Raw genomic sequence first — 228,547 nt, forward strand, 5'->3', positions numbered from 1 at the left:
CGCGGGCTGGTGCGCGCCTTCTCGAACAGTTCGTTGAAGCGCGGCGACTGGTAGCCCCAGTAGTAGTCGGGCTTGGCGAAGTTGTCCAGGTCGAAGGGCTCGACGTGCAGGATCAGCGTCAGGTCGTAGTTCTTGTTGCCATAGGTGCCGCTGAGCCACTGCGCCCATTCCACGTTCTGGATCCTGGCGACGATGCCGATCTTGGCCAGCTGCGCCGCGATCAGCTCGCTGCCCTGGCGCGCATAGGGCGGTGGCGGCACCACGAAGTTCAGCTCCAGCGGCGTCTTCACGCCGGCCTCGGCCAGCAGGCGCCTGGCCTTCTCGAGGTCGAAGGGATTGACGCCCGTGGTGTCCACGTAGCCGGGCAGGCTGGGCACGTAGTGGCTGCCGATGGCCACGCCCCGGCCGTCCATGGCCGCGGCGATCACCGCCTGGCGGTCGATGGCGGCGGCGATGGCGCGGCGCACGCGCACGTCGTTCAAGGGGGCCTTCTTGTTGTTGATGGCCAGGATGGCTTTGCCCAGCGAGTTGTTGATCAGCACCTGGAAGCGCCTGTCGCGCTCGAACTGCGGCAGGCTGCGCGAGACCGAGGCATGGGGAATCAGGTCGATGTCGCCGGCCAGCAGCGCCGTGGTCTGCGCCGGGGCCTCGGAGACGAAGCGGAAAGTCACGCGGCGCAGCGCCACCTTGTTCGCGTCGCGCCAGGCGGGCCATTTGTCCAGCGTGAGCGAGGCGCCCTTGCTCCAGCTGCCGAAGATGTAGGGACCGGTGCCGACGGGCTTGCTGCCGTTGGTCTCGGCACTCGAGGGCTCGACGAGGATGGCCGAGGCCTGGCCCAGCTGGAACAGGAAGTTCGGATCGATTTCCTTGCGCAGCAGCACCACGGTATGCGGGTCCACCACCTGCACCGTGAAGCCCGCGAACAGGCGCCGGTCCTTGTTGGTGCTTTTCTCGCCCACGGCGCGCTCGAAGCTGTACTTGACCGACTGCGCGTCGAAGTCCACGCCGTTGTGGAACTTGACGCCGCGGCGCAGCCTGAAGGTGTAGGTCTTGAGGTCGGGCGAGACCTCCCAGCTTTCGGCCAGCAGCGGCGTGACGCTGCCGTCGGCGTTGATCTTGGTCAGCGTCTCGAAGACGTTGTAGAGCACCACCTCGGCGATCTCGGCGCCGGCCTTGGCCGTCGGGTCCAGGCCCGCGGGCTCCAGCGTGAGGCCGATGACGACGGCGTCCTTGCCGCGTGTCTGCGCCAGGGCGGGCAGGGCGAGGGGAAGCACGGACGCGGCAGCGGCACTGGCGGCGGTCGCGAGAAGGGAGCGGCGATGGAACACGGAGATCGGTCTTTCTGGGCGGGATGCAGGACGCCCGCACTGCCGAGCCGGGGCCGGCCGTGTGGGCGTCGGCATCATGCGCAAGGCCGGGGCCCTGCGCAACCAGATGCTTATGACCGAATCATCCGTGGCTCGCCGCTGCCCCGCGCCCGTGCGTCAGCGGTGCAGTACGCCGCCCGCGGGCGTGTGCTGCACGGCGTCGAGCAGCGAGCGCGTGTACGGGTGCTCGGCATGGGCGAAAAGCTGCCGCGGTTCGCCGCGCTCCACGATGCGGCCCTTGAGCACCACGCACACCTCGTCGCACAGGTGGTTGACCACCGCGAGGTCGTGGCTGATCAGCAGGTAGCTGATGCCGAACTGCTGCTGCAGGTCCTGCATCAGGTTGAGCACCTGGGCCTGCACCGACACGTCCAGCGCGCTCACCGGCTCGTCGGCCACGATGAGCTGGGGCCGCGTGATCAGGGCCCGCGCGATGGCGATGCGCTGGCGCTGGCCGCCCGAGAATTCGTGCGGGTACTTGTCGAGGTCGGTCGGCCGCAGGCCCACGGCGGCCAGCGACTCGGCCGCGCGCTCGCGCTGCTCGGCGCGCGTGCCCTCGAGCAGCGCTTCCAGCGGCTCGGCCACGATGCTGGCCACGGTCTGGCGCGGGTCCAGCGAGCCGTACGGATCCTGGAACACCATCTGGAAGTCGCGCCGCGCGCGGCGCAGCTCGGCCGCCGGCAGGCGGTGCAGGTCGCGGCCCAGCAGCTTCACGCTGCCCGAGGTGGGCGTGTCCAGCGCCATCACCAGGCGCGCGATGGTGGACTTGCCCGAGCCCGACTCGCCCACGATGCCCACGCTGCGGCCGGGCTGCACGTCGAAGCTCACGCCGTTGAGGGCCCGCACCAGGGGCGGCGGCGCGAAGACCTTCTCGCGCGGCAGCGGGTAATGGCGCACCAGGTCGCGCACCTCGAGCAGGGGCGCGGCGGGGTTCGTGTTCACGCTGCTCATGCCGGCGCTCCTTCACCCGTGGCGGCCGCGGCCGCCACGGCGTCCAGCCGCAGGCAGCGCACAGCGTGCGAGTGCGCCAGGGGCACCGGTGGGGGCCGCGTGCCGTGGCATTCGTCGGCCGTGAAGGCGCAGCGGCCCGCGAAGGGGCAGCCCGGCGGCAGGTCCACGAGTTCGGGCACGCTGCCGCGGATGGTGGCCAGCCGCGTGCCGCGCGGCGCGCCGAGCGCGGGGCGCGCGGCGAACAGGCCCTGCGTGTACGGGTGCGCGCGCTCGGCAAACACGGCGCCGGTGGGCCCGCTCTCGACCACGCTGCCGCCGTACATCACCAGCATGCGCTGCACGTTGTTGGCGATCACGCCCAGGTCGTGCGAGATCAGGATCATGGCCATGCCGCGCTCTTCGACCAGGCCGCGGATCAGATCGAGGATCTGCTTCTGGATCGTCACGTCCAGCGCGGTGGTGGGCTCGTCGGCGATCAGCAGGTCGGGCCCGCAGGCCAGCGCCATGGCGATGCCGATGCGCTGGCGCTGGCCGCCCGAGAACTGGTGCGGGTACGCGTCGAGCTTGGCCTGCGCGTCGGGGATGCCCACGCGCTCCAGCAGCGCCAGCACTTCCTTGCGCGCCTCGGCCTTCGTGAGGCCGCGGTGCAGCCGCAGCGGCTCGCCCACCTGCCGCACGATGGTGTGCAGCGGGTTGAGGGCCGTCATGGGCTCCTGGAAGATCATGCCGATGCGGTTGCCGCGGATCTGGCACAGCTCCTTGTCGGGCCGGCCGACCAGTTCCTGGCCGTCGAAACGGATGCTGCCCGTGACCTTCGCGTTGCCGGGCAGCAGCCCCATGAGGGACATCACGGTGATGGATTTGCCGCAGCCCGATTCGCCCACGATGCCCAGGGTCTGGCCCCGTTCGAGGGAAAAGGAAATGCCGCGCACGGCCTGCGCCGGCCCGCGCTGCGTCTGCAGGCCGATGTGGAGATCGTTGACTTCGAGGAGTGCCATCGGGGGAGTCTGTTTTTCTTGTCGTTCAGCGTGCACGGGCCAGGCGCGGATCGAGCAGATCGCGCAGGCCGTCGCCCATCAGGTTCAGCCCCAGCACGGCCAAGGCGATGGCCACGCCGGGCCAGACGGCCAGCAGCGGCTGCTGGAACATCAGCGTCTGCGCCTCGCTGAGCATGCGGCCCCACGAAGGCTGCGGCGGCTGGGTGCCCAGCCCCAGGTAGGACAGCGCGGCTTCGGCCAGGATGGCGATGGCGAAATAGGTCGTGGCCTGCACCAGCAGCACGGTGGACACGTTGGGCAGCACGTGCTTGAAGGTGATGGCCCAGGGCCCGCGGCCGCAAGCGCGTGCGGCGGCCACGTATTCGCGCGCCCACACGGCGTTGGCGGCGGCGCGCGTGACGCGCGCGAAGATCGGGATGTAGTTGATGCCGATCGCGATGATGGCGTTGACCATGCCCGGGCCGAAGACGGCCGTCATCATGATGGCCAGCAGGATGGCCGGGAAGGCCAGCGAGAAGTCGGTCAGCCGCATCACGATCTCTTCGGTCCAGCCGCGGCGCGCCGCGGCCAGCAGGCCCAGCGCCGTGCCGCCGACCAGGCCGATGCCCACGGCGATGAAGCCCACGATGATGGAGGCGCGCGCGCCCACCAGCAGCAGCGAGGCCACGTCGCGGCCGTAGGCATCGGTGCCGAGCCAGTGCTGGGCCGTGGGTCCCTGCAGCTTGTTGGCCATGTCCATGTCGTAGGGCGACCAGGGCGTCCAGACGAAGGAGAGCCCGGCGGCCGCCAGCAGCAGCAGCGTGAAGAGGCCGCCGATGACGAAGCTGCGGTGGCGCAGCGCGCGCTGCCAGAAGCTGACCGTGCTGCGCGGTGCCGCGGCCGAAGGAAGGGCGGAAGTGCTCGTGTTCAGGGTGCTCATGGATTCGCTCACGCTGCTCAGATGTCGGAAGCCTTGATGCGCGGGTCGATGACGGCGTAGAGCACGTCCACCACGAAGTTCACGATCACGACGAAGGCGGCCAGCAGCATCACGCAGTTGCGCACCACCGCGAGATCGCGGTTGCTGATGGCCTGGAAGATGAGGCGGCCCAGGCCCGGCAGGTAGAACACGTTCTCCACCACGATGGTGCCGGCCAGCAGTTCGGCGAACTGCATGCCCATCACCGTGATGACCGGGATCAGCGCGTTGCGCAGCACGTGCAGCCACAGCACGGCGCGCTGCGTGACGCCCTTGGCGCGCGCGGTGCGCACGAAGTCCTCGCGCATCACCTCGAGCACGGCCGAGCGCGTGATGCGCGCGAGGATGGCTGCCTGCACCACCGCCAGCGACAGTGCGGGCAGCAGCAGCGACTTGAGCGCGTTCATGCGATCCTCGGCGCTCTCGCCCCAGCCGTCGAAGCCGCCGGCCGAGAACCACTGCAGCTTCACCGAGAAGAGCAGGATCAGCATGATCGCGAACCAGAAGTTGGGAATGGCGATGCCGACCTGCGTGAGGCCCATCAGGCCCACGTCGCCCAGCTTGTTGTGGCGCGCCGCGGCCGTCACGCCCACCACCAGCGCCAGCACCGTGGTGAAGAACATGGCCATCACGGCCAGCGGCACGGTGAGCGTGAGGCGCTCGAGGATCAAATCGAGCACCGGCGTGCCGTAGGTGTAGCTGTCGCCCAGGTTGCCCGTCAGCAGGCCCTGGACCCAGGTCCAGTAGCGCGTCCAGGCCGGCTGGTCCAGGCCCAGCTGCGTGGCTAGGGCCGCCACGGCCTCGGGCGAGGCGTCGGGGCCCATGAGGATCTGCGCGGCATTGCCGGGCAGGATCTCGAGCACGAGAAAGACGATGATGGAGGCGCCGATCAATGTGCCAACGAGGGTGGCCAGGCGCTTGAGAAGAAACAGGCTCATGAGAAAAACGGGAAAGGCTGCGGCCCGGTGCGACAGCGCACCGGCCGGTGGCATGAACCCGGCGAGTCAGGTGGGGCGGCGCGCAGCATACCGTGAACTCAGCAGGGAGCGTGCCTGACGGCCGCAGGGCCATCCGGCTTGCAGGAATTCGCGAGGGATGGCAGGCGCGGATAATCGCCCCCATGGCCCTCATGATCACCGACGAATGCATCAACTGCGACGTCTGCGAGCCCGAGTGCCCCAATGACGCGATCTCGATGGGCGAAGCCTTCTACGAGATCGATCCGCACCGGTGTACGGAGTGCGTGGGGCATTTCGACGAACCGCAGTGCGTGCAGATCTGCCCGGTGGCCTGCATCCCGGTCAACCCGGCGCACGTGGAAACGCGCGAGACGCTGTTCCAGAAGTACACGCGCCTGCAGGCGCTGGGGACGGGCTCCGGGCATTGCGACTGAAGCGCTGCGGGCGGGCTGCAGGCACGGCGCGCCGATGCGCCGCCGCGATGCATCTTCAGCGGCCACGTTCGCGCTTCGCAGGCCGCGGGCCCCGGGCCGTGAAGCTCTCGTTGCTGGGCAGGCGCCCCTTCTCGGTCTTCGGCCGCTTGAGGCGCTTCATGCGGCCTCGCTTCTCGTCCTCCTCGTCTTCGCCATCCTGCGCACTCCACGGCGACCTGTGCTCGATCACCGCGGGCCCGCTCCGCGCGGCCACGGCTTCGCGGCGTTCGCGTTCGCGCGCCATCGCGTCGGCCTGCGCATGGGTGCGCCGCGTGGCGGCCTCGGCTTCGGCGCGCGCGTCGTCGGTGGGCCGATCGGCCGGTGCGATCTCCCGGCCCATGGCGCAAGGCTGGTCGGTGTACTGGCTGCCGCAGCGCCAGATGCGCGCGCCGGACTGCCCCGCCGAGGGCAGGGGACACAAGCCCAGGAGGGCGGTCAGCAGCAGCGTGCGGCGCTGCGAATCGGTGCGAGTCGCATGCATGGGCCCTCCCTGGGTCCTGGCGTCGAAGGCGCCGGTGATGGAGGACATGCTGAACGCAAACGGAGGCGGCCGCAAGGGCCCCCTTCACGGATTGCGCGGCAAATGCACGGGATCGCGGGCGCCGTCAGCCGCCCTCGGCCGGTGCGCGCGCGCCGGTGTCGGCCGCCGCGGGCCCGGGCAGGTCCTGGGCCGGGGCGGGCGGCTCCCTGCGCGGCGGCTTGGGCCGCGGGGGCTTGCTGGTGTGGATGTGGGCCGTGGCCTTGTCCATTTCACCGCGCACCAGCGGCGCCGCGGCGTGCAGCGTGCGCGCGATGGCGTCGTCGATGGCCTCGCGGTGCTCGCGCAGCGGCTTCCTGAGCACCCAGCTCACGACCTCGGACTTGGTGCCCGGATGGCCAATGCCCAGTCGCAGCCGCCAGTAGTCGCCGGTGCCCAGCTGGGCGTGGATGTCGCGCAGGCCGTTGTGGCCCGCATGGCCGCCGCCGAACTTGAGCTTGGCCTGGCCCGGCAGCACGTCGAGCTCGTCATGCACCACGAGAATTTCTTCGGGCGCGATCTTGTAAAAGCGCGCCAGGGCCGCGACGGACTTTCCCGACAGGTTCATGAAAGTCTGGGGTTCCAGCAGCCACACCGTCTGGCCCGCGATCTGCGTGCGCGCGACCAGGCCGTGGTAGCCGCGCTCGGGCACCAGCTGGGCCTGGGCGTCGCGCGCGAGCGCGTCGATCCACCAGAAGCCCGCGTTGTGGCGTGTGTCTTCATACTCCGGGCCGGGATTGCCCAGGCCGACGAACAGCTTGATCATGGAGCGGGATTATCCGGGCCGGCGAGGCGGGGCAAGGCGCATCGGACGGAGGACGGGGGGAGGCTGCGCCCTCGTGTGTGCAGCGCGTGCGCCGCGGGCCGCGGGATGCAGGGCGCGCCAACGAAAACGGCCCGCCGAAGCGGGCCGTGACGCGAGCACCCCAGGGGGCGCCGTCGCGCTGATTACTTCTTCTTCTTGCCCTTGGCAGGCTCGGCGGCTGGCGCAGGAGCGGCGGCAGGCGCTTCTTCTTCCACGACCGGCGCCACGGCGGAGGCCACCACGGGGTTCGGCTTGCCGTGCAGGATGACCTTGGCGCCCTTGGGCAGCTTGAGGTCGCTCACGTGCACGGTGGCTGCGTTCGTCAGGCCCGACAGGTCCACCTCGATGAATTCGGGCAGGTCGGCTGGCAGCACGCTGATTTCGATTTCCGTCATCACGTGGTTCACCAGGTTGTGGTGCAGCTTCACGGCTTCGGATTCTTCCTCACCCTTGAAGTGCAGCGGCACCTTCACCGTCAGGCGGGTGCGGGCGTCGACGCGCTGGAAGTCCACGTGCTGGACCAGTTGCTTGAAGGGGTGGTATTGCACGTCACGCAGCAGCACCTTGCTGACGTTGCCGCCCATTTCCATTTCCAGGATGGAGGAGTGGAAGGCTTCCTTCTTCAGGGCGTGCCACAGCGCGTTGTGGTCGAGTTCGATCAGTTGCGGCTGTTGGCCTTCACCACCGTAGACGATGCCCGGCGTCTTGCCGGCATTGCGCAGACGGCGGCTCGCACCCGTACCCTGCTTGGCGCGCTCGAAAGCGACGAATTTCATAACGTTCTCCAGAAGGAACCGGCCGCGACCAGCCGGGTTCCGTTTCGACAAAGGCCCCGCAGGGCCCACAAAAAAGGAGCGGCGAAGCCTGCTCCTTCAAGACCGCACGCAACAGCGTGCAGTGCGGTCTCTTTTGCGGCCCGGGCCGGCAAAGCCGGCCCGGGTCGCACGGACTGTCCACTCACTCGTGATCGAAGATCACGAAGTGCTCAAAAAAGGTTGTCCTGCTCCGAGAACAGGCTCATCACCGACTCGCCCTTGGCGATGCGCTGGATCGTCTCGGCGAACAGCGGGGCCACGGACAGCTGGCGGATCTTGCCGCAGCTGGCGGCCGCATCGGACAGCGGAATCGTGTTGGTCACGCAGACTTCGTCCAGCGCCGTGCCCTGGGCGATGCGCTCCATGGCCGGGCCCGAGAACACCGGGTGCGTGCAGTAGGCGTAGACCTTCTTGGCGCCGCGCTCCTTGAGCACCTCGGCCGCCTTCACCAGCGTGCCGGCGGTGTCGATCATGTCGTCCATGATCACGCAGTTGCGCCCATCGATCTCGCCGATGACGTTCATCACCTCGCTCACGTTGGCCTTGGGACGGCGCTTGTCGATGATGGCCAGATCGCAGTTCAGCTGCTTGGCCAGCGCACGGGCGCGCACCACGCCGCCCACGTCGGGGCTGACCACGATCAGGTCTTCGTAGTTCTTGGCGCGCAGGTCGCCCAGCAGCACCGGCGAGGCATAGATGTTGTCGACGGGGATGTCGAAGAAGCCCTGGATCTGGTCGGCGTGCAGGTCCATGGTCAGCACGCGGGCGACGCCCACGGTCTGCAGCAGGTTGGCGACGACCTTGGCCGAGATCGGCACGCGCGTGGAACGCACGCGGCGGTCCTGGCGGGCGTAGCCGAAGTAGGGGATCACGGCGCTGATGCGTTCGGCCGACGAGCGCTTGAGCGCGTCGACCATGATCAGCAGTTCCATCAGGTTCTCGTTCGTGGGCGCGCAGGTGGACTGCACGACGAACACATCGCGGGCCCGGACGTTCTCGTTGATCTCGACGGTGACCTCACCGTCGGAGAAACGGCCGACGCGCGCGGCGCCGAGCGGCGAACCCAGGTGCTGAGAGATTTCTGCGGCCAGGCCAGGATTGGCATTGCCGGTGAAAACCATGAAGTCAGGGTGATGCGCCTGCATGCTTGCTTCTCGGCAGTCTGAGAGAGTGGGCCTGTAGGCCCTGGCGCGGAGCCGTGGGCCGCTTTCGCGAAAGGAAAAATCTTTGGCAGGGGAAGAAGGATTCGAACCTTCGCATGCCGGAATCAAAATCCGGTGCCTTAACCAGCTTGGCGACTCCCCTACACAGGAGACAGGCCTGGCGGCCTGCCACCGATGAATGTCGCATTCAACCGCTTGCGGCTGAATCTCTAGCCCACCCAACCTGCCAGAGGATGGACTGCCAGATTGCTACAAATCCGCAATTGCCAATCCGGAGGCGGATTATGCAACAACGTGCTCTGCGGCAAGTTCAACTTCGCGAAGACCGCGCTGCCAGATCCGGTCATCCGTGCATCCAATCCTTGGGAGCCGAGCCACTCGAGGGCTTGGCTCACCTGCGGATTGAGCCGCTGGGCCACCGGCTGCAGATCGTTCCGACCAAAGCCAAAAATCTCGTTCTTGAGCTTTAGGCTTTGTGCTGTGTCGTTCTCAGCGAAGCCATAGAGTATAGCAGCAGGTGTGGCGCGCTGCAGATCGTCCGCAGAAAAAATTTTTGCAGTCGCCAGGCCGGTGGGCGGCTTGAGCACCGCGAACTGCGCGGCCGGCAAGGTGACGGGCGTGATCTGCTCGCCCACGCCTTCCACCCAGGCGTTGCGGCCGCGCAGGAAGAAAGGCACGTCGGCGCCGAGCGCGAGGCCGATGCGCTCGAGCCGCGCCAGCGGCAGGTGCAGGCCCCACAGCCGGTTGAGCGCCAGCAGGCAGGTGGCCGCATCGGAAGAGCCACCGCCCATGCCGGCTTCGGCCGGGATGCGCTTCATCACGCCGATGTGCGCGCCCTGGCCGGGTGCTGCGAAAGCCTGCAGTGCGCGCGCGGCGCGCAGCACCAGGTCGTCGGGCGGCAGGGAGGGGCCCAGGTCCTCGCGGCTGAGCTGCCCGTCCTGGCGCAGTTCCACATGCAGTGTGTCGCACCAGTCGATGAGCATGAACACCGACTGCAGCAGGTGGTAGCCGTCGTCGCGCCGGCCCGTGATGTGCAGGAAGAGATTGAGCTTGGCCGGCGCGCTGAGCTCGTACAGGGCCTTCATGGCGTGCCCGGCGGCGCGGCCGCCGCGGGGAGCCGGGACGGCGCGGGCTCGAAGACCAGGCGCAGCTCCGCCGTGGGCAGGGGCGACTCGCGCACCGCCTGCAGGCGCCCTTCGCCCACCTGGGCGAGCTGCGGGCGCCAGCCGGGCACGGGCGTGGCACGGCCGGCCAGCCAGTCGAACAGCGCATCCACGGGCAAGGCCGCACCGGTCACGCGGGCCAGCAGCAGGTCGATGGAGGCTTCGCGCTGGATGCGCTGGCCGTCCTGCAGAGAAGCGGTGCCGGGCGACCACTGCAGCACGCCCAGCGTGTTGCCGATCGGGGTGCTCAGCTTGAGTTCGCCCTGGCCCGGCGCGCCACGCAATTCGAAGATCGCCGAGAAGCTCTGCGGCGGGTCGCTGTCCACGCGCAGCGCCAGGCGGCCGCTCCATTCGCCGCCGCCGATGGGCGCGCGCGTCCCGGGCGGACGGGCGGTGCTGCACGCACCCAGCCACAGCGGCAGGCTGGCGCTGGCCAGCACGAGCTGACGCCGGCGCACCGTCATGGCGAAACGCGCAGGCGCTTGAGGGTCTCCTGCAGGGTCTCGTTGTCCGCATCCGCAATCTTCGCCTGCTTCCAGATGCTGACGGCGCGCTCGCGGTCGCCCTGCGCCCAGAGCACTTCGCCCAGATGGGCGCCGATCTCCGGATCGGGCCGCTTCTGGTAGGCCGCTTCCAGGATGCGCAGCGCCTCGGCCGTGTTGCCCAGCCGGAACTCGACCCAGCCCAGGCTGTCGGCGATGAAGGGATCGTCGGGCGCCAGCTCGACGGCCTTGCGGATCAGCGTGCGCGCCTCGTCCAGGCGCGTGTTGCGGTCCGCGAGGGAGTAGCCCAGTGCGTTGTAGGCATGCGCGTTTTCCGGCTGCAGCGCGATCACGCGGCGCAGGTGCCGCTCCATCTCCTCGTTGCGACCCAGCTTCTCGGCCGTGAGCGCCAGGTCGTACAGCAGGTCCGCGTCCTCGGGGTCGGCGCGCTGGCCCTCGGCCAGCAGATCGTAGGCGGCCTGGTGCTGGCGGGCATCCCGCAGCAACTGCACTTCGGTGGCGAAACGCTGCTTGCGCTCGGCGACGGTGCGCGCAGGCAGCTCGCGCAGCAGCGCGCGGGCCTGCTGCAGTTGGCCCTGCCGTCCGAGCAGCAGGGCTCGGCGCGTCTGGGCCTGGAAGAGTTCTTCGGCGCCTTCGATGCGGCCCAGCCACTGTTCGGCTGCGGCGTAATCCTTGCGGCGCTCGGCCAGTTGCGACAGCTGCAGGTAGGCCTGGGCCATGCCGCGGCGGCGCTCGTCCGCGTCGCGCTGCGCGGCCGCCAATTCCAGGTAGCGCTGCAACGAGGCCTGCGCCGCATCGTCCTCGCGCAGCTGGCCTTGCAGCGTGCCCAGCATCAGCCACGGGTCGGGCAAGGCGGGGTGCGCCTCGGTCACGGCCTTCAGCTGCGTGCTGGCCTCGGCATAGCGCTGCGCGCCCACCAGCCAGCGCGCGAAGGCGACGCGCGCTTCGGGCAGGGCCTCGGGGCTGGCCAGGTACTGCTTGACCAGCACCTCGGCCTGCGGGCGCTGCGGGTCCATCAGGTCCATGGCCAGCACGACCGGGCCATCGGCCTTGGGGTCGGCGGCGGCCCCGCGCTGCGCCGCGTCCAACGCGCCGTCCAGGTCGCCGGCCAGCTGGCGCACGCGGCCCACCGTGGTCCATGCCAGGGCCGCGGTGATGGGGTTGCGCAGGTCGTCGGCCAGCGCCTGTTCGAGCACCTGCGCGGCCAGCTTCTTGTCTTGGGCGCGGCCGAAGCTGCGCGCCAGCACCGTGAGCAGCACCGGCCGCTCGATGACGGGCGTGGCCGCCAGTTCGGCCCGCAGCGGCTCGACGGTCTCGCCCAGCCGCCCCAGCGCGATCAGCACCTGCAGCTCCAGGCGCCGCGCGTCGCGCGAATCGGGGATGGCGGTCTTCCACGCGCGCGCCGCGGTGAGCGCGGCCTCGGGTGAACGGCCCTGGATCGCAGCCTCGGCGGCCCGCTGGAACAACTGCGCATTGCCGGAGCGGCGCGCCGCATCCAGCAGCAGGGCGAAGCTTTCGGCCGGATCGCCGCTGCGTGCGCTGATCTCGCCCAGCAGCACCTCGTAGAAGAGCTGCGCCGTCATGGCCGACGGGCGCGCCGGTTCGGGCGCGGGGGCCGCGGCCGCCGCCGGCGGGACGGGCCCGGGGGGCGGCGCCGGCTGGGCCTGGGCCGCACCGGCCGCGAGCAGCCAGACGGCCAGGGCCAAACCGTGTCTGCGGGGCATGAAACTCATCGATCCATAATAATGCAAGGCCTGCGGGGCCCGCCCCCTGGCGGCCGGGTGGGCTTGCCCCGTCTGAGGCCTCTTTCACCCCACTCGAAGACGGACTCGCAACCGTTGCCGCGCGACCGGCGGGGCGCGCGTCGCATCCCTGTCCAGCCGCTCTCTTCCACCATGCCAGAGCTTCCCGAAGTCGAGGTCACGCGCCGTGGCTTTGCCGACCGCATCGCCGGTGCGCAGGTACTCGCCGTGCGCCTGGGCAAGCCGCTGCGCTGGGCGCTGTCGGTGGCGCCCGATGAACTGGTCGGCCGCCAGGTGCTGGGCGTGCGGCGGCGCGGCAAGTACCTGCTGATCGACCTGAACGAGGGCCTGCTGCTGCTGCACCTGGGCATGTCGGGCAGCCTGCGTTTCGATCCCGAACTGCCGCCTGCCGGCGCGCATGACCATTTCGACCTGCTGACGTCGGCCGGCACGCTGCGCCTGCATGACCCGCGGCGCTTCGGGGCGGTGGTCTACGTGCCGCACGAGGATTGCGCGCTCGCGCGCAAGCTGCTCGGGCACCTGGGCATGGAGCCGCTGGGCGCGCATTTCGACCTCGATGCCTTCCATGCCGGGCTGCGGCGCCGGCGTGCGCCCGTCAAGCAGGTGCTGCTGGCCGGCGACGTCGTGGTGGGCGTGGGCAACATCTACGCTTCCGAGGCGCTGTTCCTGGCTGGCATCCGCCCCACCACCGTGGCGTCGCGCATCTCGCGCCCGCGGGCGGCGCGGCTGCATGCCGCGGTGCGCGACGTGCTCGGCCGCGCCGTGGCGCGCGGCGGCAGCACGCTGCGGGACTTTTCGGGTGTGGACGGGCAAGGCGGCTACTTCCAGCTCGAAGCCATGGTCTACGGCCGGGCGGGCCAGCCTTGCCGCATCTGTAGTACTTCCGTGCGCATCTTGCGCCAAGGCCAGCGATCCACCTTCTTCTGCCCCGTTTGCCAGAAGCCCTGACGGGGCCGAACGGTGGCACAGTGGCGTCTGAATGGCAGACCGGGGCGGCCGGCTGCGGATATATTTTGAAACAACTTCTGACGCACACACCGTGAGCCGCTCCTTCGACCAGCAATTCGACCAGCACGGGGCCTGGCGCCGCAACTTCGCGCATCGCCTCAAGTGGCTCGGCAGCTGGCTGCGCGACAACGACCTGCTCGATGCCGCCGTCGGTGAGCGCCTGCGGGAGCTGGAGTCGCAGATGCGCACCAGCAAGGTCCGGGTGGCTTTCGTGGCCGAGTTCTCGCGCGGCAAGTCGGAGCTGATCAATGCCATCTTCTTCGCCGGCTACGGGCGCCGCGTGATGCCGGCCAGTGCGGGGCGCACCACCATGTGCCCCACCGAGCTGGGCTATGACCCGGCCATCCGGCCCTGCCTGCGGCTGCTGCCCATCGAGACGCGGCTGGAATCGGCCTCGCTCGACACCTGGCGTGGCCAGCCCGAGCGCTGGACCGAGATCCCGGTCGACGCGGACGACGCCGACCAGCTGGCGGCTGCCATGCACAAGGTGGCCGAGGTGGAGTGGGTGCCGCTCGCGCAGGCGCGCGCCCTGGGCTTCTGGCGCGACGACAAGCCCGAGGACAACCCGGTGGCCGACGCCGAAGGCCGCGTGGAGGTGCCGCGCTGGCGCCATGCCGTGCTCAATATGCCGCACCCGCTGCTGGAGCAGGGCCTGGTGATCCTCGACACGCCGGGCCTGAACGCGATCGGGGCCGAACCCGAACTGACCGTGAGCCTGATTCCGCAGGCACATGCCGTGGTCTTCATCCTGGGCGCGGACACGGGGGTCACGCGTTCGGACCTGGCCATCTGGCGCGAGCACCTGGTCACCGAGGGCGACCCGAGCGAGACGCGCCTGGTGGTGCTCAACAAGATCGACACGCTCTGGGATTCGCTGAGCCAGCCGGGCCAGATCGATGCGCAGATCGAGCGCCAGTGCGCCAATTCGGCCGAAGTGCTGGGCGTGCCGCGCAGCCGGGTGCTGCCCGTGTCGGCGCAGAAGGGCTTGCAGGCCAAGATCGAACACCATCCGGCGCTGCTCCAGTCCAGCCGCCTGCCCGCGCTGGAGCAGGCCCTGGGCGAGGGCCTGCTGGGGCGGCGCGAAGCCGTGCTGCGCCGGGCCGTGGACGCGGGCGTGGCCGCGCTGCGCGCCGAAGCCACGCGCGTGCTGCAGGTGCGCCAGCGCGACCTGGCCGAGCAGGTGCTGGAACTGCAGGGCCTGCGCGGCAAGAACGGCGCGGTGATCCGCCACATGCGTGGCCGCATCGAGCAGGAGCAGGCAGATTTCGAATCGAGCAGCGCGCGCATCCTCGCGCTGCGCTCGGTGCAGTCGAAGATGATGCGCGAAGTGCATGCCGTGCTCGGCGTGACGGCGCTCAAGGAAGACATGGCCCGGCTCGCGCAGGCGCTGCGCGCCTCGGGCCTGAAGCTCAACGTGCGCAAGGTCTACGGCAGCACCTTCGACGCGCTGCGCCGCAACCTGCATGACGTGCAGGCGACGATGGCCGAGATCCAGACCATGCTCAACGGCACCTTCCGCCAGCTCAATGCCGAACACGGCTTCTCGCTGCAGGCGCCGGCCGAGCCCGATCTGCGCGAGTTCGAAGCCGAACTGAGCCGCATCGAGCAGAGCCACCTGCACTACCTGGGCGTGGGCAACGTGCTGCGCCTGGCGCAGACCGAGTTCTGCCACAAGCTGGTGCGCGCGCTGGCCAGCCGCGTGCGCGCCATCAACGACGCCGCCGTGGCCGAGGTGGACCGCTGGAGCAAGGCCGCCAATGCGCAGCTGGACGTGCAACTGCGCGAGCGCCGCCGCAGCTTCGTGCGCCGCCTCGAATCCGTGGAACGCGTGCAGTCCGCGGCCGGCAACCTCGATGAGCGCCTGGAAGAGATCGCCGTGCAGGAACAGGGCCTGGGCGCGTTGCAACAGCGGCTGGGCGAGCTGACCGCATTGCTGACCAGCCAGGAGCCGTCGACGCCTGCCGCCGAAGCGGCCTTCGGCCAGTTGCGCGTCGCGTGACGGCCCGCTCTTGCGCCGCGGGCGTGCAGGCCCGCGCGGCCGCCATCGCCGCCGAATTCGCCCCGCTGCTGGTGGCCTGGCAGCGCAGCCATGGCCGCAGCGGCCTGCCCTGGCAGAACACCCGCGACCCCTACCGCGTGTGGCTGTCCGAGATCATGCTGCAGCAGACGCAGGTCGCGACCGTGCTGGGCTACTACGCGCGCTTCCTGGATCGCTTCCCGGACGTGGCCGCGCTGGCCGCCGCCAGCGAGGACGAAGTGCTGGGCCTGTGGAGCGGGCTGGGCTACTACAGCCGCGCCCGCAACCTGCACCGCTGCGCGCAGGACGTGGTCGCGCGCTTCGGCGGCCGCTTTCCCGCGCGCGCGCAGGAACTCGTCACGCTGCCCGGCATCGGCCGCTCCACGGCGGCGGCGATCGCGGCCTTCTGCTTCGGCGAGCGCGTGGCCATCCTCGATGGCAACGTGAAGCGCGTGCTGTCGCGCGTGCTGGCCTTCGATGAAGACCTGTCGCGCAGCGCGAACGAGAAAGCGCTGTGGGAGGCCGCGCAGCTGCTGTTGCCGCCCGAAGGCGATGCCGAGGCCATGGCGAGTTACACGCAGGGCCAGATGGACCTGGGGGCCACCGTCTGCCTGCCGCGCCAGCCGCAATGCTTGATCTGCCCCGTGCAGGGCCTGTGCCGGGCGCGTCTGGCAGGCCAGCCCGAGCGCTTCCCGGTGAGCGAGCGCCGCCTGCGCCGCAGTGCGCTGAGCCTGTGGCTGCTGCTCGCGCGCCGTGGCGATGGCGCCGTCTGGCTGCACAAGCGGCCGGCGCGGGGCATCTGGGCCGGGCTGCACAGCGTGCCCGTGTTCGAAAGCCCGGACGCGCTGGAGGCGGCTCTGCGCCCGGCGCTGCGGCCGTCGGCCCTCCACCGGCCCGCCTTCCTGCATGTGCTCACGCACAAGGACTTGCACCTGCATCCGGTGGCGGTCGCCGTGCCGACGGGCGAGGCGCGGCCGCCGGCGACGGAAGGGGAGGGCCGCTGGGTGCCGGTCCAGGAGTGGCCGGGGCTCGGCCTGCCGGCGCCGGTCCGGCGGCTGCTCGAAGAAGACGGGCCGGGCTGATCCGCTACGCGCACGTCGGGCCGCGCCGCGGCGGGGGGCTACTCGCCGTCCAGCTCCCGGTGCCGCTTGAGCGCGGCCCAGCGCTCGCCGAAGGCACGCGCCAGCTGTTCGACCAGGAACACCGAACGGTGCTGGCCGCCCGTGCAGCCGATGGCCACCGTCACGTAGCTGCGGTGGTCGTTGGCGAGCGCGTCCAGCCAGTGGCCCAGGAACTGCTCGATGTCGGCGTACATGCGCGCCACCTCGGCGTGCTCGCGCAGCCAGTCGATCACGGGCGTGTCGCGCCCGGTGAGCGGCCGCAGATGGGCGACGTAGTGCGGGTTGGGCAGCATGCGCACGTCGAACACATAGTCCGCGTCCAGCGGCAGGCCGCGCTTGAAGGCGAACGACTGGAACACCAGCGTCAGCTGGCGCTGCGGCGCATCCAGCAGCGCCTTGATGTAGGTGCGCAGCTGCGCGGGCCGGATCAGGCTGGTGTCGATCACATCGGCGCCGTCGCGCAGGTCGGCCAGCAGCTCGCGCTCGAGCTCGATCGCCTGGATCAGCGCGCGCTCCTGCTCGGGGGCGTCCACGCGGCCTTCCTGGCGCGACAGCGGATGGCGCCGGCGTGTTTCCGAGAAGCGGCGCACCAGCGCCTCACTGGTCGAATCCAGGAACAGCGAGCGCAGCGCGATGCCTTCGTGGCGCAGGCCGGCCAACTGCTGCGGCAGGCTGGGCAGCGACACGCCACTGCGCACGTCGATGGCCACCGCCACGCGGCGCGCGCGCTGCGCCTTCTGCAGCGCGATGAAGGCGTCGAGCAGCTCCGGCGGCAGGTTGTCCACGCAGTAGTAGCCTGCGTCTTCCAGCGCATTGAGCGCCACCGACTTGCCGGAGCCCGACATGCCGGTGATGAGGATCAGGTCCAGCGTCATGGCGTGGCCTTGGCCTTGCGCCGCGGGGGCGCCTGTGTGCCGGCCGGCTCGGCCGTCGCCGTCAGCATCTCGCGCGCATGCGCCAGCGAGGTGGCCGAGATCCGTTCGCCGCCCAGCATGCGCGCGATCTCCTGCGTGCGCGCCTCGCCGTCGAGCGGACGCACGGTGCTTTCGGTGCGCGGCCCTGCGCTGCCGTCCACGCCTTCGGCCGGCAGGGCGCGCTTGGCCACCTGCAGGTGGTGGTCGGCGCAGGCCGCCACCTGCGGCAGGTGGGTGACGGCCAGCACCTGCCGGTCGCGGCCCAACTGCTGCATGAGCCGGCCCACGGTCTCGGCCACGGCCCCGCCCACGCCCGAATCCACTTCGTCGAAGATCAGCGTCTGCGCATTGCCCAGCCGGCTGGTGGTCACGGCAATCGCCAGCGCGATGCGCGAGAGCTCGCCGCCCGAGGCCACCTTGCCGATCGGCCGCGGCGTGCTGCCGGCATGTCCGGCCACGAGGAAGGCGATGTCTTCCAGCCCGGCCCGGCCCGGCTGCGCCGCCGGCTGCAGGCTGACCTCGAAACGGCCGCCTTGCATGCCCAGGCCCTGCATGGCCCGGCTGACGGCGTCGGCCAGCTGCGGCGCGGCGCGCTTGCGCTGCGCGCTCACGGCCTGGGCCGCGCGCCGCCAGCGCTGCTGGCTCTGCTGCTCGGCTGCCTGCAGCGCGTCCAGGTCAGCCTGCGCGTCCAGCTGCGCCAATTCGGCCTGCCACTGGGCCAGCAGCGCGGCCAAGTCGGCCGGCGTGCGCTTGTAGCGGCGCGCGAGCGACATCCACAGGCCCATGCGCTCGTCGAGCACGGCCAGTTGCTGCGGGTCGGTGTCGGTGCGGCGCAGGTACGCGTGCAGCGAATGCGCGGCGTCGGAGGCCTGGGCGATGCTGGAGGCCAGTTCGTCGGCCAGCCCCTGGAATTCGGGTTCCAGGTGCTGCTGGTCCTGCAGCAGCGCCAGGGCGCGGTTCAGGGCGGCCAGCGCGCCGCCGTCCTCGTCTTCCAGCGCGGCGCTCGCGCCCTGCGCAGCGTCGATGAGGCCTTGCGCATGGGACAGCCGCGTGTGCTGGGTCGACAGCTCTTCCCACTCGCCTTCCTGCGGCGCCAGCTTGGCCAGCTCGCCGATCTGCCATTGCAGGCGCTCGCGCTCGCGCTGCAGCGTGTCCTGCGCGCGCTGGGCGCTTTCCAGCGCCTGCGCGGCCTGGCGCCATTGCTGCCAGGCGCCTTCCATGTCGGCTCCGTCCACGCCCGCGTAGGCGTCGAGCAGGCCGCGCACCGAGTCGGCGCGCGTGAGGCTCTGCCAGGCATGCTGGCCGTGGATGTCCAGCAGCTGCTCGCCCAGCTCCTTGAGCTGGGTGGCGGTGGCGGGGGCGCCGTTGATCCAGCCGCGGCTGCGGCCCTGCGTGTCGACGGTGCGGCGCAGCAGCAGCGCGTCGCCGGCCTCGAAGCCGCCTTGTTCGAGCCAGCCCTGCAGGCCGGGCACGGGGTCGAACTCGGCCGCCACGTCCAGCCGCTCGGCGCCTTCGCGCACGGCGCCGGCGTCGGCGCGGTTGCCCAGCGCCAGTTGCAGGGCGTCGATCAGGATGGACTTGCCGGCGCCGGTCTCGCCGGTCAGGACGGTGAAACCGTCCTGCAGGTCCAGCTCCAGCGAACGAACGATGACGAAATCGCGCAGGGCGATTCGACGCAAAGCCATGTCAGTCTTCCAAGGTTCAGGGCTCGGTGCGAACTGCGTGAAGCGGGCGACTCAAGCCGACCCGCGCAGCGGAGTCTTCAGGGCGCCCGAGGAACTGGCCCTGCCAGGCCTCGGGGTGCGCCCCCTCCCGCCGAAGGCGAGGGAAAGGGGAAGCCGCGAAGCGGCCGAGGGGTGTTTCATCTCAGTTGTCGCCCTTGTTCCAGTGCATCTTGCGGCGCAGCGTGTCGAAGTAGCTCCAGCCGCGCGGATGCAGGAAGCGCACGTGGAATTCGGAGCGCCGCACCACGATCCGGTCGCCCTGGCGCAGCGAGGCCAGTGACTGCATGTCGAAATTGGCACTCGCGTCGCGGTCGTTGACCACCTCGATGGTCACGTCCTCGGCATCGGGCAGCAGGATGGGGCGGTTGGACAGGGTGTGCGGCGCGATCGGCACCATCACCCAGCCCGGAATGGACGGATGCAGCAGCGGGCCGCCGGCCGAGAGCGCATAGGCCGTGGAGCCCGTGGAGGTGGCGATGATCAGGCCGTCCGCGCGCTGGTTGGCCACGAAGGCGCGGCCCACCGACACACGCAGTTCCACCATGCCCGAGGTCGCGCCGCGGTTGACCACCACGTCGTTCATGGCCAGCGCCTCGAACACCTCCTCGCCGTCGCGCACCACCCGCGCCTGGATCAGGCTGCGGTGGTCCTCGTCATATTCACCGGCCAGCATGGGCCGCAGCGTGTCCGAGTACTCGTCGAGCGCGATGTCGGTGATGAAGCCGAGCCGGCCGCGGTTGATGCCGATCAGCGGCACGCCGTAGGGCGCCAGCTGCCGGCCGATGCCCAGCATCGTGCCGTCGCCGCCGACGACCAGGCCGAGGTCGCATTGCTCGCCGATCTCCTCCACGCTCAGCACGGGATGGCGGCAGCTGCGTGGCGGCTCGGCGCTTTCGTCGCAGCCGCAGCTCGTGCGCTCCAGCACCACTTCGCAGCCCTGCGCGGCCAGGAAGTCGCCGATCTCGTCGATGACGGGATCGTGCGCACGCGCGCCCTGCGGCTGGTACTTGCCAATGAGGGCGACGCGGCGGAACACGGAAGTCATGCGCAAATTAAAACATCTTTGCGTGACCCGATGCCCGGGCTACACCGGGCGGTGCCGGCGCCGCCAGTCTCCTAGAATTTCGGCATGCTGGATGACCGCGCCAAGTTGCTGCTCAAGACGCTGGTGGAGCGCTACATCGCCGACGGCACGCCTGTCGGGTCGCGCACGCTGTCGCGCGCGCCGGGGCTGGAGCTCTCGCCGGCCACCATCCGCAACGTGATGGCGGACCTGGAGGATCTGGGCCTGATCGCCAGCCCCCACACCTCGGCCGGCCGCGTACCCACGGCGCGGGGCTACCGCCTGTTCGTGGACACCATGCTCACGGCCCAGCGCACCCAGCTCGCGGCGCCCAGCCTGCCGGCCGACCAGCCGCAGAAAGTGATCGCCAATGCGGCGCAGATGCTGTCGAACCTGTCCCAGTTCGTGGGCGTGGTGATGGCGCCGCGCCGCGCGGCCGCCTTCCGGCAGGTCGAATTCCTGCGGCTGTCGGAGCGCCGGCTGCTGGTGATCCTGGTGTCCACCGACGGCGACGTGCAGAACCGCGTGATCTTCACCGACCGCGACTATTCGCAGTCCGAGCTGGTCGAGGCCGCCAACTACCTGAACGCGCACTACAGCGGCCTGTCGATGGAGCAGGTGCGCGACCAGCTGCAGAGCGAGATGGAAACGCTGCGCAGCGAGATCGCCACGCTGATGCAGGCGGCCGTGCAGGTGAGCACCGAGGCCATGAGTGCCGCGCAGGACGACGTGGTCGTGGCCGGCGAGCGCAACCTGCTGGCGGTGAGCGACTTTTCGAGCGACATGAGCCAGCTGCGGCGCGCCTTCGAGCTGTTCGAGCAGAAGGCGCAGCTGCTGCGCTTGCTCGACGTGTCGAGCAAGGCCGAAGGGGTGCGCATCTTCATCGGCGGCGAAAGCCAGGTCGTGCCCTTCGAGGAGCTGTCGGTCGTCAGCGCGAGCTACGAAGTGGACGGCGAGGTGGTGGGCACGCTGGGCGTCATCGGCCCCACGCGCATGCACTACGACCGCATGATCCAGATCGTGGACATCACGGCGCGGCTGGTGGGCAATGCGCTGAGCCAGCCCAAGGGCTGAAGAGTTTTTCGGGGCGCAGGAATTCGGTATAGAATGGCGGGCTTCGCCGGGCCGTTAGCTCAGTTGGTCAGAGCAGGGGACTCATAATCCCTTGGTCGCTGGTTCAAGTCCAGCACGGCCTACCAAGTGACCTGGTGGTCCGGAGATCCAAAAAGAAAACAAGAAGATCTAGAGGAGTGCTGAAAAGCACGCTATACTAGATAGCTTAGCGGCTGTAGCTCAGCTGGATAGAGTACTTGGCTACGAACCAAGGGGTCGTGGGTTCGATTCCTGCCAGCCGCACCAAACGGATAGCCCCGGAACAGTGATGTTCCGGGGCTTTTTCCTTTTCCGCTTCCATTTTTGCTTTCTCTTTTTGGGGGACGATCGGGTATGAGCAAGGCCTTCACCAAGGAAAGCGACGCAGAGGACGACGAGCTCGATGCCGGGCTGCCGCCCCTGCCCGCCGGGGGCAAGAACTACATCACGCCCTCGGGGTACGCGCGGCTGCGCGCGGAACTGCTGGACCTGATGGACAACGAGCGGCCCAAGGTGGTCGAGGCCGTCCATTGGGCCGCCAAGAACGGCGACCGCTCCGAGAATGGCGATTACCTGTACGGCAAGAAGCGCCTGCGCGAGATCGACCGGCGAATCCGCTTTCTCACGCGCCGGCTCGAAATCGCCGAGGTGACCGACCCGTCGCTGCACCATGGCGGCGATCAGGTGTTCTTCGGCGCCACGGTGCGCTATGTCGACGAAGACGGGGCCGAGAGCGTCGTGACCATCCTCGGCATCGACGAAGCGCAAAGCGCGCAGGGGCAGGTGAGCTGGGTCTCGCCGGTGGCGCGCGCGCTGCTAAAGGCGCGCGTGGGCGACGTCGTGCGCCTGGTCACGCCCGCGGGCACGCGCGAGATCGAGGTGCTGTCGGTCGACTATCCGGCGCCGGGCTGAGCCCGCGCCGCGCCAGGCCTGCCGGGCGGCCTCAGGCCGAGGGCAGGATGCGCCCGGCCTTGAGCACCGAGGGCGTGCGGCGCACGGCGCGCAGCACGTTGTCCATGTGCGCGCGGTCCTGTACCGCCACGACGAAGCGCAGCTCGATGGCGTCCTGCGCCGCGTCCTCGGGCATCTCCACGTGCGTGATGTCGGCTTCGGCGCCGGCCAGTGTGGCCGCCACGCGCGCGAGCACGCCCTTGTCGTTGCGCACGGCCACCAAGAGCCCGGTCTCGAAGGCGCGCACGGGTTCGTCCGCCCATTCCACGCTGATGAAGCGCTCGCTGTCCTTGTGGTGCAGGCGTTGCGCGACGCCGCAGACGTCCACGTGCACGACCAGTCCTTCGCCATGGCCGAGGTACCCGACGATGGCGTCGCCCGGAATGGGGCGGCAGCAGGGCGCGAAACGCACCGAGGAGTTCTCGCTGCCGTCCAGCGTGACGCCGCCCTGCGACACGGTTTCGTGCGCCGTGAAGCGCTCGCGCGTGAGCATCAGCGCGTCGGGGCGCTCGCCACGCTCGGCCATCAGCGCCATGAGCCGCTTGGCCACGATGGTGGCGATGCGGCGGCCCAGGCCGATGTCGGTCAGCAGTTCGGCGCGGTTGCGGTTGCCGGTGAAGCGCAGCAGCTTGTCCCACAGCGGCTGCTGCTCGGGCGTGTCCTCGGGCAGCCGGCCCAGGCCTTCGGCGCGCAGCGCCTGCGTGAGCAGCTTCTCGCCCAGGCCTTCGGACTCGGCCTGTTCCAGCGTCTTGAGGTAGTGGCGGATCTTGGAGCGCGCACGGCCCGTGCGCACGAAGCCCAGCCAGGCCGGGTTCGGCGTGGACACCGGCGCGGTGATCACCTCCACCACGTCGCCGTTCTTCAGTTCGGTGCGCAGTGGCACCTGCTCGCCGTTGATGCGGGCGGCCGAGGTGTGGTCGCCGATGTTGGTGTGGATCGCGTAGGCGAAGTCGACCACCGTGGCGCCACGCGGCAGGGCCATGATTTCGCTCTTGGGCGTGAACACGTAGACCGCGTCGGGGAACAGGTCCACCTTCACGTGGTCCCAGAACTCGGCGGCGTCGCGCGTTTCGTCCTGGATGTCGAGCAGCGACTGCAGCCACTTGGCGCTCAGGCGCTCGGCCCCCGTGTCGGTGGTGTTCGACGCCTTGTAGAGCCAGTGCGCGGCGACGCCCGATTCGGCCACGAGGTGCATGGCCTCGGTGCGCAGCTGGAACTCCACGTTCACGCCCGAGGGGCCGACCAGGGTGGTGTGCAGCGACTGGTAGCCGTTGAGCTTGGTGATCGCGATGTGGTCCTTGAACTTGCCCGGCAGCGGCTTGTAGAGCTGGTGCAGGATGCCCAGGCCCGTGTAGCAGGCCGTGACGTTGGGCAGGATCAGCCGGAAGCCGTAGATGTCCGTCACCTCGGCGAAGCTCAGGTGCTTCTCGTCCATCTTGCGGTAGATGGAGTAGAGCGTCTTCTCGCGCCCGGCGATGCGCAACTGCATGTCGGCGGCCGCGAAAGCGGCTTCCACGTCGCGCTGCACTTTCTGGATCAGGTCGCGCCGGCGGTTGCGCGCCTTGGCCACGGCCTTGGACAGGATGGCGTAGCGCCAGGGCCGCAGGTGGCGAAAGCACAGGTCCTGCAGTTCGCGGTAGGTCTGGTTCAGGCCCAGCCGGTAGGCGATGGGCGCGTAGATGTCCAGCGTCTCGCGCGAGATGCGGGCCCATTTCTCGCGCGGCGCGTCCGACAGCGTGCGCATGTTGTGGGTGCGGTCGGCCAGCTTGACCAGGATCACGCGCACGTCCCGCGCCATGGCCAGCAGCATCTTGCGGAAGGACTCGGCCTGGTTTTCCTCGCGCGTGTTGAACTGCAGCTTGTCGAGCTTGGTCAGCCCGTCCACCAGTTCGGCCACCGGCGCGCCGAAGCGCTCGACCAGATCGGCCTTGGTGACGCCGCAGTCTTCCATCGCGTCGTGCAGCAAGGCGGCCATCAGGGCCTGGGCGTCCAGCTTCCATTCCGTGCACTGGGCCGCCACCGCGATCGGGTGGGTGATGTAGGGCTCACCGCTGTTGCGCAACTGGCCCAGATGGGCCTCGTCGGCGAAACGGTAGGCACGGCGGACCAGTTCGACGTCTTCCGCGCTCAGGTAATCCAGCCGGTCCAGCAGGGCCGCGAAGCTGGCAGCGGCCGCGTTGAGGGCCGCGGGCCGGCCCGACGGCAGGCTGCCGGCCGAAGGCCTGGACTCGGGTTGAACGACGGCACTCATGGTGCCGACTTTAGCAAGACCGCCGGGCCGGCCGGGCCGGGCACAAAAAAAGCACCGCAAGCGGTGCTTCTTTCGCAGGGGGCCGGCAGGGCCCGCCGGCGCGGCCCGGGCTCAGCCCGGCACCTTCTTGAGCATCTCCAGGCCGATCTTGCCGTCGGCGATCTCGCGCAGCGCCGTGACGGCCGGCTTGTTCTTGCTCTCGATCTTGGGCGCATGGCCCTGGCTCAGCATGCGGGCGCGGTAGGTGGCGGCCAGCACGAGCTGGAAACGGTTGGGGATCTGCTCCAGGCAGTCTTCGACGGTGATGCGGGCCATGGAATCTCTCTTGAGTGAGATGGATCAGGAAATGTTCAGTGCCGCGAAGGTGTCGGCACGGGCGCGGCGCTGGGCAACGTAGCGCAGGCGCTGCGCATGAACGATGGTCTTCAGATCGAAAAGCGCGCGCTCGAAAAGCTCGTTGATTATAACGAAGTCGAAGCGGCTGGCCTGGGCCATCTCCTCGGCGGCATTGGCCAGCCGCAGCTCGATGACCTCGGGCGAGTCCTCGCCGCGGCGCTCCAGCCGCGAACGCAGCTCTTCCCAGCTGGGCGGCAGGATGAAGATCAGCACGGCGTTGGCGAACACCTCGCGGATCTGCAGCGCGCCCTGGAAGTCGATCTCCAGCAGCACGTCGGCGCCCTGGGCCACGCGGTCCTCGATGGCCTTCTTGGAGGTGCCATAGCGGTGGCCATGCACATGGGCCCATTCCACGAAGCCGTTGGCAGCCACCATGGCATCGAACTCGGAAGCCGAGACGAAGAAGTATTCGCGCCCGTGCTTTTCCTGGCCCCGCGGCGAGCGCGTGGTGTGCGACACCGACGGCTGCACGGCCGAATCCAGCTCCATCAGCGCCTTCACCAGGCTGGATTTGCCGGCCCCGCTGGGCGCCGCGACGACGAAGATGTTGCCTGGATATTCCATGGAGGGGCTCATTCGATGTTCTGGACCTGCTCGCGCATCTGCTCGATCAGCACTTTCATGTCCACGCCGATGCGCGTCAACTCCAGCGCCGCGGACTTGGAGCCCAGCGTGTTGGCCTCGCGGTGCAGTTCCTGGATCAGGAAATCCAGGCGCTTGCCGATCTCGCCGCCCTGGGCGAGCAGACGCTCGATCTCGTCGAGATGGGCGTTCAGGCGCGTCAGCTCCTCGGCCACGTCGATGCGGATGGCGAAAGCCGTGGCCTCGGCCAGGGCGCGGTCCTGCGCGGCCTCGGGCGCGGCCTGGCCGGCCAGGCCCATGGCCTCGTTCCAACGCTCGAGGAAGCGGGCGCGCTGCTGCTCCACCAGGCGCGGCACGATGGGCTGGGCCTGCTGCGCCAGCGTGCGCAGGCTGTCCAGGCGGTCGCGCAGCATGGCGACCAGCTGCTCGCCTTCGCGGGCCCGGGCTTCGGTGAGCGCGTCCACCACCTGGGCGGCGGTGCCCAGCACGTCGAATTCGGCCGCCGGCGGCCGGGCGCCGTCATTGGCGGCCAGGCGCAGCACGTCGGCCACGCTCAGCTCGGCGGCGTGCGGAAGCCAGGCCTTGATCGCGTCCTGCGCGGCATTGAGGCGCTGCAGCAGCCGCGCGGAGGGCTCGGCGATGCCGCCGGTGCCGCCGTTGTCGATGCCCGCGCGCAGTTCCACCTTGCCGCGCTTCAAGCGGCGCGTGAGCAGTTCGCGCAGGGCGGGCTCGTGCTGCCGCAGCTCTTCCGAGAGCTTGAAGCTCAGGTCCAGGAAGCGGCTGTTGACGGCCCGGATCTCCAGGCCCAGCCGCCCGCCGGGCGCGCTGCGCGCATCGCCGTCCTGGGGACTGCCGACAGGGCCGCTCTGGCCGCTGGCGTAGCCGGTCATGCTGTAGACTGCCATGGAGCCTCGCCGTCCTTCCTCGGGTTGCGTGCCCGGCGCGATGGGCGCAGTTGCAAGGCCTGCACGGCCCGCGCCCCTGCGGGCGCCCAGGTGCAACCGGCAGAGGGCGGCCCCGCGTTCGCTTGCCGCTCCCCCGCCTTCGGGCGAAACTCCCGATTATGTCAAAGGTCAAACCGTCGCCTCTGCTGCCTGACACGGTCATCGGCGGCTACCGCATCGTGCGCCGCCTGTCGGCCGGCGGTTTCGGCGTGGTCTATCTGGCGGTCGACCAGAACGGCCAGCAGGTGGCGATCAAGGAATACCTGCCGTCCTCGCTGGCCACGCGTGCGCCGGGCGAGCTGGCGCCGCAGGTGCCGCCCGAGAAGCTGTCGCTCTACCGCCTGGGCCTCAAGAGCTTCTTCGAGGAAGGGCGCTCGCTCGCGCAGATCTCGCACGCCTCGGTGGTGAGCGTGCTCAATTTCTTCCGCGAGAACGAGACCGTCTACATGGTGATGAACTACCTGGACGGCGCCACGCTGCAGGACTTCATCGTCACCGCGCGCGACCTGAAGAAGGCCAAGGTCTTCCGCGAATCGACGATCCGCTCGCTGTTCGACGAGATCCTGCGCGGGCTGCGCGTGGTGCACCAGCACAAGATGCTGCACCTGGACATCAAGCCGGCGAACATCTTCGTCACCGACGACGACCGCGCGGTGATGATCGACTTCGGCGCCGCGCGCGAAGTGCTGAGCAAGGAAGGCAACTTCATCCGGCCCATGTACACGCCCGGCTTTGCCGCGCCCGAGATGTACCGGCGCGATTCGTCCATGGGCCCGTGGACCGACATCTACGCCATCGGCGCCTGCATGTACGCCTGCATGCATGGCTATCCGCCCAACGACGCGCCGCAGCGCATCGAGAAGGACCGCCTCTCGCTGTCGCTGTCGCGCCTGCGCGGCGTCTATTCGGACGACCTGATCGAAGTCGTCGAATGGTGCATGACGCTGGATCCGCTGTCGCGCCCGCAGTCCGTGTTCGCGCTGCAGAAGGAACTGAGCCGCGAAGGCGAGCGCCGCTACACGCGGTTGTCCGTGAGCGAAAAGATGCGCCTGTCCATCGACAACATGCGCGCTGCCGACAAGAAGCCGCTGCCCAAGGCCGTGGCGCCCACGACCCGTCCCTCCTGAGGTGATCGCGATGCTTTGCCGACCGATGCAGGTGTGCGCATGAAGTTCTCCGTGTTCCAGGTCACGCGCAAGGGCGGCCGGCCGAAGAACGAGGACCGCATGGGCTACTGCTATACGCGGGAATCGGGCCTGTTCGTGCTGGCCGACGGCATGGGCGGCCACCCTGAAGGCGAGGTCGCGGCGCAGCTGACGCTGCAGACGATCGCCGCGCTGCACCAGCGCGATGCGCGTCCTGCGCTCAAGGACGTCAAGTCCTTCCTGGCCTCGGCCGTGATGAGTGCGCACCAGCAGATCATGCGCTACGCCAGCGCCAAGGCCATGCTCGACACGCCGCGCACCACCGTGGTGGCGGCCGTGCTGCAGGACGGCCGCGCGACCTGGATCCATTGCGGCGATTCGCGCCTGTACGTGGTGCGCGCGGGCCAGCTGCTCACGCGCACGCGCGACCATTCGCATGCGGAGCGCCCCCGCCCGCCGGGCAGCACCGAGCCCGTCAACCGCAACCTGCTGCTGACCTGCCTGGGCTCGCCCAGCACGCCGCTGTTCGAGGTGTCCCAGCCGCTGGAGCTGCAGCAGGGCGACCGGCTCATGCTGTGCTCCGACGGCATCTGGGGCGTGCTGGACGACGCGCTGATCGCCCGCACGCTGGCCAGCCGGCCGGTGTCCGATGCGGCGCCCGAGCTGGTCGAAATGGCGCTGCGCCGCGGCGGCACCACGGGCGACAATGCCACGCTGATCGCCATCGAATGGGAAACGCCGGATGCGGCGGGCGGACGAGGCATCTCGACCGACACCATCAGCGACGACGTGTTTGCCTCCACCATCCAGGCTGGCATGCCCACCGACGGTGAGCTCGACGACCTGGACGACGACGCCATCGAGCGCTCCATCGCCGAGATCAACGAGGCGATCCGGCGCTCGGCCGCAAAGCGCGGCTGAGCGCGCGGGCGGCGTTCATCGCCGCGACCGACAATCCACGGCTCGCCCGGCGCATGGGCGCGGCCGGCCGGCGGATGCCACGGGGCTGGCCCCTGGCACCTGCGTCCTGTTTCCCCTGATTTCCAGACTGTTGCCATGACCCCTTTCCTCCGCTCCGGCGCGCGTGCCGCCGATCAGCTGCGTCCCGTGCGCATCACGCGCGGCTTCACCATCCATGCCGAGGGCTCGGTGCTCATCGAATTCGGCCAGACGCGCGTGCTGTGCACCGCCTCCGTCGAAGAGAAGGTGCCGCCGCACAAGAAGGGCAGCGGCGAAGGCTGGGTGACGGCCGAGTACGGCATGCTGCCGCGCGCCACGCACACGCGCGGCAGCCGTGAAGCGGCCAAGGGCAAGCAGAGCGGCCGCACGCAGGAGATCCAGCGCCTGATCGGCCGATCGATGCGCGCCGTGTTCGACCTGGCCGCCCTGGGCGAGCGCACCATCCACCTGGACTGCGACGTGCTGCAGGCCGACGGCGGCACGCGCACCGCGGCCATCACGGGCGCCTTCGTGGCCGCGCAGGACGCCGTGAACAAGCTGATCGCCCAGGGCCTTCTCACGGCCTCACCCATCAAGGACCACGTGGCGGCCGTGTCGGTGGGCATCGTCGAGGGGATGCCGCTGCTGGACCTGGAATACACCGAGGACTCGGCCTGCGACACCGACATGAACGTGGTGATGACCGGCGCCGGCCATTTCGTGGAAGTGCAGGGCACGGCCGAAGGCGCGGCTTTCACGCGCGAAGAAATGAACCAGCTGCTGGCCCTGGCCGAGAAGGGCATCGGCGAACTGGTCATCGCGCAGCGCCAGTCGCTGGCCGCGGCCTGAGGACGGCGGCATGAAGCTGGTCCTGGCCTCCAACAACGCGGGCAAGCTGGCCGAGCTGCAGCAGCTCTTCGCGCCGCTGGGCGTGACGCTGGTGCGCCAGGCCGAGCTGGGCGTGGGCGAAGCCGAGGAGCCCTTCCGCACCTTCGTCGAGAACGCGCTGGCCAAGGCCCGCCATGCGAGCGCCGCCACCGGCCTGCCCGCCATGGCCGACGACGCGGGCCTGTGTGTCGACGCCTTCGGCGGCCTGCCGGGCGTGGACACGGCCTACTACGCCACGCAGTTCGGCTACGCGAAGGGCGATGCGAACAACGTGCGCGCCCTGCTCGAGCAGATGCAGGGCGTGCAGCAGCGCCGCGCGGCCCTGGTCAGCACGCTCGTCGCGCTGCGCAGCGCCGACGACCCGGAACCGCTGATCGCCGTCGGCCGCGCCGTGGGCGAGATCACGCGCGCGCCCGTCGGCGATAACGGCTTCGGCTTCGACCCGGTGATGTTCCTGCCCGAGCTGGGCCGCACCTTCGCGCAGTTGAGCGCCGAAGACAAGAACGCGCGCAGCCATCGCGGCCAGGCGGCCCGCGCCATGCTGGCGCTGATGCGCGAGCGGTGGATGGCATGAGCGCCTCGCCCGCGGTGTCCGTGCCGCTGCGCGCGGCCACGCCCGAGGGTGCGCCGCATGCGCACGACGTGATGCACTGGATGCGGCCCGGCACGCTGCAGTTCCAGGCGCTGCCACCGCTGTCGCTGTACATCCACCTGCCCTGGTGCCTGCGCAAATGCCCGTACTGCGATTTCAACTCGCACGAGTCGCGCACCGGCGCCGACGGGCTGCCCGAGGCGCAATACATCGATGCGCTGATCGCGGACCTGGACGCCTCGCTGCCGCTGGTGTGGGGCCGGCCCGTGCACAGCATCTTCATCGGCGGCGGCACGCCCAGCCTGTTCTCGCCGGCCGCCGTCGACCGGCTGCTCGGCGATGTGCGCGCGCGGCTCAAGCTGGAGCCCGGCTGCGAGATCACGCTGGAAGCCAATCCCGGTACCTTCGAGCGCCACCGCTTCCGCGCCTACCGCGCGGCGGGCGTCACGCGCCTGTCCGTGGGTGTGCAGAGCTTCAACGACGCGCACCTGCAGGCGCTGGGCCGCGTGCACGACCGCGCGCAGGCCATCGCGGCGCTCGAAGAAGCGGCGCAGGCCTTCGACACCTTCAACCTCGACCTCATGTACGCGCTGCCGGGCCAGAACCTGGCGGGCCTCGACGCGGACCTCGACCAGGCGCTGGCGCTTGCGCCGCCGCACCTGTCGGTCTACCACCTCACCATCGAGCCCAACACCTTCTTCGCCAAGCACCCGCCCGCGCTGCCCGAGGACGACATCGCCTACGCGATGCTGGACCGCATTACCGAGCGCACCGCGGCGCACGGCCTGCAGCGCTACGAAGTGTCGGCCTATGCGCAGGACGGCCACCGCTGCGCGCACAACCTCAACTACTGGCAGTTCGGCGACTACCTGGGCTTGGGCGCGGGCGCGCACGGCAAGCTCACGTTCGCGCATCGGGTGCTGCGCCAAGTGCGCTTTCGCGAACCGCGCCTGTACATGGAACGCGCGATGGCGGGCAACGCCGTGGCGCAGGCCGAAGAAGTGGGCCGCGCCGACCTGCTTTTCGAATACATGCTCAACGCGCTGCGCCTGCGCGAAGGCTTTGCGCTGGCCCAGTTCAGCGAGCGCACGGGCCTGCCCGTCAGCACCATCCAGCGCCCCTTGCAGGAGGCCGAGCGCAAGGGCCTGATCGGGCGTGCCCTGCACCGCGTCTGGCCCACCGCGCGCGGGCTCGATTTCCTCAGCGACCTGCAGAGCCTTTTCCTGCCCGAGGAATGAGGCAGCCGAGCCATGAGAGCAGCGAGGACGCCTAGAATGCGCGGCCCGGAGACTTGGGTGAGTGGTTTAAACCAGCAGTCTTGAAAACTGCCGACGGGCAACCGTCCGTGAGTTCGAATCTCACAGTCTCCGCCAGTTACCTAATAAAAACAACAGCTTAGGAATTTTTTTTGGGTTTGTCCCACAAAAAGTACCACATAAAACAAGCCCACATCGGATCCCGATGTGGGCTTTTTCTTTGGCTTTTTGCCGTTCAAGAGCGGCCACGATGCGTGCCGGCGCATGCGGCAAGAGCCATGAGGCCAGATCTTTCATCATCGCCTCGGCGGCGCTGGCCAAGACGCCGACGGCAGTTGCCGGAGCGGGCTGGCTTCGATACGCACCTGGTCAAGCCTGTGGACATCGCTGTGTTGCGGACCTTGCCTCTGCCACGGCCGGGCGCAGTTGAGGCGAAGGGCACACAGCGTCAAGCAGTGGCAGGCTCCCCGGCCTGGAACGTGAACAGCTTCGGCGACGCCCTTTCATGCAAGAGTTGCATGATGCGCCACCGCCCACTGGACGGTCACGCAGCGCCCCGAGGCAGGCGGCCGGCTGAGCACTCCTGACCGCGCCGGCCGACGCAAGCCGGACATGTGCGGCATGCAAGCTCAGGCTCTGGCGCGCGGCTTCAAGCGGAAGCTGATGCCGAGCCGGTTGATTGCGTTCATCGCCGCAATGGTCAAGGTCAAGTCCACCAAGTCCTTCTCGCCGAAAGCGGCCAACGCGGCCGCATAGGCGGCATCAGAGGCATGCGTCTCGCTTACACGCGTGACCTCCTCAGACCAAGCCAGCGCGGCAAGCTCCTGCTCGGTAAAGAGGTACTGGGCCTCGTGCCAGACCGGGACCAGCATGACCTTGTCGATCGACACGCCTTCCTTGATCAGATCGCGGGAGTGAATGTCGATACAGTGAGCGCACCCATTGATCTGCGACACGCGCAAGAACACCAAGTGGACGAGCGTGCTCGGGAGATTCGTGTCGTTCACGACGTAGTGATGCAGGGTACCGACTGCCTTTGCACCTTCGGGGGAAACAGCAAACCAGTTCGCGCGATTCATCAGAACAGTCCTTTCAGCATGTGGCGTTGATAGCCAGGGTCGGCTATTGAACCGAAGACGGATGACGTCTCAGCTTTGCGACATCCCTGAGTCGACCGCCATCCGTCCTATGACCACCGCAACGTCCAGGATGGCTTTGAGTCAAATGAAGACTGTGAGCGGCCGGTCGCGCATCCAGCGTCGAAAGACTGTTTCCAGCGAGAGCAGACACTAGGGCCACCGACCAAGCCCGACGCGTTTCAGGAACGGCCGAGCAGCGGGAGTGTGCCCGAAGCGGACGTAGCACTTCTCCTATGCCGGTCGTTCGTTCGCGAATGCAGTTACATGACCGGATCAAGCCATACCGCAGCGCATCGAGAACGGCCTCACCCAGGCCGATGTGTACGGCGTTTCGGTGGGATCGGCCAGAACGTCAAGTCTTTCACCGCTGCGCGCCGCAACTCGATCGGCTCAGTGACGCAACTGAGCACTGACGCGGCTACGCCGGCAGTTCCGCGGGACATCGTGCAGCGCTTTCTCTATCGCCGGGCCCGCAAGGTTGAACCATTGCGGCGTCAAATGAATGTGCAGCATGGCCTCGGGCGGGAAGGGCGGGCGGCCACGCTTGCCTTCGGGCAGGTACGGAAAGACCAGCGCCACCAGATCGGACCACGGCACCCTGCAATTCATCTTTTCGAGGAACTCGCGTGTTGATTCATGCCGCCGATCCTCTCTGCACTTCAGCCACACACCAAGCACCGGGGGCACACTGTGCAGATCTTCTTTAGAGGAACACGCTGCTCCACACTACCTTGCCCAACAGGTGAATTTCCTTTGTAGGCACGGTGAACTCACGGTGGCTGGGGTTGTCCGCCAAGACGCGCACAAGGGAGCCTACCTCTAACTGCAGTCTTCGCAGGAGCGTGACGTCACTGTCGCGCAACAAGTAAATGCCGTCGTCTTCGACACTGGTCTGCGACAGGTCGATGAGGACCACCGCCCCAGCGCGCAACGTGGGCGCCATGCTGTCGCCGCGCACCTCCATGGCAACCAGATTGCTGATATCCAACCCGTTCTTGCTCAACCAGCGGAAGCAAAAGGCTTGGGCGGAGAAGTCTGTGCCCTGCACTGGCGATACGACATCAGGCACAGCCCCCATGGGTAGCAATGGGAGTTTGCGCAAGGTTCCCCAACCCTGGCCCTCCTGCGCCTGCATGCTGCCGACTCCGGATGCCAACCACTCCACGGATGTCTGCGTGGCCTGGGCCAAGGCCAGCAGAACTTTCCGGGATGGATCACCGCCGCTCAGATAGCGGCTCAGTCCGCTCTGGGAGATCCCCGCCCTGCGCGCCAGAGCACTGGCATTGCCTGCCAGATCGACGAGTTGCCGAAGCCGGCCGATGAACGCCGGGTCCACGGATTCATGTAAAGGCTCGGTCTCTGGCGTCAAAGTCGTCATGGCGATCCCCGGTGACAAGTGTGTGCCGATTTTAGAAAGAGTGCGCCGCTCCGCACATTCGATATCCGCTTTTCGCTTTTATTTATGCGTTTATGTTCCTTTATCGTGCGTTCATTAACTCTATAGTGATTGAATGTTTCGCAATAAAGATATTTTATCTGCGATTAGTCAACAGCAGATGCGCCCACTGAAGAGGCTGGCAATTCCGGCCCTTCTGATCTTGCTCTGGCAATCGCTGACATCGCTCGGAGTGATTCCAGCGGCCGTGCTTGCGTCCCCTTTGCGTTCGCTGGAAGCCGGCTGGGCGCTGGCCAGCAGTGGGGCACTGGGTGACGCTCTGTGGCTATCACTGCGCCGCTCTTTCAGCGGCCTGGCCCTGGGCGCCGCCGCCGGCCTGGCTGCAGGCGTGGTGGCGGGATACTGGAGCTGGGGCGAGAACCTGATCGACGCGAACATGCAAATGCTGCGCGCCGTGCCCTTCGTGGCACTGGCGCCCGTGTTCATTGCCTGGTTCGGCATCGGCGAGGGGGTCAAGGTGGCAATCATTGCGTTTGCCACCCTGTTTCCGGTCTATGTCGGCACTTATGAGGGCATCCGCGGGCTGGACCGTGGACTGCTGGAAGTCGCCCGCGTCACCGGCATGCGAACCTGGGACACGGTGCGCGAAATCATCGTGCCTGGCGCCTTGGCCTCCATCCTGCAAGGCTTTCGTTACGCGCTGACGCTGTCGGTCATTGCCCTCGTGATCGCCGAGCAAATCAATGTGACTGGCGGCCTGGGCGCTCTGGCCTTCGATGCCCGCAAGTTCATGCAGACCGACGTGCTGGCCTTGTGCCTGTTGCTGTATGCCCTGCTGGGCGTGGCTGCGAATGCGCTGGCCCGCACCCTGGAAAGGCGGCTGCTGGCGTGGCGCCGCGAGGTGCACGCTGTATGACGGCCGGAAGCTCTATCTCATCGCCGTCTCCCCGCGCCACGCGCCCGCCCCTGACGACGTGGCGGCAGGCCTTGTGGCGCCGCCGCAGGTTCAGCGGTCCGTTGCTGGTGCTGCTGGCCTGGTGGCTGGTGGGCGCCGCCCAATGGTTGCCGGCCTCCTTGCTGCCTCCCCTGGGGTCTGTGCTCCAGGCGGCGACGGAGTCCATCGGCAGCGGTGCGCTGCCCGCAGCGGCGGCGATCTCGGGCGGCCGGTTGCTGGCCGGCTTCGTGTTGGGCAGTGGGCTGGGCATCGTGCTCGGCCTCGTCAGCGGCCTGTCGCGGCATGGGGAGGACCTGCTGGACAGCACGCTGCAGGGCCTGCGTGCCATCCCTTTCCTGGCGCTGGCGCCCTTCTTCTCGCTGTGGTTCAGCGTGGATGAGGTGGCCAAGGTCGCCCTCGTGGCCTTTGGCGCCACCTTTCCGGCCTACCTGGGCACCGTGGCCGGCATCCGCGCCACGGACGTACGGCTGGTGGAGGCGGCCCGCGTGTGCGGCCTGAGCGCCCGCGAGCGGGTGCGCGAAGTCATCCTGCCGGGCGCATTCCCGGAGCTCCTGACGGGGCTGCGCATCGGCTTCAGTTGGGCGCTCGCCGCCCTGGTCTCGGCCGAGCTGACCAGTTCGTCGACAGGCATCGGTACGCTCATTGCCGAAGCCCGCGAATACGTGCAGACGGAACTGCTGTTCGTTTGTGTTCTCACCTATGCCCTGCTGGGCCTGGCGGCTGACACCGGATTGCGCCTCGTCGCACGGTGGCAGATGCCGTGGCGGCGTGTGTTCGGCGGCCAATGACCATGACTCCTGTTTCTGAACCCGCGGGCGCCAACACGTCCGGCCTCCCGTCGACCGTGGTCCTGCGCGGCCTGCATCGCCAGTTCGGTAGTCGCAAGGTGCTGCGTGGGGTGGATCTCTCGCTGCGCTGCGGCGAATTCGTCGCGCTGCTGGGCCCCAGCGGCTGCGGAAAGTCCACACTGCTGCGGCAACTGGCGGCGCTGGATCAGCCAGATGCCGGCTCCGTGCAGGTGCCGGCGCGCGTCGGCGTGGTCTTCCAGGATGCCCGCCTGCTGCCCTGGCGCCGCGTATGGCAGAACGTGGTGATGGGCGTGGGCCGGGACCAGCACCGCGCCCATGCAGCGCTCGCCGAAGTGGGTCTGCAGGCCCGCGCCGAGGACTGGCCCGGCACGCTGTCCGGGGGCGAGGCGCAGCGGGTTGCGCTGGCCCGGGCGCTGGTCCGTGAGCCCGAACTGCTGCTGCTCGACGAGCCCTTCGCAGCGCTCGATGCCCTGACCCGGCTGCGCATGCATGCGCTGGTGCTGGCCCTGTGGCGGCAGCACCAGCCCACTGTGCTGATGGTGACGCATGACGTTGACGAAGCGTTGCTGCTGGCCGATCGCGTGCTGGTCATGCGCGAGGGCCACATCGTGCGGGACCAGCCACTGGACGCAGCCCGGCCGCGCGATCGCACCACCGCGGAATTCGAACAACTGAGGCGCCAGCTGCTGGTTGAACTCGGTCTTGAGGCGTCTTCCGTGCACGCGCCGGCATGACGAACTGTCCCACCACCTTCCTTTTCCAATCCTGAGCTCACACACATGAACACCGTTGCCAACTCGGCCGACACCCAGGCGCCCCTACAGGTCTGGTACTCCCGCTGCCCCGTGCCCACCCCGTTTGCCGTCGCACTCAAGCTGGGGTGGCTGCAGCACGCCCTGGAAGCGCAAGACGCGCCCGGCCGCTACGAATGGTGCTCGCTGGGCGACTCCCGCGACGAGCGCATCCGGGCGGCCCACTACACGCACGCCCATGTCGATGTGTTCCGCCACGGCGGCAACATCCCGCCCATCTGGGCACGCGCCCACGGCGCGGACACGCGCCTGATCGGCATCTCCTGGGTCACCATGCGCCAGCAGGTGCAGGTGCTGGCGGACAGCGGCATTCGCAGTCCCGCGGACCTCAAGGGGAAGCGGCTGCTGATTCAGCGCAACGACAACGACGTCATCGACTACTGGCGCGCCTCGACCCTGCGGACCTATGAAGCGGCGTTGCACTCGGCCGGATTGAGCCTGGACGACGTGCAGTGGGTCGAACAGACGTCGCAGGTGGGCGCCCGGCACAAGCCCGGTGACGCGTTGTCGCCCGATGGGTCGCTGTGGACCAACCTGCGCAGCCAGGCGCGCCGCCGCGAACTGCTGTTGCCGCTGGTCCGCGGCGAGGTGGACGCCATTGCCACGCAGGCGCACTACGGCGTGGAGTTCGAGGGACTGATCGACGCGCGCACGATCTTCGACCGGTCGCTGGCCGAAGACCCGGCCGAGCGCGTGAACAACGACACGCCCGACGTACTCACCGTGAGCGGGCGGCTGCTGCGCGAGCGGCCGGAAATCGTCCAGACCGTGCTGCGCCAGCTGCTGCGCGCACGCGACTGGGCAGGCAGCCACCGGACCGAAGTGGTGCAGCTGATGGCGCAGGAGTTCAAAACCTCGGAAGCGCTGGTGGACGCCAGCTGGGGCGAAGACCTGACCAGCGGGCTGGATCTGGACCTCACACCACGCAAGGTGGCCGCCATCCAATCGCAACACGACTTCCTGCTGCGTCAGGGATTCATCGACCAGGCCTTCGATCTGGCCGAGTGGATCGACGAATCCCCCCTGCTGGAAGCCCAGCGTGCCCATGCGGCCGCACAGGCGGTCACGAACTGAGATCCGGCGATGCCACAGGCAGAACGCCCCAACCGATTGGAGAAGAGCTGAGCATGGAAGTCTATTGGTACGTTTTTTATGTCGATGGGGCCTACCCCTGGAATGCCGACAAGGTCCGGCAGGTGGACCGGCGCTACCTGAAGTCGCTGGCCACGGCGATCGACGGCGCCGGCTATCACGGGGCCCTGGTGGCGACCGGCGCTGCCGGGGGTTGGGATCCCTGGGCCATTTCGTCCTACCTGGCGGCGTACACGGAGCGCATGCGCTTTCTGATCGCCGTCCATCCTTCGTTGCTGTCCCCCACCTTGCTGGCCAAGCAGGCCGTGACGTTGGACCATCTGTCCGGCGGGCGCGTCGAGCTCAATATCGTCAATGGCCACGCCGGCCTGCAGGCTGGCGGCGTGCACCTGCAGCACGACGAACGCTACGCGCATGGCGATGAATACCTGGGCGTGCTGCGCCAACTGCTGACCGGGGACGACCGAAGCATCGATCACCAGGGCAAGCACCTGGACATCCGCGGTGCCCGCCCGGTGGGACCAGGGGTCCACGCGCCATATCCGCCGATCTGGGTGGGTGGTTCGTCGGTCCAAGCCATGGATCTGGCGGCCAAACACGCTGATGTGTACGCCAATTGGGCCGAGCCGCTGGACAGGCACAAGGCGCATCTGGCGCAGTTCCGCGAACGCGCCGCACTGGCCGGGCGCCAGGTGGAAACGGCGATGACGGTGCATGTGGTCATCCGCGACACCGAAGAGCAGGCCTGGGCAGAGGTGAACACCATGCTGCGCCATGCCGACCAGAGCGCGGTGGACAACCTTCAGCGTGTGCTGTCGGCCGGTCAGTCCGAAGGGCAGCGGCGCGCCTCCTCGCTGCACACCGGTCGATTGCCGCGCGATGCGCGGGAACTGGAGATCGCCCCCAACGTCTGGACCGGCTATGGCCTGCTGCGCATCGGATCGAGCCTGGCCTTCGTGGGCACCGCCCGACAGGTGGCCGACCGGCTGATCGAATACCACGAAGCGGGCGTCGACAAATTCATCCTGTCGCATCACCCCCTGCCCGAGGAGGCCTGGCGCGTGGCTGACGAATTGCTTCCGCTGCTGCCGCTGAAGCCCGTGGGCGGCCAGCGCGAAGCCGCCGACCGACGCGTGCGCACCTTCAACAACCAGGTCAACGGCCTGGGAGCCCAGCGATGAGTGCGTCCCAGACACTGCGCGTGGGCGTGCACCCGCAATCCCCAGCCGGCCCGCTGCTTCAGCGGGCTCCGGCCCTGCAAGACGTCCGCGATGCCCTGGGCAGCGATGTGGCGTTGGTGGCGTATGCGCATGGCACGCAGACGCCCGAACATTTCCTCGGTCAGCGCATCGATGTAGGCCTGACCGGCGCCACGCCACCACTCACCATTCAGGCTGCAGGCGCCGACATCGTGTATCTCGGCGTTGGCCAACCGCGGCCGGACTCAGGTGCACTGGTCGTGCCGACCGACTCTCCGATCCGCTCCGTGGCCGACCTGCGAGAGCGGCGCGTGGGCTTTGCGGTGGGCTCGTGGCATTCGGCCTTTGTCGCCCTGGCCCTGGATGCCCAGGGTCTAGGCTACGAACAGATCCAGGCCGTCAGCTATGTGCAGACCGGCGGCCGCTTGGACCCATCGCGCGTCGATGCCTGGGTGGCCCGTCCCGAGGACATCGACAGTCCCGAGGTGCGCGTGCTCGTGCGCTCCGGTTCGTTGTGGAGCAACCGCAGCGTGGTCTTCGCACGCCGTTCGGCGCTGACGGACGAGGCCGGCGTAGCCCGTGCGGCGCGCCTGCTGACGGCTCTGCAGGCCACCGGTCTGTGGCTGGGCCGGCACCCGGACGCCGCCGCCGCACTGCTCGAGGACATCAGTCCGGTGGGACGCGCCGCCTTGCAACGCGGCTTCGAGATTCAGCCAGGCGCTGAAGGCCTGAGCCGTCCGGGCGCCGATTTCCTGCAGGAGCAGCAGCGGGCCGCGGACGTGCTGTCGCGGGCGGGCGTGTTCGCCCCCATCGCGCTGGCGCCGACTCTGGATGCGCCGCTGCTCGACCAGGTCTGGGGCCGCGTCGCCGAAGCGAACGCGCCAGTGCACTGACTTCATTCATCCCTTCCCTCGGTTCACATCTGATATGAACAAGACCTTGCTTCAACTTTCGCGCCTGCTTGCTGCGGCGGCGCTCGGGGCTGCCACACAGGTGGGCTTTGCCGCCGACGTCAACTACGGCGTGATCCGGGGCCTGACCACTTCCAACCTGGCGTACGACAGCGGCCTGCTTCAAAAGAAATTGGCGGCTGTGGGGCATGAGCTCAAGTGGCGTGGCCCTTACGGTGGCACGCCCTACGATGCGCTGAATGCCGGCCAGGTGGACATCACCTTCACCACTTCCACCAATGCGGCGGCCGTGGTGCTGGGCGACTCCCGCTTCAAGATCTTCGGCTATCAGGCGCCCGACCTGGACGGCGAAGGCGTCTGGGTCAAGAAGTCGGCCGGCATCAAGACGCTGTCCGATCTCAAGGGCCGACGCATCGCGACGGACCGCGGCGGCAGCGGCCACCACGTGCTGCTCAAGACACTGGAAAAGGCCGGCCTGACACCCAAGGATGTGCAGATCAGCTACTTCGATCCGCCCGAAGCTTTGGCCGCCTTCAATGGCGGCCAGGTCGAAGCGTTGGCCACCTGGCGCACGTTCGGCGTCTCGGCAGAGGCACGGGGCGACGGCGTCAAGCTCAGCACCGGCCGCGAGGTGGGCTCCGAGAACCTGTTGATCTACATCGTTCGAACCGACTTTGCCGACAAGCACCCTGAAGCAGTGCGCGCTGTCTTCGACGCACTGCAGGAGGCGGCCCGGCAGTCGGCAGCCAAACCCGAAGCGACCGCTGAAGTCTGGGCCCGGCTGGGCAAGCTGCCGCTGGATGGAGCGCGACTGCTCGTCCCGCCAGCCTCGCGTACCTTTGAGTTCGTCACCCCTGCCTTGCTGCCCACGCTCAAGAATGCGGGCGACCTGTTCGTCAAGTACGGCGTGATCCCACGAAGCCCCAACTACGACAGCTTCATCTTCGATGTGAGCAAACTGCCGTCTAAGAGCGTGTTCAAAGTCTCTTGAGCAAGAGCACCAAGAATGCCAAGTGGACGAACTGCAGGCTGGTGTTGAGCCATCGCTCGCAGTTCTTCCACAGCCTCCTGTTCTTGTCCAGCCAGGCAAAGCTGCGTTCCACGACCCAGCGCTTGGGCATCACCTTGAAAGTGTGAAGCTCGCTTCTCTTGGCGATCTGCACCGTCACATGCCCTCCCAGAATCTGCTGCACGCCTTGCGCGAACGGCCGACCGATGTAGCCTGCATCGCACAGCAGGCTTTGTAGCCGGCTCAACCGGGGCTTGCAGCGCTGTAGCGCCTGCAGTGCGCCTTTGCGGTCCGTCACCTCGGCCGTGGTCACCGCTATCGCATGCGGCAATCCCTGGGTGTCCACCGCGATGTGGCGCTTGATGCCCGAGACCTTCTTGCCTGCGTCATAGCCCTTCAAGCCCGCCGTGTCCGTGTTCTTCACGCTCTGCGCGTCCACGATCAAGAGCGTGCTGCAGGCGTTGCGCCCCAGTTTCTCGCGGGCCGCGCCAACCTGATTTTTTTAATGCCTGCTCCAGCAGGCTGCCACCCTCGCGTGGCTCGCTCCAGATGGCAAAGTACGAGTGCACGGTGCGCCACTTGGGAAAGTCACTGGGCAGTGCCCGCCACTGACAGCCCGTGCGCAGCAGGTAAAGCACGGCGCAAAACACCTCGTACAGCTCCACTTTGCGTGGGGCAGTCTTTCTGCGCGCACTCTCCAGCAATGGCCGGATCACCTCGAACTGCTCGCGCTTGATGTCGCTGGGGTAGCCTTTTCTCACCCACCGAGCTTCTCACATCAAGAGGGTGAGACTTTGAACACGTTCTAAGGGCGACTAGCATGGCTGCGTTGCGGCCCGCATGCAGATCATGCTGCATGCCGAGGACGGCAGGGTGGTGATGGGTACTGTCGCTGCGTTGGATGGTGACGGCCACGACGTATGTGATCTGCTTAACAGCCCTGCTGCCCATCTATCGGCGACTGAGCGTAAAGCTGCGATACATGGCAACCGTGCTGCGGATGTCGATCGGCATCATGAACATCGTGCCTTGAGGCGGACCGCCCGCGCCGCAGTCGCCATGCACCTGGACGTGGCCGATGTTCTTGTCCCGTTGGCTCCCGTGCTGCTCATGGGCTTCCTGTGCAAGTCAGCCTAGGTTGCTCTTCGGCCTTTGCGAGTGCCGCCGCCTGGGCCCGCTCAAAGTTCCCTGAGCGTCGGCGGATCTGTTGTACGCGATGCGGGAACTGATCCTGGATCGACAGTCAGATGACCCACTCAAGTGCTGGACGTGGCACCACCTGGCGATGTTGTTCGGCAAGGACCTGAGGAAGGACGACTACCATGCCATTCACGAGAACGGACAGCCGTACGACGACGATGTAGGCGGACCGCTGTTCGCCGTTGGCGATGACGGCATCGAGCTGCCAGATGCAGACCCAGCCGTTCAAGAGGTGGTCGGGCAGTTGGCGGTTGCGATCTACAGCAGAGATTGCTGAGCCCTGCGGGAAAGACAGTCCGAGCACGGCAGACGCCAATAGCGCTTGCCGTGATCGCGACAACCCCGCTCGGGAGAGTTGCGACACCCGCAACAGGACGCGCCTTGCAGGCGACGCGTCCCGGACAAGCGGCTGAGCCCGTGCCTGCCGCCCGGACCACTTATCGTGAGCGGCGGTAGGTCCGCCGTCGCTGCAGGCCGTTGTTGACCGAAGTCGCTTCGAGACTGTTTGCTGCCACTCGGGCTGGGTCAACTGAATGGCGGCGGGTGCCAGGAGCGGTCGCTCAACGTCCCTCTGGTGGGCCCACTCTTGTCACCCGGCGACAGGCCCGCGGTTCTGCCGAGGACAAGGTTAAGGCCACATCGTCGTGAACAAGCTAAGGGGTCCACTTGGCCGGCACGATCGGGGGTGTGCACTGCTAAATGCAGTACATTTTTGACCTTCTATATCGACTCACTGCACCGCCAATTTCAATGGCCATCACGCGACGTCCAAAGGTCAAGACAGCCACGCTCACGGTTCGGCTGGACCCCAAGATCAAGGCTGCGGCCGAGGCTGCAGCAGAGTACGAGCACCGCAGTCTTACCAACTTGTTGGAGGTGCTCATCGTCAACCACTGCCAGACGCTTGGTCTGAGCCCCGAACACTTTGCCAAGGAACCCCGCTAATGACAAAGACGCCGCAAACGGCGCGCAAACGTCCAGCTACGCAGAGCGCCGCCATCCAGGAGATCCGTTTCTATCGGGCCAACGAGAAGCCGTATGGCGCCTTCAGCAACCTGTACAAGCGTTCGATGGAGTTTGAGGGGACGACGTATCCCACCTCGGAACACGCGTATCAGGCAGGCAAGGCGCTCAAGCCCGCCGTGCGCCAGTGGATCCTCAGCGCGCCGACGCCTGCCCTGGCTGCGATGGCTGCGCACGGTCTGTACGTGTGGGACGTAGTGCCCAATTGGGCACAGATCAAGTTCGATCGGATGCGCGCCGTGCTGCGCGCAAAGTTTGACCAGAACGCCGACTTGCGCGAGCTGCTGCTTTCCACCGGCGAGGTCAGGCTCGTGGAGGCCGGGACCGTCAACAACGCCGTCAATCGGCTCTGGGGCGAGGTAGATGGCAAGGGCGAGAATATGCTGGGGGTCATGCTGATGGAGCTGCGAACGGCGTACGCCAAGCAGCGCCCCGCACGCGTACGCGTCGCCAAGCAGACTGCCGCGTCCGACAAGACTCAGGCAAGCTCGAAGGTCACCTCCAAACGGGTGGCCGTGACTGCATGACTGCCCCGCGCATGCAGTCGGCGGCTAATCATTACGAGGACGAGCTCGCCCAGTTGGGGAACAGCTACTCGGCGGCGTGCGCCGCAGACATCGGGGCCTTGAAGCTCGCGATCGCCAGCACGGCCGAAGCCAGCATGATCGGCGTAGGCTCGGGAGGATCGTTCACGGTGGCGTCCTTGCTGTGCAGCCTCCACGAGGCTTACACCGGCCGGGTATCTCGCCCCTCCACACCGCTGGAGATCATCTGCACCCCGTCGCTGGCTTCGTCCAGCCCGGTCTTCCTGGTGTCGGCCGAGGGCAAGAACCCAGACATCGTGGAGGCGCTCGAGCGGGCGCGACGGTTCAGCTCGCGCACGGTTCACGTGTTGACCAACCGACAGGACAGTCCTCTGATGGCGCACGTCCAAGCACTACCGGGCGTGAAGCCTTACGTGTTCGAGCTGGCGAAGAAGGACGGCTACCTGGCCACCAACAGCCTGCTGCTCGACGCGGTGCTGGTGGCGCGGGCCTACGGCGAACTCAACGGTCGCCCTCAGCCGATGCCCCCGGACGTCACGGCATTGCGGGTGGGCGAGCAGACCGTGCAAGAGTGGCTCGCGGCAGCGCAGCCCTTCATCGGCGAGGCGGTGCGCCGTGGCGCGCTCACAGTTATCTACTCGCCCTTGCTGCGGGCCATCGCCACCGACCTGGAGTCCAAACTCTCTGAAGGGGCGCTTCTGCACATCCAACTGGCCGACCTGCGTTCGTATGCCCATGGTCGGCACCTATGGCTGGCGCAGCGCCCCCAGGACTGCGCAATCCTTGCGCTGGTCGAACCGTCACTGGGCAAGCTGTGGGACGACATGCGCAGCAAGTTCCCCAGCGGCATTCCGACGCTGGCGATGCCCTTGTCCGGTGCTGATCCGGTCCATCTGATTGCTGGCCTGGTTGCGCAGATGCATCTCGTCGCCGCGGTCGGCCGCGAGCTCGGCACCGACCCCGGCCGGCCCGAGGTGCCGACCTACGGGCGCGAGATCCACTACGCGAACCTGCGAGACATGATCCCGCTGCCGCTGCCGGCAGGGCCTGCCGAGGAGCAGTCCAAGTACGAGGTGCTCGGTGCCCATTGGCCTTCTCAGCGAGACCACGGCACGATGCGCCGGGCGGCTCGGGCCTTTGCGGACACGATTCGCGCGCAGCACTTCAAGGCCGTGGTGTTCGACTATGACGGCACGCTGTGCAGCTCGCAGAGCAAAGACGGTCCGCCGCCGCCCAACGTCGTAGAGCATCTCGTGCGGTTGGCCCGCGCAGGCGTTGTCGTCGGCATCGCCTCTGGTCGTGGTGGCTCAATCCAGACTTGCCTGAAAGAAGTCCTGCCGCACGACGTCCTGCCCAAGATCAGGCTGGGGCTGTACAACGGCGGCTGGATCGACGCGGCGGACGCGCTGCCGGCGCCGCCGGCGGAGACCAGCGAGTTCCTAAGCCACGTGACGCGCATCGTGGTGCGCCTGAAGTCCATCGGCGTGCCCATCCTGGCTCACCGCACCACGCATCCCTACCAAGTTAGTGTCCGGTTCCGCGAGGGTCTGGCGACCGATGCCATGTGGTTTGTGATCGCGGACGCGCTGCGCCAGGCGGGCCTCGATCTTTCCACCATGGTTCGCAGCAAGCACTCGGTCGACATCCTCGCCAAGGGGGTGAGCAAGTCGGCGCTCGTGGCGGACATCATCCAGAAGGACAAGGTAGACCCATACGAGATCCTGACGATGGGCGACCAGGGGGCGTGGCCTGGCAACGACGCCGCGCTGCTTGAGCACCGATACTCGTTGAGCGTGGACATGCCTTCGCGTCGACTCGACCGGGCTTGGAAGCTCGCACCCGCAGAGCTGCGCGATGTCGATGCCACGCTGTGGTACCTAGATCGGATGATGCTTGAGGATGGCAGCGTGTTTCGCCTGGCCCTCCCGGATGTGCGCGACAACGGAGAGGCCGGCGATGCATGACCAAAACGCGGCCGAGCTGCTGGCCAAGGTGATGGGATGGGAGGACTTGGAGACCGTGCCCCAGGTGCTGCCGACCCTGCAGTTGCTGGCCGACTTCAAGTACGACCACTACCAGCGCTTCGGTCCGGGGCGCCGCTTCATTGAGAGCCTGGCGCTGTGGCTCCATCAGTTCGAACCTCAGGATCGGCAGGCTGCCTTGGGCTTGGTCCTGGATCACTTGGTGTTCATCTCCGACGCCGAGTTCTCGCATCTAGTGCGCAGCGCGTACCGCGACTGGATCGTGCAGGAACGCATGCGATTGGTCTCCGAGGAACACGAGATCCCTTCGTTCAGGGTCCAGGAGATCGCTCGCCACCGGCGCTTCGAGCAGCTGCGCCTGACGTCTTTGTACCTCGGCTTGAGCGACGGCGCGCGCACCAATGAGCTGCGCCGGGCCAGCGATGGCGAGATCGGCAACGAGCAGATTTGGCAGGCCTATGAACTGGGCGACGAGAAGGCCGAGGACATGCTCCAGGACCTGGGAGCATCGTTACAACGCGCAGGCTTCGCGTCGGACGACCCTCACTTCAACCTGATCTGGCTGCTGGACGACTTCTCGGGCAGCGGCAACACCTACATCCGCTATGACGGCGCCTCGCGCCGGTTCAAGGGCAAGCTGCCCAAAATCTACCAGCGCCTTCACCAGCGCGGCATGGTCAGCCCGTCGCACTACGAAGTGTTCCTGATGCTCTACACCGCCACGCGTCAGGCGATCGACCACATCGAGTACTGGTCGGAGCGGTTCACGACGGATCAGGGCTTCAAGCCCCTGCAGGTGCGCGTGTTGTGCCCGATCGAGCCCGAAGTCTCGCTCGCTAACAACACCAGCCCAGCGCTGCAGGCCCTGCTGGCCAACCCGGCCTATAGCAACAACAGCGTGGTCGACAAGCATTTTCTCGTCGGCGGAACCGACGATGCCAGCCTGGGCTTTGCGGGATGCGCATTGCCGGTGGTATTGGGCCATAACACGCCGAACAACTCGGTGTTCCTGTTGTGGGGGCCGGAGCAGTTCAAGCCGCACGGACTGTTCCCCCGCGTCAGCCGCCATCGGGAGTTCTGATGGCCTACAACGCCAACCCCTTCCTGGAGCGCATGTCCGAGCGCACGACCTCGGACATGGAGTTCGTCCGCCTGTTCTCTCCGAAGATCTTGGAGAACTTGGCGGAGGATGCCTTCGACGGCGCCGTGCACGTGTTCCGCAGCACGCCGGGCGCCGGCAAGACGACGCTGCTGCGCGCATTCACGCCGCCGGCGCTGCGCGCCTTCTGGCATTCCCGCAATCGCCCCGAGCTGTCCGAGTCGTTCCAGAAGCTGCTCAACCGCGGACTACTGACTGAGGGCGAGAGCCCGCAGCTGCTGGGCGTTTACCTCAGCTGCGCATCTGGGTATGCCGATCTGCCGTCTAGCGAGGGCTTGCAGCAGGAGGGGCTCTTCCGGGCGCTGCTGGACTGCCGGATCGTGCTGCGCACGCTGCGCAGCCTGGGCGCACTGCTGGGCTTCAGCACCCCCGAGCAGTTGGCCGAGGTCTCGCTCGACCATTCGGCCCTACCTGGCCTGCAAGGCATCCCAGCGATCACGAACGCGTTGGAGCTGGCGACGTGGGCCGAGGAGCACGAGCAGCAGGTCTATGCGCAGCTCGACACGTTCATGGGGCCTGTCAACACGGCGCTGCCCGCCCAGTTCCGTTTCGAAGGCGTGCTGTGGTTGCAGTCGATTGCCTTCACCCACGAGGGGCGGATTGTCGGCGGCAAACGGCTACTGATGGTCGACGACATGCAGAAGCTGCGCCGTAAACAGCGGGCGCTCTTGGTTGATGAGCTGACGGTGATGCGCCCGTCCATCCCGATCTGGCTAGCCGAGCGAACCGTCGCGCTGGGAACCCAGCTGCTGTCGCAGGGCGCACGCGAAGGCCGCGACCTGCGCGAATACAACCTCGACAAGATGTGGAGCGATGCCAAGGGGATGAATCAGTTCGTCTCCTATGCGCAGAACATCCTGGATCGGCGCATGAAGAACCAGGACTCGGTGCCGGTGGGGTCGTTCACCCAATGCCTGCGCGACGAACTGGTCAGCAGCGAGGTACGAACCCAGGTCGTCAAGGGCATCGAACGCTTCCGCAGCCAGGTGGAGCGTCACCAATCCAAGCAGCGCTATGCCCAGTGGCTGGCGAGGGCCGACCAGTACACATCCGACCAAAACCTGGAGTCGCTGCTGGAGCTTTATGTCACGCGCATACTGCTGGTGCGGGACGAGTCCAAGCGCCAGTTGTCCCTGGACCTGACGTTGACCGAAGAAGAGCTCGAGAACCGAGACAGTTCCCAGGTCCGCAACGCCGCGGAGCTGTTCATGCACGAGGAACTGGGCATCCCGTATTACTTTGGCTTCGACCGCTTGTGCGTGATGGCCACAAGCAATGTCGAGGAACTGCTGGGGCTCGCGGCCGCGCTCTACGTCGGCCTGCAGGCGAAGCAGGTGCTGCGCAAGTCCGAACCCATCCTCTCGCCCCTGGAACAGGACAAGTTGCTGCGCGAGGCTGCCGCTCGCAAGCGCGACTTCATTCCCAAGTCTCACACCGAAGGTACCCGGGCCCAGCAACTGCTGGATTCCATCGGCGCGTTCTGCTACGAACAGACATTTGCGCCGAACGCGCCCTACGCGCCTGGTGTGACGGGGGTGCGGCTGTCGCGTGCCGAGTTGGCCAAACTAACCGCGCCCGGTTCGTTCGGTCCACCGGGGCTGGCCCTGCAACGCGTGTTGGCCGAATGTGCCGCGGAGAACCTGCTGGTGCAACGAGAGAGCCAGGCCACCGGGTCGCGTGATAGCGGGACCGTCTTTTACCTCAACCGATCGCTGTGCGCCCACTACGGCCTACCGTTGCAGATGGGGGGATGGCGGGACGTGACCGTCGGCGAGCTGATGAGATGGATGGAGCGTCGTCTTACGCCCAGCCGCAAGAACCTGGAGGCGAGCTAGCATGCTTTGGGATCACTATGTGTTTCGCCGCGGCGACGGCGTCCACGAACTGTGGGACGACCTGTTGAAGGACCGCCCGGTCCAGTTGCTGTACATAGCCGGCCGGGGCTTCGACGTGCGTGCACAGTCGGTGATGCGCGAGTTTGTGGCGGGACAGCAGGGCGCTGGAAGGCAGACCGTGAGCGCCAAGCTGCTGCTGCTAGGCTTTCACGGGTACGAGCTGGACGACGAGATCGAGGCGCTCACGCAGGAGAACGCCGGGGCGCTGGAGGCGGTGTTCGCACCTCTGGGTGAAACGGTCACGGTGACCGTCACGCGGACCGAGGGCGAGGAAGAAGCCAGCGCGAGCGATGCCCTGCGCCAACGGGTCAAGGCCGTGCTCGACGAGATCGACGGCAAGACGGACATCATCTTGGACGTCAGTTCGCTGCCGCGTGCGACCTATCTCGCGCTGCTCACGAACATCCTGCAAAGGCTCGTGCCCAACAAGGTGCCGATTGAGGGCGCCGAGCATCCGCTGTATGCCAATGGCGTCAACTTCCAGGTGCTGGTGGCCGAGGATGCCAAGCTGGACGGGCAGATCCGGGCAGAAGACCCCAGTAACGACCTCGTCAACATCCCGGGGTTTTTCGCGACCTGGCAGCTCGAAAGCGTGCAGGACTGGCCCCTCGTGTGGTTTCCGGTACTTGGCGAAGGGCGGGTCAACCAGTTGCAGAAGATCGCAGGCTCGATTCCGACGGAGGCCGAGGTCTGCCCGGTGGTGCCGCATCCGTCCAAGGACCCGCGCCGTGCCGATCGGCTACTGGTCGAGTACCGGGAGCCGCTATTCGACAGTCGCAAGACGCCGACGTCGAACATCTTGCATGCCCAGGAGTCCCAGCCGTTCGAAGCATACCGGCAACTGCTGGGGGCGATGAGGCGCTACCAGAACAGCATGACGATCCTGGGTGGGTGCCGGCTGGTGATGACGCCGCTGGGCAGCAAGCTCATCACCCTGGGCACCGGGCTGGCCTGTTTCGAGATGCGGCCAGTAGACTGGAACGCTAAGTACGGCGTGGCGATCCCCCACGCTGAGCCCAGGCGCTATGTCGCGTCGGTCGACGCGCTTCGCCAGTCCAAACCCGAAGTTTCGGTGCTGTTGCTGACGGGCGAAGCTTACGGAGCGGCGAACTGAGGTGTGGTCGGCAACAACTTCGATGGCGGTTATTGGGACCGACAGGCCGGTGTCACCATCGATGACTGCAATGTGGCCGACAGCGTGAGTACAGGGCGTGGCGGTCGCCGGCAGCAACCGCTGCACAGCAGCCATTGCGGTTTCCGCAGCAGAGCTGAGCGCCGGAGGCGAATCGCTCAAAACAGACCGAACTGCTGGGGAGGCTCGGGTGGTGGTCGTTTCGGTGTCTTGGCTGGTTTCGCCTGGCTCTGCTCGCCTTCCCGCCTTCTCGCCCGTTCGACCTTGGGTCTCGCAGCAGGGTTGCCCACCAGCGGCCCGGCCCACATCTCGAAGAAGCGGGACGCCTGAGCCAGCGGGCAAGACATCCACTCGTCATAGTCCCCTGGCGCCAGAAATATCGGCATGCGCTTCTCGTGGCCAGGCTCATGGAACTGACTGTAGAACGGATGCGCGTCGCAGTTCACCGTGAGCATCGCGTAGCTGAACTTCTCGACGCCACCCTCGACCCATTGGCTGTAGACCCCGGCGATGCCCATCGGTGAGCCATCCTCATTCTCAATGCGCCACCGCTCGTGCGTGTGGTCCTCGTGGTACTTCTCTTCAAACACCGCCTCTGCCGGGATCACGCAGCGCAGCCCGCGCTTCCAGCTCTCCTTGAAGCTGGCCACCGTGCTGACCGTCTCGCAGCGCGCGTTGTACGTATAGCGCCCATGCTTGAGCTCCCGGCGCCACGCCGGCAATAGCCCAAAGACCCCGGCCTCGAACTCTCGCTGGCCATTGACCAGCCGTATGAACGATCCCATCCCCTGCGGCAACAACTCGGTCGGCAGTTCGGTCTTCACGTCCCGCTGCACACCGAAGTGCGCGAGCAGCAGGTCGTTGCGGGTCACCGGGATGTAGTTGGCGCACATGCGAGTTCATCCAGAGCTTCGGACCACCGCCGCGCCGCAAGAGCCGCCGCCGTAGTGAGACACGAGGACACTGATTCTGCGCCTGGCCCCACCCAGGGGATCAGTGCACGGCCACGCCCGGCAACAGGTCCAGCCCCACCCACTGCTGGAACTCCTGGTAACTCAGCGGCTTGTTGACCTTGGCATCGGGCGTGTTCTGCTGCCAGTGCACCCAGGTCCTCGCGGTCGAGGGGTCGTAGACCAGCTTGAACAGATGCGTGGGCACGTGAACCCGATTGGCTCCGATCACGCGCTGGTCAGCAAAGACCGGCCCCGTCATCACATAGATGTCGCCCTTGGCCCGCAGCGCGTACTTGCGCGTGTCGTCTTCCACCTTGGCCCACGGGCCGGCGTTCTGCCGAGGGTCCTGCGGCACCATGTTGGCCAGGCTGAAGGACTGCGCCATGGCCGCAGGCGTGGGCATGTTGGCGGCAGCCGCCATGTGCCCACGCGAGTTGACCGACCCCTTGTAGTCAGACAGCTCCGCGCGCTCGGCCGCGGGCAGCCGGGCATCCGCATAGAAGCGATTCGTGCGCTCGATCTTCTGCGCCCGCAACACGATGTCCCTGTTCAGCCGCTCGGCCACGTAGACCGGCGTGCGGGACTCGCCCGAGTGCAGCACGGCAAAGCTGTCGAAGCACAGCTCGCGCAGCCGGCCCGCGATCGCCACCGCCGGCGCCCGCCCGCTCACGAAAAACTGCGGGCAGTTCGCAAAACCCACCGTTGTGAGTGTTGCCCCAGGCCGTGCCGGCGGCTTGACTCCGCTGGAGCAACCCACCAGCAGGGCCGCCGTCCACACCACCGCCTGCAACGCAAGCCTTCGGCCGCGCCCGTTCTCTGTCTTCTTCAGCATCCCTGGTCGCACCTTCATCCAGCCATGTTCGCAGGTCATCGGCAGCGGCTGCGCGGGCGAGGAGGGCAGGGCCCAGCCTCACGCTCCGGCGCTTGCGGCAACTCCGACGGTCTCTCTTGCGAGCTCTCTTGGGTTGGATGATACTGTATGTCCATATGGGGTATCCATTTAGCTCCAGCTACCAGAGATATATGGATGTATGTCCAGTAATTTACGCCGTGGCCGTCGCCCTGGGAAGTTTGTCGACAACATCGCGATAGGTCAGCGGATCGGTGACCACGGCCTGCTCAAGCAACCGGTAGAACAGCAGCCCTCGCGAGCGCGAAGTGCGGCGGTTGAAGCGAAAGACGAATTCGTCGAGATAGGCGTCCAGGTGACCCGGTTGCACGGCGCCCTGGTGCGTACCCAACACCCAGCGCTTGACCAGCGCGGCCACGCGGTGAACGCCGACCATGGAGACGTGTGCGGGAACGTCGGAGCCCAGATGGACCGTGCGGTGGCGCACATAGCCCAGATCCGCGAGATCGCGGTAGGCGGCTGAGCCGTCGGTGCGCACCTGCGAGCCAGGCTCGACGTTGGCCAGCACGAAGGGAATGAGTTGCTCGGCCGAGGCGTTGTTGATGCGCTGCAGCCGTAGCCGGCCGAAGCCCTTGGGCTCCAGCAACTCCACGGCGATCACCACATGCGTCTGGTGGGTCTGGCTTTTTCGCCCCTTGCCTCGACCACGCGCCACAGGTTGGATGCGGTCGCTGATCGCCAGATACGTCTCATCGACCTCGACGATGCCGTGCAGCCGCTCGCGCTCGGGTCGCACCATCGCCCTGCGCAGGCGGTGCAGCATCGTCCAGGCGGTCTGATAGCTGCCCAGTCCGAGCACCCGCTGCAGGCCCAGGGCGCTGACGCCATGCTTCTGGTTGGTCACGTACCAGGCTGCAGCCAGCCACACGCGCAGCGGTGTGCGGGTTTTCTCGAAGATCGTGCCGGCGGTCACCGTGCTCTGGACCGAGCAACTGGCGCACATCAGCCGGCCGCGACTGGAGCGATAGGGCTCAGCAGCCACGCCGCAGCGAGGGCACACGAATCCCCGTGGCCAGCGCAGCCACTCCAGGTAGTCCAGGCACGCCTGTTCGGAGACGAAGCGCTCCAGAAACTCGCTCCAGTTGCGGGGGTAGTCTTTGCCGGCCTCCGGCGCTAAAGTATGGATGGACATCCAGTACCTCCTGTTCAACTGGAGCTAGCAGGATACCCCTTATGTCCATACAGTTAATCGGAGCCGCACACGATGCCTGCCCCCCTGTCATGGGTCGGCGACGCATCGCCCGACCCCATCCCTTCACCCGCGCCGTCTCTGCGCCTGGTCGACCCCCACAGCCTGGGCCTGCCACCTCGTGTGGAGGCGGCCCTCTGGCGCGGCGACCAGATCGGCACCCCCATCGAGCAGACCGTGCCCTCGGGCTTCGGGGCCCTGGACACGGCCTTGCCCGGCGGCGGTTGGCCCTGCCAGTCGCTCACCGAACTGCTGCAGGTCCAGCCCGCCGTGGCGGAATGGCGCCTGCTGGCTCCGGCCATGCGCGGCCTGGTCGAGCAGGGCAAGCAGATCGTCATCGTCGGTCCGCCGCGCACCCCCCATCTGCCGGGCCTGCAGCTCCAGGGCATTGATGAGCGGCACCTGGTCTGGATTCGGGCCGAGGCGCCGCTGGAGCGCCTGTGGGTCACCGAGCAACTGATCCGGGCCAATGCTGCCGGCATGGTGCTGGCCTGGCTGCCCCAGGCCCGCCAGGAACAGATCCGGCGCCTGCAGGTGTGTGCCCAGAACTGCGATGCCCCGGTCGTCCTGTGCCGGCCCATCGCAGCCGCCACCGAACCGTCTGCGGCCCCGCTGCGGCTGGAGCTGCGCTTCGGCCTGGACTGGGAGCTGCGCGTCAACGTGCTCAAGCGCAAGGGCCCGCCGCTGGAGGAAGAACTGATCCTGCCTTCTGTTCCCGCCAGCCTGGACGCCGTGCTGACCCCGCGCCTGCGCCGACCGAGCGAGCTGATCGCCTCGCGCCTGTCCCGTGACCCTCAAGAGCTTTCCCATGCTGTGGGCCGCCCTGCACCCCGATCGCCAGCAACTGCCGACCGAAGCCGCACCGCGCACTGACGCCCTGCAGGGGCTGGCCACCTGGTGCCTGCAGTACACGCCGCGGGTCGCGATCCAGGAGGCATTGCTGGAGCACCCGGCCGTGGTGATGGAGGTCGAGCAGAGCGTGCGGCTCTTCGGCGGCAAGCGCCTCCTGGTCCAGCGCATCCGCGAGGCGGTGCCGGAACTCGGTGTGTCGCAGCTGAGCTGGGCGCCCAACAGCCTGGCGGCCATGGCGCTGGGCCGCGCGGGCCTGACCAACGGCTTCGCCAAGCCGCTGGCAGAAATCCTTGATGGCCTGCCGCTGCACACGCTCACGGCGGTGGCCAGGCACACCGGCGTCCTGGCGCGCATCGGTTGCCAGACCCTGGGCCAGGTGCGGGCGCTTCCGCGCGGCGGCATGTCTCGCCGCTTCGGCAAGGAGCTGCTGGCGGCCCTGGACCAAGCCTACGGCCTGCGACCCGAGGCCCATGCCTGGGTCGCCTTGCCCGAGCGCTTCCAGGCCCGGCTGGAACTGATGGCCCGCGTTGAACACGCCCCGGCCATGCTCTTCGGCTCCCGGCGCCTGGTGCTGCAGATGGCCGGATGGCTGCAGGCCCGCCGCTGCGGCGTCACCGCCTTCACACTGCGCTGGTGGCACGACGCCATGCGGTCCAAGGAGGCGGGGGAGGGCGGTGAGATCACCGTGCGCGCCGCCAAGCCCACCCGCGACACCGAGCACCTGATCCGCCTGCTGGCCGAGCACCTGGACAAGGTGACGCTGCTCGCGCCGGCGGGCGACCTGGAATTGCTCGCCACCGAAGTGGTGCCGTTGCACGAAGCCAGCGCCTCGTTCCTGCCCGAGGCCCGCCAGGATGGAGAAAGCCTGGCCCTGGTCCTCGAGCGCGTGGCCGCGCGCCTGGGCCCGGACCGGGTGCTGCGCCCTGTGCTCATCGAAGACCATCGTCTCGAATGGATGTGTCGCTGGCAGCCCGCCCCCGAAAAGCGCCCCAGCGGACGCGCCGGCATCGCGGAGGGCCCGCAGCCCACCTTCATCCTGCCCACGCCCCTGCGCCTGGCCGTCAAGGACAACCGGCCGCTGTACCAAGGTGTGCTGCAACTGCTGGTCGGGCCGCATCGCATCGAAGGCGGATGGTGGGACCGGGTCAGCGAGACGCCGCCCGAAGAGGCCAGCGACGGCACCCTGGCGCTGTTCCCCAACACGCCCCTCGAATCCACCCGCCAGGTCAGCCGCGACTACTGGGTCGCGCTGAGCGAGCATGCCGGCGTGCTGTGGGTCTTCCAGGTCCGGTTGCCGCACGGCGATCACGCCTGGTACCTGCACGGCACCTTCGCCTGACAGCAGCCGAGTCCTTCCATGATCCCTAAGGAGTTGCCGGCCTATGCCGAGCTGCGCTGCGTGAGCAACTTCAGCTTCCTGCGCGGAGCCAGCCAGCCCGAAGAGCTGGTCGAACGTGCCAAGCAGCTGGGCTATGCCGCCCTGGCCCTCACTGACGAATGCAGCCTGGCCGGGGTCGTGCGCGCCCATGTCGCCGCCAAGGAGCATCAACTGCGGCTGCTCATCGGCAGCCAGTTCCAGGTCCAGGACGGACCGGTTCCCTTCGTGCTCACCATCCTGGCCTGCCATTTCGAGGGCTACGGCAACCTCTCCAGCTTCATCACCAAGCTGCGGCGGGCTTCCGAGAAAGGGAGCTACCGCCTCACGATCTCCGACATCACCGGCGCCGAGCTGGAGGGCTGCGTGGCCATCGCCTCGCCGCAGCGCATGGCCGAGCCCGAGCAGCTGGCCGCGCTGGGCCCCTGGCTGCTCACGCACTTCACCGGGCGCTGCTGGATCGGTGTGGAGCAGCTGCGCCAGATCGATGACGAGATGTGGCTGCACCGGCTGCGCGCCCTGGGCGAGGCCACGGCCATCCCGCTGGTGGCCTGCGGCGACGTGCATTTCCACGTGCGCTCCAGAAAACCTCTGCAGGACGTCATGACGGCCACCCGCCTGGGCAAGCCGCTCACCGAATGCGGCCTGGCCCTGCAGCCCAATGCCGAACGGCACCTGCGCACGCGCGTGCGCCTGTCGGCCAGCTTCGCGCCGGACCTGCTGGCCCAGACCCTGCAGGTCATGGCCCGTTGCCAGTTCAGCCTGGACGAGCTGCGCTACCAGTACCCCGACGAAGTGGTGCCCGAGGGCGAGACCCCGGCCGGCTACCTGCGCCGCATCACCTACGAAGGAGCCGGCCGACGCTGGCCCGAAGGCGTGCCCGCCAGGGCCCAGCAGCAGATCGAGTACGAGCTGGACCTGATCAGCGAGCTGAAGTACGAGCAGTACTTCCTCACCGTCGCCGACATCGTGCGCTTCGCTCGGTCGCGGCACATCCTCTGCCAGGGCCGCGGCAGCGCGGCCAACAGCGTGGTCTGCTACTGCACCGGCGTCACCGAGGTGGACCCGGCCCGGATGAGCGTGCTCTTCGAGCGCTTCATCAGCAAGGAGCGCAACGAGCCGCCCGACATCGATATCGACTTCGAGCACGAGCGCCGCGAAGAGGTGCTGCAGTACCTCTACAGCAAGTACGGCCGGGACCGGGCCGCCATCACGGGCGTGGTGATCAGCTACCGGCCCAAGAGCGCGATCCGGGACGTGGGCAAGGCCCTGGGCATAAGCCTGGAGCTGGTGGACGCCATTGCCAAGGCCCATCAGTGGTGGGACGGCAAGGAGGTGCGCCCCGAGCGGCTGAGCGAGCTGGGGCTGTCCACGGACTCGCTGCAGATCCAGCAGCTGCTGCAGCTCACGGGGCAGCTCATCGGCTTTCCCCGGCACCTGAGCCAGCACACGGGCGGCTTCGTGCTCACGAAGGGGCCGCTGCACCGCATGGTGCCCATCGAGAACGCCAGCATGCCCGATCGCACGGTGATCGAGTGGGACAAGGACGACCTCGATGCGCTGGGCCTCCTGAAGGTGGACTGCCTGGCCCTGGGCATGCTCACGGCGATCCGCAAGAGCCTGGACTTCATCGGCGAGCGCAAGCGCTGCCTCTTCCAGCTTCAGGACATCCCGGCCGAGGACGAGGCCACCTACGACATGATCTGCAAGGCCGACACGGTGGGCGTGTTCCAGATCGAGAGCCGGGCCCAGATGACCATGCTGCCGCGGCTGCGGCCACGCTGCTTCTACGACCTGGTGATCGAGGTGGCCATCGTGCGGCCCGGGCCCATCGTGGGTGGCATGGTGCATCCGTACCTGCGGCGGCGGCAGGGGTTGGAGCCCGTGACCTACCCCAGCGAGGCGCTCAAGGAAGCGCTGGGGCGCACTCTGGGCGTGCCGGTGTTCCAGGAGCAGGTCATGCAGATCTCGATCCTGGCCGCGGGTTTCACGCCGGGCGAGGCCGATGGGCTGCGCCGGGCCATGGCCGCCTGGCGGCGCAAGGGCGGGCTGGAGCACTACTACGCGAAGATCGTGGACGGCATGACGGCGAACGGCTACGAAGAGTCCTTTGCGCAGGCGATCTTTGAACAGATCAAGGGGTTCAGCGAATACGGCTTCCCGGAGAGCCACGCCGCCAGCTTCGCGCTGCTGGTCTACGCGAGCTGCTGGATCAAGTGCCACCACCCGGCCGAGTTCCTGGCGGCGATGCTCAACAGCCAGCCGATGGGCTTCTACTCACCGTCGCAGCTGGTCCAGGACGCGAAGCGGCACGGCGTCGAGGTGCGACCGCCGGATGTGATGCACAGCGCGGTGGACTGCAGCCTGGAGGATCTGCCGCATCCGCCGGCGGTGCGGCTGGGCCTGCGCATGATCGCGGGGCTCAAGGCCGAGTCGGCGCAGCGCATCGTGCAGGGCAGGGCGCAGGCGCCCTTTGAGAGCGCGGACGACCTCGCGCGGCGCTGCGCGCTGGAGCCGCATGAGATGAAGCTCCTGGCGGCCGCCGATGGACTGATGAGCTTGTCGGGGCACAGGCGGCAGCAGGTGTGGGATGCCGCGGCCTGGCAGCGGGCGCCGGTGTTGCTCAAGGAGGCACCGGTGGACGAGGAGGTGCTGGAGCTGCCCGAGGCGCCGGAAGGCGAAGAGATCCTCTTCGACTACGCGGCGTTGGGCCTCACCTTGCGGCGGCATCCGCTGGCCTTGCTGCGCGGCCGGCTGCGGGCCCGGAAGTTCATGACGGCGACGCAGCTGGCCCGGGTGCCCAACGGCCGGCACGTGAGCCACTGCGGCATCGTGACCTTGAGGCAGCAGCCGGACACGGCCAACGGGACGATCTTCGTGTCGCTGGAGGACGAGACGGGGGCGGTGCAGGTGATTGTCTGGAAGAGCCTGCGCGAGATGCAGCGTCAAGAACTGCTGGGCGCACGGCTGATGGGGGTGCACGGCGTCTGGCAGCGGCAAGGCGAGGTCACCAGCCTCATTGCGAGACGGATCGAAGACCTGACGCCGCTGCTGGGGCGTTTGGCCGATGCAACGGCCAGCCGAGATTTTCGGTAGTGGAGCGCGCGGCCATGCTGTCGTTCATGCTGTTTCGAAAGCTGTGTCGCAGTAGGTTCCGAGGGAAAGGCCGAGAGGCTCGACCTACGAGCTCTCCATGACTGTCTATCCGCAGCGGTCCGTGGGTGCTGAGTGCCAGTTCGACCGACGTGCGTTGTCTCAGAACAGCAGTGCTGTGCGCATCCCACTATCTCCGGCCGAAGAACGCATCGGACCGCGCTCGGCGCTGTTCCTGTTCTCGCGCCTGTGCTGCTTCGTGCAGGGCGAAGTCCCTCATCTGTCGCATGAGCGCCCTCAGCTGCTGGACCAGCGGCGAGTCGGTGTCTTGCGAAGCCAGCAGTATCGCGAGCCGCTCGTCACGCGCATTGGCAATGATGATCTGCGGCAGATGCGTCAGCCCAATGATGAGCTTCAACTCCTGCTCCGCAAGGCCTTGCATCCCTGGATCGTGAGCAGCTCGCCGCAGAAGCTCAAAGTACTCGACCACATGGTCACGGTCGATGAGTTCGTGCCCTGGAGGTTCCACCTCGTCAAGCATCCGGCACAGCTTGACGATCTCCGTCTTGGCTGTTTCATGCAGTGCGACGGCGGCAGCGCTCTTGCTGGAGCGCTGCTCGCTGCGCTGACCTTGGTTTGACCCGACCTGCTGCCTGCTCGCCAGAAAGCCAGCTACACCTTCGCACAGTCGCTTGATCTCATGCGCGTCCACCAGAGTGCATTCCATGAAGGTGCGACCGTTGATCTGGACCTTCTCCTTGAGGGCTTCGATCTCTCGCACATGGGACCACGGCAGAGCTCCTGGTTGCTGCATCAGCTCCTTGTGAAGCAACTCTTCCTCCGTGAGCATCAGGCCTTCCCTGGCACCACCCATCATGGTCGTGTCGACCAGCGCCACGATGTCCCGCACCCCTTTGCCACGACCGTAGCTTTGCAGGGCGCCCGTGAGCTTGGCAAGCGGAATGTTCGGTGCCACGAACACCCGCCGGCAACCCAGCCCGACCGAGAAGGCCTGTGTCAGCGCTTGTTTGAGCGACAACGTCGTGGAGTCAGCGGAAGCGGCAGCAGCCTGGCTCTTCTGGCTGAATCCAGATCGCGTTGCGGTTGGCCGACCTGCGCCGCGGTCGTATTGGGCCTTCCGCCCTGAATCGCTGAGGATGGCGTAGGCCGCATTGACCTCCTGCATCTTCCCGGTGGCCCACCGAGCGCCCTCGGGATCGATGTACCGGTCCGGGTGATACTGAGTCCGGCGCCCCTTGTAGGCCAGTTCAATCTCCTGCGCCGAAGCCTGCGGTCGCAGCCCCAGAATTTCGTAGGGATCCATCTTCGAACGGCTACTTCTGTTCGACGACCTGGCCTTGGGCAAAGACATAGGTCGCCTTGGCCCACACCCGCTGTTGCCCCTCATTGGCCATGTTGCTCATGCTCCCGCTGATTAGCTTGGGCATCAGCACGCGGATCCTGTTGCCTTCCTGGTAGGAGGCGATGAGGTCCGAACAGCTCCCGAACTCGGGGGTGAGGGTGATGCCCCGCGCCGTCACGGTGGCAAACCTGTACCGGGCCGGGCAAGCGGTCCCCCCGGAGTTCTGAAGCAGTAGTACATCTGCAGCGCCGACCTCGTACTGCCGGGCGATGCTGAACTGGCCAGTGACGTTGGGAACCGGCTTGCCCCTGAACAGCAACTGCAGCTCTTCATTCCCGGCGACCTTGCCAAAGCGGGTGTCGACGGCCTCCAGCCTCATCGATTCCGAGGTCATCTCCACACCACGCACCCGCGTGAGCTCCATCCAGGCAGACGGCTGATCCTTGAATTGCTGCACTGGCGGGTTGCGCATCTCCCGCTCGCTGGACTGGTCGATGCGGCAGAGCATCTCCGTCATGCAGCCTTCGAGGATCGTCTTTCCCACGGGGGACCCATTGCGGAAGGCGTAGCCGACCAGGTCGCCGGATTCGGGGCTGACCACGAAGAGGGCGGAGCGGGTGCTGCCACGCTCCAAGACACCCTCAATGCCCTGGCCCATGGCCATTGCGGGCAGCAGCCCAATGAGCCCGGACAGAGCCAGCAGCCCTGCTGGACGGCGACGAAGTCGAGAGATCATCATGCTCATTTGTTGCGCGGGGTGCGCATTGCCGAAGGATCGATATAGAGGATCCGACATGTGTCCGACCCATAGATGGAGTTCAAAAGCTCACGCTTGCCCTCGTTGCTCAGCTTGTGCAGCGGCACGTCATCCTGGAAACGCTCCGTGGCCCGCATGGCATGGCGCGCCCGCTGGTCCGGGGGGACGGACTTTTCCAGTTCCAGCGCGTACTGGCGGACGTTCTCCATGGCGTTGTCCGCCTCCGTCGAGCGCCCCAACTGATAGGCGACCCGGGAACACTTGAACCCCTCGTAGAGCTTGTCCTCTGCCGCGTTGCCACAACCGACCAACGCGGCGATGGCAGCCAGCGTCAGCCCCTTGGTCCAGATGGCTCGATCCATCACCTCAGGCCGCTGCCGTTTCATCAACGATCCCTGTCCTTGGGCCGACCGCCCTTGCTGCCAAAGAACACCAGCGCGGCAATGACCAAGACCCAGATCAGCCCGCCGATGAACTTCCCAAGCGCTGGAAACATCACCGCCGGCCAGACGATGCCTTGCCCCAGGTTGTAGAAAAGGCCCCGGTGCGACGTGGCCCCGAAGAAGTAGGCATAGAGCGCGTACAGCAGACCCACCGCGCCGTAGATCAACAGCAGGATGTGCCGAAGCTTCATCGGTTGAGCTGCCGGGGCTAGCTCGGAGGAGGGGGTATGAAAAGATGAATCTTCGGCCATACGTGAAGCATACACCGTAGATGCAAATGTTTCGAATCGACACCCTCAAGGTGTGTCAGCCCAACTCAAAGCCCCGACGGAACTGCCCGACCCAAACGACTTGCGGGCGGTGCTGAGCTATTGGGTGCGGCTGCTGCGCGTCAGCCGGGGTTGGTCGCAGGAGCAGTTGGGCCTGGAGTGCGATCTGGACCGCACCTATGTGTCGTCGGTGGAGCGGGGGCGCTGGAACGTGTCTCTCTCGAACATCGAGCGCTTCGCCAAGGTCCTGGAAGTGCCTGCCTGGGCCTTGCTGGTTCCGCCAACCAAGCTGGGGCAGCTTCCGGTCCTTGAGGTTCGGTCGGTGTGACGGGTGAGAAGACCAGATGAGTTGCGCGCACTTGCGCGCGTGAGGGGGCAGGCAGGTGCTTGTGGGCCCTGGCGCGGTTCTGCATCGGGGGCGGTTGGCTGAATCAGACTTCAGGTCGAAAACCTGACGATGCCCTACCCGCATGGGCTGATGCCATATGCGGTCGGACTTCAGATTGCCGAAGAACTGCCTTGCTCTTTCGGGCTCAGACATTGGTCTCGGCTGGCGGGGCTGCAGCCAGCCCTTCAGCCGGAACGCGGATTGAAGAGCTGCTTACAGCGCATCCAAGTAGCCCGACCGCCCACCGTACCGCAACCCAGGTTGGCCATATGTGAGCTGGATGTACTTGGTGTTGTGGTTATGCGGGCGCACGCAGGCGCGTCCGAAGTCTTCCAGGGCACGCAGGGCGCGCGAGCAACGCTTGCGCTCCCAGTCCGCGGGGCAGAAGCGCTGCAGATCACGCACCATCAGCGATTCACCTTGCTGCAGTGCGCGCTGGAGGTAGTTCTCCAGCACTTGCGCGTCGTACGCCGCCAGCGTCTGAGGCGATGCCTCATGTCGCATGTGCTGGAACTGGCGCGTGTGCCATTGAACGATGGCCTCGGCGCGTGCGAGCGTCTCGGCGCTGATCAAGCCCGGCAAGTCGTTGTAGACGTGGATCACACAGGCATAACGCGCGACGCGCTCGGCCATCTTGGCTGCGTAGCCGCCGAGGCCTCGCAACTGGCCGGCGGGGGCGCCCATGACGACGGTGCGGCGGAAGAGATCGTGGAAATAGGCCGCGGCGTCCCGGGTGAAGCCAACCGAGCGCCGAGAGAACCTGCGGTGCCTGAGCGCGGCGACGCCGTCGTTCAGGAAGTACTGAGCGCGATTCTGGAAGGCTTTCATCGCGTGGTAGACCGGCGCTGCAGTCAAGGTCGGGCGGATCTGCGCATGCGGCAGGAACGTGCACTCGACGCGGGCAAAGAACCCGGTGTCATCCGCCTCTTCCGCGCGACGCTTCATGAAGCGCAGAAGCACACCCGGCTGCGTGTACAGCAGGGCGCTTGCGCGCGGATTGCGGGCGCGCACCGAATCTTCGAGCGTGTCCAGGCGCACATCGTCGCCATCCCACAGGGTGAGGAGCAGATCGAACTCGCCCATCAGCTTGCCACTGAGCACATGCCCGGCATCCAGCGACGCGATCAGCGTGGACGGGAAGCTGGCCAGACTGCGGGTCAGTGCGTTGGGTGTCACGCGGTCGTGCAGCAGATGCACGGGCCCCTGGGGCTCACGCTTGCGGTGCTCGGCGATGCTGTCTTCGAGCTTCGTGTCGGTCTCGCCGCTGGCAGCTTTCTGGGCACGCAACTCGAGCTGCGCCTCAAGGCTCTTCAGCCAGGCCTTGTACTCCGCTCGGCGCTTGACGGCGCTGGGCGCCTCGCGCTCCAAGGCCTCCTGCACTTCCTTGTGCGGCTGCAGGAAGGGTTTGGCCGCAGTGCTCTTGCCGGCGCCGGAGGCTGCGCAAACGATGTTCAGCGTGCCGACGGGCGAGGGCGGCGCGTCCGGGCGCTGGACGTCAACGCGGACCTGCACGGCCGCTGCGGCGCTGCTCATGGCTGCGACAGCGGCGAGGGCGGGCTCGACGCCCGTGTTGTTGCAGTGCTCGCGGACTGCCGCAGCGATGAGTCCGCCAATGGAGTCGATCGGATAGGGGTCTTGGTTGTCTTGGTGGTAGTGCATATGAAGCTGCAGGTTGACGTGAATGGAGACATCAGTCCCCGGGGCTTCGAAGCGTATTTTTCTGGACTGCACTGATCCAGTGCTCAGCTCAAAAGTGCATGTGCGTAAAGGCTGGAGTACGAATTCGTGAGCCCCTGCACTGTGTGAGGCCTCGTTGGGTCATCAGCAAGCCCGATGCACTAGCGCGAACGCTGGTCACGGCTGAAACGCAAAACAGGAAGGATCTCGACACGGCACTGTTCCGTTTTCCATCGCGACATGAGTCCTGGATACACCTGAAGCTGGTGCTCAACTCCGTTGTGGCTGTCATCGAGAGCTGACGGCTGGATTGCACCGTTCTGCGAGGCGAGGATGCCGGGGACGAGATTTCTTGCCCTCGTGCACGGACAAGAAATGCCCCGGGTTGCCGTTGGCCGCTCACATCAACCGCAGGAAAGGACCAGACGCACAGTGATCTCGGCGGGCACAGCCTTCAAGGTTGGGTCAGCGTCGAACCTCGTCGGAGGTCGCGCTGGGGCCGTAGCGTGCGGCCCTTTGACGCACCACTTCTTCCTGGCGCCATGCCGTTGAGGCGAGCGTCCAGGCCTTTCAACAGCTTATAGGCGCCGAAGACGGCTCCACGGGTCCATCAGTTGCCGCCAGCGTCAGGACTGGCGAGAGCCTGATGCGAAGGTTCCGACGTACGAATCCTTCGCACGGGACAGCTATTCGGCTGGATGCCCATCAGCGTCCAGTGCCTGCCCTCATTTCGACCAAGTTAAACATGAGCAAACGCCTGATCATCGAAAGCAGCCACCGCAACAAGTTTAAGAGTCCCAGTCCGCCGCGCTACGTCTCCCGGCTGGCGTTCGTGAACGGCCAGCAGGTCATTCAGATGTGGGGTGGGGAGGAGAACACGCACGCGCGAAACGTCGCGTTCGTGTCCCGCACCGCCTACCTGGTTGCTCACTCGACGCGTGGTCTGTTCGGTCTGGAGACGGACCGCGAAAGCGGTGAGAAGAAGCTGACGGTCACCTCTCTGGGCGGCGCGCTCGTCAGCGTGCTCCGGCTGCCGCTGGACACCATGGCCGCGACTTTCCCCGAGTGCGATTTCAATCCGCTGTTCAACATCTTCCGGCAGGCAAGCATGCAGCGCATGCGCGCGCGCGAGCTCCTACCGCTGTGCGACGACGTGATGGGTTTTGTCGGGCCGCAGGCGCCCTCGATGCATGACCAGTTCACGGCGTTGGTGAACGATCTGCGGGCGCGGCGGACGACGGATGAGATCGCTCAAGCTCTGGAACCCGTGCGACGCCGCCAAGACATGCAGTGGCGCGACGCCAAGCAGGCCGTCACCGAAGCGTTCGACGGCTGTGCCAAGCTGCTGGCCGTACATCTGGATCTGCACTTCCTGGTGCGGAAGAGTGGGGACGAGATCTCGAAGGTCGATGCGATGGACTGCGTGCGAAAGTTCCAGCGCTATCTCAACAGCCACTTTCCGTTGATCCGCTTCATGCGGTGCATCGAGTATGGGCGCGAGTCGGGTTTTCGCTTTCGCTTCATCGTGCTGCTGAACGCGCACCTCGTCGCCAATGCCGCTGTCCAGGGCGCCAAGATGGGTGAGCACTGGAATATCGTGATCACCCATGGCGCGGGTGCGTACGGCTGTTTCAACCTCCCGCAACGTCGTGGACTGGGCACGATTGCCTACAACGACAAGGAGCGAATCAGCGCGTTGATCACGCAGGAGGTCGCGCTCGTGGTCAAGCCCAACTTCTGGATCCACTACGTTGGTCAGCTCAAGAGCTTTCAGATCAGTCCGAAGGCGCGTCGTCCGCTGTCGCCCCCGCAGGGACGGGCGCATGAAATCGTTCGTTGGGGGGGCGCAGGTCCTTCCACCTTCCCGCGCTGAACGTGCCCTCCGACTGACCAGTCGAGGGCGAGCGGCGCGCTATGCCTTGGAAGAAGCGCTGCTCTCAAACTTTTATGGGCGTTGCTCATTTTTTGATGCACGGTCTCTAACTTGACATCGCCGCCGCCATCGTGGTGCCTCGATGTTCTCGGCGCATCCGATCCCCAGAGAGCCTGATCGGTCCCGAATCTTCGTGGCTTCTTCGCAGCGGCTGTTGCCTTGGTTCGGTGGAACTAAAGATGTAGTGGTGTAGTGGTGTAGTTCTTGTAGTTGTTCTGATAGTTCTAGATGTACTTGACGCTGATGTAGCGATCAGCATGTCAACCGCAGGTGGATCAGAGATCAATCAGAAGCGTTCGGACAGCTAGATCAGCATCAGTTGAATCAGCCATACATCTGCGATGCGGTGTGCCTGACAAGGTCTATGCAGGATGCAGCACTTGGCCACCAGGCCAAGGTGCGACCAGCCCTCGTGATGCGCTTGATCCAGCTACTGAATGTCTTGCTTTCCTGCAAAGCAGTCCAGCCAAGCAGGATCGGCAGAGTCGACGTCAATCGTCGGATCAAGACATGCATGCACCGCGAATGCCAAGGCTGCCAGAGACCGTGCTTCAAGTTCCATGGGCCCTGTGCCCATGCCATCAACTGAACGCGAGCATTTTCATGAACGACTCTTTCGAACCGCAAAAACACTTTGACAACGAGGGCGAGTGCCTCGACGCATTCATGCATGAGGAGATTCTCAACCTCCCATCCACCGGTGCACCTGCTTGCCTGGTCGACGACATCACCCGAGCAAGGCTCGAGGTCAAGAAGGTGATTCGCTACGCCCTGATCATTCTGGATCAGGAGCCGAAGAAGGCCGAAGCGGTCAAGGTGATCCACGGTGCACGCAGTGCCCGGGACTCGACCGTGACCACCCGGCCGAATGAAGCTGATCGCCAGAAGAAGCAGGCGCGCCAGCTCACGTACGCGGGCAAGGCGCTGAAGCTCGACCTTGATCTGATCCGGTACGAGTACCCTGGGCACGGCTTCCACCCGTGTGCCATGGCGCTGATGCACGCGGCTCAGGCGGCCAAGGATGCTTTGAACGCATGGCGACGGTCACCAGAGGGGCTGAATGCCAGCAACGCGGCGCAGATGCGCAAGCGTGAGCAGCTCGCGCAAGAGATTCTGGCTGAGGTCCAAGAGACCTCGCGCACGGCATCCTACCGTGAGGAAGCAGAACGCATTCGGCATACGACCTGGCAGCGCATGGACAGCACAAAGAACCTGATCGAGCACATGTTCAATCAGCGGTCGCGGCTGCTTTGCGTGCGGGTCGATCTGCGGTACCGGCATTTCTTCCTTGGCGAGCGGTACGACGCATCGCTGCCTGGTCATCCCAGCTTCGAGATGGTGGGGGTGCACCGTGAGCACTTGCTCAACATCCTGCGCCGCCAGATCTTCAAAGACTGCCTCTTCGGCTACATCCTGCGCATCGAATGGGCACCGGGCACGGGATTCCACTTGCACCTGATGCTGCTGATCGATGGTCGTGAGCGTCGTGGGGGAGTGGAGATTGGCAACTTGATCGGGCGCAAGTGGCGCACGGAGGTGACGCAGGGTCATGGCTACGACTTCAACTGCAACCGCAAGGCCATGAATGGCGGCTACAAGATGCGGGGAACTGGCATGTTTGAGCGTGCCGATGCGCAAGGGTGCAGGGGCTTGATGAAGGCAGCCGAGTATCTGGCCAAGGCCGATCACTTCATCAGCTTCTACCGCAGCGACCGGCAGCGGACCTACTTTCGCAGCCAGATCCGCCCGCCGGCGCAGGCCTGATTGTTCCAGCGATTGCGTCCGATGCGCACGGCGGCCAGGCGCAGCGCGACGACGCTTTCAGATGTGAAGCCAACCTGATAGCCCGCCGTCACTTCGGCGTTGTCTCGCGCGGCCCGGTCAGGCAGTGACAATGAGAAGTCATTTGAGTGTCCTGAATATGATCGAAAACTATCAACAGCGGATCAACGACCTAAAGCCTGCGACAAAAAATCTTGGCGAACTCGCTAAGATAACCCGCGTATCAATCAATCAGGTACTTGAGGCCGCCAGAGATCTAGAAATTGATTTTTGGAAGCACCGCCCGAATGCGCAGCCAAGCCCTCCCGATGCAGCGCGAGTCTATTTTGCGTGGCCTCCGGAGAAATACGCCCTTTATGTCTGCCTCGTCGGCACTGCGAAAGTCGGAAGCTCGGAGTATGAGCGTGAGTATGAGTTGAGAAGTAGGCGCAGCAACTATTTAGATGCCGTCGCGTCACAAGACATCAAGTTTGCTGCGGACCGCCTTGTTTTGCTGAATCTCTTTTACGGCTTGACATATTCGATGCTTATCAATCGTCACGCTTCGGATCAGGCGATCACTGCTTCGGCTTTCCCTTGCGCGTTGGATGTCGGAAGATCTAACATGCCGATAGTGGACGCGAACACTCTAAGCAAGCGTTGCATTGACTATGAGGGAAATTGGGAATTAAGGTTGTACGTGCCACCCCTTGAGGTAGACCTGAACAGCCAGCCCACTGGTAGTGCCGAAAGTCTCGTCGTGCGCGTGCAAGATCTCGTTCTCTTGCCTGAATTGGTAGATCCGTTAATTCGAAAAATTACCGGAGGTATCGATGTCAAAACGCATTGCGCTGAACTACAACTCGTTTGCGAAATATTCAACGAACTCTGGGTAAACGCAGAAGAGGATGGGTGGAAAGACTGGCGCCGAAAAGTCCTGAAAAAATTGGATGGATCTATTTTCTTCAAGAAAAGTCAGAACATGCAAAATCTTGTTTTTTGGATCTTCGACTCTCTGAATGACCAGATTAGGATCTTATCCCAAGAAGAAGAGGAGAAGAGAAAAAATTCCGTATTCCATAAACGAAAGAAAGCCGTTCCTGATCGATTGAAGGTGCTACTGGAAGTGTCGGCAAAATTTTGGGGGAAATATGATGATAAGGAATCCTGTCCCTTTCAAAAGGACGTTTCCAGGGAGTTTGTCGCGCAAGGTTTTCCCGGGAAATGGGCAGATGCCGCAGCGAATTTGGTGGCCAAGGTGCGCAGGAAATCACCCGAAACACGAGTGTAGGGAGTCGGCCTGAACAAACCTGTTTTCATTCGCAGGCGGCTCAGTGCTCGCCCGGAGCGGCGACCAGTGCAGCGATGGCCTCCTGCATCGCCAGTGCAAAGCGGGCGCAATACAGCCGCAGCACGGGCGTGATCAGGCGCAGGTTGTGCCCGGCGTCGCACATCACCGCATGCAGCGCATCGCCCAGCGCACCCTTGAGCGCATCGCGGCCCAGTCGCCTTTCCATCTTCATGTGCCCGATGGCCGGCTCGATGGCGCTGCGCCGTTTGATCATGGCCTTCAGCGTCCTGAGGGCGCCGCGCCGGTGTCCCGAGCGCAGGATGCGCACGCCTTCGATCTCCACGCCCCGATAGCCGTTGTCCACGATGGCCGTGGCCGGCGGCCTGTCCGTGCCGGTGAGGATGCCCACCTGCTCCAGCGTCGGGGCCAGGGTGTGGCCGTCGTAGGGGTTGCCCGGCATGGAGCGCATGCCCACCACCAGGCCTTCCTTCAGCGTGGTCGTGATGCTGACCTTCACGCCGAACTGGTACGGTGTCCTGGCCTTGCCTTTGCTGATGCACTCCACCTCGGGCGCATGCGGGGCGTACAGCTTGTCTTTGTCTTTGGTGCGCTGGGCCAGGGTGCGGCCCGTGCGCTGCAGCAACTCCTGCAATTTGGCCTTGGCCGCTTCGGGTAACACGTTCAGTTGGCGGGCCGCCTCGCGTTGCACGCGGCCCACACGGGTGCGCAGCATGCACACCGCCTTCTTCATGCGCTTGAACTGCTTGGCGTGTGCGTAGCGCCCGACCTGCGCGGTCAGTCGTGGGGCGATGCGGTTGTAGTTCTGGCGCAGCCGCAGCCCGTTGTCTTGGGCCACCTTGACCAGATGCTGGCGGCTCTTGTCCAGCAAGCGGCTGTCGGTGGGATGGGCGACGGCCTTGGGCATGACAGTGGTGTCCACGACCACCTGCTGCGCGCTGGCCTTCTGGATCACGCTGCCACGCCGGGCGGCCTCAATGCTGGCCGCCAGCAGCGTCTCCACGCTTTTTCACCAACGCGCGTTTTTCAGCGCGTCAGGCTGGACGGGTTCACGTCCAGTTCAGTCTGCAGGTAGGTCTGGCGCATGAGAACTGCCAGTGCGGGTTCTCCACCCAGGTGTCGACCAGCGCCTCTTTAGACGCATCGAAGCTGTGCTGCAGGTGCGACGTGCCGCTTCCCGTAAACGAAGGTTGAGCATGAGAGAAGGCAATTTTTCCTTTCATATCAAATGGTTGCGTTGATCTCTTAGGTCATCCTTTCCCACTTGGAAGGTATGCGGAAGGTCCAGTGCCTGAAACTTCTCACAGGCAGCTGCGCAGCGCCCAAACCCCCAGAAAAGGAAATTCAACATGACCCAAATCCCCGTGCCCAACAAGGTGCGCGTCAAGGCCACCATCCCTGGCGGCAAGGCTCTCGCCGATGCCGCACCTGCTCAAAGCTGCGCACAACTGCGGGCGTTCACGCCCGGGCCGCTGGCTGCCGTATCGAATGACATCCTCCCCGCGAGCCTGATCCGCAAGAACGAGCTCCTCGACAAGCTCAAGATTTCCAAGTCCACGCTGCACGCCAAGCTGGATGTTCGCAGCCGCTACCACGACCCCTCCATCCCGCGTCCCCGCTACCTGGAGCGCAGCCGCATCCCGCTGTGGAGCGAGCAGGAGGTCAACGCCTGGCTGACCAAGCTGTTCGACGACGAGAACGGTGCCACCGAAGCGTAAGGGCGAGACCATGACGAAAAAGAAGTTCACCCGCACCACGATCGCGCAGGTGGTCGAGAAGGTCCAACACCGCACGAGTGCGTTCTGCGCCGTGGACCAGTTCGCCAAACTGAACCAGCGCGTCAAGAAGGCGGCTGGCGCCGCGGTCGACCTCGTGCTGAAGAACCCCTGCCTCTGCGGCGCCGTCCCTCCGCGCCGCAAGGGCAACTCCGAGCCCGAGAAGTGCGGTCCCTCGCTGAAGCTCAGCCACCAGGTCATCGCCGAGGCCCACGCTCTGTCGCCGACCTTCTTCGATTCGACGATGCGCACGACCCTGCCCCAGCGCTCGCGCTCGGAAAAGCAGTGGGCCCGGCAAGTGGGCGAGCGCATGGACCTCGCGGAGGTCATCCTGATCTGCTGTGCCGCAATGTGCTACCCGGCGAAGAAGCCGACTGCCCAGTTGTGGGCGCTGATGGAGATGTGCTGGCACCGCTGGGATGAACTCGACACGCTGGATGAATTGATACGGCGCAAGCGCAGCGACCACTGCCGTCTCGGCGGAATCAAGCGCCATGACAAGCATGCGGCGATCATGGAGCAAGCCATTCCCTTGTTGACATCGGCGGCGCCGACGCAGGGGTGGATGAGCAAGGCTCACGCGGGGGATGTTGTCGGCGAGTTGCTGATTCAGATCGCACAGGAGGCCGAGTACAAGGGCTCGCTCGAGCTGGACCAGTGGTCGCGCACGATCCAGCAGTTCATCCGCGAGGATCCCCGGGCCAAGGCCGCCTTCGAGAAGAAGCGCAGCGCGCGCCGCTGCCACCGGGTCAGTGGCACGCGTGCGCAGCGGCCCTGCCGCGTGCGCCGCAAGGCGTGAGGGCTGCGACGAGCCGGACGCCGAGGTCTGCACGTAATCGAGTGTGACGTGGCGCCGGCCGTCCCAAGCGTGCGGCTGGTGCCACGACCGCAGGCGCCGCAACGGCACTGCGGTATAGATTTTTTCGATCACATATCACCGCGGCGAGCCACCCCAGCGATGGCTCTATGTCCTCGTCGAGCACGCGCAGCGGTGATTGCCCTCATTCCAGGAGCCCGTCATCCTCCTGTTCACTGCATGTCGAGCTGCTTGCAACCTGCCGCAGCCCACTACGTGGGCTCCGGCCCATCACTTCACCGCCCATGCTCTTGCTTGAACAACTGGCCACCCAGGTGGTCGACCACTGGGATCGCGGCGACCTGGCCGCCAGCGTGCGCGCCCTGAGCGAGCACCTGCTGGAACTGCGCAACGACCGGCTGCGCCATCAGGCCAGCATCGCGTTCGCCCGAGACCACTACGCCATGCCGTCGGGCGACGACATCGAGATCGATGAAGCGCCGCTGACCAGTGCCAGCCATGAGGGCGTGTGGATCAGCGCCTGGCTCTGGGTCGATCACGACGAGGTGCCACAGGCCACCGCGCCACAAGAGGACGGCTGAACCGCCTGATCTCACGCCTGAATCCCCGGTACTTCCTTCCTCCTTCACTTCTTTCCATCGGCCCCGTGTGCTTCGTGCGCACGGGGCCTTTTCTTTTGTCATCCCAGGACATCGCCATGACCATCACTGCTGTTCCCCCACCCGCATCGCCGTACGACCGGCCTGCCATCGTTCGCCAGGCCCTCGACTGGCTTGAAGGTCAGGTGCGTCAGACGCGCCCCCTGGATTCGCCCACCATGGTGCGCGACTACCTGCGCCTGTGGCTGGCCGACCGACCTCACGAAGTCTTTGCTGCCGTCTTCCTTGACGCTCAGCACCACGTCATCGACGCGCGCGAGCTGTTCCGGGGCTCCCTCAGCCAGACCAGTGTGTACCCGCGCGAGGTCGCCGTCGAAGCCCTGCAGATGCACGCGGCCGCGCTCATCGTGGCGCACAACCACCCGTCCGGCAGCCCTGAACCCTCCAGGGCCGACATTGCTCTGACCCAGCAGCTCAAGGCCTGCCTGGGTCTGTTGGACATCCGCCTGCTCGACCACTTCGTCGTCACGCGCACCACCACGGTCAGCTTTGCAGAGCGGGGGTTGCTGTGAGATCGGCGAGTTCGAGTGACGGCCTGTCTGTCGTGGCCCAGAACCCATTGCCGGCTGTTCGACCTTGCCCGAACTGTCGCAGCCCTCGGGTCACCACCCGGGATATCGGCCGCAACGCAGGCGCTGTCATCGGAACGGCCGCAGGTGCTGCGGCCGGCGCCGCTGGCGCACTGCGCGGAGCGCAGGCGGGGGCCAAGGTGGGCGCCGCCCTCGGAAGCCTCGTCGGTCCCGTCGGCGCCACGCTGGGCACCGTAGGCGGCGCGGTGGTCGGAGCTCTCCTTGGCGGTGCCATGGGCTGCGAGGTCGGCGCCTCCGTCGGCAAGGTTGTCGACGAAGAGGTGTTGTCCAACTACCGATGCCTGAGCTGTGGCCGCGTCTTCGGCAACGAGTGATTTCCCTCTCGGCGAAGCCTGCGCTCTCTTTCCAACCAAACGCTTTTCATCATCTCAAGGAGTTTTCTATGGCACATCAAATCGAAAACATGGCCTACGTCGGCGCCACCCCCTGGCACGGCCTAGGCAAGCAACTGCCTGCGAAGCAGTCCATCGACGTCTGGGCCCGCGAAGCTGGCATGGACTGGTCCATCGAGCAGACGCCCGTCTGCTTCCAGGCCGGTACCGAGTCCACCCCGGACATCCGCGGCTTCGACGAGCACAAAGTCCTGTTCCGCAGCGATACCAAGGCCCCGCTGTCGGTGGTCGGCGGCCGCTACCAGGTCGTTCAGCCGCGCGAGGTCCTGGAGTTCTACCGGGACCTGACCGAGATCTCCGGTTTCGAGCTGGAGACGGCAGGTGTCCTCAAGGCCGGCCGCAAGTTCTGGGCGCTGGCCCGCACCGGCCAGTCCACGGCACTGGGCGGCAAGGACGTGGTCAACGGCTACCTGCTGTTGGCCACCTCCTGCGATGGCACGCTGGCGACCACCTGCACGCCCACCACCGTGCGCGTGGTCTGCAACAACACCCTGACCGTGGCCCTGGACAAGGTCGGCAGCCAGGGCATCCGCGTGCCCCACAGCACGCGCTTCGACGCCCAAGCCGTCAAGAAGCAGCTCGGCATCGCCGTCGCTCGCTGGGACGACTTCATGTACCGCATGAATCAACTCTCAGCGCGCAAGGTGCGCAAGACCCAGGTCGAGCGCTTCATCCGCCAGGTCTTGACCCCGGTGGACCTCGGTGCGGTGCCGGCCGGCAGTCCGCTGCCGACCAACGAGCGCGCCATGAAGAAGGTCCAAGCCCTGTTCGACGGGCAGGGCAGGGGAGCCGAGCTCAGCGCCGCCAAGGGCACCGCCTGGGGTCTGCTGTGCGCCGTTACCGAGTTCGTGGACCACGAGCGGCGCGCGCGCAGCCAGGAGTACCGCCTGGACAGCGCCTGGTTCGGCCAGGGTGCGGGTCTGAAGCAGCGCGCCCTGGATGCCGCCCTCGAGCTCATTGCCTGAGGACGCAGCCATGGGAACGCTTGTCTACCGCAGCACCAAGGCCGAGGCCGTCCGACGTGAACTGGCGGACCTGCAGGGCCATTCCACCCTGCTGGCGAGCCGGCTCATCGGACCGCGCCTGTGGTTCCTCGCCGAGCGCAACGGCATCCGCTGGATTGGCCTGACCCTGATCGAGAGCCGCGGCGACGAGGTGGCGGTGAAGCACATGGATGAAACCGTGGGCCCCTACCACTACGACTGCCCGCTCGCGTTCATCAAGAAGGCCAGCCCGCCCGCAGAGGGCTACGCGGGCCCCTGGCGCGAGAAAGTCCTGGCCTTCCACGCAAGACGAGCAGCCGAGCGGGCGCAGCGATCCCGGGCATGCACCGGCCAGCGCGTGAAGCTCGCCTCGGTCGTCTATGTGCTCCAGCAATCGCTGGGGCGACGTGGCTGGGCGGTCACACGCGAGACGGATGGGCTGCGCATGCGAATGCTGGCTCGCCAACTGCGCCAGGTCGAGTGGCTGCCGGCCGTTCCCTCGGATGAGCCTGCGGACCCACCGTGTCCGCCACCCCCTACCGCCGGTCCTTCCGGGCCGGATCACCCCCCTTCCTAGCGCTCTTCGGAGCGCTTTTTACTTTGTGGCGCGCCGCTGCCGTGGCGGCGCGCCCGGGAACACCCATGTCTTATCCCTTCACCGTCCTTTTGCTCCAACCCGACTACGAGGCCGGCGCCTTCGGTCTGGACACCTACACCGCCTTCGTGTGCATCGACGAAGACGACCTTCAGAGAGCCTGCCGGGTCGCCCAGCTTGAAGCGCTGGCTCACCACGCTCCCAAGGAGGGCGACCTGCTCGGGGATCTGGACGACTACGCCCCACTGTTCATGTGCCGCGGGCACGTCACCAACCTGGTCTCCCAGCTGGCTTAAGCCGGCGCCGCATCCATTGAGGATTCCCATGACCCCTTTGATTTCTTCCGTCACGGCCACCGAGGGCGCTGCCGCGTCGACGGTGGCTGGCGTTGCGGCATCGCCCCGCCGACCCGCCCTGCGCCTGGTCAGCACCCGCAACCTGAGCCGGGACGACTGGCTCGAAGTGCGCACCCGCGGCGTTGGCAGCTCCGACGCAGCCGCGGCCGTGGGCCTGAACCCCTACCAGTCCCGACTGGAGCTGTGGATGCAGAAGACTGGCCGGGGCCATCTGCTGCCCCAGATCGACCCCAAAGACGACAACACGCCCCTGTACTGGGGCACCTTGCTCGAACCCATCGTGGCGGCCCACTACACCCGGCGCACCGGCCGGCGCGTGCGCCGCGTCAATGCCGTGCTGCAGCACCCGGAGCACGAGTGGATGCTGGCAAACATCGACCGCGAGGTCCTGGGCGCACCAGCCGTCCAGATCCTGGAATGCAAGACCGCGGGCATCCAGGGCGCGCGGCTGTGGGAGGAGGGCGTGCCCGAGTACGTCCAACTCCAGGTCATGCACCAGCTGGCCGTGACCGGCAAGCAAGCTGCGGACGTGGCTGTGCTCGTTGGCGGGCAGGAACTGCGCATCCATCGGATCGAGCGTGACGAATCCATGATTCTGAATCTGATCAGCCTGGAGCGCGAGTTCTGGCACTTCGTCGAACGGGATGAAGCACCACCACCGGACGGCTCGGAATCCGCCGAGCATGCCCTTCGCTGCCTGTATCCCAAGGACCATGGCGGGGTCATCGACGCCCGGGAAGACACCGAGATGGCCAGCACCTTCTCGGAACTGGTGGCCGTGCGACAACGTCTGGTGGAGCACGAGTTGCTGCAGGCCCAGTTGCGCCAGCGCATCGAGCAACGCATGGGCGATGCCAGCCGCATCCTCTTCGAGGACGGCGAAGTCAGCTGGAAGCGAAGTCGGGACGGTCGGACGCTGGACACCACCCGGCTCCTGGAAGTGCAACCCGAGCTGCTCCAGACCTACGGTGTGGACAAACCCGGAAGCCGGCGGTTCCTGGTCCGAAGTGGCACGGGGAACTCTCCTGCTGCCACATGAAGACCCTCTTCGCATGCCACTGCGGCAGCACCCTCGTGCTGCGAGATGCATACGTGGCGCTCAATGACCCGGACAACGTGCACACGTTTGACAGCCTGTGCTGCGGAGACTGCGGCTACGACGGGCACTCGGACTGGCACCAGGTCGAACTGCCCGATGACCATGTCGACGAAGGCTGGGTCGACAAGACCCTCCTCACCCCGGCGACGCAGACGACCCTGTGAACGCAGAGGTCGACGCTTGGGCCACGGCCCCATCAAGATCCCCTCACCTTCGCGGTGAGGGGATCTTCTTCTTTTCTCCACCCCTCACTTATTCATTTGAAGGACCGACCATGATCAAGGGACTGGCCCTGACGCCCCCCGTGGTGGGGCGCATTTCCATTGGCAAGCTCATCACCCAGGGTGACAAGCGTCTGCCCGACAAGGACGACGAGTTCACGGTCACCACCCAGGTGCAGACCCGGGACGGCTGGATTCCCCACCCGGTGGACCAGCAGCTGCGCAAGAGCCCAGGTGCCAAGCTGCGCAGCATCCCCGTGCGGTTGCTCTTCGACGACCCGGACCTGAACCTGCGCGCCAGGTACACGCTGTTCGATCGGGGCACCGGGCGGCCGCTGTGCGTGGGGGACGGCCAGACCTGCCGGCGCGCCACGGCCGGCGGGATCAAGGATGCCGCGTGTCCGGCCCCGGCGAACTGCCCGCTGGGCGCGCAGGGCAACTGCAAGCCCTATGGGCGGCTGCATGTGCTCATCGGCCAGGACGACGAGGTCGGGACCTTCGTGTTCCGCACCACGGGCTTTAACAGCATCCGAACGCTGGCCACGCGGCTGCGCTACCTGCACGCGCTCTCGGGCGGACTGCTGTCGGCCTTGCCGCTGGAGCTTCGGCTGCGCGGCAAGAGCACGACGATGTCTCATCGGACGCCCATCTACTACGTGGATCTGACCATTGCGGCAGGAACCGCCACAGACCATGCCGTGGCGGCGGCCAAGCAGTTCTGGGAGGCGAGGGCCGTGAGCGGCTTTGATCAGAAGGCCCTGGACGAGGCCGCCCGCGCTGGCCTGGCGCTCGGCGAATTCGAGGACCTGGAGGACGAAGGCACGTCGGTGGTGGAGGAGTTCTACCCGGTGGACTTGGATGCCCCGGCATCCGACGACTCGATCCGGCAGGACGCTGCTGGTGTCAGCCAGGGCAGCGAATGCCCGGGGAAGTCCCGACCGACGCTGTCTCACAAGCTCCGCCGCCGGGCGGCGCAACTTCTGCCTCCCTCGGGGGACTCGCGTCGCGAGCCCGTGCAGGCCACGGGATGACCACGCCACCCCGGGCGCTGCAGCACCGCTTTGTGGCGGGGCTGGGCTTTCGCACGCGCTGGACCTACCAGGCATCGGGCGGCCGGGAGCGATGGCTGCCTGCAGGCGACGGGCGATCCTCCTGCGATGGTGGGTGGATCGTCGCTCAGCAGGCGGCTGCGTTGTGCACGGGGGCGTTGCCGCGAGCAGCCAGAGCGCGAAAGCCGAGCCTGGACGAGCAAGACGTCGCCAGTCTGCTGCAGAAGTGGATTCCGAATGCGGTGCTGCATACAAGCGCCGTGTCGCCCACTTCATCAGCCACGGAGCAGGCCCTCATCGTGAACGCGATGTCCGCAAGGATCACCGCGGGCCACCTGGTCCTGCTTCGCCATGTCATCGGCGAGAGCTCCCCACGCTGGTGCCTGGCCAGCGGCGCGGAAATCTCTGTGTCCGCTGCAGATGGCGTCTCCGCTTTGCTGCTGCTCGACTCCGCACTGCCCCCGGTCTGGAGCTGTGGCTACAACGCGCGCCTCGACGCCGTCGCCGACAGGCTGGTGCGGCGCACGCCGGATGGAGGCCTGGCTCAACTGCGGATCGTGTCCTGGCTGGCCGTGCTTCCCCTGCCGGCGCCTTGAGCGAGCCGGCCCCGTGCTGGCCGCGCGCGTGAATCCAACTTCACGTGTCGACGGCCGCTCTTCTTTGTTTCTTTCATTCTCACCCGTGAGCCCGGTCGATCGACGGGGTCCTGGGTGCTTTCATCTGGAGATTCCTATGCATGAAGTACCTGGGCAGGCCCCACCCAAGGGGGCGCCAAAGTTCGAGCTGGGCCGCGTGTTGATGACGCGCGGCATCCAGGCCTTGGTCATCGAAGAGCGATGTGATCCTTGGACGCTTGTGCAGCGCCATGTCATCGGCGACTGGGGGGACCTGGACGACGAGGACGGGCTTGCCAACGAAGCGTCGATTCACAACGGCGGTCGGCTGATGTCCGCCTACCGGATCGACGGCTCACTCACGGTCTGGGTCATCACCGAGGCCGGACGCGAAGTGACCACCGTCTTGCTCCCGTCGGAGTACTGAGAACACGACCAGGAGATCAATCCTATGAGTCCCCTACTGAGCAACATCGAGGTGGTGATGGAACTGATGCAGTTCAGCCGTCACGGTGCGCTGGCACAGGTGTTCATCCTCGAGGCCATCCGCAAGCAGGCGCGCCGAACGGCTGCGAGAGATCCGGCGCTGCTTGACTCGCCCATGCTCTCGGGCAAGGCCTGGGTCGGCGTGGCCGCGGAAATCCGGGACCGGCTTGAGAAGCACTATGGCGCGGCAGAGTCCGCACCGTGGGCGCCACGCAAGCTCATGCTCTTCGCGGCGCTTCTGGCCGCCGACGAGATCACCGTGGATGACCATGAGGCTGACAAGGTGCGTCTCGCACCCTCGGGGCAGGACCCGCAGCCCTATCTCAGCACCTGCGCAGGCGACGTCATCCTGATGAACGACCAGCCCATCGAGCTGGTCGACGACGACTGCGGCAGCCAAAGCACCTTCGTGGATGTGCAGGGTGTGACGCATCGGTTGCTGCTGCAGCACGTGGTGCGCTATCCCTTGCCGCCGTCTGCGGATGGTTGAGTGGGCGCCTTTGCCATTGAACAGACCCCACCCGCGACAGCGGGTCTCCAGGGCTCTGTTCATTTTTTTGTTCACATTGGGAGTTGAAGATGATGTTCGACACATCAAGCGGCCCGTCAGGTGGGCCCCTGTTCACAGGTTCGGGAACTCCGAGGCTCAACCGGTGGGCACGTGAGCCAGATCCAGCGCTTCGAAGCAGGACTGTGGCTCAGCCCCGCCTGCAGTCGCTGGCGCAGGAGTACGCTGCCAAACTTCGCCAGGCGGGGTACTCCGTGGCCCAGGGCGTCGCTGCGTTGCAGCAGTCTGGCAAGAGTGTGGCCGCCAGGCCTGCCGCCGCCGCTGGCGTGGCGGCGGAGATTCGGGAACTGGAAGCCATGGCGCGTGGGGTCTTTGGTGCCGATGTCGATCATTGGCTTCGGCAGCCCAATCACCTGTTGGGTGGGCATACGCCAGCGAGCATGATGTTCGCGCCGACTGGCCGGTCCAAGGTGCGGCAGCTTCTGAAGGCCTATGCGCTCGCAGCTTAGTGCCGGTGGCTTGGATGTGCGGGCCCCGGCCGCGTGATCGGCGGTTTCACAGCCAGCCGCAAAGTCGGCCCTAAACTGGAGTTCTTGCCCCAATCACTTTCCCATTGAAAGCAGCCCCGATGTCAGATATCCAGAAGGTGCTCCGCGAAGAGATCAGCCGCTTGGCCCGCAAGGAGGTCAAGAGCGAGATCGAGAGCTTGAAGAAGGCATCTTCTCAGCAGCGTTCCGCGATTGCCGGGTTGCGCCGTCAGATCGATGGGTTGGAGCGCCAACTCAAGCAACTGGCCAAGCAGGTCAACAGCGGCAAGCCGGCCTCCAACGCGCAGGATGCTGTCGAGGCACAGGGCGAGCCCACCCGCCGCTTCAGCGCCAAGCGCCTGGCCGCGCACCGGGCCAAGCTCGGCCTCTCCGCGGCTGCGTACGGAAAGCTGGTCAACGTCAGTGGCCAGACCATCTACAACTGGGAGCAGGGTGCGGCAAGGCCTCGGCCGGCGCAGTTGCAGGCCCTGGTGGCGGTACGCGGTGTCAGGCGCAGCGCCGCAGATGCGCTGCTGGCCGGGCACACCGAAGAAGCTACGGGCTGAGTCGCCGCCGAACTTCCGATTGCCCCAGGTGCACAAGCAACCGATGCCCCGAGCCGCGAAGGCGATTGCCGCGGGAACTTCCCTGGAAGCCTGGGAGGTGGAGCGCGACAGGCTGGAAGATCTGGCGCCGTTGCTGCTGGATGCCCAAGACCGGCTTCGGGTCGTTGCGGCCGCTGAACTTGAAAGCAGCACACCGCAAGCACGGCTGCGCTTCGGGGTGACGTACGGCATCTATGGCTTTGTTACCCAGGAACTGGTGGATTGGCTGAACACCTTCATTGCTGGGCGGTCGGCCATTGAGATCGGGGCAGGCCATGGACAACTGGCTGCCGCGCTGGGCATTCCTGCCACGGACAACCGGCAGCAGGAAGAGCCTGCGGTTCGGGCGCACTACGCGGCCTTGGGCCAGCCCACGGTTCGCTATGGAGACAACGTCGAGAAGCTCGATGCCATGGCAGCGATCGCCCAGCATCGGCCCGAGGTGGTGGTGGCGTCCTGGGTGACCCATGTCTTCCGGGCCGAACGGCCTGAAGCGGCAGGCAGTGTCTCAGGCGTGGACGAAGAGGCGGTGATCCGCAACTGCGAAGCCTATGTGTTGATCGGCAACACGCATGTGCATCGCCACAAGTCGATCTGGTCCCTGCCGCACGAACTGTTCACCCCGCCCTGGCTGTACTCGCGCGCTGTCAACGGCAGCCCGGACTTCATCGCGGTCTGGAAACGCTCGGGCCTGTCAAGTCCCTGATCAATGGTCGACCGTGGTCAGACGCCAGCGAGTTGTTCGGCGTTTCTGTGGATATCTTTGTGCACAGCGAGGGGAGGGCGCGCTCAAGGCCCAGACGGGGCGCGGATTGGCGCAGAACTGCTGTTTGCGAAGGCAGTCGGGCGAAGGTCGTGCCACGGCCCCGCGCACGGGCGGATGAAAAGACCGCTCAGGCCCGGCGCCAGAAGCGCCAGCGGGATCTGCGTTCCGGCTCCGGCAGAACAGCGAGGGTGTGGTCAGCCGGGGCCAGCGTCACCAGAAGAGGCGGCTGGGCCAGGCAGCGGCGCCTGACTTCCTTCTCCAATTCGTGGGCACGGCCATAGGCCGGGCGGTGCCCTTGAACTGCTTCGCGTCGCATTTCCCGCGCCATTGCCAGCAAAGCTTCATCGCTGAGGGTGCTCAGCTCCTTCTCCCACTCCATCGTGTCTCGGTACCTGCCTGTGAATCCTGTTGTGAATGAGCGACCCTGGGATGCGCAGCAGGGGCGGCATCGGCCCCAAACAACCCTGCCCCTTCTTGTCAGGCGCGGTGATGCCCGGCAATGACAGTGTCTGCCATCGGGCTGAGCCAGCATTCCACCGCCTCGGCAGGGGCAAGTTGCGACAGTTCCGGGTTGCGCATCAACTCGCGGGCCGTGTCTTCAAGTTGCTGCGGATCGACCGTGCGCCAATGCAGTTGCAGGTGATGGGCAACTGCGGCGATCCAGATGCTGGGCGGTAACGGGGCCATGGAGGCAATCGTAGCCTCAATGGCTGTATATTTCAATGGGGTATCCAATTAGCTCCAATTCGAGCCAACTGCTGGATGTTCATACAGCCATCCTACTCCGAGTTGGCAACCACGGGTTGCCGACTGACGACATCGTTGTAAGTGAGCGGATCGGTGATGACGGCTTGCTGCAGCAGCCGGTAGAACAGCAGACCACGAGAGCCGGAGGTCCGCCGGTTGAAGCGGAAGACGAACTCGTCCAGGTAGGCGTCGAGATGGCCCGGCTGGACAGCGCCATGGTGGGTTCCGAGGATCCATCGCTTGACCAGCGATGCCACGCGATGGACGCCGACCATGGAGACGTGAGCGGGAACGTCGGAGCCCAGCATGACGGTGCGCTGGTGGGTGTAGCCGCGCTGCGTCAACGAACGGTAAGCCGCCGAGCCGTCGGTCCTCACCACGGAGCCTGGTTCGATGTTCGCCTCGACGAATGGCACGACGCAGACGTCCGCGTCGCTGTCGACGCGCTGCAGCCGGATGCGGCCGAACCCCTTGGGCTCATGCACCTCCACCGCTATGGCGTTGAGCACCTTGCTGGTGTGGTTCCTGCCCTTGGCCTTGGAGATGGGCGCTTCACGGTCGGTGATCGCCAGGTAGGTTTCGTCGACCTCGACCAATCCGCCCAGCCGCTCCCGATCCAGGCGGACCATCGCCTTGCGGAACCGATGCAGCATCGTCCACGCTGTCTGATAGCCACCCAGCCCCAGCACCCGCTGTAGGCCAAGCGCGCTGACCCCCAGCTTCTGGTTGGTCACGTACCAGGCGCCAGCCAGCCACACCCGCAGTGGCGTGCGCGTCTTGTCGAAGATCGTGCCTGCGGTGACCGTACTCTGATGGCCACAGTCTTTGCACAGCAGCCGACCGCGACTGACGCGTGAAGGCGAGGATGCGACTGCGCAACGCGGGCAGACGAACCCCTGCGGCCAACGCAACGCCTCCAGGTAGGTGAGGCAGGCCTCCTCAGTCGGAAAGCGGGCGAGAAATTCGCTCCACGTGCGCGGATAGGGGTTGACTCCGCCGGAGTCGATTGCTGTATATTTATCCAGCACTTTTTGGGCATCCTGGAGCTAACAGGATACCCCATATATTTCAACAGTACTCTGTACCGATAGACTTTGCGCGCGACCGGTCTCGATTGCGCGTTGCGCTCGGCCGTCGTGACGCCTTCGACTTCGTCGTCGTGTGCGCGGGTCCAGGCTTGGCGGCAGCCGCCGCCGCTCACAGGGCTCCTGTTTTTCTTCTTCAAGAATGTGTATTCCCTGATGGAATCCCTGCCAACTGATGCCTTGGCTGGCAGCGTTGTGGCGCCGTCGGCGATCGACCAAGAAATCCTGCGCCTGCAACAGGAGCGCGACAAGCTGCTCGCGCGCAGGGAGGTTGTCCGGCACGAGATGCTTCAGAACCTGGCGGATGCCTTTGCGCGCAAGCTTCACGCGGCAGGCTTCACGGTGCGCGAAGGCATCCAGGCGCTACGGCCCTACGCGAACGTCAAGCTCAATGCGGGCGGGGTCGAATGTCCCGGGGGAGAAGGCGGCGGGCAAGCCCTTCAACGTGCACCCACCCGGGCGTCCGGAGGGGGAGCGGCCGCCCAGCCCCAGCCTTCGGCACAGCAGTCGATCGAGAGCTATGCCCAACAAGTGCTGGGCACGGAGTGGAAGGAGTGGCTAGACAAGCCGAATCTGTTGCTGGGCGGTGAGCGACCCAATGGCTTGCTTGGAAGCCGGGTCGGCTTGGCCCGCGTCCGAGCGCTGCTGGAGGCTTTCGAGCAGGGCGCTTGAGTGTGCGGACTTCGGCGAACGGCTGTTCTGCAGCAGCGAATGCAGTCGTTGAACCCGGTGCCGGGATGGTCACCAGCAAGACGCCCAGCTGTCATTGGGCTCTCCCAGCTGCCGCGCGCGGAAAGATGTGTGCTACAGGGTCCTTAGAGCTACTAACAAAACCATGTCATCATCGAGCGCTTGATTGGTGTTTGATGAGGCATGGGTCGAAACAGGAATAGAGAAATCAGCGCCGCGCTGTTCAAGAAGGTTGCCCCGCTGTTGCCGGTAGTCGTTGCCTCGGCCAAAGGCGGTCGCCCACGAGTGAGCGACGAGATGGCCCTGAACGGCATTCTGTTCGTGCTGCGCACCGGCATTCCCTGGGAGGAGTTGCCCCAGGAACTGGGCTTCGGCAGTGGCATGACCTGTTGGCGGCGTCTGCGTGATTGGCAGGCTGCGGGCGTGTGGCATCGCCTGCATCTGTTGTTGCTCGGTGAATTGCGCGGCGCCGGCAAACTGGACTTCAGCCGTGCGAGCATGGACGCGGCCAGTGTGGCCAGCCCCCGGGGGGCCACTACACCGGCCCCAACCCCACGGACAGGGGCAAACTCGGAAGCAAGCGCCACATCATCACGGACCGCCAAGGCATCCCACTGATCTTCTGCGTCACGGGCGCCAACCGGCATGACTCGGTGGTTTTCGAGCAACTGGTCGACGCGTTGCCAGCGGTACGTGGCTGTCGCGGTCGGCCCAGGCGCTGGCCGCACAAACTGCATGCCGACAAGGGCTATGACTATGCTCGCTGCCGCTTTCACCTGCGCAAGCTGGGGATCACCGCGCGTATTGCCCGGCGCGGCATCGAACGCAACGACCGGCTCGGGCGTCATCGCTGGGTGGTCGAGCGCACGCACGCCTGGCTGGCCGCCTTCGGCAAGCTGCGTACTCGTTTCGAGCGCCGCATCGACATTCATGTCGCGTTGCTCTCGCTGGCCTGCTGCGTTATCTGCATTCGCCATCTCCCACCGTTTTGTTAGCCGCTCTTAGTCGTTCCCACCCGGTCAATCGTTCCCAGCCGGGAACCGGGAAGCTGGGAACGATTTGTGATGGTGGTGACGATGGTGATGATCACCGCCTATTGTTATGGTCGTTCAAAGCAGTGATCCCCCCCAGGCGAAAGGGGTCCTTCCTGGCGATATTCCAATACGGGGGGCGCGAGTGCGGCATCTCGCCACCGTCGGGCCGCGAAACCGGGTTACCACTTGAAGTTACCGGTTACCACGCGCCGACGATGCAAATCTCGGCCACCGGTGCAACCGCAAACCCCTGCAAACCTTGTTTTGGGTTCGCACGGTGGCGAAGCGTCGCGCTCGCGCCTCCCGTATAGGCCACGGTGAAGAAGGACCCCTTTTGCCTCGGGGATGGCCGTTACGCGACCGGCAAAACGGTGATGGGCGCAAACGCGGCAACGGCGCAGGCTTGCGGTCATTTCAACGCCCGATGGCGTCCAAACGGTGAGCGTGGGGGAGCGCTGGAAATGGGGGGACTGCTTTGTCGTCGTCGCGCGGCGCAAAACGGCCGACGAGAGAAAGTCAGCACTGGCGCGGCCTTGACGCGGTTTCGCCACCGGAAACAGGCACATCGGCTGACGTGTCGGCGGCGAGATGCCGAGGGTGTGAGCCGCGTTCACACCCCTGAGCCAGCGCCAAAAGGGTATCCAGAAACTGGACACCCCAGTGGCGAAATCAGCAGGTGGTCAGACGGGTTCCTATTCTTCGACGAGGCCGCAGTGAATCACGAAGCCCGTGAGGTAGGGCAGTCCGCGCGGGATTCCGTACTGCTTGCTGGTCTGACGGCCAATCGTCCAGCCCATCCACTTTTGCGTGGCGGCGATGATGGCCTGGGGCAGCGCGTGGCCGTCGTGGATGGCGTTATGGACGTCTTCCGCGAGGTGGCGTCCGTGGCGGCTGTCGAGGAAGGCCCGGGTGTTGTCGAAGTCTTCGCCCGTGGCGTCGGCAATGGCGGTCATGGCCAGCGGCCAGGCAGTGGCGGCGTACTCGCTCATCGCGCCCCAGAAGCCCCACGTTTCGTTGCAGGTGGCCGGGATGGTGGTGTTGCTCATGGTGTTCTCCGTGATGGCGATGATTGAAGTAACGCGCTGACGGAGCCGGAAGCCAAGCTCTTTCTGGCCTCCGGCTCCATCCTTCTTCACGCCACGCGGTAGATGCGCTCGCCGCCGGGCTGCTTTTCGGACACCAGCGTCAGGCCCAGCTTCTTCTTGAAAGCCCCGGCGAACGCGCCGCGTACCGTGTGCGCCTGCCATCCGGTGGCATCACAAATCTGCCGCACGGTCGCGCCTTCGGGCCTTTGCAGCATTCGCACCACCTCGGCCTGCTTGCTGTGCGCCCGCGTGCGCGGTTTGGTCCACGTCGATTCAGCGGCGGCAACGGCGGCTTCCAGTTCCGCGTCGTTTGGCGTGCCTTCGGCATTGGAGATGATCTGGTCGAGCTTGGCCTCGAATGGACCGATGCGCTTCTTGCCGACGCCGGAGCGCGGGACGCCAAGCGCGTCGTAGCCTGCGGCAATGACCCTCCACCGCGTGCCAACCTGCCCGATGAACTCGCGTTTGGCGAGGCCCGCCAGCACCTTCTGGCGCGCGCCGCCGTGGATGTTGGACGGGAACCATTCGACGCGCCCATCGGCGTGGTCGAGGGCGTGGGAGAGGATGGCGTGCTGGGTCGGGGTCAATGAGGCTGCGGTCATGGAGTGCTCCTTCAAGGATGGTGATGTGGAGCTCGATGAACGCGCTGTTTGACCCGAAAGCCAAGCGTTTCATGGTCGGCGCAGAGATTCCCTGTTAGATTGGAGTCTTTACGATTGGATGCGATTTTGTGCCATCCAATTGCCTGCCACTGGAGCATGCCGTGACCGAGCCTTGGGTATCCGTCGAACAGATCGCCGAACACTTGGGCGTCAAACGCGATTCCATCTACCGCTGGATCGACCGCAAGCACCTGCCCGCGCACCGCGTGGGACGCTTGTGGAAGTTCAAGGTGACTGAGGTGGACGATTGGGTGCGCGCCGGTGGCGCGGATGAAGAACAACGCAGCGATGGCCAGGCGCCATCGCGCAAAGCTTGAGGGGATGGGCTGAATGCCAACATTGAACTGGATCGGCAAGGAAGCCGTCGTCAAACACCACAAGGATGTCCCGTTCCGCCTGCTGGAGCCGGTGCCTGATCTTTCCTGCGGTCCGGCCGATTCAGGCAACCTGATCGTGCAGGGCGATAACCTGCACGCGCTCAAGGCGCTGCTGCCCCGCTATGCCGGTCAGGTCAAGTGCATCTACATTGACCCGCCCTACAACACCGGCAACGAGGGCTGGGTCTACAACGACAACGTCAACAGCCCGGAGATTCGCCGCTGGCTGGGCGAGGTAGTGGGCAAGGAAGGCGAAACGCTAGATCGCCACGACCGCTGGCTGTCGATGATGTACCCGCGCCTGGTGTTGCTGAAACAGTTTCTGGACGAGGATGGAGTCATCTTCGTTTCTATTGATGATGACGAGGTGCATCATCTTCGTTCCTTAATGGATGAGTTATTCGGAACGCGACGGCGATTGGCAACATTTGTCTGGCGAACTGACGGCAACTTCGACAATCAGGCAAAGATCAAGAACTGCCACGAGTATGTGCTCGCCTACGCAAACAACCCAGACCTCTTTCCGCATCCTCCTGTCGTTGATCCATCAATCGGCAAGGAAAGCAAACTGAATCGGTCGCAAATTCAAAACACGATTGTCAAAAATGGACCGAAGAATCCCGTAAGTTCAATTGAGCTTCCTATGGGGTTCCCAGCCAACATAAACACAGGGGTTATCCGAGCGCGCTCGGATCAATGGCCGCACTACGCGACAGATGTGAACATCGTGGGTGGAAAACTGGCAAACCCGGTTACTGTGTCCAGCGGATGGTCCTCGAAATCGATTCTGCAAAGTTTCATCGACTCCAACTTTGAATCTGTGCTTGACTCGAAAGGGCAGCGCACACGCTTTGTTGTGACAGGAACAGGAGCGATTGAATCCGTTAAGGATCGTGAGCAGGCTAGCCACGTTATCACTGTCATTGGCGGTGTTGGTAGTACACAGTCGCAGTCGACTGCGCTTGCAGAAATGGGGTTTTCTTTCCCGTTTCCAAAACCAGTCGATCTGGTTCGCTATCTGGTCTCGATGATTCAAGGTAACGATTTCATAGTGCTGGATTCATTTGGTGGAAGCGGCACGACCGCACATGCCGTCCTGAAGTTGAATGCCGAGGACGGTGGCAACCGCCGCTTCATCCTGGTGGAAATGGATGAAAAAATCGCCCAAAACGTTACCCGCGAGCGGGTCAAGCGGGTGGCCGAGGGCTATTCCAACGCCAAAAACCAAGCCATCGAGGGCCTCGGCGGCGGCTTCCAGTTCTGCCGCCTGTCCGCCGAACCGTTGTTCGACGCCGATGGCCAAATCCGCGCCGATGTGAAATTCGCACAACTGGCCGAATTCGTCTGGTTTGCAGAAACCGGTACGGGCTTCACCGGCACCACCGATTCGCCGCTCCTTGGCATCCACGAGGGACGCGCCATTTATCTGCTCTACAACGGCATCCTCAAGGACAAGTCCGTGGGTGGCGGCAATGTGCTCACCGGCCCGGTGTTCGACGTGCTGCCGAAGTTCGCCGGCCCGAAAGTGATCTACGCCGCCGCCAATCGCATGGGAGGCCGCGCCGCACGCGAGGGCATCACCTTCAAGCAAACCCCTTACGCGCTGGAGGTGTAAGCCATGTCCGGATTCGCACCGAAAATCTATCAGCAGCAAGTGCTCGACAGCGTGGAAGCCTATTTCAAGGCCTGCCACGAACTGCCCTCGCCCTCGATTGCTTTCACCGCCACCACCGAACGCCTGTGGGGGCGCGGCAACCCGTACAACCCGTTGTCGGGTTTCCCATCCGATATGCCGTATTTCTGCCTGCGGGTGCCCACTGGCGGCGGCAAGACCTGGCTGGCGGCGAAAAGCCTCCAACTCGTCAACACGCTCTTGCTGCGTTGCGAGCACAGCGTGATTCTGTGGCTGGTGCCCAGCAAGCCGATCCGCGAGCAGACCATCAAGGCACTGAAGGATCGCAGTCACCCGTATCACGCTGCCCTGCGCGAGGCGGGGCCGATCACGGTGCTGGATCTGGAAGAGGCCAAGAGCGTGACCCGTGCCACGCTGGACACCTCGACCACGGTGATCGTCGCCACGCGCCAGGCGTTCCAGGTAGAAGAGGAAGAATGCCGCAAGGTGTATCAATCCAGCGGCGCACTGATGCACCACTTCGACAACCTGTCACCGACGCAGCGCGACGGGTTGCTGACCGAGGGCGAGGGCAGCGAGCGCACCACGCCGTATTCGCTGGCTAACGTGCTGCGCCTGCGCCGGCCCTTCGTCGTTGTTGACGAGGCGCACAACAGCCGCACAGAACTGGCCTTCGACATGCTGGCGCGCTTCCGCCCCAGCGGAGTGATGGAACTGACCGCCACGCCCGATCTGGAGCGCACGCCGACCAACGTGCTGCACAGCGTTTCCGCCGCCGAGTTGAAGGCGGAAGAAATGATCAAGCTGCCGGTGGTGCTGGAAACCGAACCCAATTGGCAGCAGTGCCTGGCCGATGCCATTGGCCGCCGCGATGCCTTGCACAAGCTGGCCGATGAAGATCGCCGCGCAGGTGCGGCCTATCTGCGCCCGCTGGTGCTGATTCAGTCTGAACCGCGCCGCGCCGGTATCGAGACGCTGGATTTCGAGAAGGTGAAGAACGAGCTGATCACCAATCACGGCATTCCCGCCAGCGAAATCGTGGTGGCCACTGGCGAGGAAAAGGGGCTGGAGCAGATCGATGCCGATTACAAACTGGGCATTGCCGATCCAGCTTGCCCGGTGAAGTTCGTCATCACCCAGAAGGCGCTGGCCGAGGGCTGGGACTGCCCGTTTGCCTACATTCTGGTGAGCATGGCCTCGCTGTCATCGGCCACGGCGGTGGAGCAGTTGCTCGGGCGCGTGCTGCGGCAGCCCGGTGCCAGCCATCGGCAGGCCAAGGCATTGAATCAATCCTATGCCTTCGTGGCGTCGCGCAACTTTGCCGAGACGGCAGGTGCGCTGCGCGACCGTCTGGTGGCCGGTGCCGGTTTCGAGCGGCGCGAAGTGACCGAGTTCGTTACTGCCGCCAAGGCCGAGCAAGCGCGGCTGGACTTGGAGGGCCACGCCGGGCGCGTGGTCGTTCGGCCAGTTGCGATTACGTTATCCGAAAAGCCTAACCTGAAGAGCGTGCCGAAGCCGGTGCGTGACAAGGTCAGTTGGGACGGTAAGCTCAATACGCTGACCATCAGCACGCCGCTCACGGAAGATGAAGCCGAAGTCCTTAAGGCATCGGTCACTTCCGAAACTGCGGCAGCGGCGATTGTGGAAGCCGCCGAAGTCAGCCGCACTACGGCGATTGAATTCTTCCAGACGCCTGCGGAGTTGGGCGAGCGGTTCCGCGTGCCGCAGTTGGCGTTACGTGTGCAGGGTGAGCTGGCGCTGTTTGATGACCCGGAGGTGCTGGAGTATCCGTGGGATCTCTCACCCTACGATGCTGCGCCGACAGCGGATGACCTGACGGCCTTGGGTGCCGCGTTGAAAGTGTCGGAAGGTGGCGAGATTGATATCGATGATGGCGGCCACGTGGTTTCGCGCTTTTTACCCGATCTGCAGCGTGATCTGGGCCTTGTCTATCAACCTGAAAACTGGGATGAAGTCCGCATTGCCACCTGGCTGTGCCGCAACCTGCCCGAGCCGTCACTGACCCACGCCAGTAAGCAGACGTTTGTCGCTGCGTGGCTCACCGATTTGCTGCGCCGGGAAGGCTTTACGCTGGCACGCGCCAACTTGCAGAAGTTCTTGATACGCAATCTGGTCGAGGCGCGCATTCGTGAACTGCGCAAGCAGGCCGTTAGCAAGGCTTTCCAACAGGCACTATTTGGTGACGATGCGGCCACGCGCGTGGCGGTGACCGACCAATACGCCTTCGAGTTTCACGCCCAAGCATACGCGCCCAGCCGTGACTACGACGGGCGCTTTGGACACTTCGATTTCCGCAAGCACTTCTACGGGCGGATAGGCGACTTTGACAGCAAGGAAGAGTTCGAGTGTGCCTGCCAATTGGATATGTGGGCGCAACAAGGCCGAATTCAGTTCTGGGTGCGCAACCTCGTTCGGCGCGAAGGCAGTTCTTTTTTCTTGCAGAAGGCCGATGGCCGTTTCTACCCGGACTTTCTATGCCAGTTGCCAGGGACGGCAGGCCAACCGGGACCGATTCTCGCGGTTGAATACAAAGGGGCGGATCGATGGAACGGGGCTGAAGATGACCGCCTGATCGGAGGCCTGTGGGCCAACCTGTCGGAAGGTCGTTGCCGGTTCGTGATGGTCAAGGACAAGCGCTGGGATTGGGTTGAGGAGGTGCTGAAGTGAGCGACTTCCAAAAGCAATACGCCCTGTGGGATGAATTCCTGTCGGTCTGGCCCGCCTCCCGTCTGGCCACGATGACTCTGGACGACTACAGCCAGGCGGGGTCGAAGGACAGCTTCACCTACTGGATCGAATCGCGCCTGGATGAGCTGGGCAGCATTTGGGGAGGCTCGTCGTTCAAGTTCGGCGTGTTCTCGCGCAAAAATCTTGAAACCCGCGAGAGTGCGGAAAACCGCAGCTACTCCGATACCCACGGCTGGTACTCCTCTCTGGGGGCAACGGCCGAAGAAGCCTTTGAAAAAGTACGGGGCTACATTGGGCAGGTCGCGGATTTGGCCGCAAACGGTGATCTGGACGGCATTGAGGCTTTCGATCACTTGGGCGAAGCCACCAAGTGGAAGATCGCCTTCCACTACCAAAATCGTCAAGCGCCGGTGATCGTGGACATCTTCAAGCGTGCGCCGCTGGCGGTGTTCACGGGCGGCACGGCCAGCCAGTCGATGGCCGCGTTGCAGAAGGCCGCGTTGGCCAAGCGGCCCGAGGCGCTGGGCATTCTGGAATTCGGGCGGCAGGTGTGGGAGGCCTGGAGCCAGAAGAATCTGGCGGTCTGGAAGCTCTCGCACGGCAACCCGCCCAACTTCACCGACGCCGAGCGCCAGCAGTATCTGGATGGGCAATGGGCGGTGATGCACCGCGACACCGGCAAGGAGCAAGGCAAGAAGTTTGCCGAGGCACCGCTGGGTGCCTTGTTCTTCCTGTGCCACGGCAACAGCCCGCAGCGCATTGGCCAATTCACGTCGGCGGCCATGCCCTGCGCCAAGGGCGACGGCTGGTTGCAGCGCAGCTACCGCGTGCTCAAGCCCGCGCAGCGCACCGACCGCTACACCGCCAACTCCAAAAACTGGTCGCCGCAGGGCAATTCGACCTTCTGGCAGGTGGGCGCGCACGATCTGCCGGAATTCGAATCCACCTTGCTCAAGCCATTTTTCGGCACCGATCTGGCCGAACTGGCCGCGCTGGCCGGTGAGCCGATCGAGGCGGCCAGCCTGGGCGATGGCGTGGCACCGCCGCCGGTCGCTACACCGGGCACGGGCAACAAGCGCAACGCGACCTGCTTCAACCGCATCTACTACGGCCCGCCCGGCACCGGCAAAACCTACACGCTTATGCAACTGCTCAAGCGCGATTACGAGCCGCAGGCCGCGTCCATCTCGACCGAAGAATGGCGCACGCAGGTCATTGCCGAGAAGGTGGCCGTGCTGAAGTGGTGGGAAGGGGCCGCTGCCGCACTGTATGACCTGGGCGGCAAGGCCAAGGTCGCGGACATTGCGGAGCACCGGTTCATTCAGGCCATGACCGCTGCCAACGGCTCGAACCGCAGTGTGCGGCAAACGCTGTGGCGCACCCTGCAGACTCACACGGTCGAGGAGTCCACCACGGTCAAGCTGAAAAAGCGCCTGAGCCCGGCCGTGTTCGACAAGACGGCGGATTCGGTGTGGCAGTTCGCTGGGGACTGGCAGGATGCGTGCGCCGATTTGGTCACCTTGGTCGATCAGCTCAAGGCGGGCCAACAGGACACCGCCACGGTGCAGCGCTACAGCTTCGTGACCTTCCACCAGTCCTATGGCTACGAGGAATTCGTCGAGGGCTTGCGCCCCGTGCTGAATGGCGATGCCGAAGCGGGCGAAGTGGAATACGAAATTCGCCCTGGCGCGTTCAAGGAACTCTGCCGCAAGGCGCGGCAGGCGCCCGATCAGCGCTTTGCGATGGTCATCGACGAAATCAACCGGGGCAACATCAGCAAGATTTTTGGGGAGCTGATCACCCTGATCGAACCTGACAAGCGCGACCCGCAGGATGGCGGCAAGCCGCCCATCGAACTGACGCTGGCCTATTCGGGCGAGAAGTTTTCAGTGCCTGCCAATGTGGACATCATCGGCACGATGAACACGGCGGATCGTTCACTGGCCTTGCTGGATACGGCGCTGCGCCGCCGCTTCGATTTCGTGCCGCTGCTGCCCGACACGCGCGCCGTGAAAGTGCCCGATGAGACGCACAGTGCGCCGCTGGCGGGCTTGGTTGTGACCACGGACGCGGGCGAGATCGACGTGCGCCGGTTGCTGGAACGCATCAACGAACGCATCGAGGCGCTGTACGACCGTGATCACTGCATCGGCCACGCCTACTTCACCCACCTGTGGCGCACGACGGATGGCGCGCAGCGGTTCGAGGCCTTGGCCGATACCTTCCGCAATCGCGTGCTGCCCCTGTTGGAGGAATACTTCTTTGAGGACTGGCGCAAGATTCGACTGGTGCTGGGCGACAACCAAAAGCCCGATGCCGCTCAGTTCATCACCGAGAGCGGCGCTCACGAGCAAGCATTGAGTGACCTGTTTGGCGACGACCACGGGCTCGACAGCTACGCCACCCAGCGCCGCCATCAACTCCAGGCCTCGGCGTTCGCCAACCCTGCTGCCTACCTCGGCATCTACCAGCCCTTGGCGTGAGGGGGGGCGAATGGCGCACACCCTGATCTACGAATTCGATGCACTGGTGGCTGCCGCCGCCGGTGTCACCGATGGCGTTGGGCTGCGCACGGTGCCGCCGCAGGTGTTTGTCTGGCTGGAAGCGCAGGCGCTGCGCCTGGCCGAGGTGGGTGAAACGCCCTGGCTGCGCCTGACCCAGCGACGCGGGCGACGCGCCGTACAGGTGACCAATTTCGTAGGCGTGATGCGGGCACCGGATGGCTATCAGATCGAGGTGCTGCCAAAAGTCGGCAAAGCCATTGGCGGGGGCGATGTCGAGGCGCGTCAGTTGCTGATCGAAATGCTGCGCTGCTTGGGCGGCTTTCGCCACATCCAGACCGACAGCGCCAAGCTGTTCGCCACCTGTATGCCCTTGCTAGAAGTGTTCATCGCTGAATTCCTGCGCGCCGTGCAGCACCTCGTCAAACGCGGACTGCGCAGCGATTTCAGGACGCAGCAAGACAACTTGTTTGCCCTGCGCGGCAAGCTGCGAATGGCAGCACACCTGCGGCACAACCTGTGTCGGCGCGACCGATTCTTTGCCGAGTTCGACGAGTTCTCGCCCAACCGACCGGAGAACCGTTTGCTGCACGCGGCGTTGCGAAGAGTGCTTTGCTGGACAGCCGCGCAGGCCAACCAGCAACTGGCACGCGAGCTGTGCTTCGTGTTTGCCGACGTGCCTGCATCGGAACATCCCGCCACGGACTTTCAGCGAGTGCGCCTGGATCGGGGCATGGCGCATTACGAAGGTGCGTTGGCTTGGGCGAGACTGATCCTGGAGGATGAATCGCCGCTCACCGGTGCGGGTGGTCATCATGCGCCGTCCCTGCTGTTTCCGATGGAGGCGGTGTTCGAGGCCTTTGTCGCCAAGCACCTTGCACGGCAACTTGAGGGAGGTTTCACGCTGCGCACGCAGGCCCGCAGCCTGTCCTTGGTCAGGCACATCGAACAGAACTGGTTCCGCCTGAGACCCGATCTGTTGGTGCAGTCATTGAAGGCGAATCGTTTGGTGCTGGACACCAAGTGGAAGCTGATCGATGGCTCGCAGGCCACGGGCTCAGACAAATATGGCCTGGATCAGGGCGACTTCTACCAACTCCACGCCTATGGCCAGAACTACCTCGACGGCCAAGGGGACGTGGTGCTGATCTATCCGAAGACGGATGCCTTGAACAAGGCGCTGCCAGTGTTCGAGTTTCCGAAATCGTCAGGCCTGCGGCTTTGGGTGCTGCCGTTCTGCCTGCGGCGGCGTCAGCTCATCCTGCCTGCTTGCGGCAGTCTCGATGGGTACTTCTCGCGTGGGCCGTCTGCGCAGGCATGCAGGGACGCTGCGAGCGATGCCGCTGCTCAAGAAGCGGTCTTGGCATGATCGACACCGATGCATTGGCATCGCTGCGCGCCGAAAACGCGCGCCTGACCGCACTGCTGGACGCGCACGGCATCGCGTGGCGCTTGCCGCCGCAGGCGCATACGCCTGCGGTTGCGGAGATCTCTCGGCTGACCACCGACGAGAAGGTGGCGCTGTTCCGAACGTTGTTTCGCGGTCGCACGGATGTGTATCCGATCCGCTGGGAAGGCAAGACCAGCGGCAAGTCTGGCTATGCCCCGGCCTGCGCCAACGAGTGGCGCGCGGGCGTCTGTGAGAAGCCGCGCATCAAATGTGGCGACTGCGCTCACCGTGTCTTGCAGCCGCTGACCGATTCGGTGATCTACGACCATCTGGCCGGCGAGCACACCGTCGGCGTCTATCCGCTGCTGGAAGGCGACACCTGCCATTTCCTGGCAGTCGATTTCGATGAGGCCGACTGGCGCGAGGATGCCAAGGCCTTCATCCAGTCTTGTACTGAACTGGGCGTGTCGGCGGCGCTGGAGATATCCCGCTCTGGCCAGGGCGCGCACGCCTGGGTGTTCTTCGCCAGTGCTGTATCGGCGCGCGATGCGCGTCGTCTGGGTACGGCCATCATCAGCCACGCCTGTACGCGCACCCGCCAACTTCAATTGACGTCCTACGACCGGCTGTTCCCGAATCAGGACACGATGCCCAAGGGCGGTTTCGGCAATCTGATTGCCTTGCCTTTGCAGAAGAAGCCACGCGAGCGGGGGTTCAGCGTATTCGTGGATGCTGACCTGCAGCCGTATCCCGACCAGTGGGCGTTTCTCGCATCCGTTGCGCGGATGCCCGCGCACGACATCGAACCGACCATCCTGCGCGCAACGGGCGGCGCGCATCCGCTGGACGTGACCTTCATCGACGACGAGGATCTGGCCACGCCGTGGAAGCGGGAAAGCAAGCCAGCCAAGCTGGCCGGTCTGATGCCCAAATCGCTGACCGTAGTCCTGGCCAATCAGATCTATTTCGAGAAGGCGCAACTGCCGCAGGCGCTGGCCAATCGCCTGATCCGGCTGGCAGCCTTTCAGAATCCGGAGTTCTATCGAGCGCAGGCGATGCGGATGTCGGTGTGGGACAAGCCGCGCATCATCGGCTGCGCCGAGAATTTTCCGCGGCACATCGCGCTACCCCGCGGGTGTTTTGACGCCGCGCGCGACCTGTTGGTGGACAACGGCATTCGCCTCGACCTACGCGATGAGCGCCACGCCGGAACAACCATCGCCGTCGGCTTCAGCGGCACGCTGCGCCCAGACCAGGAAGCCGCCGTGGCGGCGATGCTGGATCACGATGCTGGCGTGCTGTGCGCGCCAACGGCCTTCGGCAAAACGGTGACGGCCGCAGCGATCATCGCCCGGCGTGGCGTCAACACCTTGGTGCTGGTGCACCGCACGGAACTGCTCAAACAGTGGCAGGTGCGCCTTGCCGCATTCCTGGATGCAGGCAAGGATGTGATCGGCGTCATCGGCGGCGGCAAGAACAAGCCCACCGGTCAGATCGACATCGCGGTAATGCAATCGCTTTCGCGTCAAGGTGAGGTCGATTCACTGGTGGAAAGCTACGGGCAGGTGATCGTGGACGAATGCCACCATGTCGGTGCAGCGTCCTTCGACGCCATCCTGCGGCGTGCGAAGGCAAAACACGTGGTCGGCCTGACGGCAACGCCGATTCGCCGCGACGGGCAACAGCCCATCATCTTCATGCAGTGCGGGCCGATCCGGCACAAGGCGGCACCGCCGCTTGACGCGCCGCACGATCTGGCGGTGACGCCGCAGTTCATCGAGTCGCCTATCGCTCTGCCAGCGGAGGCGGGCATCCAGGATGTGTTCCGGCATCTGGCACAAGACGCGGCTCGCACGGCAGCCATCGCCAGCGCGATCACCGATGCCTTCCGGCAAGGCCGCAAGGTGCTGGCGCTGACCGAACGCACCGAGCACATCGACGCCATTCGCAGCGCGTTGGCCGATCAGGTGCCGGAACCGTTCGTGTTGCACGGCCGGATGTCAAAAAAGCAGCGCGCCGCGTTGATCGCCGCGCTCGATGCCTTGTCGCCGGACGCGCCTCGCGTGCTACTGGCCACCGGCAAGCTGGTTGGCGAAGGCTTCGACCATCCACCACTGGACACCTTGGTGCTGGCGATGCCCGTCTCGTGGAAAGGCACGCTGCAGCAATACGCCGGTCGCCTGCACCGGGAACACGCCAGCAAGACCGACGTGCGCATCATCGACTTCGTCGACACGGGGCATCCGGCCTTGCTGCGGATGTGGGACAAGCGCCAGCGTGGCTATCGGGCGATGGGGTATCGCATCGATTCGGGAGCGCCGTCTGTAGGCCGTTTCGAATGGTGATGTCGGCTGGGCAGGGTGCCGGAACAGGCGGGTAGACATACTGTGCCACTTAGAGCTACTAACAAAACCATGTCATCATCGAGCGCTTGATTGGTGTTTGATGAGGCATGGGTCGAAACAGGAATAGAGAAATCAGCGCCGCGCTGTTCAAGAAGGTTGCCCCGCTGTTGCCGGTAGTCGTTGCCTCGGCCAAAGGCGGTCGCCCACGAGTGAGCGACGAGATGGCCCTGAACGGCATTCTGTTCGTGCTGCGCACCGGCATTCCCTGGGAGGAGTTGCCCCAGGAACTGGGCTTCGGCAGTGGCATGACCTGTTGGCGGCGTCTGCGTGATTGGCAGGCTGCGGGCGTGTGGCATCGCCTGCATCTGTTGTTGCTCGGTGAATTGCGCGGCGCCGGCAAACTGGACTTCAGCCGTGCGAGCATGGACGCGGCCAGTGTGGCCAGCCCCCGGGGGGCCACTACACCGGCCCCAACCCCACGGACAGGGGCAAACTCGGAAGCAAGCGCCACATCATCACGGACCGCCAAGGCATCCCACTGATCTTCTGCGTCACGGGCGCCAACCGGCATGACTCGGTGGTTTTCGAGCAACTGGTCGACGCGTTGCCAGCGGTACGTGGCTGTCGCGGTCGGCCCAGGCGCTGGCCGCACAAACTGCATGCCGACAAGGGCTATGACTATGCTCGCTGCCGCTTTCACCTGCGCAAGCTGGGGATCACCGCGCGTATTGCCCGGCGCGGCATCGAACGCAACGACCGGCTCGGGCGTCATCGCTGGGTGGTCGAGCGCACGCACGCCTGGCTGGCCGCCTTCGGCAAGCTGCGTACTCGTTTCGAGCGCCGCATCGACATTCATGTCGCGTTGCTCTCGCTGGCCTGCTGCGTTATCTGCATTCGCCATCTCCCACCGTTTTGTTAGCCGCTCTAAGCCGGGCGCTGCCGGTGCCATCGGCGCGGCCGACGTGGCCCGGAGCAAACCCGATGGCTACACCTTCCTGGTCGTGTGGCCGGATCCGCTGATCTCCGTCGTCGCCACCACGAAGACGGCGTACCAGCCGGACCAAGACTTCAGGTTCATGACCAAGATCGCTGCCAACGGCTTTGTCCTGCTTGCAAGCCCCTCCATCAAGCCGAACAGCCTGCAGGAGCTGATCGCCGAAGCCAGAGCAGCGAGCGCGCCTCTAGCGTACGCATCGTTCGGACCTGGGTCGCTGCCCCAGTTGGTCATGCAGACAGTGTCGCGGCAAACTGGCGCGAAGTTCCTAGACGTCGCTTACAAGGGCAGCGGACCGGCCATCAACGATGTGATCAGCGGACAACTGCCGCCGTGCTTTGCCGCGCCGATGCAGGCGGGACCGCTGGTGGCGGATGGTCGCCTGAAGGCGCTAGCCGTGACGGGCCCGCAACGCTCGAAGCTGCTGCCGCAGGTTCCCACGTTCAAGGAGGCGGGCGTCGACTCATTCCTCACCGGCAATGGCACCTGGATTGCGCTTGTCGCGCCCGCCGGGATGCCGCCCGGGGTCGAGGCCAAGATGTCTCAAGTTGTCCGCAACGCCATCGCGGACAATGACATCATGCGCTACCTCGAGGGCTTAGGGTTTGATCCTCTGGGCAACTCCCCGGCGGAGGCGACGACCGAATTCGCCGAAGAGTATGCGCAAGTGACCAGGCAGATCCGAGAGATGGGCATCAGCTCACGCTGATACCTGCTGTCACGGGTTCGGGCAGCGCCGTGAGGCCGACCATTGACGATGCCTGACGCGATACGTGCCTGGCTCCATGCCCGTGACCCTGTACCCGAATCAGTACCGCTCGGAAGTAAACTTTCCCGGCTCCTCTGAAATCGCCGTTGCCGCCTGCAGGCAGCAACGGCGGGCGAAATCGGCAGGTGTCGCCCACCCCAGCGCAGAGTGGGGGCGACTCTCGTTGTAGTCCTGACGCCAAGCCCCGATCTTGGCCTGTGCGTCGGCCAATGACAAGAACCAGTGCGCGTTCAGGCACTCCTGGCGCAGCCGACCATTGAAGCTTTCGACGGCGGCGTTGTCGGTGGGTTTGCCTGGCCGACTGAAGTCGAGCTCCACACCGCGCTCATAGGCCCATTTGTCCATCACCTTAGAGATGAACTCGCTGCCGTTGTCGGTCTTGATCGTGCGCGGCAGGCCGCGCTGTGCAGTGATGCCATTGAGCGTGCGCACGACGTCTTCTCTCTTGCTGTACCCGAGTTCACGCTGCGGGTTGCGAGTTCGCCTGGGAGGGGACTTGGAAGCCAGCGAAGATCGCCCAGTCTTCCATCATTTGGCGCCGCCTCTCTACGGCAGCGCTGCGCCGATAGGCCTCTTCAGTCTTGTTTCCGATCGCATGGGCCAAGGCAAACTCGGCCAGGTCCCGGGGGTACTCCGTTCGGTCCCCTGCCCAGTCGCGGAACGTCGAGCGAAAGCCATGGGGCACTGCATCGACTTTCATGCGCCGCAGGACTGCGGACAGGCTCATGTCCGAGAGCGGTCGCCCTTTCGTGCCCGGGAAAACCAACCCGGTGTCGGGCTGGCGGGGGAGGGCTTGCAACAGGGCCACCGCCGCCTTGCTCAGTGGCACGCGATGTTCTCGTTCCGCTTTCATTCGCTGCGCAGGGATGATCCACAGCGCCGCGCCGAGATCAATCTCTTCCCAGACCGCCCCCCGAACCTCACCAGACCGTGCAGCTGTCAGGATCGCGAACTCGAGCGCTCGCGCGGACAGGCCATCTCGCTGCTGCAGCAGAGCCGTGAAGGCTGGCATGTCGTCGATCGCCAGCGCCGCGTGGTGGGCGACCTTTTGGATCTTCGAGGGGGCAGGGAGCACTTTGTCCAGATGCCCCTTCCAACGCGCCGGGTTGTCGCCCTTTCTGTGACCTCGCACGGTGGCCCAGTCCAGGACGGACTCGATCCGGCCGCGCAAGCGCGACGCCGTTTCGTTCTTCGTCTTCCAGATCGGCTCCAGGCACTTCAGCACATGTTGCAGTTCAACATCTTGGACTAGCAGGCTACCAATGTGCGGGGTTGCGTATGCCTTGAGGGTGTTCTCCCACTGCTGCCGATGTTTGGGGTTCTTCCACTCGTCCGACTTGGACGCGATGTACTCAGTCACGCAGTCGTCGAAGGTCTTTTCCAGGGCTTGTCGCGCTGCCAGAGCGCTGCGCTGAGCGCGCTTGCTGAGCAACGGGTCAACCCCTTGACGCACCGCCTTGTGCATCTCACGCGCCTTCTCTCGCGCCTCGGCCAGGCCAACCTCCGAAAATGGACCCAAGCCGATATCGCGTCGTTGTTCGCCGACCGTGATGCGCAACACCCAGCCTTTGTGGCCGTTGGCTATCCGTAGGTGCAGGCCGGGTACGCCTCCCACGGCATGCCGACCTTCGGTTTTCAGCGCGGCTACGGCGCGGGAAGAGAGTTCAGCAAGGACCTTGGGCATGGGCGGCAGTGGAGATTCCTGTCCCACATTGTGCCCACAAAAAACATCGGCTGTTGCCGGACATCGATGGATGCCGCTGGATGGATTTGTTTAAAAAATTCAATAATATCAATGACTTGTGGGCTATCTTGGAACTCGCCGGACGTCAGTTATGCGGACACAGTCTCCGCCAGCACAGGCGAGGGTCAACAGAAAGCGGGGCCTCTTGGCCCTTCGGTTTAGCCTTGAAAATGCGGCCCGTCATTCGGCCGCGGTGCGCGCCGAACCCGCGCCTGTCAGCGCCGACTGACCAGGAACAGCCCGCCCATCACCATCGACGCGCCGAGCGCATGAAAGCCATGCAACTGCTCGCCCAGCAGTGCCCATGCCAGCGCGGCGGAATAGAGCGGCGTCAGGTAGAGCACCAGCCCGGCGCGGGCGGCGCCTAGCTCGCGCTGCAGCAGCGCGTTCATGAAGAAGGCCGCATAGCCGGGCAGCAGCGCGGCGAGCACGGCCAGGCCCAGGCCGCGGCTCGTCATCGCCGGGCCCTCGGCCGCCCACAGCTCGTAGGCAGCGAAGGGCGCGATCACCAGGCAGCCGGCACCGCAGATCGCGGCCAGGCGGGCCGCGACCGACAACGGGCTCTGCCAGCGCCGCAGCAGCACCGAAAACAGGGCCCATGCGCACGCGCAAGCGACGATCCAGGCATCGCCTGTGACCCAGACCACCGAGGACAGCGCGCTCCAGTGGCCCTGGATGGCCACGTGCGTCACGCCCGCCAGCGCGATCACGATGCCCAGTCCTTGCCGCGCATTCAGGCGCTCGCGCAGCCACAGCACCGACATCAGCGCGATCAGCACCGGGGAGGCGGTGTAGATCAGCGTGATGTTCACGGCCGAGGTGGTGCGCCCCGCGATGTAGACCCAGGCGCCGCAGATCCACATGGACAGCGCACCCAGCAGCAGGTAGCGCCAGGCGTGCGCGCGCAAATGGGTTCGATGCGCCCACAGTTCGGCCCGCGTGGGCAGCGCGAACAGCAGGCCCGCGATGGCCCAGCGCAGCAGGGCCAGCAGGTTCGGCTCGATATGGCCCGGCGCGGCGCGCGCCACGAGGGCGTTCACGGCCCAGAAGGCGGGCGCCGTGAGCAGCAGCACCAGCGCCAGGCGGTGATGGCCGGAAGAGGGAGAGGTCATGAAGGAAGCAAGGGCCGCCGCGCCGCGCGGGATCTGCTTTCGGCGACGCCCGCGGAATGCGCGCAAAGCGCGCGAGCCTATCAGCGATCGCGACCCGCTGCCGGGCGTTGGACATGGGCCGGCCGTCGCAAAGGTCGCCGGTCCGCCATGCCCCGCTTGTTACCATCCGGCGAGTACTCCAGAGACCTGCCTCCGATGCCCGAACTTTCCACGCCCCCAGTCTCCGTTGCGCTGGTCGGGATGCCGGGCAGCGGCAAGTCGGCGCTGGGGCGACGGCTGGCGCAGCGCCTGGGCTGGCCTTTCGTCGACCTGGACCAGGTGATCGAGGAGCGCGCCGGCTGCACGATCCGCGAACTCTTCGAGCGCGAGGGCGAGGCCTATTTCCGCGACATGGAGCAGCGCGTGATCGCCGAGTACTCGTGCGGCGCGGTGGCGTCGGTGATCGCCACCGGCGGCGGTGCGGTGCTGCGGCCCGAGAACCGCGACATGCTGCGCGCCGGCCCGCAGGTGATCTACCTGTGGTCGTCGCCCGAAGCCCTGTACCGGCGCCTGCGCCACGACGTGAAGCGCCCGCTGCTGCAGGTGGCCGACCCGCTGGCGCGCCTGCGCAGCCTCTACGACGCGCGCGATCCGCTCTACCGCGAAGTGGCGGGCGCGGTGGTAGACACCGGCCATGCCTCGGTGACGGTGCTGACGCGCATCCTGCACGACCTGCTGGTGGAGCTGGGCGTGGTGCGCGCTCCGGCGCCGCCCGCTGCCGAAGCGCCTGTCCCGGCCCCGCGCGGCTGAATCGCCTCGCCCCGGCGCGGCCAGGGGCCGGCCACTACACTTCCCGCATGGCTTCGCCTTCTCTTGCCGTTTCTTCCCTGCACATCGACCTGGGCGAGCGCAGTTACCCCATCCTCATCGGCAGCGGCGTGCTGGCCGACCCCGCCAGTTATGCCGGTCTGCCGGCCGCCAGCACCGCGCTGGTGGTGAGCAACACCGTGGTCGCCCCGCTGTACGCACAGGCGCTGGTGCAGGCGCTGCAGGGGCGCTTCAAGGCCGTGCACGTTCTCGAACTGCCGGACGGCGAGGCGCACAAGGACTGGCCCACGCTCAACCGGATCTTCGACCAGCTGCTGTCGCGCGGCGCCGACCGCAAGACCGTGCTGTTCGCGCTCGGCGGCGGCGTGGTGGGCGACATGACCGGCTTTGCCGCCGCCAGCTACATGCGCGGCGTGCCTTTCGTGCAGGTGCCGACCACGCTGCTGGCGCAGGTGGATTCGTCGGTGGGCGGCAAGACCGCCATCAACCACCCGCTGGGCAAGAACATGATCGGCGCCTTCTACCAGCCGCAGCGCGTGCTGTGCGACCTGGACACGCTGCGCACGCTGCCGCAGCGCGAGGTGGCGGCCGGCCTGGCGGAGGTCATCAAGTACGGCCCGATCGCCGACATGGCCTTCTTCGACTGGATCGAGGCGAACATCGACGCGCTGGTGGCCCGCGAGCCGGCCGCGCTGGCCCATGCGGTGCGCCGCAGCTGCGAGATCAAGGCCGCCGTGGTGGGCCAGGACGAGCGCGAAGCGGGCCTGCGCGCGATCCTCAACTTCGGCCACACCTTCGGCCATGCCATCGAGGCGGGCCTGGGCTATGGCGAATGGCTGCACGGCGAGGCCGTGGGCTGCGGCATGGTGATGGCCATCCGCCTGTCGCAGCGCCTGGGCGGCGTGGACGCGGCCTTCGCCGAGCGGCTGGTGCGCCTGGTCGCGCGTGCCGGCCTGCCCACCCGCGGCCCGGCCCTGGGTGCCGAGCGCTACCTGGAACTGATGCGCGTGGACAAGAAGTCCGAGGGCGGCGAAATCCGCTTCGTGCTCATCGACCGGCCCGGTTCCGCCGTGATGCGCGCGGCGCCCGACGCGCTGGTGCGCGAGGTGCTGGCCGAGTGCTGCGAGCCGGCCTGAGCGCCGCCGCCTGGCGATGAGCCGTGCCCCGTACGCCAGCGACCCGGCCGCCTCGCGCGGGCGGCGTTACGCGGAAGCCGCGGCGCCCACGCGCGACGCCTTCCAGCGCGACCGCGACCGCATCGTGCATTCCACGGCCTTCCGGCGGCTGGTCTACAAGACGCAGGTCTTCCTGAACCACGAAGGCGACCTGTTCCGCACGCGGCTCACGCATTCGCTCGAAGTGGCGCAGCTGGCGCGCTCCATTGCGCGGCCGCTCGGGCTGAACGAAGACCTGGTGGAGGCCATCGCGCTCGCGCACGACCTGGGCCACACACCCTTCGGCCATGCCGGGCAGGACGCGCTCGACGACTGCATGAAGGCGCACGGCGGCTTCGAGCACAACCTGCAGAGCCTGCGCGTGGTCGACACGCTGGAGCGGCGCTACCCGGCCTTCGACGGCCTGAACCTGAGCTTCGAGACGCGCGAGGGCATCTTGAAGCACTGCTCGCGCGCCAACGCCGAGAAGCTGGAGGCGCAGGAGCCCGGGGGCGTGGGCCGCCGTTTTCTGGACCGCACGCAGGCCAGCCTGGAGGCGCAGCTGTGCAACCTGGCCGACGAGATCGCCTACAACGCGCACGACATCGACGACGGCGTGCGCTCGGGCCTGCTGAGCCTCGAGGCCCTGGCCGACGTGCCGCTGTTCGAAGGCTTTCGCCGGCAGACGCTGGCCGAGCATCCGCAGCTGGATGCGCGGCGCCTGCTGTACGAAACCATCCGCCGCATGCTCAGCGCGCAGGTCTACGACGTGATCGACAGCACGCGCGCCGCGCTGCAGGCGCACGGCATCGATGACGCGCAGGCCGTGCGCCAGGCGCCGCCGCTGGTGCAGTTCAGCGAGGGCATGCGCGCGCAGTCCACGGCGCTCAAGCGCTTCCTGTTCGCGCACCTGTACCGGCATCCGCAGGTGGTGCAGACCACGGGCCGCGCGCAGGAGGCGGTGCGCGACCTGTTCGCGGCCTACGCGGGCGGCGAGCTGGCGCTGCCGGCCCATTACGCGATGCGCGAGGACCGCCACCGCGCCGTGGCCGACTACATCGCCGGCATGACCGACCGATTCGCCATGCGTGAGCACGACCGCCTGACGGGGGGCCGATGGCTGGCCTGAAGGCGGCGCCGGTGGGGGCCGTGGTGGCCGGCGGGGTGGCTGCGGCGCTGCACGTGGGCAAGCTGCCGCCCGCGCTGCCGGCCCTGGAACACGACCTGGGGCTGGGCCTGGTGGCCGGGGGCTTCCTGCTGTCGCTGGTGCAGGCGGCCGGCATGGCCCTCGGGCTGATGGCAGGGCTGGCGGCCGACACGCTGGGCCTGCGCCGCTGCATGCTGATCGGCCTGGCGCTGCTCACGCTGGCTGGTGCGGCCGGTGGCCTGGCCGTGCCGGCGGTCGATCCGGTGGCCTGGCTGCTGGGCTGCCGCGTGCTCGAAGGCCTGGGCTTCCTGCTGGCGGTCATGCCCGCGCCGGGCCTGATCCGCCGGCTTGCGCCCGCCGGCATGGAAAAACGGGCCCTCGGGCTATGGGGGGCCTACATGCCCGGCGGTGTGGCGCTCGGCCTGCTGCTGGGCCCGTGGCTGATCGGCGCCGCGGGCTGGCGGCCCTGGTGGTGGGGCGTGGCCGGGCTGTCGGCGCTGGCCGCCGCACTGATCGCGGCCACCGTGGCGCCCGACCCCCGGGCGCAGGCGAGGGCGGCCGCACCCGGCGCGTGGCGCGCGCGGCTCGGCGCCACGCTGGGCGCCGCCGGCCCCTGGAGCGCGGCGCTGGCCTTCGGGCTCTATTCGGCGCAATGGATGTCGGTGATCGGCTTCCTGCCCACCATCTACGTGCAGGCGGGGCTGGCCGCCGGGGCCACCGCGGCGCTCACCGCGCTGGCCGCCGCCCTGAACATGGTCGGCAACGTGGTGGGCGGCCGCATGCTGCAGGCCGGCTGGCCGCCGCTGCGCCTGCTGTGCCTGGGTTTCGGCTGCATGGTGCTGGGCAGCGCGGCGGCCTTCGCGCAGGGGCAGGGCGGCGGCCTGCCGCCGGGGCTGCGCTACCTGGCCGTGTGCCTGTTCTCGATGGGCGGCGGTGCGGTGCCCGCCACCTTGTTCATGCTGTCGGTGCGCGTGGCGCCCGGGCCGCAGACGGTGTCGACCACCGTGGGGCTGATGCAGCAGATCTCGTCGCTGGGCCAGTTTGCCGCGCCGCCCGTGGTGGGCTGGATCGCGCACCGCACGGGCGGCTGGCAGTGGACCTGGCTGTTCACGCTCGCCTGCTCCGCGCTGGGCGTGCTGGCCGCGCTGCGGCTGTGCCGCGCCGACCGGGAGGCTGCATGACGCCGCTGGATGCGCAGGCCATCGCCGACACCGTGCGCTGGCTGGAACGGGCCGTGATCGGCCTGAACCTGTGCCCCTTCGCCAAGGCCGTGCATGTGAAGGGGCAGGTGCATTGCCGCGTCTGGCCCGGCGACGATGCCGACGGGCTGATGCAGGCCTTGCTCGACGAGGCGCAGGCGCTGCGCGAGCTGCCGGCGGATGTGCGCGACACCACCTTGCTGATCGCTCCGCAGGCGCTGGCCGACTTCCTGACTTTCCACGATTTCACGGCCCGCGCCGAACGCCGCCTGCGCAAGGCCGGGCATGAAGGCGAACTGCAGCTGGCCAGCTTTCACCCGCGCTTCCAGTTCGCGGGCACGGAGCCCGACGACATGGGCAATGCGACCAACCAGTCCCCCTATCCCACGCTGCACCTGCTGCGCGAGGCCAGCATCGAACGCGCCGTGGCCGCGGTGCCTGACGCAGCCGACATCTACGAACGCAACATCCGCATGCTCGAAGCCCTGGGCCCCGAAGGCTGGCGCGCGCTGGACGTCGGGCCGCATGCCGGCGGCATCGAACCCGGAGACCGCACATGAGCCGTCCGACCCCGAACGCTGACGCGCCGCGCACCCGCAAGGGCGGCGCAGCCGAATCCGCCACCGCCGCGCTGGCCGACGTGCTGCAACCGGGCCAGTCGGTGGAACTGCTCCAGGAACTGCACATCCTCACGCGCGACGGGCGCCTGAACCAGGACTCGCGCCGCAAGCTCAAGCAGGTGCAGCACCTCTACCAGTTCATCGAGAAGCTTCTGGCCGAGCTGCCGGAGGGCGGCGCCGCGGCCACGGTGGCCGACCACGGCGCCGGCAAGTCGTACCTGGGCTTCATCCTCTACGACCTGTTCCTGCGCCACCGCGCGAACGCCTTCGTCTACGGCATCGAGACGCGCGAGGAACTGGTGCAGCGCTCGCGCGCACTGGCGCAGCGCCTGGGCTTCGAGCGCATGCGCTTTTTGCCGCTGTCGGTGGCCGAGTCCACGCAGTCCGACGCGCTGCCCGCGCGCATCGACATGGTCACGGCCCTGCATGCCTGCGACACTGCGACCGACGACGCCATCGCCTTCGGCCTGGCCAAAGCGGCGCGCTTCATGGTGCTCGTGCCCTGCTGCCAGGCCGAGGTGGCGGCCAGCCTGCGCCAGCACAAGGCGCTGGCCCTGGCGCGCACGCCGCTGGCCGAGTTGTGGCGCCACCCGCTGCACACGCGCGAGGTGGGCAGCCAGCTGACCAACGTGCTGCGCTGCCTGTACCTGGAAGCGCAGGGCTACCAGGTGACGGTGACCGAGCTGGTGGGCTGGGAGCACAGCATGAAGAACGAGCTGATCATCGCCCGCCGCACCGGCCACCGGAAGGCGAGCGCGGCCCAGCGCCTGCAGGCGCTGCTGGCGGAGTTCGGGCTGGAGTCGCTGGCGCAGACGCGCTTTCCCCTGGGCAGCCCGCCCGAGCGTCCGGCGAGCGCCTGAGCCTGGCCGCGCCCAGGCGCCCCGGAGCCGGCCGCTGGGGCGGACGGCCGCGGCCGGCTGCCCGGCGCCGTCAACGAGGCGGCCCACGCGATTGGCAATGGCTGTGTGCTCAGTCCGGCGCCACCGCCCGCGGCCGCGCGCGGCGCAGCCTTACCGGCGGCGTCGGACCGATGGCGAGGGCGGCACTTCCAGCGTGACCAGTCGTGGCGTGACCCGTGCGCCCTCGATGCGCAGCTCGCCGACCGAGATCGGCAGCGTGAAGCGCCGCGGCCCCGCGCTGCCGGGGTTGACGAACAGCACGCCGCCTTGCTCGGCGATGGCGGGCTTGTGCGAGTGGCCCGACACCACCACGCGCACGTGCGTGTCGCGCGTGGCCAGATCGGCCTGGCGAAGGTCGGCGATGTCATGCACCATGTGCACGGCCACGCCGCCCAGCATGACCGTCCGGGCCAGCGGAAGATCCCGCGCCCAGGGCGCCTGGTCGTTGTTGCCGCGCACCGCGTCCAGCGGGGCAATGGCCGCCAGTTGCGCCAGGATCTCCGGCCCGCCGATGTCGCCGGCATGCAGGATGTGGTCGCTGCCGGCCAGGAAGGCAAGCGCCTGCGGCCGCAGGAGGCCATGGGTGTCGGCAATGAGGGCGATGCGCGTCATGGGGCGGCGAAGCGGCGGTGCGCAGCGGTGGCTGCGGCATCCCGGCCCGCAGCATACGGCGGCCGGCCGTGGCCGCGCCGAGGCAGGACAATGCGCCCATGGCCCGATTGCCCCGCCTCCGCCTTGCCGGCATGCCGCACCACGTCATCCTGCGTGGCAACAACCGGCAGCCCATCTTTGCCGGCGCGGCCGACCACGAGCGGCTGCTGGCCCTGCTGGCCGGGCACGCGGCGGCCGAGCAGGTGGCGGTGCATGCGTACGTGCTGATGCCGGACCACTTCCATCTGCTGCTCACGCCCGCCACCGTGGACGGGCTGCCGCGGCTGATGCAGGCGCTGGGCCGGCGCTACGTGCGCTATTTCAATGATGCGCAGGGCCGCACCGGCACGCTCTGGGAAGGGCGCTACCGCGCCACCGTGGTGCAGCCCGACCCCTGGCTGCTGCACTGCATGGCCTATCTCGACCTGAATCCGGTCCATGCGGGGCTGGTCGGCCGGCCCGAAGACTATCCCTGGTCCAGCCATGGCCACTACATCGGCCAGCAGGCCCAGCGCTTCATCACGCCCCCGCCTGCCGTCTGGACCCTGGGCAACACGCCCTTCGCGCGGGAGGCCGCCTACGCCGACAGGGTGCGTGCCGGCCTCACGCTGGCGCAGCAGATGGCCATCGTGGACGCCACGCTGGCCGGCTGGGCGCTGGGCGAGCCGGCGTTCGTGGCCGAATTGCAGGGCGCGACGCCCCGCCGGCTGACCAAGGCCCGGGCCGGGCGGCCGCCGCGCGCGCCCCGGCCGGCACTGCCGTCCGCTTCCTGAGGCGGGGCGCCACGAGGGCAGCGGGCGTGATCGTCCGTCTGCCATTGATCTGTCCCCAATTAATATTTGAGAATTTTTCTCATCATCTAAATTGGATTCTGACCCCTATTAAATCGATTGGCATCGTTGTTGCAATGCCCTATGCTCCGCTTCCCCGTGAAAACCCCATAGGAACTGGCCCCATGACGACGTCAGCCGAAATCGAACATCTCCAGCAGCACGGCCTGTATTCCAAGTCGCAGGAACACGACGCCTGCGGCGTGGGCTTCGTGGCCCACATCAAGGGCGAGAAGCGGCACGACATCGTCACGCAGGCGCTGAAGATCCTCGAGAACATCGACCATCGCGGGGCCGTGGGTGCCGACAAGCTCATGGGCGACGGGGCCGGCATCCTGATCCAGATTCCCGACGCGCTGTACCGCGAGGAAATGGCCAAGCAGGGCGTGACCTTGCCGCCGGCGGGCGAATACGGCGTGGGCATGATCTTCCTGCCCAAGGAACACGCCTCTCGCCTGGCCTGCGAGCAGGAGATGGAGCGCGCCATCAAGGCCGAAGGCCAGGTGCTGCTGGGCTGGCGCGACGTGCCGGTCAACAAGGACATGCCCATGTCCCCGGCCGTGCGCAAGACCGAGCCGGTCGCGCGCCAGGTCTTCATCGGCCGCGGCGCCGACGTGATCGTGCAGGACGCGCTGGAGCGCAAGCTGTACGTGATCCGCAAGACGGCCAGCGCCAACATCCAGGCGCTCAAGCTCAAGTACTCCAAGGAGTACTACGTGCCCAGCATGTCCAGCCGCACCGTGGTCTACAAGGGCCTGCTGCTGGCCGACCAGGTGGGCACCTACTACCTGGACCTGCAGGACAAGCGCTGCATCTCGGCCATTGGCCTGGTGCACCAGCGCTTTTCCACCAACACCTTCCCCGAGTGGCCGCTGGCCCACCCGTACCGCTACGTGGCGCACAACGGCGAGATCAACACCGTGCGCGGCAACTACAACTGGATGCGCGCCCGCGAAGGCGTGATGTCCTCGCCCGTGCTGGCGGCCGACCTGGCCAAGCTGTACCCGATCAGCTTCGCCGGCCAGTCCGACACGGCGACCTTCGACAACTGCCTCGAACTGCTCACCATGGCCGGCTACCCGATCAGCCAGGCCGTGATGATGATGATCCCGGAGCCCTGGGAGCAGCACGAGTCGATGGACCCGCGCCGCCGCGCCTTCTACGAATACCACGCCGCCATGCTGGAGCCGTGGGACGGCCCGGCCGCCGTGGTGTTCACCGACGGCAAGCAGATCGGCGCCACGCTGGACCGCAACGGCTTGCGCCCCGCGCGCTACTGCGTGACCGACGACGACATGGTGATCATGGGCTCGGAGTCGGGCGTGCTGCCCATTCCCGAAGCCAAGATCGTGCGCAAGTGGCGCCTGCAGCCCGGCAAGATGTTCCTCATCGACCTGGACCAGGGCCGCATGATCGACGACGAGGAAGTCAAGGCCACGCTGGCCAACAGCAAGCCCTACAAGCAGTGGATCGAGAACCTGCGCATCAAGCTCGATGACGTGGAAGGCGCGGGCGAGGCCCCGGCCAGCGCCGTTGCGCTGCTGGACCGCCAGCAGGCCTTCGGCTACACGCAGGAAGACCTCAAGTTCCTGCTCAGCCCCATGGCCCAGGCCGGCGAGGAAGGCATCGGCTCCATGGGCAACGACAGCCCGCTGGCCGTGCTGTCGAACAAGAACAAGCCGCTGTACAACTACTTCCGGCAGATGTTCGCGCAGGTGACCAACCCGCCGATCGACCCGATCCGCGAGGCGATCGTGATGTCGCTGGTGTCCTTCGTCGGCCCCAAGCCGAACCTGCTGGACATCAACCAGGTGAACCCGCCGATGCGGCTGGAAGTGAGCCAGCCCATCCTGGACTTCAACGACATGGCCAAGGTGCGCGACATCGAGGCCGTGACCCAGGGCAAGTTCAAGAGCTACACGCTGGACATCACCTATCCGCTGGCGTGGGGCGAGGAGGGCATCGAAGCCAAGCTCGCGTCGCTGTGCGCCGAAGCCGTGGACGCCATCAAGGGCGGCCACAACATCCTGATCATCAGCGACCGCGCCGTGAGCGCGCAGCAGGTGGCCATCCCCGCGCTGCTGGCCCTGTCGGCCGTGCACCAGCACCTGATCCGCGAAGGCCTGCGCACCACGGCCGGCCTGGTGGTGGAAACGGGTTCGGCGCGCGAAGTGCACCACTTCGGCGTGCTGGCCGGCTACGGCGCCGAAGCCGTGCACCCCTACCTGGCCATGGAAACCCTGGCCGCCATGCACGAGGACCTGCCGGGCGAGCTGTCCGCCGAGAAGGCCATCTACAACTACGTGAAGGCGATCGGCAAGGGCCTGTCGAAGATCATGTCCAAGATGGGCGTGAGCACCTACATGAGCTACTGCGGCGCGCAGCTGTTCGAGGTGATCGGCCTGAACACCAGCACGGTGGACAAGTACTTCACCGGCACCGCCAGCCGCGTGGAAGGCATCGGCGTGTTCGAGATCGCTGCCGAAGCCATCCGCATGCACAAGGCCGCCTTCGGCGAAGACCCGGTGCTGGCCCACATGCTGGACGCCGGCGGCGAGTACGCCTGGCGCACGCGCGGCGAAGACCACATGTGGACGCCCGACGCGATCGCCAAGCTGCAGCATTCCACGCGCGCCAACAACTTCAGCACGTACAAGGAATACGCGCAGATCATCAACGACCAGAGCAAGCGCCACCTGACGCTGCGCGGCCTGTTCGAGTTCAAGTTCGACCCCACCAAGGCCATCTCCGTGGACGAGGTCGAGCCCGCGGCCGAGATCGTCAAGCGCTTCGCCACTGGCGCCATGTCGCTGGGCTCGATCAGCACCGAGGCGCATGCCACGCTGGCCATCGCCATGAACCGCATCGGCGGCAAGAGCAACACCGGCGAAGGCGGCGAGGACCCGGCGCGCTACCGCAACGAGCTCAAGGGCATCCCGATCAAGGCCGGCGCCACGCTGAAGAGCGAGATCGGCGCCGAGAACGTGGAAGTCGACCTGCCGCTCAAGGAAGGCGACTCGCTGCGTTCGCGCATCAAGCAGGTGGCTTCGGGCCGCTTCGGCGTCACGGCCGAGTACCTGGCCTCTTCGGACCAGGTGCAGATCAAGATGGCGCAGGGCGCCAAGCCCGGCGAAGGCGGCCAGCTGCCCGGCGGCAAGGTCACCGACTACATCGGCAAGCAGCGCTACTCGGTGCCCGGCGTGGGCCTGATCAGCCCGCCGCCGCACCACGACATCTATTCGATCGAGGATCTGGCGCAGCTGATCCACGACCTGAAGAACGTCGCCACGCAGGCCTCCATCAGCGTGAAGCTGGTGTCGGAAGTGGGCGTGGGCACCATCGCGGCTGGCGTGGCCAAGTGCAAGGCCGACCACATCGTGATCGCCGGCCATGACGGCGGCACGGGCGCGTCGCCCTGGTCGTCGATCAAGCATGCGGGCAGCCCGTGGGAAATCGGCCTGGCCGAGACGCAGCAGACGCTGGTGCTCAACCGCCTGCGTGGCCGCGTGCGCGTGCAGGCCGACGGCCAGATGAAGACCGGCCGCGACGTGGTGATCGGCGCGCTGCTGGGCGCTGACGAGTTCGGCTTCGCCACCGCGCCGCTGGTGGTCGAGGGCTGCATCATGATGCGCAAGTGCCACCTGAACACCTGCCCGGTGGGCGTGGCCACGCAGGACCCGGTGCTGCGCAAGAAGTTCTCGGGCAAGCCCGAGCACGTGGTGAACTACTTCTTCTTCGTCGCCGAGGAAGTGCGCCAGATCATGGCCCAGCTGGGCGTGCGCAAGTTCGACGACCTGATCGGCCGTGCCGACCTGCTGGACACGCGCAAAAGCATCGCGCACTGGAAGGCCCGCGGCCTGGACTTCACGCGCCTGTTCGCGCAGCCCAACGTGCCGGCCGACGTGCCGCGCCTGCATGTGGAAGCGCAGGACCACGGCCTCGAGAAGAGCCTGGACATCAAGCTCATCGAGAAGTCGCGCCCGGCCATCGACAAGGGCGAGAAGGTGCAGTTCATCGAGACCGCGCGCAACGTCAACCGCTCCGTGGGCGCCATGCTCTCGGGCGCGCTGACCAAGGTGCATCCCGAGGGCCTGCCGGACGATTCGATCCGCATCCAGCTGGAAGGCACGGGCGGCCAGTCCTTCGGCGCCTTCCTGGCGCGCGGCATCACGCTGTACCTGATCGGCGAAGCCAACGACTACACGGGCAAGGGCCTGTCGGGCGGCCGCGTGGTGGTGCGCCCCAGCCTGGACTTCCGCGGCGAGGCGGCGCGCAACATCATCGTGGGCAACACCGCGCTGTACGGCGCCACCACGGGCGAGGCCTTCTTTGCCGGCGTGGCCGGCGAGCGCTTCGCGGTGCGCCTGTCGGGCGCCACGGCGGTGGTGGAAGGCACGGGCGACCACGGCTGTGAGTACATGACCGGCGGCACGGTGGCCGTGCTGGGCAAGACGGGGCGCAACTTCGCGGCCGGCATGAGCGGCGGCGTCGCCTTCGTCTATGACGAAGACGGCAAGTTCGCTTCGCGCTGCAACCTGTCGATGGTCACGCTCGAGAAGGTGTTGACCAGCGCCGAGCAGACCGCCAGCGTCCACCGCAAGCACTGGCATGGCGGCGAGACCGACGAGGCCCAGCTCAAGCGGCTGCTCGAAGCGCAGTACCGCTGGACGGGCAGCAAGCGCGCGCGCGAGCTGCTGGACGACTGGGCCGTGGCCCGCACGAAGTTCGTGAAGGTCTTCCCGAACGAGTACAAGCGCGCCCTGGCCGAGATCCACGACCGCAAGGTCGAGATCACCGGCAGCGGCAACAACGCCAAGGCCGGCCTGGAGCCGCATGCCGTCTCCAAGCCCGCCACGGTCTGAGACGCCCCACGCACGAGAAAGAGCAGGAACACACGATGGGAAAGATCACCGGCTTTCTGGAGCATGAGCGCATCGAGGAGGGCTACGCCCCGGCCGCCGAGCGCGTCAAGCACTACAAGGAATTCGTCATCGGCCTGGACAACGAACAGGCCAAGGTGCAGGGCGCGCGCTGCATGGACTGCGGCACGCCCTTCTGCAACAACGGCTGCCCGGTCAACAACATCATTCCGGACTTCAACGACCTGGTGTACCGGCAGGACTGGCAGAGCGCCTTCGCGGTGCTGGACTCGACCAACAACTTTCCCGAGTTCACCGGCCGCATCTGCCCCGCGCCCTGCGAGGCGGCCTGCGTGCTGAACGTGAACGACGACCCGGTGGGCATCAAGAGCCTGGAGCACGCCATCATCGACCGCGCCTGGGACGAGGGCTGGGTGCAGGCCCGGCCCGCCAAGCACAAGACGGGCAAGAAGGTGGCCGTGGTCGGCGCCGGCCCGGCCGGCCTGGCGGCGGCCCAGCAGCTGGCGCGCGCCGGCCACGACGTGACTGTGTTCGAGAAGAACGACCGCGTCGGCGGCCTGCTGCGCTACGGCATCCCCGACTTCAAGATGGAGAAGTCGCACATCGACCGCCGCGTCGAGCAGATGAAGGCCGAGGGCGTGGTCTTCCGCACCGGCGTGGTCGTCGGCGCCGCGAAGGACCCGCTGGGCAAGGGCTCCAAGGTCACCAACCTGGCCAAGGAAACGGTCACGCCCGAGCAGCTCGACAAGGCGTTCGATGCCGTGCTGCTGACGGGCGGCGCCGAGCAGTCGCGTGACCTGCCCGTGCCCGGCCGCGACCTGGACGGCGTCCACTTCGCGATGGAATTCCTGCCCCAGCAGAACCGCGTGAACGCCGGCGACAAGGTCAAGGGCCAGATCCGCGCCGACGGCAAGCATGTCATCGTGATCGGGGGTGGCGACACGGGCTCCGACTGCGTGGGCACCAGCAACCGCCATGGCGCCGCGAGCGTCGTCCAGTTCGAGCTGATGCCCCGGCCGCCCGAGGAAGAAAACCGGCCGCTGACCTGGCCCTACTGGCCGATCAAGCTGCGCACCAGCTCCAGCCACGAAGAGGGTTGTGAGCGCGAGTTCGCCATCTCCACCAAGGAGCTGATCGGTGAGAAGGGCAAGGTCACGGGCCTGAAGACCGTTCATGTGGAGTTCAAGGACGGCAAGTTCGTGGAAGTGGCTGGCACCGAGAAGACCTACAAGGCCGACCTGGTGCTGCTGGCCATGGGCTTCGTGAGCCCGGTGGCGGCCGTGCTGGACGCCTTCGGCGTCGAGAAGGACGCGCGCGGCAATGCCAAGGCCAGCGTGGACTTCACGGGCGGCTATGCCACCAACGTGCCCAAGGTTTTCGCGGCCGGCGACATGCGCCGGGGCCAATCGCTGGTCGTCTGGGCGATCCGCGAGGGCCGCCAGGCCGCGCGCGCGGTGGATGAGTTCCTGATGGGTTTCAGCGACCTGCCGCGTTGAAAAGGCCGGGGGCTCCCGGAGCGCGGCCGGTCTGGCCGGCGTCCGGGAGCCTGCGAAGCGGCTACTCCAAAGGGGGGAAGCGAGTCAGGGGGGCATCCCTTATCATCCGTTCAACCGCCGAGCCGGGATGCTGTCCATCAGCCGCCCGGCTTTTTTGTTGATCCGGAGTACAACGGCTTGTCTGCAGCCCTGATCGAATTCCGTGACGTGCGCTTCGCGTACGACCAGCGCGCCATCCTCGATGGCGTGTCCTTTGCCGCGCCGCGCGGCAAGGTGACGGCGCTCATGGGGGCTTCGGGCGGCGGCAAGACGACCGTGCTGCGGCTGATCGGCGGCCAGGTGCGCGCGCAGGCCGGGCAGGTGCTCTTCGACGGACAGGACGTGGGCCTGATGGACATGGCCGGGCTCTACGCTGCGCGGCGGCGCATGGGCATGCTGTTCCAGTTCGGCGCCCTGTTCACCGACATGAGCGTGTTCGACAACGTCGCCTTCCCGCTGCGCGAGCACACGGCGCTTCCCGAGGCGCTGGTGCGCGACATCGTGCTGATGAAGCTCGACGCCGTGGGCCTGCGCGGCGCGCGCGACCTGATGCCCAGCGAAGTCTCCGGCGGCATGGCCCGGCGGGTGGCGCTGGCCCGCGCCATCGCGCTCGATCCCGAGCTGGTCATGTACGACGAGCCCTTCGCGGGGCTGGATCCGATCTCGCTGGGCACCGCCGCGCGGCTGATCCGGCAGCTCAACGACATGCTGGGGCTGACCAGCCTGATCGTGTCGCACGACTTGGACGAAACCTTCCGCATCGCGGACCACGTGGTGATCCTGGCCAATGGCGGCGTGGCGGCGCAGGGCACGCCCGACGAAGTGCGCGCCAGCACCGATCCGCTGATCCACCAGTTCGTCCATGCACAGGCCGAAGGGCCGGTGCGCTTCCATCATCCCGGGCCGAGCATCGAGGACGATTTCGGTGTCGCGCCCGTCGCCCGCGGAGGCCAGCCATGAGCTGGTACAAGCCCGCCGACGTCGGCTTTGCCGTGCGCTGCAAGCTGGCCGACATCGGCCATGCGGCCCGCCTGTTCGCGCGCCTGCTGGCGCTGGGCGGCACGGCGCTGCGCCGCTTCTCGCTGGTGCGCGACCAGATCCATTTCCTGGGCAACTACTCGCTGGCCATCATCGCGGTGTCGGGCCTGTTCGTGGGCTTCGTGCTGGGGCTGCAGATCTACTACACGCTGGCGCAGTTCGGCTCCACCGACACGCTGGGCCAGGTGGTCACGCTGGTGCTGGTGCGCGAACTCGGGCCGGTGGTGGCGGCGCTGCTTTTCGCCGGGCGCGCCGGCACCTCGCTGACGGCCGAGGTGGGGCTGATGAAGGCCGGCGAGCAGCTGGCGGCCATGGAAATCATGGCCGTCGATCCGGTGCGCCGCGTGCTGGCGCCGCGCTTCTGGGGCGGCGTCATCACCATGCCGCTGCTGGCGGCGGTGTTCAGCGCCGTGGGCGTGATCGGCAGCTACATCGTGGGCGTGCTCATGCTGGGCGTGGACGCCGGCACTTTCTGGGGCCGCATGCAAAGCGGCGTGGATGTGTGGTCGGATGTCGGCAACGGCCTGATCAAGAGCGTGGTCTTCGGCGTGGCCGTGAGCTTCATCGCACTGCTGCAGGGCTATGAGGCCAAGCCCACGCCCGAGGGCGTCTCGCGCGCCACCACCCGCACCGTCGTCATGGCTTCGCTGTCGGTGCTGGGGCTGGACTTCCTGCTCACGGCCATGATGTTCAGCACCTAGGAAAGGGATAGACATGCAACGATCGAACAAGGACATCTGGGTCGGGCTGTTCGTGCTCATCGGCGCGGCGGCGCTGCTCTTTCTGGCGCTGCAGTCGGCCAACCTTCTGAGCCTGAGCTTCCAGAAGACCTATCCGGTCACGGCGCGCTTCCAGAACATCGGCGGGCTCAAGCCGCAGACGGCGGTGCGCAGCGCCGGCGTGGTGGTGGGCCGCGTGGAGTCGATCACGTTCAACGACAAGACCTTCCAGGCCGATGTCGTGCTCTCCATGCAGAGCCGCTATGCTTTCCCGAAGGACAGTTCCTTCAAGATCCTCACCAGCGGCCTGCTGGGTGACCAGTACATCGGCGTGGAGCCGGGCGCCGACGAGCACAACCTGCAGGCCGGCGACGTGGTGACCGATACGCAGTCCGCCGTGGTCCTGGAAAATCTGATCAGCCAGTTCCTGTTCAATTCGGCCGCGGACGGCGCGGGCGGGTCAGGGGGGGCCAAACCAAAATGACAAGCGATCGTTTCAAGTGGCGGGGCCGGGCCCTGCGGGAGTGGCGGCTGGCCGCAGCGGGCCTGCTGCTGGCCGCCGGCAGCGTGGGGGCCTGGGCGCAGGCCGGGCAGCAGCCCGGCGCCGTGGTGGCCGGGCCGGCCGCGGGGCAGCCGGCGCCCTCGGCCGGCGACAACGACCCGTTCGAGCCCTTCAACCGCACCATGTACCGGTTCAACGACGGGCTGGACCGCGCCGTGCTCAAGCCGGTCGCGACCACCTACCGCGACGTGCTGCCGAGCTTCGTGCGCACGGGCGTGGGCAATTTCTTCAGCAACGTCGGCGACGTCTGGAACCTGGCCAACAACGTCATGCAGCTCAAGTTGCAGGGCAGCGCCGAAACCGTGATGCGCCTGGGCGTGAACACCGTGTTCGGCCTCGGCGGGCTGCTGGACATCGCGAGCGAGGCCGGCATCAGCCGCCACAGCGAGGACTTCGGCCAGACCCTGGGCTACTGGGGCGTGCCTGCCGGTCCGTACGTGGTGCTGCCGCTCTTCGGGCCGTCCACCGTGCGCGACACCGCGGCCCTGCCCGTGGACCGCTGGGGCAATCCGCTGGGCGAGGTGAGCGACATTCCGGTGCGCAATTCGCTGACGGCGCTTGGCCTGGTCGATACGCGCGCGCGCCTGCTGGGCGTGAGCCAGCTGCTGGAGCAGGCTGCGCTGGATCCGTACACCTTCATGCGTGATTCGCACCTGCAGCGGCGTGCCATCGACGTGCGTGACGGCGCCGCCGGCGGCGAGGCCGAAGAGCGCTACGACCTGGAGTGAGCGCGCCGGCGCGGGCCGGGCGAGGCCCGGCCGTGTTGCAGATGGTGACCAAGACGCGGAACCGTCCGCACGGCGGGGTGCTCCAAAACGCCGGGACTGACTACGAAATCAAGGAAGGCTAGAACCATGACGACCCCTTCGATCCAACGCCGCACCCTGGCCCGCTGGGCCGTTTCTGCCACGCTGGCCGTCGCGGGCGCGGGCGCCATGCTGCCCGCCTGGGCCGCCGACGAGGCGCCGGACGCGCTGGTCAAGCGCCTGTCGACCGAGGTGCTCAACACCATCAAGGCCGACGCCTCCATCAAGGCCGGGGACGTCAACAAGATCATGGCGCTGGTCGACTCTCAGATCATGCCCAACGTGAACTTCCAGCGCATGACGGCCTCGGCCGTGGGCCCGGCCTGGCGCCAGGCCACGCCGGAGCAGCGCACGCGCCTGCAGCAGGAGTTCAAGAGCCTGCTGGTGCGCACCTATGCGGGCGCGCTCGACCAGGTGTCCGACCAGGAGGTGGCGATCCGCCCCTTCCGCGGCAGCGCCGACGACAAGGAAGTGCTGGTGCAAAGCGAGATCCGCGGCCGCGGCGACCCGATCCAGCTCGACTACCGCCTGGAAAAGACCCCCGGCCAGGGCTACGGCTGGAAGGTCTACAACCTGAACGTGATGGGCGTGTGGCTGGTCGAGACCTACCGCACGCAGTTCTCGCAGGAAATCAGCAGCAAGGGCATCGACGGCCTGATCGCCTCGCTGGCCGCGCGCAACAAGGCCAACGCCGACACGAAGGGCTGAGGCGGCCATGGCGGACCGGGCCCCTGACGCCACCGTGCTCGTGCTGCCCGTGCGCCTGACGCACGACGAGGCCCCGGCCTGCGCACGCATGCTGCAGCAGGGGCTGGAGGCGCAGCGCGGCTCCGTGGCCATCGTGGATGCGAGCGCGCTGGCGCAGTTCGACTCGTCGGCGCTGGCCGTGCTGCTCGAATGCCGGCGCGAAGCGGGCGTGCAGGGCCGCGGCTTCGCCGTCAAGGGGCTGCCGCAGCGGCTGCGCGAACTGGCAGCGCTCTATGGCGTTGCCGGGCTGCTGCCGGCCGCCCCCTGACCGTCTTCTTCCCTTCTTGATGCCCCGCGCACGCCTGCCGGGGCCGGCAGCGCCGCCCGCTGCGCGGCGCATGCCCCCATGCCGGCGGGCCTGGCGGCGGCGTCCTAGAATGCCCGCCCCATGCCCGCGATCTCCTTTCAATCGGTCTCGAAGACCTATGCCGCCACGCGCCAGCAGCGGTCCTCGGGCGCAAGCGGGCTGCGCGCCCTCGACAACGTCAGCTTCGAAATCGAGGAGGGCGAGTTCTTCGGCCTGCTCGGCCCCAACGGGGCCGGCAAGACGTCCCTGATCAGCATCCTGGCCGGGCTTTCGCGGCCCACGGCCGGCAGCATCAGCGTGCGCGGCTTCGATGTGCAGACGCATTACGCCCAGGCGCGCCGCCAGTTGGGCATCGTGCCGCAGGAACTGGTCTTCGACCCCTTCTTCAACGTGCGCGAAACGCTGCGCATCCAGTCCGGCTATTTCGGCATCGCCCACAACGACGCCTGGATCGACGAACTGCTCGAAAGCCTGGGCCTGGCCGACAAGGCCACGGCCAACATGCGGCAGCTCTCGGGCGGCATGAAGCGCCGCGTGCTGGTGGCGCAGGCGCTGGTGCACAAGCCGCCGGTCATCGTGCTGGACGAGCCCACGGCCGGCGTGGACGTGGAACTGCGCCAGGCGCTGTGGCAGTTCGTGGCCAGGCTCAACAAGCAGGGCAGCACCGTGCTGCTGACCACGCACTACCTCGAGGAAGCCGAGGCGCTGTGCAACCGCATCGCCATGCTCAAGAAGGGCCGGCTGATCGCGCTGGACCGCACCAGCGAACTGCTGAGTGCGTCCGCCAGCAACGTGCTGCGCTTCAAGACCGACGCGAGCCTGCCCTGGTCGCTGGCGCAGCATGCGCGCATCACCGGCCGGATCGTGCAGTTGCCGGCCAAGGATGCGCGCGAAGTGGAACAGGTGCTGGCCAGCCTGCGCGAAGCGGGCGTGGCCATCGAGGACGTGGAAATGCGCAAGGCCGACCTGGAAGACGTGTTCATCGACCTGATGGCCGGCGAGCAGACCCCGCTGGAGGTGGCGCGATGAGCGGCACGGCCTCTTCGGCGGCCCGCCTGGCGCCGCTGGGCTGGCGCGCGCTGCTCTACAAGGAGGTGCTGCGCTTCTGGAAGGTGGGCGCGCAGACCATCGGCGCGCCGGTGCTCACCGCCGTGCTGTACCTGATGGTCTTCGGCCACGTGCTGGAAGACCACGTGAAGGTCTACGGCAGCATCAGCTACACCGCCTTCCTGATTCCGGGCCTGGTGATGATGAGCGTGCTGCAGAACGCCTTCGCCAACAGCTCGTCGTCCATCATCCAGAGCAAGATCATGGGCAGCCTGGTGTTCGTGCTGCTCACGCCGCTGTCGCACTGGGGCTGGTTCTTCGCCTACGTGGGCTCGTCCGTGCTGCGCGGCCTGATCGTGGGCCTGGGCGTGCTGCTGGTCACGCTCTTCTTCGCCGTGCCGCCCTTTGCCGCGCCGCTGTGGATCCTGGTCTTCGCCGTGCTGGGCGCGGCGCTGCTGGGCACGCTGGGCCTCATCGCCGGGCTGTGGGCCGAGAAGTTCGACCAGATGGCCGTGTTCCAGAACTTCCTGATCATGCCCATGACCTTCCTGTCGGGCGTGTTCTATTCCATCCACTCGCTGCCGGCCTTCTGGCAGGGCGTTAGCCATGCGAATCCGTTCTTCTACATGATCGACGGTTTCCGCTACGGCTTCTTCGGCATCTCGGACGTCTCGCCCTGGCTCAGCCTGGGCATCGTCGGCGGCGCATGGCTGATCGTGAGTGCGCTGGCCGTGCACCTGCTGCGTATCGGCTACAAGATCAGAGGTTGAGCGTTTTGCGTTGGGCGTCTGCGAGGCAATCTGACTGCGAGGCAATCTGACGTCCTCTTTCGCGCTCATCGCCCAACGCTCGACGCAAAACCCTCCCCACCCATGACCGCTGAAGAACTGCAATCCATCATCGAAGCCGGCCTGGCCTGCGAGCACATCGCACTCGAAGGCGATGGCCGCCACTGGTACGCGACCATCGTCTCGGCCGAATTCGAGGGCAAGCGCGCCATCCAGCGCCACCAGCGGGTCTACGCGACCCTCGGTGCGAAAATGCACACCGACGAAGTGCATGCGCTGTCGATGAAGACCTTCACGCCGGCCGAGTGGGCCGCGCAGGGGCACTGACACCTTTCCTGCCGGCGCCTGCCGCCGGCTCCCTGATCTCGCTGGACTTCCAGATGGACAAACTCCTGATCCGCGGCGGACGTTCGCTCCGCGGCGAGGTGCCCGTGTCGGGCGCCAAGAATGCCGCGCTGCCCGAGCTGTGCGCGGCGCTGCTGACGGCCGAGCCGGTGGTGCTGCACAACGTGCCGCGCCTGGAAGACGTGAGCACCATGCTCAAGCTGGTGCGCCACATGGGCGTGGTCGCCGAGCGCGACGGCAACGGCACCGTGACGCTGAACGCGGCCGACCTGTCGAACCCCGAGGCGCCCTACGAGCTGGTCAAGACCATGCGCGCCTCGGTGCTGGCGCTGGGCCCGCTGCTGGCGCGCTTCGGCCATGCCAAGGTGTCGCTGCCCGGCGGCTGCGGCATCGGCTCGCGGCCGGTGGACCAGCACATCAAGGGCCTGCGCGCGATGGGCGCCGAGATCGAGGTCGAGCACGGCTACATGATGGCCAAGCTGCCCGCGGGCCGCACGCGCCTGCGCGGCGCGCGCATCACCACCGACATGGTCACCGTGACCGGCACCGAGAACCTGCTGATGGCCGCCGCGCTGGCCGAGGGCGAAACGGTGCTGGAGAACGCGGCCCAGGAACCCGAGATCCCGGACCTGGCCGAGATGCTGATCGCCATGGGCGCGAAGATCGAGGGCCACGGCACGAGCCGCATCCGCATCCAGGGCGTGGATGCGCTGCGCGGCTGCAGCCACACCGTGGTGGCCGACCGCATCGAGGCCGGCACCTTCCTGTGCGCCGTGGCGGCGGCGGGTGGCGACGTGCTGCTGAAGCATGCGCGCGCCGACCACCTGGATGCCGTGATCGACAAGCTGCAGGAAGCGGGCGCGCAGATCGAGGCGGTGGAGGGCGGTGTCCGCATCCAGTCCCGGGGCCGCCTCAAGGCGCAGAGCTTCCGCACCACCGAATACCCGGGCTTCCCCACCGACATGCAGGCGCAGTTCATGGCGCTCAATGCCGTGTCCGAGGGCGCATCGACGGTGACGGAGACCATCTTCGAGAACCGCATGATGCACGTCAACGAGCTGCTGCGCCTGGGCGCGCGCATCCAGACCGACGGCCGCACGGCCGTGCTCGAAGGCGTGCCGCGCCTGTCGGGCGCCAGCGTGATGGCCACCGACCTGCGCGCCTCGGCCTGCCTGGTCATCGCCGGGCTGGTGGCCGAGGGCGAGACGCTGGTCGACCGCATCTACCACCTGGACCGCGGCTACGACCGCATCGAGGCCAAGCTCGGCGCACTGGGCGCCGACATCGAGCGGGTGTCGGGGAGCCGCGCATGATCACCCTGGCGCTTTCCAAGGGCCGCATCTTCGAGGAGACGATGCCCCTGCTGGCCGCGGCCGGCATCGAGGTGACCGAAGACCCAGACAAGTCGCGCAAGCTGATCCTGCCGACCACGCGGCCCGACGTGCGCGTGGTGCTGGTGCGTGCCTCCGACGTGCCCACCTACGTGCAGTACGGCGGCGCCGACCTGGGCGTGACGGGGCTGGACGTGCTGCTGGAGCACGGCAACCAGGGCCTGTACCAGCCGCTGGACCTGAAGATCGCCGCCTGCCGCCTGAGCGTGGCGGTGCGTGCCGAGTACGACTACGCCAATGCCGTGAAGCAGGGCGCGCGCCTGAAGGTGGCCACCAAGTACGTGAACCTGGCGCGCGAGTTCTTCGCCCGCAAGGGCGTGCACGTGGACCTGATCAAGCTCTACGGCAGCATGGAGCTGGCGCCCCTCACGGGCCTGGCCGACGCCATCGTCGACCTGGTGTCCACGGGCAACACGCTCAAGGCCAACCAGCTCGTCGAGGTGGAGCGCATCATGGACATCAGCGCCCGCCTGGTCGTCAACCAGGCCGCGCTCAAGCTCAAGCGCGAGCCCATCCGCCGCATCGTCGACGCCTTCGCGTCGGCCGTTCCCCAGACCTGACCTCCTTTTTCCTCCACTCCTGCCAAGACCGCCCATGAGCCTGCAAGCCCAGCCCCTGCGCCTCGCCACCACCGCGCCCGATTTCGAGGCCGCGTTCAAGGCGCGGCTGCATTGGTCGGCCGACCAGGACGCGGCCATCGAGCAGCGCGTGGCCGACATCCTGGCCGACGTGCGCGCACGCGGCGACGCGGCGGTGCTGGCATACACGCGCCGCTTCGACGGGCTGGCCGCCGAATCGATGGCCCAGCTCGAGCTGACGCAGGCCGATTTCAAGCAGGCCTTCGACTCGCTGCCCGCCGCGCAGCGCGACGCCCTGCGCGATGCGGCCCAGCGCGTGCGCAGCTACCACGAGGCGCAGAAGAAGGCCTGCGGCGAAAGCTGGAGCTACCGCGACGCCGACGGCACGCTGCTGGGCCAGAAGGTCACGCCGCTGGACCGGGTGGGCATCTACGTGCCCGGCGGCAAGGCGGCGTACCCGTCCAGCCTGCTGATGAACGCCATCCCGGCCCATGTGGCGGGCGTGGGCGAGATCATCATGGTGGTGCCCACGCCGGCCAGGGGCAGCGTGGCCACGGGCGGCACCGGTGCCGAGCCTGCGACGACCGGAGAGCGCAACGTGCTGGTGCTGGCGGCGGCCCACGTGGCCGGCGTCACCCGCGCCTTCACCATCGGCGGCGCGCAGGCCGTGGCCGCCCTGGCCTACGGCACGGCCACCGTGCCGGCCGTGGACAAGATCACCGGCCCCGGCAACGCCTATGTCGCCAGCGCCAAGCGCCGCGTGTTCGGCACGGTGGGCATCGACATGATCGCGGGCCCGAGCGAGATCCTCGTGCTGGCCGACGGCACGACGCCGCCCGAATGGGTGGCCATGGACCTGTTCAGCCAGGCCGAGCATGACGAGCTGGCGCAGAGCATCCTGCTGTGCCCCGACGCCGCCTACATCGCCGCCGTGCAGCGCGAGATCGACCGCCTGCTGCCCACGATGCCGCGCGCCGGGATCATCGCCGCCAGCCTGAGCGGCCGCGGCGCGCTGATCCACACGCGCGACATGGCAGAGGCCTGCGCCATCAGCAACCGCATCGCGCCCGAGCACCTGGAAGTCTCCAGCCGCGAGCCGCACCGCTGGGAGCCGCTGCTGCGCCACGCCGGCGCGATCTTCCTCGGGGCCTACACCAGCGAAAGCCTGGGCGACTACTGCGCCGGCCCGAACCACGTGCTGCCCACCAGCGGCACCGCGCGTTTCTCGTCGCCGCTGGGCGTGTACGACTTCCAGAAGCGCAGCAGCCTGATCGAGGTGAGCGAGGCCGGCGCGCAGGTGCTGGGCCCGGTGGCGGCCGAGCTGGCCTATGGCGAAGGCCTGCAGGCCCACGCGCGCGCCGCCGAGCTGCGCCTGGCCCAGGTGCCGCCGATGCGAAACCCGGCGCAGCCATGAGTGCTGCCCTGCGCCTGCTGGGGGGCGGGCTGGCGCTGGCGCTGCTGGCCGCCCCGGCGCAGGCCATGAGCATCCGCGAGCTGCGCACGCTGGAGGCGCACGACGCCGAGGGCCGCAACCGCGCGACCTACTACCTCGTCGGCGTGCTCGAAGGCCTGCGCGAAGCGGCCGATGCCACGCAGCGCGCCGGCGGCAAGCCCGCCTTCTGCGTCGACGGCCGGCGCCTGGAGCCCGCCATGGCGCGCAGCCTCTACGAAGGCGAAATGCGGCGCAACGCCGATCTGTACGAAGCCGACATGCCGGTGCCGCTGGTGCTGGCCGCTGCCCTGCAGGGCAGCTTCCGTTGCAAGGATTGAAGAACCATGACTGCCGCCTCTGTTTCCGTTGCCGCCTCCTCTTCCGACCTGAGCCGCGCCGCGCTGGCGCGCGTGCGCCCCGACGTGCGGGCCATGCATGCCTACGCCGTGCAGGACGCGCGCGGCCTGCTCAAGCTCGACGCGATGGAGAACCCCTACGGTCTGCCGCCCGCGCTGCAGGCCGAACTGGGGGCCCGCCTGGGCGCGTTGGCGCTCAACCGCTACCCCGGCGAGCGCGGCGAAGACCTCAAGCGCGCGCTGGCCGCGTATGCGCAGCTGCCCGAAGGCCACGCGCTGATGCTGGGCAACGGCTCCGACGAACTGATCGGCCTGCTGGCCATGGCCTGCGACCTGCCGGGCGCGACCATCCTCGCGCCCGCGCCGGGCTTCGTGATGTACGCGATGAGTGCGCAGATGCAGGGCCTGCGCTACGTGGGCGTGCCTCTGACGGCCGACTTCGAACTCGACGAGGCCGCCATGCTGGCCGCCATCGCGAAGGAGAAGCCGGCGATCCTGTACCTGGCCTACCCCAACAACCCCACGGCCAATGCCTGGGACCCGGCAGTCATCCGCCGGCTGGTCGCGGCCCAGGGCGCGCAAGGCGGCCTGGTGGTCATCGACGAGGCCTACCAGCCCTTCGCCAACCACAGCTGGATCGAGGAGATCCGCAAGGACCTGGCGGCGCACGCCCATGTGCTGCTGATGCGCACCTTGAGCAAGTTCGGCCTGGCCGGCGTGCGCCTGGGCTACCTGATCGGCCCGGCCGCACTGGTGGCCGAGATCGACAAGGTGCGCCCGCCCTACAACGTCAGCGTGCTGAACTGCGAATGCGCGCTGTTCGCGCTGGAGCATGCCGAGGTCTTCGCGCAACAGGCGGCCGCCATCCGCGCCGAGCGCACGCAGCTGCTCGCGCAACTGGCCGGACTGTCCGGCGTGAAGGTCTGGCCCAGCGACGCCAACATGGTGCTGATCCGCGTGCTGGGGGGCGCCGAAGGCGCGCACGACCGCGCCGATGCCGTGTTCGCCGGCATGAAGCAGCGCGGCGTGCTGGTGAAGAACGTTTCTAGAATGCACCCCTTGCTGGCCCAGTGCCTGCGGCTGACCGTCGGCACCGCCGACGACAACGCGCGCATGGTCGAGGCCCTGCGCCAATCCCTATGACTGCCCCCACGACCCCTCCCAGCGATGCGGTGGACCGCACGGCCGAGGTCTCGCGCCACACGGCCGAGACGAAGATCCGCGTGCGCGTGAACCTCGACGGCACCGGCCAGGCCCGGCTGGCCAGCGGCATCGGCTTCTTCGACCACATGCTCGACCAGATCGCCCGGCATGGCCTGATCGACCTGGACGTGCAATGCGACGGTGACCTGCACATCGACGGCCACCACACGGTGGAGGACGTGGGCATCACGCTCGGCCAGGCCGTCGCCAGGGCCGTGGGCGACAAGAAGGGCATCCGCCGCTACGGCCATGCCTACGTGCCGCTGGACGAGGCGCTGTCGCGCGTGGTGGTCGACTTCTCGGGCCGTCCGGGCCTGCACATGGACGTGAAGTTCACCAGCGGCATGGTCGGCGGCTTCGACACGCAGCTGGCCTTCGAGTTCTTCCAGGGCTTCGTCAACCATGCCGGCGCCACGCTGCACATCGACAACCTGAAGGGCGTGAACGCGCACCACCAGTGCGAGACGATCTTCAAGGCCTTCGCGCGCGCCGTGCGCGCGGCGCTCGAGCGTGATCCGCGCTCGGCCGGCGTCATTCCTTCCACCAAAGGCTCTCTCTGAGCCAGGCCTGCCGCCATGAGCAATTCCGTCGCCGTCGTCGACTACGGCATGGGCAATCTGTGGTCCGTCTCCCAGGCGGTGCGCCATGCCGCGGATGCGGCTGGCGTGGAGGTGTTCGTCACCGCCGACCCGGACGTGGTGCGCCGCGCCACGCGCGTGGTGCTGCCGGGGCAGGGCGCCATGCCCGACTGCATGCGCGAGCTGCGTGACTCGGGTCTGCTGCAGTCCGTGCTGGAGGCCGCCGCGAGCAAGCCGCTGTTCGGCGTGTGCGTGGGCATGCAGATGATGCTGTCGCGCAGCGAGGAGGGGCCCACCGACGGCCTGGGCCTGATCCCGGGCCAGGTGCAGCGCTTCCAGCTGGAAGGCCAGCGCCAGGCCGATGGCAGCCGCTTCAAGGTGCCGCAGATGGGCTGGAACCAGGTCTGGCAGAGCCAGCCGCACGCGCTGTGGGCCGAGGTGCCCGACGGCAGCCACTTCTATTTCGTCCACAGCTTCTACGCGCGGCCCGACGAGGCCCTGCACAGCGTGGGCGAGGCCGATTACGGCGCGCGCTTTACCGCTGCCGTGGCCCGCGATAACATTTTTGCCACTCAGTTCCACCCTGAGAAAAGCGCCGACCGCGGCCTGCAGCTGTACCGCAATTTCCTGCACTGGAATCCCTGACGAGGCGTGGGGTGTTGAGCGTCGTACGTTCAGCGCCTCTCTTCTTCGCTCAGCGCCAACGCCAACGCCCAACGTTTCCCCTTCCATGCTTCTCATTCCCGCCATCGACCTCAAGGACGGCCACTGCGTTCGACTGAAGCAGGGCGACATGGACCAGTCCACCGTCTTCAGCGACGACCCGGCCGCCATGGCGCGCCAGTGGGTGGACCAGGGCGCGCGCCGCCTGCACCTGGTGGACCTGAACGGCGCCTTCGCCGGCAAGCCGCAGAACCACGCGGCGATCAAGGCCATCTTGCGCGAAGTGGGCGAGGACATCCCGGTGCAGCTGGGCGGCGGCATCCGCGACCTGGACACCATCGAGCGCTACATCGACGACGGCCTGCGCTACGTGATCATCGGCACGGCTGCCGTGAAGAACCCCGGCTTCCTCAAGGACGCCTGCGCGGCCTTCGGTGGCCACATCATCGTGGGCCTGGACGCCAAGGACGGCAAGGTCGCCACCGACGGCTGGAGCAAGCTCACGGGCCACGAGGTGGTGGACCTGGGCAAGAAGTTCGAGGACTACGGCGTCGAATCCATCATCTACACCGACATCGGCCGCGACGGCATGCTCTCGGGCATCAACATCGACGCCACGGTCAAGCTCGCGCAGTCGCTGAGCATCCCGGTCATCGCCTCGGGCGGCCTGTCCAACATCGCCGACATCGAGCAGCTGTGCGCGGTGGAAAAAGAAGGCGTGGAAGGCGTGATCTGCGGCCGCGCCATCTATTCGGGCGACCTGGATTTCGCCGCCGCGCAGACGCGCGCCGACGAACTGGCCGACGCGGCCTGATCCTTGCGCGGGCCCGCGCCCTTCAAGCGGGCGGGCGGCCCCCGGCGGCGATGCTCTCCACCCTCGCCATCGCCCACTACCGCTCGCTGCGCGAGCTGGTGCTGCCCCTGGGGCGGCTCACGGTCATCACCGGTGCCAACGGCAGCGGCAAGTCCAGCGTCTACCGCGCCATGCGCCTGCTGGCCGAGGTGGCGCAGGGCGGCGTGGTGCGTTCGCTGGCACGCGAAGGCGGGCTGCCGTCCACGCTGTGGGCAGGCCCCGAGCACATCTCGGCCGCCATGCGGCGCGGCGAGGCGCCCGTGCAGGGCACGGTGCGCAGCGCCCCGGTGAGCCTGCGCCTGGGCTTCGGGGGCGCAGACGCCGAAGACTTCGGCTATGCCATCGACATCGGCCTGCCGCCGCCCGTGCCGCCCTCGCCCTTCTCGCTGGACCCGGAGATCAAGATCGAGAGCCTCTGGAGCGGCCCGCTGCTGCGGCCGTCCACGCTGCTGGTCGAGCGCCGCGGAGCGGCCCTGCGCGGGCGCCAGGATGCGGGCGGCTGGCAATCGCTGGGCCGGCCCGTGCCCGCCTGGGCCAGCATGCTGACCGAGTTTGCCGACCCGCGCAGTGCGCCCGAGATGCTCACCTTGCGCGAGCAACTGCGCTCCTGGCGCTTCTACGACCATTTCCGCACCGATGCCGAGGCGCCCGCTCGCCAGCCGCAGCTGGGCACGCGCACGCCCGTGCTGGCCGCGGACGGTGCCGATCTGGCGGCCGCCATCGCCACGATCCGCGAAATCGGCGATGGCGAAGCGCTGGATGCGGCCGTGGAGGACGCCTTCCCCGGCGCGCGCGTCGAGGTGCAGGCGCTGGCCGACGGCCGCCTGCGCACCGGCATGCACCAGCATGGCCTGCTGCGCGCGCTGTCGGCCGCGGAGCTGTCCGATGGCACGCTGCGCTACCTGCTGTGGGTGGCGGCCTTGCTCTCGCCGCGCCCGCCGGCGCTGCTGGTGCTCAACGAGCCCGAGACCAGCCTGCACCCGGACCTGCTGCCCGCGCTGGGGCGGCTCATCGTGCGCGCGGCGCGCGACACGCAGCTGATCGTGGTCTCGCATGCGAACCGCCTGATTGCCGCGCTCGATGACGCGGCCGATGAAGGCGCGCTGCAGCGCATCGAGCTGAAAAAGGACTTCGGCGAGACCCGCATCGCCAACCTGGACATGGACTCGATCCCGCGCTGGCAGTGGCCGGCGCGCTGAGCGGTCTCCAATCGCATGGACAATCGCGGCATGGCGTTCACCGAATCCCTGGAATTCCGCGGCCAGCCCGCCGTCGCCGTGCGCTTGCCGCAGGGCGACCGCGTGATGGTGGCGCTGCATGGCGCCCATGTGCTGTCGTGGCAGACGGCCGACGGCACCGAGCGGCTGTACCTGAGCCCGCAGGCGCTGTTCGACGGCCGCAGCGCGATCCGCGGCGGCGTGCCGGTGTGCTGGCCGCAGTTCAACATGCGCGGCCCGCTGATCAAGCATGGCTTCGTGCGCAACCTGCCTTGGCAGGTGGTGGTGACTCCAGATGCGGCCGAAACCGACACTTTGCGTCTGCGCCTGTCCGACAGCGCCGCGACGCGCGCCTTCTGGCCCGAGCGCTTCGAGGCCGAGCTGGCCGTGCACCTGGCGCCGCAGCGCCTGCGCCTGACGCTGACCGTGCGCAACACGGGCCACACGCAGGACAGGCCCTGGCCCTTCACCGCCGCGCTGCACAGCTACCTGCGCGTGCAGGATGCGACCACCGCGCGCCTGGAGGGACTGGAAGGCGCCGCCCGCTGGGACGCCGTGCGCGATGTGCGCGGCACCGAGACGGCGTCTGCGCTGCGCTTCGGCGAGGAGTTCGACAGCGTGTACGCCGCACCCGGCACGCCGCTGCATCTGCTGGACGGCCATCGCCGCCTGCAGATCGCGCAAAGCGCCAGTTGCCCCGAAACCGTGGTCTGGAACCCGGGCCCGGCGCTGAGCGCCCGCCTCACCGACCTGCCCGACGACGGCTGGCGCCACATGCTCTGCGTGGAGGCCGCCTGCATCGACACTCCCGTGCTGCTCGCGCCCGGCGCGCAGTGGCAAGCCTGGCAAGAGCTTCTCGTGCAGGCCTGAACCGTTTTTCTTCTGACTTTCCCATGCTTGCCAAACGCATCATTCCCTGCCTCGACGTGACGGGCGGCCGTGTCGTCAAGGGCGTCAACTTCGTCGAACTGCGCGATGCGGGCGACCCGGTGGAGATCGCCGCGCGCTACAACGCGCAGGGCGCCGACGAGCTGACCTTCCTCGACATCACGGCCACCAGCGACGGCCGCGACCTGATCCTGCCCATCATCGAAGCCGTGGCTTCGCAGGTCTTCATTCCGCTCACGGTGGGCGGCGGCGTGCGCACGGTGGACGACGTGCGGCGCCTGCTCAATGCCGGTGCCGACAAGACCAGCTTCAATTCGGCCGCCATCGCCAATCCGCAGGTCATCGAGGACGCCTCGCGCAAGTACGGCGCGCAGTGCATCGTGGTCGCCATCGACGCCAAGCGCCGCAGCCCCGAAGAAGCTGCCACGCGCGGCGCGGGCTGGGACGTGTACAGCCACGGCGGGCGCAAGAACACTGGCCTGGACGCCGTGCAGTGGGCGGCCGAAATGGCGCGCCGCGGCGCGGGCGAGATCCTGCTGACCAGCATGGACCGCGACGGCACCAAGAGCGGCTTCGACCTGGAGCTCACGCGCGCCGTGAGCGAGGCCGTGAGCGTGCCGGTCATCGCCTCGGGCGGCGTGGGCAACCTGGACCATCTGGCCGACGGTGTGCAGCAGGGCGGCGCCGATGCCGTGCTGGCCGCCAGCATCTTCCATTACGGCGAGCACACGGTGGGCGAGGCCAAGGCGCGCATGGCGGCGCGCGGCATTCCGGTGCGCCAGTGAGGGGCACGCTGTTGCGCTCTTCCGTGCTGTGGCGCGTGCTGTTCGGACTGGCCATGGCCGCGGTGATGGCGCTGAGCCTGATGCCGCCCGGCCCGGAACTGCCCTCCACCGGCTGGGACAAGAGCAACCATGCCCTGGGCTTCGCGGTGCTGGGTGTCCTGGGATTGCGGGCCTTCCCGGGCCGCTGGCTGGCGGTTCTGCCCGGCCTGTGGGCCTACGGTGCGCTGATCGAGGGGCTGCAGTCCTTCACTGCCTACCGCATGGCGGAATGGGGCGACCTGTGGGCCGACGGCGTCGGCCTGCTGCTGGGCGCGGCGCTGCATGTCGCCTGGACCTGGACCCGGGCGAAGCGGCGCCCGCGCGCGGTTTGAGGCCGGCATGCGCCGGCCCCGGCCGCCAAAGCCCTGACGCCAGGGCGGATGCCGGCCGCTGACACGGCTGTGCGACACAATGGATGGCAATGAACTGGTTGGATGATGTGAAATGGGACGCCGCCGGCCTCGTGCCGGTGATTGCGCAGGAACGCGGCAGCAAGGACGTGCTGATGTTCGCGTGGATGAACCGCGAGGCGCTGGCCAAGACGGCTGAGCTGGGCCGCGCCGTGTACTTCAGCCGCTCGCGCAGCAAGCTGTGGTTCAAGGGCGAGGAATCGGGCCATGTGCAGACCGTGCACGGCATCCGGCTCGATTGCGACAACGACGTGGTGCTGCTCGAAGTGACACAGCAGGGGCACGAGCCCGGCATCGCCTGCCACACGGGGCGCCACAGCTGCTTCTTCCAGAAATACGAGAACGGCGCCTGGCAGGCCGTCGATCCGGTCTTGAAAGACCCGGAATCCATCTACAAATGACGCGAACGATGACTGCAGCTGCCCCTGATTCCGCCCTCGTTACGGGTGACGTGCTGGACCGGCTGGCCGCCGTGATCGACAGCCGCCTGCCGGGCCGCGGCGGCGACCCCGAGGCGAGCTACGTGGCGCGCCTGCTGCACAAGGGCCCCGACGCCTTCCTCAAGAAGATCGGCGAGGAGGCGACCGAGGTGGTGCTGGCCGCCAAGGACGCGGACCACGGCGGCGACCGCCAGAAGATCGTCAACGAAGTGGCCGATCTGTGGTTCCACAGCATGGTGGCGCTGGCCCATTACGGCCTGGCCCCGCGCGACGTGGCGGCCGAACTGGCGCGCCGCGAAGGCACCAGCGGCATCGAAGAAAAGGCGCTGCGCAAGGCGCAGGGGCGCGAGGCTTCGGGCGACTGAGCGCGCCCGCCTGCCGACGACCCCTGTTGACCCCTGTTCACCAAGGAGTTCATGCCCATGGCCAATGACATCGTCACCGTCACCGACAAGAACGAGGAATCGCTGCGCACCATCGGCTGGGTCAGCTACCTGCTGCACCTGGCGGTGGCCATTGGCGCCGTGGTGCCGGGCGCGCAGGTCTCCGTGCTGATCCTGCTGGCCGCGCTGCTGATCGACTTCGTCAAGCGCGACGATGCGCAGGGCACCTGGCAGGCCTCGCACTTCAGCTGGCGCATCCGCTCGGTGCTGTGGGCCGGCCTGCTGTACCTGCTGACCTCCTGGCTGTGGCTTCTGCTGCTGGTGCCGGGCTGGATCGCGTGGACACTGATCTCGCTGTGGTTCCTCTATCGCATCGTCAAGGGCATGGTGCGGCTGCATGCCGGGCGCCCCATGGACGCTTGACCTCGTGCCTCGACCGTTTCCGACCCGGAGTTCCGCCTTGACCGCTTCCGCCCCCGTGGCCCACGACCCGAACTGCATCTTCTGCAAGATCATCGCCGGCCAGATTCCCTCGAAGAAGGTCTACGAGGACGAAGAGCTTGTCGGCTTCCATGACATCGCGCCCTGGGCGCCCGTGCACTTCCTGCTGGTGCCCAGGAAGCACATCGCCTCCATGGCCCAGCTCACGCCGCAGGACGCAGGCCTGATGGGCAGGCTGATGACGCTTGCGCCCCGGCTGGCGCTCGAAAACGGCTGCAACCCGTACCCCGATGGGGGTTTTCGCGTGGTGGTCAACACGGGCGCCGAAGGGGGACAGGAGGTGCATCACCTGCACGTTCACGTCATGGGCGGCCCGCGCCCGTGGCTCAAGGGCTGAGCCGTCGCGGCCCGCCCACTAAAATCTCACGATTCTTCAGGAGAAATCCACCATGGGTACCCTTTCCATCTGGCACTGGCTCATCGTTTTGCTCGTGGTCGTCATGATCTTCGGCACCAAGAAGCTCAAGAACATGGGCTCCGACCTCGGCGGCGCCGTCAAGGGTTTCAAGGACGGCATGAAGGACGGGGCGTCCGACGCGCCCGCGGCCGCCCCGCAGCAGGTGCAGGCCAGCAACGCCAATGCCGACAAGTCGACCATCGACGTCGAAGCGCGCCAGAAGTCCTGATCCGCAGCGTGTCTTCCTGACCGACTGATCCGTGATCGACCTCGGCATTTCCAAGATCGCGCTGATCGGCGCGGTGGCGCTGATCGTCATCGGCCCCGAGAAGCTGCCGCGCGTGGCCCGCACCGTGGGCACGCTGCTGGGCAAGGCGCAGCGCTACGTCAACGACGTCAAGGCCGAGGTCAACCGCTCCATGGAGCTGGATGAGCTGCGCAAGATGAAGGAAACGGTGGAGGGTGCGGCGCGCGACGTGGAAGGCAGCATCCGCAGCGGTGCCCAGGACGTGCAGGACCAGCTGAGCTTTCCGCAGGAGGGCGAGGGCAGCGGACTCGACACCGCCAGCAGCTACGAGCCGGCCCCCCTCTATCCCACCTACAAGCACCCCGGCAAGAAATGGCGCCTGAAGCAGGGCGCCGTGCCGCACTGGTACAAGGCGCGTGCCGGCGTGCGCACCAAGGCGTTGTCGGGCGCTGCGCGGGTGGCCCGCTACCGCCCGCATCGCTTCAAGTAAGGCCGCCTGCGCGGCGGTCCTTGATTTCTTTCTCCTTCCCATCCGGCGCCGCCCCCACGGCCCGGCGCCCCCTGCGTGATGGCTGATTCCGACCCCAAGAACAAAGAAGACGAGCTGGCCGGCACCGAGCAGCCCTTTGTCGCCCACCTGGCCGAGCTGCGCGACCGGCTGCTCTACTGCGTCTATGGAGTGGTGGCGGCGGGCGTGCTGCTGGCGCTGTGGCCCGGCCCCGGCGGGCTGATCGACCTGATCGCCATGCCCATCCGTGCGCACATGCCGCCGGACGCCAAGCTGATCGCGGTCGGCGTGTTCTCGCCTTTCTTCGTGCCGCTCAAGGTGCTGATGATGGCCGCCGTGCTGCTGGCGCTGCCCTGGCTGATGTACCAGGCGTGGATGTTCGTGGCCCCTGGCCTCTACAGCCATGAAAAGCGTTTCGCACTGCCGCTGATCGTGTTCGGCAGCCTGCTGGCCTATGCGGGCATCGCCTTCGTGCAGCTCTTCGTGCTGGACAAGATGTTCGGCTTCATCCAGAAGTTCACGCCCGCCGCGGTGGCGGCCACGCCGGACATTGCCTCGTACGTGGAGGCGATCCTGTCGCTGTACCTGGCCTTCGGCCTGGCCTTCCAGGTGCCCATCGTGGTGATGCTGCTGGTGCGCTTCGACATGGTGACCATCGAGAAGCTGCGTTCCTTCCGCGGCTACTTCATCGTGGTGGCCTTCGTGGTGGCGGCCGTGGTCACGCCGCCCGACGTGATCTCCCAGCTGGCGCTGGCCGTCCCGATGTGCCTGCTCTACGAGGTGGGCATCGTCGCGGCGCAGTACTTCTCGCGCAGCAGCCGCTCACCCGAAGAGGCGGATTCCTCGTCGCAGTCCTGAGGCGGGGCCGGGCGCTGCGGGCGCCGGTTTGGCGCGTTCGGACGCGATGCACGGCGCTCGCGGCCGCCCTCGTTGCGTGCGCTCCCTCGGATGGCCCGGCGGGCGAGGCGAGGGCCTTCCTATCTTCCAGCCAGTCAGGACACGCGCTCGGGCCGCAGCCGCCCGGACATGGCCCCGGCATGGACGGGCGGCCCATGCGCAAGGCCGCCGCCTCCTTGCTGCGCCGGCGCGGCACCTGCGCTCGACGGCCCTTGCTACTGCCCCGGCATGCGCCGCACCGGCTGCGACGGCCGCGTGCCGGGCGTGACCTGCAGTGACAGGGTGTCGCTGCCGCGCTGGACCGTGAACGGCGAGGCCGTGCCCGGGCGCAGGTTGGCCACGGCGGTCAGCAGTTCCTTGAAGTTGGCGACCTTCCTGTCGCCGACTTCGGTGATCACGTCGCCGGGGCGGATGCCGGCCTGCGCCGCGGGGCCGTTCTGCAGCACGCCCGTGATGATCACGCCCGAGCTCGCCTTGACGCCGAAGGTCTCGGCCAGCTCGGGAGACAGGTCGCTCGGCTCCACGCCGATCCAGCCGCGCGTGACCTTGCCGTCGCGCACGATGCCTTCGAGCACCAGCTTGGCCATGGAGGCCGGGATGGCGAAACCGATGCCCATGCTGCCGCCCGAGCGCGAGTAGATGGCGGTGTTGATGCCCAGCAGGTTGCCGTTGATGTCCACCAGCGCGCCGCCGGAATTGCCCGGGTTGATGGCCGCGTCCGTCTGGATGAAGTTCTCGAAGGTGCTGATGTCCAGCTGGTTGCGCCCCAGTGCCGAGACGATGCCGCTGGTCACGGTCTGGCCGACGCCGAAGGGGTTGCCGATGGCCAGCACCTGGTCGCCGACCAGCAGCTGGTCCGAATCGCCGATCACGATGACGGGCAGGCGGTCCAGGTCGATCTTCAGCACCGCCAGATCGGTGTCGGGATCGGTCCCGATGACCTTGGCCAGCGCCTGGCGGCCATCGGCCAGATGCACCTCGATCTCGTCCGCGCTTTCGATCACGTGGTTGTTGGTGAGGATGTAGCCCTCGGGACTCACGATCACGCCGCTGCCCAGGCCCACCTGCGGCTGGCTCTGCGCCTGGTCGCCGAAGAAGAAGCGGAAGAAGGGGTCGTTGCTGTACGGATGTGGCCGCACCGCCTTGCTGGTGTTGATGCTGACTACCGCCGGCGAAGCCTTCTGCGCCGCCGCACTGTAGCTGCCGGGCGCGGGCACGGCCGGGCCGCCGCCGACGGGCGCCTCGATGATGGACACCACGCCGCCCAGGGAGCTCGCCGCGCCGCGCTGCACCCATTGCGGCTTGAGCGTGGCAACCACGAAGAAGGCGGCGAGCAGGACCGTGACGGCCTGGGAAAACAACAACCAGAGGCGCTTCATGAAAAAGGGCGGGTGGACGAGGGACGGAAGGAGCCGCGCGCAAGCGCGGGCAAGGAACGCAGCGCGCGGCGGGGCCGCGATTGTCCGTCAGCCCCCGCTTCCGGATGGCCGCGCGCGCGGGTCGGACAATGGCGTTTCGCCGCGGAATATAGGGTAAACACCTAGAATCGGATTGGCTTTATCCAGGCCCCGCCCTGCACGCCGCTTGCCCACCCGGTGCGCCGCTGCACGCTTTTTTGCCTTCCGCCGCCCCGCTGCAGCCCGACCGGCCGCCGGCCCGGTGCGGGTCGAGGCGCCCGACGCCTGCCCAGCCCGTCTTCGATGCGGCCGGGCCCGCGATCGATCTGTCATCGCCATGAATTCCACTTCCCTTCCGCTCCCGGCCGCCGAGGCGGCCCCTGCGCCACGACCGCTCGGCCGGCGCGACTACCAGACCCTGGGCCTGTCCGCGCTCGGCGGCACGCTGGAGTTCTACGACTTCGTCGTCTTCGTGTTCTTCGCCAACGTGCTGGGCGCGCTGTTCTTCCCGGCCGACATGCCGGACTGGCTGCGCCAGCTGCAGACGCTGGGCATCTTCGCGGCCGGCTACCTGGCGCGGCCGCTGGGCGGCATCGTCATCGCGCATTTCGGCGACATCCTGGGCCGCAAGCGCATGTTCACGCTGTCGATCTTCCTGATGTCGCTGCCCACGCTCGTGATCGGCCTGCTGCCCACCTACGCCTCCATCGGCATCGCGGCGCCGCTGCTGCTGCTGGCCATGCGCATCCTGCAGGGCGCGGCCATCGGCGGCGAGATGCCGGGCGCCTGGGTCTTCGTGGCCGAGCATGTGCCCAAGCGCCACTACGGCATGGCCGTGGGCACGCTCACGGCGGGCATCACGGGCGGCATCCTGCTGGGCTCGCTGATCGCCGTGGCGCTCAACACCGGCTACACGCCGGCGCAAATCCATGACTGGGCCTGGCGCATCCCCTTCCTTCTGGGTGGCGTGTTCGGCATGGTGTCCGTGTACCTGCGCCGCTTCCTGGAGGAAACGCCCGTGTTCCAGGAGCTGGCCGAGCGCAAGAAGGTGGCGCGCGAACTGCCGCTGAAGACCGTGCTGCGCGAGCACCGCACCGCCATCGTGCTGGTGGCGCTCATGACCTGGGTGCTGTCCACGGCCATCGTGGTGGTGATCCTGTTCACGCCGGCCTACCTGCAGAAGGTGTTCCAGATTCCGGCCAAGCTGTCGCTGCAGGCCAACCTGGCCGCCACCTTCACGCTGACAATCGGCTGCGCGGTGGTGGGCTGGGCTTCCGACCGGCTCGGCACGCGCACCGTGATGCTGGTGGGATGGGGCGGCCTGCTGGCGACCACCTATCTCTTCTACACCGGCCTGCCCGGCACGCCCGAGTCCCTGGTGTGGAGCTACGCGCTGATCGGCTTCTTCGTCGGCTCGATCGCCCTGCTGCCCATCGTGGGCGTGCGGGCCTTCCCGCCGGCGGTGCGCTTCAGCGGCCTGTCCTTCGCCTACAACATGGCCTATGCGGTCTTCGGCGGCCTCACGCCGGTGCTGATCAGCGTCTGGCAGAAGTACGACCTGATGGCGCCCGCGCACTACGTGGCCGCGATGGCGGCGCTGGGCTTCCTGATCGGCCTGTGGCCCTTCGCCTCGCGCGGCTGGCAGCCGCGCGCCTGAGCGCGTGCGGCGCGGCCTGAGACAATCCCCTGATGCCCATGACCACGCGCGATGAACTGCTGCAAGCCTGCGACGCCCTGCTGCAGCCGACCCGTTTCAAGGATTACGGGCCCAATGGCCTGCAGGTCGAAGGCCGCTGCGACGTGCGGCGGCTGGTCAGCGGCGTCACGGCCAGCCGCGCGCTGATCGAGGCCGCCATCGAGGCGCAGGCCGATGCCATCTTCGTGCACCACGGCCTGTTCTGGCGCGGCCAGGACGGTCGCGTGACGGGCTGGATGAAGCAGCGCCTGGCCCTGCTGCTGCAGCACGACATCAACCTCTACGCCTACCACTTGCCGCTGGACGCGCACCCGCAACTGGGCAATAACGCGCAGCTGGGCCGGCACCTGGGGTTCGTCGCGCGCGAGGGCGCGGGCAGCCGCTTCGGCGACCAGGACCTGGGCTGGCTGGGCGAGCCCGGCGAAGGCCAGGGCTTCGCCGACGCGCAGGCGCTGGCCGACCATGTCGCCGCGCGCCTGGGCCGTGCCGTGCAATGCGTGCCAGGCGCGCCGGGCCGGCCGATCCGCACGCTGGCCTGGTGCACGGGAGGCGCGCAGGGTTTCTTCGAGGCGGCCATCGCGGCCGGCGCCGACGCCTTCATCACAGGCGAGATGTCCGAGCCGCAGGCGCATTACGCGCGCGAACTGGGCGTGGGCTTCATTGCCGCCGGCCACCATGCCACCGAGCGCTATGGCGCGCCGGCCGTGGCGCAGCAGGTGGCGACCCAGCTGGGCCTGTCGCACCGGTTCATCGACATCGACAACCCCGCATGAACGCCGCTGCCCTGCCTGCGCGGTCTGCCGCCTTGCCCATCGCGCTGACGCAGGGCGATCCGGCCGGCATCGGGCCCGAGATCCTGGCCAAGGCCTTCCGCGAGGCGCCGGCCCTGATGCGGGGTTGCTTCGTGGCCGGCGACGTGGCGGTGATGCGCCAAGCCGTGCGGGCGCTGGCGGGCGAGGGCGACGTGCCCTGGCCGGTGGCGCAGATCGATCAGGCCGCGCAGGCGCTTCAGGCGCCTGCGCGCTGCGTGCCCGTGCTGCAGGCCGTCACGCCTGCCGCCGCCGAGTGTGTGCTCGGCCAGGTCAGCGCCGAGGCGGGCCGCATGGCCGGCGATGCCGTCGTGTGGGCCGCGCGCGCGGCGCTGCGCGGTGAAGTGGCGGCTTTGGTCACGGCACCGCTGCACAAGGCGTCGCTGGCCGCGGCCGGCTTCCCCTTTCCGGGCCATACCGAACTGCTGCAGGCCGAAGCGGCGGCCCATGCGGGCCTGGGCATCGAGCAGGTGCCGGTGCGCATGATGCTGGCCAACGACGAGCTGCGCACGGTGCTGGTCAGCATCCACGTGGCCCTGCGCCAGGCCATCGAGAGCCTGAGCACCGAAGGCGTGCTGCAGACCTTGCGCATCACGCACCAGGCGCTCAGCGCCGTGCTGGGCGCGGCACCGCGCATTGCCGTGGCAGGCCTGAATCCGCATGCGGGCGAGGGCGGCCTGTTCGGCCGTGAGGAGCTGGACCTGATCGCGCCGGCCATCGCGGCGGCGCAGGCCGAAGGCATCCAGGCCAGCGGGCCCTGGCCTCCCGACACGGTGTTCATGCGCGCGCGTGCGCAGGGCGGGGTATTCCGGGAATTCGACGTGGTGCTGGCGATGTACCACGACCAGGGGCTGATCCCCGTCAAGTACCTGGGGGTGGAGCAGGGCGTGAACGTGACGCTGGGCCTGCCCTTCGTGCGCACGAGCCCTGACCACGGCACGGCCTTCGACATCGCGGGCCGCGGCGTGGCCGACCCGGCCAGCCTGTTGGCCGCCGTGCGCATGGCGCGTCAGCTCACGGGACTCTAAAAACAGGCGAGCCCGCCGACGGCCGCGGCCATCGACGGGCTCGTGCCGGGCGCGCCATGCGCACCCGCGGGCTCAGGGGCGCTTGAGGCTGTCGCGGATCTCGCGCAGCAGCACGATGTCTTCGGCCGGTGCCTCCGGTGCGGTGGGGGCTTCTTCCTTGGTGCGGCGCAGCCGGTTGATCTGCTTGACCATCAGGAAGATCACGAAGGCCAGGATGCAGAAGTTCACCAGGATGGTGATGAAGCTGCCATAGGCGAGCACGGGCACCCCGGCTTTCTTCAGCTCCGTCAGGTTGTCGGCCACGCCGGGCGGCACGGTGCCGAGCACGAGATAGAGATTCGAGAAATCGAGCTTGCCGAAGATCAGGCCCACCACGGGCATGATCACGTCGCTCACGAGCGAGTCGACGATCTTTCCGAACGCGCCGCCGATGATCACGCCGACGGCCAGATCCACGACGTTGCCCTTGACCGCAAACTCGCGAAACTCGGTGAAGAAACCCATGGCAAACCTTCAGGAGGTGAGAAAAACGGGCCGAGTATAGAGAGCGGTGCCTCGATGCGCGCCGTGTCGCCTACGGGCTTCCCGCGTTGAATCGGCTCGAAGCGCTCCGCTACAATTCTTTGTTGACCCCACAGGCCATAAGTACTTTGAGGACCCCCATGAGTGATATCCCGGTCGATCCAAAGAAGGTCGATGCCAGCAAGAGGACATGGTTGATCGCTTCCGGTTGTGCCGGCGCTGTGGGTGGTGTGGCAACGGCCATTCCCTTCGTCAGCACCTTCCAGCCGTCGGAAAGGGCCAAGGCCGCGGGGGCGCCCGTCGAAGTGGACATCGGTGCCATGCAGGAGGGCGAAAAGATCACGGTGGAATGGCGCGGCCGGCCGGTCTGGATCCTCAAGCGTTCCAAGGCGCAGATCGATGAGCTGCCCAAGCTGGACGGCCAATTGGCCGATCCGAATTCCGAGCGCAACCCGGCCGAATTCACGCCCAAGTACGCGCAGAACACGGCGCGTTCCATCAAGCCCGAAATCCTCGTCGTGGTGGGCATCTGCACGCACCTGGGCTGCTCGCCCATCGACAAGCTGCAGCCCGGTGCGCAGCCTTCGCTGCCGGCCGACTGGCAAGGCGGCTTCCTGTGCCCCTGCCACGGCTCGACCTTCGATCTGGCCGGCCGCGTGTTCAAGAACAAGCCCGCGCCCGACAACCTGCCCGTGCCTCCGCACAAGTACCTGTCCGACACGCGCCTCCTGATCGGCGACGACGCAGCGGCCTGAGGAGCGCACACATGGCTGAATTCAAGGAAATCTCCCCGAACGCCCCGCTGGGCGCCAAAGTGGGCAACTGGCTGCACAACCGCTTCCCCACCGCGTTCGACGCCTACCGCGTCCACATGGCGGAGTACTACGCGCCCAAGAACTTCAACTTCTGGTACATCTTCGGTTCGCTGGCGCTGCTGGTGCTGGTGATCCAGATCGTCACCGGCATCTTCCTGGTGATGCACTACAAGCCCGACGCGAACACCGCCTTCGCCTCGGTCGAGTACATCATGCGCGACGTGCCCTGGGGCTGGCTGATCCGCTACATGCACTCCACGGGCGCCTCTGCCTTCTTCGTGGTGGTGTACCTGCACATGTTCCGCGGCCTGCTGTATGGCAGCTACCGCAAGCCGCGCGAGCTGGTCTGGATCTTCGGCTGCGCGATCTTCCTGTGCCTGATGGCCGAGGCCTTCATGGGCTACCTGCTGCCCTGGGGCCAGATGTCCTACTGGGGCGCGCAGGTGATCGTGAACCTGTTCGCGGCCGTGCCGCTGGTCGGTCCCGACCTGGCGCTGCTGATCCGCGGCGACTACGTGGTGAGCGACGCCACGCTGAACCGCTTCTTCAGCTTCCACGTGATCGCCGTGCCGCTGGTGCTGCTGGGCCTGGTGGTGGCGCACCTGCTGGCACTGCACGACGTGGGTTCCAACAACCCCGATGGCGTGGAGATCAAGGCCACCAAGGACGAGAACGGCAAGCCGCTGGACGGCATTCCCTTCCATCCCTACTACACGGTGCATGACGCGCTGGGCGTGGTGATCTTCCTGCTGGTCTTCTCGGCGGTGATCTTCTTCGCGCCCGAGATGGGCGGCTACTTCCTCGAGTACAACAACTTCATCCCGGCCGACCCGCTGAAGACGCCCAACCACATCGCGCCGGTGTGGTACTTCACGCCCTTCTATTCGATGCTGCGCGCCATCACCACCGAGATGATGTACGTGCTCATCGCCTGCGTGGTGCTGGCGGCGCTGTTCGGCGTGCTCAAGACGCGCCTGGCCTCCGTGGCCAAGGGCGCGGTCGTGGTGGCCGCCGTGATCGCCTGTGCGCTGATGCTGGCGATCGACGCGAAGTTCTGGGGCGTGGTCGTGATGGGCGGCGCCGTCATCATCCTGTTCTTCCTGCCCTGGCTGGACCACAGCCCGGTCAAGTCGATCCGCTACCGCCCCGACTGGCACAAGTACCTGTACGGCGTGTTCGTCATCAACTTCGTGATCCTGGCCTACCTGGGCGTGCAGCCGCCGTCGCCGATCGGCGAGCGGGTGTCGCAAGTCGGCACGCTGTTCTATTTCGGTTTCTTCCTGCTCATGCCGTGGTGGACGCGACTGGGTGAGTTCAAGACCGTGCCCGACCGCGTGACCTACTCGGCGCATTGAGCCCGGAGAACACAAGAATGAAGAAACTGATCCTCACCTTGGTCACGGCGCTGGGCATGGCCGTGGGTGCGCAGGCGGCCGAAGGCGGCATCGCCTGGGACAAGGCACCCAACCGCACGAACGACCTGGCCGCGCTGCAGCATGGCGCCAAGCTGTTCGTCAACTACTGCCTCAACTGCCACTCGGCCGCCTTCATGCGCTACAACCGCCTGCAGGACATCGGCCTGACCGAACAGCAAATCAAGGACAATCTGCTGTTCACGACGGAAAAGGTCGGCGACACGATGAAGGCCAACATCGAGCCGCGTGAAGCCAAGGAATGGTTCGGCGGCGTGCCGCCGGACCTGACACTGGTGGCGCGCTCGCGTGCAGGCCACGGCGGCACGGGGGCCGATTACCTCTACACCTACCTGCGCACCTACTACCGCGACGACACGAAGGCCACGGGCTGGAACAATCTGGCCTACCCGAGCGTCGGCATGCCGCACGTGCTGTGGGAACTGCAGGGCGAGCGCCGCCCGGTGTACGAGAAGGTCAGCCACGGCGGCCATGAATCCGAAGTCTTCAAGGGCTGGGAGCAGGTCAAGCCGGGCACCCTGACGCCCAAGCAGTACGACGAAGCCATCGGCGATCTGGTGGCGTACATGCAGTGGATGGCCGAGCCGGCCCAGAACACCCGGGTGCGCCTGGGCGTGTGGGTCATGCTGTTCCTGAGCGTGCTGCTGGTCCTGGTGTGGCGCCTGAATGCGGCGTACTGGAAAGACGTGAAGTGATCGCCGCGCCGGCGGGCGCCCGTGGGGCCCGGCCGGTCGCATGTGAACGTGGAGTGGGTTGCCGTTGGCACACCCACTCCTTTTGATTTTGAGGAGCCTTTCACCATGATGGTGCTGTATTCGGGAACGACCTGTCCTTTCTCCCACCGCTGCCGCTTTGTGCTTTTCGAGAAGGGCATGGATTTCGAGATCCGCGACGTCGACCTGTACAACAAGCCCGAAGACATCAGCGTGATGAACCCGTACGGCCAGGTGCCCATCCTGGTCGAGCGCGACCTGATCCTGTACGAGTCGAACATCATCAACGAGTACATCGACGAGCGCTTCCCCCATCCGCAGCTGATGCCCGGCGACCCGGTCGACCGCGCCCGCGTGCGCCTGTTCCTCCTGAACTTCGAGAAGGAACTGTTCGTGCATGTCTCGACGCTGGAAAACCGCAGCGTGAAGGGCAACGAGAAGGCCCTGGAGAAGGCCCGCTCGCACATCCGCGACCGTCTCACGCAACTGGCCCCCGTGTTCCTGAAGAACAAGTACATGCTGGGCGAGAACTTCTCCATGCTGGACGTGGCCATCGCGCCGCTGCTCTGGCGCCTGGACTACTACGGCATCGACCTGAGCAAGAATGCCGCACCGCTGCTCAAGTATGCCGAGCGCATCTTCTCGCGCCCGGCCTACATCGAGGCGCTGACCCCCTCCGAAAAGGTGATGCGCAAGTAATCGCATCGCCGAGTGCCCGCTGTGTTCTCATGATCAACGCGCTCGAATCGTCCTCGCTGCGGCCCTACCTGATCCGGGCCCTCTACGAATGGTGCACCGACAACGGCTTCACGCCCTACCTGGCGGTGCAGGTCGACGAAACGGTGCAGGTGCCGCGCGAATACGTCAAGAACGGCGAAATCGTGCTCAACGTCAGCTACGACGCGACCAGCTCACTCAAGCTGGGCAATGACTACATCGAGTTCAAGGCCCGATTTGCCGGCACGGCGCGCGACATCAGCGTGCCCGTGGGCCGCGTGGTCGCGATCTATGCGCGCGAGAACGGCCAGGGCATGGCCTTCCCCTCGGTGGTGGCGCCAGTCTCTTCGGACGAGCCCGCTGCCTCACCCGCGGAGGAGCCGCGCGTGATGCAGCTGGTGGCCGACGAGGCCGAAGACCGCGCCGTGGAGCCGGGCGCGGCGGACGTCGCGCAGGCCGAGGAAGGCCCGGCCGGCGATCCGCCCAAGCCGGGCGGCAATGGCGGCCGCCCCGCCCTCAAGCGCGTCAAGTGAGCGAGGGCAATCCGGAGCGGGCCTGCGCCTGCCACTAGAATCACCGTTTCGCCGTTTTAGCTCAGTTGGTAGAGCAACCGCCTTGTAAGCGGTAGGTCGTCAGTTCGATTCCGACAAGCGGCACCATCTCAAAGCCCGGTAACGTCCAACGACGTCCGGGTTTTTTCTTTTTTCCCTCTTTAATCCCGGTTTGAGCGTCCAAAATCGTCCGAGAAAGTATGCCTCAATCCGGGGGCATATGGGGGCACATGTGGGGGCACAGGTTCGGAAAATGGGGGCATATCCTTGGCTCTCGACCGATGCTGAGCAATGTCGGGTTTTGTCGGGTAGCGCCGTCCGCTGCCTGTCTCGGCTGCAGCCGCTTGACTTCGCGCTCCACAGCGCGCCGCTCGGTGCGCGTCATTCCGTCCAGCGCCTGACGGCACCGGTCGCTGGGCGGGCACTACGACATTCCCATCAGGGTCAGACTGAGTGCTGCTTAGCAGCGTCGCATGCTAGACTTGAATTTGTCACGAAATCATGCAACCGCATTCATCCACGCCTCGCCATGGCGGTTCCCGACAGGGTGCCGGGCGCAAGGCTGCCTATGGCGAGCCCACCAAGACCGTTAGAGTGCCGCACAGCCTTGTGCCCGTAGTCGCGGGGTACCTGGCCGCGATGAAGCGCCCGCCTGGAGGCGTCGTTGATGGCGCCGGCCTGCAACCCATCGCGACGTTTCGCACCGCCACCGCCGTGTCCGTCCTCGGTCGCCGAGTTCGTGCCGGCAAACCCACTTCTGGCGACGATTACCAAGAAGATGCTGTCGATCTCGGCAAGCACCTGGTACGCGACCCGAGCAGCACCTTCCTCATGAAGGTCGCCGGCTGGTCCATGCGCGATGCTGGCATCGCCGATGGTGACGAGCTGGTGGTCGATCGCGGCGTGGCAGCCGAGGACGGGCGCATCGTCATCGCCGACATCGACGGCGAGTTGACCGTCAAACGCTTGAGGCGAACGGCCACTGGCTGGTTGCTGGAAGCCAGCAACCCCGAATTCGCCGATGTCCCCGTCGGCGACAAGAACGACCTGCACATCTGGGGTGTCGTCACGCACGTGCTGCGCGCGGTCTAGACGCCGTGCACAGACTTTAAAGAACTAGGATGCCCTCATGTCGCAAGCAAGCCGAATCGAATGGACCGAGGCAACTTGGAATCCGACTGTGGGCTGCACCAAGATTTCGCCCGGCTGCAAGCACTGCTACGCCGAGTCGATGGCCAAGCGGCTGAAGGCCATGGGCACGCCGGGCTACGAGAACGGCTTCAAGCTCACGATCCTGCCGGATCGTCTGTCCGAGCCGCTGATGAGGAAGAAGCCGACGGTGTACTTCGTCAACTCGATGTCCGACCTTTTCCACAAAGGTGTGGACGACAACTACATCGCCCAGGTCTTCGACGTGATCAGGCAGTGTCCGCAGCACACCTTCCAGGTGCTGACCAAGCGAGCTGATCGCCTGGCTACCTTCTTCCGAACCCGCGACGTGCCCACGAACGCTTGGATCGGCGTCTCCGTCGAGGACCGTAAGTACGGCGTGCCGCGCATCGAAGGTTTGCGCAAAGTCGACGCGCGCATCCGTTTCCTGTCCGTCGAGCCACTGCTCGAAGATGTTGGTGACCTCGACCTAACCGATATTCAGTGGGTCATTGTTGGCGGCGAGTCCGGGCCCAAGGCACGCCCGATGAAACTGGAATGGGTTGAAAATATCCGCCAACAATGTGAGGAGCAGGGAGTGCAGTTCTTCTTCAAGCAGTGGGGCGGTTGGGGGGCCGACGGCAAACGTCGCTCCAAGAAGGCCAACGGCCGCCTGCTCGGGGGCAGAACCTGGGACGACATGCCGGTACTGTCCGCCCACGTCTGAAGGACCGCATGACGCTGAAACAGTACAGCTGGAAAGACGGCCCCGACCTCATCCAGCAGCACAGCGTCGCAAAGCACCGCATCCTTGAGGCCTACCTCGCCGCGTACTTCCGCACCCTCGTCAGCTCGCCGAACCAGGATGTTCTGCGCCTGACCCTTGTCGACGGGTTTGCCGGCGGCGGACTGTACGTCCACAACGACACGCGCGAGCCCGTCAAAGGTTCGCCATTCATTTTCCTCGAAGCCACGCGCGAGGCGGAGTTCCACATCAACAAGGATCGGCGCAAGCCCGTCCAACTCCAGGTCGACTACTTCTTCTGCGAGGCCGACCGCCACGCTCAGATGCATCTCGACAAGGTGCTGCGTGAGGCTGGATACGCCGACAGGATCGGCAACGGCATCTACATCGAGCACTCGCGGTTCCAGGACAAGGCGGACGCGATCATTGGGTTCATCAAGAAGAAGAGCCCGAAGAATGGCCGCTCGATCTTCGCGCTCGATCAGTACGGCTACAAGGAAGTACCTACGCACCTCCTGCGCAAGATCTTCGATGCGCTGCCGAGTGCGGAAGTGATCCTGACATTCGGGGTCGACTCGTTCATGAACTTCGCCAGCGACGGCGATCAGGTTAGGGGTCTACTCGACGGACTCGGCATACCCGATATCTTCCGCGGCCGTTCGGTCGAGGAGATCAAGGCCTCCGACCGTGACTGGCGGCTCTTCCTGCAGAGCACGCTCTACCGTCGACTCGTCGAGAACTGCGGCGCCCGCCACTTCACACCGTTCTTCATCCGCAATCGCGGAGGCCACGGCGACTATTGGCTGATCCACATGTCCCAGCATCATCGCGCTCGTGACGTGATGACGGAGGTGCACTGGGCCAACAGCAATTACTTCATCCACTATGGCGGCGCCGGACTCGACATGTTCCAGATGGTTGGCTACGACCCGAGTCATGATGCTGCTTACCTTGGTCAGTCGCTCCTCGGATTCGAGTTCGATGATGTCGCGCGGCGCACGAGCATCGCCGCATTGACCGAGCACATTCCACGGCGCGTGTACGCCGACGACAGTGGGATCAGCTTCGGGGAATTGTTCGCCACCACGTGCAACAGTTCACCGGCGTCGGCGCGAATCTACCGTGAGTCGATCGGGAAGTTACTGGATGAGAAGGCTGTCGAGATCATCGGCGTCGACGGTACCAAGCGCCGATCTTCCGCGCAGATCATGGACAGCGATCAGATCTTGTCGCCACCGCAGCGCACGCTCTTCATGACTGGCTGAGCCATGCGCGGATCAACGTCATTGGGGGAGCAGCCGAACTTGACTTCGATCATTCCGGACGCCTACGAAGGGCGCGAGCAGGCTCTGGTGAAGCATGCGCTCCTCAAGAGCTACCTTGAAAAGCTCGTGCTCATCATCGGCATGAGCGCCAAGAAGGCACGACGCGCAGAAATCTGCTATGTGGACTGCTTTGCAGGACCATGGGGCGCACCGGATGACGATCTTGATGGCACGTCGATTTCGTTGTCGCTGAAGACGCTAGCCGCCTGCAAGAAGACGTTGGCAACGCTCGGCGTCGATGCCACGATGCGCGCCCTGTATGTCGAGAAGGACAAAGGCGCGTTCGATCGGCTCTCGGGTTTTCTTGGCTCGAAGGCGCCGCCTTCGGTCGATCAGGCATGCCTGCATGGCGACTTCGTAGACTTGCGTGGTGACATTTTGAAGTGGTGCGGGCCAGGCGCGTTCACCTTCTTCTTCGTCGATCCCAAGGGCTGGAAGGACATCATGATCGAGACGATGAGGCCTTTGCTTCAACGTCCACGATCGGAGTTCCTGATCAACTTCGCCTACAACTTCATCAACCGCACGGCATCGATGGCCGTTTGGCAAGACGCGATGGCAAAGTTGTTGGGCGCGACGGTGAACCTCGACGGCCTTCAGCCATCCGAGCGCGAAGAGACGCTGGTCGACGCATACCGAACGAGTCTCAAGGCATGCGTTCTAAGCGGTCGTCCCGGGTACCGTGCTCGCTCGGCCTACGTCACGGTGCTCGACCCGCTGCATCGGCGAACCAAGTACCACCTCGTGTATGTGACGAGCCATCCAACGGGGATCGTCGAGTTCATGGACATCTCCGAGCGAGTGGATCTCGTCCAACGGCGGGTTCGAGCTGCAAAGCAGATCGAGGTTCGTCAGCAAAGGACCGGCGTCACCGACTTGTTCGGCACCGAGCCGGAGATCGAGGCATCGGACGGCCGCTGCAGCCCCGACGATGTTGATGCCTTCTGGCGCCGATACCTTGCAGCGGGCGAACGGCGTATTGGAACGGCTGAATTCGCAGACATCCTCGAGGGCACGAACTGGCTTCCAGGTGAACTGCAAAGCTCGCTCGTGCGCCTCGTCAAGGCCGGAGTCGTGCGCAATCTGGACGCCGATGCATCGAGGAGGCGATCGAAGCCGCTGCACTTCGACAAGGCGGAGCGCCTTCGACTCAGCCAGAGCTGATCGCGAACCCACGAGACAGCCCGCACCGCGGCCGCGACCAGGCAGCCGCGCGAGGTGGTGAAGGAAGCACTGGGTTGCAATGCCGCGACGGTGATTTTGGCGCAATCATCCCGTCGGGTGCCGTCGCGCCGAGCCGTGCCGACGAGTTCCTGACGCAGACGCTGAAGACGGCGCTGGCGCTCGTGGACGTGCGGGTGCTCGACCACCTGCTGGTGGCCGGCGCCGATGTCTGCTCCTTTGCCGAGCGGGGTCTGGTATACACCGGTCGGGCGGAGGCGTCTGGCGGCGCCCCTTGGGTCACACCGCGATGGTCAGGCGACCGGTGCCGGTTCCATTGCGTGGCTCTGGCAAGATGGGCGGCAACGAAAAACCCAGAGGGACGCCGGGATGAACCTCTCCGAGTTGCAGGCCGAGCTGCGCCACTTCGCTGCCGAGCGCGACTGGCAGCCGTTCCACACGCCCAAGAACCTGTCCACGGCCTTGATGGTCGAGGCGGCCGAACTCGTAGAGATTTTTCAGTGGATGACTCCTGAGGAGACACAGCGCGCCCACCAAGACCCGGCGACCAAGCAGCGCATCGGCGAGGAAGTCGCTGACGTGCTGCTCTACCTGCTCCAGGTGGCGGACCACAGCGAGATCAACGTCGAGGAGGCGGTCAGGGACAAGCTGGCGCGCAATGGCGTGAAGTACCCGGCCAAGCGCCAGATTACCCGCGTCTCGCCGGCCCGGGCTCCGGTGCCCGGCACCCATGTCCTGCTCGACTACGAGAACGTCCAGCCGAGCGACGAAGAGCTGCGGCTCATGGTGCCGAATGCTGGTCGGGTGTGGGTCTTTCACGGACCGCAGCAGCGCCAGGTCGAGCGGCGTTTCGCTTCCTTCGGTGCTGACGTGACGGCCGTGCCGATCAGCAAGACCGGCAAGAACGCGCTGGACTTTCATCTGTCGTTCTACATGGGCTACATCGCCTCGCGCAACCCGGCGTCGACGATGGTCGTGGTGGCCAACGACAAGGGCTACGAACCGATGCTCGAGCACGCGAGAGGCATGGGGTTCATGGTGCGGCGGCAGTCGCACGAACAGGCCAAGCCTGCCGCGAAGAAGGCAACCGCAAGGAAGGTGGTGGCCAAGAAGGCGCCGGCGAAGAAGGCAGCCGTCAAGAAGGCGACGGCCAAGAAGGTTTCGCCCGCACCGGCAACGAAGAAGGCGCCAGCGGCCAAAGTGGTGTCGACGAAAAAGGCCGCGCCGGTGAAGACGGTGGTTGCGAAGCCATCCGCCCGGCCGGCTGCCAAGGTGGCGGCTACACCGGTCTCCGGTGTTGCGAGCAGACCGGTTCCGGCGCCGGTGATGTCACCGCCGGCACGTGCGTCGACGGTGACGGCCGACGAGATCGGAAAGATCACCGAGAACCTTCGCAAGTTGGGGGGCAATCGACCGACGAAGCCGGTGTCCTTGCGGCGCCTGCTGAAATCACTTCTCGTGGCAGAGACCGGGGACGCCTCGATCGAGGTCGCGCTCGACAAGCTGGTCGCGTCCGGCGTCGCGACGATTGGCGCGGGGAGTGAGGTGACGTACCCCGGTTTTGATCGCCCTGCCGGTTCATCTGCAGGGGGAAGCTGATGCCTTCCGGCTGGGGCGCCTTGCACCTCGCTTTTCAGGGATGCTGTACCTTTGACGTGGCGGGCGGGATTCCAAGCGCTCGCTGCATCCATGCCGACATGGGCCGGTCGGAGGCCAGTACCTGCTCGATGGTGGCCTGGGCCTGGTCGATGTGGTGGGCGGTGCGAGCGGCTTCGGTGGCGAGGCGATGGGCTTCCACCACGTCGAGGCCCGTGAGTTCGTAGCCTTGCCCCATGGACATCCAGTGCAGTGCTGCCAGTGCGGCTTGCATGGCAAAGCCGGGTTGCTTGACCAGGTGGTCGCGCGCGGCACGCGTCAGGGTCTTGGGGTCGCAGGGCGAGGCCCAGGCCAGGGCGGTCGCCCGGTCGAACAGTTTCAGGGTCTTGGCGGTGGCGAACCACTTGCCGGGCTCACCGGGTGTCGACGCGACGAGGTGGTCCAGCAGTCTGTCGCGTGCCAGTTCGGGGTACTTCTTCGCCAGCACCCTGAAGGTCGACAGGTTGGAGTTGGCCTGGTTGGCCAGCAGCGCGTATCGATCGAAAGCTTCTGCGCGCCGGCCCGCCTTCAGCAGCGCATCCTCGGCGAAACGCGCCACGGTTTCCTCGCCGGTGGTGCTGCCCGCTCGATCGCGCACGTAGGCGATGGCCTCGTCGACCTGGCCGCGCGCGACGAGCACGCGGGCGCCCCAGACCAGGTATTGCCAGATCGGGCGGGGATCCATCGCCAGCAGTTCCAGCAGTTCGTCGTGGCGGCCGGCCTTGAACAGCGCGCTGTAGCACGGGGTGGTGCCGGCGAAGAAGGCGTAGCTGCCGCGATGGCGTTCGCGCAGCACGCTGCGCTGGGTGGGCAGCAACTGGTCGGCCCAGCTCGATGCGAGTTCGGGTGTCGCGCAGAGATCGCCCCAGTGGTCGCCCAGGGACTCGATGTAGGGTGGATCGTCCTCCTGGATGGCCTCGAAGAGGCGGTCGAGCCACTTCTGGCGCACGGCGGTGTCCACCGGCGCGTCGCCGATGAGGGGCACCAGTTCCTGGACGGCCGCGCAGGTGGCGTTGCCGAGGGCGCCGGTGGAACTGTCGACCTGGTTCAGGGCCGGGGAGAGTTTCTCCAGAAACAGGACGGCGCCCTCGGCCGCTGTGGCCGGATCTTGTCGGGCGACCGTACGGATTTCGGTGAGGGCTTCCTGGATGCGCTCGATCGCGAGCCGGGAACCACGCCAGCCGAACGCAGCCCGGCGAAAGCGAGCGCGGAATGCCCAGGGCCGCATCAGCGCCATCTCCTTGTCAAAGGCGCACGACTCAGCTTGTCGAGGAGGTCATCCAGGTGGATCAACAGGCCGCGGGTGGTCGCGCCGAACAGGGTGTCGGCGTCGGCGACGACAGGGATCACGAATCTCAGCTCGCGAAGATTTCGCTGTCGAGGTCGGCGCCGAGCTGGCCCAGGGCCTTGCGGCGTCGGGTCTGCTCCTGGCGGTGCCAGGCCAGGACGGCGGACTTGAGGACACGTCGCTGGTTGCCCACCTGCTGGTGCAGCGGTATGTCGCCGGCTTCGATGCGGGCCACGATGTAGGGGCGAGAGACACCGACCAGGTCGGCCGCTTCCTGGGTGGTCAGAACCGGGTCGGTCGCTGGTCCGGACCTGGCGGCGGAGGCCTTTCGGGTGCTGTCGCTGATCGCCGGGTGCTGGAAGAGCCGCGCGAAGTCGCCCTTGATCAGCCGCGTTGCCTGGGGAGTCAGCTTGACATGGCGCCGCACGACCTCGACCAAGGGATCGAGGTCGATGTTCACCGACAGCGCCGGGGCGGCGTTGCGCGGTGCGGCCTCGATGGACTTGTGGGCGGTCTTCATGGCTTCGAGTGTATCAGTTTACTCGAAATACTCGAACTTCGCGAAACAGCGATCCAGGTTGACGCTGGGTGAGGGATGCGTGGCGGTGCATGGTGTCATGGTGTGGTTGTGCTGATGCCAGGTCTCGGTGGGCCAGGGCGTGTCCCCGCCGTGCGGGGCCGGGCTGTTGCGCTGCGCGTCGAGCCACCGGCGATGCCGGCGTCTCGCCCCTGACGGGCTGCCATCCCTCACGCAACACGGTCGGGCCGGCGGAGCCGGCTGAAGCACGCGGCGGCCCTTTCCCGTGCCCGGGGATCGCGGGCCCTGATTCCTTCACGCTGCGCGTGAACGAGGCCCGCTTGGCGAACTGACCGGCTTGCAGGTCGCTGCGCTCGCTGCGGCGCCGGCCAGATCGCCACCCCGGTCACCCGCCACGCCCGGTGCCGGGCCGCTGAATGCCGGGTGCTTCAAAGTGCTCGCAGCGGCTCGACCGCCGCGCCAGTCGCTCGCCTTCGGCTCCCTTGGTGGCACGTCGGCCGCGGAGCCGCCGCTGCTCGTGATCGTTCGGTCGCCTTCGCTGCAACCGCTGCGCCAGGCAAGCTGGCACATCGGTCGCGACGCTGCGTCGACCACGAAGGGCAGCCCGTGCGCCGCTCGTCCCACCGCGATCCCCCCACAAGCCCCCGTCAACTGGGTGAGGGGGACTTGTGGGGGGATCTTCAAGCGGTGGGCCGGGAAACCGGCGCACTGCAACGGCTGCGAAGAAGCCCACCCATCCCCACCCCTTCCCGTGAGGGAAGGGGCCATGCCACCCCGCCCGCCCGTGGGCGGGAGCGAGGGAGTCCGAGCGAGAGGATCGGTTTTCAGGGAGCCTGGCTCGGGACCCGGCTGATTGCTCTCGATTGGAGAACACCATGGCAAACGTCCAAGTCATCCAGCGACACGCGCACCTGGCAGGCGCCGTCAAGCTCGAATTCGTCAACGGCCGCGAGGGCAAGATCGCCAAGGCGGTGCTGACCGCGATCAGCAACACGCGGCGCGCGAACCGTGGTGCAGGCGAGACGCGCGAGGAGGAGTCCACCGCGATCCAATGGACGCTGTGGGGCAAGCAAGCCGAGAACGCGGCCGAGTACCTGGGCAAGGGCTCGCACGTCAACATCGTGGGGCGGCTACGCAACAACAACTTCGAGAAGGACGGCGAAACCGTCTACGGCATGGCGTTCACGGCCGAGGAAATCGACTACCTCGACAGCCGTGCCGAGTCCGAGGCGCGCCGCAACGGTGGCCACGGCGCCGAAGCCGGCGCGAGCAGTGGCGAGCACGCCGCGCCGGCCGGCACCACCCGCAAGCCGCGCAACGCGCGCCAGCCGGCGCACGCCGACGCCTGAACCCGCACCGGGTGGGCGCCATGTTGGTCAATCGGCCACTGAGTAGGCCACTGAGCCGCGCCCGCCCTTCGAACCTCATTCAACGATCGAAGGAAATCATCATGTACTCGACCCCGACACTGGCCACCCGCTTTGCCCCCAACACCCGCGTGATGCGAGGCGACCTGCCCCTGAGCGAAGACCAGATGCGTGTCGCGGCGCCGTCCATCTTCGCCGAGGGCAAGCACGCGAGCCGCTCCGAGCGCTACACCTACATCCCCACCATCGATGTCCTGCGCGGCCTGCGCAAGGAGGGCTTCGAGCCCTTCATGGTCGCCCAGGGCGCCAGCCGCGTGGAGGGCAAGGCGGCGTTCACCAAGCACATGATCCGCATGCGCCATGCCGGCCAGGTGCAGGCCCGGCCGGAGGCGAACGAGATCATCCTGATCAACAGCCACGACGGCGCCAGCGCGTACCAGATGCTCGCCGGCATGTTCCGCTTCGTCTGTTGCAACGGCCTGGTGGTGGGCAAGGTGGTGGAGGACATCCGCATCCCGCACAAGGGCAACATCCAGGGCGAGGTGATCGAAGGCGCCTTCCGCGTTCTGGACGAATTCGAGGCCGTGAGCCAGCATACCGAGGCGATGAAAGCGCTGCCGCTGGAGCCGCGCGAGGAGATCGCCTTCGCGACCGCCGCGCTGGCGCTGCGCTTCGGCGAGCGCGCTGTAGAGGCAACCGGTGGGCACCGGCCCGCGCCGGTCACGGCCGAGCAACTGATCGAGGCGCGCCGGCCCGAGGACCTCGGCCACAGCCTGTGGACCACTTTCCAGCGCGTGCAGGAGAACGTGATCCGTGGCGGGCAGCCTGGTCGTAGTGCGCAGGGCCGCCGCCTGCACACGCGGCCGGTGGGCAGCATCGACCGCGGGGTGAGTCTGAACCGGGCGCTGTGGATGCTGGCCGAAGAGATGCGCAAGCTCAAGGCCTGACAGGTTGGCGATGACTTTCCGGTGGAAGTCATCGCCTCCGGTGCGACCGACCGGCCCGACCATCGGGCTGGCCTTCTCTCAAGAACCCGAGGAGCTTCAAATGAACCACGACGCCATCGATGCCGAGATCGCTGTCTACGACGCGCGATCCCGTCAGGCCACGCAGAACGGCGCCCAGGCTTTCGCGCGGTTGCTGAAGCTGGCCGAGGAGCGCGACTCTGGCCAGATCCCGCGCATCGCGCGCTTCCTGGCCGCGACGTACAACGGCCAGGCCTTCCAGTTCGACCTGTTCGAGCTGCGCGCCCTCGACATCGCCATCAGCGACGACATGCTCAGTTGCCTGGACGCGCTGCGCTGGGGCCGGGCCGACCTGCACAGGCTCATCCCCGACGGTGACGCGCGCGTGCGCGCTGTGATCGAGCGCTGGGGCCTGCGCTGGCCGAACGACACCTGAGTGCCGAGCCGAGGCGATGACCTCAGCCGAGAAGTCATCGCCGACCGCGCTGGCCGAGGCGCGCGACTCAGGCCGGTCGCCCGTCCAGGCGATCGGCGATCCATGATTGAACGGCGCTCTCCGGCCAGGTCGCAGTGCGTCGTCCGGCCTTCACGGAGCGGGGGAAGACGCCCCTTTGCATTTGCTCGTAGATCGCCGACCGGCGCAGCCCGGTGAGGCGCTCGACTTCAGGAAGTCGCAGCAGCCGGTCCGGCGCGCGCTTCGTGGTGTGTGCCACCCGCAGCGTTGAATCAGCGCGCAGCAGCGTGAGCGCTTCTTCCAGCAGATGAGCGGCTGCCTGCAGGTCGCGTTGGGCCGCATTGTCGGCGGCGAGGCGTTGGCTTGATGCGTCGACGGTAGAGGCTCGCATGTGACACCACCTTTTCGGTTTCCGCAGCTGCGTCCAATGCCGCTGCGTACATCCATAGCGTGCCTGGGCTGTCCGGTAGTGCCAACCTGTTGGCGCAAGGCGAGCGTGTCGAGACGTAGCACGTGCGGAAGCGTCTTGGGCTGTCGCTGACTGGCGCAGCGCTCGCGGCCGCGAGACCTTCGGCATGCCGAACACCGATCCGTTGATCGCGGTGAGCATGACGGCCGCCGGCCGGCGTGAACCTCCACGCCGATCAAGGCCTGGCATCGCTGATGGCGGGCCTCTTGGTTTTCTTCGCTCTTCACTCGGGGCACGAAAAAATCTGCGTGACCGCATCGCATTCGGCATGCCGAACACCTGGTGCTGAACCGACGAGGTGATGTCCGGCGGGAGAGGCGTGGTGCGCCGTCGAGCGGGTGAGCCTTGCATGTTCGGCGTGCCGAACGCGGATCCGTGTGCTGGATGGAGGGCCGGTAAGGTGGCCCCTTTGAAGCCGAGGTCGAGCCCGCGAAGCTCGTGCCGCGGGCTCGGCGCCCACGCGCAGACCCTGCCATCGACTGCTCTACAGTTCGCGCATGACCTCCCTGCGCACCCTGCCGGCCGACTACGGAGCCTTCATCGAGAAGCTCAAGCAGCGCGTGGGCGCAGCGCGCCTGGCTGCGGCCCGATCTGTGAACCGGGAGCTGATCGCGCTGTACTGGGACATCGGGGAAGCGATCCTGCGCCATCAGCAGACGCAGGGCTGGGGTGAGGCCGTGGTGGAACGCATCGCAGCGGATTTGCGGGCGGCCTTTCCGGGCATCCAGGGCTTCTCGGCCCGCAACGTCTGGGACATGCGCCGCTTGGTCGAGGCCTATACAAGGCCCGAATTTCTGCGACAAGCCGTCGCAGAAATGCCGCGCCCGAAGGCAAGCCGGCGCGCGCCCGCCACGCCCGCGTCGACGGAACGGGCGGCCGCGGCCTCTCTGCGACAACTTGTCGCAGAGGTTCCCTGGGGTCATCACCTGCTGATCCTGGGCCGGACCCAGGAGCCGGCGCAGAGCCTGTACTACCTGCAGGCGACGGCGGCAATGGGCTGGAGCCGCAACGTGCTGCTCAACCAGCTCAAGGCCGGCGCTTTCGAGCGCTCGCGCGCCGAAGGCAAAAGCCACAATTTCCCGCAGGTGCTCGACAGCCACCTGGCCGAACAAGCCGAGGAAGCCCTTAAGAGCAGCTACAGCCTGGAGTTCCTGGGCATTCGCCAGGCGGTCAAGGAGCGCGAGCTCGAGGACCGGTTGATCGACAGGCTTCGCGACTTCATCCTGGAGCTGGGCTATGGCTTCTGTTTCGTCGGGCGCCAGCATCGCCTCACGCTCGGACGAAAGGAATACTTCATCGACCTGCTGTTCTATCACCGCTTCCTCAAGGCGCTGGTCGCGGTCGAACTGAAGGTCGGCCCCTTCGAGCCCGAGTACGCAGGCAAGATGGACTTCTACCTGAATCTGCTCAACGAGAAGGAACGCGCCCCGGACGACGCGCCCTCGATCGGCATCATCCTGTGCGCAGAAAAGGACAGCCTGGAGGTCGAGTTCGCGCTGCGCAGCAAGACCAACCCGATCGGCGTGGCCGAGTACCACCTGCAGCCGCGACTGCCGCACGATCTTCGTGGCAAGCTGCCGTCGCCGCGCCAGCTTCAACAGGTCGTGCGTGCGGCGCTGCCTGCGTCGCCCGTAGTCGACAAGGGATTCAAGAAGTGACCATGACACGCGACCCGCGCGGCATGCCGGCCGACCATCCGTGGTGCGAGCTGCTGACGAAGCTGCGCTACAGCCACATCACCATGCACGATGTCCTCACGCGATTGGCGGGATGCTGAACGCGCCCACGCGATCGCTGCCACACTGATCCGAAAGCGACGTGTTCGGCATGTCGAACATCTGCATGGAAGGGGTAGGTGTCGGCATGCCGAACACTCTTGCGTGCGCGCCGGCGCGTGATGCCGGGGACTGTTCGGCATGACGAACAGGGGCGATGCCGAAACCTGGGTTGGCGCGTGGGCGGTTGCGATGCGAGGATGCGCGCGGGCGATCGAACGAAGTGTCGGCATGCCGAACGCGGAGTCCTTGTGCGGTGTTGAGGGCAGGATAGACTGGCGTCAGACATTGTTTACACCCCTGGTGTTCGTAATGGCCAACGCTCCTCGATCCGCCGTGATCTCGATGCGGTTGCCTCCCGATGTGAAGGCGAGATTCGCTGCGCTGGCCGCGCGTCACCACCTCACCGAGTCGGGCCTGCTCTCCAAACTCATCGACGAAGTGCTGCGCTCGAACGTACCAGGCGCAGTTGCTTCAGGGCTGGCTGCCGATGTGAGCGACGCCGCGACGGACGCTGCGTCGGAGGACCGCATCACGCTGCGCCTTCGTCATGGCGACCGTATGCGCGCTGCAGAGCGCGCCGGTGCGCGGGGCATGCGGACCGGTACGTACCTGGTGCTTCTCATCCACAACCACGTGCGCGCCGCAGACGTGCTGCCGCCTCAAGAGCTGGACTTGATCAAGGCGGTGGGTGCGCAGCTGGCCGCACTGGGAAGGCAGCTGCGAATGTTCGACATGCCGAACACTTTGACCGAACCCGCAGCATCGGAGCTGCGTGATCTGCTCGCGCATGTGCGCCACGACGTTGAATCGGCGCGCGAAGCAGCGGCGGCGGTGGTGCGCCGCAACCTCATGAGCTGGGAGGCGGGTCATGCCTAGGCGGATGGTGAGATCGCGCCCATTGGGTGGCGGCGATCGTGACATGGCACTGGACGTCGTGAGCCATGGCCGGCGCGGTCCTGGCGGTGTGCTGCGCTTTGGTCCGGAGCAGATCCAACAGATCAAGCGCACAGTCAGTCACACGCCCGAGGTGATGGTGAAGGTCTCGGGCGGGGGTCGCGACTTCGGCGGTGTCCGCGCCCACCTCAAGTACATCGGTCGGCACGGCAAGCTGCCGTTGGAGACGGACGAGGGCCTCATGGTTCAAGGCAAGAATGCGGCGCTGGAGATCGCGCAGGACTGGCATCTCGATCAGTGTCGCAGCCAGTACCGGTCGAAGCCCGCGGATGGTGAGAAGGACACGCGGCCAAAACTCGCGCACAACATCGTGCTGTCGATGCCCGCGGGTACACCGCCGGAGAAGGTGTTGGCGGCAGCGCGCATCTTCGCGCGCGAGAACTTCGGGCTGCAGCACCGGTACGCGATGGCGCTGCACACGGATCAGGCGCACCCGCATGTGCACCTGGTGGTCAAGTGCGAACACGAATTCGAGCCGGGCAAGCGCCTGTACATCCGCAAGGCGACGCTGCGCCAGTGGCGCGAGCAGTTCGCGGCCCTGATGCGCGAGCAGGGAGTGGCGGCCAACGCGACGCCGCGGCAGATCCGCGGCCAGGTGCACCGACCGCAGCGCGACCCCATCCACCATCGGCTGCGGGCGATGCGCGCGTTCGGGCAACTGGATGCCATGGCGCGCAGCCAGCGCGCCACGCCAAAGCCGTCGACCTTCATGCGCGACAAGGTGATGACGATGGTCAGCGCGCTCAAGAGCGGTGCGGGCGTGCTCGCGCAAGGAAAGGACACCTTGCAAGGCACGCGCGACGCGGTCCGTGACGACTGGCAGGCAACCGCACAGACGCTGCGGCGCCAGGGCTGGGGCGACCTGGCGGCGCAGATCGACCGATTCATGGCACAGATGCCGCCGGTGCAGACGGATGGAGAGCGGCTGGCCGAGCAGTGGCGGGTCTGGCAGCGCACCCCCACGCCGGAGCGCTCGCGTCCTCGTGTACCCGATGAGCGAAGTCGATAGGGAGCTCGCTTTCGTGGTCGCAGGAAAGCAGTTACGGGCCGCTTTCTCGATCGGGTACGAAATCTCGTGCGTGCACGTCGACTATCTGTGAGGGCAAGGCCGACAAGCGCGCGGTACTGAAGTTCAACCCGATCCGGGCCCAGTACGTGTCGCTGGCTGGAGCGGTGGCACACCAAGCAGACCTTCAAGTGGCTGGACGACGGTAGCTACGTTCTTGAAGTGCCCTATTTATTGATCCGGCCTCAATGAACTTGACTCAAGCCGCATAGCGTACCGTGGCGTGCTCGAAGTACTTGCGGATGCGCTCGGGCTGGCGTTGCACGCTGCGAAGGTGCTTGGCTGTGGCTTTGGCCAGTTGCAGCTTCGTTCGCGCCGGTGCCAGCTTCGTGACCGCCTGCTTGATATCCGCATTGGCCATCTCATCCGGGTTCAACTCCGGGCTATAGCTCGGTAGGTAGAACACCTCGATGGCATCGGCATGCTCGGCCAGCCAGGCCTTGACCGGTTTGGCATGATGCACCCGCAGGTTGTCCAGGATCAGGAACACCTTCTTGGTCTGTCCCTTGATCAGCCGGCGCAGGAAGTCGATCAGGATTGTGGTGTTGAGCGCCCCGTCAAAGATGCGCCAGCGCATCTGCCCTTTGTTGGTCACGGTGGAGATGACCGACAGGTTGTGGCGCTTGTTGTTGACCCGCACCACCGGCGTCTGGCCCTTGGGCGCAAAACCACGGCCGCGTACATCGTCGCTGCGCAGTCCACTCTCGTCGCCCCAGTGAATTTCGGCTCCCTCGGCCTTGGCCCGCGCGGCAATGGCGGGGTAGTCCTCGTCGAGCCACTTCTTGACCGCCGCCGGTGACTGCTCGTAGGCCTTCTTCATCGGCTTTTGCGGCGTGAAGCCCCAGCGCGCCAGGTACTTGCCCATGGTGCGCACTTGCAGTCGCAGCCCAAAGCGCTGTTCGATGAGTTGGGCCACAGCGGCGCGGGTCCACAGCGCGTAGGGCATCTTGAGCTGATCGGGCGTCTTGTCGGCGATGAGCTTGCGCACCAGGGCCTCCTGGGCGGGGTCGAGCAAGCGGTTTTCGCCGAGCTTGCGCCCGCCAATGGCGTCGTGCAGCGCCTTGGCACCGAGCGCCTCATGGCGTTTGCAGATGTTGAAGACGCCTGTGCGACTCAGGCCGGTGAGCGCGGCGATCTTGTCGTAGGTGTTGCCGGCCTTGCGTAGCCGGATGACCTGAACCCGGCGCTCATGCCGCGCTTCGTGGCTCAACGATCTCATGTCAGTTGCTTGCATGAATCCGAGTTGGGGGCGGTGCAGATAAATTCAAGTGCACAAGGGCCGAATCAATAACGGACCAGGAACTCGTCATGGACGTGCTGCGCTTTGGCGCAGATGTTGAGGTCCTGAGACCGCCCGAGCTGCGGGATGGGGTGGCCGAACGGTTGTGCGCCGCAGCAAAACTCTACGCGTAGCAGCTGGCCGATTGGTAGCTCATTCTGTGAACTACCGGCCTTTCAGAATATCCCTCACGCCTGCTGTGTAACGTGGGCATGGAGTTGGGAATGCAGATCAATTTTGCGCATCTTCGGCAACCCGCCGTCAGCGGCGGTTGGGTCAACTTCGCGGTCTTCGACGCCCGGTCGAGCAGCGGCACCACGAGCACCAACAGCGAGCTCCTGGAGCAACTGACGGCGCGGGCCCGGGCGAACCAGTTGCGGATTGACCAGTCCGCTTTGGCCTTCAGCGCCAACGGCCGTATTCAGTTCTTCGGCAGCAAGCACCTGGTGGAGTTCCTCTCCCGCAGCGGCTTGCCCCGCTGGACCCACACTCTCAACGTTTAAGGAGCCCATCATGGCCAAGAACGCACCTGTCGGCGACAACGCCCGCCGCGGCGCCGTCCGCGACCGCTCACAAACCTACAACCCGGTCACCGAGACCTGGACGAAGCGCGATACCGGCAACGGCCGCTTCATGGACCAGAAGCAGGACGGCACGCCCTTCAGGGGCGTGCGCAAGGAGCGCGGCAAGTAGACCTGCTGCACAGTGGGGCGGGCTGCTGACGCTCGGCCCGGCCGCGATTCCGCCAGCCTGACCTCGCCGGCTTGTCCGTCGGCTGGGTGCGGTCCGGCTTAGCGGCGACGTATTCCAGATTCGTCCGGTGCCTTCCCGGTCTAGAAGGGTTCGTTTCCCCTGGACGGCATGGAGTTTGTGTAACAGAATAGTTACAAAAATGGAGGGATATGCAGAACCGAGGCTCGAGGCGCCTGTACGCCGCAACTGATCTGGTCAATTTCCTCGAGTGCGAGCACCTCACGTCGCTCGACTTGCAGAACCTTCAGACGCCGCTGCTGCGGGCTGAAGTTGACGAATCCACCCAGCTCATCCAGCAGAAGGGCTATGAGCACGAGGGCGCGTACGTCCAGCACCTGCGTGACCAGGGGCTGAACGTCGTCGACATCGCCGAAGGCAACGACAGCCTAGAGGCTAAAGTGGCCGCCACGCTGGACGCGATGCGCTCCGGCGTCGACGTCATCTTCCAGGCCACGCTGCTGCAAGGCGAGCTGGCCGGCTACGCAGACTTCCTCATCAAGGTCCCCCGGCCGTCGGCCCTGGGCGACTACAGCTACGAGGTGTCGGATACCAAGCTCTCGCGCAAAGCCAAGGCCAAGTTCCTGGTGCAGCTGTCGTTCTATTCGAAGCTGCTGACCGTGGCGCAGGGTGTCGCGCCCTTGTACATGCACGTCATCCTGGGAGACCGCTCCCAGAAGACCTATCGCTGCGCAGACTACGCCCACTACTTCGAGGCGCTGCTGCAGCGCTTCCTTGATCGCATGGACGCGCAAGGTAAGACGACCTATCCGGAGCCATGCAACCACTGTGACCTGTGCGGCTGGATCGACATCTGCAAGCAGCGCTGGCTTGCCGACGACCACCTCAACCAGGTCGCCAACATTGCGCGCGGCCAGATCATCAAGCTCCGGGCCGCGGGCGTGGACACCATGGCCAAGCTTGGGGAGTTGGCCAAAGGCACGCTGATACCCAAGATCCAAGCCGGCACGCTGGAGAAACTGCGGCACCAGGCCTTCCTGCAGGACAAAGCCCGACGGACCGGCGAGCCCATCGTGGAACTGCTCCCCGTTGAGGCAAACCGCGGCCTGCTGCGCATGCCCGAGCCGAACGCCGGGGACATGTTCTTCGACATGGAAGGCGACCCGCTCGAAGAGGGCGGGCTGGAATATCTGTTCGGCCTGTACTTCTCAGAGGGCGGCAAGTGGGAGTTCAAGGGTTTCTGGGCCCACAGCCGCCAGGAGGAATGCGCCGCCTTCGAGGCCTTCGTCGACTTCGTCGTGGCCCGCCTGAAGGCCTACCCGGGCGCCCACGTCTACCACTATGCCAAGTACGAGGAAACCGCCCTCAAGAAGCTGATGACGCTGCATGCGACGCGCGAGGCCGAGGTGGACAACTGGCTGCGCCGCGGCGTGCTCGTCGACCTCTACCAGGTGGTGCGCGAAGGCATCATGGTCTCGGAGCCGCGCTACTCCATTAAGAACATCGAGCACTTCTACTTGGAGGCGCGCGAGGGCGACGTCACCAACGCCGGCGCCAGCATCGTCTGGTACGAGCGATGGAAGGAAACCGGTGATCCCGCGCTACTGCAATCCATCGAGAAGTACAACGAGGACGACGTCCGCTCTACGCAGGAGCTGCGCGACTGGCTGCTGAAGCTTCGGCCAGTTGGCCTACCGTGGGCCGAGCCTCGCATCCCCACCAGCGGCGCAAGCAGCAGCGCCACCACGTCGGAGCCCCTGACGGAGGCCGAAGCCCGACTCGTGCCTTATCGGCAGGCCCTGGTTGGGCCGCTGCCCGAGGACCGGCTGACCTGGACCGCAGAAGAGACGGCACGGGAACTCACCTATCAGCTTCTTGACTTTCATCGCCGGGCCGACAAGCCCGACTATTGGGCGATGTTCCAGCGCATGGAACTGTCCGAGAACGAGTTGCTGGAGGACCCTGAGTGCCTGGCCGGCTTGGTGGCGGATCCCGACTTCCCGCCGGAGGCGGTGAAGAAGTCCACCGTCTACACCTTCCTGTACCCCGTCCAGGAGACGAAGCTGCGCCACGGCAGCAGCATCACGCGGGCCGATACCGGTGAGGGTCTGGACAAACTGGAGATGGACAGCGAAACGCGGCGGGTGCGCATCAAGTTCGGCCCGTCCAAAGAGCGTCCGCCCACGCGCCTGAGCTTGGGGCCTGGCAGCCCCATCCAGACAAAGTCGATCCAGGACGCGCTCTTTCGCTTTGCTGACACGGTGATCGGCGGCAGCCACAAGTACCCGGCGCTCGAAAGCGTCCTGCGCCGCGGCGTGCCGTCGATCGCCGGCAAAGAGCCCAATGCGCCCATGATCGCCGGCAAGGCCACCGTCGAGGCCTGCACGGCCGTCGTGATGGGCATGCAGAGCAGCTACCTGTTCATCCAGGGGCCGCCAGGCGCCGGCAAGACCTACACGGGTTCTCACGTGATCGTGGCGCTGCTCGCGGCCGGCAAGAAGGTCGGCATCACGTCCAACTCCCACAGGCCCATCAACCACCTGCTGGAAAAGGTCGTGGAAGTGGCCAAGAAGCAGGGCGTGTCGTTCAACGGGGTCAAGAAGTCGTCCAAGGACGACGACTCGGCCTACCCCGGCGATGGCATCGAGAACATCTACGACAACGACGCGGTGTTTTCCTGCGGTGCCCGGCTGGTGGCGGGCACGGCCTGGCTTTTCTCACGGCCGGATGCTGACCAGTACCTCGACTATCTCTTCGTCGATGAAGCCGGCCAGGTGTCCCTGGCCAATCTAATCGCCGTGGGCACCAGCGCTCGCAACCTGGTGCTGCTGGGCGACCAGATGCAGCTCTCGCAGCCGACCAAGGGCGTCCACCCGGGCCGATCAGGCGACTCGTCCCTGGACTACCTGTTGGATGGCGTGGCCACGATCGCGCCCAACCGCGGCATCTTCCTGGAGACGACCTGGCGCATGCACCCGGCGGTCTGCAGCTTCATTTCGGACGCGGTCTACGACTCGCGCCTCGAACCCGAGGCCAAGAACGAAAAACGGGTGCTGGTGCTCCGTGATGACGCCCAGCCGCTGCTCAAGCCGGCCGGAATCGTGTTCGCCCCCGTGGACCATGAAGGCTGTTCCCAGCAGAGCGCAGAGGAGGCCGATCTCATCAAACGACTGTACGAGGACCTGCTGTCTCAGCGCTACACCGCTGACGATGGCAGCGTGCACCCGATCACGCCCAAGAACATCCTCGTCGTGGCACCGTACAACATGCAAGTCAACCTGCTGCGCGAAGCGCTGCCTGCGGATGCGCGGGTTGGAACGGTCGACAAATTCCAGGGGCAGGAAGCCGAGGTCGTGCTTATCTCGATGACGACCTCCAGCGAGGCCGAACTGCCCCGCTTCATGGAGTTCCTGTTCAGCAAAAATCGCTTGAACGTGGCCGTTTCGCGCGCCAAGTCCTTGGCCGTGCTCGTCGCCAACCCTGCGCTGATGACCATCAAGTGCTCCACGCCGGAGCAGATGGGCCTCGTGAACACCCTGTGCTGGATCGCGTCGGTGGGTGCCGACCGAGCCGCCCATTCTTGACCTTGATGACCCGTTTCGGGCGAACCCATGGCTGATTCTCAAGTGATGTTGTACGTACTCCTCGCCCTGACCGGGCTGTCGCTCGTCGCCTGCATCGCACTGATGCTGCGCAAGCCTAAGATAGAAATACCACCCGAGCTCAGCACCCGGATTACGCTGCTGGAGCAAAGCGTCGTTCGCGTGGTCGAAGGGCAGGGCCGGCTCGAAGGCGGGTCCCAGAGCGTCGAGCGTAGGCTGCAGGCTTTCACCGAGGAGATGGCCGCCGCCTTCGCGTCGTCACGCCAGGTGCTTGACGAGCAGCTCGGGCGCACCTTGGAAGAGTCTCGGAACGGGCGCGTGGAGCTCCAGGCAGCGTTCCAGAAGTTCGAGGAGCGCTTGGACGGACGGATTTCCGCCCTGGATCAAAAGCTAGGCAGCCGCTTCGCCGAGTTCCAGGAGACCATCGCTCAAGGTCTGGCGGCCAGCCGCTCCGCGGTCAACGAGCAACTCAACAACGCGCTTGAAGAATCGCGCAGTTCTCGTGCCGAGCTGAAGGAAGCATTCGGCCGATTCGAGACCAAGGTGGAGCAGCGGCTGACCAGCCTGGACGGGTCCATGACAGCGCGGTTCGAGGCCTTGCAGGGGGCGCTGTCGACGCGGCTGCAAGAGTCTGCTCAGGCGCTGCTGACCCAGCTTGGCCAAGCCAACACCGAGGCCACGGCGGGCCGGGCCGAGGCTACGCGGACGCTGACAGCCTTCCGCGAGGAGCTTGCAGGCGTGCTGCGCACGCTGGCCGAGGAGACTGCCAGATCCCGACAGGCGGCCGCGGAGAATGCGACCGCTTTCGAAACCCGCATGCAGGAGCGCTTCGACGCGCTCAGCGCGGTTGCCCGTCAGACGCTGGAGTCATTGAAGGCCGACGTGGTCGATCAGCTGAAGGCGATGTCTTCAGCCATGAAGGACCAGCTCGAGGGCAACGGCACACAGATTCGCAATCAGTTCTCAACCCTGCAGGAGTCGGTGAGCCAGAAGCTCCTCGCCGTCTCGACGGCGAACCAGCAAAGCTCCGACCAGATGCGCGTCACGCTCAACGAGCGGCTGGCGGCCATCCAGGAGGACAACGGCAAGAAGTTGGAGGAGATGCGTCGCACGGTCGACGAAAAGCTGCACGCAACGCTGGAGCAAAGGCTGGGGGATTCCTTCAAGTTGGTGAGCGAGCGGCTCGAGCAGGTCCACGCCGGCCTGGGCGAGATGAAGATGCTGGCCGGCAGCGTGGGCGACCTCAAAAAGGTCATGACCAACGTACGGACCCGCGGCACCTGGGGCGAAGTGCAGCTCGGCGGCATCATCGAAGGACTGTTCACCGCGGATCAGTTCCAGAGGAACTTGAAGACCGGGGCCGGCAACAGCAACGAGATGGTCGAGTTCGCAGTCCGCATTCCCGCCCCGGCTGACGAAGCGCCCGTTTGGCTCCCGATCGACTCGAAGTATCCCGTCGAGCACTACCAGAAGCTGCTCACGGCCCACGAAGACGGTGATCGCCTCGCCATCCAGGCTGCATCGGCGGCCTTCGAGTCGTCGCTAAAAGCCGAGGCGAAGAAGATCTCAACCAAGTACATCCGCCCACCGCTGACCACGGACTTCGCCATCATGTTCCTGCCGACTGAAGGCCTCTTCGCGGAAGCCATGCGGTTCCCAGGATTGCATGAGCAACTGCAGGTCGACCTGCGCGTCATCATCGCGGGACCAACCACACTCTCAGCGCTGCTGAACAGCGTCCGCCTGGGTTTTCGGACGCTGGCTATCGAGAAGAGATCCTCGGAGGTGTGGAAGGTGCTGGGGGCAGCCAAAGCCGAGTTCAAGAAGTTCGGCGACATCGTGGACGCGACCAAGAAGTCCATCGACCAGGCTGCGAACAAGTTCGACGAACTGGGCCGCCGCACGCGAGCCATCGAACGCAACCTGAGCGATGTTCACGAACTCCCCAGCGCCGTGTTGCCGGCGGCTCCCGCACTGGAGCTCGCCGGGGAGTTTTCGAGCGAAGGGCCAGAGGCCGTCGCGGCGTGAGCTCAGCGGCGCTGGAGCGCTTCAAAGTCTCCCAGCGCTTTGTCGATCCGGGGCCCTCTGGGCGGACTACCGAGTGGGAGGCTCCTCGGTCGGCCGTTCCTTCGCCGTTGGCTCTCTGTCCGGTTGGGTTCTTGCCTTTCCCTGCGCCTTCATTTCCATCGCCTTCTGGCGCGCGATAATGCGCGCCATGTCCCCGCGCTCGATGCGCTGCGCGATGTTCTCGCGCGCGTGGGTCAGCAGCCGGGCGGCCTCCCTGGGTGGGAAGCGTTCGGATTCGAGAACCGCCTCGCCCAGCGCGGCGACGGCACGCGCCAGGTGCGGGAACTCCTTCTCGAACTCGAAGCGGTTCATCACCCGGAAGGCCCCGGCCTCGCGCGCCCACTGCAGCATCTGTCTTGCGTCGGGATCCTGCTCGCAGCGAGCGGCGGCGTCGTTGCGCCAGATGACCGTGCGCCCGGCGATGTCGCGCGGAACCGCCGGGTCGCCGGTCAGGCGCTGCACCAGCGTTTCCCAACGCATCGCGTACTGGACCAGTTCCCTGGCATCGGGGGCGCGGTCCAGATGAATCCGCAATGTCTCGGCGGCCCGGGGGGCACGGTTGAGCACGCCGTCGATCACCCGGCTCTCGTACAGTTGGGTGCCGCTGCGCGTGATCACCCGAAGGCCGTCGACCATGCGCTCGTGCTCCAGGCGGCCCAGGAGGCTGCCCACATTGCTGAAGGCCAGTTCATGGGCCTGGATGGAAGGCGCTTCGGCGCCGAGCCCCGCGCGGCGGCGCATCTCGTAGCGAGCCAGCATGGCCAGGCGGCTTTCTTCGCGGGCGGTGGCCACGAAGACCGCCTGGACGGCGTAGCCGCTGCGCCGCAGGTCCGTCGCGAGCCTGGGGACGGCCTCGATGTCCGTGGTCTCGACCTCGGCGACCAGGTTGAGGCGCCTTATCTGGACGTCCGAGACGAAGCGGTCGAACCAGGCCTGGCAATGGGCGGTCACCAGGGCAGCGGCCGTCGGGGCCACGTCGCCGCCGGCCGCCCACAGCGGGTGGTATGCACGCAGGCGGTTCAGGGACACGTGGGCGGCGGTGTCCACGGTCTGCATCAGTTGCTGGCGCAGCATGACCGACGCGTAAGTAAGGCCCGCGCCGGGTTGTCCGGCGATGACCATGGCCACAGGGTGCTCAGCAGGCTGCGCACCGACCAGGAGGTCCGGTGCAACGCATCGCTCGTACAGGCGCCGCAGTTCGCGCTCGGAGGGCGTGGGCGCGTCAGGGGCGGATGCAGGCCCGAGTTCCGGGGTGTGCGTCACGGTGCGCCCCTTTCCTTGCGATCCGCGGTGTTCTGTCCCCCCCGATCCGGCTGGGGTCCGAACCGCTGCAGGATCGCTTGGACGGCGCCGGCATCGGCCGGGTCGAGCGTGGCGAGGACCCTGCGGGCCTCGTCGCGCTCCTGGGTCAGTTGCTGGATCCGACGTGCATCAGGCTCGACCCGTTCAGCCGCCGCCTCGATCTGGAGCGTGTGGGAGGCGATGTACTGGTTGACCAGCGCGAGCGCCAGTTCGGCGTCCAGCACGGTCTTCATCGAGTTCCACTGCCGCTCTTCGTATTCGTAGAAGGGCCGGGCGGCTTGGCCTGTGGGCCGCTGCCCGCCGCGCTCAATCGAGAAGTCGCCGATGCGCACCGCCTCGGTGAGCATCATGCGGACCACGTCGGGCAACTCCATGCCGAGCGACCTGGCCATCTTGTGCGCCTTGTCGGCAATGGCGCGGTCGATGCGGATGCGGAGTTGGGTGCTGTCCATGCGAGCGTGAGTTATAGCAGGGCGTCATGTTGGGCGGCTGGCATCGGGAGGGATCTGGCGCAACGAGGACGGCCGCCTGGAGTCGACCTGCGAGGCTGGCCTGCGTGCGGCGCCGCGGCAGGCGCACTAGCGCGTCGCCAGGAAGAGAGCCAACGCTGTGAGGTGGGCCGGGTAGAAGGCGTAGAAGACCCAGCGGCTGCGGCGCAGCGGGATGTCCACCTGCGTGGCCCCCCAGATCAGCGCCAGGGCGACCAGCGCGGCGAAGTTGCCGTTGATGATGGCCAGGGAGGCCGTGCCGAGCGCCCACAGCGTGAAGCGGCCGGCCGTGGGCTGGCGCACGAAGGCCCATGCGCCCAGGCAGCACAGCAGCGCCGGCCACCAGAACTCCACCAACGCCCCGCCGATGACGAACGCCACGACAGCCAAGAGCCGATGTCCCTTGCCGCCGCGCTCGAGCAGGTAGACGACCAGGGTGGCGACGAGGAGCGTGCAGAGGATGTTCAGCGGCCACCATCCCACCAGCGAGGCAAAGGCGGGCGTCGCCAGGGCGCCGAAGATTGCCAGCCGTTTCATGACCCGCCGGTGTAGACCGCTGGCCAGGGCGCTGGGGCGGGCCAGGTTGAACATCAGCACGAAGCCGAAGACCGGCATCACCATGCGCCCGAGGGCATAGAGCGTCGTGCTGGATTCGTGCAGCAGGTACTTGTTGACGTGGTCGCCGGCCATCAGAACCAGGGCCACCCATTTGAGCGCCTCCAGCGAGCCGTCCGAAATGGCCCACGCGAGGCGATCGGGCGTGCCGGGAAGCGCCCTCGTCGACGAAGTTTGCGGCATGGGATGAAGGGTGCCTGCGCGCGGGTGTACCCGGGCCGTGGCTTCAATAGGCGGGAGGCAATTCCGTGCCCTCGTCCCAGAGCCGCCGCTATTCGCGGCCGTACCGGGCGGCCAGGTTCGGCGCGTTGCCCACTACGAGCACGTTCTCGGCGTTGTGCCCGGCGGCCGAGGCGGTGTAGTTGAAACTGCCGGTCTGCACCACGGCGCCATCCACGACGATGAACTTGTTGTGCTGCAGTGCGTAGCGGGCGTTGACTCTGACCGGCACCCGTTCGTTGGCGAGAAATCGCGCGGCCGAATAGCCCTTAGCCGCCTCGCCGGCGTCCACCACCACGAATACCTGCACGCCGCGGCGCTGGGCATCGCGCAGCGCCGTGGCCACCGGCTTGCTCGTGAAGGAGTAGGCGGCCACCAGCAGCGTGGCCTTCGCGCCCCGGATCGTGTCCAGCACGAGGCGCAGGGCGTGGCCGGGCGTGAACGCTACAGAGTAAACGGGAGCGGAGGGCGCTGGCGCGGTCGCATCCGTCGCGCCGATGGAAGCGACGGGCCCCTGCGCCACCGCGCGCAACGGCTGCGTGATGACGCCTGTCATCTCGGCGTGAGCCGCGAGGCCGCGCAATGACAGCCCGGCCAGCAGAATGCACGCGAAGAAGGCAAAGCCATGGGGTCCGGCGGCGCGATGGAAACGAAGCACCCAGCGTTCCTGTGGTCTAGCTGCGTTCATGGATCGGCTCCTCGCGACGACGGCCGCCGCGCTGGCGAACCTGTCGTTGGCTCGGCCGCATCTTGCGCTCGGGAAGGTGGAGGGTGTGGCCCTGCTCGACGGCCGCGGCCATGCGCTCGCGGATGGCCTCCACCAGCCGTTCCTGGGAAGGCCCGTCCACCGTCACGCGCCGGGCGTACTGCTCGGCCAGCTTCAGGCCTGCGGCCGCGGTGGCCAGGGTCGGAGAATTGTCCAGAGATGCCGCGGCCAGGATCTCGCCTGTGCGCAGCAAGCGCGCCTGGCGCTGCAGCTCGCGCAGGTGCTCGGGCGTCTCGATGCGCCAGCGGGCGCGCTGAGCGACGATCTTCCGTTCGCCGATCAGCTCGCCCGCGTCGTTGCGTGCCGGCACGCGCAGATTGACAGGGTGGGTACCGTGCTGCGTGAGCACGATCGCGTCCCCGATGCGCGGCTGCGACGCCGACTCGGCCAGCGCCCGTTCCAGGTCAGCGCCCCAGATCATGCGCTCGCCGACCTCGGTGCGCACCGTCACGTAGAAGGACATGCGCTGCTCGGGGTGGAACTGGTACGGCGCCGCGGCGGCGGCGACCAGCACGCCGTTAATCGGTGGACGCGGGCCATCGCGCCGGGAGCGCGGTTCCCTAGCGCCGTCGCGGTCCACCGAAGCTTCAACGGGCTGATTCCGGTTCCGCGCGCGCTCGGCCTGACGGAACTCGGCTTCGATCGGCGCATAGCCTTGCGCCTCGATCCCCCGCAGCGCCGCCTCGCGCCACATACCCTGGCGGAAGGCTTCGGTGCCGCGCAGCTCGATCACCCGCCAGCCCCTGGCCTCGGCGATGGCGATGACGCTGTGCATGACCTCGCGGTTTTCCGTGCGCACGCGGATGCGGCTCCCGTCGTCGATGAAGGCGAGCGTGCGATCCGGGAAGAAGTAGCGGTCATCGACCTTGAGGTAGCGGCGTTCGATGGCATCGGGGACACGGGGATGCGCATGACCGATTTGCGGTGTGTCGCCCTGGATCGAACCGGCGAACTCGCTCAGCCCTGCGCCAGGACTTCCGCTGCCCGCCTGCTCGTGCATGGATGGATTCGCCATGTCGACTCCTTTCTCGGTTTCGCAAGGGGGTCAATCGAGCAGCCGCGAGACGAACTCGTCGGCGTGGCGCTTGATGTCCTCGTCGCTCAGTGGCTCGGTGGGAATCTCGACGTCGTCGAAGTCGAATGAGAAATCGTCCAGCTTCAGCGCGTCGCTCATCACATCGTTGGCCACGGGTGCATCCTCCTTCGACAGCACCTGTCCCCCACCCGCCGGGGTGAGGTGGGTGATGGCACTGGGCGCATCGGTGGGCGCGTCGTCCGCGCCGGTGGCCGGCGCCGCGGCGGCGGCTTGGCTGGCACCCTTTACATCCAGCCTCGGTACGGCCGGCGGGGCCAGTTCTCGGCGGGCGAAGGACTTGTCCTTGAAGTAGCGGATGCGGTGCGCGAGCACGGGGCGCAGGCCTTCGCAGAAGAGGATCATTCGCTCGGGGCCCAGCTCCTTGACCTCCTGCGGCAGCAGCAGGCGACGGGGCTGCTCGCTGATGCTCACGGTTGCGGCCTTTCCGGTGCCGCCCCACAGGGGCCGGCTGATGTTCTTCTGACGCACCGTGTAGGTACCCAGCTCGCGCGAGATGGCCTCGGCGTCCTCGTACTCCTTTGGCGGAAAGACAATGCGCGCGGCGAGCATCTTGCGGATGGATTTCGCCCCCTCGACGCCGTACTTCTCGACCAGCTGCGAATTGGACTGGACGATGATGACCGTGCGCACGTTGTAGCCGGGCAGGAAGGCCGTGGATTCGGCGATCACGGGGATGCGCCCGAGCGCGGGGAACTCATCCAGCATGAGCAGCAACTGGTGCTTGAGCGCCGGGTTGTTCTCCGGCAGCTCGCGCGTCTGCAGGCCGATCGCCTGCTGGAAGAACAGGTTCAGCAGCGGCTGCAGCCGGGCGATGTTGTCCGGATTGATCTGCACGTAGATGGAGACCGGGCGCTTGCGCAGATCGCGCAGATCGAAATCATTGGCCGAGGTCGCCGCGTCGATCATGGGGTTGAGCCACAGGTCCAGCCGGCTCGTGAAGGTCTTGCGGATGCTCGAGGCGGTCGTGGGTGCCAGGTCGATCACGTCGTAGAGGCTTTGCACCGCCTCCTGCGACAGCGGGTAGCCCGCGCGTTCGCAGGCGTCGATTACGCGCTTCCAGTGCTTCTGGAAGCCCTCGGCATCGCTGGCCATGCCCTGGCGCAGCACCTCCCCGAGCGTGCGCGTGGCACCGGGTGCTTCGAAGAGGTACAGGGCGATGCCCAGGAACAGGGACCGCGCCGACGATGTCCAGAAAGGATCGCCCGTCAGCGGGTCGGGAAAGAGCATCGTGGCGATGCGCTGCAGATCGTCGATGCAGCGGTAGGGCTCTTCCGCCACGTAGCCGAGCGGGTTCCAGCGGGCGGAGCATTCCTTCTCCGACAGCGGATCGAAGAGATGAACCTCCTGGCCATGTGCTGCCCGGTATCCGGCGGTCCGGATGAAGTTCTCGCCCTTGATGTCGCTCACGATCGTCGAGCCGGGCCAGTTCAGGAGGTTCGGCACGACGACCCCGACGCCCTTGCCGCTGCGCGGTGGGGCTTCCAGCTCCACGCCTTGCTGGCCGGGCAGCACCAGGTAGCGTCGGCCGAGGCGCCCTAGGATGATGCCGTGCTCCTCGAGCAGTCCGGCCTGCTCGATCTCGCGGCGGCTGGCGAAGCGCGCCTCGCCATGCAGCGGGCGCCTGCGCGGGAGCATCGCGAAGCCCACCAGGCCGAGGCATAGGCCCTGTGCCCCGACGAGGGTCGTCAGCAGGGTGCGGCGTACGTCCGGACGCTCGCCGTACGCCTGCCAATACTGGTGGATGGTCAGCAGCGAAGCGTTCTGCGGCGGCAGCTTCATCGCCATCAGGAAGGCGTAGCCGGCCGTGTACAGGCCGACCAGCGCTGCCACCAGCAGCGCGACCACGATCTTGAAGGGGCTAGGCAAGCCCTCTGAGCTTGGTGCCAGGGTCATACCAGATCTCCCGCACGACGCGCGGGCTGCCGGTGGCGCTGCGGTCGCGCGCGCATTGAACGACGATGTCCACGCTCATCTGGGCCAGTTCCACCCCCTCGCGCGTCGTCATGCCCTGGCCGGCCTGGCTGCGCTTCATCAGCTGGGCCAGCGCCACGAAGGCCATCTCGGCGCTGTCGGCATGCACGCTGGTGATGGAGCCGGGGTGGCCGGTGTTGACCGACACCAGATAGTCGTAGACCTCCTCTCCGGTGCGCAATTCGGAGACGAAGACGCGATCCGGGCGCTGCCGCTTGGCGCTCGCGAGCAGCTGCCCGGGCGTGACCTCGGCCTGGCCCTGCGCGCCCTGCGAGTAGAAGAGACGCACGTGGTTCGGCTGGTTGCGCAGCGACAGCTCCTTGACGTCTTCGATGGTGATGAGGCGGTCTTCCGGCGGCACCTCCAGGATCAGCGCCTTGCTGACCGTGGTCTTGCCCGAGCCGGTGGCACCGGAGAGGAGGATGTTCTTGCGCAGGTGCACGGCCCGGCGCAGGAACTGAACGAATTGCCGTCGTGCCAGCAGGGTCGTCAGCTCCCGGCCCTCGGGCGAGAGCTCCTCCCTCTGCGCTTGTCGCGACGCGATGTCGGGAATGCTGCGCGTGGAGCCGAAGATGCCCATGGCCTCCAGTTGCTCCAGCGTCCAGAGGGCATTCGAGGGGCGTCGGATCGTGATCGAGACGGTGCGATCGAGCGTGGCCGGTGGCAGGACGATCTGGATGCGCTCGCCGCCGGGAAGGGTGGCCGACAGGAGGGGCTCGTTGGCCGACACCCGCTGGCGGGTGAAGTTGGCCACCAGCTTGGCGATGGCGACGCACCAGTCGTAGGAGGCGAAGGGGAGTTCCTCACGGAGCCAGCCGGACTGCCGCTCCACGAAGGCCGCCCCGGGCTCGTTGATGCAGATCTCGGTGACCTCGGGATCCTGCAGCAGCCGGGCCAGTGGACCCAGGAAGAGCGCGAGGGAGGACGGTGCCTCGTCCGCGGGCCGAGACGCTGGCGCGAGCGCCCGTCCCGCAGCAGCCGTCGCGCCGTCTTCGCGGTCAAGGGGTTGCCGGTTCGGTTCGAAGCGCATAGACGCTCCTGAAGTCCACTTCGCGGGCGACCAGGATCTGGATGCGCTCGCCCTGGTTCTTGATGACGGTGGGCGGAATGGCAACCGTGCTGCGCAGCACTTCCGCGATGACATCCCGGCTGCCCTGCGGAGCGATCACGGCGCCGCCGCCGCTGCCGATTTGGGTGCCGCTTTGCTGGTGGGCGGCGAGGGCCGCCATCGTGCCGTCGATGACGGAGATGAGGATCGCGGCACCGAAGCGCTCCCAGAAGTGGGTGTCGACGAAACCAGGCAGGCCGTTGCGGCCGAGCTCGTCGGTGCCGGGGGAGGCGAGTTGCACCACGACGCCGGTGGGGGTGCGCGCCTCGTTCCAGACCACGAAAACGCGGCCCTGACCCTGCCGGGGCGATCCGCGCTGTTCACCCACGTACTTGGTGCCGCGCTCCAGAAGGACGACCTTGCCGTCGGCGCCGTAGATGTCGCTCGCGCCGATGCAGGTGGTCATGCCCTCGTAGGTCGAGTCGATGGCCGTCTCCAGCGTGCAGTCGATGAAGGCACCCTTGGGCAGCAGGAGGCGCCGGGTGGGCAGTGTCTGGGCCATGACGGCGGGTGTCGGGGTGGGCCTGAGGTTCGCGGCCAAGCTGCTGCCGATCGGACCCGCGGTGGGACCCGCGGCGCCGTTGGGGCTCTGCATGGCACTGACCAGCTGGGCGACGTTGGGCATGACGGGAAGGCCCGCGGGGCCGGATGGCCCGGGCACTGCGCCGGCGGCTGCATACGGGCCGCCACCGGTCGGCGACTGGGCCTTGCGAAGCACCGGGGCGCCGAGCTGCCGTTCCAGTGTCAGTTGCTCGGGCGTCTTCTGGGGTGGGCCGCCGGGATTGGCCGAGGCCAGCGGTGGGGCAGGGGCTGGACTGCCGGTGGAAACGGGCGCTGCGTCGATCGGCGCCCTGGGCGGGTCGATGCGGCCGAGGGGTGGGACCTTCATCTCGCCGCCGGCGCGCGCGGCGGCGGCCCTGCGCGCCGACTCCTCGGCATCGCGCGTCTTGCTGTACTGGGTGTTGTAGTACCAGAATAGAAAGCCCCCGCCCAGCAGGATGATGGTGGCCAGCGCCAGGCCGCCGCTGATGCGCGACTGGATGGAGCGCTCGCGATTGACCGAGGGAATGGCCCGCTCACCCTGCACCGTGGCGGCGCCAGCATCGCCGCGCTCGCTACCTCTGCCAACGCTGCCGGGACCCGGCCGCGTGGTGCCGCGCACCGGAAGGATTTCCCCGGTGTCGGCGTCCACATGGCGACCGGCAGCTTCGTTTTCACCGTGCGGGCGCTGCTCGGCGGTGTCATCCGCATCGCGTGGCCCATGCTCACGACCCAGCCAGCTCATGGTTCGCCCCCCACAGTGGATCGTTGCACGCCAGGCGCGCTGGTGTTCGTGGCCGTGCGCGCGCCGCCGCCGGCGAAGGACCGATTGACGACGCAGCCGACCAATTGGCCGCGGCGCAGCACGAAGCGGCGCGCGACCCGATGGATCACGATTTCGTCGTCCTCGACATTGAAGTTCAGCAGCGACTCCGATCCGTCGTCGTTCTGCACGAACATCGCCGGAAATTCGGAGCGGGCCTGGAAGCGCAGGCGCGTCTGCACGCCGTCGTCGTAGGCGCTCATGGGCCTGAGCGACTCACTACCGCAGAACCAGTAGTTCATGTTGCGCGGCCTGTCGGAGGCCTGCTTCATGCGTGCGTCCGTGCGGCGGCGCTCGGCCTCGGCCGCCAGGGCCCGGGCTTCGTCCTCGGGATAGGTGAAGCGGATCGAGTAGACCATGCGCCGCGCGGCGGGGCCGACAGGGGCGCTGGCCGACACCACGTAGTCGAAGTGGTAGGCCCGGCGGTTGGTCAGGACCGTGAGGTTGGTCGACGCACGGGCTTCCTTGGGCTTGATGAAGAAGTGGTTGCGCTCGGCGCCTACGTCGAAGGCGGCGTTGTCGCCGGAGCCCAGGTTGACGAATTCCTCGCCCTCGGCGAACTGCAGGTGGATCTGGTAGCCCACGTACCCGTGCAGCGTGACAACGTCGTCGGGGTTGTAGGCGACCGTGCGCACGCGGGCGTCCACCTTGCCGGCCGGCGGCAGCGTGGCGGCGACACCGGACGGGACGCTCAGGCCGAGGCTGCACGCCAGCACCGCAGCGGGCATCCATCGGGAAAGTGCGGCGCAGGCCCTCATCGCGGCTCCGGCTTGATGGGCGGCGTCGCCGCCACGCCTGCGGCGGCGACCTCGGGTTCACGCCGGTACTCGACGACGCGAAAGCCCAGCGGGTTGAGCGAGCGCCACTTGTCGTCCCTGGAGGGCTGGACGTAGGCGAACTCGATGGTCGAGACCCAGTGGCTCGCCTGCTCGTCGCCGGTGCCGCCCGTGCGGGTGTAGCGGGTGAAACGCACCTGGGCCAGCTTGTCCTTGCCGCTGTCGAGCTTGAGGAAGGTGACGGAGCGCACCTGCGTTCGGATGGCGGTGCCGTCCTTGTAGACGTTCAGGGGCGACAGCGGATTGTTGGTGGTCCACAGGGCGGCCCACTCCTGGTTCAGGCGAGGCGAGTTCTGGGACGCGACCAGTTCATAGTCCGCTTCGGCGGTGCCGTAGAAGTAGCGCTCCCTGGCGATGACGTAGTTCTGCAGCAGGTTGCGGGTGACCACCTGCTCGATGTCGGCAGTGCCCTGATAGGTCGGGACGACGTCCACGATGCCGCTGCTGCTGTCCACGCGGATGACCACGGGAACAGGTTGCTTCAGGGGCGTGAGCCCGGTGACTGCGGCAACAGCCAGGAGCGCGGTTGCGCCTGCGATGCCCGCGACTGTCCAGGCGATCCTGGCCGAGCGCTCCGCGTGGCGAGCGCGGTCGAGCTCCCAGCTCCGGGCCTCCTTGAGGTACTTCTCAAGCGCGGGGTCCCGGTTCATGAGGCGCTCCAGAGGTCGCCGAGGACGGGTTGATGGGTGTGAGCGGGCCCTGGCACTCCGGCGGCAGGGGCGGGCGGGTGCCGCATGCCGCCAGAAGCAGGGCCAGCGCGAAAGACAGGCAGGACTTCACGAAAGGACTCCTGGCTTATCGGCGATGCACGAGGTTCGGCATGACCTGCTCCCTGGGGATCACGGTGCCACCGCGACGCGGCGAAGCTCCGATGCCGGCGATCGAGGCCACCCCTGCGCCGACACGGTTGCCAGTGAGGCGACGGAAGGAGTCCCAGCGGCTGCCCGGCTCGCGGCGCATGCCGTCGATGACGCCACGGCTGAACTCGTAGCTTGAGCGCTTGGCGCCGCCGAGACCCCAGCGCAGCATGCCGCTAACCACGCTGTAGGTGCTGAGCGCGACGCCACTGGCCAATCCCGCGGCGATCGGCATCACCTGCCGCATCACCAGGAAGACGAGCGCTGAGGCTATGCAGACGCGTACGCTCTCGGCGATGGTGATGCTGGCGCCCGCAGCCGCAGCACTGGCCGCATAGGCCTTGACGATATTGAGGAGGAGCGATGCGGTCAGCATCGTGAGCACGCTGATCAACGCGTAGTTCGCAAGCTGCGCCGTCCATGCCTCGAAAAAGCGCCTGGTTGCCTCGAAGAAGAGCAGGACGATGAAGATCGGACCGAGCGCCAGCAGGATGGCGATGGCGACCTTGGAAAGGCCGAGCAGGAAGGCGGTCACCACTACCGACAAGCCCACGAGGATGTAGACAAGGAATCCGGCAGCATAGAACGCGAAATCGCTGTCCAGGATGCTGCCCTTCTTGAGCAGCTGTTCGGCGACGGAGGTGCCGTCCTGCCAGACCTGATCGATCACGCCTACGACGGTGGAGGCTCCCACGATGGACCTGGCGAGCTGCTCAGGTGCCTTGTAGAAGGTGTCGGTGATGATCTCGTTGTATGTCCACAGCCGCAGACCTACCCCGAGAATGACTGCGACCGTGAGGATGCGCTTTACGCCTTCCCAGATCGGCTCCTGGATTCGGCCTGTCATGCTGAGGTAGCCCCAGATCATGACGTAGACGGTTGCGAGCGTTACTGCGGCCGGCTCGATCGCAGAGGCGACCTGAGCGGTGTGGGAGCTGACGTAGTTGGCCAGTTGCCCATCGAGCCATGAGAAGAACTGAGCGAAGAAGCCCATGATTGCCCCTACTTCGCAGGACCTTGAGGAATCTGCACGGGTTTCAGGTTGCGAGTGCTTCCAATGCCATCGAGCTTCTTCTTCGTCAGATCATCAGGTGGAGCCTTCTGTGGTTCAACGGGCGCGGCTGGCGCTGCCGGTGCCACTTGCGCTGGCTCTTCCAACGTCCGCTGCTGGACAACGTAGTAGGCCCCGCCGCCGGTTGCGGCTGCGATGACGATAACGAGAACAATCCACGAGGTTTTCGACATGGGCGTTCCGCTACGTGTTTAATAGTTGATCGCCGGAAGAGACTTCATCGTGCCGATGTCCGACGCTGATTGTTCTCGGATGCGCTGCCTGCGCATGAGTTCTTCCGACCGGGCTACCTGATAGAGGCTCTGCAGCTTGGTCTGTTCGTTCGTGAGCATGTTCTGCTCGGCCTGAATCCGGGCCTGGAGTTCCTGAATGGCCTTGGGATCGTTCGTGCGGCCGATGGCGTTGATCAGCTGCTGCAGCGCCGAGAAGCGCTGGCTGGTGTTCTGATAGGCGCTCCGGGTCATGCCGTTGAGCAGGGCCGCGGCCTGCCTCCCCTGTTCCACGGTCTGGCGCATCTCGGGGCTGAGCGCATCCATCTGCGAACTGGTGAGGATCTTGTTCGCGTTCATGATGGACTGCACCTGGCTTGAGAGACCCGAATACCCGGACGAGGAGCCGCTCACCAGGCTCATCAGATCGTTGTAGTTCTGCGGCAGATAGTTGCGCTGCGCATCCGAGGTCGACAAAAGCTGATCCATACCCCGGCTGCCGGTCATCGCGCCATAGGTTTGCTGCAACTGCTCCTTCGAGGCCTGCAATTGGTCGAACTGCTTTTGCATCGCGGAGATCTGCTGCTGCCAGTACATGATCTGCTGGATCAGGTTGGCGACCGCGGCGAAGTCGATGACCGGAATTCCGGCGCGGGCGTGCAGCGGCGTCAGCAGCGCCGACGCGGCGAGGAAGAACGCAAGAAGGTGCCTACGCATGGGAGATCTCCTGGTTTGAAGGGGAGCGAGCAAACTGGACCGACAGGGCGGCACGGAAGGGCCCGAGCCACTGATCCGGGTGCGGCCCGTGCCGGGCCATGCATTCGCGCATGAGCCGCACGTTGCTGGTTCGCCCCGATATCACGTGCAGCAAGTCGTCGAAGCCTTTGAGGTCGAGTTGCGCCACCACGCTCACGTGGTTCTGCTTGATCAGGCACTGCCGGGAGCCGGGTTCCAGCTCCTGCTTGATGAGCGCGAACTCGCGGTCCGTGAGGTTGAAACCCTCGGTGTACTCGCGGTAGTCCGCTTCCGGGTTCGGGAAAAGAATCTTGGTCGGCGTCTGCTCGATGATGGCCCGCGCAATGCTGGAATCCAGCACGTGGCTCGTGCTCTGGGTGAAGGTGGCCAGATTGGCGTTCTTCTTGCGCCAGGTCTCCAGCCCGTTCTTGGCGAAGCGCGCGAAGGCCGGATCGCTCAGCAGCCTGGCGAACTCGTCCATCCAGCACACCAGCGGCCGACCGTCGACCATGCGGTTGACCAGGTGGAAGAGGTACATGGTCAGCGGCGCCCGGACCACGTCGTTGTCCAGGAAGTCGGTCACATCGAAGCCGACGAGGCTGTGCTGGGCCAGCAGGGGCGCCACCGCATCGGCGTCGTTGTCGAAGACCCAGGCGTAGTCGCCCTGTTCGCTGGCGCACCACTTGCGCAGGCGTGCGTGCATGCCTTCCGGGTCCGTCACATCCAGGAAGGCGATGAGCCGGGAAAGGCGCCGGAAAGGCGCCTCGAGCTTGAGCGTGCCGCGCAGGGCCTGGTCGAGGTCATCCTCCTGCTGCACCGTCAGGTCGTCCGTGGGCGAGCGCATCACCAGCCGGCGCAGCCAGTGCCGCATGAATTCGACGTTGTCGGCGACGCCGGCATCCAACTGCAGGGGATTGCAGCCGGTCGGCGCACCGTTCTTCAGGGGCAGATACTGGCCGCCGAGCGCCCGCACGAGGATATGCAGACCCTCGTCCTTGTCGAAGATGACCTGGGTGGCATCCAGCCGGTTGCAGATCGCTATCATGCAAAAGCCCAGGAAGGTCGTCTTGCCGGTGCCCACCGGCCCGACGCCTGTGATGTGGCCCACGTCCCGGCGGCTACCCCCATCCGGGCTGCGCGGGTCGCTCGCGTGCAGCGAGAAGAAGTAGGGCGAGCCGGACCGCGTCATGAGCATGGTGAGCGCGTCGCCCCAGTAGTTGCCGGTGGCCCGGCCGGTCGGGAAGTTGTGCAAGGGCGACATGGCCGCGAAATTGCGGCTGGTGATCGGTGCCTTGCGGGTTCGGTACCCGAAGTTTCCCGGCAACTGCGCCCAGAAGGCCGCCTCCAGCGCCAGGTCCTCGCGCGCCACCACCATCCCCGTGTCGCCCAGCAGGTAGCGGGCGTGGGCGACGTTGTCGTTGAGCTGCTTCAAGCGCGGCAGACCCTCGGCTTCGCTCACCCCGTCGTAGGTGTCGGCCAGGACGTGCAGCGTGAAGTGGTGATCGCCCACGACGAAACGATTGCTCATCAGGTCGTCCAGCGCGTCCTTGAGCTCCTCGGCCTGCGACACTGCCAGGTCGCCGGCGGCGGCCATCCGGTTGTGCTGGCGGCTCATCATGTCGGTGGCGGTGCCCTTGGCCAGGAAGGTGAAGCTCTGGGTCAGGACGAAGGGGAAGGGCGCCGTCAGCAGGGCGCCGAACATCCCGGGCGCCGTGGGCGTGGGGTATTCCTTGATGCCGAGGAAGGCGCCGATGCGCGTCTGCGTGCCGGTGCGGTACTCCATGGCCTCGTTGCCGAAGAAGGGCCGGGTCGTGGCCAGCACCTCGTTCAAGGGCGAGCGCGGCAGGGGCATGCGCTGCCACTCGCCGTTGATCAGGAGGCCATGGAACTCCACCAGCGCGGAGAAGAGCACATCGACGCCCTCGATCCGGTAGATGCCCAACGCCTCGGGGTCGTAGCGCTCCAGCGAGGCCAGCAACTCCTGGCGCAGCTTGGTGCAGGCGTCCAGCGAGTCGCGCAACTCGGTGCGGGTGCCTTCGGGGTCGGTGCGCTTGAGCAGGCGCAAAGCGGCATGGCCTATGCGGGTGGGCTGTGGCCGGTAGACCGCGGACAGGTACAGCTCGTTGACCATCAGCCGCTCACCGGCCATTTTCTGGCGGTAGCGCTCCTCGACTTCGCGGGCGAAGCCCGGGACGGTGCGCCCGACCGGGTAGCCGGTCTCGCGCCGGCGCACGACATGGGCCCAGATGGCCAGGTTGGGCGAGGCGATGTTGCGCAGCAGGACGTTCAGGCGCTCGTGCCAGCTGTTGATGTCCTCGTCATCCGCGCTCTCGAAGCTGGCGCCCGCCAGGCGCAGCGTCTGGACATAGTCGCCCGCACGGGTGCGGGCCACGTGCTCGTCTATGTGGGCGACCAGCGGGATCATGGCCGCGGCGCTCGCTTCCCGGCGCAGGGTGGCCTCGGCGCGCGAGAGCAGCTGCATGGCCTTGCCTCACAGCACAGTGGGCACGGCGCGCGCGCGCCGCCGGCCCGAGACATTCGGCATGTCGATGGCCAGCGGGCTGTACGAGTTGGCCCGCCAGAAGCGCAGGTTGCCGCCGAGCAGGGCCGGCAGGCGCGTGCGGCCCCACAACTGCACCAGGTCGAAGAACCTCGGCTCGTACAGGCACACCAGGTAGAGCACGCCATGGATCGGCACGAAGGCCAGCAGCCAGGCGAGGTTCTTCGTCACGATGAAGGACTCGGTCGTGACCACGATGTTGAACATCATGGCCGAGTAGGTGACGCCCCAGACCATGGAGGGGCGCGTCATCCCGACGAAAAGCGTGTCCGCCACGATGCCCGGGTTGCGGTGCACGGCGCGCTCCTTCAGACGCCGAAGAGGCCCCGGATCCAGGAGACGATCTGCGGACCGCCGAAGACCAGCACGGTGCCGATCACCACCGCCACCATCCACCACCAGCTCAGGCGTCCGAACCAGGCCATGGCGCCGGAGACCATGACGGCCACGGCGGCGATCGGCGTCAGGATGGAGGTGAGCTGCTGCTGGGTGGCGTTGGCGCCCGTGGCAAAGGGGCTGCCGGCCAGGGCCAGCTCCGGCGCCAGCATGCCCAGCGCGACCAGGCAGACGAGCAACAGCCGGAACGGGCGGCCCGCCCGGCCCTGGAGGCCGCCCGCGCCGCGGGGATCTACGCCAGCAGTTCGAGGCGCACCAGCGTGCTGCCGATGCCCAGGGTCTTGAGATGAAGCCGCAGCGTGTCCAGGCTGCGGAAGGTGCGCGGCTGGCCGGAGGAGCCAGCCAGGACGCTGCGCCCGAAGTGCCAGACCACCACCAGGTGCATCTGGTAGCGGGCGGGCTCCACTTCCGCAATGACGATCTCGATGAGGGACCCCTTGTGCAGCAGCTCGACCATTTCGAGCTGGGTCACGGTACCCGCGGGCAAGGCGCGGCCGGGCGGCGCTGGTGCAGCCGCGGTCCGGGATGTGGGGGCGGCCTTGGTCGGCCTCTTCGCCGTCGTCTTGGGCTTGGGCCGTACGGCAGAGGTCATGGGCAAGCGCGTAGAGGTGGGGGGAGGCAGTATTGTGAACGAAAGTACCAGCAGTCGCGGCGTTGTGCATGGCGCTACTCCAGTCAGCGGGCTGAAACAGTTCGCGGGATCGCCGCGGAGGGCGGGGCCAGCGAAATCGGTGTGGCGGGGTCGGCGCGGCGGCCCTTGCCGTAGACGTCCCACCAGGGCGGCGCGGCCGATGCCTTTGGCGCACGTGATCGCTCGGTGGCCAGCTTGCCTGCAGCCAGGGCTGGGGTCTGCGCAGTTGTTGGAACGACCGTGCGCATGGCACTTGCCAACTCGCGCTTGAGGCCGGCGATGTCGGCGAGGGTGTGGGCGTGCTGCTCCTCGGCCTCGGTGACCCCGGAGGGATCCGATGCCGCCAGACGCTCGGCCTTGCGGCGGCCCAGGGTCTCGAGCAACGCCTCGGACTTCCGGAGTTCCTGGCGCAGGATCTCCACGCGATCGCTGTCGCGCGCCGCCTGTTCGGCGGCAGGGATGGTGTGCGCAGCGGTGGAGGGCTGCGCCAGCGCTGCACACGTGCAGGCGAGCCATCCCAGCAGCGTGACCAGCATCGCGTGTCGCAACGATGCACGGCGCCATGCCGGCTCCCCAGATGCTCGCAGATGACCACTCTCGACTGGCATGGGCGCACTGTCCGCCAGGCCGCCCGAGCCTGTCAACAAATCGTCGCAATCGAATTCCTATAGTTAGCTATAGAGTCTCTAGACAATTGAAATTTGCCGGACTACGCTAACTGCGTGATTTCTCTGGGGAGTTGGCGCGAGGCAGCGGAACGTCATTGCCGTGAGGCTCGCAACCCACATTGAGAATTCAGTAGTGAGCTTTACGTCTCGTAGCGCTACTGTTCCGGCGCGTGCGACGCAGCGAGGTGCGGTGATGCGGCATGTGGTGGTCTTTGGTAATCAAAAGGGCGGCGTCGGCAAATCCACGCTGTCGGTGCTTTATGCGCTCTGGCTTTCCGATGTGCATCGCCAGTCGGTGTGCGTGATCGACCTGGACACGCAGGGCAATACATCCAAGACGCTGCGTGGCTTCGATGCCGGCGTGCTGGCGGTGGATCTGTTCGCGGGCGCGGCGACGGCCATGGCGCCGATGCGCGCGACGGCTGCGCAACGCCCCATTGTGCTGATCGCCGCTTCGAAGAAGCTCGCGGACGTCGAGCTGGCGAAGCCCGAGACGGTCGTGCCGGCATTGCGCGGGAGCGTCGCACAACTGGCGCAGCATTTCGACACGGTGGTGATCGACACCCCGCCGGCGCTGGGCCTGCGCATGAGCGCAGCGTTGATTGCGGCCACGCGCGTCGTATGCCCCATCGAGCTGGAGGAGTACAGCATCGACGGTGTTACCGACATGCTCAAGACGATCTTCGGCATTCGCCAGCGCTACAACCCGAAGCTGGAACTGGCGGGCATCCTCTTGAACCGCTTCAACGCGCACTCCGTGCGCCAGAAGGCGGCGATACAGCAGTTGGCTTCGCGCTACCCGGATTTCGTGGTGCCGGCGCGCATCTCGACCCGATCCGCGATTCCCGAGGCGTTGGCCGAAGGCAAGGCGGTGTGGGAGTTGGCCAGGAGTTCGGCGCGCGAGGCCAGCGCGGAGCTCAAGCAGGCCTTCATGCTGCTGCAGTCGCGTATCGAGGCGCCGCAGCAGGTCGTTTCGCGGGAGGTTGCCGCATGAGTGATCGAAGTGCCCTGGACTTGAGTGCGCTGGCGCAGTTCCGGCCCTCGGACCTGCTCGCGGCGGGTGAGGGCGTGTCGGCGCCGGCATCGGCGGTGCACGTCGAGCTGGATCTGATCGACTTCGATCCGGCGCAGCCACGGCGCAGCTTCCGCGAGGAGAGCATCGACGAGCTGAGCGCGTCGATCCGGTTGCACGGCGTGCTGGAGCCCGTGTCGGTGCGGTCGAACGCTGACGCGCCGGGCCGCTACATCGTCAATCGCGGGGAGCGGCGGATCCGCGCGGCGCGGCGCGCAGGCTTGAAGACGGTGCCGGTCTTCATCGACGAGCGGATCGATCCGTTCGCGCAGGCGGCCGAGAACCTGCATCGCGAAGACATGTCGGCGCTTGACCTGGCGCAGTTCATCGCGGCGCGCGAGCGCGAAGGGATCACGCGCGCGGAGATCGCGCGCCGGCTGGCCAAGCCGCGTTCGTTCATCACCGAGGCGGCGGCCTTGACGGGTGCCTCGGAGGATTTGCGCCAGGCCGTCCGGGAGGGCCGGGTCGGCGAGGACGTGCGCACGCTCTATCGGCTGGTCTCGGCGGGCCGCGAGTCGCCGGAAGTCGTTCGGGTCGTCGTGCAGGGTCCGGATGTGGTGAGTCGGGCGAATGTGGATGCCCTGCTCGCGCGGGCACAGGGCGCCGAGGCGTGGCAAGGGCATTCGATGCGCAGCGCGCAGACGGTGAGTGGCGGGCGCACCGTGCTGGTCGTGGAACATGAAGGGCGCCGGGGATCGCTTCGGATCAAGGCGCGCGATGGCGATGTCGGCGAGGTCCGGTTCGGGGATGGCTCGCGCCGCGCCGTGCCGCTGGCCGCGCTGAGACTCGTATGCTGGGCCACGGAGGAAACAATATGACGGATCTGCAGACTGGGCGAGCGGCAAAGCCGCAGGGCCCTGGGTTCGTGGGCAGTGCTGTCTGCTGGGCGGGCACGGCCCTGGGGTGGGCCGTCTTTACGGCCTGGCTGGTGCTCCGATGCGCGATCTGCGCGATCCTGGTGCTGGGCGAACCCGTGATCCGGGCGGTGCTGGTGCCGTTGGCGTTCCTGGGCTTCCTGGTGACGATGATCTTCGGGTTCCTGATCGGGGATCCACGTTTCCCGCGCTGGGGCATGCTAGCGTTTTCGGTAGGTGCGCTGGTGCTCTACTGGTGCTACCTGGGGTTCATGAGTCTTTTCATGTCGCTGCCTTCCCATGACCGCGAGCGTTGACGAGGCCGAGCTGCAGCGGATCGCCAAGCAACGGCGATTTGATCCGCGCACGCTGGAGATCGCGCGGCGGCTGTTCATCGAAGGCGATCGGCCCAAGCTGCTGGCAGCCGAGTACGGCCTCATCCTTCAGCGCATCTATGCAATCCGCAAGGCGGTGCTGGACCTGGCGCTGCCGGCGGGCGAGGCCGAAGTGACGCTGCGAGGGCCGGTCGAGGCCGTCGAGGCGGCGCAGCGGGCCTTCGAGCGGTACATGGAGCGGATGCAGGGCTGAGCGTTCCGTTCATCGCGGCTAAAGCGGCCGACCTACTCCAAACTGCGCTGGACAACAAGTTGCCGCGCCAGTGATTTCTCGCCCAACCGCTCCCATGAGGTTCTGCGGCGCGGCCTCAGTGACCTCGCTCAGACTGGCCGAGTTCAGATACGAAGCCGACGAATGGTACGCGCGCGGCCTGGGGCGAGCGGGTGCGCCGGCACGCAAAAAGCGCCGAGGCCGGCCGCTAGCCTGGTGGGGTCGCCGACGATCGGGTTCGTTGACACGCGGAAGCGACATGGGGGTTCGAGCCGTTTGCAACGGTGCTGGATATAACTAAAGCAGTCGCCTCGCGTTCGCTTTCGCCTCCGTCTCATGAAGGCGCCCCTGCTCCCCGGGGTCTTGATTGGGCCGCAGCCTGTCTTCGTTTGTCATCCGGTCGATGACTTGGACTCGCTCACAGTTTGAGCGAGTTCGACGCTAGCCTCGCGTGCTGGGCTATCTCGCTAGACCGTGCAATTCCCTCCCGACTCATCGTTACAAACAGTTATAGTTGAAGTGGCTCAAATCCTGAGCGATCCCTTCATCGCGCCGAATGTCCAAGACCGCCCGCGTCTACAAGATTGAAATGCTGATCCGCAACCGCGGGCACGTCAGCTTCCAGACGCTGCTGGACGAACTCGAAGTCTCCCCGGCGACCCTGAAGCGCGACCTGGAATACCTGCGCGACCAGCTTGGCGCTCCGATCGAATACGACCGCTATGTCAACGGCTACCGAATTGCGTCAGAAACCCGCGGCCCCAAGCACGAGCTTCCGGGCCTGTGGTTCGACGAGCGTGAGCTGTACAGCCTGCTTATGGCGCACCAGTTGCTGAATGAGATCGACGACCAAGGCACACTCAGCCGTCACCTCCAGCCGCTGCTGGACCGCATCCACGATATGCTCGGCACCACCGATAGTGAAGCCCAGGCCATCGTCAAGCGCGTCAAGATCATCAATGCAGCGCGCCGCCCCGTTCCCAGCAAACTCTTCGAGCTGGTCGGTGAAGCCCTGGTCAAGCGCCGACGCGTCCAAATGCGCTACCTCACCCGCGGCCGAGGTGAGGTCACCGAACGCAAAGTCTCGCCTCAGAGACTCGTCCACCACCGAAACACTTGGTACCTGGACGCCTGGTGCCACAAGAGTGACGGTCTGCGCCGCTTCGCCCTTGACGCCATCGAACATGTGCAGCTGTTGGACGCCAGAGCCAAGGACGTGTCGGCCAAGACGCTGGAAGCCGAAATGGACGCCGGCTACGGCATCTACGCCGGAGGCAAGCGCTACTGGGCCACACTCAGTTTCGACGCCAGGGCCGCGGAGTGGGTCAGCCGCGAGGAGTGGCATCCGGAGCAGCGCAGCCGATGGACAGATGACGGTTGCTACGAGCTTCAAGTCCCCTTCGCGGACGAGACCGAGCTCGCGATGGACATCCTGCGCCACGGCGGCCATGTCGCGGTGATCGAGCCCGCGTCCCTCAGGAACCTCGTGAGGAGGCGCCACGAGGATGCGCTCGTGCTCAACCGATTGCCAGCTTGACCGGCCGACACAACAAGACCCAAGACAAACGAGGCAACGGACGGTGGTGGTAGTTCGGCACAGAGACGACTTACAACTCGAGCCAGCGAGCGCGCTGCGTGGGGGCGCACACGCTGAGCAGTCTTCCATGCGTTTGCGTTTCGGTGCATCGGGCGATACCTCGCTCTACCTTAGTGCGCTCACGAGCCTGCTCTTCAGCGCAAGCACGAGGGTCGCCGCTACGCTGGCCACGGGCGCGGTGCGCGACGACCTCACCGCTGACGAGATCGCCGACCGCCTCGCACGCAACGCCATCAACGTGCTCCACTTTTATCTCCGCTTCGGCGAGCGAGCACTGCGTCTCGAGGCGGCTCGCTTGGCATCGGAGCCGAGCTATGTCGAATTGCGCGCTCCTTTCACTAGCCAGCCTGCCACCTCACACTTGTGGCTCCAGTCCGACGCCGACGCCGTGGCTCCCATCTCCGTGCTCGCGCTCCCGGTAACGAGCAAGGGACTTGCCACCGAGGCTTTGCACGCTCTTGTCGGCCTCGCGCTGCGGTGCGGCGGCTTCGAGGAGGCCGAGTTAGCCGGAAAGCATCCGGTTTCCTGGAGCAGGGCGAAGCTGAACGACGACGCCCAGCCGGTGTACGGCACGCTCCGCGACTCCCTTTGGAGCCCTTTCACGCAAGCCGAGGGCGTGGTCGCCTTGTGGGTCACTGGCCTTCCGCCGTCGCCGAAGCCGCGTACGCCCGAGCCTGGCTGGTGGGAGCAGTACGACGTCCTCACGCGCAGCCCGCGCGAGGCGTTGAATGAGCTGCACGCTCACCTCGCGGCGCACTTCGACATCCCCTTCACGTGGACCATCTTTGACAAGACCGCCGCGCCCGCGGGCACGTTCGTCGTGCAGCCCGAAGTGAGCGCCATCGCGCGGCTCGTGCCTGAAGCCGACCGCGTCGTCGTCGCCGTCGATCTCGAACGGCCCGCGTCGCTGGTCGCCGAGATGTTGCTCCACCTCTGCGCCCACCTCACCCTCGGCCATGTTCGTCCGGGCGATGGGTGGGGCCATTGGGACACGCAGGCCTCGTTCTCGCCGATGCCTCATCGCCAGTGGGACCGCGAAGCGCGTGCCTTCGTTGACGCCCACTTCGCCCGTCCTGTGCGCCGCGTCTCGTCGCTCGACGAGTGCAACCCGCGTGAGAAGGCGTGGCTCGTGTTGCTCGATCACATCGGGCGCATGGTTGGCCAGCAGCGCACGCTGCACGCCGCGACGGAGCGCTACCAGGACGCCGCCTATCAGCGGCAGGCCGCGCAGCGCCTCGTCGCGCAACTCGAAGAGTACGGCGGCGCGATGCTCTGCGACGGCGTCGGTCTCGGGAAGACCTACGTCGCCACCACCGTCGCCGTTCACTACGCGAACCAGTGGCGGGACCAGCTCGCCGACACGAAACGTTCAGCGACCGACGACCCGTTTCGCATCACCGTGCTCTCGCCCAACTCGGTGGTGAGCACCTGGCAGCGCGAGGCCATCGCGCCTCTCGCCGCGCACGGCGTCCCGCTCGCCACCATCCGCGTCATCTCTCACTCGAAGCTCTCGCGCATCGTGCCGTCGAGCGAAATCCTCACGCGCGCGCGCGCGCGCGCGGGCACGAGCGACATGGAGCACCTGCTCATGTCGGATCTTGTGGTCGTCGACGAGGCGCACAACTTCCGCTCCGTCGGCGCACGCCGCACTACGGTGCTGCGTGACCTCTTGCGCTTGCAGCCGCGCAAAGACCTGCGCCGCAAGGTGCTGCTGCTCACCGCGACCCCCGTGAACAACAGCCTCGAAGACCTCCGCCAGCAGGCAGCGCTGATGTTCGGCAAGCCGCTCTACTTCAACGACAATCTCACGCCCGACAAGTACCGCACGCGCGTGTTCAAGGACGTCGAGGAGCGCGTGACGAAGGCCACCAAAGGCAAGGGTGCGACCGATGTCGCGGCGCTGCTCATTCACGGCGACGCGTCGGCGAAGTTCGCCTACGCCCCCGACTTCCGCGACGATGTGCAGTTCGGCGTGCAGGTGCCGCGCGTGGGCGACTACCTCAAGGAGCAGGAGAGGCGGCTCACCGCGCAGCAGGCTTCCGTGCGCGCCGCCATTCAGAGCGGCCAACCGCTCGCCGAGGCGCCCGCCCGCATAGCGGGCGAGCTGCTCGACCGCATCGTGGTTCAGCGCTCGCGCGCGCTCTGCAAACAGATCGAGCGAGAGCAGGGCTCGAACGCGCGGCTCCTGTTCCGGCCTGACGCGGCCACGCCCGAGAAGCTCGTCTATGAGGATGTCTACGACGACACCCGCGACGTGCTCGCGCGCTTCCTCCCACTCTTCGAGACCGAGGGCGAGCCTATCGACAAGGACACGCCGCCGCTCTCGCTCAAAGTTTACATGTGGGCCGACGTCCGCGACGGCATCCGCGACGCGGGCGAAGTCTCGTCAGTCGTCGGACTGCAGCGGGTGCTGGTGCTCAAGCGCCTCGAGTCGTCGCCGGTCGCGTTCCTCATCACCTTGCTCCGGCTGCTCGCGTTGCACGCGCATCGGGTCAAGCAGCTCGGCGAGCTGTGCCGCGAGGTCGGCGACAAAAAGCGCGAGCAGGCGCTTGCCGTCGAGCTGGCGGACCTCGTCGACGCGGTGAGGCCCGCCGACCGTGACCGCATCGATGCTCTCCTCACGGCCGGCACCAAGTCGAAGACGCGCGCGAGCGACCTCCTCGAGCGGTGGAGCAAGGCGCACATGAGCGCGAAGGCGGCCGCCGACACCGACGACCCACTGCCGCCGCAGCTCGACCTCTTCAGCGCCGATGACGACGAGCATACGAGGGAGCGCAAGGAGCAGCTCGAGCGACTTTGGGGACTGCGCGAGTACCTCACGCGCGATCTTGGCACGCTGCTGCGCGTGGCTCCTGGCCTCGCCGACATTATCTTTGGGCGCTTCGCGCAGAGCGACTGGCCGCAGCGCTTCATCAACGGCGGCCAGGAAGTCGACTGGCCGAAATCGGCGGCGTGGGCGATGCGCATCGTTACCGACGCCAAGCTGCAGCGCCTCGTGGCTCGCCTGCTGCGCGCACGCAGGGATGGCCAGAAGGCCATCGTCTTCTCCCAGTTCACCGACACGCTTGCCTATCTCGACTCGGTACTGCGCGCGGCGCCTGTGCTTGAGCGCAACGAGTGGAAGACTGTGCTTCGAGACCTGTCCACGGGCGCGGGGCACATCGTATCGAAGGAGGAGGTGCTGGACCTCATCGGGCGCAGTGCCGTCGTCAGCGGCGAGACCGAAGACCGCGACGCGGTCATCCACGCCTTCGCGCCGTTCTACCGGCTCGGCCCGTCACGCCCGCGCTTGCCCGGCGCATCTCCCTTCGAGCAGCAACAGCTCGACGCGCTGTGGACCAACGGTTGGACGCAGGCGCTCAAGCAGCCCACCGACATCCTCTTCGCCACCGACGTGCTCGCCGAGGGCGTGAACCTCCAGGATGCCGCGCTGCTTATCAACTTCGACGTCCACTGGAACCCGGTGCGGATGATCCAGCGCGCGGGCCGCATCGACCGCCGCCTGAACCACGCCATCGAAGAGGCCACGAGCTTCCCCGACCTCGAAGCGCTCGCGCGTGACCTCGGCGTTCAGCCGCCGCGCTACTGGTGGCACGAGCACACTGGTGCCGCCCCCATCACCGTGAACCTGCTCCTGCCCGACGAGCTCGAGACCGAGTTGCAGCTCCGCGAGCGCATCGCCAACAAGACGCTCGCTATCGACTTCACCCTCGGCCTCGAACAGGGCACCGGCGCCGAAGCCGACTGGATGGCCGAGTACCGCTACCAGGGTATCTCGGCGCTCAACGCCTGGCAGGGCGACCGCGCCATCGAGCAGATCGCGGGTTACCACCAGCGCCTGCGTCGAATGATGAGCGACTGCGGTATCGATCCCGCGTGGGTCAATGCATGGAACGGCTGGCTGCGTGAGGCTGGAGGGCACGAAGACGACCGCATCCTTGCGTGGGCGCAGCTAGGTCGTAAGGGTGGCGACGCGACCGAGTACACGCGGCAGCTTCAACCGCGCCTCGTCGATGGCGTTCCCCACTGGCTGTGGACCACGGCGAAGCCCGCCGACTCGCTGCTCAACTTCTGGCTCGCGCTCGACAGAAAGACCTTCCCGGCGGCGACGCGCGCCGGCCTCGCTTTCTCCGAAGACGCCTCGCGACCCATCGCAGCCGAAGACCTGCTCGCGGTCTCGCGCCGCCTCGTCGACGAGGACACCGCACTCGAAGAGCTGGGCGACATGCGCCGCCCCCTCCTCCAAGGAGCCTCGGCCATCTCGGCGGGCTTCTTCGAGGCAGAGCCCGACCGACGCGCCATCGCCGTCAGTGGATTTCGACTCCTTCAGCTTCGTCGCATCGACGAGGCTGCGCCCGTGACATCGAGTGAGGCCGCATGCTGAGTAAAGAAGACTTCATCCGCCGCATCCTTGATGGCGCTGCCCCGACACCCAAGAAGGCGTCGAAGGCCGCGTCGTCGTCCGCCACCTTCAGCGCAGACGACGTGTTCGGCAGCGACGACACCACCCCGGCCTCGATTCCCCCGCCCGCTGACACGCGCTTCGCGCAGCTCCTGCTCGAGGAGGTCTTCGGCCACGGCGAGGCGCAGGACCGCGACGAGATCGTGCTTGGCGACCAGCGCACCAGCCGCCTCGTCCCGAACAAAGGCCGCTACTGGCCAAAGACCAACGAGCGCCCGTTCCACATCGTGCTCTTCGAGCTCGACAAGAAGGGCCGCGAGCTGCTCGGAGACTCGTTCTTCAACAAGAACGACCTGCTCGAAGACGCGCTCCACCGCATCATCCAAGATGTCCTCGACGGCTTCGAGAAGAAGCGCACCGCCTCCGCGCGTCAGGGCGCGCAGACCGAGACCCTGTGCGTGATCTCGATCGTCGACGACCGCAACTCCAGCGCGGGTCGCCAGTTCGTTTGCTTCGGCACCAAGAGCACCACCACAGGGGCTCTTGAAGTTTTCACGCTTCGCGAGGAGGTGCGCGACTGGGATCGCCCGCTCGCCGAGGAGCACCTCGATCAGCTTTTCAGCCGCCACTTCGAGAAGCTCACGAGTGGCGCCAAGTGGCAGGACGCCTTCATCACTGGCGCTGAGCGCAAAAAGATCTCCGACCTGCTGGCGGTCTGCACCCAGCAGAGCCTGCTGGGCATCGCCGAAGAGGAGTTGCGCAAGAAGCTCCGGGATGTGCTCGACGAGATCGCGGGATCGTTTGGTATCAACAAGAAGGCGGCGATCGGGAATCGGCGTCTGGACATGGTCGAACTGCCGGTCAACCACGGCATCGGTGCAGGTCCCGTCGAGTCGCAGCGGGCAGGGTTCAAGAACCCGCTCCAGGGCGTACGCATTTACGACCGGAATGAACGCCTTCTCGGCTTCATCGTCTACGTTGCGTCGACGAAGGCGAAGGTCGAGCCGCTGCGCGAGGCACTGGCGACCAACAACCACTTCCACAACGTCCTCGTGATCTACCCCGACAGCGCCGAGCCAGAGCTGGAGCTGTGGCAGGGCGGCACGCCGCTGCGTGGGCGGCTCACGCGCGGCGCTCGTCGCACGGTGTTCGACGGCGAGGGCGGCGTCGTCCAGCTCCTCTCGCGCTTCTTCGTCGTCAGCAAGAGCGCCATCGAGAAGCCGAAGCAGCTCGCCACCGAGCTGGCGTGGCGCGCCCAGCATCTGAAGGCGCTGGCCGTCGAGGAGCTGGAGAAGGAGATCGCGGCGGGCAACGACAAGGGCCCGCTCAAAAAGCTGTTCGACACCTTCAACACGGCGCTCGCCACGCTCACCGTCGAGAAGTTCGCCGACGCCTACGCGCAGACGATCACCTACGGCATGTTGGCCGCGCGCTGGATCTCGAGCGACGACGAGAACAAGCCGCTCTTCACGCGCAAGAACTTGAAGGACCTGCTCCCCGAGACGAGCGCGTTCTTGAAGGACCTGTTCGACAAGCTGGTCAACAACTCCAACTTCGACAAGAACCTGACCTGGCTTCTCGACGACATCACCAGCTTGCTCGCGCGCACCTCGGTCAAAGAGGTGTTCCAGGACGAGAAGCGCGACCCGTCGATCCACTTCTACGAGGACTTCCTCGACGCCTACGACCCGCAGGTGCGCAAGGACCAGGGCGTCTACTACACGCCCGACGAGGTGGTCTCGTACATCGTGCGGACCGCGCACGCCTCGCTCCAGAATGACTTCGGTCTCCCGCTCGGTCTCGCCGACACGACGACGTGGGCCGCCTTCGCCAAGGCGAAGAAGCTGGCGGTGCCCGAGGGCGTCGACCCGAAGGCGCCCTTCGTCCAGGTGCTCGACCCGGCGCTCGGAACGGGCACCTTCCTCCTGCGCGTCATCGAGGTCATCCACGAGACGATGCAGGCCGAGTTCAAGAAGCAGGGGCTCGACGACGAGGCCGCGCGCAAGGCGTGGGTCAGCTACGTCCGCAAGGACCTCTTGCCGCGAATCAACGGCTTCGAGCTGATGATGGCGCCCTACATCGTGAGCCACCTGCGCCTCGGACTCGCGCTGCAGGAGACCGGCTTCACGTTCACGAAGAACGATCGCCTACGTGTGTTCCTCACCAACTCCCTCGAGCCGCACACGGCAGCTCAGCTCTCATTCATCGGAGAACACGTCGCGGAGGAGGCGAAGGAGGCAGAGCGTGCCAAGAAATCCATCCGCGTCACCGTCGTGGTGGGCAACCCGCCTTACGCCGGTCACTCGCAGAACAACGGCGAATGGGCACGAGGCCTTGTCGAGCCGTACCGGAGTATCGACGGCAAGGCGCTACGCCTCGCTCAAGGGAAGTGGCTCCAGAACGACTACGTGAAGTTCATCGCGTACGCAGAACGCAGACTTGCTGCGACTGGGTTCGGAGTCCTCGGGTTCATCACCGACCACAGCTACTTGGATGGCGACACGTTCCCGGGCCTGAGGCATCACCTCCTGACCACCTTTTCGAACGTGGACGTGCTGAACCTCCACGGGAATCTCGCCCGCCGCGAAGCTCCCCCCGATGGCGGGGCTGACGACAACGTTTTCAACATCATGCAAGGCGTTGCGATCTTGTGCGCGCGGCGCACGCCGGACGCTGCTGCCGACGGGTTGGCCACCTTCCGAACCGCTGACTTGTGGGGTGCGCGTGGACCGAAGCTGCAGCGGCTTCGCGCAGCCTCCGAGGACGTTGCGCCCATCGTCTGGCTCACCGACGTCCAGCATGATGACCGTTTCCTCTTTCTCGCTACTCGTTCGGGCACGGATGCGAGTGTCGAGTTCGCGCAGTTTGATGCCATCGACGCGGTGTTCTCCCCCAATGGCAGACCTGCGCCCGGCTTCCTGACCACGCACGACGACTTCGCGATCGCATTCACCCGAGAAGAAATCTCTGACCATGTAACCACGCTGCTCGCCACGAAATCCGAGGCGGACGCGCGCGACCAGTTCAAGCTCTGCACGCAGTCGCAGTGGCAGTACGCCAACGCCAAGAAGGTCCTGGCTACCGGCGGATGGCGAAAGCAGTTGGTGTCGTGCCTGTACCGTCCCTTCGATGAGCGATGGACGGTCTATGACCCGAGCGTCCTTGTTCATCGCCGAGAGCGCGTGAACGCCCATCTCCTGGAGCCGGGAAACGTCGCCCTCCTCACGACGCGAATGACCAAGGGAGACGATTTCAACCACGTCTTCTTGTCCGACAAGATCACGGAGGTCATCAGCCTTTCGTCGAAGACCTCGGCCAACGCGTTCGTGTTTCCGCTGTTCCTCCGCGATCCCGACGGACTCGTGAAGCGCAACCAGCCCAACATCGACCGCCACGTGGTGGCTGCGTACACCGACATCGCGGGCAAGGCAGCCACGCCCATGGCGATGTTCGAGTACTGGTACGCCGTACTCTCCAGTCCATCCTACAGACGGCGGTACAACGAACTCCTCATCCGAGAGTTCCCTCGCGTGCCTCGCCCCTCGTCGACTGAGGTGTTCAAGGCGCTTGGCGAGCACGGGAAGCGCCTCGTCGAGCTGCACCTGCTGAAGACGTCGCCGAAATCGCTCGGGCCCAACGACGGACTCCAGGGAAAAGGGGATGGAGTCGTCGCGCCTGGGATGCCGAAGTTCGACGCCAAGGAAGGAAAACTATGGATCAACACGAAGCAGTGGTTCGAAGGAGTCTCCGCTGCTGTCTGGGGATTCAAGATCGGCAGCTACGAGGTCTGCAAGAAGTGGCTCTCCGCCCGGCGTGGACGCCCTCTCTCGAGTGACGAGTCCGGTCGGTTCGCGCTGGTGCTGAACGCTATCCGAGAAACGATCGAGGAGCAGAGCAAGATCGATCGCACGATCGAGACGTGCGGCGGGTGGCCGGATGCCTTCCGACTGGTCGCGGGTGCGACCGCAGCCGCGAGCGTGTCCCTCGAGGAAGACGATGAGTAACGCTCGCTTCTGGTACGTCCCCCTGAAGGACATCGCGCCCGCCGAGCAGCAGGCCCAGCTCGCCGCCAAGGAGGACGTGCGCGCAAGCGACCTGCCCGCGTCGTTCAACGTTCCCTCGAAGCTCCATCAAGAGGGCATCCGCGCGGGCCACGTGCTCGCGCTGCATGACGGCGACACCGTCACGGCGCTCGCTCGCGTGCTGGCGCTCGATAGCGCGGGCTCGCTGCACTGGCGCCGCCTGCCGATGCTGGAGGCGCCGGAGCTGTCGGCGACGCCGGAGCTGCGCGAGGTGAACGGCGACGAGGCCGCGAAGTTCAAGCTCGGCATCGACGCCGTCCTGCGCGACGTGCCCGCGACCAGCGCAGCGACGATGACGCCGGCGACCACCACGCCCGCCTCTGGGGTGCGCTACTGGAAGGTCGCCCCAGGTCGAAACGGCATCGCGTGGCCCGAGTGGCGGCAGCGAGGCATCGCGGCCATCGGCTGGCCCGACCTCGGCGACATCTCCACGCTCTCCGAGGCCGACTTCCAAGCGCTCTCGAAGGCCAAGTACAACAAGAGCAAGCGCAGCGAGGGGCCGTACCAGGTGTGGCTCTTCCGCGCGATTCAGCCCGGCGACCGCGTCATCGCCAACAACGGGCGGACGTCGATCCTCGGCGTCGGCACCGTCACCGAGGGCTACCGGTATCGGCCCGGCGAGCACACTGTCGAGGGCGAGGATTTCCCGCACCAGATCAAGGTGAAGTGGGACGACACCACGGCGCGCGACATCGAGGACCAGGCCGACTGGACGCGCACGCTGCGCGAGCTGCCGCAGGAGAAGTTCGATACGCTCGTCGGCGGGAGCGGAGCCGTCTCGTTCTCGGTCACCGACCCGAGCAACATCATCCTCTACGGCCCGCCCGGTACCGGCAAGACGTACAACGTGCGGCGACGCGCACTCGAGCTGCTGGGCGACGCCACCGCCGCCGACGCGCCAAACGACCACGTGCAGGCCGAGTGGGAGCGGCTGCGGCAGGCTGGGCAGATCGTGTTCTGCACCTTCCACCAGGCCTTCGCCTACGAGGAGTTCGTCGAAGGCCTGCGCGCCATCACCGACGAGGAAGGCGACGTCCACTACCGGGTCGAGCCCGGCATCTTCAAGCGCGTCGCCGCCACGGCGGCGCAGCAGCGCAAGGACGCCTTCGTCCTCGTCATCGACGAGATCAACCGCGCCAACATCGCGCGCGTCTTCGGCGAGCTGATCACGCTGCTCGAACCCGACAAGCGGCTCGGCAATCCGAACGAGCTGCGCGTGCAGCTCCCGTCGTCGAAGGAGTGGTTCGGCGTGCCTCCGAACCTGCACGTCGTCGGCACCATGAACACCGCCGACCGTTCTATCGCGCTGATGGACGTGGCGCTGCGCCGCCGGTTCACCTTCGAGGAGATGATGCCCGACGTGGAGGCGCTGAACGACGCGCTCGCGGAGGGGAACGTCGAGGAGGCGCTGCGCACGCTCGTCGTCGCGGTGTTCACGAAGCTCAACGAGCGCCTGCGCTACCTCTATGACCGCGAGCACCAGATCGGCCACGCCTACTTCTTCGGCGTTCGCTCGCTCGATGGTCTGCGCGCCGTCTTCGCCGACCGCATCCTCCCGCTGCTTCAGGAGTACTTCTACGGCCAGTGGGACAAGGTCGCCCTCGCACTCGGCTACCCGATCAAGGCCGACGGCACGCCGAAGGAGGTGCGCGGCACCGAGCACGCGAATGGCACCTTTCTCACCACGCAGAGGCTCGAAGAGAAGACCGTGCTTGGGTTCGACCACGACGAGTACGTCGACCAGGTCGCGTGGGACGTGCATCCGGCCTTCCGCCCACGAGGCAAGGCTGCCGATGCGTGGCTGAAGCAGGCCTTCGACGAGCTGGTGGGAGCCAAGGGGACCTGATGCTGCGCGTGACCGTCCTCGAGCGGGGCCGCATCGTGCGGTCTGACTCCGACGCCGACAGCGTCGAGCTCGGGACGCCTTCGCGCCGCGTGCTGCCCCAGCGCCTCTACGACCGGCTCTATCGCAGCGAGGGCGCGCGCGAAGACCGAGGGGAGGCGGCGGTGTTTCGCTGGCGGCGCAACCACTGCCTCGTCGGACCGTGGGTCGGTGTGATGCAGATCCCCGGCTTGCAGCTCGAGATCTTGCCGAAGACCGACGAGAGCGCGGCACAAGACAGCGACCAGGAGGTTCGGGACATCCGCAGCAATCTGATGGAGATGCTGCTGCGCGGTGGCCTCGGAGCGGTGCGGGCGCGGGGCGTCGCCGACCTCGCGCTCAAGCGCGGCAACCTCCACGACCAGCTCGTCGACGCCTTCCTCGCGCGCACGCTGTTCGAGCTGCGACGTGGGCTCGATCGTGGCTACGCCACCGAAGAGGACAACCTGGCGACGCTGCGAGGCAAGCTCGTGCTCTCGCGGCACGTGGCGCTGAACGCCGCGCAGAAGGCCCGCTTCTACTGCCGCCACGACGTGCTCACCGAGGCGACGCAGATCTCGGTTCGCCTCAAGCAGGCGTGCCGCGTGCTCGCTGCCCGTGCGCTGCCCGTGACGGTGCTGGTGAAGTGCCAGCAGGTGCTCGCGCTGCTCGACGACGTGCCCGACCTGCCGTTCCGCCATCGCGAGCCCGACCCGGTGTTCACGCGCCAGAACGAGCGCTTCGCCGACATCTTTGGCTTCGCCTGCATGCTGCTCGAAGGCCTGGCGCCCGACGCGCGCAGCGGCGAGGTCGAAACCTTCTCGCTGCTCTTCGACATGGAGCAGGTGTTCGAACGCTACATCGCCGCGTTCCTCGCCTCCGAGGTCATGCACCGCTTTGCCGACGCGAGCCTGTTCCCGCAGGCGAAGGGGCGGCGTCACAACCTCTACGTCGACGGGCAGGAGAAGGTACTGCGCATGGCGCCCGACCTCGTGTTCGTTCACGAGACGGCGGGCGCGAAAAAGACGCTGATCATCGACACCAAGTGGAAGCGCCTCTCCGAAGAGGACGGTGGTCGCCCGAGCCGGCCGGATCTCTACCAGCTCTACGCCTACCTCCATCGCTATGACTGCCAGCGCGCGCACCTGCTCTATCCGAAGGCGGCGGGCATCCAGACGCGCGACCTCAATGCACGAGGGCGCAACGACTCGGACGCGGGCACGGTGGGCGTGCGCTTCGTCGACCTGAACCGGACGCTCTGGACGCGCGAAGGCAAGACGGCGCTGGCCGACGAGCTCGCGGTCATCGTCCGTGAAGGTCTCGACCTCGCAGCGGCGGCGCCTGTGGAGTCCACGGCATGACCCGCGCTTCCTTCGACGCCCTCGTCACGCGCCTCGCCAAGTCGCCCACGACGTTCAGCGAGCGTGAGCTGCTCGCGCCCTCTCACTGGAGCCTCGGCGAGGACGCGCGGCTGCGCGAAGACATGCGCTTCCGCGAGACGCCCTGGGGCCGTTGGATGCTCGCCGAGGACCTCGTCGTCAACGACGCGGTCTACCGCTGGCTCCACGCCGAGCGGCGCAGCTCGGTCGCGCTCGACGCCGCGCTGAAGCGCGCGGGCGAGGTGTTCGGGCGCCGCTGCGTGTTCTGCGCCGACGACCCGCGCTTCGTGCTGCGCCACGACGAGGTCCACCTCGCGGCGAGCGAGCTGTCGCGCCAGCCGGTGGTCGAGGACAACGTCGGCGACCTCGAGAAGTACCGAACGCACCTGCCGCTCCACAGCTTGAAGGCAGCGGCCGCCTCGGAGCCCGCCGGCGAGTGGGGGAAGCGCGCGCAGGACCAGGTGATCGAGACGCTCGGCTGGGTGCGCGTCTCGCTGCCCGGGCGTCGGCTCAACGACCGCATGTTCATCGCGGCCATCGAGGGCCACAGCATGGACGACGGCAAGAGCGGCCTCGTCGACGGCGGCTACGCGGTCTTCGAGCTGTGGCCGTCGGGCACCAAGCAGAACCTGAGCGTGCTGGTGCGCGGCGCCTTCTCCGACCCCGAGACTGGCAACTACGCGGTCAAGAAGTACGTGGCCGACCAGCGCGACGAAGAGGGCCGCCACAACAAGGTCTCGCTCGTCTCGCTGAACCCGAACAAAGAGCGCTACCCGAACATCGAGCTGCAGCCCGAGGACGACGACGACATCACCGTCGTGGCCAAGGTGGTGCAGGCGCTCGCGACCGACGACTACGAGCGGCGCCCCAAGGCGAAGCGCCGCGTGGGTCGGCGCAACCTCACCGGTGACGAGCAGGCCACGAGGCTTGGCCGTCGCGTGGCGTCGTTCTTCGATGGCACCGCGCCCGAGGCCGACGACGAGGGCGCGAACACGGCGACGAGCACCGGCTGGCAGACGCGGCTCGTGTGCCTCGACATCGCCGCTGGCGGTCTGCAGCTCGAGGTCGGCCCGCTCGATGGCCTGCCGACCTTCGTGAAGAAGCTGCGCGTCGTCGGCACCGAGTGGGATGCGTTCTTGCTGGCCGCGAACGCGAAGACGCGCCCGACGCGCGCCTCGGTGCGCCCGGGCACGGGCCCCTGGCGCTGGGAAGCAGTGGGCTTCGAGGAGGAGCAGGACCTCGGCGTCCAGAGGCTCGTCCTCGACGCGCTCGACGTCACGACGCCGACCGTCTTCCGCGTCGATGCCGACGGCGTGGGCCAGCGCATCAAGAGCACCACGCTCGCCCTCGGGCAGGCGTACCGGCTGCTGCTCCCGCCGAAGGTCGGTGACGACCTCGGCGCCGAGCTGGACGACGGCTGGCGCATCTGGTCACTCGACCTTGCGGCGCAGCTCTCGCCCACGACGCGGCAAACGCTGACCGCCCTCGGACTCGACGTCGGCGAGGCCTGGCCGCGTATCGAATGGGCGCTGGCTCCGGCAGCCGTGTGGCGTACCAACGCGCGTGGCGAGAGCTACCCGATCTTCGAAGCGGGCACCGAGCTGCTCGTGAACGTAGGCGGCGTCTCGGTCGAAGAAGGCGACGAGGCCGTGCTCTTCCTCCACGGTCCTGCCGGCACGGAACGGTTGTCGCTGTCGTCGAGCGGCCTCGTCTCGCTCGGCGCACCTGCACCGGGGCGCTGGGCGTGCGCGCTGATGCACTCGCAGACCAGCGTGCAGCCGGCGTCGCTGCTCTTCGAGGTCGCCGAGGATGCGCTCGAAGACGTCGCTGCGTCGTCCTCGGCGGTCGCCCACAGCGGGTTGGCCTCGCTCGAAGCGGCGGCGCCGCCCGGCTGGCCCGTCACGCTGCGCTGGCGCGTCTTCGCTGCCTACGAAGAGATGTTGGCGACCCTGTACGGCAACGAAGATGGCACGGTGCCGGTGGACGGCGTCGCGTCGGTCATCGAAGCCCGCGCCGCCCGAACCCGCATCGCCGATCTCGTGGTCGACTTCGGCGAGCTGGGACGCCGCGTGCTTCCCCACGACGGCCGCGCGTCGTTGAAGCAGGTGCGTGGGCAACTCACGGCCCTCTGGCGGCAGCGCTCCGGCCTCGTGCAGAGCCGAAAGGGCGCGTGGCTTCAGCTCAGGAAGCCGTGGTTCGAGCCCGTCACGGAGCTCTTCGGCTACGGCCTCGAAGAGGCAACGCTGCTCGCCGACGTCGAGGCACCTCACGACCTCACGGCGTGGGGCCTGACGGTCGACGAGCGCATGATGGGCAGCATCACGCGCTCGCCGTCGCGCGTCCTCGTGCTCACCACGGACCTCGACGCCGTGCTGCGCGACCACCGCACGTGGATCGACAGCGCGTGCTCGGCAGCGAAGGTGCGTGACGCGATCATCACCGATGGCGCTCGCTGGACCACGCACCGTAAGGGCAGCCAGCAGCTCAAGCAGCAGGTGTGGAGCCTCGATCACGCCATCGGTCTCGGCAGCATCGACGAGATGCTCGGCGACCTCGCGGAGGGTCTGTGATGGCGCCCTCGAACTACGCTACCATCGGCGACGAGAACCGCACGCGGTACGGCACCGACATCGGCCGCATCGGGCCGATGCTGCTCGCCGACCGCTACGACGACCGCACGCACTTCATCTTCGAGCTGCTCCAGAACGCCGAGGACGCGCTCGGTCGACGCAGCGACGCGAGCGGACCTCGGAGCGTCACCTTCACGCTGTCGCCCGGGCGGCTGAAGCTCTCGCACTTCGGGAGGCCGTTCGACGAGGCTGACGTGCGCGGCGTCTGCGGCATCGCGCAGAGCACGAAGGACCAGCACTCCATCGGCCGCTTCGGCATCGGCTTCAAGTCGGTCTACACGTTCACGGACCGCCCCGAGATTCACTCGGGCGACGAGGACTTCGCCGTCGAGAACTACGTCCAGCCGAAGGTGGTGGCGTCGTCGGCCCGCGCCGCAGGCGAGACCCAGATCATCCTGCCCCTCAAGTCGGGCGACAGCAGCGCGGAGCAGGAGATCGCCAGCGGCTTCCAGCACCTCGGTCCCGGCGCGCTGCTGTTCCTCCGACACATCGACGAGATCAACTGGAGCATCGAGGGCGGCGCCTCCGGCGTCTACCTGCGGAGCGCGCCGGAAGCTCTCGCTGCGAACGTCCACCGCATCAAGGTCATCGGCCAGGAGACCGGCAAGCCCGAGGTCGACCAGAACTGGCTCGTGTTCCACCGCGACGTGTCCTCGAACGCCGGAGAGAAAGTCGGGCGCGTGGAGATCGCCTTCTCGCTCACGCCCACCAAGGATGAACCTGGGCGATGGGCGGTGCAGCCTCTCGCGGCGTCGCATCTCGTGGTCTTCTTCCCCACGGTCGTCGCGACGAACCTTGGCTTCCTTGTGCAGGGGCCGTATCGCACGACGCCCAGCCGCGACAACGTTCCGCGTAACGACCCGTGGAACCAACAGCTCGTGCGGGAGACGGCCGACTTGCTGCTGGAGGCCATTCACTGGCTTCGCGACAGCGGGATGCTCGACGTACCGGCGCTGTATTCCCTTCCGACGGACCGAGCCAAGTTCCCAGAGGGTGCGATGTTCACGCCGCTCTTCGAGGCGGTGCGCGAAGCCTTCTTGGAAGAAGCGCTGCTCCCTGATTTTGAGGGCAGTCACGTCACCGCAGAGCAGGCAATGCTAGCGCGCCCGCAGGCGCTGCGAGACCTGTTCAATGCCGGGCAGCTTGAGGAGTTGTTCGACGCCAAGGGCTGCGCATGGCTCACCGGCGAGATCACGCAGGACCGCGCGCCTGAGCTCAGAAGGTACCTACTCCAGGAGCTTCAGGTTCCAGAGATCACGCCAGAGAAGGTCGTCGTGAAGCTGGACAAGGCATTCCTCGAAGCTCAGTCGGATGAGTGGTTGGTGCGCCTCTATGTCTTCTTGAGCGGGCAGAAGGCGATCGCAGGTCTCTTCAGTTCGCTGCCCTTGGTTCGCCTCGACGACGGGACGCACGTAGTCGCCCGGGAGAAGGGGAAGTCGAACGCGTTCCTTCCCAGCGACATAGAGACCAGTTTCCCGACCGTCCGACGCGTCGTGTGTGGGTCTCCCGAGGCGCGCGGTTTCCTCGTCTCGCTCGGGCTTACGGCACCGGACCCGGTCGACGACGTCGTGTGGAACGTGCTGCCCAAGTACCGGGCGAGCGAAGTCGACGGCGACGACAAGGCCTACGCCGACGACATTGAGCGCATCCGCATCGCGTTCAACACCGACTCGAAGGCGCAGCGAGACAAGCTGCTCACAGCACTGCGCGAGACCCCGTTCGTGATGGTGGTCGATACCGGTGACGGGAAGGACTACGTGTCGAAGCCCGGCGAGGTCTACATCGCGACGGACCGGCTGAAGGCGCTTTTCGCGGGCGTCTCTGGCGTGTTCGTCGTTGACGACAACTACGAGTGCCTTCGCGGCGAAGCTGTCCGTGACCTGCTCGAGGCTTGCGGAGCGCTGAGGTACCCGCGCCCGGTGCCGACCTCGTATGCGCTCACGTGGGAGGAGCGCCGGGAACTCCGACGTCGAACTGGCCATGAGGAAACCTCGGGGCAGAACGACGTCGTGGTCGATTGGGAGCTGCTGGGCTTCGAAGCGCTACTCGGTCTGCTGCCGACGTTTTCGCAGGAGCAGCGCGCCGAACGCGCTCGCTTGCTGTGGGAGGCCCTGGGAGACCTCGAAGAGCGGCGCGGACGCGGCGTGTTCGACGGTTCCTACACGTGGACTCACTACGGCCAGCGCAAGGCTCCTCCGTTCCCGGCCGCCTTCCTCCGTCGTCTCGCCAAGGCAGCCTGGGTGCCCGATGCCAGCGGCGACCTTGTGCATCCCGCGCTCGTAACCTTCGAGAGCCTCGGCTGGAAGGCCAACCCGTTCCTGCTCAGCAAGATCGCGTTCAAGCCGCCGATCATTGACCAACTCGCGAAGGAAGCGGGGATCGAGCCAGCTGCGCTCGACCTGCTGCGGAAGCTCGGCATCACCAGCGTCGCAGACTTGGCCCGTATGGGCATTGCCAACAGGCCGGTGGCCGCAGCGCCTGACGAAGCGGCCACCGATGACGATGAAACGGCAGGTGACGGCGCGGAGCCGCAGACTGCGGATGCCGACGAGGACGCCCGCGATGATGCCGCCGCCGCTCCTGGCGCCGCGGATGCGACTCCCTCTGAGGACAGCGACACCCCCGACGCTGATGAGTCGACGGGGAGCGACGCCAACGAGGAAGGCTCCGGCGCAGAACCGACCGAGCCGCGCACCAACGGCCCTTGCGGACCTCGCCCAACCAGCGGAGAACACCGCCCTCACGGAGCAGCACGCCCGGGTCAACGCAACATCACCGGCCAGGCGAGGCTCGACGAGCAGGCGAAGCGCATGGGGCGTCGCGTGGCGTCGTACTTTGACGGCACGGCCCCCGACGCAGACGACGAAGATGCGACCACAGGTACCAGCGTCGCGTGGCAAACGAAGCTCGTGTGCCTCGACGTCGCTGCCGGCGGCCTCCAGCTCGAGATCGGGCCGCTCGATGGTCTGCCGCCCTTCGTGAAGAAAATCCGCATCCTCGGCGGCGAGGACTGGGATGCCTTTGTACTGGCGACAAACGCGAGGTTGCGGCCGACGCGCGTGTCGGTGCGGCCTGGAACCGGTCCGTGGCGGTGGGAGGCCGTGGGCTTCGAAGACGAGCAAGACCTTGGCCTCGATCAGCTCGCCCTGGATGCGCTCGACGTCACGGCGCCGCTCGTGTTCCGTGTCGATGCGGACGGGGTGGGCCAGCTCGTCACGAGCACGACCCTCTCTCTCGGGCAGTCTTATCGGCTGTTGCTTCCGCCAAACGTCGGTGGAGACGCTGGTACGGCGCTGGCTGACGGTTGGAGGATCTGGACGCTCGACCTGGCGGCGCAGCTATCGCCGTCGACGAGTGACGCCCTGAAGGCCCTCGGCGTTGATATGGGCGAAGCATCGCCGCGCCTCGAGTGGGCCCTGGCGCCCGCCTCAGCATGGCGCACCAACGCCCGCGGCGATAGCTATCCGGTGTTCGACGAGGGGACGGAGCTGCTCGTGAACGTGAACGGCGTCGCCCTCCAAGATGGAGATGAGGCCATGCTGTTCGTCCACGGCCCCGCAGGTACGGAACGCCTGGCTCTTTCGACGAGCGGGCTGGTTTCCCTCGGAAAACCAGCGGCGGGACGCTGGGCCTGCGCGCTGCTTCATTCGCGGACCAACGTGCAATCCGCAACGCTGCTCTTCGAGGTCGTTCAGAGCGTGACTGAGTACGTCAGCGCAGGGTGGACGACGAGCGTGCCGCACGGGTTGGCATCGCTCGAAGCGACGGCCCCGCCTGGGTGGCCCATCTCCGTGCGCTGGGGTGGGCTCGCCGCGCACGAGGAGACGATCGCGACGGCCTACGGCAACGACGACCGGACTGTGTCCTTCGAGGATGTCCATCCGCTTCTCGAGGCCCGTGCCGCACGCGCATCCGTCGCTGACCTCGTAGTCGACTTCCGTGAGCTGGGTCGACGCATGATCCCTCTCGACGGCCGTGCCTCGCTGGAAGAGGTCCGCGCACAGCTCATGGCGCTCTGGCAACAGCGCTCTGAGCTTGTGCAAAGCCGCAAGGGAATGTGGTTGCAGCTCATGCCGATGTGGTTCGAGCCGACGACGACGCGGCTCGGGTATGGCGTCGATTCGCTCGTAATACCCGACGGCGCAGATGCGCCGCACGACCTCGCCGCGTGGCTGCTCACCATCGACGAGCGGACGAACGGATGCATCACGCGGTCACCGTCGCGCCTCCTCGTGCTCACGACCGACGTCGACAGCGTGCTGCGCGACATGCGCGCGTGGATTGACGATGCCTGCACCCTGGCCAAGGTGCGCGACGCGATCGTCACCGACGGCACCCGCTGGACGATGCACCGCAAGGGTGACCGCCAACTCAGGCGACGCGAGTGGTCCCTCGACCATGCAATCAATCTCGGCAGCGTGGACGACATGCTGAACGACCTCACGGAGGGTTTGTGATGACGCTCTCGCATGTCACCCGCGAAGAAGCAGTGAAGCGGCTCGCCCAAAGCCAGGCAGGCGCCCCGGACTCGATCGAGGCGCTCTGCGAACTTGTGCGCGCCGAGGTTCACGCCCGGAAGCACGCGCCGCGCGCGGCGACGCTCTCGCGCATCGCGCGACTGCTCGCGCCCGCGATCACCCTCGATGAGCAGCGCCTCGACGAGGTGTGCGATGCGCTCGAGCGCGAGGGTGACGTGATGCTCAATCCGGGCGGCGTCCTCTACGCAACGCCCACCCGCGTGGTTGCCATCGGGAAGAGCGCTCGTGTGTTCAGTAGCCTGCCGACGCGCGCGCTTGCGAAGGCGCTCGATCGCGACATCTCCGCGAAAGGCGCCTCGCGCACGACCACCTCGGTCGATGGGCTCACCGAAGCCGTCGCCAACGTGAGCGGCGTGATGGTCCCGCCCGAAACGTGGTCCGGGCTCGACCGCTCGCCGACCGCGGACGCGGCCTTCCTCGCGAAGCTCGACCAGAGGCTCGAATGGCAGGCGCTCGGCGCCGGCTCGCTCGAGAAGGACGGGGCGCTCGAATGGCGCGCGTGGCAGGTCTCGCCGGAAGGGGCGCGGTGGCGGCGCAGCAGCGAAGGCCAACTCTGGTGGGCACGCACGCGCTTTGGTGGCCACTGTCGTGCATGGACGGCGAGCGCATCTCCTGCGACGAGCCCGTTCGTCACGCTGAGCCCCGACGACGCGGACCGCGCACGCTTCGCGCTCTCGCGCAAGGTCGAGGCTGCCTCGGTCCTGCGCGTCGCGCGCTCCGGCAAGCGCGTGACCCTCGAGGTTCCCGGTTGGCTGCCGCGCCCCGAGTACCGCTGGCTCTCGCTTCACGCTGCTTCCGTCACCGACAGCAAGGGCATGCGTTGGGAGATCTCCACGGACAGCGAAGACCAGATCACGAAGCTCCTGGCCGAACGTCTCGGTCTCGTAGTGGAGGCCACGTGACGCGAAGACAACTCACCATCAAGCCAAGCTGCATGCGGGAGATCGCGACATTCCCCTCGGACCGCGCCGCGCTGCTCTGGGAAAAGATCGATGCGCTCGTCTCCGATCCGCTACCCGATGGGAAGGTGAAGAAGAAGCTCAAGGGTGCCGAGGGTGTCTACCGCATGCGCGTGACGGACCACCGCGTGTTTTATCGCTTCGGCCAGGACTGGATCAGCCTGCTCGGCATCCGGCGGCGCGCCGAAGACACCTATGACGGCGTCCCCGACGAGACCGCTGACGCCCCTGCGCCCGATGATGGCGACGACAACCTGGACGCGCTCATCACCGCCGCACAGCCGAAGGTCTTCCAGTTCAAGACGACCGTGCCCGAGGCGACGCTGCCCGAGCCCATCACGCAGGCGCTGCTGCGCCAGCTCGGCGTGCCCGTCTCGGCGGTACCGACGCTCTTGCGCTGCAAGACGGAGGAAGCGTTGCTCGAAGCGCCCGTGCCACCCGAAGTTCTCGGTCGTGTCGTCGACCGCCTCTTCCCGCCGACCATCGAACGGCTCGACCAGCAGCCAGATCTCGTTGTGGCGTGCACGAAGGACCTCGTTCGTTTCAAGGAGGGCGACCTCCTCGGTTTCCTGCTGCGGCTCGACGAGGACCAGCTCAAGCTGACCCAGTGGGCGCTGAAGGGCCCCACGATGGTTCGTGGCGGCGCGGGCACGGGTAAAAGCACCGTCGCCCTCTACCGCGTGAAGGCGCTCCTCGAACGACCCGGCGCAACGGGTGCGGAGCGCGTTCTGTTCACGACGTACACCCGCTCGCTGCTCACCGTCACGCAGCAGCTCCTCGAACAGCTCCTTACGCCCGACCAGCTTCGCCGGGTCGAGGTCGCGACGTGCGACCAGATCGCATGGCGCGTCATCGGCAAGGCTCGCAAGGTCGGGCAGCTCGAATCGGACAACGACGCGCTTCGCCGACTTGCCAAGCTACGTGAGAATCACGCCCCCGGTGGCTCGGCCTTCGAGGCGAAGCTGCGTGAGCGCGCCCTAGAGCGGCTGACCGACGCGTGGCTCCTCGAAGAGTTTGAGTGGATCATCGAGGGACGTGGGTTGACGAGCCTCGCCGACTACCAGGCGGCGGCGCGCCCGGGACGTGGGCTGCCCCTCAACGAACGCGCCCGCGCGGCGGTGTGGGAGCTGTACGAGGCCTTTAGAGCTACTAACAAAACCATGTCATCATCGAGCGCTTGATTGGTGTTTGATGAGGCATGGGTCGAAACAGGAATAGAGAAATCAGCGCCGCGCTGTTCAAGAAGGTTGCCCCGCTGTTGCCGGTAGTCGTTGCCTCGGCCAAAGGCGGTCGCCCACGAGTGAGCGACGAGATGGCCCTGAACGGCATTCTGTTCGTGCTGCGCACCGGCATTCCCTGGGAGGAGTTGCCCCAGGAACTGGGCTTTGGCAGTGGCATGACCTGTTGGCGGCGTCTGCGTGATTGGCAGGCTGCGGGCGTGTGGCATCGCCTGCATCTGTTGTTGCTCGGTGAATTGCGCGGCGCCGGCAAACTGGACTTCAGCCGTGCGAGCATGGACGCGGCCAGTGTGGCCAGCCCCCGGGGGGCCACTACACCGGCCCCAACCCCACGGACAGGGGCAAACTCGCAAGCAAGCGCCACATCATCACGGACCGCCAAGGCATCCCACTGATCTTCTGCGTCACGGGCGCCAACCGGCATGACTCGGTGGTTTTCGAGCAACTGGTCGACGCGTTGCCAGCGGTACGTGGCTGTCGCGGTCGGCCCAGGCGCTGGCCGCACAAACTGCATGCCGACAAGGGCTATGACTATGCTCGCTGCCGCTTTCACCTGCGCAAGCTGGGGATCACCGCGCGTATTGCCCGGCGCGGCATCGAACGCAACGACCGGCTCGGGCGTCATCGCTGGGTGGTCGAGCGCACGCACGCCTGGCTGGCCGCCTTCGGCAAGCTGCGTACTCGTTTCGAGCGCCGCATCGACATTCATGTCGCGTTGCTCTCGCTGGCCTGCTGCGTTATCTGCATTCGCCATCTCCCACCGTTTTGTTAGCCGCTCTTAGCAAGGGCGCGGGCGAACGCTACCCGGCGTTGCGTCGCGAGGCGCTGAAGCTCCTCGCCGAAGACGACCAGGCGGTCCGCTACGACTACGTTGTCGTCGATGAAGCGCAGGACCTGAGCCCCGTCTCGCTCGCGCTCATGGCAGAGGTCTGCAAGACAGCCGAGGGCCTGTTCTTCGCCGCCGACAACAAGCAGTCGCTCTACTCGCGCAACTACACGTGGAGTTCGGCGCACCCGCGCCTCCAGTTTCGAGGGCGCACGGCGCTGCTCTCGCGCAACTACCGCTCGACTCGCGAGATCGATCGCGCGGCCTTCTCTGTGCTCGTCGCCGATGAGGGCGAGGAGCTGGTCGCCTCGAATAGTGTCCACGAGGGACCGCTCCCCGTGCTGGTGCGCGGCATCGTCGCGGACAAGCAAGCCGAGTGGATCGCGCGCTTCGTTCGGCAGATGGCTCGGCACCTCCACCTGAAGGTCAGTGCCGCCGCCGTGCTGGTACCAAGCGCTGCTGCCGGCGAGACGATCGCGACCGAGCTTAAAGCGCAGGGCGTCGAGGCGCGCTTCTTCCCCGGACGCGACCTCGATCTCAAGGCAGACGTCGTGCGCGTGCTGACGCTGCACGCCGCCAAGGGTCTCGAGTTCCCCATCGTCATCGTCGCCGGTCTCGACAGTGGAAGCTGGCCGGTTCCGGAGGACTTCGAGGACGCTGGCCTCTTCGCTGAGCGCGCGCGCAACGAGCGGCGTGTGCTCTACGTCGGACTGACCCGTGCGATGCGAGGCCTGATGCTGCTTGTTCCCCAAGGATGCCGGCATCCCGCCGTCGTCGATCTCGACCTCAACCACTGGCACGTGGAGACCGCACCGTGAGCAATGTGAACCTCCACAACTTCGCCGACGAAGGTCGGCTCGTCGACGCGGACATCGTCGGCTTCCTCCGCAAGAAGCTCGATAAGGGCGACAAGCTCGACTTCACGAACATCGTCGAGGTGGCCGATGCGGTGCTCGACGCGCTCCTCGACGGTTGGTCACCCGAGCAAGCGGCGGACGCGATCGCGGAACTGAGCCCCGCAGCCGACGCGGCGCTCGCCGCATGGGCCGACCGTGCGGGTGGCAAGGTCACGAAGGTCGAGAAGACCACGCGCAAGGCCACGGTGCGCAAGCCCGCGCCGTCGACGCGCTCGCCGTCGATCCTCGAACGCGACCCGTCGGGCGATGAGCGTTTCACGCCGACGCGCCTCGTGCGCCGACTTCAGGAGGCCCTGCGCGGCTACATCGAGAGCGCGTACCCGCTGAACGATCCGACACTGGTGCGTGCGCGGCGTCGCCTGCTCGAAGAAGAGGCGGGAGGCCACCTGCTCGCGCAGGAGCCCTACATTGAGACCACCACGCGCTACGCGACATCAAAGGCAACCTACGGCGACCTCGGCCTCACGCCGGAGATCGCCGCCTTCTTCTCGAAGCTCGCCAAGACGGCCTCGGCCCAGAGCACGCCGGAGGACGCACGCACCGTGCTCTTCCCCTCGATGTATGTGCACCAGGAGCGCGCGTTCCACGAGTTCCTCGTCGGGCGGAAGGACATCGTCGTCGCGACGGGCACGGGCTCCGGTAAGACCGAGTGCTTCCTCGTGCCGATGCTCGGCTCGCTCTACGACGAAGCGGTGCGTTCGCCCAAGACGTTCGAGCAGCCCGGCGTGCGCGCGCTGATCCTCTATCCGATGAACGCGCTGGTGAACGACCAGCTCTCGCGCCTGCGCCTCTTGCTCGGCGACCCTGCTGTCGCCGACGCCTTTAAGGGGCTCGGGAACGACCGCCGCTTCCCGCGCTTCGGCATGTATACCGGGCGCACGCCGTACCCCGGCCCGCGAACGACTTCGCGCGACGGGGAACGCGTGAAGCCACTGCTCGACTACTACCTGGGCCTCTCGCCCGATGTCGAAGAGCGCCTCCGTCGTCTGGGCCGCTATCCCGCCAAGGATCTACAGGCCTTCTACGCGCAGAACGAAGCCCGCCGCCGAACGTACCAAAGCGGCAAGCGCGCCGGGCAGGAGTACACGGACCACAACTGGGAGCGACGCCTTCACACTGGGCAGGGAGATCGCGAGCTGCTGACGCGGCAGGAGATGGTCCACGGCGCAGGCAGCCGCCCGGGCCACGCGCCCGACGTTCTCGTCACGAACTACTCGATGCTCGAGTACATGCTGATGCGCCCGTTCGAGCGCCCCATCTTCGCCGAGACGAAGCGGTGGCTCGACCAGGATGGCACGCAGCTCCTGCTCGTCCTCGACGAGGCGCACATGTACCGAGGCGCGAAGGGCGCCGAGGTCGCGTTCCTCATCCGCCGCCTGCGCGCTCGTCTCGGCATCCACGACCGCCCCGACAAGCTGCGCGTCATCGCCACCTCTGCCTCGCTCGGTGAAGGCGCGGCGGCGGTCGATGCCGTCAAGCGCTTCGCCGCCGACATCACCGGCAAGCGCCCCGAGAACTTCGAGGCCATCACCGGCACGCGCGAGGTCCCGACGCCCGCGAGCCCTGCGCCCAAGGCGGTCTCGGACACGCTGGCCTCTCTTGATCTCGATGGCATCAACGAAGCGCTCGACGCTCCGGCGTTGCGCGAGAAGCTCGCGCCGCTCCTGCCGAAGGGGGTGAACCCGAATGCCAGCGAGAACGAAGTGCTCGCCGAGCTGCACGCCGCGCTGAAGAATCAGCCCTGGGTGAACCAGCTCGTGAAGGAGGCGGCAGGGCAGGCTGTGGCGCTCGGCGACCTCGCTCCGCGCGTGTTCCCCGGTCACCCTGATGCACGCCGCGCGCTCGAAGCGCTACTCACGGTGTCGACGCTCGCCCGAAACAAGGCCGACGAGCCGGGCCTCGTGCCGACCCGCGTCCACGGCCTCTTCCGCGGGCTCCACGGCCTCTATGCTTGCGTGAACCCGCGCTGCGAGGGAAGACAAAGCGAGCCGGGGGAGAACGCTATTCTCGGTAGGCTCTTCACGACGCCGCGCGCGGTGTGTGACGCGTGCGGTTGCCGCGTCTTCGAGATCGCGTCGTGCCGAAGCTGCGGCAGCCCCTACCTACTCGCGTACTCGCAGGACGAATCCCTCGACCGGCTCTCGTTCCTCTGGGGCGAGACCGAAGGCGCGCTCTTCCGCCTCGAGCTGCTGCCGAGCGCCCCACGCTACTCCGATCGTTCCGAGCTCGTGCGGCTTCACCTGCGCACCGGCTATCTCGACACCGGCAACCGCTTCCCCGACGACGAGGTGCGTGAGCTGGCGATCTGGCTCGACGCCGATGGAAAGCGCGAGGCTTCGTTCGATCGCTGCGCGATGTGCCAGCCCGCTGCGCCCGCGAAGAGCCGCATCTACGACTTCAGGACGCGCGGTGAGCAGCCGTTCACGGCGCTCATCGAGGCGCAGTTCGCCGAGCAGCCGCCGCAGAAGAAGGACCCGCGCCTACCGAACCACGGACGCAAGGTGCTCGTCTTCAGCGACGGTCGCCAGAAGGCCGCGCGCCTCGCGCCCGCGCTCGAGCACAGCCACGCTCGCGACCTGTTCCGTCAGGTCGTCGCGCTCGCCGCTCACGAGCTGCGCGACAAGGGCGGCCTGTCGGCGATGCAGTACCTGTACCCGGCGGTCGTGCATCTCTGCGCGCATCGCGGCTACGACCTGTTCCCGGCCGCCGACGAGGTCGAGTTCCACAACCACCTCGGGCAGGTGAAGGGCAAGACGCTCCAGCAGACGATCGCGATGGCGAACAAAGGCTGGCTCCGTGCCACGCGCTCGTTCGCGCAGGCGATCTTCAGCGAGCTGACCGACCGCTACTACTCGCTACCCGCGCTCGCCCTCGCCACCGTCGAAGAGGACCCGGACACGGCGTTCATGATTTTCGACGACTTCCCGAACGTCGGGCTCGACGCCGACGCGCAGAAGGTCCTGTTCCGCGCCTGGCTCCGGCAGCACTTGGAACGCCGCTCGTTCCGCCCCGACGGCGCGGAGACGCGCGAGCTTGGCGAAGGCTGGGCACACCCGCAGGGCATCAACGCGGCGCGCATCGAGCACGTGCTGCCGAACCGCTTCGACCAGTACCTGGCCCACGTCCTGGGTGGCGACACGGCCAAGGTCGAACAGGTGAGCAAGTGGTTCCAGCACGTCGTGCGCGACAAGGGGCTGCTGCACTTCGAGAGCGACCTCTACTACCTGCAGCTCCAGGGCCTGAGCATGAACCTCCGGCTCGACGCCAACTGGCTGCGCTGCCGCGACTGCGCGCGCATCCACCCCGAGGCGCTGGCCGATGCCTGCCCCGCGTGCCTCGGCGCTGTCGTGGAGGTCGACGCGGACTACCTCGACGCGCGCACGGGCTTTTACCGGCACCAGGTGCAGCGCGCCTTCGATGAACGCGCGCTCGAACCGTTCGGCCTCTCGGCAGCCGAGCACTCCGCGCAGCTCACGGGTCAGCCCGACGAGAGCGCCTTCAACAAGGTCGAGGAGTACGAACTGCGCTTCCAGGACGTGCCCCTAGACAACCTCCCGCCCATCGACGTGCTGAGCTGTACCACGACGATGGAGGTTGGCATCGACATCGGCGCGCTCTCCGGCGTCGCGTTGCGAAACGTGCCGCCGCACGTCGCCAACTACCAGCAGCGCGCCGGTCGGGCGGGTCGTCGCGGCCGTTCGATCGCATCGGTCATCACCTACGCGCACGGAACCTCGCACGACGCCCACTTCTTCGACCACCCCGAGCAGATCATCTCAGGTGACGTGCGCGCGCCCGTCGTGTACGTCGAGAACCAGCAGGTGCTCGAGCGGCACATCCACGCCTATCTCGTGCAGCGCTTCTTCCACGAGCGCGTGCCGCCGGACCCGACCAGCTATGACCTCTTCGGCTCGCTTGGCTCGGTCGAGCAGTTCCTCTCCGAGGCGCACCCGTGCTCGCTGCTCAAGCTCGAGGCGTGGCTAGCAGGCCGTTGAAAAAATGCTCATCGAACGCGCCAGGGTCGTGGATTTCGAAGAAACGGATCGCCCAAACTGGCCTGCGCAGCGATTGGAGCGGCCATTTCGGCCTGTTTGCAGGCCGTTTTGCCCGTTCCGGGCGCACGTATCCCATGGTTCACGCATGATGCGCGTCCCACCAGCCGCCCAGACTGCCCATGCGCACCAGGTTGTAGGTGGCAAAGCACAGCAGCGCCTGGCCCGCGAGCTTGGCCTGACCGATCAATTTGGTCTTGGCCAGACCACCCACTGTCTTGATCCAGCCAAAGGCCTCCTCGATGCGCTTGCGCACTTTGAGGCTGGTCTTGTAGCCCTCGTGGCGCCGGATGCGGCCATCGACCGCCGAGTGCTTGTCCTTGGCCGCCACGTGTGGCGTGACTTTGAGCTTTCGGCAGCCCTTGATGAAGGCCTGGCTGTCGTAACCTTTGTCGGCCCCGACCGTGGCCCGCTTGTTCTTGTTTCCCCGGCGTTTGAGCATCGCCAGCGCCGCCTCGCGCTCGGCGGTGCCACTGGCATGTGTGATCTCCACATCCACGATCAGCCCGTTGCGGTTCTCCATGAGGATGTGCCCCATGTGGCACAGGCGAGATTTGTCGCCCGCGCTCTTCTTGAACAGCCGGGCATCGGCATCGGTGGTGCTGGCGTGGGTGTCGTTGCAGCGCTCCTGCCCTTTGAAGTTCACCTCGGGGTTGCGTCCGGGTGGCGTGCCGCTGTCGTCGTCTTTGCGTTTGAAACTCTTGTGCGAGGCCCAGGCCTCAATCAGCGTGCCGTCCACGCTGAAGTGTTCGTCGCTGGCAAGCCGGCCCCACTGGGCGCTGAGCTTGACGCGCTCGAAGAAGGCGCGCGCCAGGTCTTCGTTGAAGAGGCGTTCGCGGTTGGCGCTGAAGGTGGAGTGGTCCCAGACCTTGTCTTCAATGTTCAGGCCCACGAACCAGCGGTACAGCAGGTTGTAGTTGACCGCCTCGACCAGCTGGCGTTCGCTGCGGATGGAGAACAGGATTTGCAGCAGCAAGGCCTTGAGCAGCATCTCCGGCGGCACCGAGGGGCGGCCACGGCGGGCGTACACCGCTTCGAACTCGCTGTTCATGCTCGACAGCAGCGCATCCACCACGGCGCGCAACTTGCGCAGCGGGTGTGCCGCTGGCACTCTTTCTTCAAGGCTGATGTAGCTAAACATCGCCCCCTGGAAGTCTTGGTTGCCTCTCATCTTTCTTGTCGCAGTTGTTCCGGGATGGCTTCAGATCGTAGCGGCCGACGCGGACGCTCGCAGGGGATTTTTCAACGGCCTGCTAGAGGAGAATGCCGACCTCCTTCGCAGCGAGCTTCAGGGCTGGGTGCCCGCGTTCAGCTTCGGCCTCAACGAGCCCGTCGCCGAGGTCAACGAGACGATCCAGGGCGCCATCGACCGGAGCAAGGCCCGCATCCGCGAAGTCTTGCCCATCGACGAGTACGCGGCGCGCCACACGCTGGTCGACCTCGAGCGAGAGTCGCTCGAACGGCGTCTGGAGGAGCCGCTCCTCGAGACGTTGATCGGCCACGCGGTGTTTCCACGCTACGCCTTCCCAACCGACGTCGTAACCTTCTGGGTCTCGAAGCCTCGGCAGCCGGGCGATGCTCCTGGAAAGCGGACCTTCGACTACGAGCCGCAGCGTGACCTGCAGCTCGCGCTCACCGAGTACGCGCCCGGACGAAGCCTGACTATCGACAAATGGCGCTTCGAGTCGGCGGCGCTGTACTCGCCCTACGAGCCGACGCCCGCGCACACCATCCAGAGGCAGCGCCCGTACACCTCATGCAGCGATTGCTCGTGGGCCACGATGGACTCAGCGATGGCGCAAGCCACGCTGTGCCCCGTGTGCGGTAGCGACCAACTCACGCGTACCGCGTTCATCACGCCGGCGGGCTTCGCGCCCGACCTCAACGCCAAGCGCGAGGTCGATCGTGGCCAGGCCATCAGCTACGCGGGCATGACCGACCGCGCACGTCTCGAACCGCAGGACCCGCCGTCGGCGTGGACCGAGAGCTGCGACGGCCGACTGCTTCGTTGGACCGGCCCGCGTCGTCTGGTGATGGTCAACAAGGGCGTCGGCCAGCGTGGGTTCCGCGTGTGCCCCGACTGCGGTCGCTCGGAGCCGGAGTACGGCCCGGGCTTCACCGCGACGAAGCTCATGAAGAACGGGGCCGCTACCACGCACCAGCACCCGCTTGAAAAGGGCGCCGTGTGCGCGGGCGTCGCCGCGGGTCCGTTCTACCTCGGGCATGAGTTCCCGACCGATGCACTGCTCTTGCGCCTTCGCGTGGCGGCGCCGGTGCAGCTTGGAGGGGCGAGCACGGCGGGCTTGCTTACGCGGGCCTCGCGCATGGCGCTCTCTTCACTGGTCGAAGCGCTGGGGCTCGCGGCGTCGCGCGTTCTGCAGATCGACGAGGGTGAGCTGTCGGGATGGTGGACGCCCGTGATGGGCGGTCGCCCCGATGAAGCGCAGCTCTACCTCTACGACCTCCTGCCGGGTGGTGCGGGCTACGCGCGCGCCGTCGGGAATGATCTGCCCGAGGTTCTCGATGCGGCTGAGGCGCTCCTCGGAGGCTGCGACTGCCCATCGTCCTGCTATCGGTGTATCCGCCACTACAGCAACAACTGGATTCATGCCTCGCTGGACCGCCACCTCGCGCTCGCGCTCTTGCGCCACCTGCGCACGGGCGAGCTGCCGAGTTTGACCGACCAGGACAAAGACCACGCGCTCGTCGCGCTTCGCCAGCTCCTCACGCTGCGTGGCATCGCGTGTGAGGAGAACGCGAACCTCGGCGGCACGCGCGTCCCGCTCATCATCCAACTGTCCAACTCGCGGGTGTGCGTCGACGTTCATCATCCGCTGATCGATCCGCTTGCGCACGAGTCTCCGGTCATCGCGGCGGCGCGCTCGCAGTTCCTCGAGGCCGTGTCGCTCGATGCGTTCGACCTCCTTCACGATCTGCCTGCCGCCGTGGCGCGCCTGAAGCTGCCGAACGGAGCGGTGGGATGAGCTTCTACGAGCTGCAGGGTCCCACCGGGTGGGCCGCTCCGCCGTCTATGTGGAGCAGCACGAGCCTCGACGATGTCGAGGCGTGCCCGCGTCGCTGGCAGCTCATGCGTTCGCGCTGGGGCGAGTTCGAGGGCTTCCCGGTGCGCCCGCACCCGGCGGCCATCGAAGGGCAGATCGTTCACGAGGCGCTCGACCGGCTCACGCGCGCCTGCGGTCAGCGAGGCAACCCGGCGTTCGGCAGCGCAGAGTTCTCGGCGGCGTTGAACGATGCCGACTTCTTTCCCTGTTTCGCGCGGGCCGTCATCGAGTGGCAGCAGCGGCTCACGGCGCATCCCAGGCCTGGCCCCGCGTTCCGGCTACGCGCGAGCGGCGAGGAGCTGGCGAACCGCGCCGTGCGCATGTTCCGCGAGCAGTACAAGCCCGATGATCAGGTCGCCTCGCAAGCCGCCGAGCGCGCGACGGACACGCCCGCCGACGTGAAGGCGCTCCTCAAGCATAAGCGAGCGCTCTCCGAGGTGAAGCTGACGCATCCCAAGCTTCCGTTCCTCGGCATCCTCGACCGCGTGCAGCACACAGGGGAGGGCATCGAGGTCGTCGACTTCAAGACGGGCAAGCCGAGCGACAAGCACCGCAAGCAGCTCCTGCACTACGCGCTCCTCTGGTGGCGCAAGACGGGCGACGCCCCGGTGCGTGTCAGTGCGCAGTACCTCGATGGCGTTGAGTCGTGGCCCGTCACGCGGGGCGCGCTCGAAGACGTCGAAGCCGACCTCGTGAAGAAACTCCCGATGCTGACCGACGCGCTGGGCGTTCACCCCGCAGCGGCGAAGCCCGGCACCGGCTGCCACACGTGCGCGGTGCGGGCGCGCTGCGCGGCGGGCTGGGCCGTCGGCGAGGAGGCGGCGCTCGTCGACGGTCGCGGCGACGCCGAGCTGGTCGTGAAGGCGAAGGCTGGCGACCACGGCTTCCTCGCGCGTTCACGCACCGGCGCCGAGATCGCCGTCGTCTACGAGGCGCCCGTCGCGAAGCTCCTCCCCGAGCACGTCGAAGGTCAGGTGCTCCGGGTCCTCGACGGCGTTTGGAAGGAGAAGCGAACGCAGCTCGAGCTCAAGGCGTGGACCGAGGTCTTCGTCGTGAGGGATGTCCAATGCGTCGGCTGACTGGCCGGGGCGGATAGCCCATCCCTGACAAGCATCCGTCTGATCTTGGCCAACATGACCACGTCACTTCCATGGCTGTCGGCGTGTACATCACACGGCCCTTACCAACGGCACCACGTTGTCGCCGGCCTCCAGCGAAGCCACCAGCGCACCCCAGTCATCCATGATCTTGCGGCGCTCGTCCAAGTGTTCGCTGCGAGCGTAGGCGGCCACCACCTTCGAGCGCTCAGCATGGTCGAGCTGGCGCTCCAGTGCGGCTACGCTCCAACCCCGTTCGGAAAGCAGGCTGCGCGCAGAGGCACGGAAGCCGTGCAGGGTCTGTCGGCCTTGGTAGCCCATGCGCACCAGCATGCGGCCGATGGTGTTCTCGCTCATGAACCCATCCGCGCCGTTGGTGTTGGGAAAGATGCTCGGGGTGTCGCCCGTGAGCGCCTGGATGTCGCGCAGCGTGTCGATAGCGGCCTGAGACAGCGGTACGACGTGGGCCTGATTCAACCCCTTGCCCATCTTCATGCGCGCAGCGGGGATGCGCCATTCGCAAGCCTCGAAGTCGATTTCCTCCCACCGTGCATGCCGTAGCTCCTGCGAGCGCACGAAGGTAAGCAGGGCCATGCGCGTGGCCAGAAGGGTCAGCTTGTCCGCCGCTTGGTAGTCCTTCAGGTCGCGCAGAAATTGGCCGAACTGGCGGCGGTCGGTGAGGGCGGGCCGATGCCTCACGTCTGGGGCGACGATGGCGCGCACCAGGTCGCCCGCCGGGTTGTAGGTGGCCCGGCCCGTGGCGATGGCGTAGCGGAAGATTTGCCCGCAAAACTCGCGTAGGCGCGTCGCCGTGTAGCCGGCGCCCCGCGACTCGACTTTGCGCAGCATCGCCAGCAACTCGGGGGCGGTCACCGCCGACACCGGCCGATTGCCGATGGCGGGGAACACGTCGGCCTCCAGGTGTTTCAAGGTCTTGGTTGCCGTGATCTCGGCCCAGCGCTTCGCATTGGCCTTGTGCCATTCCAGAGCCACCGCCTTGAAGCTGTTGGCCGCCTCCACGGCGACGCGGGCTTTCTCCGCCTTGCGCGCTTCGCCGGGGTCTTCGCCACGCCCCAGGACTTGCTTGGCCGCCTCGCGCTTCTCCCGTGCCTCCTTCAGACTCACCATGGGATAGACCCCGAACGCCAGGCGCTTTTCCTTGCCGCCGTGGCGGTACTTCAGGCGCCAGTAGCGGCCACCGGCCGCCGTGACTTCAAGGTACAGGCCGCCGCCGTCGGCGTGCTTGCCGGGCGTGCTAAGGTTTCGCAGCTTCGCGTCAGTCAGTTTCATGGCATCCCGTTGAGTGTGGGGGCACATTTGGGGGCATATTCTGCCTCCGGACCTGACGACTTCAAGCATTCATGCGGGTTTGTGGGCGATGTTCCAGTCCGACAAGCGCACCATTTCAAAGCCCGGCAGCGTCCAGCCAGCGACGTCCGGGCTTTTTCGTGGGCGCGCCAGTGCCGGCCGGGCTTCAGTCGACCTTGGCGCCCGTGGCCTTCACGACCTGCTCGTACTTGGCCAGTTCGCTCTTCATGAAGGCGCCGAACTGTGCGCTGCTGTTGCCCACCGGTTCGGCCATCAGCAAAGCGAAGCGCGACTTGGTTTCGGGCGCCTGCAGGGCCGCGACGAAGGCCTGGTTCAGTCGATCCAGCACCGCCTGCGGCGTGCCGGCGGGGGCGACCAGGCCCCACCAGGTGTCGATGGCAAAGCCCTTGAGCAGATCGGCCACTGGCGGCACTTCGGGCAGCATGGGGCTGCGCGTGAGCGTGGTGACGGCGATGGCCTTGAGCTTGCCGGACTTGATGTTGGGCGCGGCGGTGGCGAGGTTGTCGAAGTTGAAGTCGACCTGGCCCGAAAGCAGCGCCAGCTGCGCCGGGTTGCCGCCGTTGTACGGAATGTGCACGGCGAAGATGCCGGCTTCCTTCTTGAACATCTCGCCGGCCAGGTGCCCCGCACTGCCGTTGCCGCCGCTGCCGTAGTTGAGCTTGCCCGGGTTGGCCTTGGCGTAGGCGACCAAGTCTTTCAGGCTGTCGATCTTCAGGCGCTGCGCGGTCTCCGCGTTCATCACCAGCACGTTGGGCACGCGCACCATCTGCGTGATGGGCGCAAAGTCCGTGGCGGCATTGAAAGGCATCTTGCCGTACAGCCACGGGTTGACCGCATGCGTGGCCGTGGCGGCGATGCCGATGGTCAGGCCGTCGGGCGGGGCCTTGGCGACCATGTCGGCCCCGATGTTGCCGCCCGCGCCGGGCTTGTTGTCGATGATGACCGGGCCGCCCAGCGTGTCCTTCACGCGCTCGGCCAGTGCGCGCGCGGTCACGTCGATGGGGCCGCCGGCGGCGTAGGGCACGATCAGCCGCACGGTATGCGCCGTCTGGGCCTGGACGGTGGACGTGCCGATCGCCAAGCTCAGGGCCGCGACGGAAAGCAGGAAGGTGTTGCGTTTCATGGTGCCGGCGATTGTCCGCGCCGCCGCGCCCGCGCGCAGCGCGGGGATTCCTGGGTTTCGTGCCCGAGCGCGGATGAAGAAAGAGTCACTTTGATCGATGACTGCGCAGGGCCGGTAAGAGGGCGCCGATCCCGTGCATGCACGTCCTTTCCCGTGCGTGGCCCATTCACGCGTCTACGCGTTTACGCGTTTACGCGCAGCTTCGTTTGCCGGTGCATGTGGGCGGCAGGGCTGCCTGCCCTGCGCCGCCACCTCCTCGTCCCGCGGAACGGCCGTAATTGGGGGCATTTGCGCCGCGTGCCCATCGATCCCGCAAGGCCGGGCGCGTCGCTGCCGCCAGGCGCCGCGTCCTCGGCGCCAGCGGCGCGCGGGCCATCTGTACGCGCATGGGCGCCGCTGGGGTGCCAGGCCGGCAGGGTGCAGCCATGGCCCGCGCGTGGGCGCCGCGCGCAACGTCGGACAAGATCAGTGGCCGACCGCAGCAGCGGGCCGGGGGCACGCGCCTTCGCCCGCAGCGCGGCACGCGCGTTCCGTGCTCAGGGCAACGCCTTGTCGGCCTCGCTGGTGAAGGCGTCGGCGTAGAACTCCTCGTCGGGCAGGCCGGCCTCGGCCACGTAGTCGCGCCGCGCGGACTCGACCACGATGGGTGCGCCGCAGGCATAGACCTGGTGGCCCGACAGGTCGGGCAGGTCTTCGAGCACCGCCCGGTGCACGAAGCCCGTGCGGCCCGTCCAGTTGTCCTCGGGCGTCGCATTCGACACCACGGGCACGTAGCGCAGGTGAGGCATCGCGGCGGTGCGCTCGCGCAGCCAGGCGTCCATGTAGAGGTCTTGCGGCCGGCGGCCGCCCCAGTAGAGCACCGCGGGCCGCACGATGTTCTTGAACTGCATGTGCTCGATCAGCGCCTTGATCGGCGCGAAACCCGTGCCCGAGGCCAGCAGCACGATGGGCTTGTCGGAGTCCTCGCGCAGAAAGAAGCTGCCGTACGGTCCTTCGACGCGCAGGATCTCCTTTTCCTTCATCGCGCCGAACACATGGTCGGTGAACTTGCCGCCGGGCATGTGGCGCACGTGCAGCTCCACGCCCGCCCCGGGCTCGTGCAGCGTGTGTGGGGCGTTGGCCATCGAATAGCTGCGGCGGGCGCCGTCGCGCAGGATGAACTCGATGTACTGGCCGGCGTGGAACTGCATCGGCTCGCCGGCCGGCAGCTGCAGCTGGATCTGCATCACGTCATGCGACAGTTGCGTGAGCGCGCGCACGCGCACCGGCATCTTGCGGATCGGGAACGCCCCGGCTTCGGTGACCTGGCGCGACTCGAGCACCACGTCGCTGGTCGGGCGGGCGCGGCAGGTCAGGATCAGCCCCGCCAGTTCCTCATCGGCCGACAGCGCCTTGCTCTGGTGGCTGTCGAGCGTCACCGTGCCCGACAGCTTCCTGCACTTGCACGAGCCGCAGGCGCCGTCCTTGCAGCCATAGGGCAGGCCGATGCCCTGGCGGATGGCGGCCGACAGGATGGTCTCGTCGCTGGCCACCGTGAAGGCGCGGCCGCTGGGTTCGACGGTGATGGAAAAGCCCGCATCCGCGGTGCCGGCAAGGCTCATGGCTATTCTTGGGCCGTCGTTGCGCAACGGCACCTCTCATCGGTCAGGGAATCCTCGATTTTGCCTTCAAACACCCAACCCCTCGGCGCGCTGCCGGCGCGCTTTCGCCGGCAGCGGCTGCTCATCGTCGGCTGCGGCGACATCGGCCTGCGCGTGCTGCGGCGGGTGGGGGCGCGCATGCGCGTGATGGCGCTCACGTCCTCGCCCGAGCGCGCACCGGCGCTGCGCGCCGCCGGCGCCGTGCCGCTGCTCGGCGACCTCGACGCCCCCGCCACGCTGCGCCGCCTGGCCGGCCTGGGCCTGTGCGTGCTGCACCTGGCGCCGCCAGCGCGCGAGGAGGGCGCCGACGCCGGCCGCGACCGGCGCACCGAAGCGCTGATGAACACGCTGCGCTTGCGCACGCCGCCGCGAGTGCTGGTCTACGGCTCGACCAGCGGGGTGTATGGCGATTGCGCAGGCGCCCGGGTGCCCGAAACGCGTGCACTGCGGGCCGCCACGGCGCGCGCCCAGCGCCGTGTGGATGCCGAGCAGCGCGTGCGCTGGCTGGGCCGCAGCGCCGGCGTGCGCGCCAGCATCCTGCGCATTCCGGGCATCTACGCGCCCGACCGCGAAGGCGGCACGCCCCATGCGCGGCTGCTGCGCGGCACGCCGGTGCTGCGGGCCGAGGACGACGTCTACACCAATCACATCCATGCCGACGACCTGGCCGGGGCCTGCGTGGCGGCGCTGTATCGCGGACGGCCCCAGCGGGTGTTCAACGTGAACGACGACAGCGACCTGAAGATGGGCGACTACTTCGACCTGGCGGCCGACCTTTATGGACTGCCGCGCCCGCGACGCGTCTCGCGGGCGCAAGCGCAGCAGCAGCTCGCCCCCCTGCTGCTGAGCTTCATGGGCGAATCCCGCCGGCTCGACAACACGCGCATGAAGCGGGAACTGCGCCTGGCGCTGCGTCATTCGACGGTGCGCCACGGGCTGCGCTGAGCAGGCAACCGCCAGGGCATTCGCCAAGTCCGGGGCGCTGCCCGCGCAGGTCCATCGGGCGCGCCGGGCGCGCCACGCCGCCGCGTCCTTGCAGCACGCCGGCCTGCTGTGGATCTTGGCGCTGCATTCGCGGCAGCAGACATGCCCACGAGCAGACATGCAGACCGCCGGGCGGTCCTGTCATGCCCCGACCCGCCCCGAGACTGCGTTCGCCCAGGAGGAGCGCTTCCATCGGCGACCGGCGTGCTCATCGGCGACCGGCGGATGGGCGATGCCTTGCGCCTCACCCACCATTCTCCGTTGCTATGTTGCAACGATTAAATCGTGTCTTGGGAAATTCAAATAATTAATGAATGTGAACAATTGTGGATGTCAATAGATTTTGAAGCCCATTGATGTGAACTAGTTCATTGGTATTGAGGGTCACCTTCTACAGCCAGAAGGCCGAAAGCCCTGGTGGAAGCTTCAGGCTCCTGTCGCCGTTCGGTTTTCGTCCAGGCTGCGAGACGGGAAATGCTTACGTTCAATGTCGCTTCAAGCTAGCCTTCTGAACCGCCCCGGTTTTCGCGGAGGCTGGTTGGCTTGAGTCAGGCCGAGCTGGCCTGCTGCTCAAGATTGGGATAGTAGTTGGCCTCGAACTCGGCCGGCGGCACGTAGCCCAGCGGGGCCATCAGCCGATGGTTGTTGAACCAGGACACCCACTCCAAGGTCGCCAGCTCGACAGCCTCCCGGGTCTTCCAGGGCGCCCGGCGATGGATCAACTCGGCCTTGTACAACCCGTTGATCGTCTCGGCCAGAGCGTTGTCGTAGGAGTCACCCTTGCTGCCCACCGAGGGCTCGATGCCGGCCTCGGTCAACCGCTCGGTGTAGCGAATACTGACGTATTGCGACCCGCGGTCGCTGTGACACACGAGCGAGCCTTCCTGGCCGGGCTGGCGGGCGTACAGGGCCTGCTCCAGGGCATCGAGCACGAAGTCCGTGCGCATGCTCGTGCTCACCCGCCAGCCCACGATGCGCCGCGAGAACACGTCGATCACGAAGGCCACGTACAGCCAGCCCTGCCAGGTGGACACGTACGTGAAGTCGCTCACCCACAGCTGATTGGGGCGCTGTGCACTGAACTGTCGGTTGACCAGGTCCTGCGGGCATGGCGCACGTGCATCGCCGATCGTGGTGCGCACCACCTTGCCGCGCACGACCCCACGCAGCCCCATGCGGCGCATCAGGCGCTCGACGGTGCAGCGCGCCACCGTGTGGCCTTCGCGTTGCAGTTGCCGCCAGACCTTGTCAGCGCCGTAGACCCGCAGGTTGGCCTGCCACACCCGTTCGATGTGGGCCATCAGTTCCTGGTCTCGCTGGGCTCGGCCGCTGAGCAAGGCCGCATCGCGCTGCCGGGCAGCGTGCCGCCGGTAGGCCGATGGGGCGATCTGCAGCAGCCTGCAGATCGGCTCGACCCCATGCCGCTGGCGGTGCCGGTCCACGAAGGCGTACATCACTTCAGCCGGCGGTCGAGCTCCGCCTGGGCGAAAAACGCGCTGGCCAGCTTGAGGATCTCGTTGGCGCGGCGAAGCTCGCGCACTTCGCGCTCCAGTTCCTTGACGCGCTTGGCCTCGGCCGTGGTCACGCCTTCGCGTTGACCCGTGTCACGCTCGTGCTGACGCACCCAGTTCAGCAGCGTCTGCGGCGTGCTACCGATCTTGCCGGCGATCGATACAACCGCCGCCCATTGCGATTCGTGCTCCTCTCGGTGCTCGAACACCATGCGCACCGCACGCTCGCGAACCTCCGGCGAAAACTTCACTGACTTCCTCATGATGGCTCCATCTTCTCAAACGAGGGAGCCTCCGCGAAAACCGGGGCGGTTCATTCCGCGTTCTGTCAATTTGTAACTTGTTGGACGCAACGTGAGATCCTCACGTGCCGGCAATGTGAAAACATGTACGATGGTTTTGATAAAAACCAAGAACAAGTAAAAAGTTTTCGTTGTTCTGCTGAATCGAGTAACAAAGCATTAATTCTGGAGGTGCATTTGATGACTGCGTACAGACCCGTTGAGCGTGAGATGGCCGAAGCGACTTCCTCCCACTACTTGGCGGATCTGCGCCACAAGCTGTTCAGGGGCGGACGCCTGACCAAGATCGACGGCATTACGGGCAGCGTGGCGCCCGAGGCGTCGCAGTTGGGTGCGGGTCTGCTGCTGGCGTTGGGGCTGTCGCTAGGAGGCTTGGGCTTTTCACCAAGCGCGGAAGCAGGCAATTGTGCGCTTGCGATGCCTGGATCCTTTGTCTGCATCGGCCCTGCCGATCCCGGCACGGACACAACGTTCAGCCAGAGCCTTCCGACTGCCATCTCAGTGAGTGCCGATCCCGGATTTGGCCTGGCGACCGCAGCGGGCAACGGATTCACTCTCTATGCGAACGGCGGGCTGGATATCCAATTGGGCAGTTCGACTGTGACCGGCAAGGCCACAGGCATCTATGCGGAGAACGTCGCCAATGGAGACTTGGCAATCACCGCAGGCCAAGTTACCGGGCAGGGCGGCCATGGCATCCATGCGCGCAGCTTCGGCTCAGCCGGTGCGCTGACGATCAATGTGGGTCAGGTCGAGGCCGAGGGCGGTCATGGCTTCTTCACGCATCACACCGGCACGGGCGCCATGAACATTGCGGCAGGGTCGATTGAGGCGTCGGCAACCGGTATCTGGGATGTCGCCACGAGCGCGGCGAGCAGTTACACCATCACGGTAGGTGATGGCACAGGCGGCGGTATCACGGCTGGACAGCATGGAATGTGGCTCGAAGGCTACACCGGCGATGGTGATATGACCATTACAGGCAAGTCAGGAAGCCTGATCAAGGCGGCGGCGGGTACCGCCGTCGGTTTGATTGCCGGCGCCAATACGAAGAACCTGACGATTTCCGTCGACGAACTCGAGGCACGCGACCACGGCATTTTCGTCAACGGAGGACACCACGGTACCGGGACTGTGGACATCCGCGCGCGCAAGATCACTACGACCTCGGGACATGGCATCTACGCCGGAGCTGACTCGAATGTGACGTCCTCCACGATCGAAGTCACGGACGAAATCAACTCCGGTGCTTCGGGCATCGTGTATAGCCACCTGGGTTCCGATTCGCTCTCGATCACAGTTGGCAAGGTGACTGCGGGGGGCATTGGCGTCTCCGCGAACAACTGGGACGGCGGCAAGGACCTCACCATCAACGCGGGTGCCGTGACATCTGGGTCGCACTCTATCTACGTGTCCGCCAGCCGTGGCAGCGACGGCCTCAGCATCACAACGGGCGATCTCGAGAGCACTGCCGGCAATGGCGTCTTCACCGACAACGCGATCACGGCGGACAAGGGCACCAGCGTCGTGACCGGTTCGGTGACCGCTGCCGGCCACGGCTTCGACGTGCAGGACTGGAGCAAGGGCAGCATCGACATCACCGCGAACGGCAAGATCGATGCGGGCGGCCACGGCATCTTTGCCGACAACACGGCCGCAGGCCAGGACATCCTCATCACGGCCAATGACTCCATCGAGGCCGGCAATGTGGGCATCTACGCGATCAGCGACGGCCAGGGTGGCTTGAATATCAAGGCGCAGGACATCACCAGCGGAGGCATCGGCGTCTGGACGGACAACACACTCGCCAGCAGCACGAAGGGCACGATCATTGAGGTGGGCGCGGTGACTTCCACGGGCAATGACGCCATCAACGTGGAGGAGTGGGGCACAGGCGGGGTGGCCATCACTGCCAACGGCGCCCTTGACGCTGCCGGCGAAGGTGTCCATACCAACAACTTCAACGCCGGTCCATTGACCATTCACACGAAGGGTTCTGTCACGGCAGGTGGCTCCGGGATCCTCGCCTATCAGGGCGGCGACGGTGCGGCAACGATCACGACGGATGAAGTGGTTTCAGCCAAGGCAAACGGTATTCAGTTTGAGAGCGCAGCCAATGCTTCGTCGGCCGTGATCACGGCGCACAAGGACGTCACCGCCGCTGGCCTCTGGGGCATTTACGGCGTGCATCGCGGCACGGATTCGCTGACGATCAACTCCGAGGGTGTGGCGACGGGCGGTGCGGACGGCATTCGCGTCGACAACTATGGCAAGGGCCTGGTCATCAACGCCGTTGACACCAAGGGCGGGAACTATGGCATTTATGTGACGAACGTCGGCAGTGCGGGCGCGGACATCACGTCGACGGGCTCTGCCGTCGGAGGCGCATTGGACGCCATCCACGTCAGCAGCAACACCAACAGCACGCACCTGAATGTCGCAGCCAAGGATGCGCAGGGCGGGCGCCACGGCATCGCCGCAATCCATTTCAGCACTGCAGGCACGTCCGACAACGACTCGAAGATCGACGTCAGCGGTGTGATCCAGGGCGGCAGCGGCTATGGCATCTGGACGGAGTCCGACCCGGGCGTGATGACGCGCATCAACATCGCCGACACGGCGACGGTGCAGTCCGCCTCGGGCAACGCGGTGTTCAACGATGACGGCAACTCGATCACGAACGTGGCCGCGGGCGCGACAGTGGCAGGCGCCTTCCGCTTGGGTG

At 66.7% G+C, this 228,547-nt stretch carries 210 protein-coding genes, 5 tRNA genes, 5 pseudogenes and 1 other annotated feature (2 of these 221 cut by a window edge); of the genes and pseudogenes, 146 read left to right on the plus strand and 74 right to left on the minus strand.

All coding sequences use genetic code 11. The features are described 5' to 3' along the window. From LG388_RS01535 to LG388_RS01555, 5 genes are all read right to left on the minus strand, one after another. Positions 1-1,328, minus strand: partial view of an ABC transporter substrate-binding protein gene (locus LG388_RS01535; protein WP_225781091.1) — the 5' portion only. The gene continues 175 nt to the left of window position 1, outside the view; the window shows 1,328 of its 1,503 coding nt (coding positions 1-1,328); it begins with the start codon at positions 1,326-1,328; its stop codon lies beyond the left edge, outside the window. A 156-nt stretch (positions 1,329-1,484) separates the two neighbouring features. Further along, positions 1,485-2,318, minus strand: a complete 834-nt coding sequence (locus LG388_RS01540; RefSeq protein WP_225781092.1) for an ATP-binding cassette domain-containing protein — start codon at positions 2,316-2,318, stop codon at positions 1,485-1,487. After that, the gene (locus tag LG388_RS01545; protein WP_225781093.1) at positions 2,315-3,316 is read right to left on the minus strand and encodes an ABC transporter ATP-binding protein; all 1,002 of its coding nucleotides are present in this window, start codon (positions 3,314-3,316) and stop codon (positions 2,315-2,317) included. The genes LG388_RS01540 and LG388_RS01545 overlap by 4 nt, the downstream gene beginning before the upstream one ends. A 25-nt stretch (positions 3,317-3,341) precedes the next feature. Continuing rightward, positions 3,342-4,235, minus strand: a complete 894-nt coding sequence (locus LG388_RS01550; RefSeq protein WP_225781094.1) for an ABC transporter permease — start codon at positions 4,233-4,235, stop codon at positions 3,342-3,344. Between the two features lie 17 nt (positions 4,236-4,252). Then, positions 4,253-5,212 (minus strand): ABC transporter permease, encoded by a 960-nt coding sequence (locus LG388_RS01555; RefSeq protein WP_225781095.1) that lies wholly within the window; start codon positions 5,210-5,212, stop codon positions 4,253-4,255. 182 nt (positions 5,213-5,394) lie between these two features. Between LG388_RS01555 and LG388_RS01560 the strand changes: the two genes are divergently transcribed. Further along, complete coding sequence (locus LG388_RS01560) at positions 5,395-5,667, plus strand: YfhL family 4Fe-4S dicluster ferredoxin (protein WP_225781096.1); 273 nt, start codon at positions 5,395-5,397, stop codon at positions 5,665-5,667. 55 nt (positions 5,668-5,722) lie between these two features. On the opposite strand, the gene LG388_RS01565 is transcribed toward LG388_RS01560, so the two are convergent. The 8 genes from LG388_RS01565 to LG388_RS01600 form a co-directional block, all read right to left on the minus strand. After that, entirely contained in the window at positions 5,723-6,235 is a 513-nt protein-coding gene (locus LG388_RS01565) for a hypothetical protein (RefSeq protein ID WP_225781097.1), read from the minus strand. Between the two features lie 76 nt (positions 6,236-6,311). Continuing rightward, positions 6,312-6,989, minus strand: a complete 678-nt coding sequence (gene pth / locus LG388_RS01570; protein ID WP_225781098.1) for an aminoacyl-tRNA hydrolase — start codon at positions 6,987-6,989, stop codon at positions 6,312-6,314. Between the two features lie 182 nt (positions 6,990-7,171). Then, the gene (locus LG388_RS01575; RefSeq protein ID WP_225781099.1) at positions 7,172-7,804 is read right to left on the minus strand and encodes a 50S ribosomal protein L25/general stress protein Ctc; all 633 of its coding nucleotides are present in this window, start codon (positions 7,802-7,804) and stop codon (positions 7,172-7,174) included. A 209-nt stretch (positions 7,805-8,013) separates the two neighbouring features. Then, a complete protein-coding gene (locus LG388_RS01580) occupies positions 8,014-8,988 on the minus strand; it encodes a ribose-phosphate pyrophosphokinase (RefSeq protein ID WP_225781100.1) in 975 nt (324 codons plus the stop codon). 83 nt (positions 8,989-9,071) lie between these two features. After that, positions 9,072-9,148, minus strand: a tRNA-Gln gene (locus LG388_RS01585). A gap of 67 nt (positions 9,149-9,215) precedes the next feature. Beyond that, positions 9,216-10,091, minus strand: coding sequence for a 4-(cytidine 5'-diphospho)-2-C-methyl-D-erythritol kinase (gene ispE / locus LG388_RS01590; RefSeq protein ID WP_225781101.1), 876 nt, complete (start codon positions 10,089-10,091; stop codon positions 9,216-9,218). After that, entirely contained in the window at positions 10,088-10,633 is a 546-nt protein-coding gene (locus LG388_RS01595; protein ID WP_225781102.1) for a lipoprotein insertase outer membrane protein LolB, read from the minus strand. The genes ispE and LG388_RS01595 overlap by 4 nt, the downstream gene beginning before the upstream one ends. Then, entirely contained in the window at positions 10,630-12,396 is a 1,767-nt protein-coding gene (locus LG388_RS01600) for a tetratricopeptide repeat protein (protein ID WP_370630072.1), read from the minus strand. The genes LG388_RS01595 and LG388_RS01600 overlap by 4 nt, the downstream gene beginning before the upstream one ends. Before the next feature lie 171 nt (positions 12,397-12,567). Between LG388_RS01600 and mutM the strand changes: the two genes are divergently transcribed. From mutM to mutY, 3 genes are all read left to right on the plus strand, one after another. Beyond that, a complete protein-coding gene (mutM, locus tag LG388_RS01605) occupies positions 12,568-13,383 on the plus strand; it encodes a bifunctional DNA-formamidopyrimidine glycosylase/DNA-(apurinic or apyrimidinic site) lyase (protein ID WP_225781104.1) in 816 nt (271 codons plus the stop codon). 91 nt (positions 13,384-13,474) lie between these two features. Then, entirely contained in the window at positions 13,475-15,442 is a 1,968-nt protein-coding gene (locus LG388_RS01610; protein ID WP_225781105.1) for a dynamin family protein, read from the plus strand. A 44-nt stretch (positions 15,443-15,486) separates the two neighbouring features. Beyond that, positions 15,487-16,542 (plus strand): A/G-specific adenine glycosylase, encoded by a 1,056-nt coding sequence (gene mutY, locus LG388_RS01615; RefSeq protein ID WP_225781792.1) that lies wholly within the window; start codon positions 15,487-15,489, stop codon positions 16,540-16,542. Positions 16,543-16,580: 38 nt separating this feature from the next. On the opposite strand, the gene rapZ is transcribed toward mutY, so the two are convergent. The 3 genes from rapZ to LG388_RS01630 form a co-directional block, all read right to left on the minus strand. Further along, a complete protein-coding gene (gene rapZ, locus LG388_RS01620) occupies positions 16,581-17,456 on the minus strand; it encodes an RNase adapter RapZ (protein ID WP_225781106.1) in 876 nt (291 codons plus the stop codon). Then, the gene (gene recN, locus LG388_RS01625; protein ID WP_225781107.1) at positions 17,453-19,180 is read right to left on the minus strand and encodes a DNA repair protein RecN; all 1,728 of its coding nucleotides are present in this window, start codon (positions 19,178-19,180) and stop codon (positions 17,453-17,455) included. The genes rapZ and recN overlap by 4 nt, the downstream gene beginning before the upstream one ends. A 181-nt stretch (positions 19,181-19,361) precedes the next feature. After that, positions 19,362-20,264: an NAD kinase gene (locus tag LG388_RS01630; protein WP_225781108.1), complete on the minus strand. Its 903-nt coding sequence runs from the start codon at positions 20,262-20,264 to the stop codon at positions 19,362-19,364. 84 nt (positions 20,265-20,348) lie between these two features. Between LG388_RS01630 and hrcA the strand changes: the two genes are divergently transcribed. The 4 genes from hrcA (at position 20,349) to greB (ending at position 22,286) form a co-directional block, all read left to right on the plus strand. Next, on the plus strand, positions 20,349-21,356 hold the full coding sequence (gene hrcA / locus LG388_RS01635; protein WP_225781109.1) for a heat-inducible transcriptional repressor HrcA: 1,008 nt from the start codon (positions 20,349-20,351) through the stop codon (positions 21,354-21,356). Positions 21,357-21,404: 48 nt separating this feature from the next. Further along, positions 21,405-21,481: transfer RNA gene (locus LG388_RS01640), tRNA-Ile, on the plus strand. An 83-nt stretch (positions 21,482-21,564) separates the two neighbouring features. After that, positions 21,565-21,641, plus strand: a tRNA-Arg gene (locus LG388_RS01645). Positions 21,642-21,728: 87 nt separating this feature from the next. After that, entirely contained in the window at positions 21,729-22,286 is a 558-nt protein-coding gene (gene greB / locus LG388_RS01650) for a transcription elongation factor GreB (protein ID WP_225781110.1), read from the plus strand. Between the two features lie 31 nt (positions 22,287-22,317). Here greB and LG388_RS01655 read toward each other — a convergent pair whose 3' ends face one another. From LG388_RS01655 to LG388_RS01670, 4 genes are all read right to left on the minus strand, one after another. After that, the gene (locus LG388_RS01655; protein ID WP_225781111.1) at positions 22,318-24,576 is read right to left on the minus strand and encodes a bifunctional (p)ppGpp synthetase/guanosine-3',5'-bis(diphosphate) 3'-pyrophosphohydrolase; all 2,259 of its coding nucleotides are present in this window, start codon (positions 24,574-24,576) and stop codon (positions 22,318-22,320) included. A 111-nt stretch (positions 24,577-24,687) separates the two neighbouring features. Further along, positions 24,688-24,891, minus strand: coding sequence for a DNA-directed RNA polymerase subunit omega (rpoZ, locus tag LG388_RS01660; protein ID WP_225781112.1), 204 nt, complete (start codon positions 24,889-24,891; stop codon positions 24,688-24,690). Positions 24,892-24,915: 24 nt separating this feature from the next. Further along, positions 24,916-25,536, minus strand: a complete 621-nt coding sequence (gene gmk / locus LG388_RS01665) for a guanylate kinase (protein WP_225781113.1) — start codon at positions 25,534-25,536, stop codon at positions 24,916-24,918. A gap of 8 nt (positions 25,537-25,544) precedes the next feature. Beyond that, complete coding sequence (locus tag LG388_RS01670; protein WP_225781114.1) at positions 25,545-26,459, minus strand: YicC/YloC family endoribonuclease; 915 nt, start codon at positions 26,457-26,459, stop codon at positions 25,545-25,547. A gap of 158 nt (positions 26,460-26,617) precedes the next feature. On the opposite strand from LG388_RS01670, the gene LG388_RS01675 reads away from it, so the two are divergent. From LG388_RS01675 to LG388_RS01700, 6 genes are all read left to right on the plus strand, one after another. Further along, on the plus strand, positions 26,618-27,625 hold the full coding sequence (locus tag LG388_RS01675; protein WP_225781115.1) for a serine/threonine-protein kinase: 1,008 nt from the start codon (positions 26,618-26,620) through the stop codon (positions 27,623-27,625). Positions 27,626-27,664: 39 nt separating this feature from the next. Then, positions 27,665-28,564 (plus strand): PP2C family serine/threonine-protein phosphatase, encoded by a 900-nt coding sequence (locus LG388_RS01680; protein ID WP_225781116.1) that lies wholly within the window; start codon positions 27,665-27,667, stop codon positions 28,562-28,564. 135 nt (positions 28,565-28,699) lie between these two features. After that, positions 28,700-29,431 carry a ribonuclease PH gene (gene rph / locus LG388_RS01685; RefSeq protein WP_225781117.1) on the plus strand — a complete coding sequence of 244 codons (732 nt, stop codon included), beginning with the start codon at positions 28,700-28,702 and terminating at the stop codon, positions 29,429-29,431. A gap of 10 nt (positions 29,432-29,441) precedes the next feature. Continuing rightward, a complete protein-coding gene (rdgB, locus tag LG388_RS01690) occupies positions 29,442-30,044 on the plus strand; it encodes an RdgB/HAM1 family non-canonical purine NTP pyrophosphatase (RefSeq protein WP_225781118.1) in 603 nt (200 codons plus the stop codon). Then, a complete protein-coding gene (gene hemW / locus LG388_RS01695) occupies positions 30,041-31,300 on the plus strand; it encodes a radical SAM family heme chaperone HemW (RefSeq protein WP_225781119.1) in 1,260 nt (419 codons plus the stop codon). Before rdgB ends, hemW begins: the two co-directional genes overlap by 4 nt. 47 nt (positions 31,301-31,347) lie before the next feature. Further along, positions 31,348-31,435: transfer RNA gene (locus LG388_RS01700), tRNA-Ser, on the plus strand. On the opposite strand, the gene LG388_RS01705 is transcribed toward LG388_RS01700, so the two are convergent. The 4 genes and pseudogenes from LG388_RS01705 to LG388_RS01720 all read right to left on the minus strand — a co-directional run bounded on the left by LG388_RS01705 (position 31,421) and on the right by LG388_RS01720 (position 33,835). Then, positions 31,421-31,639, minus strand: a complete 219-nt coding sequence (locus tag LG388_RS01705) for a hypothetical protein (protein ID WP_225781120.1) — start codon at positions 31,637-31,639, stop codon at positions 31,421-31,423. The two genes, LG388_RS01700 and LG388_RS01705, sit on opposite strands and share 15 nt — an antisense overlap. A gap of 308 nt (positions 31,640-31,947) precedes the next feature. Further along, positions 31,948-32,397 (minus strand): carboxymuconolactone decarboxylase family protein, encoded by a 450-nt coding sequence (locus tag LG388_RS01710; protein WP_225781121.1) that lies wholly within the window; start codon positions 32,395-32,397, stop codon positions 31,948-31,950. A gap of 495 nt (positions 32,398-32,892) precedes the next feature. Further along, positions 32,893-33,135 (minus strand): annotated as a pseudogene (locus LG388_RS01715) (transposase); the annotation flags it as partial. A gap of 25 nt (positions 33,136-33,160) precedes the next feature. Beyond that, a complete protein-coding gene (locus tag LG388_RS01720) occupies positions 33,161-33,835 on the minus strand; it encodes a S24 family peptidase (protein WP_225781122.1) in 675 nt (224 codons plus the stop codon). Positions 33,836-33,968: 133 nt separating this feature from the next. Between LG388_RS01720 and LG388_RS01725 the strand changes: the two genes are divergently transcribed. The 7 genes from LG388_RS01725 to LG388_RS01755 all read left to right on the plus strand — a co-directional run bounded on the left by LG388_RS01725 (position 33,969) and on the right by LG388_RS01755 (position 40,622). Continuing rightward, positions 33,969-34,769 carry an ABC transporter permease subunit gene (locus LG388_RS01725; protein ID WP_225781123.1) on the plus strand — a complete coding sequence of 267 codons (801 nt, stop codon included), beginning with the start codon at positions 33,969-33,971 and terminating at the stop codon, positions 34,767-34,769. Between the two features lie 107 nt (positions 34,770-34,876). Next, the gene (locus tag LG388_RS01730; protein ID WP_225781793.1) at positions 34,877-35,596 is read left to right on the plus strand and encodes an ABC transporter permease; all 720 of its coding nucleotides are present in this window, start codon (positions 34,877-34,879) and stop codon (positions 35,594-35,596) included. Between the two features lie 2 nt (positions 35,597-35,598). Next, entirely contained in the window at positions 35,599-36,351 is a 753-nt protein-coding gene (locus tag LG388_RS01735; protein WP_370630101.1) for an ABC transporter ATP-binding protein, read from the plus strand. Between the two features lie 45 nt (positions 36,352-36,396). Next, the gene (locus tag LG388_RS01740; RefSeq protein WP_225781125.1) at positions 36,397-37,503 is read left to right on the plus strand and encodes an ABC transporter substrate-binding protein; all 1,107 of its coding nucleotides are present in this window, start codon (positions 36,397-36,399) and stop codon (positions 37,501-37,503) included. Between the two features lie 53 nt (positions 37,504-37,556). Next, positions 37,557-38,702, plus strand: coding sequence for an LLM class flavin-dependent oxidoreductase (locus tag LG388_RS01745; RefSeq protein WP_225781126.1), 1,146 nt, complete (start codon positions 37,557-37,559; stop codon positions 38,700-38,702). Then, positions 38,699-39,613 (plus strand): ABC transporter substrate-binding protein, encoded by a 915-nt coding sequence (locus LG388_RS01750; RefSeq protein ID WP_225781127.1) that lies wholly within the window; start codon positions 38,699-38,701, stop codon positions 39,611-39,613. The genes LG388_RS01745 and LG388_RS01750 overlap by 4 nt, the downstream gene beginning before the upstream one ends. Before the next feature lie 34 nt (positions 39,614-39,647). Further along, positions 39,648-40,622 (plus strand): ABC transporter substrate-binding protein, encoded by a 975-nt coding sequence (locus LG388_RS01755; protein WP_225781128.1) that lies wholly within the window; start codon positions 39,648-39,650, stop codon positions 40,620-40,622. Here the strand turns inward: LG388_RS01755 and LG388_RS01760 are convergent. Continuing rightward, positions 40,609-41,401 (minus strand): IS5-like element ISStma16 family transposase gene (locus LG388_RS01760; protein WP_086009121.1). Its coding sequence is split into 2 segments (ribosomal slippage): positions 40,609-41,143 and positions 41,142-41,401, totalling 795 coding nucleotides; the frame shifts between segments, so codons are not numbered across the junction. The genes LG388_RS01755 and LG388_RS01760 overlap by 14 nt on opposite strands. Positions 41,402-41,480: 79 nt before the next feature. On the opposite strand from LG388_RS01760, the gene LG388_RS01765 reads away from it, so the two are divergent. Then, positions 41,481-41,777, plus strand: a complete 297-nt coding sequence (locus LG388_RS01765; RefSeq protein WP_225781129.1) for a hypothetical protein — start codon at positions 41,481-41,483, stop codon at positions 41,775-41,777. A gap of 106 nt (positions 41,778-41,883) precedes the next feature. Here the strand turns inward: LG388_RS01765 and LG388_RS01770 are convergent, their stop codons facing one another. Next, entirely contained in the window at positions 41,884-42,144 is a 261-nt protein-coding gene (locus LG388_RS01770; protein WP_225781130.1) for a hypothetical protein, read from the minus strand. Between the two features lie 446 nt (positions 42,145-42,590). On the opposite strand from LG388_RS01770, the gene LG388_RS01775 reads away from it, so the two are divergent. The 6 genes from LG388_RS01775 to LG388_RS01800 are packed head-to-tail and all read left to right on the plus strand — an operon-like array spanning position 42,591 to position 49,558. Next, positions 42,591-42,785: a hypothetical protein gene (locus LG388_RS01775; protein WP_225781131.1), complete on the plus strand. Its 195-nt coding sequence runs from the start codon at positions 42,591-42,593 to the stop codon at positions 42,783-42,785. Next, complete coding sequence (locus LG388_RS01780) at positions 42,785-43,390, plus strand: NADAR family protein (RefSeq protein WP_225781132.1); 606 nt, start codon at positions 42,785-42,787, stop codon at positions 43,388-43,390. The genes LG388_RS01775 and LG388_RS01780 overlap by 1 nt, the downstream gene beginning before the upstream one ends. Continuing rightward, positions 43,387-45,372 carry an HAD-IIB family hydrolase gene (locus LG388_RS01785; protein WP_225781133.1) on the plus strand — a complete coding sequence of 662 codons (1,986 nt, stop codon included), beginning with the start codon at positions 43,387-43,389 and terminating at the stop codon, positions 45,370-45,372. Before LG388_RS01780 ends, LG388_RS01785 begins: the two co-directional genes overlap by 4 nt. Then, positions 45,365-46,471, plus strand: coding sequence for a hypothetical protein (locus tag LG388_RS01790; RefSeq protein WP_225781134.1), 1,107 nt, complete (start codon positions 45,365-45,367; stop codon positions 46,469-46,471). The genes LG388_RS01785 and LG388_RS01790 overlap by 8 nt, the downstream gene beginning before the upstream one ends. Further along, on the plus strand, positions 46,471-48,384 hold the full coding sequence (locus tag LG388_RS01795; protein WP_225781135.1) for a hypothetical protein: 1,914 nt from the start codon (positions 46,471-46,473) through the stop codon (positions 48,382-48,384). Before LG388_RS01790 ends, LG388_RS01795 begins: the two co-directional genes overlap by 1 nt. A gap of 1 nt (position 48,385) precedes the next feature. Further along, positions 48,386-49,558 (plus strand): hypothetical protein, encoded by a 1,173-nt coding sequence (locus LG388_RS01800; RefSeq protein ID WP_225781136.1) that lies wholly within the window; start codon positions 48,386-48,388, stop codon positions 49,556-49,558. Positions 49,559-49,734: 176 nt separating this feature from the next. Here LG388_RS01800 and LG388_RS01805 read toward each other — a convergent pair whose 3' ends face one another. From LG388_RS01805 to LG388_RS01815, 3 genes are all read right to left on the minus strand, one after another. Then, complete coding sequence (locus LG388_RS01805; protein ID WP_225781137.1) at positions 49,735-50,469, minus strand: SOS response-associated peptidase; 735 nt, start codon at positions 50,467-50,469, stop codon at positions 49,735-49,737. Between the two features lie 100 nt (positions 50,470-50,569). After that, entirely contained in the window at positions 50,570-51,361 is a 792-nt protein-coding gene (locus LG388_RS01810; protein ID WP_370630074.1) for a DNA/RNA non-specific endonuclease, read from the minus strand. 211 nt (positions 51,362-51,572) lie between these two features. Next, complete coding sequence (locus LG388_RS01815; protein ID WP_225781138.1) at positions 51,573-52,571, minus strand: IS1595 family transposase; 999 nt, start codon at positions 52,569-52,571, stop codon at positions 51,573-51,575. A gap of 72 nt (positions 52,572-52,643) precedes the next feature. On the opposite strand from LG388_RS01815, the gene imuA reads away from it, so the two are divergent. Genes imuA through LG388_RS01830 form a run of 3 tightly spaced genes read left to right on the plus strand, consistent with a single transcriptional unit; the run spans position 52,644 to position 57,951 of the window. Beyond that, the gene (imuA, locus tag LG388_RS01820; protein ID WP_225781139.1) at positions 52,644-53,501 is read left to right on the plus strand and encodes a translesion DNA synthesis-associated protein ImuA; all 858 of its coding nucleotides are present in this window, start codon (positions 52,644-52,646) and stop codon (positions 53,499-53,501) included. Then, positions 53,437-54,819, plus strand: a complete 1,383-nt coding sequence (locus LG388_RS01825) for a DNA polymerase Y family protein (RefSeq protein ID WP_225781140.1) — start codon at positions 53,437-53,439, stop codon at positions 54,817-54,819. The genes imuA and LG388_RS01825 overlap by 65 nt, the downstream gene beginning before the upstream one ends. Positions 54,820-54,837: 18 nt before the next feature. Next, entirely contained in the window at positions 54,838-57,951 is a 3,114-nt protein-coding gene (locus LG388_RS01830) for an error-prone DNA polymerase (protein WP_225781141.1), read from the plus strand. Positions 57,952-58,138: 187 nt separating this feature from the next. Here LG388_RS01830 and LG388_RS01835 read toward each other — a convergent pair whose 3' ends face one another. The 4 genes from LG388_RS01835 to LG388_RS01850 are packed head-to-tail and all read right to left on the minus strand — an operon-like array spanning position 58,139 to position 60,702. After that, positions 58,139-59,272: a J domain-containing protein gene (locus LG388_RS01835; RefSeq protein WP_225781142.1), complete on the minus strand. Its 1,134-nt coding sequence runs from the start codon at positions 59,270-59,272 to the stop codon at positions 58,139-58,141. Between the two features lie 10 nt (positions 59,273-59,282). Next, positions 59,283-60,056, minus strand: a complete 774-nt coding sequence (locus LG388_RS01840) for a hypothetical protein (RefSeq protein WP_225781143.1) — start codon at positions 60,054-60,056, stop codon at positions 59,283-59,285. Continuing rightward, positions 60,053-60,430: a hypothetical protein gene (locus LG388_RS01845; protein WP_225781144.1), complete on the minus strand. Its 378-nt coding sequence runs from the start codon at positions 60,428-60,430 to the stop codon at positions 60,053-60,055. Before LG388_RS01845 ends, LG388_RS01840 begins: the two co-directional genes overlap by 4 nt. Positions 60,431-60,453: 23 nt before the next feature. Beyond that, positions 60,454-60,702: a hypothetical protein gene (locus LG388_RS01850; RefSeq protein WP_225781145.1), complete on the minus strand. Its 249-nt coding sequence runs from the start codon at positions 60,700-60,702 to the stop codon at positions 60,454-60,456. 112 nt (positions 60,703-60,814) lie between these two features. On the opposite strand from LG388_RS01850, the gene LG388_RS01855 reads away from it, so the two are divergent. After that, entirely contained in the window at positions 60,815-61,108 is a 294-nt protein-coding gene (locus LG388_RS01855; RefSeq protein WP_225781146.1) for a helix-turn-helix domain-containing protein, read from the plus strand. 273 nt (positions 61,109-61,381) lie between these two features. Here LG388_RS01855 and LG388_RS01860 read toward each other — a convergent pair whose 3' ends face one another. Next, the gene (locus tag LG388_RS01860) at positions 61,382-62,827 is read right to left on the minus strand and encodes a DUF3987 domain-containing protein (RefSeq protein ID WP_225781147.1); all 1,446 of its coding nucleotides are present in this window, start codon (positions 62,825-62,827) and stop codon (positions 61,382-61,384) included. Positions 62,828-63,590: 763 nt separating this feature from the next. On the opposite strand from LG388_RS01860, the gene LG388_RS01865 reads away from it, so the two are divergent. The 3 genes from LG388_RS01865 to LG388_RS01875 all read left to right on the plus strand — a co-directional run bounded on the left by LG388_RS01865 (position 63,591) and on the right by LG388_RS01875 (position 67,830). Further along, entirely contained in the window at positions 63,591-64,718 is a 1,128-nt protein-coding gene (locus LG388_RS01865) for a hypothetical protein (RefSeq protein ID WP_225781148.1), read from the plus strand. A gap of 663 nt (positions 64,719-65,381) precedes the next feature. Further along, complete coding sequence (locus tag LG388_RS01870) at positions 65,382-66,542, plus strand: inovirus-type Gp2 protein (protein WP_225781149.1); 1,161 nt, start codon at positions 65,382-65,384, stop codon at positions 66,540-66,542. A gap of 157 nt (positions 66,543-66,699) precedes the next feature. Beyond that, on the plus strand, positions 66,700-67,830 hold the full coding sequence (locus tag LG388_RS01875) for a hypothetical protein (protein WP_225781150.1): 1,131 nt from the start codon (positions 66,700-66,702) through the stop codon (positions 67,828-67,830). 40 nt (positions 67,831-67,870) lie between these two features. Here the strand turns inward: LG388_RS01875 and LG388_RS01880 are convergent. Beyond that, a pseudogene (locus LG388_RS01880) lies at positions 67,871-69,023 on the minus strand (IS5 family transposase); the annotation flags it as partial. 174 nt (positions 69,024-69,197) lie between these two features. Between LG388_RS01880 and LG388_RS01885 the strand changes: the two are divergent. From LG388_RS01885 to LG388_RS01965, 17 genes are all read left to right on the plus strand, one after another. After that, positions 69,198-69,566, plus strand: a complete 369-nt coding sequence (locus LG388_RS01885) for an AlpA family transcriptional regulator (RefSeq protein ID WP_225781151.1) — start codon at positions 69,198-69,200, stop codon at positions 69,564-69,566. A gap of 10 nt (positions 69,567-69,576) precedes the next feature. Continuing rightward, entirely contained in the window at positions 69,577-70,422 is an 846-nt protein-coding gene (locus LG388_RS01890; RefSeq protein WP_225781152.1) for a hypothetical protein, read from the plus strand. A gap of 302 nt (positions 70,423-70,724) precedes the next feature. Continuing rightward, complete coding sequence (locus tag LG388_RS01895) at positions 70,725-71,021, plus strand: hypothetical protein (RefSeq protein ID WP_225781153.1); 297 nt, start codon at positions 70,725-70,727, stop codon at positions 71,019-71,021. Between the two features lie 116 nt (positions 71,022-71,137). Beyond that, positions 71,138-71,611, plus strand: a complete 474-nt coding sequence (gene radC / locus LG388_RS01900; RefSeq protein WP_370630076.1) for a DNA repair protein RadC — start codon at positions 71,138-71,140, stop codon at positions 71,609-71,611. 197 nt (positions 71,612-71,808) lie between these two features. Continuing rightward, a complete protein-coding gene (locus tag LG388_RS01905) occupies positions 71,809-72,003 on the plus strand; it encodes a hypothetical protein (protein ID WP_225781154.1) in 195 nt (64 codons plus the stop codon). Between the two features lie 68 nt (positions 72,004-72,071). Next, positions 72,072-73,046 carry a DUF932 domain-containing protein gene (locus tag LG388_RS01910; RefSeq protein WP_225781155.1) on the plus strand — a complete coding sequence of 325 codons (975 nt, stop codon included), beginning with the start codon at positions 72,072-72,074 and terminating at the stop codon, positions 73,044-73,046. A gap of 10 nt (positions 73,047-73,056) precedes the next feature. Continuing rightward, positions 73,057-73,641: a hypothetical protein gene (locus tag LG388_RS01915; protein ID WP_225781156.1), complete on the plus strand. Its 585-nt coding sequence runs from the start codon at positions 73,057-73,059 to the stop codon at positions 73,639-73,641. 65 nt (positions 73,642-73,706) lie between these two features. Continuing rightward, a complete protein-coding gene (locus tag LG388_RS01920; protein ID WP_225781157.1) occupies positions 73,707-73,955 on the plus strand; it encodes a hypothetical protein in 249 nt (82 codons plus the stop codon). A gap of 28 nt (positions 73,956-73,983) precedes the next feature. After that, entirely contained in the window at positions 73,984-75,054 is a 1,071-nt protein-coding gene (locus LG388_RS01925) for a YqaJ viral recombinase family protein (protein ID WP_225781158.1), read from the plus strand. A 35-nt stretch (positions 75,055-75,089) separates the two neighbouring features. Continuing rightward, positions 75,090-75,278: a hypothetical protein gene (locus LG388_RS01930; protein ID WP_225781159.1), complete on the plus strand. Its 189-nt coding sequence runs from the start codon at positions 75,090-75,092 to the stop codon at positions 75,276-75,278. Positions 75,279-75,388: 110 nt separating this feature from the next. Next, a complete protein-coding gene (locus LG388_RS01935; protein WP_225781160.1) occupies positions 75,389-76,366 on the plus strand; it encodes a phage capsid protein in 978 nt (325 codons plus the stop codon). Beyond that, positions 76,363-76,980, plus strand: a complete 618-nt coding sequence (locus LG388_RS01940; protein WP_225781161.1) for a hypothetical protein — start codon at positions 76,363-76,365, stop codon at positions 76,978-76,980. Before LG388_RS01935 ends, LG388_RS01940 begins: the two co-directional genes overlap by 4 nt. Positions 76,981-77,116: 136 nt before the next feature. Further along, on the plus strand, positions 77,117-77,425 hold the full coding sequence (locus LG388_RS01945) for a hypothetical protein (protein WP_225781162.1): 309 nt from the start codon (positions 77,117-77,119) through the stop codon (positions 77,423-77,425). A 24-nt stretch (positions 77,426-77,449) separates the two neighbouring features. Beyond that, a complete protein-coding gene (locus LG388_RS01950) occupies positions 77,450-77,974 on the plus strand; it encodes a hypothetical protein (RefSeq protein WP_225781163.1) in 525 nt (174 codons plus the stop codon). A gap of 272 nt (positions 77,975-78,246) precedes the next feature. Continuing rightward, on the plus strand, positions 78,247-78,501 hold the full coding sequence (locus LG388_RS01955) for an MbcA/ParS/Xre antitoxin family protein (RefSeq protein ID WP_225781164.1): 255 nt from the start codon (positions 78,247-78,249) through the stop codon (positions 78,499-78,501). A 119-nt stretch (positions 78,502-78,620) separates the two neighbouring features. Beyond that, positions 78,621-79,085, plus strand: a complete 465-nt coding sequence (locus LG388_RS01960) for a DNA-binding transcriptional regulator (RefSeq protein WP_225781165.1) — start codon at positions 78,621-78,623, stop codon at positions 79,083-79,085. Positions 79,086-79,128: 43 nt separating this feature from the next. Continuing rightward, positions 79,129-79,830, plus strand: coding sequence for a hypothetical protein (locus LG388_RS01965; protein ID WP_225781166.1), 702 nt, complete (start codon positions 79,129-79,131; stop codon positions 79,828-79,830). Between the two features lie 187 nt (positions 79,831-80,017). Here LG388_RS01965 and LG388_RS01970 read toward each other — a convergent pair whose 3' ends face one another. The 3 genes and pseudogenes from LG388_RS01970 to LG388_RS01980 form a co-directional block, all read right to left on the minus strand. Beyond that, positions 80,018-80,269 (minus strand): hypothetical protein, encoded by a 252-nt coding sequence (locus LG388_RS01970; RefSeq protein ID WP_225781167.1) that lies wholly within the window; start codon positions 80,267-80,269, stop codon positions 80,018-80,020. Positions 80,270-80,367: 98 nt separating this feature from the next. Next, positions 80,368-80,577 (minus strand): hypothetical protein, encoded by a 210-nt coding sequence (locus tag LG388_RS01975; protein WP_225781168.1) that lies wholly within the window; start codon positions 80,575-80,577, stop codon positions 80,368-80,370. 92 nt (positions 80,578-80,669) lie between these two features. Then, positions 80,670-81,702, minus strand: a pseudogene (locus LG388_RS01980) (IS1595 family transposase). Between the two features lie 56 nt (positions 81,703-81,758). On the opposite strand from LG388_RS01980, the gene LG388_RS01985 reads away from it, so the two are divergent. After that, complete coding sequence (locus LG388_RS01985) at positions 81,759-82,394, plus strand: MbcA/ParS/Xre antitoxin family protein (RefSeq protein ID WP_225781169.1); 636 nt, start codon at positions 81,759-81,761, stop codon at positions 82,392-82,394. 201 nt (positions 82,395-82,595) lie between these two features. Then, a protein-coding gene (locus tag LG388_RS01990) for an IS5 family transposase (protein ID WP_225781170.1) occupies positions 82,596-83,407 on the plus strand; the annotation gives its coding sequence in 2 pieces (ribosomal slippage) (positions 82,596-82,932 and positions 82,932-83,407; 813 coding nt in all). A 731-nt stretch (positions 83,408-84,138) separates the two neighbouring features. Here LG388_RS01990 and LG388_RS01995 read toward each other — a convergent pair. Then, a complete protein-coding gene (locus LG388_RS01995) occupies positions 84,139-84,492 on the minus strand; it encodes a hypothetical protein (protein WP_225781171.1) in 354 nt (117 codons plus the stop codon). An 86-nt stretch (positions 84,493-84,578) separates the two neighbouring features. Then, positions 84,579-85,133, minus strand: a complete 555-nt coding sequence (locus LG388_RS02000) for a DUF3489 domain-containing protein (protein WP_225781172.1) — start codon at positions 85,131-85,133, stop codon at positions 84,579-84,581. Positions 85,134-85,294: 161 nt separating this feature from the next. Here LG388_RS02000 and LG388_RS02005 point away from each other — a divergent pair, with 161 nt between their 5' ends. The 8 genes from LG388_RS02005 to LG388_RS02040 all read left to right on the plus strand — a co-directional run bounded on the left by LG388_RS02005 (position 85,295) and on the right by LG388_RS02040 (position 97,851). After that, positions 85,295-85,510 carry a helix-turn-helix domain-containing protein gene (locus tag LG388_RS02005; RefSeq protein WP_225781173.1) on the plus strand — a complete coding sequence of 72 codons (216 nt, stop codon included), beginning with the start codon at positions 85,295-85,297 and terminating at the stop codon, positions 85,508-85,510. 13 nt (positions 85,511-85,523) lie between these two features. Then, on the plus strand, positions 85,524-87,185 hold the full coding sequence (locus tag LG388_RS02010; protein WP_225781174.1) for a site-specific DNA-methyltransferase: 1,662 nt from the start codon (positions 85,524-85,526) through the stop codon (positions 87,183-87,185). Between the two features lie 3 nt (positions 87,186-87,188). Further along, the gene (locus tag LG388_RS02015; protein WP_225781175.1) at positions 87,189-89,891 is read left to right on the plus strand and encodes a DEAD/DEAH box helicase; all 2,703 of its coding nucleotides are present in this window, start codon (positions 87,189-87,191) and stop codon (positions 89,889-89,891) included. After that, on the plus strand, positions 89,888-92,395 hold the full coding sequence (locus tag LG388_RS02020; RefSeq protein WP_225781176.1) for an McrB family protein: 2,508 nt from the start codon (positions 89,888-89,890) through the stop codon (positions 92,393-92,395). Before LG388_RS02015 ends, LG388_RS02020 begins: the two co-directional genes overlap by 4 nt. A gap of 10 nt (positions 92,396-92,405) precedes the next feature. Then, positions 92,406-93,782 carry an McrC family protein gene (locus LG388_RS02025; protein WP_225781177.1) on the plus strand — a complete coding sequence of 459 codons (1,377 nt, stop codon included), beginning with the start codon at positions 92,406-92,408 and terminating at the stop codon, positions 93,780-93,782. Beyond that, on the plus strand, positions 93,779-96,148 hold the full coding sequence (locus tag LG388_RS02030) for a DEAD/DEAH box helicase family protein (protein ID WP_225781178.1): 2,370 nt from the start codon (positions 93,779-93,781) through the stop codon (positions 96,146-96,148). The genes LG388_RS02025 and LG388_RS02030 overlap by 4 nt, the downstream gene beginning before the upstream one ends. 107 nt (positions 96,149-96,255) lie before the next feature. After that, a protein-coding gene (locus LG388_RS02035) for an IS5 family transposase (RefSeq protein ID WP_225781170.1) occupies positions 96,256-97,067 on the plus strand; the annotation gives its coding sequence in 2 pieces (ribosomal slippage) (positions 96,256-96,592 and positions 96,592-97,067; 813 coding nt in all). Beyond that, positions 97,003-97,851, plus strand: coding sequence for a tripartite tricarboxylate transporter substrate binding protein (locus LG388_RS02040; protein WP_225781179.1), 849 nt, complete (start codon positions 97,003-97,005; stop codon positions 97,849-97,851). Before LG388_RS02035 ends, LG388_RS02040 begins: the two co-directional genes overlap by 65 nt. A gap of 99 nt (positions 97,852-97,950) precedes the next feature. Here LG388_RS02040 and LG388_RS02045 read toward each other — a convergent pair. The 3 genes and pseudogenes from LG388_RS02045 to LG388_RS02055 all read right to left on the minus strand — a co-directional run. Then, positions 97,951-98,352, minus strand: a pseudogene (locus tag LG388_RS02045) (integrase core domain-containing protein); the annotation flags it as partial. Positions 98,353-98,371: 19 nt separating this feature from the next. Continuing rightward, positions 98,372-99,595: a site-specific integrase gene (locus LG388_RS02050; protein ID WP_225781180.1), complete on the minus strand. Its 1,224-nt coding sequence runs from the start codon at positions 99,593-99,595 to the stop codon at positions 98,372-98,374. Between the two features lie 275 nt (positions 99,596-99,870). Further along, positions 99,871-100,767 carry a DMT family transporter gene (locus LG388_RS02055; RefSeq protein WP_225781181.1) on the minus strand — a complete coding sequence of 299 codons (897 nt, stop codon included), beginning with the start codon at positions 100,765-100,767 and terminating at the stop codon, positions 99,871-99,873. Positions 100,768-100,962: 195 nt separating this feature from the next. On the opposite strand from LG388_RS02055, the gene LG388_RS02060 reads away from it, so the two are divergent. Genes LG388_RS02060 through LG388_RS02085 form a run of 6 tightly spaced genes read left to right on the plus strand, consistent with a single transcriptional unit; the run spans position 100,963 to position 106,554 of the window. After that, on the plus strand, positions 100,963-101,556 hold the full coding sequence (locus LG388_RS02060) for a shikimate kinase (RefSeq protein WP_225781182.1): 594 nt from the start codon (positions 100,963-100,965) through the stop codon (positions 101,554-101,556). A 47-nt stretch (positions 101,557-101,603) separates the two neighbouring features. Further along, positions 101,604-102,710, plus strand: a complete 1,107-nt coding sequence (gene aroB / locus LG388_RS02065) for a 3-dehydroquinate synthase (RefSeq protein WP_225781183.1) — start codon at positions 101,604-101,606, stop codon at positions 102,708-102,710. 16 nt (positions 102,711-102,726) lie between these two features. Next, the gene (locus LG388_RS02070) at positions 102,727-103,857 is read left to right on the plus strand and encodes a deoxyguanosinetriphosphate triphosphohydrolase (RefSeq protein WP_225781184.1); all 1,131 of its coding nucleotides are present in this window, start codon (positions 102,727-102,729) and stop codon (positions 103,855-103,857) included. Next, positions 103,845-105,056 carry a CynX/NimT family MFS transporter gene (locus LG388_RS02075; protein WP_225781185.1) on the plus strand — a complete coding sequence of 404 codons (1,212 nt, stop codon included), beginning with the start codon at positions 103,845-103,847 and terminating at the stop codon, positions 105,054-105,056. Before LG388_RS02070 ends, LG388_RS02075 begins: the two co-directional genes overlap by 13 nt. Further along, complete coding sequence (locus tag LG388_RS02080; RefSeq protein ID WP_225781186.1) at positions 105,053-105,634, plus strand: DUF1415 domain-containing protein; 582 nt, start codon at positions 105,053-105,055, stop codon at positions 105,632-105,634. Before LG388_RS02075 ends, LG388_RS02080 begins: the two co-directional genes overlap by 4 nt. Further along, a complete protein-coding gene (locus tag LG388_RS02085) occupies positions 105,631-106,554 on the plus strand; it encodes an SAM-dependent methyltransferase (protein ID WP_225781187.1) in 924 nt (307 codons plus the stop codon). The genes LG388_RS02080 and LG388_RS02085 overlap by 4 nt, the downstream gene beginning before the upstream one ends. A gap of 150 nt (positions 106,555-106,704) precedes the next feature. Here the strand turns inward: LG388_RS02085 and LG388_RS02090 are convergent, their stop codons facing one another. Next, complete coding sequence (locus tag LG388_RS02090; protein WP_225781188.1) at positions 106,705-107,205, minus strand: metallophosphoesterase family protein; 501 nt, start codon at positions 107,203-107,205, stop codon at positions 106,705-106,707. A 98-nt stretch (positions 107,206-107,303) separates the two neighbouring features. Between LG388_RS02090 and LG388_RS02095 the strand changes: the two genes are divergently transcribed. From LG388_RS02095 to tatC, 31 genes are all read left to right on the plus strand, one after another. Beyond that, entirely contained in the window at positions 107,304-108,017 is a 714-nt protein-coding gene (locus LG388_RS02095; RefSeq protein WP_225781189.1) for a transposase, read from the plus strand. 182 nt (positions 108,018-108,199) lie between these two features. After that, on the plus strand, positions 108,200-112,936 hold the full coding sequence (gltB, locus tag LG388_RS02100; RefSeq protein ID WP_225781190.1) for a glutamate synthase large subunit: 4,737 nt from the start codon (positions 108,200-108,202) through the stop codon (positions 112,934-112,936). 35 nt (positions 112,937-112,971) lie between these two features. Beyond that, positions 112,972-114,450, plus strand: a complete 1,479-nt coding sequence (locus tag LG388_RS02105; RefSeq protein WP_225781191.1) for a glutamate synthase subunit beta — start codon at positions 112,972-112,974, stop codon at positions 114,448-114,450. Between the two features lie 177 nt (positions 114,451-114,627). Beyond that, complete coding sequence (locus LG388_RS02110; RefSeq protein WP_225781192.1) at positions 114,628-115,449, plus strand: ABC transporter ATP-binding protein; 822 nt, start codon at positions 114,628-114,630, stop codon at positions 115,447-115,449. Further along, on the plus strand, positions 115,446-116,228 hold the full coding sequence (gene mlaE / locus LG388_RS02115) for a lipid asymmetry maintenance ABC transporter permease subunit MlaE (protein WP_225781193.1): 783 nt from the start codon (positions 115,446-115,448) through the stop codon (positions 116,226-116,228). The genes LG388_RS02110 and mlaE overlap by 4 nt, the downstream gene beginning before the upstream one ends. A gap of 13 nt (positions 116,229-116,241) precedes the next feature. Next, positions 116,242-116,730, plus strand: a complete 489-nt coding sequence (gene mlaD / locus LG388_RS02120) for an outer membrane lipid asymmetry maintenance protein MlaD (protein ID WP_225781194.1) — start codon at positions 116,242-116,244, stop codon at positions 116,728-116,730. Then, positions 116,727-117,536 (plus strand): VacJ family lipoprotein, encoded by an 810-nt coding sequence (locus LG388_RS02125; protein WP_225781195.1) that lies wholly within the window; start codon positions 116,727-116,729, stop codon positions 117,534-117,536. Before mlaD ends, LG388_RS02125 begins: the two co-directional genes overlap by 4 nt. A gap of 126 nt (positions 117,537-117,662) precedes the next feature. Further along, positions 117,663-118,322 carry a phospholipid-binding protein MlaC gene (locus tag LG388_RS02130; protein WP_370630077.1) on the plus strand — a complete coding sequence of 220 codons (660 nt, stop codon included), beginning with the start codon at positions 117,663-117,665 and terminating at the stop codon, positions 118,320-118,322. A gap of 7 nt (positions 118,323-118,329) precedes the next feature. Beyond that, positions 118,330-118,629, plus strand: a complete 300-nt coding sequence (locus tag LG388_RS02135) for a lipid asymmetry maintenance protein MlaB (protein ID WP_370630078.1) — start codon at positions 118,330-118,332, stop codon at positions 118,627-118,629. Positions 118,630-118,749: 120 nt separating this feature from the next. Further along, a complete protein-coding gene (locus LG388_RS02140) occupies positions 118,750-119,697 on the plus strand; it encodes an ABC transporter ATP-binding protein (protein WP_225781196.1) in 948 nt (315 codons plus the stop codon). Further along, positions 119,694-120,485, plus strand: a complete 792-nt coding sequence (locus tag LG388_RS02145; RefSeq protein ID WP_225781197.1) for an ABC transporter permease — start codon at positions 119,694-119,696, stop codon at positions 120,483-120,485. Before LG388_RS02140 ends, LG388_RS02145 begins: the two co-directional genes overlap by 4 nt. A 102-nt stretch (positions 120,486-120,587) precedes the next feature. Then, positions 120,588-120,830: a BolA family protein gene (locus LG388_RS02150; protein ID WP_225781198.1), complete on the plus strand. Its 243-nt coding sequence runs from the start codon at positions 120,588-120,590 to the stop codon at positions 120,828-120,830. 53 nt (positions 120,831-120,883) lie between these two features. Beyond that, positions 120,884-122,161 carry a UDP-N-acetylglucosamine 1-carboxyvinyltransferase gene (gene murA, locus LG388_RS02155; protein WP_225781199.1) on the plus strand — a complete coding sequence of 426 codons (1,278 nt, stop codon included), beginning with the start codon at positions 120,884-120,886 and terminating at the stop codon, positions 122,159-122,161. Beyond that, the gene (hisG, locus tag LG388_RS02160) at positions 122,158-122,799 is read left to right on the plus strand and encodes an ATP phosphoribosyltransferase (RefSeq protein ID WP_225781200.1); all 642 of its coding nucleotides are present in this window, start codon (positions 122,158-122,160) and stop codon (positions 122,797-122,799) included. Before murA ends, hisG begins: the two co-directional genes overlap by 4 nt. A 34-nt stretch (positions 122,800-122,833) precedes the next feature. After that, entirely contained in the window at positions 122,834-124,231 is a 1,398-nt protein-coding gene (hisD, locus tag LG388_RS02165; RefSeq protein ID WP_225781201.1) for a histidinol dehydrogenase, read from the plus strand. Beyond that, a complete protein-coding gene (locus tag LG388_RS02170; protein WP_225781202.1) occupies positions 124,228-124,587 on the plus strand; it encodes a hypothetical protein in 360 nt (119 codons plus the stop codon). Before hisD ends, LG388_RS02170 begins: the two co-directional genes overlap by 4 nt. A gap of 6 nt (positions 124,588-124,593) precedes the next feature. Then, a complete protein-coding gene (gene hisC / locus LG388_RS02175) occupies positions 124,594-125,748 on the plus strand; it encodes a histidinol-phosphate transaminase (RefSeq protein WP_225781203.1) in 1,155 nt (384 codons plus the stop codon). Beyond that, positions 125,745-126,368, plus strand: a complete 624-nt coding sequence (hisB, locus tag LG388_RS02180) for an imidazoleglycerol-phosphate dehydratase HisB (protein WP_225781204.1) — start codon at positions 125,745-125,747, stop codon at positions 126,366-126,368. Before hisC ends, hisB begins: the two co-directional genes overlap by 4 nt. A gap of 15 nt (positions 126,369-126,383) precedes the next feature. After that, entirely contained in the window at positions 126,384-127,031 is a 648-nt protein-coding gene (gene hisH / locus LG388_RS02185) for an imidazole glycerol phosphate synthase subunit HisH (protein WP_225781205.1), read from the plus strand. Positions 127,032-127,116: 85 nt separating this feature from the next. Beyond that, positions 127,117-127,863: a 1-(5-phosphoribosyl)-5-[(5-phosphoribosylamino)methylideneamino]imidazole-4-carboxamide isomerase gene (gene hisA / locus LG388_RS02190; RefSeq protein ID WP_225781206.1), complete on the plus strand. Its 747-nt coding sequence runs from the start codon at positions 127,117-127,119 to the stop codon at positions 127,861-127,863. A 50-nt stretch (positions 127,864-127,913) separates the two neighbouring features. Further along, on the plus strand, positions 127,914-129,101 hold the full coding sequence (locus tag LG388_RS02195; protein WP_225781207.1) for an AAA family ATPase: 1,188 nt from the start codon (positions 127,914-127,916) through the stop codon (positions 129,099-129,101). Positions 129,102-129,131: 30 nt separating this feature from the next. Then, entirely contained in the window at positions 129,132-129,989 is an 858-nt protein-coding gene (locus LG388_RS02200) for a D-hexose-6-phosphate mutarotase (RefSeq protein ID WP_225781208.1), read from the plus strand. Positions 129,990-130,012: 23 nt separating this feature from the next. Next, entirely contained in the window at positions 130,013-130,792 is a 780-nt protein-coding gene (hisF, locus tag LG388_RS02205) for an imidazole glycerol phosphate synthase subunit HisF (RefSeq protein WP_225781209.1), read from the plus strand. An 11-nt stretch (positions 130,793-130,803) separates the two neighbouring features. After that, a complete protein-coding gene (locus LG388_RS02210) occupies positions 130,804-131,163 on the plus strand; it encodes a VanZ family protein (protein ID WP_370630079.1) in 360 nt (119 codons plus the stop codon). Between the two features lie 89 nt (positions 131,164-131,252). After that, on the plus strand, positions 131,253-131,642 hold the full coding sequence (gene hisI / locus LG388_RS02215; RefSeq protein WP_225781210.1) for a phosphoribosyl-AMP cyclohydrolase: 390 nt from the start codon (positions 131,253-131,255) through the stop codon (positions 131,640-131,642). 8 nt (positions 131,643-131,650) lie between these two features. After that, positions 131,651-132,046, plus strand: a complete 396-nt coding sequence (locus LG388_RS02220; protein WP_225781211.1) for a phosphoribosyl-ATP diphosphatase — start codon at positions 131,651-131,653, stop codon at positions 132,044-132,046. 57 nt (positions 132,047-132,103) lie between these two features. Continuing rightward, on the plus strand, positions 132,104-132,487 hold the full coding sequence (locus tag LG388_RS02225; RefSeq protein ID WP_225781212.1) for a hypothetical protein: 384 nt from the start codon (positions 132,104-132,106) through the stop codon (positions 132,485-132,487). A 55-nt stretch (positions 132,488-132,542) separates the two neighbouring features. After that, positions 132,543-132,902, plus strand: coding sequence for a histidine triad nucleotide-binding protein (locus LG388_RS02230; protein WP_225781799.1), 360 nt, complete (start codon positions 132,543-132,545; stop codon positions 132,900-132,902). A gap of 52 nt (positions 132,903-132,954) precedes the next feature. Next, positions 132,955-133,191 carry a Sec-independent protein translocase subunit TatA gene (gene tatA / locus LG388_RS02235; protein ID WP_225781213.1) on the plus strand — a complete coding sequence of 79 codons (237 nt, stop codon included), beginning with the start codon at positions 132,955-132,957 and terminating at the stop codon, positions 133,189-133,191. Between the two features lie 31 nt (positions 133,192-133,222). Next, positions 133,223-133,699 (plus strand): Sec-independent protein translocase protein TatB, encoded by a 477-nt coding sequence (gene tatB / locus LG388_RS02240; RefSeq protein ID WP_225781214.1) that lies wholly within the window; start codon positions 133,223-133,225, stop codon positions 133,697-133,699. A gap of 78 nt (positions 133,700-133,777) precedes the next feature. After that, positions 133,778-134,575 (plus strand): twin-arginine translocase subunit TatC, encoded by a 798-nt coding sequence (tatC, locus tag LG388_RS02245; RefSeq protein ID WP_225781215.1) that lies wholly within the window; start codon positions 133,778-133,780, stop codon positions 134,573-134,575. Between the two features lie 254 nt (positions 134,576-134,829). Here the strand turns inward: tatC and LG388_RS02250 are convergent, their stop codons facing one another. Next, complete coding sequence (locus LG388_RS02250) at positions 134,830-135,993, minus strand: Do family serine endopeptidase (RefSeq protein WP_225781216.1); 1,164 nt, start codon at positions 135,991-135,993, stop codon at positions 134,830-134,832. A 355-nt stretch (positions 135,994-136,348) separates the two neighbouring features. On the opposite strand from LG388_RS02250, the gene LG388_RS02255 reads away from it, so the two are divergent. From LG388_RS02255 to pdxA, 3 genes are read left to right on the plus strand one after another with little or no spacing between them, the layout of a single operon-like run. Then, entirely contained in the window at positions 136,349-137,668 is a 1,320-nt protein-coding gene (locus LG388_RS02255) for an MFS transporter (protein ID WP_225781217.1), read from the plus strand. A gap of 32 nt (positions 137,669-137,700) precedes the next feature. Continuing rightward, entirely contained in the window at positions 137,701-138,480 is a 780-nt protein-coding gene (locus tag LG388_RS02260) for a Nif3-like dinuclear metal center hexameric protein (protein ID WP_225781218.1), read from the plus strand. Then, on the plus strand, positions 138,477-139,544 hold the full coding sequence (pdxA, locus tag LG388_RS02265; RefSeq protein WP_225781219.1) for a 4-hydroxythreonine-4-phosphate dehydrogenase PdxA: 1,068 nt from the start codon (positions 138,477-138,479) through the stop codon (positions 139,542-139,544). Before LG388_RS02260 ends, pdxA begins: the two co-directional genes overlap by 4 nt. Positions 139,545-139,616: 72 nt before the next feature. On the opposite strand, the gene mscL is transcribed toward pdxA, so the two are convergent. Continuing rightward, entirely contained in the window at positions 139,617-140,048 is a 432-nt protein-coding gene (gene mscL, locus LG388_RS02270) for a large conductance mechanosensitive channel protein MscL (RefSeq protein WP_225781220.1), read from the minus strand. 158 nt (positions 140,049-140,206) lie between these two features. On the opposite strand from mscL, the gene petA reads away from it, so the two are divergent. The 12 genes and pseudogenes from petA (at position 140,207) to LG388_RS02335 (ending at position 150,295) form a co-directional block, all read left to right on the plus strand. Continuing rightward, positions 140,207-140,821, plus strand: a complete 615-nt coding sequence (petA, locus tag LG388_RS02275) for a ubiquinol-cytochrome c reductase iron-sulfur subunit (RefSeq protein WP_225781221.1) — start codon at positions 140,207-140,209, stop codon at positions 140,819-140,821. Between the two features lie 11 nt (positions 140,822-140,832). Beyond that, entirely contained in the window at positions 140,833-142,236 is a 1,404-nt protein-coding gene (locus LG388_RS02280; protein ID WP_225781222.1) for a cytochrome bc complex cytochrome b subunit, read from the plus strand. A 17-nt stretch (positions 142,237-142,253) separates the two neighbouring features. After that, positions 142,254-143,009 (plus strand): cytochrome c1, encoded by a 756-nt coding sequence (locus LG388_RS02285; protein WP_225781223.1) that lies wholly within the window; start codon positions 142,254-142,256, stop codon positions 143,007-143,009. Positions 143,010-143,114: 105 nt separating this feature from the next. Then, positions 143,115-143,726 (plus strand): glutathione S-transferase N-terminal domain-containing protein, encoded by a 612-nt coding sequence (locus LG388_RS02290; protein WP_225781224.1) that lies wholly within the window; start codon positions 143,115-143,117, stop codon positions 143,724-143,726. Between the two features lie 29 nt (positions 143,727-143,755). Beyond that, on the plus strand, positions 143,756-144,277 hold the full coding sequence (locus LG388_RS02295) for a ClpXP protease specificity-enhancing factor (protein ID WP_225781225.1): 522 nt from the start codon (positions 143,756-143,758) through the stop codon (positions 144,275-144,277). Between the two features lie 50 nt (positions 144,278-144,327). After that, positions 144,328-144,403: transfer RNA gene (locus tag LG388_RS02300), tRNA-Thr, on the plus strand. Positions 144,404-144,796: 393 nt separating this feature from the next. Continuing rightward, the gene (locus LG388_RS02305) at positions 144,797-145,387 is read left to right on the plus strand and encodes a LexA family transcriptional regulator (RefSeq protein ID WP_225781226.1); all 591 of its coding nucleotides are present in this window, start codon (positions 144,797-144,799) and stop codon (positions 145,385-145,387) included. A gap of 37 nt (positions 145,388-145,424) precedes the next feature. Beyond that, complete coding sequence (locus LG388_RS02310) at positions 145,425-146,171, plus strand: DUF5131 family protein (protein ID WP_225781227.1); 747 nt, start codon at positions 145,425-145,427, stop codon at positions 146,169-146,171. An 8-nt stretch (positions 146,172-146,179) separates the two neighbouring features. Further along, entirely contained in the window at positions 146,180-147,454 is a 1,275-nt protein-coding gene (locus LG388_RS02315) for a three-Cys-motif partner protein TcmP (RefSeq protein WP_225781228.1), read from the plus strand. Positions 147,455-147,493: 39 nt separating this feature from the next. Next, a complete protein-coding gene (tcmP, locus tag LG388_RS02320) occupies positions 147,494-148,678 on the plus strand; it encodes a three-Cys-motif partner protein TcmP (protein ID WP_225781229.1) in 1,185 nt (394 codons plus the stop codon). A gap of 45 nt (positions 148,679-148,723) precedes the next feature. Beyond that, positions 148,724-148,935, plus strand: a pseudogene (locus LG388_RS02325) (JAB domain-containing protein); the annotation flags it as partial. 130 nt (positions 148,936-149,065) lie between these two features. Then, positions 149,066-150,295 carry a nucleotide pyrophosphohydrolase gene (locus LG388_RS02335; protein ID WP_370630080.1) on the plus strand — a complete coding sequence of 410 codons (1,230 nt, stop codon included), beginning with the start codon at positions 149,066-149,068 and terminating at the stop codon, positions 150,293-150,295. Between the two features lie 34 nt (positions 150,296-150,329). Here the strand turns inward: LG388_RS02335 and LG388_RS02340 are convergent, their stop codons facing one another. The 3 genes from LG388_RS02340 to LG388_RS02345 are packed head-to-tail and all read right to left on the minus strand — an operon-like array spanning position 150,330 to position 152,139. Beyond that, a complete protein-coding gene (locus tag LG388_RS02340) occupies positions 150,330-151,559 on the minus strand; it encodes a hypothetical protein (RefSeq protein WP_225781230.1) in 1,230 nt (409 codons plus the stop codon). Next, positions 151,559-151,681, minus strand: coding sequence for a hypothetical protein (locus LG388_RS26605; RefSeq protein WP_255632130.1), 123 nt, complete (start codon positions 151,679-151,681; stop codon positions 151,559-151,561). Before LG388_RS26605 ends, LG388_RS02340 begins: the two co-directional genes overlap by 1 nt. Positions 151,682-151,686: 5 nt before the next feature. After that, on the minus strand, positions 151,687-152,139 hold the full coding sequence (locus LG388_RS02345; RefSeq protein ID WP_225781231.1) for an excisionase family DNA-binding protein: 453 nt from the start codon (positions 152,137-152,139) through the stop codon (positions 151,687-151,689). Between the two features lie 893 nt (positions 152,140-153,032). Here LG388_RS02345 and LG388_RS02350 point away from each other — a divergent pair. The 3 genes from LG388_RS02350 (at position 153,033) to LG388_RS02360 (ending at position 154,925) form a co-directional block, all read left to right on the plus strand. Then, positions 153,033-153,506: a single-stranded DNA-binding protein gene (locus LG388_RS02350; RefSeq protein WP_225781232.1), complete on the plus strand. Its 474-nt coding sequence runs from the start codon at positions 153,033-153,035 to the stop codon at positions 153,504-153,506. A 101-nt stretch (positions 153,507-153,607) separates the two neighbouring features. Continuing rightward, positions 153,608-154,471 (plus strand): DUF932 domain-containing protein, encoded by an 864-nt coding sequence (locus LG388_RS02355; RefSeq protein WP_225781233.1) that lies wholly within the window; start codon positions 153,608-153,610, stop codon positions 154,469-154,471. Positions 154,472-154,571: 100 nt separating this feature from the next. Then, entirely contained in the window at positions 154,572-154,925 is a 354-nt protein-coding gene (locus tag LG388_RS02360; protein WP_225781234.1) for a hypothetical protein, read from the plus strand. Positions 154,926-154,992: 67 nt separating this feature from the next. On the opposite strand, the gene LG388_RS02365 is transcribed toward LG388_RS02360, so the two are convergent. After that, the gene (locus LG388_RS02365) at positions 154,993-155,334 is read right to left on the minus strand and encodes an AlpA family transcriptional regulator (RefSeq protein ID WP_225781235.1); all 342 of its coding nucleotides are present in this window, start codon (positions 155,332-155,334) and stop codon (positions 154,993-154,995) included. Positions 155,335-155,909: 575 nt separating this feature from the next. Between LG388_RS02365 and LG388_RS02370 the strand changes: the two genes are divergently transcribed. The 4 genes from LG388_RS02370 (at position 155,910) to LG388_RS02380 (ending at position 159,153) form a co-directional block, all read left to right on the plus strand. After that, entirely contained in the window at positions 155,910-157,070 is a 1,161-nt protein-coding gene (locus LG388_RS02370) for a YhcG family protein (RefSeq protein ID WP_225781236.1), read from the plus strand. Then, a complete protein-coding gene (locus tag LG388_RS26610) occupies positions 157,067-157,189 on the plus strand; it encodes a hypothetical protein (RefSeq protein ID WP_255632131.1) in 123 nt (40 codons plus the stop codon). Before LG388_RS02370 ends, LG388_RS26610 begins: the two co-directional genes overlap by 4 nt. A gap of 139 nt (positions 157,190-157,328) precedes the next feature. Beyond that, the gene (locus tag LG388_RS02375; RefSeq protein WP_225781237.1) at positions 157,329-158,066 is read left to right on the plus strand and encodes a hypothetical protein; all 738 of its coding nucleotides are present in this window, start codon (positions 157,329-157,331) and stop codon (positions 158,064-158,066) included. Positions 158,067-158,109: 43 nt separating this feature from the next. Beyond that, positions 158,110-159,153, plus strand: a complete 1,044-nt coding sequence (locus LG388_RS02380) for a relaxase/mobilization nuclease domain-containing protein (RefSeq protein WP_225781238.1) — start codon at positions 158,110-158,112, stop codon at positions 159,151-159,153. A 256-nt stretch (positions 159,154-159,409) separates the two neighbouring features. Here the strand turns inward: LG388_RS02380 and LG388_RS02385 are convergent, their stop codons facing one another. Next, positions 159,410-160,444 (minus strand): IS630 family transposase, encoded by a 1,035-nt coding sequence (locus tag LG388_RS02385; protein ID WP_225781239.1) that lies wholly within the window; start codon positions 160,442-160,444, stop codon positions 159,410-159,412. A gap of 53 nt (positions 160,445-160,497) precedes the next feature. On the opposite strand from LG388_RS02385, the gene LG388_RS02390 reads away from it, so the two are divergent. The 5 genes from LG388_RS02390 (at position 160,498) to rmuC (ending at position 166,830) form a co-directional block, all read left to right on the plus strand. Beyond that, entirely contained in the window at positions 160,498-160,623 is a 126-nt protein-coding gene (locus LG388_RS02390) for a WYL domain-containing protein (RefSeq protein ID WP_255632137.1), read from the plus strand. Positions 160,624-160,713: 90 nt separating this feature from the next. Further along, on the plus strand, positions 160,714-160,992 hold the full coding sequence (locus LG388_RS02395; RefSeq protein WP_225781241.1) for a hypothetical protein: 279 nt from the start codon (positions 160,714-160,716) through the stop codon (positions 160,990-160,992). Between the two features lie 10 nt (positions 160,993-161,002). After that, positions 161,003-161,182, plus strand: a complete 180-nt coding sequence (locus LG388_RS02400) for a hypothetical protein (protein ID WP_225781242.1) — start codon at positions 161,003-161,005, stop codon at positions 161,180-161,182. Positions 161,183-161,391: 209 nt separating this feature from the next. Further along, positions 161,392-164,784, plus strand: a complete 3,393-nt coding sequence (locus LG388_RS02405) for a TM0106 family RecB-like putative nuclease (protein WP_225781243.1) — start codon at positions 161,392-161,394, stop codon at positions 164,782-164,784. Positions 164,785-164,811: 27 nt separating this feature from the next. Further along, positions 164,812-166,830: a DNA recombination protein RmuC gene (gene rmuC, locus LG388_RS02410; protein ID WP_225781244.1), complete on the plus strand. Its 2,019-nt coding sequence runs from the start codon at positions 164,812-164,814 to the stop codon at positions 166,828-166,830. A gap of 66 nt (positions 166,831-166,896) precedes the next feature. Here the strand turns inward: rmuC and LG388_RS02415 are convergent, their stop codons facing one another. The 18 genes from LG388_RS02415 to LG388_RS02500 all read right to left on the minus strand — a co-directional run bounded on the left by LG388_RS02415 (position 166,897) and on the right by LG388_RS02500 (position 183,629). Next, positions 166,897-168,132, minus strand: a complete 1,236-nt coding sequence (locus LG388_RS02415) for a zeta toxin family protein (protein ID WP_225781245.1) — start codon at positions 168,130-168,132, stop codon at positions 166,897-166,899. Next, positions 168,129-168,623: a hypothetical protein gene (locus LG388_RS02420; protein WP_225781246.1), complete on the minus strand. Its 495-nt coding sequence runs from the start codon at positions 168,621-168,623 to the stop codon at positions 168,129-168,131. The genes LG388_RS02415 and LG388_RS02420 overlap by 4 nt, the downstream gene beginning before the upstream one ends. A 126-nt stretch (positions 168,624-168,749) precedes the next feature. Then, positions 168,750-169,457, minus strand: a complete 708-nt coding sequence (locus tag LG388_RS02425) for a TraX family protein (protein ID WP_225781247.1) — start codon at positions 169,455-169,457, stop codon at positions 168,750-168,752. An 88-nt stretch (positions 169,458-169,545) separates the two neighbouring features. Further along, positions 169,546-170,181 (minus strand): phospholipase D family protein, encoded by a 636-nt coding sequence (locus tag LG388_RS02430; protein ID WP_225781248.1) that lies wholly within the window; start codon positions 170,179-170,181, stop codon positions 169,546-169,548. After that, positions 170,168-171,274 (minus strand): LPD7 domain-containing protein, encoded by a 1,107-nt coding sequence (locus LG388_RS02435; RefSeq protein ID WP_225781249.1) that lies wholly within the window; start codon positions 171,272-171,274, stop codon positions 170,168-170,170. Before LG388_RS02435 ends, LG388_RS02430 begins: the two co-directional genes overlap by 14 nt. Positions 171,275-171,304: 30 nt before the next feature. Next, positions 171,305-173,221, minus strand: coding sequence for a type IV secretory system conjugative DNA transfer family protein (locus LG388_RS02440; protein WP_225781250.1), 1,917 nt, complete (start codon positions 173,219-173,221; stop codon positions 171,305-171,307). After that, complete coding sequence (gene virB11 / locus LG388_RS02445; RefSeq protein WP_225781251.1) at positions 173,214-174,356, minus strand: P-type DNA transfer ATPase VirB11; 1,143 nt, start codon at positions 174,354-174,356, stop codon at positions 173,214-173,216. The genes LG388_RS02440 and virB11 overlap by 8 nt, the downstream gene beginning before the upstream one ends. Beyond that, the gene (gene virB10 / locus LG388_RS02450; protein WP_225781252.1) at positions 174,325-175,719 is read right to left on the minus strand and encodes a type IV secretion system protein VirB10; all 1,395 of its coding nucleotides are present in this window, start codon (positions 175,717-175,719) and stop codon (positions 174,325-174,327) included. Before virB10 ends, virB11 begins: the two co-directional genes overlap by 32 nt. Continuing rightward, positions 175,716-176,555: a P-type conjugative transfer protein VirB9 gene (gene virB9, locus LG388_RS02455; RefSeq protein WP_225781253.1), complete on the minus strand. Its 840-nt coding sequence runs from the start codon at positions 176,553-176,555 to the stop codon at positions 175,716-175,718. The genes virB10 and virB9 overlap by 4 nt, the downstream gene beginning before the upstream one ends. Then, positions 176,552-177,283: a virB8 family protein gene (locus tag LG388_RS02460; RefSeq protein WP_225781254.1), complete on the minus strand. Its 732-nt coding sequence runs from the start codon at positions 177,281-177,283 to the stop codon at positions 176,552-176,554. Before LG388_RS02460 ends, virB9 begins: the two co-directional genes overlap by 4 nt. A gap of 145 nt (positions 177,284-177,428) precedes the next feature. After that, positions 177,429-178,484, minus strand: a complete 1,056-nt coding sequence (locus LG388_RS02465; RefSeq protein WP_225781255.1) for a type IV secretion system protein — start codon at positions 178,482-178,484, stop codon at positions 177,429-177,431. An 8-nt stretch (positions 178,485-178,492) separates the two neighbouring features. Then, positions 178,493-178,735 carry a hypothetical protein gene (locus LG388_RS02470; RefSeq protein WP_225781256.1) on the minus strand — a complete coding sequence of 81 codons (243 nt, stop codon included), beginning with the start codon at positions 178,733-178,735 and terminating at the stop codon, positions 178,493-178,495. Positions 178,736-178,753: 18 nt separating this feature from the next. Next, positions 178,754-179,488, minus strand: coding sequence for a P-type DNA transfer protein VirB5 (gene virB5 / locus LG388_RS02475; RefSeq protein WP_225781257.1), 735 nt, complete (start codon positions 179,486-179,488; stop codon positions 178,754-178,756). Then, entirely contained in the window at positions 179,481-181,988 is a 2,508-nt protein-coding gene (locus LG388_RS02480) for a VirB4 family type IV secretion/conjugal transfer ATPase (protein ID WP_225781258.1), read from the minus strand. Before LG388_RS02480 ends, virB5 begins: the two co-directional genes overlap by 8 nt. A gap of 9 nt (positions 181,989-181,997) precedes the next feature. Continuing rightward, the gene (locus LG388_RS02485) at positions 181,998-182,363 is read right to left on the minus strand and encodes a type IV secretion system protein VirB3 (RefSeq protein ID WP_225781259.1); all 366 of its coding nucleotides are present in this window, start codon (positions 182,361-182,363) and stop codon (positions 181,998-182,000) included. 11 nt (positions 182,364-182,374) lie between these two features. Next, entirely contained in the window at positions 182,375-182,644 is a 270-nt protein-coding gene (locus LG388_RS02490) for a TrbC/VirB2 family protein (protein ID WP_225781801.1), read from the minus strand. A 50-nt stretch (positions 182,645-182,694) separates the two neighbouring features. Then, positions 182,695-183,054, minus strand: a complete 360-nt coding sequence (locus tag LG388_RS02495; RefSeq protein WP_225781836.1) for a hypothetical protein — start codon at positions 183,052-183,054, stop codon at positions 182,695-182,697. A gap of 83 nt (positions 183,055-183,137) precedes the next feature. Continuing rightward, a complete protein-coding gene (locus tag LG388_RS02500) occupies positions 183,138-183,629 on the minus strand; it encodes a hypothetical protein (protein WP_225781260.1) in 492 nt (163 codons plus the stop codon). A gap of 325 nt (positions 183,630-183,954) precedes the next feature. Between LG388_RS02500 and LG388_RS02505 the strand changes: the two genes are divergently transcribed. The 16 genes from LG388_RS02505 to LG388_RS02585 all read left to right on the plus strand — a co-directional run bounded on the left by LG388_RS02505 (position 183,955) and on the right by LG388_RS02585 (position 214,717). Then, on the plus strand, positions 183,955-184,755 hold the full coding sequence (locus LG388_RS02505; RefSeq protein ID WP_225781261.1) for a ParA family protein: 801 nt from the start codon (positions 183,955-183,957) through the stop codon (positions 184,753-184,755). Next, the gene (locus tag LG388_RS02510; protein WP_225781262.1) at positions 184,752-185,651 is read left to right on the plus strand and encodes a ParB/RepB/Spo0J family partition protein; all 900 of its coding nucleotides are present in this window, start codon (positions 184,752-184,754) and stop codon (positions 185,649-185,651) included. Before LG388_RS02505 ends, LG388_RS02510 begins: the two co-directional genes overlap by 4 nt. Beyond that, the gene (locus LG388_RS02515) at positions 185,648-186,004 is read left to right on the plus strand and encodes a hypothetical protein (protein ID WP_225781263.1); all 357 of its coding nucleotides are present in this window, start codon (positions 185,648-185,650) and stop codon (positions 186,002-186,004) included. Before LG388_RS02510 ends, LG388_RS02515 begins: the two co-directional genes overlap by 4 nt. Then, the gene (locus LG388_RS02520; protein ID WP_225781264.1) at positions 185,988-186,275 is read left to right on the plus strand and encodes a transcriptional regulator KorA; all 288 of its coding nucleotides are present in this window, start codon (positions 185,988-185,990) and stop codon (positions 186,273-186,275) included. Before LG388_RS02515 ends, LG388_RS02520 begins: the two co-directional genes overlap by 17 nt. Before the next feature lie 574 nt (positions 186,276-186,849). Then, positions 186,850-187,830 (plus strand): YafY family protein, encoded by a 981-nt coding sequence (locus LG388_RS02525; protein WP_225781265.1) that lies wholly within the window; start codon positions 186,850-186,852, stop codon positions 187,828-187,830. A gap of 127 nt (positions 187,831-187,957) precedes the next feature. Then, complete coding sequence (locus LG388_RS02530) at positions 187,958-192,274, plus strand: DEAD/DEAH box helicase (RefSeq protein WP_225781266.1); 4,317 nt, start codon at positions 187,958-187,960, stop codon at positions 192,272-192,274. Beyond that, the gene (locus LG388_RS02535) at positions 192,268-196,296 is read left to right on the plus strand and encodes a type ISP restriction/modification enzyme (RefSeq protein WP_225781267.1); all 4,029 of its coding nucleotides are present in this window, start codon (positions 192,268-192,270) and stop codon (positions 196,294-196,296) included. Before LG388_RS02530 ends, LG388_RS02535 begins: the two co-directional genes overlap by 7 nt. Continuing rightward, positions 196,289-198,220 carry an McrB family protein gene (locus LG388_RS02540; protein WP_225781268.1) on the plus strand — a complete coding sequence of 644 codons (1,932 nt, stop codon included), beginning with the start codon at positions 196,289-196,291 and terminating at the stop codon, positions 198,218-198,220. The genes LG388_RS02535 and LG388_RS02540 overlap by 8 nt, the downstream gene beginning before the upstream one ends. After that, entirely contained in the window at positions 198,220-199,596 is a 1,377-nt protein-coding gene (locus tag LG388_RS02545) for an McrC family protein (protein WP_225781269.1), read from the plus strand. Before LG388_RS02540 ends, LG388_RS02545 begins: the two co-directional genes overlap by 1 nt. After that, the gene (locus LG388_RS02550) at positions 199,593-202,184 is read left to right on the plus strand and encodes a hypothetical protein (protein WP_225781270.1); all 2,592 of its coding nucleotides are present in this window, start codon (positions 199,593-199,595) and stop codon (positions 202,182-202,184) included. The genes LG388_RS02545 and LG388_RS02550 overlap by 4 nt, the downstream gene beginning before the upstream one ends. Further along, positions 202,184-206,701 carry a sacsin N-terminal ATP-binding-like domain-containing protein gene (locus tag LG388_RS02555; protein ID WP_225781271.1) on the plus strand — a complete coding sequence of 1,506 codons (4,518 nt, stop codon included), beginning with the start codon at positions 202,184-202,186 and terminating at the stop codon, positions 206,699-206,701. The genes LG388_RS02550 and LG388_RS02555 overlap by 1 nt, the downstream gene beginning before the upstream one ends. Next, entirely contained in the window at positions 206,701-207,684 is a 984-nt protein-coding gene (locus LG388_RS02560; RefSeq protein ID WP_225781272.1) for a hypothetical protein, read from the plus strand. Before LG388_RS02555 ends, LG388_RS02560 begins: the two co-directional genes overlap by 1 nt. Continuing rightward, positions 207,681-208,922, plus strand: a complete 1,242-nt coding sequence (locus LG388_RS02565) for a UvrD-helicase domain-containing protein (protein WP_225781273.1) — start codon at positions 207,681-207,683, stop codon at positions 208,920-208,922. The genes LG388_RS02560 and LG388_RS02565 overlap by 4 nt, the downstream gene beginning before the upstream one ends. A 17-nt stretch (positions 208,923-208,939) precedes the next feature. Further along, positions 208,940-209,751 (plus strand): IS5 family transposase gene (locus LG388_RS02570; RefSeq protein WP_225781274.1). Its coding sequence is split into 2 segments (ribosomal slippage): positions 208,940-209,276 and positions 209,276-209,751, totalling 813 coding nucleotides; the frame shifts between segments, so codons are not numbered across the junction. Beyond that, complete coding sequence (locus tag LG388_RS26770; RefSeq protein WP_370630082.1) at positions 209,745-210,623, plus strand: 3'-5' exonuclease; 879 nt, start codon at positions 209,745-209,747, stop codon at positions 210,621-210,623. Before LG388_RS02570 ends, LG388_RS26770 begins: the two co-directional genes overlap by 7 nt. Next, the gene (locus tag LG388_RS02585) at positions 210,620-214,717 is read left to right on the plus strand and encodes a DEAD/DEAH box helicase (RefSeq protein ID WP_225781275.1); all 4,098 of its coding nucleotides are present in this window, start codon (positions 210,620-210,622) and stop codon (positions 214,715-214,717) included. Before LG388_RS26770 ends, LG388_RS02585 begins: the two co-directional genes overlap by 4 nt. A 139-nt stretch (positions 214,718-214,856) precedes the next feature. Here the strand turns inward: LG388_RS02585 and LG388_RS02590 are convergent, their stop codons facing one another. Then, entirely contained in the window at positions 214,857-215,945 is a 1,089-nt protein-coding gene (locus LG388_RS02590; protein ID WP_225781276.1) for an IS5-like element ISCte5 family transposase, read from the minus strand. Here LG388_RS02590 and LG388_RS02595 point away from each other — a divergent pair. Continuing rightward, positions 215,935-217,758, plus strand: a complete 1,824-nt coding sequence (locus tag LG388_RS02595; RefSeq protein WP_225781277.1) for a DUF1998 domain-containing protein — start codon at positions 215,935-215,937, stop codon at positions 217,756-217,758. The two genes, LG388_RS02590 and LG388_RS02595, sit on opposite strands and share 11 nt — an antisense overlap. After that, on the plus strand, positions 217,755-218,915 hold the full coding sequence (locus tag LG388_RS02600) for a PD-(D/E)XK nuclease family protein (RefSeq protein WP_225781278.1): 1,161 nt from the start codon (positions 217,755-217,757) through the stop codon (positions 218,913-218,915). Before LG388_RS02595 ends, LG388_RS02600 begins: the two co-directional genes overlap by 4 nt. 90 nt (positions 218,916-219,005) lie before the next feature. Here LG388_RS02600 and LG388_RS02605 read toward each other — a convergent pair whose 3' ends face one another. The 3 genes from LG388_RS02605 to LG388_RS02615 all read right to left on the minus strand — a co-directional run bounded on the left by LG388_RS02605 (position 219,006) and on the right by LG388_RS02615 (position 222,986). Then, the gene (locus tag LG388_RS02605; protein WP_225781279.1) at positions 219,006-220,292 is read right to left on the minus strand and encodes an integrase arm-type DNA-binding domain-containing protein; all 1,287 of its coding nucleotides are present in this window, start codon (positions 220,290-220,292) and stop codon (positions 219,006-219,008) included. Positions 220,293-220,407: 115 nt separating this feature from the next. Further along, positions 220,408-221,385: a tripartite tricarboxylate transporter substrate binding protein gene (locus tag LG388_RS02610; protein WP_225781280.1), complete on the minus strand. Its 978-nt coding sequence runs from the start codon at positions 221,383-221,385 to the stop codon at positions 220,408-220,410. A gap of 536 nt (positions 221,386-221,921) precedes the next feature. Further along, the gene (locus LG388_RS02615; protein ID WP_225781281.1) at positions 221,922-222,986 is read right to left on the minus strand and encodes a CDP-6-deoxy-delta-3,4-glucoseen reductase; all 1,065 of its coding nucleotides are present in this window, start codon (positions 222,984-222,986) and stop codon (positions 221,922-221,924) included. Positions 222,987-223,046: 60 nt separating this feature from the next. On the opposite strand from LG388_RS02615, the gene LG388_RS02620 reads away from it, so the two are divergent. Beyond that, positions 223,047-223,970: an NAD-dependent epimerase/dehydratase family protein gene (locus LG388_RS02620; protein ID WP_225781282.1), complete on the plus strand. Its 924-nt coding sequence runs from the start codon at positions 223,047-223,049 to the stop codon at positions 223,968-223,970. Positions 223,971-224,557: 587 nt separating this feature from the next. On the opposite strand, the gene LG388_RS02625 is transcribed toward LG388_RS02620, so the two are convergent. Continuing rightward, positions 224,558-225,783 (minus strand): IS3 family transposase gene (locus LG388_RS02625; RefSeq protein ID WP_225781283.1). Its coding sequence is split into 2 segments (ribosomal slippage): positions 224,558-225,495 and positions 225,495-225,783, totalling 1,227 coding nucleotides; the frame shifts between segments, so codons are not numbered across the junction. Continuing rightward, positions 225,389-225,505 (minus strand) — a sequence feature (AL1L pseudoknot). It overlaps the preceding gene by 117 nt. A gap of 123 nt (positions 225,784-225,906) precedes the next feature. Here LG388_RS02625 and LG388_RS02630 point away from each other — a divergent pair. Then, positions 225,907-228,547 carry the beginning of an autotransporter outer membrane beta-barrel domain-containing protein gene (locus tag LG388_RS02630; protein WP_225781284.1) on the plus strand. The gene runs 2,981 nt beyond the window's last position, so the window shows 2,641 of its 5,622 coding nt (coding positions 1-2,641); it begins with the start codon at positions 225,907-225,909; the stop codon falls past the right edge of the window.

Origin of the sequence: Xenophilus sp. Marseille-Q4582, from assembly GCF_916700565.1 — a bacterium.
GTDB lineage: Bacteria > Pseudomonadota > Gammaproteobacteria > Burkholderiales > Burkholderiaceae_C > Xenophilus.

Bases quoted from the DNA above. Each gene is read 5' to 3' on its own strand.
- LG388_RS01540 (WP_225781092.1), bottom strand. From the start codon at position 2,318: ATGAGCAGCGTGAACACGAACCCCGCCGCGCCCCTGCTCGAGGTGCGC.
- LG388_RS01545 (WP_225781093.1), bottom strand. From the start codon at position 3,316: ATGGCACTCCTCGAAGTCAACGATCTCCACATCGGCCTGCAGACGCAG.
- LG388_RS01550 (WP_225781094.1), bottom strand. From the start codon at position 4,235: ATGAGCACCCTGAACACGAGCACTTCCGCCCTTCCTTCGGCCGCGGCA.
- LG388_RS01555 (WP_225781095.1), bottom strand. From the start codon at position 5,212: ATGAGCCTGTTTCTTCTCAAGCGCCTGGCCACCCTCGTTGGCACATTG.
- LG388_RS01560 (WP_225781096.1), top strand. From the start codon at position 5,395: ATGGCCCTCATGATCACCGACGAATGCATCAACTGCGACGTCTGCGAG.
- LG388_RS01565 (WP_225781097.1), bottom strand. From the start codon at position 6,235: ATGTCCTCCATCACCGGCGCCTTCGACGCCAGGACCCAGGGAGGGCCC.
- pth (WP_225781098.1), bottom strand. From the start codon at position 6,989: ATGATCAAGCTGTTCGTCGGCCTGGGCAATCCCGGCCCGGAGTATGAA.
- LG388_RS01575 (WP_225781099.1), bottom strand. From the start codon at position 7,804: ATGAAATTCGTCGCTTTCGAGCGCGCCAAGCAGGGTACGGGTGCGAGC.
- LG388_RS01580 (WP_225781100.1), bottom strand. From the start codon at position 8,988: ATGCAGGCGCATCACCCTGACTTCATGGTTTTCACCGGCAATGCCAAT.
- ispE (WP_225781101.1), bottom strand. From the start codon at position 10,091: ATGAAGGCCCTGTACGAGCTCAGCGCGCCGGCCAAGCTCAATCTCTTC.
- LG388_RS01595 (WP_225781102.1), bottom strand. From the start codon at position 10,633: ATGACGGTGCGCCGGCGTCAGCTCGTGCTGGCCAGCGCCAGCCTGCCG.
- LG388_RS01600 (WP_370630072.1), bottom strand. From the start codon at position 12,396: ATGCCCCGCAGACACGGTTTGGCCCTGGCCGTCTGGCTGCTCGCGGCC.
- mutM (WP_225781104.1), top strand. From the start codon at position 12,568: ATGCCAGAGCTTCCCGAAGTCGAGGTCACGCGCCGTGGCTTTGCCGAC.
- rapZ (WP_225781106.1), bottom strand. From the start codon at position 17,456: ATGACGCTGGACCTGATCCTCATCACCGGCATGTCGGGCTCCGGCAAG.
- recN (WP_225781107.1), bottom strand. From the start codon at position 19,180: ATGGCTTTGCGTCGAATCGCCCTGCGCGATTTCGTCATCGTTCGTTCG.
- LG388_RS01630 (WP_225781108.1), bottom strand. From the start codon at position 20,264: ATGACTTCCGTGTTCCGCCGCGTCGCCCTCATTGGCAAGTACCAGCCG.
- hrcA (WP_225781109.1), top strand. From the start codon at position 20,349: ATGCTGGATGACCGCGCCAAGTTGCTGCTCAAGACGCTGGTGGAGCGC.
- greB (WP_225781110.1), top strand. From the start codon at position 21,729: ATGAGCAAGGCCTTCACCAAGGAAAGCGACGCAGAGGACGACGAGCTC.
- LG388_RS01655 (WP_225781111.1), bottom strand. From the start codon at position 24,576: ATGAGTGCCGTCGTTCAACCCGAGTCCAGGCCTTCGGCCGGCAGCCTG.
- rpoZ (WP_225781112.1), bottom strand. From the start codon at position 24,891: ATGGCCCGCATCACCGTCGAAGACTGCCTGGAGCAGATCCCCAACCGT.
- gmk (WP_225781113.1), bottom strand. From the start codon at position 25,536: ATGGAATATCCAGGCAACATCTTCGTCGTCGCGGCGCCCAGCGGGGCC.
- LG388_RS01670 (WP_225781114.1), bottom strand. From the start codon at position 26,459: ATGGCAGTCTACAGCATGACCGGCTACGCCAGCGGCCAGAGCGGCCCT.
- LG388_RS01675 (WP_225781115.1), top strand. From the start codon at position 26,618: ATGTCAAAGGTCAAACCGTCGCCTCTGCTGCCTGACACGGTCATCGGC.
- LG388_RS01680 (WP_225781116.1), top strand. From the start codon at position 27,665: ATGAAGTTCTCCGTGTTCCAGGTCACGCGCAAGGGCGGCCGGCCGAAG.
- rph (WP_225781117.1), top strand. From the start codon at position 28,700: ATGACCCCTTTCCTCCGCTCCGGCGCGCGTGCCGCCGATCAGCTGCGT.
- rdgB (WP_225781118.1), top strand. From the start codon at position 29,442: ATGAAGCTGGTCCTGGCCTCCAACAACGCGGGCAAGCTGGCCGAGCTG.
- hemW (WP_225781119.1), top strand. From the start codon at position 30,041: ATGAGCGCCTCGCCCGCGGTGTCCGTGCCGCTGCGCGCGGCCACGCCC.
- LG388_RS01710 (WP_225781121.1), bottom strand. From the start codon at position 32,397: ATGAATCGCGCGAACTGGTTTGCTGTTTCCCCCGAAGGTGCAAAGGCA.
- LG388_RS01720 (WP_225781122.1), bottom strand. From the start codon at position 33,835: ATGACGACTTTGACGCCAGAGACCGAGCCTTTACATGAATCCGTGGAC.
- LG388_RS01725 (WP_225781123.1), top strand. From the start codon at position 33,969: ATGTTTCGCAATAAAGATATTTTATCTGCGATTAGTCAACAGCAGATG.
- LG388_RS01735 (WP_370630101.1), top strand. From the start codon at position 35,599: ATGACTCCTGTTTCTGAACCCGCGGGCGCCAACACGTCCGGCCTCCCG.
- LG388_RS01740 (WP_225781125.1), top strand. From the start codon at position 36,397: ATGAACACCGTTGCCAACTCGGCCGACACCCAGGCGCCCCTACAGGTC.
- LG388_RS01745 (WP_225781126.1), top strand. From the start codon at position 37,557: ATGGAAGTCTATTGGTACGTTTTTTATGTCGATGGGGCCTACCCCTGG.
- LG388_RS01750 (WP_225781127.1), top strand. From the start codon at position 38,699: ATGAGTGCGTCCCAGACACTGCGCGTGGGCGTGCACCCGCAATCCCCA.
- LG388_RS01755 (WP_225781128.1), top strand. From the start codon at position 39,648: ATGAACAAGACCTTGCTTCAACTTTCGCGCCTGCTTGCTGCGGCGGCG.
- LG388_RS01765 (WP_225781129.1), top strand. From the start codon at position 41,481: ATGCAGATCATGCTGCATGCCGAGGACGGCAGGGTGGTGATGGGTACT.
- LG388_RS01775 (WP_225781131.1), top strand. From the start codon at position 42,591: ATGGCCATCACGCGACGTCCAAAGGTCAAGACAGCCACGCTCACGGTT.
- LG388_RS01780 (WP_225781132.1), top strand. From the start codon at position 42,785: ATGACAAAGACGCCGCAAACGGCGCGCAAACGTCCAGCTACGCAGAGC.
- LG388_RS01785 (WP_225781133.1), top strand. From the start codon at position 43,387: ATGACTGCCCCGCGCATGCAGTCGGCGGCTAATCATTACGAGGACGAG.
- LG388_RS01790 (WP_225781134.1), top strand. From the start codon at position 45,365: ATGCATGACCAAAACGCGGCCGAGCTGCTGGCCAAGGTGATGGGATGG.
- LG388_RS01795 (WP_225781135.1), top strand. From the start codon at position 46,471: ATGGCCTACAACGCCAACCCCTTCCTGGAGCGCATGTCCGAGCGCACG.
- LG388_RS01800 (WP_225781136.1), top strand. From the start codon at position 48,386: ATGCTTTGGGATCACTATGTGTTTCGCCGCGGCGACGGCGTCCACGAA.
- LG388_RS01805 (WP_225781137.1), bottom strand. From the start codon at position 50,469: ATGTGCGCCAACTACATCCCGGTGACCCGCAACGACCTGCTGCTCGCG.
- LG388_RS01810 (WP_370630074.1), bottom strand. From the start codon at position 51,361: ATGCTGAAGAAGACAGAGAACGGGCGCGGCCGAAGGCTTGCGTTGCAG.
- LG388_RS01815 (WP_225781138.1), bottom strand. From the start codon at position 52,571: ATGTCCATCCATACTTTAGCGCCGGAGGCCGGCAAAGACTACCCCCGC.
- imuA (WP_225781139.1), top strand. From the start codon at position 52,644: ATGCCTGCCCCCCTGTCATGGGTCGGCGACGCATCGCCCGACCCCATC.
- LG388_RS01825 (WP_225781140.1), top strand. From the start codon at position 53,437: ATGCTGTGGGCCGCCCTGCACCCCGATCGCCAGCAACTGCCGACCGAA.
- LG388_RS01830 (WP_225781141.1), top strand. From the start codon at position 54,838: ATGATCCCTAAGGAGTTGCCGGCCTATGCCGAGCTGCGCTGCGTGAGC.
- LG388_RS01835 (WP_225781142.1), bottom strand. From the start codon at position 59,272: ATGGATCCCTACGAAATTCTGGGGCTGCGACCGCAGGCTTCGGCGCAG.
- LG388_RS01840 (WP_225781143.1), bottom strand. From the start codon at position 60,056: ATGAGCATGATGATCTCTCGACTTCGTCGCCGTCCAGCAGGGCTGCTG.
- LG388_RS01845 (WP_225781144.1), bottom strand. From the start codon at position 60,430: ATGGATCGAGCCATCTGGACCAAGGGGCTGACGCTGGCTGCCATCGCC.
- LG388_RS01850 (WP_225781145.1), bottom strand. From the start codon at position 60,702: ATGAAGCTTCGGCACATCCTGCTGTTGATCTACGGCGCGGTGGGTCTG.
- LG388_RS01860 (WP_225781147.1), bottom strand. From the start codon at position 62,827: ATGCACTACCACCAAGACAACCAAGACCCCTATCCGATCGACTCCATT.
- LG388_RS01865 (WP_225781148.1), top strand. From the start codon at position 63,591: ATGAGCAAACGCCTGATCATCGAAAGCAGCCACCGCAACAAGTTTAAG.
- LG388_RS01870 (WP_225781149.1), top strand. From the start codon at position 65,382: ATGAACGACTCTTTCGAACCGCAAAAACACTTTGACAACGAGGGCGAG.
- LG388_RS01875 (WP_225781150.1), top strand. From the start codon at position 66,700: ATGATCGAAAACTATCAACAGCGGATCAACGACCTAAAGCCTGCGACA.
- LG388_RS01885 (WP_225781151.1), top strand. From the start codon at position 69,198: ATGACCCAAATCCCCGTGCCCAACAAGGTGCGCGTCAAGGCCACCATC.
- LG388_RS01890 (WP_225781152.1), top strand. From the start codon at position 69,577: ATGACGAAAAAGAAGTTCACCCGCACCACGATCGCGCAGGTGGTCGAG.
- LG388_RS01895 (WP_225781153.1), top strand. From the start codon at position 70,725: ATGCTCTTGCTTGAACAACTGGCCACCCAGGTGGTCGACCACTGGGAT.
- radC (WP_370630076.1), top strand. From the start codon at position 71,138: ATGACCATCACTGCTGTTCCCCCACCCGCATCGCCGTACGACCGGCCT.
- LG388_RS01910 (WP_225781155.1), top strand. From the start codon at position 72,072: ATGGCACATCAAATCGAAAACATGGCCTACGTCGGCGCCACCCCCTGG.
- LG388_RS01915 (WP_225781156.1), top strand. From the start codon at position 73,057: ATGGGAACGCTTGTCTACCGCAGCACCAAGGCCGAGGCCGTCCGACGT.
- LG388_RS01920 (WP_225781157.1), top strand. From the start codon at position 73,707: ATGTCTTATCCCTTCACCGTCCTTTTGCTCCAACCCGACTACGAGGCC.
- LG388_RS01925 (WP_225781158.1), top strand. From the start codon at position 73,984: ATGACCCCTTTGATTTCTTCCGTCACGGCCACCGAGGGCGCTGCCGCG.
- LG388_RS01935 (WP_225781160.1), top strand. From the start codon at position 75,389: ATGATCAAGGGACTGGCCCTGACGCCCCCCGTGGTGGGGCGCATTTCC.
- LG388_RS01940 (WP_225781161.1), top strand. From the start codon at position 76,363: ATGACCACGCCACCCCGGGCGCTGCAGCACCGCTTTGTGGCGGGGCTG.
- LG388_RS01945 (WP_225781162.1), top strand. From the start codon at position 77,117: ATGCATGAAGTACCTGGGCAGGCCCCACCCAAGGGGGCGCCAAAGTTC.
- LG388_RS01950 (WP_225781163.1), top strand. From the start codon at position 77,450: ATGAGTCCCCTACTGAGCAACATCGAGGTGGTGATGGAACTGATGCAG.
- LG388_RS01960 (WP_225781165.1), top strand. From the start codon at position 78,621: ATGTCAGATATCCAGAAGGTGCTCCGCGAAGAGATCAGCCGCTTGGCC.
- LG388_RS01965 (WP_225781166.1), top strand. From the start codon at position 79,129: ATGCCCCGAGCCGCGAAGGCGATTGCCGCGGGAACTTCCCTGGAAGCC.
- LG388_RS01970 (WP_225781167.1), bottom strand. From the start codon at position 80,269: ATGGAGTGGGAGAAGGAGCTGAGCACCCTCAGCGATGAAGCTTTGCTG.
- LG388_RS01975 (WP_225781168.1), bottom strand. From the start codon at position 80,577: ATGGCCCCGTTACCGCCCAGCATCTGGATCGCCGCAGTTGCCCATCAC.
- LG388_RS01995 (WP_225781171.1), bottom strand. From the start codon at position 84,492: ATGAGCAACACCACCATCCCGGCCACCTGCAACGAAACGTGGGGCTTC.
- LG388_RS02000 (WP_225781172.1), bottom strand. From the start codon at position 85,133: ATGACCGCAGCCTCATTGACCCCGACCCAGCACGCCATCCTCTCCCAC.
- LG388_RS02010 (WP_225781174.1), top strand. From the start codon at position 85,524: ATGCCAACATTGAACTGGATCGGCAAGGAAGCCGTCGTCAAACACCAC.
- LG388_RS02015 (WP_225781175.1), top strand. From the start codon at position 87,189: ATGTCCGGATTCGCACCGAAAATCTATCAGCAGCAAGTGCTCGACAGC.
- LG388_RS02025 (WP_225781177.1), top strand. From the start codon at position 92,406: ATGGCGCACACCCTGATCTACGAATTCGATGCACTGGTGGCTGCCGCC.
- LG388_RS02030 (WP_225781178.1), top strand. From the start codon at position 93,779: ATGATCGACACCGATGCATTGGCATCGCTGCGCGCCGAAAACGCGCGC.
- LG388_RS02040 (WP_225781179.1), top strand. From the start codon at position 97,003: ATGTCGCGTTGCTCTCGCTGGCCTGCTGCGTTATCTGCATTCGCCATC.
- LG388_RS02050 (WP_225781180.1), bottom strand. From the start codon at position 99,595: ATGCCCAAGGTCCTTGCTGAACTCTCTTCCCGCGCCGTAGCCGCGCTG.
- LG388_RS02055 (WP_225781181.1), bottom strand. From the start codon at position 100,767: ATGACCTCTCCCTCTTCCGGCCATCACCGCCTGGCGCTGGTGCTGCTG.
- LG388_RS02060 (WP_225781182.1), top strand. From the start codon at position 100,963: ATGCCCGAACTTTCCACGCCCCCAGTCTCCGTTGCGCTGGTCGGGATG.
- aroB (WP_225781183.1), top strand. From the start codon at position 101,604: ATGGCTTCGCCTTCTCTTGCCGTTTCTTCCCTGCACATCGACCTGGGC.
- LG388_RS02070 (WP_225781184.1), top strand. From the start codon at position 102,727: ATGAGCCGTGCCCCGTACGCCAGCGACCCGGCCGCCTCGCGCGGGCGG.
- LG388_RS02075 (WP_225781185.1), top strand. From the start codon at position 103,845: ATGGCTGGCCTGAAGGCGGCGCCGGTGGGGGCCGTGGTGGCCGGCGGG.
- LG388_RS02080 (WP_225781186.1), top strand. From the start codon at position 105,053: ATGACGCCGCTGGATGCGCAGGCCATCGCCGACACCGTGCGCTGGCTG.
- LG388_RS02085 (WP_225781187.1), top strand. From the start codon at position 105,631: ATGAGCCGTCCGACCCCGAACGCTGACGCGCCGCGCACCCGCAAGGGC.
- LG388_RS02090 (WP_225781188.1), bottom strand. From the start codon at position 107,205: ATGACGCGCATCGCCCTCATTGCCGACACCCATGGCCTCCTGCGGCCG.
- LG388_RS02095 (WP_225781189.1), top strand. From the start codon at position 107,304: ATGGCCCGATTGCCCCGCCTCCGCCTTGCCGGCATGCCGCACCACGTC.
- gltB (WP_225781190.1), top strand. From the start codon at position 108,200: ATGACGACGTCAGCCGAAATCGAACATCTCCAGCAGCACGGCCTGTAT.
- LG388_RS02105 (WP_225781191.1), top strand. From the start codon at position 112,972: ATGGGAAAGATCACCGGCTTTCTGGAGCATGAGCGCATCGAGGAGGGC.
- mlaE (WP_225781193.1), top strand. From the start codon at position 115,446: ATGAGCTGGTACAAGCCCGCCGACGTCGGCTTTGCCGTGCGCTGCAAG.
- mlaD (WP_225781194.1), top strand. From the start codon at position 116,242: ATGCAACGATCGAACAAGGACATCTGGGTCGGGCTGTTCGTGCTCATC.
- LG388_RS02125 (WP_225781195.1), top strand. From the start codon at position 116,727: ATGACAAGCGATCGTTTCAAGTGGCGGGGCCGGGCCCTGCGGGAGTGG.
- LG388_RS02130 (WP_370630077.1), top strand. From the start codon at position 117,663: ATGACGACCCCTTCGATCCAACGCCGCACCCTGGCCCGCTGGGCCGTT.
- LG388_RS02135 (WP_370630078.1), top strand. From the start codon at position 118,330: ATGGCGGACCGGGCCCCTGACGCCACCGTGCTCGTGCTGCCCGTGCGC.
- LG388_RS02140 (WP_225781196.1), top strand. From the start codon at position 118,750: ATGCCCGCGATCTCCTTTCAATCGGTCTCGAAGACCTATGCCGCCACG.
- LG388_RS02145 (WP_225781197.1), top strand. From the start codon at position 119,694: ATGAGCGGCACGGCCTCTTCGGCGGCCCGCCTGGCGCCGCTGGGCTGG.
- LG388_RS02150 (WP_225781198.1), top strand. From the start codon at position 120,588: ATGACCGCTGAAGAACTGCAATCCATCATCGAAGCCGGCCTGGCCTGC.
- murA (WP_225781199.1), top strand. From the start codon at position 120,884: ATGGACAAACTCCTGATCCGCGGCGGACGTTCGCTCCGCGGCGAGGTG.
- hisG (WP_225781200.1), top strand. From the start codon at position 122,158: ATGATCACCCTGGCGCTTTCCAAGGGCCGCATCTTCGAGGAGACGATG.
- hisD (WP_225781201.1), top strand. From the start codon at position 122,834: ATGAGCCTGCAAGCCCAGCCCCTGCGCCTCGCCACCACCGCGCCCGAT.
- LG388_RS02170 (WP_225781202.1), top strand. From the start codon at position 124,228: ATGAGTGCTGCCCTGCGCCTGCTGGGGGGCGGGCTGGCGCTGGCGCTG.
- hisC (WP_225781203.1), top strand. From the start codon at position 124,594: ATGACTGCCGCCTCTGTTTCCGTTGCCGCCTCCTCTTCCGACCTGAGC.
- hisB (WP_225781204.1), top strand. From the start codon at position 125,745: ATGACTGCCCCCACGACCCCTCCCAGCGATGCGGTGGACCGCACGGCC.
- hisH (WP_225781205.1), top strand. From the start codon at position 126,384: ATGAGCAATTCCGTCGCCGTCGTCGACTACGGCATGGGCAATCTGTGG.
- hisA (WP_225781206.1), top strand. From the start codon at position 127,117: ATGCTTCTCATTCCCGCCATCGACCTCAAGGACGGCCACTGCGTTCGA.
- LG388_RS02195 (WP_225781207.1), top strand. From the start codon at position 127,914: ATGCTCTCCACCCTCGCCATCGCCCACTACCGCTCGCTGCGCGAGCTG.
- LG388_RS02200 (WP_225781208.1), top strand. From the start codon at position 129,132: ATGGCGTTCACCGAATCCCTGGAATTCCGCGGCCAGCCCGCCGTCGCC.
- hisF (WP_225781209.1), top strand. From the start codon at position 130,013: ATGCTTGCCAAACGCATCATTCCCTGCCTCGACGTGACGGGCGGCCGT.
- hisI (WP_225781210.1), top strand. From the start codon at position 131,253: ATGAACTGGTTGGATGATGTGAAATGGGACGCCGCCGGCCTCGTGCCG.
- LG388_RS02220 (WP_225781211.1), top strand. From the start codon at position 131,651: ATGACTGCAGCTGCCCCTGATTCCGCCCTCGTTACGGGTGACGTGCTG.
- LG388_RS02225 (WP_225781212.1), top strand. From the start codon at position 132,104: ATGGCCAATGACATCGTCACCGTCACCGACAAGAACGAGGAATCGCTG.
- tatA (WP_225781213.1), top strand. From the start codon at position 132,955: ATGGGTACCCTTTCCATCTGGCACTGGCTCATCGTTTTGCTCGTGGTC.
- tatC (WP_225781215.1), top strand. From the start codon at position 133,778: ATGGCTGATTCCGACCCCAAGAACAAAGAAGACGAGCTGGCCGGCACC.
- LG388_RS02250 (WP_225781216.1), bottom strand. From the start codon at position 135,993: ATGAAGCGCCTCTGGTTGTTGTTTTCCCAGGCCGTCACGGTCCTGCTC.
- LG388_RS02255 (WP_225781217.1), top strand. From the start codon at position 136,349: ATGAATTCCACTTCCCTTCCGCTCCCGGCCGCCGAGGCGGCCCCTGCG.
- LG388_RS02260 (WP_225781218.1), top strand. From the start codon at position 137,701: ATGCCCATGACCACGCGCGATGAACTGCTGCAAGCCTGCGACGCCCTG.
- pdxA (WP_225781219.1), top strand. From the start codon at position 138,477: ATGAACGCCGCTGCCCTGCCTGCGCGGTCTGCCGCCTTGCCCATCGCG.
- mscL (WP_225781220.1), bottom strand. From the start codon at position 140,048: ATGGGTTTCTTCACCGAGTTTCGCGAGTTTGCGGTCAAGGGCAACGTC.
- petA (WP_225781221.1), top strand. From the start codon at position 140,207: ATGAGTGATATCCCGGTCGATCCAAAGAAGGTCGATGCCAGCAAGAGG.
- LG388_RS02280 (WP_225781222.1), top strand. From the start codon at position 140,833: ATGGCTGAATTCAAGGAAATCTCCCCGAACGCCCCGCTGGGCGCCAAA.
- LG388_RS02285 (WP_225781223.1), top strand. From the start codon at position 142,254: ATGAAGAAACTGATCCTCACCTTGGTCACGGCGCTGGGCATGGCCGTG.
- LG388_RS02290 (WP_225781224.1), top strand. From the start codon at position 143,115: ATGATGGTGCTGTATTCGGGAACGACCTGTCCTTTCTCCCACCGCTGC.
- LG388_RS02295 (WP_225781225.1), top strand. From the start codon at position 143,756: ATGATCAACGCGCTCGAATCGTCCTCGCTGCGGCCCTACCTGATCCGG.
- LG388_RS02305 (WP_225781226.1), top strand. From the start codon at position 144,797: ATGCAACCGCATTCATCCACGCCTCGCCATGGCGGTTCCCGACAGGGT.
- LG388_RS02310 (WP_225781227.1), top strand. From the start codon at position 145,425: ATGTCGCAAGCAAGCCGAATCGAATGGACCGAGGCAACTTGGAATCCG.
- LG388_RS02315 (WP_225781228.1), top strand. From the start codon at position 146,180: ATGACGCTGAAACAGTACAGCTGGAAAGACGGCCCCGACCTCATCCAG.
- LG388_RS02335 (WP_370630080.1), top strand. From the start codon at position 149,066: ATGAACCTCTCCGAGTTGCAGGCCGAGCTGCGCCACTTCGCTGCCGAG.
- LG388_RS02340 (WP_225781230.1), bottom strand. From the start codon at position 151,559: ATGCGGCCCTGGGCATTCCGCGCTCGCTTTCGCCGGGCTGCGTTCGGC.
- LG388_RS02345 (WP_225781231.1), bottom strand. From the start codon at position 152,139: ATGAAGACCGCCCACAAGTCCATCGAGGCCGCACCGCGCAACGCCGCC.
- LG388_RS02350 (WP_225781232.1), top strand. From the start codon at position 153,033: ATGGCAAACGTCCAAGTCATCCAGCGACACGCGCACCTGGCAGGCGCC.
- LG388_RS02355 (WP_225781233.1), top strand. From the start codon at position 153,608: ATGTACTCGACCCCGACACTGGCCACCCGCTTTGCCCCCAACACCCGC.
- LG388_RS02360 (WP_225781234.1), top strand. From the start codon at position 154,572: ATGAACCACGACGCCATCGATGCCGAGATCGCTGTCTACGACGCGCGA.
- LG388_RS02365 (WP_225781235.1), bottom strand. From the start codon at position 155,334: ATGCGAGCCTCTACCGTCGACGCATCAAGCCAACGCCTCGCCGCCGAC.
- LG388_RS02370 (WP_225781236.1), top strand. From the start codon at position 155,910: ATGACCTCCCTGCGCACCCTGCCGGCCGACTACGGAGCCTTCATCGAG.
- LG388_RS02375 (WP_225781237.1), top strand. From the start codon at position 157,329: ATGACGAACAGGGGCGATGCCGAAACCTGGGTTGGCGCGTGGGCGGTT.
- LG388_RS02380 (WP_225781238.1), top strand. From the start codon at position 158,110: ATGGCACTGGACGTCGTGAGCCATGGCCGGCGCGGTCCTGGCGGTGTG.
- LG388_RS02385 (WP_225781239.1), bottom strand. From the start codon at position 160,444: ATGCAAGCAACTGACATGAGATCGTTGAGCCACGAAGCGCGGCATGAG.
- LG388_RS02395 (WP_225781241.1), top strand. From the start codon at position 160,714: ATGCAGATCAATTTTGCGCATCTTCGGCAACCCGCCGTCAGCGGCGGT.
- LG388_RS02400 (WP_225781242.1), top strand. From the start codon at position 161,003: ATGGCCAAGAACGCACCTGTCGGCGACAACGCCCGCCGCGGCGCCGTC.
- LG388_RS02405 (WP_225781243.1), top strand. From the start codon at position 161,392: ATGCAGAACCGAGGCTCGAGGCGCCTGTACGCCGCAACTGATCTGGTC.
- rmuC (WP_225781244.1), top strand. From the start codon at position 164,812: ATGGCTGATTCTCAAGTGATGTTGTACGTACTCCTCGCCCTGACCGGG.
- LG388_RS02420 (WP_225781246.1), bottom strand. From the start codon at position 168,623: ATGGACAGCACCCAACTCCGCATCCGCATCGACCGCGCCATTGCCGAC.
- LG388_RS02425 (WP_225781247.1), bottom strand. From the start codon at position 169,457: ATGCCGCAAACTTCGTCGACGAGGGCGCTTCCCGGCACGCCCGATCGC.
- LG388_RS02430 (WP_225781248.1), bottom strand. From the start codon at position 170,181: ATGAACGCAGCTAGACCACAGGAACGCTGGGTGCTTCGTTTCCATCGC.
- LG388_RS02435 (WP_225781249.1), bottom strand. From the start codon at position 171,274: ATGGCGAATCCATCCATGCACGAGCAGGCGGGCAGCGGAAGTCCTGGC.
- virB11 (WP_225781251.1), bottom strand. From the start codon at position 174,356: ATGCGCTTCGAACCGAACCGGCAACCCCTTGACCGCGAAGACGGCGCG.
- virB10 (WP_225781252.1), bottom strand. From the start codon at position 175,719: ATGAGCTGGCTGGGTCGTGAGCATGGGCCACGCGATGCGGATGACACC.
- virB9 (WP_225781253.1), bottom strand. From the start codon at position 176,555: ATGAGGGCCTGCGCCGCACTTTCCCGATGGATGCCCGCTGCGGTGCTG.
- LG388_RS02460 (WP_225781254.1), bottom strand. From the start codon at position 177,283: ATGAACCGGGACCCCGCGCTTGAGAAGTACCTCAAGGAGGCCCGGAGC.
- LG388_RS02465 (WP_225781255.1), bottom strand. From the start codon at position 178,484: ATGGGCTTCTTCGCTCAGTTCTTCTCATGGCTCGATGGGCAACTGGCC.
- LG388_RS02470 (WP_225781256.1), bottom strand. From the start codon at position 178,735: ATGTCGAAAACCTCGTGGATTGTTCTCGTTATCGTCATCGCAGCCGCA.
- virB5 (WP_225781257.1), bottom strand. From the start codon at position 179,488: ATGCGTAGGCACCTTCTTGCGTTCTTCCTCGCCGCGTCGGCGCTGCTG.
- LG388_RS02480 (WP_225781258.1), bottom strand. From the start codon at position 181,988: ATGCAGCTGCTCTCGCGCGCCGAGGCCACCCTGCGCCGGGAAGCGAGC.
- LG388_RS02495 (WP_225781836.1), bottom strand. From the start codon at position 183,054: ATGACCTCTGCCGTACGGCCCAAGCCCAAGACGACGGCGAAGAGGCCG.
- LG388_RS02500 (WP_225781260.1), bottom strand. From the start codon at position 183,629: ATGCTGGTCACGCTGCTGGGATGGCTCGCCTGCACGTGTGCAGCGCTG.
- LG388_RS02505 (WP_225781261.1), top strand. From the start codon at position 183,955: ATGCGGCATGTGGTGGTCTTTGGTAATCAAAAGGGCGGCGTCGGCAAA.
- LG388_RS02510 (WP_225781262.1), top strand. From the start codon at position 184,752: ATGAGTGATCGAAGTGCCCTGGACTTGAGTGCGCTGGCGCAGTTCCGG.
- LG388_RS02515 (WP_225781263.1), top strand. From the start codon at position 185,648: ATGACGGATCTGCAGACTGGGCGAGCGGCAAAGCCGCAGGGCCCTGGG.
- LG388_RS02520 (WP_225781264.1), top strand. From the start codon at position 185,988: ATGACCGCGAGCGTTGACGAGGCCGAGCTGCAGCGGATCGCCAAGCAA.
- LG388_RS02525 (WP_225781265.1), top strand. From the start codon at position 186,850: ATGTCCAAGACCGCCCGCGTCTACAAGATTGAAATGCTGATCCGCAAC.
- LG388_RS02530 (WP_225781266.1), top strand. From the start codon at position 187,958: ATGCGTTTGCGTTTCGGTGCATCGGGCGATACCTCGCTCTACCTTAGT.
- LG388_RS02535 (WP_225781267.1), top strand. From the start codon at position 192,268: ATGCTGAGTAAAGAAGACTTCATCCGCCGCATCCTTGATGGCGCTGCC.
- LG388_RS02540 (WP_225781268.1), top strand. From the start codon at position 196,289: ATGAGTAACGCTCGCTTCTGGTACGTCCCCCTGAAGGACATCGCGCCC.
- LG388_RS02545 (WP_225781269.1), top strand. From the start codon at position 198,220: ATGCTGCGCGTGACCGTCCTCGAGCGGGGCCGCATCGTGCGGTCTGAC.
- LG388_RS02550 (WP_225781270.1), top strand. From the start codon at position 199,593: ATGACCCGCGCTTCCTTCGACGCCCTCGTCACGCGCCTCGCCAAGTCG.
- LG388_RS02555 (WP_225781271.1), top strand. From the start codon at position 202,184: ATGGCGCCCTCGAACTACGCTACCATCGGCGACGAGAACCGCACGCGG.
- LG388_RS02560 (WP_225781272.1), top strand. From the start codon at position 206,701: ATGACGCTCTCGCATGTCACCCGCGAAGAAGCAGTGAAGCGGCTCGCC.
- LG388_RS02590 (WP_225781276.1), bottom strand. From the start codon at position 215,945: ATGAGAGGCAACCAAGACTTCCAGGGGGCGATGTTTAGCTACATCAGC.
- LG388_RS02600 (WP_225781278.1), top strand. From the start codon at position 217,755: ATGAGCTTCTACGAGCTGCAGGGTCCCACCGGGTGGGCCGCTCCGCCG.
- LG388_RS02605 (WP_225781279.1), bottom strand. From the start codon at position 220,292: ATGCTTGAAGTCGTCAGGTCCGGAGGCAGAATATGCCCCCAAATGTGC.
- LG388_RS02610 (WP_225781280.1), bottom strand. From the start codon at position 221,385: ATGAAACGCAACACCTTCCTGCTTTCCGTCGCGGCCCTGAGCTTGGCG.
- LG388_RS02615 (WP_225781281.1), bottom strand. From the start codon at position 222,986: ATGAGCCTTGCCGGCACCGCGGATGCGGGCTTTTCCATCACCGTCGAA.